General features: G+C 69.9%; 208 protein-coding genes, 2 tRNA genes, 3 pseudogenes and 2 riboswitches (1 of these 215 cut by a window edge). Of the genes and pseudogenes, 94 read left to right on the forward strand and 119 right to left on the reverse strand.

Annotated elements, in window-relative coordinates:
• The 3 genes from hxlA to LY40_RS22540 form a co-directional block, all read left to right on the forward strand.
• Positions 1–752 (forward strand): 3-hexulose-6-phosphate synthase (hxlA, locus tag LY40_RS22530; RefSeq protein WP_307876495.1); only part of this gene is annotated, 752 nt, incomplete at its 5' end.
• A gap of 144 nt (positions 753–896) precedes the next feature.
• Positions 897–1,184, forward strand: coding sequence for a hypothetical protein (locus LY40_RS22535; RefSeq protein ID WP_183783310.1), 288 nt, complete (start codon positions 897–899; stop codon positions 1,182–1,184).
• A gap of 214 nt (positions 1,185–1,398) precedes the next feature.
• Positions 1,399–2,013, forward strand: a complete 615-nt coding sequence (locus tag LY40_RS22540) for a GPR1/FUN34/YaaH family transporter (protein WP_183783308.1) — start codon at positions 1,399–1,401, stop codon at positions 2,011–2,013.
• 100 nt (positions 2,014–2,113) lie between these two features.
• Here LY40_RS22540 and LY40_RS22545 read toward each other — a convergent pair whose 3' ends face one another.
• On the reverse strand, positions 2,114–3,151 hold the full coding sequence (locus LY40_RS22545; protein WP_258938066.1) for a helix-turn-helix transcriptional regulator: 1,038 nt from the start codon (positions 3,149–3,151) through the stop codon (positions 2,114–2,116).
• A 63-nt stretch (positions 3,152–3,214) separates the two neighbouring features.
• Between LY40_RS22545 and LY40_RS22550 the strand changes: the two genes are divergently transcribed.
• Positions 3,215–4,717, forward strand: a complete 1,503-nt coding sequence (locus LY40_RS22550; protein WP_258938067.1) for an FAD-binding oxidoreductase — start codon at positions 3,215–3,217, stop codon at positions 4,715–4,717.
• A gap of 163 nt (positions 4,718–4,880) precedes the next feature.
• Here the strand turns inward: LY40_RS22550 and LY40_RS22555 are convergent, their stop codons facing one another.
• A complete protein-coding gene (locus tag LY40_RS22555) occupies positions 4,881–5,522 on the reverse strand; it encodes a dTMP kinase (RefSeq protein WP_258938068.1) in 642 nt (213 codons plus the stop codon).
• 187 nt (positions 5,523–5,709) lie between these two features.
• On the opposite strand from LY40_RS22555, the gene LY40_RS22560 reads away from it, so the two are divergent.
• Positions 5,710–8,022, forward strand: a complete 2,313-nt coding sequence (locus LY40_RS22560; protein ID WP_258938069.1) for a hypothetical protein — start codon at positions 5,710–5,712, stop codon at positions 8,020–8,022.
• A gap of 34 nt (positions 8,023–8,056) precedes the next feature.
• A complete protein-coding gene (locus LY40_RS26285; RefSeq protein ID WP_307877102.1) occupies positions 8,057–8,965 on the forward strand; it encodes a macro domain-containing protein in 909 nt (302 codons plus the stop codon).
• Positions 8,966–9,110: 145 nt separating this feature from the next.
• On the opposite strand, the gene lacZ is transcribed toward LY40_RS26285, so the two are convergent.
• From lacZ to LY40_RS22615, 10 genes are all read right to left on the reverse strand, one after another.
• Positions 9,111–12,464 carry a beta-galactosidase, LacZ type gene (gene lacZ, locus LY40_RS22570; RefSeq protein ID WP_258938070.1) on the reverse strand — a complete coding sequence of 1,118 codons (3,354 nt, stop codon included), beginning with the start codon at positions 12,462–12,464 and terminating at the stop codon, positions 9,111–9,113.
• Between the two features lie 427 nt (positions 12,465–12,891).
• Positions 12,892–13,782 carry a hypothetical protein gene (locus LY40_RS22575; protein WP_258938071.1) on the reverse strand — a complete coding sequence of 297 codons (891 nt, stop codon included), beginning with the start codon at positions 13,780–13,782 and terminating at the stop codon, positions 12,892–12,894.
• 154 nt (positions 13,783–13,936) lie between these two features.
• Positions 13,937–15,451 (reverse strand): amino acid permease, encoded by a 1,515-nt coding sequence (locus tag LY40_RS22580; protein ID WP_258938072.1) that lies wholly within the window; start codon positions 15,449–15,451, stop codon positions 13,937–13,939.
• A 227-nt stretch (positions 15,452–15,678) separates the two neighbouring features.
• Positions 15,679–16,458 carry a hypothetical protein gene (locus LY40_RS22585; protein ID WP_258938073.1) on the reverse strand — a complete coding sequence of 260 codons (780 nt, stop codon included), beginning with the start codon at positions 16,456–16,458 and terminating at the stop codon, positions 15,679–15,681.
• Positions 16,459–16,839: 381 nt separating this feature from the next.
• Complete coding sequence (locus LY40_RS22590; RefSeq protein WP_258938074.1) at positions 16,840–17,754, reverse strand: cation diffusion facilitator family transporter; 915 nt, start codon at positions 17,752–17,754, stop codon at positions 16,840–16,842.
• Between the two features lie 103 nt (positions 17,755–17,857).
• A complete protein-coding gene (gene manA / locus LY40_RS22595; RefSeq protein WP_258938230.1) occupies positions 17,858–19,093 on the reverse strand; it encodes a mannose-6-phosphate isomerase, class I in 1,236 nt (411 codons plus the stop codon).
• 43 nt (positions 19,094–19,136) lie between these two features.
• The gene (locus tag LY40_RS22600) at positions 19,137–20,231 is read right to left on the reverse strand and encodes a hypothetical protein (RefSeq protein WP_258938075.1); all 1,095 of its coding nucleotides are present in this window, start codon (positions 20,229–20,231) and stop codon (positions 19,137–19,139) included.
• Positions 20,224–20,481: a Trm112 family protein gene (locus LY40_RS22605; RefSeq protein ID WP_183783286.1), complete on the reverse strand. Its 258-nt coding sequence runs from the start codon at positions 20,479–20,481 to the stop codon at positions 20,224–20,226. The genes LY40_RS22600 and LY40_RS22605 overlap by 8 nt, the downstream gene beginning before the upstream one ends.
• Before the next feature lie 88 nt (positions 20,482–20,569).
• On the reverse strand, positions 20,570–21,922 hold the full coding sequence (locus LY40_RS22610; protein WP_183783284.1) for a phosphomannomutase/phosphoglucomutase: 1,353 nt from the start codon (positions 21,920–21,922) through the stop codon (positions 20,570–20,572).
• A gap of 212 nt (positions 21,923–22,134) precedes the next feature.
• Entirely contained in the window at positions 22,135–22,527 is a 393-nt protein-coding gene (locus LY40_RS22615; RefSeq protein ID WP_183783282.1) for a DUF3499 domain-containing protein, read from the reverse strand.
• Positions 22,528–22,983: 456 nt separating this feature from the next.
• On the opposite strand from LY40_RS22615, the gene LY40_RS22620 reads away from it, so the two are divergent.
• On the forward strand, positions 22,984–23,418 hold the full coding sequence (locus LY40_RS22620) for a metallopeptidase family protein (protein WP_183783280.1): 435 nt from the start codon (positions 22,984–22,986) through the stop codon (positions 23,416–23,418).
• Between the two features lie 12 nt (positions 23,419–23,430).
• Here LY40_RS22620 and LY40_RS22625 read toward each other — a convergent pair whose 3' ends face one another.
• Together LY40_RS22625 and LY40_RS22630 are read right to left on the reverse strand one after the other, a co-directional pair.
• Positions 23,431–25,782: a hypothetical protein gene (locus tag LY40_RS22625; protein WP_258938076.1), complete on the reverse strand. Its 2,352-nt coding sequence runs from the start codon at positions 25,780–25,782 to the stop codon at positions 23,431–23,433.
• 203 nt (positions 25,783–25,985) lie between these two features.
• A complete protein-coding gene (locus LY40_RS22630) occupies positions 25,986–26,309 on the reverse strand; it encodes a WhiB family transcriptional regulator (RefSeq protein WP_253855919.1) in 324 nt (107 codons plus the stop codon).
• A 377-nt stretch (positions 26,310–26,686) separates the two neighbouring features.
• Between LY40_RS22630 and LY40_RS22635 the strand changes: the two genes are divergently transcribed.
• A complete protein-coding gene (locus LY40_RS22635; protein WP_183783278.1) occupies positions 26,687–27,469 on the forward strand; it encodes a site-2 protease family protein in 783 nt (260 codons plus the stop codon).
• A gap of 156 nt (positions 27,470–27,625) precedes the next feature.
• Here LY40_RS22635 and LY40_RS22640 read toward each other — a convergent pair whose 3' ends face one another.
• Genes LY40_RS22640 through mshB form a run of 3 tightly spaced genes read right to left on the reverse strand, consistent with a single transcriptional unit; the run spans position 27,626 to position 29,774 of the window.
• Positions 27,626–28,438, reverse strand: a complete 813-nt coding sequence (locus tag LY40_RS22640; protein WP_258938077.1) for a hypothetical protein — start codon at positions 28,436–28,438, stop codon at positions 27,626–27,628.
• An 8-nt stretch (positions 28,439–28,446) separates the two neighbouring features.
• On the reverse strand, positions 28,447–28,911 hold the full coding sequence (locus tag LY40_RS22645) for a hypothetical protein (protein WP_372497766.1): 465 nt from the start codon (positions 28,909–28,911) through the stop codon (positions 28,447–28,449).
• Positions 28,908–29,774, reverse strand: coding sequence for an N-acetyl-1-D-myo-inositol-2-amino-2-deoxy-alpha-D-glucopyranoside deacetylase (gene mshB, locus LY40_RS22650; protein ID WP_258938078.1), 867 nt, complete (start codon positions 29,772–29,774; stop codon positions 28,908–28,910). The genes LY40_RS22645 and mshB overlap by 4 nt, the downstream gene beginning before the upstream one ends.
• A 114-nt stretch (positions 29,775–29,888) precedes the next feature.
• On the opposite strand from mshB, the gene LY40_RS22655 reads away from it, so the two are divergent.
• Entirely contained in the window at positions 29,889–31,676 is a 1,788-nt protein-coding gene (locus LY40_RS22655; RefSeq protein ID WP_258938079.1) for an ABC transporter ATP-binding protein, read from the forward strand.
• A gap of 397 nt (positions 31,677–32,073) precedes the next feature.
• Here LY40_RS22655 and LY40_RS22660 read toward each other — a convergent pair whose 3' ends face one another.
• From LY40_RS22660 to typA, 5 genes are all read right to left on the reverse strand, one after another.
• Positions 32,074–33,000, reverse strand: coding sequence for an ABC transporter permease (locus LY40_RS22660; protein ID WP_372497775.1), 927 nt, complete (start codon positions 32,998–33,000; stop codon positions 32,074–32,076).
• A gap of 1 nt (position 33,001) precedes the next feature.
• Positions 33,002–34,018 (reverse strand): ABC transporter permease, encoded by a 1,017-nt coding sequence (locus LY40_RS22665; RefSeq protein WP_183783274.1) that lies wholly within the window; start codon positions 34,016–34,018, stop codon positions 33,002–33,004.
• 192 nt (positions 34,019–34,210) lie between these two features.
• The gene (locus LY40_RS22670) at positions 34,211–35,968 is read right to left on the reverse strand and encodes an ABC transporter family substrate-binding protein (protein ID WP_258938080.1); all 1,758 of its coding nucleotides are present in this window, start codon (positions 35,966–35,968) and stop codon (positions 34,211–34,213) included.
• 336 nt (positions 35,969–36,304) lie between these two features.
• Entirely contained in the window at positions 36,305–38,254 is a 1,950-nt protein-coding gene (locus tag LY40_RS22675; protein WP_258938081.1) for an ABC transporter family substrate-binding protein, read from the reverse strand.
• Positions 38,255–38,486: 232 nt separating this feature from the next.
• Positions 38,487–40,397 carry a translational GTPase TypA gene (gene typA, locus LY40_RS22680; protein WP_183783270.1) on the reverse strand — a complete coding sequence of 637 codons (1,911 nt, stop codon included), beginning with the start codon at positions 40,395–40,397 and terminating at the stop codon, positions 38,487–38,489.
• 289 nt (positions 40,398–40,686) lie between these two features.
• On the opposite strand from typA, the gene LY40_RS22685 reads away from it, so the two are divergent.
• Positions 40,687–40,908 carry a hypothetical protein gene (locus tag LY40_RS22685; RefSeq protein ID WP_183785758.1) on the forward strand — a complete coding sequence of 74 codons (222 nt, stop codon included), beginning with the start codon at positions 40,687–40,689 and terminating at the stop codon, positions 40,906–40,908.
• A 141-nt stretch (positions 40,909–41,049) separates the two neighbouring features.
• Here LY40_RS22685 and LY40_RS22690 read toward each other — a convergent pair whose 3' ends face one another.
• The 4 genes from LY40_RS22690 to LY40_RS22705 form a co-directional block, all read right to left on the reverse strand.
• Entirely contained in the window at positions 41,050–41,349 is a 300-nt protein-coding gene (locus tag LY40_RS22690) for a YciI family protein (protein ID WP_183783268.1), read from the reverse strand.
• Positions 41,350–41,605: 256 nt separating this feature from the next.
• Positions 41,606–41,995 carry a (deoxy)nucleoside triphosphate pyrophosphohydrolase gene (locus tag LY40_RS22695; protein ID WP_183783266.1) on the reverse strand — a complete coding sequence of 130 codons (390 nt, stop codon included), beginning with the start codon at positions 41,993–41,995 and terminating at the stop codon, positions 41,606–41,608.
• Positions 41,996–42,004: 9 nt separating this feature from the next.
• A complete protein-coding gene (locus tag LY40_RS22700) occupies positions 42,005–43,348 on the reverse strand; it encodes a sensor histidine kinase (RefSeq protein ID WP_258938082.1) in 1,344 nt (447 codons plus the stop codon).
• Between the two features lie 17 nt (positions 43,349–43,365).
• On the reverse strand, positions 43,366–44,070 hold the full coding sequence (locus LY40_RS22705; RefSeq protein WP_372497767.1) for a response regulator transcription factor: 705 nt from the start codon (positions 44,068–44,070) through the stop codon (positions 43,366–43,368).
• A gap of 167 nt (positions 44,071–44,237) precedes the next feature.
• Between LY40_RS22705 and LY40_RS22710 the strand changes: the two genes are divergently transcribed.
• From LY40_RS22710 to LY40_RS22720, 3 genes are read left to right on the forward strand one after another with little or no spacing between them, the layout of a single operon-like run.
• Positions 44,238–45,293, forward strand: coding sequence for a sigma-E factor regulatory protein RseB domain-containing protein (locus LY40_RS22710; protein WP_258938083.1), 1,056 nt, complete (start codon positions 44,238–44,240; stop codon positions 45,291–45,293).
• Positions 45,290–46,276 (forward strand): ABC transporter ATP-binding protein, encoded by a 987-nt coding sequence (locus LY40_RS22715; RefSeq protein WP_183783260.1) that lies wholly within the window; start codon positions 45,290–45,292, stop codon positions 46,274–46,276. The genes LY40_RS22710 and LY40_RS22715 overlap by 4 nt, the downstream gene beginning before the upstream one ends.
• Positions 46,264–47,127 carry an ABC transporter permease gene (locus LY40_RS22720; protein WP_183783258.1) on the forward strand — a complete coding sequence of 288 codons (864 nt, stop codon included), beginning with the start codon at positions 46,264–46,266 and terminating at the stop codon, positions 47,125–47,127. Before LY40_RS22715 ends, LY40_RS22720 begins: the two co-directional genes overlap by 13 nt.
• 57 nt (positions 47,128–47,184) lie before the next feature.
• Here LY40_RS22720 and LY40_RS22725 read toward each other — a convergent pair whose 3' ends face one another.
• Genes LY40_RS22725 through LY40_RS22735 form a run of 3 tightly spaced genes read right to left on the reverse strand, consistent with a single transcriptional unit; the run spans position 47,185 to position 50,921 of the window.
• Entirely contained in the window at positions 47,185–48,201 is a 1,017-nt protein-coding gene (locus LY40_RS22725) for an ABC transporter ATP-binding protein (RefSeq protein ID WP_183783256.1), read from the reverse strand.
• A complete protein-coding gene (locus tag LY40_RS22730) occupies positions 48,202–49,854 on the reverse strand; it encodes an ABC transporter permease (protein WP_372497768.1) in 1,653 nt (550 codons plus the stop codon).
• Positions 49,830–50,921: a thiamine ABC transporter substrate-binding protein gene (locus LY40_RS22735; RefSeq protein WP_258938084.1), complete on the reverse strand. Its 1,092-nt coding sequence runs from the start codon at positions 50,919–50,921 to the stop codon at positions 49,830–49,832. Before LY40_RS22735 ends, LY40_RS22730 begins: the two co-directional genes overlap by 25 nt.
• A gap of 95 nt (positions 50,922–51,016) precedes the next feature.
• Positions 51,017–51,110: riboswitch (TPP riboswitch) on the reverse strand.
• Between the two features lie 134 nt (positions 51,111–51,244).
• On the opposite strand from LY40_RS22735, the gene LY40_RS22740 reads away from it, so the two are divergent.
• From LY40_RS22740 to LY40_RS22750, 3 genes are all read left to right on the forward strand, one after another.
• Complete coding sequence (locus tag LY40_RS22740; RefSeq protein ID WP_183783252.1) at positions 51,245–51,547, forward strand: 4a-hydroxytetrahydrobiopterin dehydratase; 303 nt, start codon at positions 51,245–51,247, stop codon at positions 51,545–51,547.
• Positions 51,548–51,647: 100 nt separating this feature from the next.
• Complete coding sequence (locus tag LY40_RS22745) at positions 51,648–51,956, forward strand: hypothetical protein (RefSeq protein WP_228726021.1); 309 nt, start codon at positions 51,648–51,650, stop codon at positions 51,954–51,956.
• Positions 51,957–51,976: 20 nt separating this feature from the next.
• Positions 51,977–52,537 (forward strand): GNAT family N-acetyltransferase, encoded by a 561-nt coding sequence (locus LY40_RS22750; RefSeq protein WP_258938085.1) that lies wholly within the window; start codon positions 51,977–51,979, stop codon positions 52,535–52,537.
• 9 nt (positions 52,538–52,546) lie between these two features.
• On the opposite strand, the gene LY40_RS22755 is transcribed toward LY40_RS22750, so the two are convergent.
• Positions 52,547–53,173 carry a maleylpyruvate isomerase family mycothiol-dependent enzyme gene (locus LY40_RS22755; protein ID WP_308216709.1) on the reverse strand — a complete coding sequence of 209 codons (627 nt, stop codon included), beginning with the start codon at positions 53,171–53,173 and terminating at the stop codon, positions 52,547–52,549.
• Positions 53,170–53,493, reverse strand: a complete 324-nt coding sequence (locus LY40_RS22760) for a hypothetical protein (protein WP_183783248.1) — start codon at positions 53,491–53,493, stop codon at positions 53,170–53,172. Before LY40_RS22760 ends, LY40_RS22755 begins: the two co-directional genes overlap by 4 nt.
• A gap of 73 nt (positions 53,494–53,566) precedes the next feature.
• On the opposite strand from LY40_RS22760, the gene LY40_RS22765 reads away from it, so the two are divergent.
• Positions 53,567–54,064 carry a PaaI family thioesterase gene (locus LY40_RS22765; RefSeq protein WP_258938086.1) on the forward strand — a complete coding sequence of 166 codons (498 nt, stop codon included), beginning with the start codon at positions 53,567–53,569 and terminating at the stop codon, positions 54,062–54,064.
• A gap of 160 nt (positions 54,065–54,224) precedes the next feature.
• On the opposite strand, the gene LY40_RS22770 is transcribed toward LY40_RS22765, so the two are convergent.
• Positions 54,225–55,232 carry a peptidoglycan recognition protein family protein gene (locus LY40_RS22770; protein ID WP_258938087.1) on the reverse strand — a complete coding sequence of 336 codons (1,008 nt, stop codon included), beginning with the start codon at positions 55,230–55,232 and terminating at the stop codon, positions 54,225–54,227.
• Positions 55,233–55,632: 400 nt separating this feature from the next.
• Positions 55,633–56,013 (reverse strand): nuclear transport factor 2 family protein, encoded by a 381-nt coding sequence (locus tag LY40_RS22775; protein ID WP_183783244.1) that lies wholly within the window; start codon positions 56,011–56,013, stop codon positions 55,633–55,635.
• 277 nt (positions 56,014–56,290) lie between these two features.
• Here LY40_RS22775 and LY40_RS22780 point away from each other — a divergent pair, with 277 nt between their 5' ends.
• Together LY40_RS22780 and LY40_RS22785 are read left to right on the forward strand one after the other, a co-directional pair.
• Positions 56,291–57,184, forward strand: coding sequence for an SMP-30/gluconolactonase/LRE family protein (locus LY40_RS22780; protein WP_258938088.1), 894 nt, complete (start codon positions 56,291–56,293; stop codon positions 57,182–57,184).
• Between the two features lie 120 nt (positions 57,185–57,304).
• Positions 57,305–58,861: a BCCT family transporter gene (locus tag LY40_RS22785; RefSeq protein WP_258938089.1), complete on the forward strand. Its 1,557-nt coding sequence runs from the start codon at positions 57,305–57,307 to the stop codon at positions 58,859–58,861.
• Between the two features lie 136 nt (positions 58,862–58,997).
• On the opposite strand, the gene LY40_RS22790 is transcribed toward LY40_RS22785, so the two are convergent.
• The 3 genes from LY40_RS22790 to LY40_RS22800 are packed head-to-tail and all read right to left on the reverse strand — an operon-like array spanning position 58,998 to position 60,553.
• Positions 58,998–59,207, reverse strand: coding sequence for a DUF1737 domain-containing protein (locus LY40_RS22790; RefSeq protein ID WP_183783238.1), 210 nt, complete (start codon positions 59,205–59,207; stop codon positions 58,998–59,000).
• 58 nt (positions 59,208–59,265) lie between these two features.
• On the reverse strand, positions 59,266–59,658 hold the full coding sequence (locus tag LY40_RS22795) for a VOC family protein (protein WP_183783236.1): 393 nt from the start codon (positions 59,656–59,658) through the stop codon (positions 59,266–59,268).
• A gap of 28 nt (positions 59,659–59,686) precedes the next feature.
• Positions 59,687–60,553 carry an AraC family transcriptional regulator gene (locus tag LY40_RS22800; protein ID WP_183783234.1) on the reverse strand — a complete coding sequence of 289 codons (867 nt, stop codon included), beginning with the start codon at positions 60,551–60,553 and terminating at the stop codon, positions 59,687–59,689.
• 152 nt (positions 60,554–60,705) lie between these two features.
• On the opposite strand from LY40_RS22800, the gene LY40_RS22805 reads away from it, so the two are divergent.
• The 5 genes from LY40_RS22805 (at position 60,706) to LY40_RS22825 (ending at position 64,591) form a co-directional block, all read left to right on the forward strand.
• Positions 60,706–61,458 carry a class I SAM-dependent methyltransferase gene (locus tag LY40_RS22805; RefSeq protein WP_183783232.1) on the forward strand — a complete coding sequence of 251 codons (753 nt, stop codon included), beginning with the start codon at positions 60,706–60,708 and terminating at the stop codon, positions 61,456–61,458.
• A gap of 144 nt (positions 61,459–61,602) precedes the next feature.
• Positions 61,603–62,076: a DinB family protein gene (locus LY40_RS22810; protein WP_258938090.1), complete on the forward strand. Its 474-nt coding sequence runs from the start codon at positions 61,603–61,605 to the stop codon at positions 62,074–62,076.
• Positions 62,077–62,263: 187 nt separating this feature from the next.
• On the forward strand, positions 62,264–62,869 hold the full coding sequence (locus tag LY40_RS22815; protein ID WP_258938091.1) for a helix-turn-helix domain-containing protein: 606 nt from the start codon (positions 62,264–62,266) through the stop codon (positions 62,867–62,869).
• The gene (locus LY40_RS22820; RefSeq protein WP_258938092.1) at positions 62,862–63,665 is read left to right on the forward strand and encodes a B3/B4 domain-containing protein; all 804 of its coding nucleotides are present in this window, start codon (positions 62,862–62,864) and stop codon (positions 63,663–63,665) included. The genes LY40_RS22815 and LY40_RS22820 overlap by 8 nt, the downstream gene beginning before the upstream one ends.
• Positions 63,662–64,591, forward strand: coding sequence for a dihydrodipicolinate synthase family protein (locus LY40_RS22825; RefSeq protein WP_258938093.1), 930 nt, complete (start codon positions 63,662–63,664; stop codon positions 64,589–64,591). Before LY40_RS22820 ends, LY40_RS22825 begins: the two co-directional genes overlap by 4 nt.
• A gap of 38 nt (positions 64,592–64,629) precedes the next feature.
• Here the strand turns inward: LY40_RS22825 and LY40_RS22830 are convergent, their stop codons facing one another.
• The 7 genes from LY40_RS22830 to LY40_RS22860 form a co-directional block, all read right to left on the reverse strand.
• Positions 64,630–65,187 carry a hypothetical protein gene (locus LY40_RS22830; protein WP_183783225.1) on the reverse strand — a complete coding sequence of 186 codons (558 nt, stop codon included), beginning with the start codon at positions 65,185–65,187 and terminating at the stop codon, positions 64,630–64,632.
• Positions 65,188–65,197: 10 nt separating this feature from the next.
• Positions 65,198–66,079 (reverse strand): alpha/beta fold hydrolase, encoded by an 882-nt coding sequence (locus LY40_RS22835; RefSeq protein ID WP_258938094.1) that lies wholly within the window; start codon positions 66,077–66,079, stop codon positions 65,198–65,200.
• A 129-nt stretch (positions 66,080–66,208) separates the two neighbouring features.
• Positions 66,209–67,285 (reverse strand): hypothetical protein, encoded by a 1,077-nt coding sequence (locus tag LY40_RS22840; RefSeq protein WP_258938095.1) that lies wholly within the window; start codon positions 67,283–67,285, stop codon positions 66,209–66,211.
• A gap of 230 nt (positions 67,286–67,515) precedes the next feature.
• The gene (locus tag LY40_RS22845) at positions 67,516–68,373 is read right to left on the reverse strand and encodes an aldo/keto reductase (RefSeq protein WP_258938096.1); all 858 of its coding nucleotides are present in this window, start codon (positions 68,371–68,373) and stop codon (positions 67,516–67,518) included.
• 295 nt (positions 68,374–68,668) lie between these two features.
• Positions 68,669–69,232 (reverse strand): dihydrofolate reductase family protein, encoded by a 564-nt coding sequence (locus LY40_RS22850; protein WP_258938097.1) that lies wholly within the window; start codon positions 69,230–69,232, stop codon positions 68,669–68,671.
• A gap of 714 nt (positions 69,233–69,946) precedes the next feature.
• Positions 69,947–70,411, reverse strand: a complete 465-nt coding sequence (locus tag LY40_RS22855) for an acetyltransferase (protein ID WP_258938098.1) — start codon at positions 70,409–70,411, stop codon at positions 69,947–69,949.
• A 182-nt stretch (positions 70,412–70,593) separates the two neighbouring features.
• Positions 70,594–71,391 carry a sulfite exporter TauE/SafE family protein gene (locus tag LY40_RS22860; RefSeq protein WP_258938099.1) on the reverse strand — a complete coding sequence of 266 codons (798 nt, stop codon included), beginning with the start codon at positions 71,389–71,391 and terminating at the stop codon, positions 70,594–70,596.
• Between the two features lie 84 nt (positions 71,392–71,475).
• Between LY40_RS22860 and LY40_RS22865 the strand changes: the two genes are divergently transcribed.
• Positions 71,476–72,276 carry an AraC family transcriptional regulator gene (locus tag LY40_RS22865; RefSeq protein WP_258938100.1) on the forward strand — a complete coding sequence of 267 codons (801 nt, stop codon included), beginning with the start codon at positions 71,476–71,478 and terminating at the stop codon, positions 72,274–72,276.
• A gap of 110 nt (positions 72,277–72,386) precedes the next feature.
• Here LY40_RS22865 and LY40_RS22870 read toward each other — a convergent pair.
• From LY40_RS22870 to LY40_RS22885, 4 genes and pseudogenes are all read right to left on the reverse strand, one after another.
• Positions 72,387–72,539, reverse strand: a pseudogene (locus LY40_RS22870) (Txe/YoeB family addiction module toxin); the annotation flags it as partial.
• Positions 72,540–72,731: 192 nt separating this feature from the next.
• On the reverse strand, positions 72,732–73,049 hold the full coding sequence (locus LY40_RS22875) for a hypothetical protein (RefSeq protein WP_258938101.1): 318 nt from the start codon (positions 73,047–73,049) through the stop codon (positions 72,732–72,734).
• Positions 73,050–73,592: 543 nt separating this feature from the next.
• Entirely contained in the window at positions 73,593–74,231 is a 639-nt protein-coding gene (locus tag LY40_RS22880; protein ID WP_258938102.1) for a DUF3558 domain-containing protein, read from the reverse strand.
• Positions 74,228–74,701: a hypothetical protein gene (locus LY40_RS22885; protein WP_258938103.1), complete on the reverse strand. Its 474-nt coding sequence runs from the start codon at positions 74,699–74,701 to the stop codon at positions 74,228–74,230. Before LY40_RS22885 ends, LY40_RS22880 begins: the two co-directional genes overlap by 4 nt.
• A 155-nt stretch (positions 74,702–74,856) precedes the next feature.
• Between LY40_RS22885 and LY40_RS22890 the strand changes: the two genes are divergently transcribed.
• On the forward strand, positions 74,857–75,192 hold the full coding sequence (locus LY40_RS22890; RefSeq protein WP_258938104.1) for a hypothetical protein: 336 nt from the start codon (positions 74,857–74,859) through the stop codon (positions 75,190–75,192).
• 219 nt (positions 75,193–75,411) lie between these two features.
• Here LY40_RS22890 and ychF read toward each other — a convergent pair whose 3' ends face one another.
• A complete protein-coding gene (ychF, locus tag LY40_RS22895; RefSeq protein WP_258938105.1) occupies positions 75,412–76,494 on the reverse strand; it encodes a redox-regulated ATPase YchF in 1,083 nt (360 codons plus the stop codon).
• Between the two features lie 113 nt (positions 76,495–76,607).
• Here ychF and LY40_RS22900 point away from each other — a divergent pair, with 113 nt between their 5' ends.
• Complete coding sequence (locus LY40_RS22900; RefSeq protein ID WP_307877104.1) at positions 76,608–78,350, forward strand: DNA-3-methyladenine glycosylase 2 family protein; 1,743 nt, start codon at positions 76,608–76,610, stop codon at positions 78,348–78,350.
• Positions 78,347–78,850 carry a methylated-DNA--[protein]-cysteine S-methyltransferase gene (locus LY40_RS22905; RefSeq protein WP_183783210.1) on the forward strand — a complete coding sequence of 168 codons (504 nt, stop codon included), beginning with the start codon at positions 78,347–78,349 and terminating at the stop codon, positions 78,848–78,850. The genes LY40_RS22900 and LY40_RS22905 overlap by 4 nt, the downstream gene beginning before the upstream one ends.
• A 155-nt stretch (positions 78,851–79,005) precedes the next feature.
• Here LY40_RS22905 and LY40_RS22910 read toward each other — a convergent pair whose 3' ends face one another.
• The 4 genes from LY40_RS22910 to LY40_RS22925 all read right to left on the reverse strand — a co-directional run bounded on the left by LY40_RS22910 (position 79,006) and on the right by LY40_RS22925 (position 82,093).
• Entirely contained in the window at positions 79,006–79,716 is a 711-nt protein-coding gene (locus LY40_RS22910) for a hypothetical protein (protein WP_258938106.1), read from the reverse strand.
• 231 nt (positions 79,717–79,947) lie between these two features.
• Complete coding sequence (locus tag LY40_RS22915; protein WP_183783206.1) at positions 79,948–80,502, reverse strand: hypothetical protein; 555 nt, start codon at positions 80,500–80,502, stop codon at positions 79,948–79,950.
• 239 nt (positions 80,503–80,741) lie between these two features.
• Positions 80,742–81,947: an MFS transporter gene (locus LY40_RS22920; RefSeq protein ID WP_258938107.1), complete on the reverse strand. Its 1,206-nt coding sequence runs from the start codon at positions 81,945–81,947 to the stop codon at positions 80,742–80,744.
• Positions 81,947–82,093 carry a hypothetical protein gene (locus tag LY40_RS22925; RefSeq protein ID WP_258938108.1) on the reverse strand — a complete coding sequence of 49 codons (147 nt, stop codon included), beginning with the start codon at positions 82,091–82,093 and terminating at the stop codon, positions 81,947–81,949. Before LY40_RS22925 ends, LY40_RS22920 begins: the two co-directional genes overlap by 1 nt.
• Before the next feature lie 91 nt (positions 82,094–82,184).
• Here LY40_RS22925 and LY40_RS22930 point away from each other — a divergent pair, with 91 nt between their 5' ends.
• A complete protein-coding gene (locus tag LY40_RS22930; protein ID WP_183783202.1) occupies positions 82,185–82,763 on the forward strand; it encodes a helix-turn-helix domain-containing protein in 579 nt (192 codons plus the stop codon).
• Positions 82,764–82,845: 82 nt separating this feature from the next.
• On the opposite strand, the gene LY40_RS22935 is transcribed toward LY40_RS22930, so the two are convergent.
• Entirely contained in the window at positions 82,846–85,857 is a 3,012-nt protein-coding gene (locus LY40_RS22935; protein ID WP_258938109.1) for an AAA family ATPase, read from the reverse strand.
• Positions 85,854–87,017: an exonuclease SbcCD subunit D gene (locus LY40_RS22940; protein ID WP_258938110.1), complete on the reverse strand. Its 1,164-nt coding sequence runs from the start codon at positions 87,015–87,017 to the stop codon at positions 85,854–85,856. Before LY40_RS22940 ends, LY40_RS22935 begins: the two co-directional genes overlap by 4 nt.
• Positions 87,018–87,249: 232 nt before the next feature.
• Here LY40_RS22940 and LY40_RS22945 point away from each other — a divergent pair, with 232 nt between their 5' ends.
• Positions 87,250–88,167: a DNA recombination protein RmuC gene (locus tag LY40_RS22945; RefSeq protein ID WP_183783196.1), complete on the forward strand. Its 918-nt coding sequence runs from the start codon at positions 87,250–87,252 to the stop codon at positions 88,165–88,167.
• A gap of 220 nt (positions 88,168–88,387) precedes the next feature.
• Positions 88,388–89,452: a DUF6542 domain-containing protein gene (locus LY40_RS22950; protein ID WP_183783194.1), complete on the forward strand. Its 1,065-nt coding sequence runs from the start codon at positions 88,388–88,390 to the stop codon at positions 89,450–89,452.
• A 472-nt stretch (positions 89,453–89,924) separates the two neighbouring features.
• Here LY40_RS22950 and LY40_RS22955 read toward each other — a convergent pair whose 3' ends face one another.
• The gene (locus tag LY40_RS22955; RefSeq protein ID WP_183783192.1) at positions 89,925–90,914 is read right to left on the reverse strand and encodes a 4-hydroxy-3-methylbut-2-enyl diphosphate reductase; all 990 of its coding nucleotides are present in this window, start codon (positions 90,912–90,914) and stop codon (positions 89,925–89,927) included.
• Positions 90,915–91,095: 181 nt separating this feature from the next.
• On the opposite strand from LY40_RS22955, the gene LY40_RS22960 reads away from it, so the two are divergent.
• From LY40_RS22960 to LY40_RS22980, 5 genes are all read left to right on the forward strand, one after another.
• Complete coding sequence (locus tag LY40_RS22960) at positions 91,096–91,944, forward strand: lipid droplet-associated protein (RefSeq protein ID WP_183783190.1); 849 nt, start codon at positions 91,096–91,098, stop codon at positions 91,942–91,944.
• Positions 91,941–93,203 (forward strand): exodeoxyribonuclease VII large subunit, encoded by a 1,263-nt coding sequence (xseA, locus tag LY40_RS22965; protein WP_183783188.1) that lies wholly within the window; start codon positions 91,941–91,943, stop codon positions 93,201–93,203. The genes LY40_RS22960 and xseA overlap by 4 nt, the downstream gene beginning before the upstream one ends.
• 75 nt (positions 93,204–93,278) lie before the next feature.
• Positions 93,279–93,569: an exodeoxyribonuclease VII small subunit gene (locus LY40_RS22970; RefSeq protein ID WP_258938111.1), complete on the forward strand. Its 291-nt coding sequence runs from the start codon at positions 93,279–93,281 to the stop codon at positions 93,567–93,569.
• Positions 93,570–93,686: 117 nt separating this feature from the next.
• Positions 93,687–94,739 carry a class II fructose-bisphosphatase gene (gene glpX, locus LY40_RS22975; RefSeq protein WP_183783184.1) on the forward strand — a complete coding sequence of 351 codons (1,053 nt, stop codon included), beginning with the start codon at positions 93,687–93,689 and terminating at the stop codon, positions 94,737–94,739.
• Positions 94,739–95,614, forward strand: a complete 876-nt coding sequence (locus LY40_RS22980) for a S1 family peptidase (protein WP_258938112.1) — start codon at positions 94,739–94,741, stop codon at positions 95,612–95,614. The genes glpX and LY40_RS22980 overlap by 1 nt, the downstream gene beginning before the upstream one ends.
• A 4-nt stretch (positions 95,615–95,618) precedes the next feature.
• Here the strand turns inward: LY40_RS22980 and LY40_RS22985 are convergent, their stop codons facing one another.
• On the reverse strand, positions 95,619–96,665 hold the full coding sequence (locus LY40_RS22985; protein ID WP_372497769.1) for an NAD(P)/FAD-dependent oxidoreductase: 1,047 nt from the start codon (positions 96,663–96,665) through the stop codon (positions 95,619–95,621).
• A 214-nt stretch (positions 96,666–96,879) separates the two neighbouring features.
• Here LY40_RS22985 and LY40_RS22990 point away from each other — a divergent pair, with 214 nt between their 5' ends.
• Positions 96,880–98,277 (forward strand): class II fumarate hydratase, encoded by a 1,398-nt coding sequence (locus LY40_RS22990; RefSeq protein ID WP_183783178.1) that lies wholly within the window; start codon positions 96,880–96,882, stop codon positions 98,275–98,277.
• 44 nt (positions 98,278–98,321) lie between these two features.
• Here LY40_RS22990 and LY40_RS22995 read toward each other — a convergent pair whose 3' ends face one another.
• Positions 98,322–99,140 carry an ABC transporter permease gene (locus LY40_RS22995; RefSeq protein WP_258938113.1) on the reverse strand — a complete coding sequence of 273 codons (819 nt, stop codon included), beginning with the start codon at positions 99,138–99,140 and terminating at the stop codon, positions 98,322–98,324.
• Complete coding sequence (locus tag LY40_RS23000) at positions 99,137–100,108, reverse strand: ATP-binding cassette domain-containing protein (protein WP_258938114.1); 972 nt, start codon at positions 100,106–100,108, stop codon at positions 99,137–99,139. The genes LY40_RS22995 and LY40_RS23000 overlap by 4 nt, the downstream gene beginning before the upstream one ends.
• Positions 100,109–100,207: 99 nt before the next feature.
• Between LY40_RS23000 and LY40_RS23005 the strand changes: the two genes are divergently transcribed.
• Positions 100,208–100,951, forward strand: a complete 744-nt coding sequence (locus tag LY40_RS23005; protein WP_183783173.1) for a TetR/AcrR family transcriptional regulator — start codon at positions 100,208–100,210, stop codon at positions 100,949–100,951.
• 12 nt (positions 100,952–100,963) lie between these two features.
• Here the strand turns inward: LY40_RS23005 and LY40_RS23010 are convergent, their stop codons facing one another.
• Positions 100,964–101,542, reverse strand: a complete 579-nt coding sequence (locus LY40_RS23010) for a TetR/AcrR family transcriptional regulator (RefSeq protein ID WP_183783171.1) — start codon at positions 101,540–101,542, stop codon at positions 100,964–100,966.
• Positions 101,543–101,713: 171 nt separating this feature from the next.
• Between LY40_RS23010 and LY40_RS26445 the strand changes: the two genes are divergently transcribed.
• From LY40_RS26445 to LY40_RS23025, 3 genes are all read left to right on the forward strand, one after another.
• Positions 101,714–102,790: a DMT family transporter gene (locus LY40_RS26445; protein WP_258938115.1), complete on the forward strand. Its 1,077-nt coding sequence runs from the start codon at positions 101,714–101,716 to the stop codon at positions 102,788–102,790.
• Complete coding sequence (locus LY40_RS23020) at positions 102,691–104,166, forward strand: ATP-dependent DNA ligase (RefSeq protein ID WP_258938235.1); 1,476 nt, start codon at positions 102,691–102,693, stop codon at positions 104,164–104,166. Before LY40_RS26445 ends, LY40_RS23020 begins: the two co-directional genes overlap by 100 nt.
• Before the next feature lie 73 nt (positions 104,167–104,239).
• Positions 104,240–104,698, forward strand: coding sequence for a GNAT family N-acetyltransferase (locus LY40_RS23025; RefSeq protein WP_258938116.1), 459 nt, complete (start codon positions 104,240–104,242; stop codon positions 104,696–104,698).
• Between the two features lie 69 nt (positions 104,699–104,767).
• On the opposite strand, the gene LY40_RS23030 is transcribed toward LY40_RS23025, so the two are convergent.
• The 3 genes from LY40_RS23030 to LY40_RS23040 form a co-directional block, all read right to left on the reverse strand.
• Positions 104,768–105,529, reverse strand: coding sequence for an SDR family NAD(P)-dependent oxidoreductase (locus LY40_RS23030; protein ID WP_258938117.1), 762 nt, complete (start codon positions 105,527–105,529; stop codon positions 104,768–104,770).
• 34 nt (positions 105,530–105,563) lie between these two features.
• Positions 105,564–106,562: an acetamidase/formamidase family protein gene (locus tag LY40_RS23035; protein ID WP_258938118.1), complete on the reverse strand. Its 999-nt coding sequence runs from the start codon at positions 106,560–106,562 to the stop codon at positions 105,564–105,566.
• Between the two features lie 145 nt (positions 106,563–106,707).
• Positions 106,708–108,096: an MFS transporter gene (locus LY40_RS23040; protein WP_183783163.1), complete on the reverse strand. Its 1,389-nt coding sequence runs from the start codon at positions 108,094–108,096 to the stop codon at positions 106,708–106,710.
• A gap of 88 nt (positions 108,097–108,184) precedes the next feature.
• Between LY40_RS23040 and LY40_RS23045 the strand changes: the two genes are divergently transcribed.
• Entirely contained in the window at positions 108,185–108,721 is a 537-nt protein-coding gene (locus LY40_RS23045) for a winged helix-turn-helix transcriptional regulator (RefSeq protein WP_258938119.1), read from the forward strand.
• Between the two features lie 219 nt (positions 108,722–108,940).
• Here the strand turns inward: LY40_RS23045 and LY40_RS23050 are convergent, their stop codons facing one another.
• Both LY40_RS23050 and LY40_RS23055 read right to left on the reverse strand, forming a co-directional pair.
• Positions 108,941–109,378, reverse strand: coding sequence for a VOC family protein (locus LY40_RS23050; protein WP_183783159.1), 438 nt, complete (start codon positions 109,376–109,378; stop codon positions 108,941–108,943).
• A gap of 1 nt (position 109,379) precedes the next feature.
• Entirely contained in the window at positions 109,380–109,982 is a 603-nt protein-coding gene (locus LY40_RS23055; protein ID WP_183783157.1) for a DinB family protein, read from the reverse strand.
• Positions 109,983–110,043: 61 nt separating this feature from the next.
• Between LY40_RS23055 and LY40_RS23060 the strand changes: the two genes are divergently transcribed.
• Together LY40_RS23060 and guaB1 are read left to right on the forward strand one after the other, a co-directional pair.
• Positions 110,044–111,027 carry a helix-turn-helix transcriptional regulator gene (locus tag LY40_RS23060; protein ID WP_183783155.1) on the forward strand — a complete coding sequence of 328 codons (984 nt, stop codon included), beginning with the start codon at positions 110,044–110,046 and terminating at the stop codon, positions 111,025–111,027.
• Positions 111,028–111,075: 48 nt separating this feature from the next.
• The gene (gene guaB1, locus LY40_RS23065; RefSeq protein WP_183783153.1) at positions 111,076–112,524 is read left to right on the forward strand and encodes a GMP reductase; all 1,449 of its coding nucleotides are present in this window, start codon (positions 111,076–111,078) and stop codon (positions 112,522–112,524) included.
• A gap of 157 nt (positions 112,525–112,681) precedes the next feature.
• Here guaB1 and phoH2 read toward each other — a convergent pair whose 3' ends face one another.
• Positions 112,682–114,076 carry an RNA 5'-3' helicase PhoH2 gene (gene phoH2, locus LY40_RS23070; protein WP_183783151.1) on the reverse strand — a complete coding sequence of 465 codons (1,395 nt, stop codon included), beginning with the start codon at positions 114,074–114,076 and terminating at the stop codon, positions 112,682–112,684.
• A 583-nt stretch (positions 114,077–114,659) separates the two neighbouring features.
• Positions 114,660–115,439 (reverse strand): isoprenyl transferase, encoded by a 780-nt coding sequence (locus LY40_RS23075; protein ID WP_308216710.1) that lies wholly within the window; start codon positions 115,437–115,439, stop codon positions 114,660–114,662.
• Positions 115,440–115,564: 125 nt separating this feature from the next.
• Here LY40_RS23075 and trhA point away from each other — a divergent pair, with 125 nt between their 5' ends.
• Entirely contained in the window at positions 115,565–116,248 is a 684-nt protein-coding gene (gene trhA / locus LY40_RS23080) for a PAQR family membrane homeostasis protein TrhA (protein ID WP_183785485.1), read from the forward strand.
• A gap of 129 nt (positions 116,249–116,377) precedes the next feature.
• On the opposite strand, the gene LY40_RS23085 is transcribed toward trhA, so the two are convergent.
• Positions 116,378–116,938, reverse strand: a complete 561-nt coding sequence (locus LY40_RS23085) for a TetR/AcrR family transcriptional regulator (protein ID WP_258938120.1) — start codon at positions 116,936–116,938, stop codon at positions 116,378–116,380.
• A gap of 83 nt (positions 116,939–117,021) precedes the next feature.
• Here LY40_RS23085 and LY40_RS23090 point away from each other — a divergent pair, with 83 nt between their 5' ends.
• Positions 117,022–117,471, forward strand: a complete 450-nt coding sequence (locus LY40_RS23090) for an anthrone oxygenase family protein (protein ID WP_183783145.1) — start codon at positions 117,022–117,024, stop codon at positions 117,469–117,471.
• A gap of 3 nt (positions 117,472–117,474) precedes the next feature.
• Here LY40_RS23090 and LY40_RS23095 read toward each other — a convergent pair whose 3' ends face one another.
• Positions 117,475–117,990, reverse strand: coding sequence for a hypothetical protein (locus LY40_RS23095; RefSeq protein ID WP_183783143.1), 516 nt, complete (start codon positions 117,988–117,990; stop codon positions 117,475–117,477).
• 82 nt (positions 117,991–118,072) lie between these two features.
• Between LY40_RS23095 and LY40_RS23100 the strand changes: the two genes are divergently transcribed.
• A complete protein-coding gene (locus LY40_RS23100; RefSeq protein WP_183783141.1) occupies positions 118,073–118,477 on the forward strand; it encodes a hypothetical protein in 405 nt (134 codons plus the stop codon).
• A 28-nt stretch (positions 118,478–118,505) separates the two neighbouring features.
• On the opposite strand, the gene LY40_RS23105 is transcribed toward LY40_RS23100, so the two are convergent.
• Together LY40_RS23105 and LY40_RS23110 are read right to left on the reverse strand one after the other, a co-directional pair.
• Complete coding sequence (locus LY40_RS23105) at positions 118,506–119,516, reverse strand: 2Fe-2S iron-sulfur cluster-binding protein (protein ID WP_183783139.1); 1,011 nt, start codon at positions 119,514–119,516, stop codon at positions 118,506–118,508.
• Position 119,517: 1 nt separating this feature from the next.
• A complete protein-coding gene (locus LY40_RS23110; RefSeq protein WP_258938121.1) occupies positions 119,518–120,741 on the reverse strand; it encodes a cytochrome P450 in 1,224 nt (407 codons plus the stop codon).
• Positions 120,742–120,955: 214 nt separating this feature from the next.
• Between LY40_RS23110 and LY40_RS23115 the strand changes: the two genes are divergently transcribed.
• Both LY40_RS23115 and LY40_RS23120 read left to right on the forward strand, forming a co-directional pair.
• Positions 120,956–121,894, forward strand: coding sequence for an AraC family transcriptional regulator (locus LY40_RS23115; protein ID WP_183783135.1), 939 nt, complete (start codon positions 120,956–120,958; stop codon positions 121,892–121,894).
• 89 nt (positions 121,895–121,983) lie between these two features.
• Positions 121,984–122,424: a nucleotide triphosphate diphosphatase NUDT15 gene (locus LY40_RS23120; protein ID WP_258938122.1), complete on the forward strand. Its 441-nt coding sequence runs from the start codon at positions 121,984–121,986 to the stop codon at positions 122,422–122,424.
• A 91-nt stretch (positions 122,425–122,515) separates the two neighbouring features.
• Here the strand turns inward: LY40_RS23120 and LY40_RS23125 are convergent, their stop codons facing one another.
• Complete coding sequence (locus LY40_RS23125; protein ID WP_228726019.1) at positions 122,516–122,971, reverse strand: winged helix-turn-helix transcriptional regulator; 456 nt, start codon at positions 122,969–122,971, stop codon at positions 122,516–122,518.
• 82 nt (positions 122,972–123,053) lie between these two features.
• Between LY40_RS23125 and LY40_RS23130 the strand changes: the two genes are divergently transcribed.
• Positions 123,054–124,235: an MFS transporter gene (locus LY40_RS23130; protein WP_258938123.1), complete on the forward strand. Its 1,182-nt coding sequence runs from the start codon at positions 123,054–123,056 to the stop codon at positions 124,233–124,235.
• Positions 124,236–124,244: 9 nt separating this feature from the next.
• Here the strand turns inward: LY40_RS23130 and LY40_RS23135 are convergent, their stop codons facing one another.
• Together LY40_RS23135 and LY40_RS23140 are read right to left on the reverse strand one after the other, a co-directional pair.
• Complete coding sequence (locus tag LY40_RS23135) at positions 124,245–126,131, reverse strand: acyl-CoA dehydrogenase family protein (protein ID WP_183783131.1); 1,887 nt, start codon at positions 126,129–126,131, stop codon at positions 124,245–124,247.
• 170 nt (positions 126,132–126,301) lie between these two features.
• A complete protein-coding gene (locus tag LY40_RS23140) occupies positions 126,302–128,329 on the reverse strand; it encodes a thioredoxin domain-containing protein (protein WP_258938124.1) in 2,028 nt (675 codons plus the stop codon).
• 261 nt (positions 128,330–128,590) lie between these two features.
• On the opposite strand from LY40_RS23140, the gene LY40_RS23145 reads away from it, so the two are divergent.
• Together LY40_RS23145 and LY40_RS23150 are read left to right on the forward strand one after the other, a co-directional pair.
• On the forward strand, positions 128,591–129,310 hold the full coding sequence (locus tag LY40_RS23145) for a GNAT family N-acetyltransferase (RefSeq protein ID WP_258938125.1): 720 nt from the start codon (positions 128,591–128,593) through the stop codon (positions 129,308–129,310).
• Between the two features lie 37 nt (positions 129,311–129,347).
• Positions 129,348–130,112, forward strand: coding sequence for a VOC family protein (locus tag LY40_RS23150; protein ID WP_258938126.1), 765 nt, complete (start codon positions 129,348–129,350; stop codon positions 130,110–130,112).
• Positions 130,113–130,136: 24 nt separating this feature from the next.
• Here the strand turns inward: LY40_RS23150 and LY40_RS23155 are convergent, their stop codons facing one another.
• Together LY40_RS23155 and mca are read right to left on the reverse strand one after the other, a co-directional pair.
• Complete coding sequence (locus LY40_RS23155; protein ID WP_372497770.1) at positions 130,137–130,472, reverse strand: hypothetical protein; 336 nt, start codon at positions 130,470–130,472, stop codon at positions 130,137–130,139.
• Entirely contained in the window at positions 130,472–131,332 is an 861-nt protein-coding gene (mca, locus tag LY40_RS23160) for a mycothiol conjugate amidase Mca (RefSeq protein ID WP_183785479.1), read from the reverse strand. The genes LY40_RS23155 and mca overlap by 1 nt, the downstream gene beginning before the upstream one ends.
• Before the next feature lie 67 nt (positions 131,333–131,399).
• On the opposite strand from mca, the gene LY40_RS26645 reads away from it, so the two are divergent.
• The 3 genes from LY40_RS26645 to LY40_RS23175 all read left to right on the forward strand — a co-directional run bounded on the left by LY40_RS26645 (position 131,400) and on the right by LY40_RS23175 (position 133,923).
• Complete coding sequence (locus LY40_RS26645) at positions 131,400–132,128, forward strand: DUF4307 domain-containing protein (protein WP_183783123.1); 729 nt, start codon at positions 131,400–131,402, stop codon at positions 132,126–132,128.
• 190 nt (positions 132,129–132,318) lie between these two features.
• A complete protein-coding gene (gene greA / locus LY40_RS23170; protein ID WP_183783121.1) occupies positions 132,319–132,816 on the forward strand; it encodes a transcription elongation factor GreA in 498 nt (165 codons plus the stop codon).
• 300 nt (positions 132,817–133,116) lie between these two features.
• Positions 133,117–133,923: an MBL fold metallo-hydrolase gene (locus LY40_RS23175; RefSeq protein ID WP_183783119.1), complete on the forward strand. Its 807-nt coding sequence runs from the start codon at positions 133,117–133,119 to the stop codon at positions 133,921–133,923.
• 58 nt (positions 133,924–133,981) lie between these two features.
• Here the strand turns inward: LY40_RS23175 and LY40_RS23180 are convergent, their stop codons facing one another.
• Positions 133,982–134,458 (reverse strand): Lrp/AsnC family transcriptional regulator, encoded by a 477-nt coding sequence (locus LY40_RS23180; RefSeq protein WP_183785477.1) that lies wholly within the window; start codon positions 134,456–134,458, stop codon positions 133,982–133,984.
• A 121-nt stretch (positions 134,459–134,579) separates the two neighbouring features.
• Between LY40_RS23180 and hppD the strand changes: the two genes are divergently transcribed.
• Positions 134,580–135,788: a 4-hydroxyphenylpyruvate dioxygenase gene (gene hppD / locus LY40_RS23185; RefSeq protein WP_258938127.1), complete on the forward strand. Its 1,209-nt coding sequence runs from the start codon at positions 134,580–134,582 to the stop codon at positions 135,786–135,788.
• A gap of 88 nt (positions 135,789–135,876) precedes the next feature.
• Here hppD and ilvA read toward each other — a convergent pair whose 3' ends face one another.
• Positions 135,877–137,100, reverse strand: a complete 1,224-nt coding sequence (gene ilvA, locus LY40_RS23190; protein WP_183783116.1) for a threonine ammonia-lyase — start codon at positions 137,098–137,100, stop codon at positions 135,877–135,879.
• A gap of 109 nt (positions 137,101–137,209) precedes the next feature.
• Between ilvA and LY40_RS23195 the strand changes: the two genes are divergently transcribed.
• Positions 137,210–137,485, forward strand: a complete 276-nt coding sequence (locus LY40_RS23195) for a hypothetical protein (RefSeq protein ID WP_228726017.1) — start codon at positions 137,210–137,212, stop codon at positions 137,483–137,485.
• A gap of 69 nt (positions 137,486–137,554) precedes the next feature.
• Here LY40_RS23195 and LY40_RS23200 read toward each other — a convergent pair whose 3' ends face one another.
• The 4 genes from LY40_RS23200 to LY40_RS23215 all read right to left on the reverse strand — a co-directional run bounded on the left by LY40_RS23200 (position 137,555) and on the right by LY40_RS23215 (position 142,723).
• Positions 137,555–138,712, reverse strand: coding sequence for a cystathionine gamma-synthase (locus tag LY40_RS23200; RefSeq protein ID WP_183783114.1), 1,158 nt, complete (start codon positions 138,710–138,712; stop codon positions 137,555–137,557).
• Between the two features lie 108 nt (positions 138,713–138,820).
• Positions 138,821–139,723 carry a hypothetical protein gene (locus LY40_RS23205; protein WP_258938128.1) on the reverse strand — a complete coding sequence of 301 codons (903 nt, stop codon included), beginning with the start codon at positions 139,721–139,723 and terminating at the stop codon, positions 138,821–138,823.
• A gap of 66 nt (positions 139,724–139,789) precedes the next feature.
• Positions 139,790–141,232 (reverse strand): hypothetical protein, encoded by a 1,443-nt coding sequence (locus LY40_RS23210; RefSeq protein WP_258938129.1) that lies wholly within the window; start codon positions 141,230–141,232, stop codon positions 139,790–139,792.
• Between the two features lie 117 nt (positions 141,233–141,349).
• Positions 141,350–142,723, reverse strand: coding sequence for a cystathionine beta-synthase (locus LY40_RS23215; protein ID WP_183783110.1), 1,374 nt, complete (start codon positions 142,721–142,723; stop codon positions 141,350–141,352).
• A gap of 134 nt (positions 142,724–142,857) precedes the next feature.
• Between LY40_RS23215 and LY40_RS23220 the strand changes: the two genes are divergently transcribed.
• Positions 142,858–144,735, forward strand: a complete 1,878-nt coding sequence (locus LY40_RS23220) for a bifunctional metallophosphatase/5'-nucleotidase (protein ID WP_258938130.1) — start codon at positions 142,858–142,860, stop codon at positions 144,733–144,735.
• Between the two features lie 215 nt (positions 144,736–144,950).
• Here LY40_RS23220 and LY40_RS23225 read toward each other — a convergent pair whose 3' ends face one another.
• Positions 144,951–145,877 carry a pentapeptide repeat-containing protein gene (locus LY40_RS23225; RefSeq protein WP_258938131.1) on the reverse strand — a complete coding sequence of 309 codons (927 nt, stop codon included), beginning with the start codon at positions 145,875–145,877 and terminating at the stop codon, positions 144,951–144,953.
• A 113-nt stretch (positions 145,878–145,990) separates the two neighbouring features.
• On the opposite strand from LY40_RS23225, the gene LY40_RS23230 reads away from it, so the two are divergent.
• The 5 genes from LY40_RS23230 (at position 145,991) to LY40_RS23250 (ending at position 151,264) form a co-directional block, all read left to right on the forward strand.
• Complete coding sequence (locus tag LY40_RS23230) at positions 145,991–147,211, forward strand: acetyl-CoA C-acetyltransferase (protein WP_258938132.1); 1,221 nt, start codon at positions 145,991–145,993, stop codon at positions 147,209–147,211.
• A 323-nt stretch (positions 147,212–147,534) separates the two neighbouring features.
• Positions 147,535–147,855, forward strand: coding sequence for a DUF3870 domain-containing protein (locus tag LY40_RS23235; RefSeq protein WP_183783105.1), 321 nt, complete (start codon positions 147,535–147,537; stop codon positions 147,853–147,855).
• Positions 147,856–147,994: 139 nt separating this feature from the next.
• On the forward strand, positions 147,995–149,140 hold the full coding sequence (locus LY40_RS23240) for a DUF819 family protein (protein WP_258938133.1): 1,146 nt from the start codon (positions 147,995–147,997) through the stop codon (positions 149,138–149,140).
• A 1-nt stretch (position 149,141) separates the two neighbouring features.
• A complete protein-coding gene (locus tag LY40_RS23245; RefSeq protein WP_258938134.1) occupies positions 149,142–150,236 on the forward strand; it encodes a dipeptide epimerase in 1,095 nt (364 codons plus the stop codon).
• Positions 150,233–151,264 (forward strand): C40 family peptidase, encoded by a 1,032-nt coding sequence (locus tag LY40_RS23250; protein ID WP_258938135.1) that lies wholly within the window; start codon positions 150,233–150,235, stop codon positions 151,262–151,264. The genes LY40_RS23245 and LY40_RS23250 overlap by 4 nt, the downstream gene beginning before the upstream one ends.
• Positions 151,265–151,782: 518 nt before the next feature.
• Here the strand turns inward: LY40_RS23250 and LY40_RS23255 are convergent.
• Positions 151,783–152,601, reverse strand: coding sequence for a Bax inhibitor-1/YccA family protein (locus LY40_RS23255; RefSeq protein WP_258938136.1), 819 nt, complete (start codon positions 152,599–152,601; stop codon positions 151,783–151,785).
• A gap of 473 nt (positions 152,602–153,074) precedes the next feature.
• Here LY40_RS23255 and LY40_RS23260 point away from each other — a divergent pair, with 473 nt between their 5' ends.
• The 3 genes and pseudogenes from LY40_RS23260 to LY40_RS23270 form a co-directional block, all read left to right on the forward strand.
• Positions 153,075–154,496, forward strand: coding sequence for an MSCRAMM family protein (locus tag LY40_RS23260; protein ID WP_258938137.1), 1,422 nt, complete (start codon positions 153,075–153,077; stop codon positions 154,494–154,496).
• 1 nt (position 154,497) lies between these two features.
• Complete coding sequence (locus LY40_RS23265; protein ID WP_258938138.1) at positions 154,498–155,226, forward strand: class F sortase; 729 nt, start codon at positions 154,498–154,500, stop codon at positions 155,224–155,226.
• A 99-nt stretch (positions 155,227–155,325) separates the two neighbouring features.
• Positions 155,326–156,234 (forward strand): annotated as a pseudogene (locus LY40_RS23270) (cell division protein DivIVA); the annotation flags it as partial.
• A gap of 443 nt (positions 156,235–156,677) precedes the next feature.
• On the opposite strand, the gene LY40_RS23275 reads toward LY40_RS23270, so the two are convergent.
• A complete protein-coding gene (locus tag LY40_RS23275; RefSeq protein WP_228726016.1) occupies positions 156,678–157,700 on the reverse strand; it encodes an ABC transporter substrate-binding protein in 1,023 nt (340 codons plus the stop codon).
• Between the two features lie 123 nt (positions 157,701–157,823).
• Positions 157,824–159,236, reverse strand: coding sequence for a PP2C family protein-serine/threonine phosphatase (locus tag LY40_RS23280; protein ID WP_258938139.1), 1,413 nt, complete (start codon positions 159,234–159,236; stop codon positions 157,824–157,826).
• Between the two features lie 268 nt (positions 159,237–159,504).
• Here LY40_RS23280 and LY40_RS23285 point away from each other — a divergent pair, with 268 nt between their 5' ends.
• From LY40_RS23285 to LY40_RS23300, 4 genes are all read left to right on the forward strand, one after another.
• Complete coding sequence (locus LY40_RS23285) at positions 159,505–159,957, forward strand: ATP-binding protein (protein ID WP_258938140.1); 453 nt, start codon at positions 159,505–159,507, stop codon at positions 159,955–159,957.
• Between the two features lie 127 nt (positions 159,958–160,084).
• Entirely contained in the window at positions 160,085–160,459 is a 375-nt protein-coding gene (locus tag LY40_RS23290) for a hypothetical protein (protein WP_183783093.1), read from the forward strand.
• Between the two features lie 422 nt (positions 160,460–160,881).
• A complete protein-coding gene (locus LY40_RS23295; RefSeq protein WP_183783091.1) occupies positions 160,882–161,520 on the forward strand; it encodes an NADPH-dependent FMN reductase in 639 nt (212 codons plus the stop codon).
• Between the two features lie 45 nt (positions 161,521–161,565).
• Positions 161,566–163,215, forward strand: a complete 1,650-nt coding sequence (locus tag LY40_RS23300) for an MFS transporter (protein ID WP_258938141.1) — start codon at positions 161,566–161,568, stop codon at positions 163,213–163,215.
• 99 nt (positions 163,216–163,314) lie between these two features.
• On the opposite strand, the gene LY40_RS23305 is transcribed toward LY40_RS23300, so the two are convergent.
• The 7 genes from LY40_RS23305 to LY40_RS23335 form a co-directional block, all read right to left on the reverse strand.
• Entirely contained in the window at positions 163,315–166,548 is a 3,234-nt protein-coding gene (locus LY40_RS23305; RefSeq protein WP_258938142.1) for an ATP-binding protein, read from the reverse strand.
• Positions 166,549–166,666: 118 nt separating this feature from the next.
• Positions 166,667–168,007: a cryptochrome/photolyase family protein gene (locus tag LY40_RS23310; RefSeq protein ID WP_258938143.1), complete on the reverse strand. Its 1,341-nt coding sequence runs from the start codon at positions 168,005–168,007 to the stop codon at positions 166,667–166,669.
• A gap of 20 nt (positions 168,008–168,027) precedes the next feature.
• Positions 168,028–168,777 (reverse strand): anti-sigma factor, encoded by a 750-nt coding sequence (locus LY40_RS23315; RefSeq protein WP_258938144.1) that lies wholly within the window; start codon positions 168,775–168,777, stop codon positions 168,028–168,030.
• Positions 168,774–169,379, reverse strand: a complete 606-nt coding sequence (gene sigK / locus LY40_RS23320; RefSeq protein ID WP_258938236.1) for an ECF RNA polymerase sigma factor SigK — start codon at positions 169,377–169,379, stop codon at positions 168,774–168,776. Before sigK ends, LY40_RS23315 begins: the two co-directional genes overlap by 4 nt.
• Before the next feature lie 50 nt (positions 169,380–169,429).
• The gene (locus LY40_RS23325; RefSeq protein WP_183785459.1) at positions 169,430–170,638 is read right to left on the reverse strand and encodes an SAM-dependent methyltransferase; all 1,209 of its coding nucleotides are present in this window, start codon (positions 170,636–170,638) and stop codon (positions 169,430–169,432) included.
• Positions 170,639–170,709: 71 nt separating this feature from the next.
• A complete protein-coding gene (locus LY40_RS23330; protein WP_307877106.1) occupies positions 170,710–171,447 on the reverse strand; it encodes a DUF1365 domain-containing protein in 738 nt (245 codons plus the stop codon).
• Positions 171,432–172,703 (reverse strand): NAD(P)/FAD-dependent oxidoreductase, encoded by a 1,272-nt coding sequence (locus LY40_RS23335; RefSeq protein ID WP_258938146.1) that lies wholly within the window; start codon positions 172,701–172,703, stop codon positions 171,432–171,434. Before LY40_RS23335 ends, LY40_RS23330 begins: the two co-directional genes overlap by 16 nt.
• Before the next feature lie 422 nt (positions 172,704–173,125).
• On the opposite strand from LY40_RS23335, the gene LY40_RS23340 reads away from it, so the two are divergent.
• From LY40_RS23340 to LY40_RS23350, 3 genes are all read left to right on the forward strand, one after another.
• Positions 173,126–173,905 carry a DUF1295 domain-containing protein gene (locus tag LY40_RS23340; RefSeq protein ID WP_183783078.1) on the forward strand — a complete coding sequence of 260 codons (780 nt, stop codon included), beginning with the start codon at positions 173,126–173,128 and terminating at the stop codon, positions 173,903–173,905.
• An 88-nt stretch (positions 173,906–173,993) separates the two neighbouring features.
• Positions 173,994–175,664, forward strand: coding sequence for a molybdopterin-dependent oxidoreductase (locus LY40_RS23345; RefSeq protein ID WP_258938147.1), 1,671 nt, complete (start codon positions 173,994–173,996; stop codon positions 175,662–175,664).
• A gap of 109 nt (positions 175,665–175,773) precedes the next feature.
• On the forward strand, positions 175,774–176,463 hold the full coding sequence (locus LY40_RS23350) for a fasciclin domain-containing protein (RefSeq protein ID WP_258938148.1): 690 nt from the start codon (positions 175,774–175,776) through the stop codon (positions 176,461–176,463).
• Between the two features lie 114 nt (positions 176,464–176,577).
• On the opposite strand, the gene LY40_RS23355 is transcribed toward LY40_RS23350, so the two are convergent.
• Positions 176,578–177,081 carry a MarR family winged helix-turn-helix transcriptional regulator gene (locus tag LY40_RS23355; protein ID WP_258938149.1) on the reverse strand — a complete coding sequence of 168 codons (504 nt, stop codon included), beginning with the start codon at positions 177,079–177,081 and terminating at the stop codon, positions 176,578–176,580.
• Between the two features lie 87 nt (positions 177,082–177,168).
• Here LY40_RS23355 and LY40_RS23360 point away from each other — a divergent pair, with 87 nt between their 5' ends.
• Positions 177,169–179,262 carry an MMPL family transporter gene (locus LY40_RS23360; protein WP_258938150.1) on the forward strand — a complete coding sequence of 698 codons (2,094 nt, stop codon included), beginning with the start codon at positions 177,169–177,171 and terminating at the stop codon, positions 179,260–179,262.
• A 168-nt stretch (positions 179,263–179,430) separates the two neighbouring features.
• Here LY40_RS23360 and LY40_RS23365 read toward each other — a convergent pair whose 3' ends face one another.
• Together LY40_RS23365 and LY40_RS23370 are read right to left on the reverse strand one after the other, a co-directional pair.
• Complete coding sequence (locus LY40_RS23365; protein ID WP_258938151.1) at positions 179,431–180,876, reverse strand: MFS transporter; 1,446 nt, start codon at positions 180,874–180,876, stop codon at positions 179,431–179,433.
• A 21-nt stretch (positions 180,877–180,897) separates the two neighbouring features.
• A complete protein-coding gene (locus LY40_RS23370; protein WP_183783073.1) occupies positions 180,898–181,467 on the reverse strand; it encodes an NADPH-dependent FMN reductase in 570 nt (189 codons plus the stop codon).
• Positions 181,468–181,571: 104 nt separating this feature from the next.
• On the opposite strand from LY40_RS23370, the gene LY40_RS23375 reads away from it, so the two are divergent.
• Complete coding sequence (locus tag LY40_RS23375; RefSeq protein ID WP_183783072.1) at positions 181,572–182,207, forward strand: TetR/AcrR family transcriptional regulator; 636 nt, start codon at positions 181,572–181,574, stop codon at positions 182,205–182,207.
• Between the two features lie 39 nt (positions 182,208–182,246).
• On the opposite strand, the gene LY40_RS23380 is transcribed toward LY40_RS23375, so the two are convergent.
• Both LY40_RS23380 and LY40_RS23385 read right to left on the reverse strand, forming a co-directional pair.
• Complete coding sequence (locus LY40_RS23380; protein ID WP_258938152.1) at positions 182,247–182,639, reverse strand: VOC family protein; 393 nt, start codon at positions 182,637–182,639, stop codon at positions 182,247–182,249.
• Positions 182,640–182,785: 146 nt separating this feature from the next.
• Entirely contained in the window at positions 182,786–185,674 is a 2,889-nt protein-coding gene (locus tag LY40_RS23385; protein ID WP_258938237.1) for a glycosyl hydrolase, read from the reverse strand.
• Positions 185,675–186,156: 482 nt separating this feature from the next.
• Here LY40_RS23385 and LY40_RS23390 point away from each other — a divergent pair, with 482 nt between their 5' ends.
• The 9 genes and pseudogenes from LY40_RS23390 to LY40_RS26610 form a co-directional block, all read left to right on the forward strand.
• Positions 186,157–187,116, forward strand: coding sequence for an Lrp/AsnC family transcriptional regulator (locus LY40_RS23390; RefSeq protein ID WP_183783069.1), 960 nt, complete (start codon positions 186,157–186,159; stop codon positions 187,114–187,116).
• Between the two features lie 27 nt (positions 187,117–187,143).
• The gene (locus LY40_RS23395; protein ID WP_183783067.1) at positions 187,144–187,926 is read left to right on the forward strand and encodes an aspartate/glutamate racemase family protein; all 783 of its coding nucleotides are present in this window, start codon (positions 187,144–187,146) and stop codon (positions 187,924–187,926) included.
• Positions 187,923–188,603: a hypothetical protein gene (locus LY40_RS23400; protein WP_183783060.1), complete on the forward strand. Its 681-nt coding sequence runs from the start codon at positions 187,923–187,925 to the stop codon at positions 188,601–188,603. Before LY40_RS23395 ends, LY40_RS23400 begins: the two co-directional genes overlap by 4 nt.
• Complete coding sequence (locus LY40_RS23405) at positions 188,600–188,752, forward strand: hypothetical protein (RefSeq protein WP_258938153.1); 153 nt, start codon at positions 188,600–188,602, stop codon at positions 188,750–188,752. The genes LY40_RS23400 and LY40_RS23405 overlap by 4 nt, the downstream gene beginning before the upstream one ends.
• Positions 188,752–190,221: a sodium:solute symporter family protein gene (locus LY40_RS23410; protein WP_183783057.1), complete on the forward strand. Its 1,470-nt coding sequence runs from the start codon at positions 188,752–188,754 to the stop codon at positions 190,219–190,221. Before LY40_RS23405 ends, LY40_RS23410 begins: the two co-directional genes overlap by 1 nt.
• 29 nt (positions 190,222–190,250) lie before the next feature.
• Positions 190,251–191,465 (forward strand): dipeptidase, encoded by a 1,215-nt coding sequence (locus tag LY40_RS23415; protein WP_183783055.1) that lies wholly within the window; start codon positions 190,251–190,253, stop codon positions 191,463–191,465.
• A 435-nt stretch (positions 191,466–191,900) separates the two neighbouring features.
• A complete protein-coding gene (locus tag LY40_RS23420) occupies positions 191,901–192,923 on the forward strand; it encodes an LLM class flavin-dependent oxidoreductase (RefSeq protein ID WP_183783054.1) in 1,023 nt (340 codons plus the stop codon).
• Positions 192,924–192,997: 74 nt separating this feature from the next.
• A complete protein-coding gene (locus LY40_RS23425) occupies positions 192,998–193,849 on the forward strand; it encodes a DUF72 domain-containing protein (RefSeq protein WP_504968463.1) in 852 nt (283 codons plus the stop codon).
• Between the two features lie 507 nt (positions 193,850–194,356).
• A pseudogene (locus LY40_RS26610) lies at positions 194,357–194,575 on the forward strand (NUDIX domain-containing protein); the annotation flags it as partial.
• Between the two features lie 309 nt (positions 194,576–194,884).
• Here LY40_RS26610 and LY40_RS23430 read toward each other — a convergent pair.
• The 5 genes from LY40_RS23430 to LY40_RS23450 form a co-directional block, all read right to left on the reverse strand.
• Positions 194,885–194,958, reverse strand: a tRNA-Leu gene (locus LY40_RS23430).
• 122 nt (positions 194,959–195,080) lie between these two features.
• Positions 195,081–196,403: an NAD(P)/FAD-dependent oxidoreductase gene (locus LY40_RS23435; protein ID WP_183783052.1), complete on the reverse strand. Its 1,323-nt coding sequence runs from the start codon at positions 196,401–196,403 to the stop codon at positions 195,081–195,083.
• Between the two features lie 151 nt (positions 196,404–196,554).
• Complete coding sequence (locus tag LY40_RS23440; RefSeq protein WP_258938154.1) at positions 196,555–197,049, reverse strand: GNAT family N-acetyltransferase; 495 nt, start codon at positions 197,047–197,049, stop codon at positions 196,555–196,557.
• A gap of 144 nt (positions 197,050–197,193) precedes the next feature.
• Positions 197,194–197,907 (reverse strand): uracil-DNA glycosylase, encoded by a 714-nt coding sequence (locus tag LY40_RS23445; RefSeq protein WP_258938155.1) that lies wholly within the window; start codon positions 197,905–197,907, stop codon positions 197,194–197,196.
• Positions 197,908–197,916: 9 nt separating this feature from the next.
• Positions 197,917–199,071 (reverse strand): macrolide family glycosyltransferase, encoded by a 1,155-nt coding sequence (locus LY40_RS23450; RefSeq protein ID WP_307877108.1) that lies wholly within the window; start codon positions 199,069–199,071, stop codon positions 197,917–197,919.
• Between the two features lie 83 nt (positions 199,072–199,154).
• Between LY40_RS23450 and LY40_RS23455 the strand changes: the two genes are divergently transcribed.
• Positions 199,155–200,654: a S10 family peptidase gene (locus LY40_RS23455; RefSeq protein WP_258938156.1), complete on the forward strand. Its 1,500-nt coding sequence runs from the start codon at positions 199,155–199,157 to the stop codon at positions 200,652–200,654.
• 146 nt (positions 200,655–200,800) lie between these two features.
• On the opposite strand, the gene LY40_RS23460 is transcribed toward LY40_RS23455, so the two are convergent.
• The 7 genes from LY40_RS23460 to LY40_RS23490 form a co-directional block, all read right to left on the reverse strand.
• On the reverse strand, positions 200,801–201,364 hold the full coding sequence (locus LY40_RS23460) for a sugar O-acetyltransferase (protein ID WP_258938157.1): 564 nt from the start codon (positions 201,362–201,364) through the stop codon (positions 200,801–200,803).
• A gap of 10 nt (positions 201,365–201,374) precedes the next feature.
• Positions 201,375–202,328, reverse strand: a complete 954-nt coding sequence (locus LY40_RS23465) for a Ppx/GppA phosphatase family protein (protein WP_258938158.1) — start codon at positions 202,326–202,328, stop codon at positions 201,375–201,377.
• 54 nt (positions 202,329–202,382) lie between these two features.
• Positions 202,383–203,996 carry a lytic transglycosylase domain-containing protein gene (locus tag LY40_RS23470; protein ID WP_258938159.1) on the reverse strand — a complete coding sequence of 538 codons (1,614 nt, stop codon included), beginning with the start codon at positions 203,994–203,996 and terminating at the stop codon, positions 202,383–202,385.
• 147 nt (positions 203,997–204,143) lie between these two features.
• Positions 204,144–204,650 carry a DUF501 domain-containing protein gene (locus LY40_RS23475; protein ID WP_183783042.1) on the reverse strand — a complete coding sequence of 169 codons (507 nt, stop codon included), beginning with the start codon at positions 204,648–204,650 and terminating at the stop codon, positions 204,144–204,146.
• Positions 204,643–205,182 (reverse strand): FtsB family cell division protein, encoded by a 540-nt coding sequence (locus LY40_RS23480; protein ID WP_258938160.1) that lies wholly within the window; start codon positions 205,180–205,182, stop codon positions 204,643–204,645. The genes LY40_RS23475 and LY40_RS23480 overlap by 8 nt, the downstream gene beginning before the upstream one ends.
• 7 nt (positions 205,183–205,189) lie before the next feature.
• On the reverse strand, positions 205,190–206,476 hold the full coding sequence (eno, locus tag LY40_RS23485; protein WP_183783038.1) for a phosphopyruvate hydratase: 1,287 nt from the start codon (positions 206,474–206,476) through the stop codon (positions 205,190–205,192).
• Between the two features lie 163 nt (positions 206,477–206,639).
• On the reverse strand, positions 206,640–207,236 hold the full coding sequence (locus LY40_RS23490; RefSeq protein WP_258938161.1) for a VOC family protein: 597 nt from the start codon (positions 207,234–207,236) through the stop codon (positions 206,640–206,642).
• Between the two features lie 155 nt (positions 207,237–207,391).
• On the opposite strand from LY40_RS23490, the gene LY40_RS23495 reads away from it, so the two are divergent.
• Positions 207,392–207,838, forward strand: a complete 447-nt coding sequence (locus LY40_RS23495; RefSeq protein ID WP_372497771.1) for a tetratricopeptide repeat protein — start codon at positions 207,392–207,394, stop codon at positions 207,836–207,838.
• A 120-nt stretch (positions 207,839–207,958) separates the two neighbouring features.
• Here the strand turns inward: LY40_RS23495 and LY40_RS23500 are convergent, their stop codons facing one another.
• The 6 genes from LY40_RS23500 to LY40_RS23525 all read right to left on the reverse strand — a co-directional run bounded on the left by LY40_RS23500 (position 207,959) and on the right by LY40_RS23525 (position 216,713).
• Positions 207,959–208,831: a lysozyme family protein gene (locus LY40_RS23500; RefSeq protein ID WP_258938162.1), complete on the reverse strand. Its 873-nt coding sequence runs from the start codon at positions 208,829–208,831 to the stop codon at positions 207,959–207,961.
• A 9-nt stretch (positions 208,832–208,840) separates the two neighbouring features.
• Positions 208,841–209,806 carry a nucleoside triphosphate pyrophosphohydrolase gene (locus LY40_RS23505; protein ID WP_258938163.1) on the reverse strand — a complete coding sequence of 322 codons (966 nt, stop codon included), beginning with the start codon at positions 209,804–209,806 and terminating at the stop codon, positions 208,841–208,843.
• Complete coding sequence (locus tag LY40_RS23510) at positions 209,803–210,738, reverse strand: SurA N-terminal domain-containing protein (protein ID WP_258938164.1); 936 nt, start codon at positions 210,736–210,738, stop codon at positions 209,803–209,805. Before LY40_RS23510 ends, LY40_RS23505 begins: the two co-directional genes overlap by 4 nt.
• 590 nt (positions 210,739–211,328) lie before the next feature.
• Entirely contained in the window at positions 211,329–214,880 is a 3,552-nt protein-coding gene (gene mfd, locus LY40_RS23515; RefSeq protein ID WP_307877138.1) for a transcription-repair coupling factor, read from the reverse strand.
• A gap of 180 nt (positions 214,881–215,060) precedes the next feature.
• Positions 215,061–215,657: a TetR/AcrR family transcriptional regulator gene (locus LY40_RS23520; protein WP_183785445.1), complete on the reverse strand. Its 597-nt coding sequence runs from the start codon at positions 215,655–215,657 to the stop codon at positions 215,061–215,063.
• A gap of 111 nt (positions 215,658–215,768) precedes the next feature.
• A complete protein-coding gene (locus tag LY40_RS23525; RefSeq protein ID WP_183783026.1) occupies positions 215,769–216,713 on the reverse strand; it encodes an acyl-CoA desaturase in 945 nt (314 codons plus the stop codon).
• Between the two features lie 196 nt (positions 216,714–216,909).
• On the opposite strand from LY40_RS23525, the gene LY40_RS23530 reads away from it, so the two are divergent.
• The 8 genes from LY40_RS23530 to LY40_RS23565 all read left to right on the forward strand — a co-directional run bounded on the left by LY40_RS23530 (position 216,910) and on the right by LY40_RS23565 (position 224,477).
• Positions 216,910–216,981 (forward strand) — tRNA-Gln (locus LY40_RS23530).
• Between the two features lie 230 nt (positions 216,982–217,211).
• Positions 217,212–218,873 (forward strand): GGDEF domain-containing protein, encoded by a 1,662-nt coding sequence (locus LY40_RS23535; RefSeq protein ID WP_183785443.1) that lies wholly within the window; start codon positions 217,212–217,214, stop codon positions 218,871–218,873.
• Positions 218,874–218,936: 63 nt separating this feature from the next.
• Positions 218,937–220,409, forward strand: a complete 1,473-nt coding sequence (glmU, locus tag LY40_RS23540; protein ID WP_258938166.1) for a bifunctional UDP-N-acetylglucosamine diphosphorylase/glucosamine-1-phosphate N-acetyltransferase GlmU — start codon at positions 218,937–218,939, stop codon at positions 220,407–220,409.
• Positions 220,406–221,386: a ribose-phosphate diphosphokinase gene (locus tag LY40_RS23545; RefSeq protein WP_183783022.1), complete on the forward strand. Its 981-nt coding sequence runs from the start codon at positions 220,406–220,408 to the stop codon at positions 221,384–221,386. The genes glmU and LY40_RS23545 overlap by 4 nt, the downstream gene beginning before the upstream one ends.
• Before the next feature lie 79 nt (positions 221,387–221,465).
• On the forward strand, positions 221,466–222,317 hold the full coding sequence (locus tag LY40_RS23550) for a TIGR03621 family F420-dependent LLM class oxidoreductase (RefSeq protein WP_258938167.1): 852 nt from the start codon (positions 221,466–221,468) through the stop codon (positions 222,315–222,317).
• 313 nt (positions 222,318–222,630) lie between these two features.
• Positions 222,631–223,278 (forward strand): 50S ribosomal protein L25/general stress protein Ctc, encoded by a 648-nt coding sequence (locus tag LY40_RS23555; RefSeq protein ID WP_183783018.1) that lies wholly within the window; start codon positions 222,631–222,633, stop codon positions 223,276–223,278.
• Between the two features lie 22 nt (positions 223,279–223,300).
• Positions 223,301–223,894, forward strand: a complete 594-nt coding sequence (gene pth / locus LY40_RS23560; protein ID WP_258938168.1) for an aminoacyl-tRNA hydrolase — start codon at positions 223,301–223,303, stop codon at positions 223,892–223,894.
• A 190-nt stretch (positions 223,895–224,084) separates the two neighbouring features.
• Complete coding sequence (locus tag LY40_RS23565; protein WP_183783014.1) at positions 224,085–224,477, forward strand: DivIVA domain-containing protein; 393 nt, start codon at positions 224,085–224,087, stop codon at positions 224,475–224,477.
• A gap of 38 nt (positions 224,478–224,515) precedes the next feature.
• On the opposite strand, the gene LY40_RS23570 is transcribed toward LY40_RS23565, so the two are convergent.
• From LY40_RS23570 to LY40_RS23585, 4 genes are all read right to left on the reverse strand, one after another.
• A complete protein-coding gene (locus LY40_RS23570; protein ID WP_258938169.1) occupies positions 224,516–226,198 on the reverse strand; it encodes a fatty acyl-AMP ligase in 1,683 nt (560 codons plus the stop codon).
• Between the two features lie 65 nt (positions 226,199–226,263).
• Positions 226,264–228,057, reverse strand: a complete 1,794-nt coding sequence (locus LY40_RS23575; RefSeq protein ID WP_258938170.1) for an ABC-F family ATP-binding cassette domain-containing protein — start codon at positions 228,055–228,057, stop codon at positions 226,264–226,266.
• A gap of 153 nt (positions 228,058–228,210) precedes the next feature.
• Entirely contained in the window at positions 228,211–229,203 is a 993-nt protein-coding gene (locus LY40_RS23580; protein WP_183783008.1) for a 4-(cytidine 5'-diphospho)-2-C-methyl-D-erythritol kinase, read from the reverse strand.
• A gap of 156 nt (positions 229,204–229,359) precedes the next feature.
• Entirely contained in the window at positions 229,360–230,370 is a 1,011-nt protein-coding gene (locus tag LY40_RS23585) for a methionine ABC transporter ATP-binding protein (protein ID WP_183783005.1), read from the reverse strand.
• Between the two features lie 312 nt (positions 230,371–230,682).
• Positions 230,683–230,686, reverse strand: a riboswitch (SAM riboswitch); it runs 84 nt beyond the window's last position.

Raw genomic sequence — 230,686 nt, forward strand, 5'->3', positions numbered from 1 at the left:
GGTTATTGGTTGTGTGTATTGGGGGGTTGGGGTTTTTTATGTGCTGGTTGTTGCTGTTTTTCGGGGTGGTGGGTGATTGTTGGCGGGTCCGGTTTTTGTGTTTCTTCGGTGAGGAGTTTGTTGTGCGGTTGCAGGTGGCGTTGGATGTTGTGGATTTGCCGTCGGCGTTGACGTTGGCGCATCAGGTGTCTGAGCATGTGGACATTTTGGAGTTGGGTACGCCGTTGGTGAAGTCGGCGGGTATCGGTGCGGTGAGTGCGGTGAAGGCGGCGCATCCGGACAAGTTGGTGTTCGCGGATTTGAAGACTGCGGATGCGGGTGAGTTGGAGGCCGGGTTGGCGTTCGAGGCCGGTGCGGATCTGGTGACGGTGATGGGCACGGCTGATGACGACACGGTGCGGGGTGCGGTGGCTGCGGGCCTCAAGTACGGCAAGAGTGTGGTGGCGGACATGATCACGGTGGTGCAGGGCCGGGTGGATCGGATCCGTGAGGTGGCCAAGATGGGGGTGTCGTTCGTGGAGATCCATGCGGGTCTGGACGAGCAGGCGCGGCCGGGGTATTCGATCGAGACGTTGTTGGCTGATGGTCGTGAGGCCGGGGTGCCGTTCTCGATCGCTGGTGGTGTGGGTCCGGACACGATCGGTTCGGTGCGCGAGGCCGGTGCCACGGTGGCGGTGGCCGGTGGGGCGATCTACAACGCCCCGGACCCGGGCGCGGCCGCCCGCGAACTCCGCAAGCGCGCCAACGCCTGACCCACCACACCCACGTGCCCCCGGGGCACCACAACCCGACATCCACCCACCCGCCGCCGAACGACGGTGATGCATCGTTCGGCGGCGCGGTGAGCCGTACCCGTAGCCGCGACCAGATCAACGCGACCAGACAAAGGAGTCGGCGTGAAAGGCACAGAATCACGAGTTCGGCTCGAAGGCGGCGCACCCGATACGTACTGCTCGTTGCTGCTGCAGGCCGCAACAGTACTGCGGATGCGTTACGTGGAAGCGCAACGCGAAACCTGTCTGTCCGCTGTGGAGGCCGACGGACTGGCGTACCTCTTCGAATGTGTCGCCCACAGTGACCCCGCGGGCGATCAGGTTGATCCCGAAGAGGCGATCGCCTTGGCACATCGCGTGATCGACAATGACCATCCTGAACTGTCTCCGCTCTGGCCGAAGGCCGCATAGCAGGCAGGCGCGGTTCTCCCGGCCCGCAGTACCGCCGACCGTCCCGAAGGGCGGCAGGCTCGGCATCGGGCCTACGACGATCTCGGCGTGACCACGGTGACCGAATTCTCCGGGGCATTCCAACGATGCCGGCTCCCGCCCATGGCGACCGATCCCAGACGGTCGCCGTACGGACCGCAGTCGAGGATCATTCGCAGCTCAAAGAGGAGTAACGATGGCCACTGAAGTTGCCAACGAGGCACCGGCCCGAGCCGTGCCCGAAAGCGACCCAGCCCTGATCGGTCTGCCCACCTTCATCGTCGGCGCGCTCGCACTCGCCCTGGTGCAGACCGGGTACGTTCCGGCCGACGCGGTCGGCGCCTCGATGGCGATCATCGTACCCGCCACCGGCGTCGGCCAGTTCGTCGCCGCGCTGTGGGCGGTGGCCCTGGGCCAGGGTGCCGTCGCCGCGGTGTTCGGCGTGTTCAGTGGATTCTGGTTCAGCTACGCGGCACTCGTGCTCGGCCTGACCCACGGCTGGTTCGGCATCTCCGACGACGCGGCGATCGCCACCCAGGGTCTGTTCCTGGTGGCCTGGGTCGTGACGATCGGCGTGCTGACGCTGGGCACCCTGCGGCTGCCCGCAGCGTTCACGCTGTTGTTCGCGTTGATCACCGTCGCGCTCGCACTCGTGTTGTACGGCACGGTGGCCGGACAGCCCGCCGCGATCACGACGGCCGGTTACGTGGCGTTCGTGTTCGCCGGACTCGGGATCTATCTGTTCATCGGTGCGCTCTCCACCGCGACGGGCGGCAAGCCCCTGCCGCTGGGTCGCCCGGTGCTGAGCTGAACCGATCCGAGGGGACCCGACGCCGGATGGGCGGCCGCACAGGCGCTGCCCACCCGGCGTCGGCTCATGCACACAGCCACCGACCCCTGGCGGCCAACCGTCACGGAATGGCCGTCAGCGTGGTGCCCAGGCTGCGGAGCGGTTCGGCGACGGCGGCCTCGGCGTCGACGGTCACCGCGGCACCGCGGGCCGCGGCCACCGCGGTGAGCAGGGCCGTGTACTGCACGACGAGTGGGGCCGAGTCCGCAGAGATCCGGGCCCGGCACCGGTCAGGCCCTTCGGCCACCACCTCCCCCGGCAGCGCGGGTACCCACCGGCGGGCCTCGGATTCGGGCAGCTCGATCGTCACGTGCGCGGTGTGGCGGTACGTCGCCGCGGCGAACGACTCCCTCAGCTGCGCCACGGCATCCTCGGGCTGCGGCCGCGACGCGAACCGCCGCCCCGTGGCCGCGACATCGTGCATCCGGTCGAGCCGGAAGATCCGTGCAGCGTCACGCACGAGGTCGTGGGCCGACAGGTACCAACGCCCTTCGGCGAGGACGAGGCGGTGCGGTTCGACCCGACGAGCGGTGTCGCGGCCCTTGCTCACGTACCGCAGTGACACGACCTCGGCGTCCCGGCACGCGGCCGCGAGCAGCGCGAGCCGGTCGGGGTCGACGCCTGGGAGCCCGGCGTCTGCGTCGCGAGCCGGTCCGTCCGCGTGGGCCCCGTCGGGCAGGTCGTCGGCGGGTACGCCGCGCGGCGGTGCCGCCACGATCGAACCCGCGGCCGCCAGGCGCGGCCGCAGGCGCGCGGGCAGCACCTGCCCGAGCTTGGCCAGTGCCCGCGTCGCGCTCTCGCCGAGGTCCGGGGTCACGGATGCGGCCGCGGCGAGCGCCACGCCGACGGCGACCGCCTCGTCGTCGTCCAGCACCAGCGGCGGGAGTCTGCCGCCCCGGCCCAGCCGGTAGCCACCGCCGGTACCGCCCGTGCTCTCCACCGGGTAGTCGAGCGCGCGCAGCCGGTCGATGTCGCGGCGCAGCGTTCGCGTGGTCACGCCGACCCGCTCGGCGAGTTCCCCTCCCGGCCATTCGCGCCTGCTCTGCAACAGGGCCAGCAGCCGCAGCAGTCTGCCGGGCATCTCCTGACGAACGGACATGCCGACCACACTGCCACGGCTCGAGGACAAGTTGTGTCCTCGAGCGTCTCTACGGTCGCCGTCATGACGAACACGACCGACTCGACCAGTTCCTCCTACGACACCGCCTCCTACGACACCGACTCCTCAGGCACCGCCCCTTTCGGCACCGCCTTCCCCGACCTCGACGGCGCCCTCCGGCTGCCCGGCGACGACGGGTTCGAGGCCGCATGCGCCGGCTACCAGCGCGCCACCGTGCATCGGCCCGGTTGTGTCGTGTCGGCCCGGTCGACCGCGGACGTGCGCGCCGCCGTGAACCACGCGGCCGCCCACGGGCTGCACGTATCCGCCCAGGTCAGCGGACACGGCCTGACGACAGCGCTCGACGGCGGGGTGCTGGTCGACCTGCGCGGGCTGACGCGGGTCGAGGTCGACCCAGCCAGGCGCACCGCAAGGGTCGAAGGCGGCGCGACGTGGCAGCACGTACTCGACGTGGTGACCCCGCACGGCCTCGCACCGTTGTCGGGCAGCTCCCCGCGCGTCGGCGCGGTCCCGTACACGCTCGGCGGCGGCGTGGGACTGCTGGGACGGCGCTACGGCTACGCCGCCGATCACGTGCGCGCCTTGGAGGTGGTGACCCCCGACGGGGCGCTCCGCCGGGTGACGTCGACGTCGGAGAGCGCGCTCGAACGCGAGCTGTTCTGGGCGTTGCGCGGCGGCGGAGCCGGTGGCGGCGTCGTCACGGCGATGGAGATCGACCTCGTGGAGGTCTCCGAGGTCTACGGCGGCAGTCTGTACGTCGACGTGGCCGCGGCGGGTGATGTCCTCGAACGCTGGCGCCGGTGGACCACGTCGGTTCCGAACGAGGTCACATCCGGCGTTGCCATGCTCGTCTTCCCCGACGTGCCCGGAGTGCCTGCGGCCCTGCGCGGACGTCACGTCGCGCAGCTGCAGATCTGCGTGGCAACGGGCGGTGCGGAAGGGCTGCGCAGTGGAACGGGAGCGCGCGGTGGCGACGAGCTGCGCGGTATCGAAGGGATGCGCAGCGTCGAGCGGCTGTGTGAGGCGGTACCTGTCCTGCGGGACACGCTGTGCACGCGGCCGTTCTCGGATTCCGGTGCGATCTTCGACGAACCCGACCAACCCCACGCCTATCGGTCGCGGGCCGCGATGCTGCGGTCGCTGGATCCCGGCGCGCTCGCCCGGTTGCCCGCGGCGGTGGGACCTGCGGCGCCGGTGATGTGCGTGGCCGGTCTGCGGCATCTCGGCGGCGCGTTCGCGCGGTCACCGCGGGTGGCGGGAGCCATCGGGCACCGCGAAGCGAACTACCTCGTGTCCGTGCTCTCCCCCGTCGCGCCGACGTCGGAGGCCACCGACGCCGAGGTGGCGGCGCTGCACGCCGATGTGCTGACGCCGTTCGCATCGGAGACGCTCGGCGCGAACCTGTCGTTCTCCTTCGGTCCGTCGACGCCGGACGAGGTGCGTTCGGCGTTCACCCCCGCGACCGCGGACCTGCTGGTGCGGCTCCGGGAGCGGATCGACCCCAGCGGCGCGGTCCTGGCGAACCACACCCTCCCGATGCGGTGAGTGCCCCAAGGGCACGCGGCATCAACACAGCCACGCGTCAGCGTGTCGTTGAGGGGTGGTGGCCGGGCCGGCGGGCGGGAGCCCACATCTTCCCCTCGCAATCGCCGGTTCCGTCTCCGCCTTCACATGGCGGAGCCGCTGCCGGCAGCGGCTCCGAAGCCGTTCAGGCGAGGAGGCGTTTCGCCAGGTCGGCGGCGTCGACGCGGTCGGCACCGTCGACCACGTGCCACGGCGACAGCCAGTTCACCGCGGCCAGCTCGTCGTAGACGGCCGAGCAGCGGGACTGGAGGTCGTCGTCGGTTTCGAACGCGTCGCGGGCTCTCGCCGTGTCCGACTCGGCCCGGTCTCGTGCACGGGAGGCTGCGACGTCGGGGGCCACCCGCAACAGCAGGTGCGCATCGGGCACAGGCAGGCCGAACCGGTCGATCTCCAACTCGCGGACCCAGCGCACGACGTCGCTGTCGACTCCTTCGCGCAGGCGTGCGGCCTGGTATGCGGCGTTGGAGGCGACGTACCGGTCGAGCAGTACGACGTCGTGGTCGGCGAGCAGAGCACGGATGTCGTCGGCGGCGCCGCGACGGTCGAGCGCGTACAGCAGGCCCATGCCGTAGACGGACTCGCCCAGGTCGCCGTGGTCGCCGTGCAGTGCTTCGCGGACGAGGTCGGCGTGCACGCTCACGCCGTACCGGGGGAAGGCCGTCGCGGCCACGCTCGCGCCCGCGTCGCGCAGCGCCGCCGTCAACGCGTCGGTCAGCGTGCGCTTCCCCGCGCCGTCCAGCCCTTCGATGACCACCAATCGACCCACGCCCCAAGACTAGGCAGCGGCGCGAAGCGCCTCAGTGGGGGGCGGCGGTCGGGCGACCCACCACACCACCCGGGTGGGCTAACCGGCGGACGCGCTGGAGAGTCGGCACGCTCACACTCGCGTTCGGCGTTTACCGTGGCAGTTCGGCCATGACAGCAAGCGTCAACCCAGCTAGGAGGCGTGCCACGTGCCTCTCCCCGGCCCCGACACCCGGGTCGTCGAACTTCGCGTGCCCGGGCTGGTCGGCACGACCGGCGAGTCGCTGCTCGATTCCGTCGACACCGTCGATGTCGACGGCGACGGCACGGGGCGGATCGTCCGCCCGTCCGACCGGCTGCGCAGGCCCGCGCCCGGTCCCGTGCTGCAGGCCCTGGGCCGGTCGATGCCGCGCACTCTCGAGGGCTACCTGTGGAACCGGATGACCTCCGGCGGCGCGGCGAAGGCGACGTGGGCGCTGCTGTTCCCGTTCTCACTGGCCAACGTGGCGCACTGGATGCTGCCGCCGGTCCCGGAGGATTCGCGGGCCTCGGCGGTGCTGAACCGGGTGTGCCGCGGGCTGCTCCGGGTGGCGGCGGTACTGCTGACAATGCTGCTCGTGGCGCAGCTCGGAGTGGTCGCGCTGGATCTGTTCGCCGCACAGTGCCTCACGGCGGGCTCGGGCTGTCTCGACGCGGCGCCGTCGTGGCTCGGCGACGTGCCGGGGTTGCGCACCGCGGCCGGGCTGCTGCCGCTGCTGGCGGTCGCGGCCGTGCTCTTCGGGGTGTCCCGGACGAGCTGGCGGCCGAGTCAGCATGTCGAACCGCTGCGCGACCATCTGGGCGGTGGGCTGTCGGACGTCGCCGACACGGCCGCGCTGCGCTGCGTGCACGTCGTCGCAGCACTCGGCGTGACGGCGCTGCTGCTGCTCGGCGGCCCGTCGACGATGCCGCCCGGCACCGCCGGGGCCGTGCTGTGGATCCTCACGCTCGTCCTGCTGGGCTCGGTACTGCTGGTGAGCGTGACCCCGGCGCGGCGGCTGCTGCCCGCGCCGGTGCGGACGACGCTGTTCGTCGTGGCCATCGCGCTGACAGGGGCTGCCGCCGTGGTGGCCGCACCGCTGTCGGCGACATTGCCCGGCACGAACGCCACGGTGGAAGCCGTCGGCGCCGCGCTGCTCGCCGCGTGCTCGGTGTTCGCGCTGGTGCTGGTCCCGACGGTGCTGCTGGCGCGCCGCGAGTGGGCACACCTGCCGCGCAGGCTCCGCCCGTGGGCCGGCGGCTGGGCGGCGGCGCCCACGCTCGCGCTGGCGGGCCTGCTCGGCGGCGGGTTCGGTGCGGGCCTCGCGGTGGCACTGCGGCAGCTGCTCGGCGCCAACGGACTACAGCTGCCCGAGGGGTACGACCTCATCACGATGCTGTGGGGCGGCGGACTCGTCATCGCGGGGTTGCTCGCGATCTGGGCCGTCGCCGGGTCGGCGCTGCGCCGCGCGCGCCGCGGCGTTCCCGACATCGTCACGCTGCTACAGGGCGAGGACGCTCCGGCGGCCGACGACGAGGACGCTTCGTCCGCGTGGGCGCGCGCGGGCTGGGAGCGCAAGTATCTGCACCGGCTGGTGTTGACCTTCGCGTGCGCGCTGGGTGCGGGCGCGGTCGCGCTCGTGACGCTGCGGATCGTCGTGGGCCCGGTGCCCGAATGGCTCGCGCCGTTGTCGGCGGTCGGTGTGCTGGCGCTGGGTGCGCTCGCGGCAGGCCTGCTCCGCGCGGTCTACACCGCAGCGACCGGGGATCAGCGCAGCAGGCACCTGGGTGCCTTCACCGACCTGGCGTGCTTCTGGCCGCGAGCCGCCCATCCGGTGGTTCCGCCGTCCTACGCGCTGAAGGTCGTGCCGGAACTGGCCGAGCGGGCGCGCACACACCTGGACGAGCCGAACGCGAGGGTGGTCCTCGCCGGGTATCACGTGGGCGGGCTGCTGACGGTGCTGGCGGCCGCACGCCTGGCCGACGAACTGCCGGACGAGGACCGGGAGCGCCTCGGGGTGCTGACCGCGGGCGCCCCGCTGCAGTGGGGGTATCAGCGGGCTTTCCCTGCGATGTTCCCTTCGGAGTCGCTCGCCCGCCTCAACGGAGAGCTGGGCGGCCGGTGGCGCGGACTGTGCCGCGGCACGGACGCGTTCGGCGGTGGAGCGACCACGTGGCGGCACCAGGTGGCGGGCGGCATGCTCCTCGGCGTCGGCTACTGCGGCGACGGCAGCATCGGTGCGGTCGAACCGGCCGTCCAGGGCCCGACGGGCGTACTCGTGCTCGGCGGCGACCACTGGCTGCCGGATCCGATGCGGGAGCCGGTGGCCGGCAGGCGCTGGGCCGCGGGGGTCCGCAACCACGCCGACTACATCGGCGATCCGGAATGGGACCGCGCCGTCGTCATGGCGGCGGGCCTCGAGGACGCCGACCTGTCCGCGGGCCTGGCCGAACAGGTGTCACTGTTCGGCGACATCCTCGGCAAACCGCGCTGCACCACGTAGGTGCACCCACCGGGCCTGCGCGAGAATCGGCCGCATGCCGACCATCACGCCCGTGCGCGGTGACATCACGCAGCAGGACGTCGACGCCGTCGTCAACGCAGCCAACAACGGCATGCGAGGTGGCGGCGGAGTCGACGGTGCCATCCACCGCGCGGGCGGGCGCGCCGTGCTCGACGACTGCATCCAGCGGTTTCCCGGCGGCCTCGCGACGGGCGACGCGGGCTGGACCACCGCCGGGCAACTGCCCGCACGGTGGGTGATCCACACCGTCGGGCCCGATCTCCGTGCCGGTGAGCACGACCCCGGCCTGCTCGAGGCCTGCTATCGCCGGTCGCTCGAGGTCGCCGACGAACTCGGCGCCCGCACGGTCGCCTTCCCGCTGGTCAGCGCGGGCGCCTACGGCTGGCCCCTGCGGGAGGCCGCACTTACCGCGGCGTACACGGTCGCCATCACCCGCACGGACGTGACCGACGTCCGGCTCGTCGCCTTCGACGACGACGCCTGGGAGTCGATGCGGTTCGCGGTCATGTGCCTGACCCCGCTGCGGATTCTGCAGGCGGTTCGGGTGCTGCACCGACGCGGCGCGCAACACGCACGCATCAGGCCGGGTATGGCCCCTTCCGGTGTGTACTGGCGCGTGTCCGTGTGGCCGGAGGGCTCCCCCGCGGGGTTCAGCTACTCGACAGGCGACGAAACGAACGTCCACGGAACCGAGGTCACCGCGGCCACCTCACCCGCCGAGGTCGCGAACGTGCTCGAGGCCGCGGTACCCGCGCTGGCCAGCCGAGTGTCCGATCCGGACTACGCGCGCTGGTACGACGGCATGCTCGCCGCGGTGGAACGTACCCGCGAACTCCCCGTCTCATTCGCCGAATACTTCGACAGCGGGCCCGGGTGGCAGATCGGCGACCAGCGGTACCCCCACCCGCCGGACGCCGCCTGACCCACGGACGCCGCCTGCCCCGCAGTCACGACGGCCCGCGAACGGTTCGGGCGGGTGGGAACGACGATCCTCGCTCCCACCCGCCCGAAGCCGCCTCAGTCGGAGTCCTCGCCGCCGACCGTGCTCCGCCCGCGGCGAACCGCCGTCACGGGTTCGCCGTCGGCTTGCGCGACAGCGTCATCGCATCGTCCACATTCGGCAGCGGACGCAGCCGGTAGGTGTACGCGTAGTCGGTGTCGGCGAACAGCTTGTACTCGTCGAGCGGCTGCTGACCCCACGAGTCGTTCCCGCCCACGCCCATCTGCCGGTGATTCAACCGCAGCACGACCTCGTCCCGCGACTCCAGTTGGTAGTCGTGCCGTGCGTCCCCGGACAGGTCCTCCGGCGTGACGTGCGAGGCGTTGATCTCCAGCAGGGACTCCCCCGTCGCCAGCAGACCGGACCCGTCGGAACCGACCAGCGCCAGCCAGCGGACGTCGGTCTTGTTGCCGTTCTCCTGCGGCCGGATGTACGGAGTCCACTGCTCGTCGACCGTCGAGTCGTACACTCCCACCTCCGAGGCCGATTTTCGGTCCCAGTGGTTCTCCTCGGGTCCGCGGCCGTAGAACCGTATGGTGTCGAGGCCCGCAGGGACCCGCAGGATCGTGCCGACCTCCGGGATGTACGGCAGCGCCGCCGACCCCGGGTGCAGTGTGTTGTCCACTTTGATCTCCGCATTGCCGAAGATCGTGTACACGGTCGTGTAGGTCGACTCCGTCGACGTCGGCAGCGTGCCCTCGACCGTGACGACCACCGCCTTGTCCCGCACCGGTTCGACCGACACGTCCGTCACGGTGCGCCGCGCACCCGCGTGCCGCCACGTCCCGTTGCGATCCGGCTGGTCGTTGCCGAGGTCGTTATCCGTCGAACCCCGCCAGAAGTTCGGCACCGGACCGGATTCGACGAGCGTTCGCCCCTTCGCGACGTACGACGTGATCACGCCCGTGTCCCGCGCGATCGCGACCGTGAAGTCCTCGCCCGTCACCGTCACCGAGCCGCCGGAATCATCCACAGCCAGCGCGGGCACCGAATCGAGGGGAACCGGCTCGACCTCGGGACTGCCGACGTCGATCGGGAACTGGTGCTTGGCGACCTCGAACCCGGCGTCGGCCCACCGGGTGCCCTCGCGCGTGGTGAACGACAGCCGCAGGAAGTACTCCGCCCCTGGAGCCGGGTTCGCCGGCTTCGTGAACGGCACCGTGATGGCCGCGCTCGACGACGGCGGCACCGAAAGCTGCTCGCGCGTCAGCTCACCGGTCTCGACGACCTCGCCGTCGGCGATCACCTCCCACGTGCCCGCATAGGCGCTGACGCCGGTGAACAGGTGCTCGTTGGTGATCGTCACCCGGCCCGAGCTCGGATCGTCGGCGGACAGCAGAATGTCCTGGTAGACGTGTTTGACCTCCGCGGCCTTGCCGCCCGCGGCCCGATCGGCGGTCACGACGCCGTTGGCGCAGAAGTTGCCGTCGTTGGGGTCGTCGCCCCAATCGCCGCCGTAGGCGAAGTACGTGCCCCGACCGTTCGGCACCGACCGGCGCAGCGACTGGTCGGCGAAGTCCCAGATGTAGCCGCCCTGCAGCACATCGTGCGCCCGCACGATGTCCCAGTACTCGCGGAAGTTGCCCGTCGAGTTCCCCATCGAGTGCGCATACTCGATCATCACGTACGGGCGAGTGTCCGATTCGGCCGCCCGATCCTCCACTCTGGACGGACTCTCGTACATCGCCGAGCGGACGTCACTGACCTCCGGACGGTCATCGCCCTCGTAGTGGATGACCCGCATGTCGTCGTAGGAGCGGATCCAGTCGTGCATGGCGACGAAGTTGCTGCCCCCACCCGCCTCGTTGCCGAGCGACCAGATGATGACGCTGGCGTGGTTCTTGTCGCGGTGCACGACGTTCTTCGCCCTCGCCACGACCGCGTTCGTCCACTCCGGATGCGAACCCGGGTAGTCGTCACGGATGCCGTGCGTCTCGAGGTTCGTCTCGTCCATGACGTACAGGCCGTACTCGTCGGCGAGTTCGTAGAACAGCGGATCGTTCGGATAGTGCGAGGTCCGCACCGCGTTGACGTTCATCCGCTTCATGACGCGGATGTCGGCGACCATGTCCTCGCGGGTCAGCGCCGAACCACGGTCCGGGTGCAGCTCGTGCCGGTTGACGCCCTTGATCGTGATCGGCCGGCCGTTGATACGCATGAGTCCGTCGACCATGGCGAACTCGCGGAAACCCACCCGGGTCGACAGTGTCTCGAGCACATCACCGGCCGGTCCGCGCAGGACGAGCACCGCGGTGTAGAGGTTCGGATGCTCTGCCGACCACAACTTCGGCTCACGGACCGGCTTGCTGCCGCGTGCGACGACCTCGTCCTCGCGTGCGGTGTCCTCCCGTGTGGCGTCCTTCCGTGTGGCGCCGAAGTCGGCCGACTGCCGCAGCGGCTCGCTCCACACGGGATTCCCGCCGTCGTCGTAGAGCTGCGTCTCGACCGTGAACGCGCCCTGCTCCGAGCCGGTGTAGTCCCGGACGTTCGCCGTGACGGCCAAGTCCGCGTTCGTGTAGCCGTCGCGCAGCGGCGTGTCGACCCGGAAGTCCCGCACGTGCACGGTCGGGGTCGAGAACAGGTAGACCGACCGGAAGATGCCCGACAGCCGGATCATGTCCTGGTCTTCCATCCAGTCGCCGTCGGAGAAGCGGTACACCTCGACCGCGACCTCGTTGTGGCCGGGCTTGACCAGCCGTGTCACGTCGAACTCGGACGAGGTGTACGAGTCCTCCCGGTACCCGACCAGCTCACCGTTGACCCACACATAGAACGCCGACTTGACGCCCTCGAAGTGCAGGAATGTCCGGCGGCCGCGCCAGTTCGGCGGCATCGTGAAGCTCCGCCGGTACTGTCCGACCGGGTTGAACTTCGTCGGCGCGAACGGCGGCTCCGGGTTCTCGCCCTTGCCGTTGGCTCCCGACCACGGGTACGTGATGTTGGTGTAGATGGGGAAGTCATACCCGTGCAGCTGCCAGTTGGCCGGTACCGGGATCGTGTCCCAGCCACGGTCGCCTGCGCCCCGTCGGTAGAACTCCGGGTCGCGCGAGTCCGGGTTCTCGGCGTGCCGGAAGCGCCATTCACCGTCGAGGTCGAGCCGGAACGGCGACTGCGTGCGATCGGCCGCGAGCGCCTGGTCCAGACCGGCGTACGGCATGAGCGTCGTGTGCGGCGGCTCCGAGCCGACGTCGAACAGCTCGAGATTGTTGTTCCACTCCGGATAGTCGTTGCGGCCGCCCTCCTGCGCGGCCGCAACGGGTGCACACGGCAGCAGCGACGCGGCCGACATGCCCGGCACCGCCAGGCCGCCGAGCACCGCAGCGCCCGCACCCAGGATCCCGCGGCGGCTGACCCCGCGGGAAGCGCCGGACTCCGCCGGCTGATCGTCGTTGACTCGCTTGCCCGGCCCGGTCAGGGACATCGGTGAACCACTCCGTTCCTCGATCATCTTCACCTTGGAACCGAAACACCCAGAAGTCAACACAGTCACACAGTTACAGCAATTGAAAGTGTGCGATGTTGATTGATACGGATTGCGGGCGGCGTTGGACACCGAACGACGTGCACCGGAGGCCGCGCGCGGCCGTCCACGCCGCGGCCGCGCTGCGGGCAGGGCGCAGCACCTCACCTGCGACGTTCGGTGCGGCACGCTGCGACACCTCGTGCGCGACGATCAGCCGTCCGGCTGCTACGGCCCCACGGGGCGAACGCGCGGCAATGGCGGCCCCGAATGGCGCCGGGGCCGGCGTGTGCGAGTGCCCGCGGCGCCGTGACCGGCGATCGGCCGTGCTGGATACACGGGACCCGCCCGGGCACACCAGCCCGGCTGTGTCTCAGGCGCGGCCGTCTCAGGCGCGGCGGGTGCGGACGGCGAGGACGGCCGCTGCGGCAGCCGCCAGCAGACCGCCGCCGCCGATCAGCAGCAGCCCGCCGCCGAAACCCATTCCGCCGTCGTCGGAACCAGCGCCCGCCGCGGCAGCGCCGTCGTCGGAACCAGCGTCGGAACCAGCGTCGGAATCCGCGTCCGCCCGCTGCGCCGAGGGCGCAGGCGCGGCGGACGACGGGAGGTGGTTCTCCGACTCCTCCCCGGCCGGAGCCTGCGGTTGCCGGCCGGCGGTCGGTTGCCCCCGCGGCTCCGCGGGCGCACCGTCCACGCTCGACTCGGGCTGCGCCGTGTGCTCGGTGCCGGGCCCGGCTTCGGACTCCGCACCGTCGTCACCGGTGCCGCCACGGTCGGGGTCGGCGTGCACATCGGCGTCGGGCTCGGATTTCGGCGGCTGCCCGGGATTCTCCGGTGCGGGCGGCGTTTCGACGCAGTGCTTCCAGTGGTTGAACCACCCCTGCGTGCCGCCCGGACCACCGTCGCCGAGGTCCCAGTCCGACGTCTCCCGATCGAACACCTGACCGCGACGGGAACGATCGGGGTCGACTGCCAGCTCACCGCGGTGCATCCGTTCGTCTTCACACAGCGGCCGGTCGTTATCGCCGCCGCGACGCTCGTGACCACCCTTACCGCCGCCGCGGTCGTCGTCACCGCCGCCCCGATCGCCCTTCCCGCCGGCGGGCTCACCGGGGCCCTCGCCGGGATCGACCGGGCCGAGATCGTCAAGACCCCGCACGATCACGCCGCCGTCACCGCGAGGATGCCCGGCATCCTGACCGGCACCAGCGACGCCCGCGGAGCCGAACACGGCCGCACCGGTCACGACGGCCAGGGCGAACGAACGGGTCACGCGCATGAGGCACTCCGTACGGTCCGGCGGCAGGTCGATCCATCACGCCACCCGCAGTGACGGGCAGTGATGTGCCGGGGCGGAACTTTACCCGCGTACGAGTGGTGTCGGGACCATCTTTCGTACGTTGCACCTACACCGGGTGATGCAACTCAGTGCCTCAACCGGCCGAGTCGGTCGAGGCCTCCTTAGACTCCCTCGCCAGGACCGAACGCCGCCGCCCGTAAACGAAGTAGATCACCACGCCCAGCGCCATCCACAGCACGAACCGCAGCCACGTCAGCACCGTCAGGTTCAGCATCAACCACAGGCAGACGCCGATCGCCAGGATCGGAATCACCGGCACCCACGGCACCCGGAAGCCGCGCGGCAGCTCGGGCCGCTTCTTGCGCATCACCATCACGCCCGCCGACACCAGCATGAACGCGAACAACGTGCCGACGTTGACCATCTCTTCGAGCTGGCTCGCGTCGAAGAACGTCGCCGCGACACCGACCACGACGGTCACGAGCACGTTCACCCGCACCGGCGTGCCGCGTTGCCCGGTCTTGGCCAGTCCGCGTGGCAGCAACCCGTCGCGCGACATGGCGAACAGCACGCGCTGCTGACCGAGCAGCAACACCATGACCACGGTGATCAGGCCGACGACGGCACCGATCGACACGATGTGTGCGGCCCAGTCGACGCCGTGGTGGGTGAACGCCGTCGCGAGCGTCTTGCGGCCCTCGGGTTCGGCGGCGGTCGACAGCTCGTTGTACGGCACCATCCCGGCGATCACCAGCGAGGTCGCCACGTACAACACCGTGACGATCGCCAGCGAACCGAGGATGCCGCGCGGCACGTCCCGCTGCGGGTTGCGCGTCTCCTCCGCGGTCGTGGCGACGATGTCGAACCCGAGGAAGGCGAAGAACACCAGCGACGCACCGGCCAGCAGGCCGAATCCACCGTAGACACTGCCGGAACCACCTGCCAGCAGCGAGAACAGCGACTGCTCGATGCCGCCGCCCGCATCCTCGCCCTCGGCCGCAGGCGGGATGAACGGGGTGTAGTTGTCCGGCGTGATGTAGGCGATGCCCAGCGCGATCACGAACAGGATGATCAGCACCTTGATCGCGGTGACCACCATGCTGAACCGCGACGACAGCTTCGTCCCCAGCGTCAGCAGTACCGCCAACGTGACCACGAGCAGCAGCGAACCCCAGTCGGCGCTGATGCCGCCGATCTCGATCGTCGTGGCGACGTTCATGCCGAAGATCGAGGTCAGCAGTTCTTCGAGGTAGACCGACCAGCCCTTGGACACCGCAGCCGCCGCGACCGAGAACTCGAGTACGAGGTCCCAGCCGATGATCCACGCGAGGAATTCGCCGAACGTGGCGTACGAGAACGTGTAGGCACTGCCCGCCACCGGCACCGTCGAGGCGAACTCCGCGTAGCACAGGGCGGCGAGACCACATGCGATTCCGGCGAGCACGAATGCGACCGCCACCGAAGGGCCTGCCAGGTCACCCGCGGTGCGGGCGGTGAGTGTGAAGATACCGGCACCGACCATGACCGTGATGCCGAAGACCGTCAGGTCCCACGCGCTGAGGTTGCGGCGCAGCCGAGTCCCCGGCTCGTCGGTGTCCGCAATCGACCGCTCTACGGACTTGGTGCGCCAGATCCCGTTACCGGCCACGATGCCACTGCCTCCTGCCTCGCCTGGGCCGCAGGCTGATCGGCCACGCACTGCCGCCCGAGCGTGTTCCGGCATGGAACGCTCCGGCAAGTCGCTGGCCTCACAGCAACCAACCCGGTGAGGATATCCCCACGGGTGGGCTCGCAGGGAACGGTCGCCTTCCGATGACGACACCGCCTCCCGGCCGCGCCGAGCCGCAGGGCCGGGAGGCGCCGATGAGGGGTCCGTCAGGAGGTCGTGCGCCGTTTGCGGGTGAGCGTCACCAGCGCACCGCCCCCGGCGAGCAGCAGGGCACCCAGGCCGAGCAGCCAGCCCGCGCCGAAGCCGGTCGAGGCCAGGTCGTCGGTGTCGCCGGCGGGCGCGACGGCGGGTTGCGAGGTCGTGGTCGCCGCGCCCGCGTTCGAGGTCGTGGACGACGGACCGCTCGAATCCGGTTCCGGCGACGTCGTGTCCGTACCGGTCGTGGTCGTCTCCGGCGGGGTGGTCGACTCGGAAGGCGTCGTCGACTCGGGCGGGGTGGTCGTGTCCGGCGGCGGCGTCGACTCGGGCGGTGTCGTCGTCTCCGTCGGGGCGCCCGTGCCGCAGAGGAACCAGTGGCTGATCGCCGCGATCTTCCCGCCGTTGTTCAGCGGGGACCGCAGCTTCTCCCACGCAGGATCCTGCGGCAGCCCCCGCTCACCCGGTTCGTAAAGGTTGTAGGCGGGGCCGCCCTTCACGAGGATTCCGGTGACCTCCACGCCGGCCGGCACCTCGGTGATCGTCAGGAACGTCTCCGCCGGACCGCCGGTGAAACCGACGTCGGCCTTGTCGATCGGCACGCCGTCGAATCCGGCCTGCTCACAGGCGCGTTTCATGCCTTCGTCGACGTTGCCGTCGACGGCCACGGCTCGGGGATCCTCTTCCGGTTTGTCGTGCGCCGCGGCGAGCGGCATCGAACCGGCCAGCACGCCCAGCGCCATCGCCGAGGTGACGAGCGCGCGCAGGCGGAAACGCGGACCAACAGACATCAGGAGACTCCTGGGGGATCGGACGCGGGGGAACACGGGGGGACAAAACATCCACAACGGGCAGATGACCGCCCGGACCCTAGACCCGACCGGGTGATACTCCCTAGACGATCACGACCGAAGTGATCACTTCGGGCCGAATCGGTAATCTAATCGAGTCACAGCTTTCCCACGAAGGATCAGCTTTCCCGCAGAGCAACAGCAGATATATCACTCACCGTGACATTCGGGCGATTGGTCGGCGCCTCGCCGCAACGGCGGACGGTTCCCGGCGTCGTCGAGCGCCGTGACGTACCGGAACCCGCCCGTCAGGAACCGGCCCTGGACAACCCGGGCCTCGACGAATCCTGCTCTGCACCGTGCCCTGCAGAGCACCGGCGTCTATGCGGGCGTGCGGTCCAGGTCCGGCTCGAGATAGATCAACCGCGCCGTGGGGACGGCGTCGCGGACGCGACGTTCGGCGTCGTCGATCGCCGCAGCCACCTCTGTCAGCGCCATCCCCCGCCGCATCGCGAGCTTGGCCGCGATCAGGAGTTCGTCCGGGCCGATGTACTGCGTACGGATGTGGATGACCCGCTCGACCTCACCCACCGTGAGCTCACCGACGATGGTGTCCAGCTCCTCCTCGCCGGAGCCCTCACCGATGAGCAGGCTCTTCATCTCGATGATCAACGTGATCGCGATGATGCCGAGCAGCACACCGATCATCAGCGTGCCGATGCCGTCCCACACCGGATCACCCGTGACGACCGACAGTCCGACCCCGATCAGCGCGAACACCAGGCCGAACAGGGCGCCCGCGTCCTCGAGCAGCACCACCGGCAACTCGGGCGTCTTCGACTGGCGGACGAACCCCCACCAGCTGCGGTCACCCTTGATCGCCTTCGACTCCTTGATCGCCGTGGCGAAGCTGTAGGTCTCGAGTGCGATGGCGACGACGAGGATGACGACGGCGACGAGTGGCGAACTCAGCTCCTCGGGGTGCTGCACCTTGTGCACGCCCTCGTACAGCGCGAACGCGGCACCCAGGGTGAACAGCATCAGCGCGACGATGAACGAGTAGAAGTACCGGTCCCGTCCGTATCCGAAGGGATGTTCGCTGGTCGCCTTCCGCTTGGCGGTCCGCTGGCCGAGCAGCAGCAATCCCTGGTTCGACGTATCGGCCACCGAGTGCACCGATTCGGCGAGCATCGACGACGAACCCGTGATCACGAAACCGACGAACTTCGCCACCGCGATACCGGCGTTCGCGACCAGCGCCGCCAGGATCGCCTTCGTTCCCCCAGTTGCCGCCACAGTTCAACCTCCGGCGTTCTCGACGTGACGGCGGAAGCCTAGAGTCCGCGGCCGGCAAGGCATCCGTCAGGGTGACCAAGCGAACACGGTGAGTAAAGGGGCGTTAATGCCCGCGCAATGAGGTTCCCGAAGTGGCGCGGAAGAGCTGCGCGACCTCCTCGCCCACGGCCCGCACCCGTACCGCCGGGTCCGAGGCGGGCCGCCACACGGACTCACCGCGCCGCAACTCGACCTTCGTCCCCTCGTCGTCGTAGAGCAGCACCTCGCCCGCGGTGCAGAGCAGGATCTCCGGCCCGGAACCGTCGAGCTCCACCTCGCGCCGGTCCACGGAGTCCCAGTCGACCCGCGACAGCTGGAACTCCGGCGTCCCGGTTCGGTACACCGCGGCCGAGCCGTCGGGCTCGCCGGTCAGCACCGGCATGTCACCGCACTGGAAATCGACCACCCGCAGCAGTTCGGGCACGTCGACGTGTTTGGGCGTCAGCCCGCAGCGCAGGATGTTGTCGGAGTTGGCGAGGATCTCGATGGCCGTGCCGTACAGGTAGAGGTGCAGATTCCCCGCGGGCAGGTACAGCGCCTCGCCCGAACGCAGCGTCACGCGGTTGAGCAGCAGCGCAGCCAGCACACCCGCATCACGCGGATGCGCCTCGCCGAGCTGCAGCACGGTGCGGCATTCGACGGCGAACTCGCCGCCTTCCCTGACGTGCCGCACGCAGGCGTCGAGCACCTCGGGAAGCAGCTCGTCGAGCGCCGACTGCGGCAACGTGATCCACGTCGTGAACAACGCCCGCAATCCGTCCGGATCCGGCTGCCCGGCCAGCAGTTCGACGTAGTGGGCCAGGCCGGGCGTCTCGATCTCGCGCAGCAGCCGCACGGTCCGATACGGATCGCGGAACCCCGCGAGCGCGTGGAACTCCGTGAGCGCGCACACCAGCTCCGGCTTCGCCGTCGGATCGGGATAGTTGCGGTTCGCCGCGTCCCGCGGGATGCCCGCAGCCTCCTCCCGTGCGTAGCCCTCCGCCGCCTGTTCCGCCGAAGGGTGTGCCTGCATCGACAGCGGCTCCTCCGCCGCGAGGATCTTCAACAGGAAGGGCAACCTGCCGTCCCACCGGTCGGCGCACCGGGTGCCGAGCTGGCCGTGCGGATCGGCGTCGACGATCTCCAGCAGACTGACCTCGGAGCCGTCGGCCCGCCGTACGCGCGCCGGGTCGCCGGGATGAGCGCCGTACCACAGTTCCGCCTCCGGATGCGGAGACGGAACAGGGCGGCCCAGCAGCTCCGGAATCGTCGTGCGGGACCCCCACGCATATGCCCGCACCGCGCCCTGCAGCAGCTCCACGGTCAACTCCACTCCTCGCCGGCCTCGCCCGGCCGTGCCACCGTCACAGTGACAGCGGCGCGACGCGGCCGGCTCCCCCGATGGTTCCAGCCGCGAGCCCCAGGTACACCGCGGCGAACTCGAATCGCAACGCCAGCACGGCTGCGCACGCGACGTCGTCGGCCTCGGCCAGCTCTTCCGCCGGTGCGAGCACGTCCGCGGCGGGCAGGGTCTCACCCACCCGGAATCGCGCCTCATCGGTCGCGGGGCCGCTGCGCACCGACAACAGCAGTGCCCGGGGTGGCGCGGCACCGCTCGCCTCGTCGAGATCCGGGTCGGCGAAGATGTCCCGCTCGTTGCCCCCGCGCGCGGCCAGCGCGTGCAACGCGGGCCGCGCGAGCGCCTGGCGGTAATCGGACACGTCCGCGACGACCGCCGCGTGCGCCCCGAGCGCGTACGCGGCGTGTTGCCCGACGGCCACGCCCGCGTGGTCGAGCCCCCACAGCAGCGGCGTCCGGTCGGCGAGGCGCAGCGCCAACGACTTCGCCGGGTTCACGAACGACTCGTGCTCGAGATGCCCGCGGGCCGCCTCGTTGTCCAGCCGGTCCGCGAGGCCGTCGACGTCGGACACCAGCAGGCCGAGCGCACCCGCCGTGAGCAGGCCCGTGGTCAGCGCACGCGGGAACGCCAACTCGGGCGGTCCGACGACCCGAGGTGACAGCACCAGGCCTCGGCCCGCGACGGCGGACGCGACGGGGCCCTCCGGCGGAGCCGACAGCACCACGGTCGCGCCGTAGCGGGCGGCACGCTCGAGCGACGCCGCGAGATCGCGGTCGTACGGGTCGTCGGTGTGGGCCAGCACGACGTCGAGCGCCCCGATCCACGGCGGCACCGTGTCGGTCACCACCGTCGGCACCGGGCAGGCGGGCGCGAGCAGGGCCGTGAGCAGCTGCGCCGCGCCGTGGCCAGCACCCGGCCGCACGATGATCACCAGCGACCGGGGCCGCCCGATGTCCAGCCGTTCGGCCAGCTCCAGCTCCGTCGCGGCTTCGATCGTCGACCGCACCTGCGCGCCGGCCATCGCTGCCGCGCGCAACACACCACCGGTGTCCGCGTCGTCGAGCCGGCGCGGGTCGTCGAGCAGCGTGTCGTCAAGCACTGCCGGCCCCGGAATCGCCGCCGGCCGGCGAATCGCCCGCGCCAGCGGGGTCGGCGGCCGGATCGCCGCCGACGGCCTCGTCGAGCAACAGCACCGGAATGCCGTCCCGCACGGGGTACTGCCTGCCGCAGGACGTGCAGGTCAGCACGTCGGCGGCAGGGTCATCCGGCGTGCCGGCCGTCAGCGGGGCGTGGTCCGCCGACGGGCACGCGAGAATGTCGAGCAGTTGCGGATCGAGAGTGACGGCCATTTTTCCTATTTACCACGGTTGGCCCTCCTCTCGGAGGGCAGTCGAAAACTGTTCGTCCGCGGCCGGTCGGGTTTCCGCCGCGGACCGCTCAGGCACGGACGATGGCCAGTACCTCGTCGGTCAGCGCCGCCACGGCCTCCTCGTCGGGCGCCTCGACGTTCAACCGCAGCAGCGGCTCGGTGTTGGACGCACGGAGGTTGAACCAGCGGTCGCCGAAGTCGACCGTCAGCCCGTCCAGCTCGTCCACCGACGCACCGCTGCGGCCCTCGTAGGTCTTCTTCACCGCGGCGAGCCGGCCTGCCTGGTCCTCGACCGTGGAATTGATCTCGCCGGAGGCGGCGTACCGCGAGAACCGCGCGGTCAGTTCCGACAGCGTGCCCGGCTGCTCACCCAGCGCGGCGAGCACGTGCAGCGCAGCCAGCATGCCCGTGTCAGCACGCCAGAAGTCGCGGAAGTAGTAGTGCGCCGAGTGCTCGCCACCGAACACCGCGCCCGTACGCGCCATCTCGGCCTTGATGAACGAGTGGCCCACGCGCGTGCGGATCGCCGTGCCGCCCTGCTCGGCGACGATCTCCGGCACGGCCTTCGACGTGATCAGGTTGTGGATGACGACCCCGCCCGGCTCCTTGGCCAGTTCCCGGGTCGCCACGAGCGCCGTGACCGCCGACGGCGACACCGGGTCGCCGTTCTCGTCGATCACGAAACAGCGGTCGGCGTCGCCGTCGAAGGCCAGGCCGACGTCCGCACCGGTCTCCCGGACCTTCGCCTGCAGGTCGACGAGGTTCTTCGGGTCGAGCGGGTTGGCCTCGTGGTTCGGGAACGTGCCGTCGAGCTCGAAGTACATCGCCGTGACCTCGATGGGCAGTCCGTCGAAAACGGTGGGCACCGTGTGGCCGCCCATGCCGTTGCCCGCGTCGACGACCACCTTCAACGGGCGGATCCCCGTCAGGTCCACGAGTGACCGCAGGTACTCGGCGTACTCGGACAGCACGTCACGCTCGGTGATCTCACCCGCCTGGCCCGCGAACTCGGGCACACCGTGCTCGACCGTGTCGCGGATCTCCGCCAGACCGGTGTCCTGGCCGACCGGAGCGGCGCCGGACCGGCAGAGCTTGATGCCGTTGTACTCCGCCGGGTTGTGGCTCGCGGTGAACATCGCACCGGGCATACCCAGCTTGCCCGAGGCGAAGTACAGCTCGTCGGTGCTGGCCAGGCCGATCGACACGACATCGAGACCCTGCGACGTCACCCCGTCCGCGAAGGCGGACGCCAGTTCCGGCGACGAATCACGCATGTCGTGCCCGATGACCACCGACGGCGAGTCGGGCTTGATGAGCAGGGCGAACGCGGCACCGAAGTCCCGCACCAGGCCTGCATCCAGCTGGTCACCGACGACGCCACGAATGTCGTAGGCCTTCACGATGGCCGACAGGTCTGACACGCCTCACTCCCAGATCATCCGATTGGTGACTCCCCAGAGCCTGAAATCTCGCCCCGGAGCCTACCCATTCGCCCGATCAACCCAACGGAGCGGTGACGCCACGCGGCCGGAATCACGGAGCGTGCTCCGCCGGTGACGGGATCACCCGAAGCCGACGTCGGCGTGCGCCGTCGCAGCCGGCACCACCGGCATCGCGCAATCGGTCAGGCGGGTCAGGCGTGCCCGGGGAGAACGCGCAGATGTCCGCGCCTGCCCGATTCCGTACCCGTCGTGCCCATCGCGCCCGACTCCCCGGAACGGTCCGTCACCGCGGCCGGCTGCTCGACCGGCTCCGGACGGCCTGCCTCCCGTACGGCCTCAGCCAGCGCAGTCAACTCGTCGACCGTCGGCTCCGGCGGTGAGAAGTCACCCTCGTGCCGCACGACCTCCCAGCCTCGCGGCACGGTCAACCGCATCGCGTGCGCCTCGCACAGGTCGTAGGAGTGCGGCTCGGACGAGGTCGCGAGCGGACCCACCACGGCCGTCGAGTCGCCGTAGGCGTAGGTCAGCGTAGCGACGGCGGGCTCATGACAGCCCGTCCGCGAACACTTCCGTACGCTCCGCACGGTTGATCACGATAGCCCTTCCTCCCGCAAGAGGGGTAGCTGACACGCCCGCCCGCCCGTCGCCCACCACCACCCATCGCGCCGGTGCCGCCCCGTGCAGTAGTCAGTTACGGACCCGGGCAGTCCCTGCGACGGCATACAGACACCCAGCAGTAGGCGCCCACCCGTCTCCCACCACCGCCCATCCCGGCAGTGCCGCCCCCGTGCAGTGGTCGAGTACGGACCCAGGCCATCCCTGCGACGACATACCGACACCCAGCAGTAGGCGCCCACCGGTCTCCCACCACCGCCCATCCCGGCAGTGCCAATCGCGTGCGGTGGACGCGTACGGGCGTCGGCAATCCCGATAGGTGGTCCCGCCGAGTGGGTCGCCGGGAAGGTTGGTGCGGTCGGGGTGGGCGGATAGGTACCCTTGGCCCGGTGACGACGGCTCGAGGTGCACGGTTTCGACGGCGCATGCGACGCGACCGCCACGGGCGGGGCCTCCGCGGCCCGCTGTATCCGGCCAGCCTGCCCGCCGCGTCGAGTCCCGCCGAGCGGTTCGACTCGCTGGTGCTGGACGCACTCGAACCCATCGAAGGTCGCTGGCGCAGCGAGCTGACCAAGCTCGACGTCGCTGTCGACGACGTCCCGGAGGTCAAGGACGGCCCGCCGGGCACCGTCGACGAAGGGGTGCTGCACGACGGGGCCGTGCCGTTGTCGCGGCTGGTCCCGGCGGGGGTCGACCGTTCCGGTCTGCCGACCCGCGCGCGCATCGTGCTCTACCGCAGGCCGCTCGAAGCGCGCGCCCAGGACCCCTCCGACCTGGCCGATCTGGTGCACGACGTGCTGGTCGAACAGATCGCCGCCTACATCGGGGTGGAGCCGGACATTATCGACGGCGGCCACTGACCCGCCACCGCATCACCGGCCGCGGGACGTCCGCGCCCTCCCCGGAACCGCCGTGAGCGCCGCGAACAGCAGCGCGGCCACGCTGACGAGCAGGAACACCGAGTGCCACGGCGCGGTGTAGCGCACCACGACCTCCGATTCCGACTCCGGTACCGCCACCGACACCTGGTGCCCCCACGCGGGCGTGATCGGCACCGGCTCGCCGTCCACCGTGGCGCTCCACCCCGGTTCGTACTCCGCGGCCAGGACCAGGAGCCTGCCGTCCGGCCCTTCGGAGACGCGGACACGCGCGTCGGGCAGGCGCGCGTCCACCGGCGCGATCGCCGAACCGCGCATGAGCTCGTCGTTCGGGGCGCTTCCACTGACCGCACGATGAGCCTGTTCCGGGGACACGAGCGTGACCTGGCCCGCCTCGGGGGTCAGGCGCAGAACCGCGCGGCCGTCGGACGCCGAAGGTGCGGAACGCACGAGATCGCTCGCGTCGCTGCGCAGCGCGTCGCCGTTCTCGCCGGGCGGCAGCACGACGAACTCGACACCGGCCGCGGCGGCGTTCGTCACGGCGTCGCGGGAGCCGCCGAGTAGCCCGTTGCGCCAGCCTTCGAGCCGCTCGGCCATGCCCCCGACGGGAGACAGTGCGTCGTCGCCGAACCCTGGGGTGCGCCCGGCCGTCAACCGGTCCGGCGCCGACCCGCCCGGCCCGTCGTGGCCGAGCACCAGGACGCCACGTCCACTGTCGTCGAGCTCGTCATCGAGCGCCGCGGGCAGGCGGACACCGCCGCCCGTGCGCACCTCGCCTGCACCTCCGAGCAACGCGGCCGTCGCGAGCACGGCCAGCGTGACGGCCGAGCCGCCGAGCACCGCGGTCCTCGGCGCACCGGCACCCGCACGGGCACCCGCGCCGAGCCGGCCGCCGAGCACGACGGCGACGAGCCCGGCAGTGACGATCACCAGCGGCGCCCCGGCGTATCCCGGCATGGCGTCACCGCCCGTGACCGGTTCGGCCCGCACGAGCTGCGTCACGGCCGCGCCCGCGCAGCCGATCACCACGAGCATCGCCCCCGCGGCCATCCGCACGGACGCCGCGACCACGACCGCGACCACGGCGACGACCACCAGTACGAGCCCGAGGGGCACGCCGCCCGACGGATGCAACCCGACCAGGCCCACCGCGGATGCCGCGTCGGCGGGGCCCGTGAGCCCGTGCAACAGCAACTCCGGATGCCTGACGAGCGTGGGCAGCCACGGCAGGGCGAGCGCGAGCGGCAGCAACACCACCATGGTCAGCGCGGGCAGCCCCTGCCAGGACCGGCCTCCCGGGACGGGCAACGTCACGAACGCGACGACCAGCCCCAACAGCACCATGCCGTAACTGATCGGGGAGAACACCCCGATCAACGTCATGCCCAGCCCGCACCACGCGCCGAGCGGCAGTCTGCGCACGTCGTTGCTGGTCAGCAGCGACGCGATGCCGGCGACGACCGCGGGCAACGCGATGTGGACGACCACCACACCGATCCGCCCGGACGCGACCGCGTCGACCGCAGCCGGAGCCAGCGCGTAGGCGGCGGCCGCGCCCGCACGCGCCCACCGCCGCGTGGTGAGGCGCCGCGTCGCCGCGTAGGCGACGAGCGCCGAGGCGGGAAGATCGAGCAGCAGAAGCAGCGACACGGCCACGGCCGGGCCGCCGAGCACCGCGCCCGCAGCCCCCAGGACGGCCAGCGCGGGCGAGCCGGCGCTCGTCGTGCCGCCCGCTACCCCGTGCCACGCGTCGAGATAGGCCGACCACACGGCGCCGAGGTCGCCGACGGGCAGCAGCGCGCCGCCTGCGAGATCGAACCCGAGGCGGTCCCCGACGATTCCGTGGAGCAGCAGGGACAGCACCGCGAGCGATCCGGCCAGCACGGTCGGGGGTGCGATCAGGAATCGTCGCCACGCGGGCCCGTCCTGCCGCGTGTCCGGCCGGGCCTGTGGCACGGAGTCGTCCGACGGCCGTGCCTCGTCCGGTTGCCGTGTCCCGGCCGATTCCGGTGTCTCGTCCGGGTCGTCGGAGTGGTCCGAACCGGCCGTCACGTCCGGCGGTTCCTCGTCGGCGGCCTCGTCCGCGCCCACCGGTTCGTCGGCGCCCACCGGTTCGTCCGCGCCTGCCTGCTCGTCTCCGTCAGCCTGCTCGTCCCCGTCAGCGGTCACGTCGGGCGGCACCGAGTCCGTAGCCGCCTCGTCCGAACCGGCCACGTCGTCCACACCGGCCACGTCGTCCACACCGGCCACGTCGTCCGAACCGGTGGTTGCGGCCGAATCGGCTTCGTCGTGGCCGGAACCGGGGCCGTCGGATTCGGCAGGGCCGGACTGCGATGTTCGGGACACTGAGTCACTCCGGGGCTCGAGGATTACCAGCGCGGGAGGATCACCAGCGCGGGGAATCACCGACCGCGACGGATGACCTACAAGCGGATCACCCGTCGCAGCGTCAGCGTGTGAACGTCGCAGGCACCCGCCTCGGACTCTCCCCTCGCGCGCACTCGCGTGCGCACGTTACGCCTGCCCGTACGAGTGAGTCGCGCGGACCGTCAGACGGCGCGCTTCTTCAGCTTGCGGCGCTCCCGTTCGGACAGTCCGCCCCAGATGCCGAAGCGTTCGTCGTGCGCCAGCGCGTATTCGAGGCAGTCGTCCTTGACCTCGCAGCCCTGGCAGATCCGCTTGGCCTCGCGCGTAGAACCGCCCTTCTCGGGGAAGAACGCCTCCGGGTCGGTCTGCGCGCAGAGAGCGCGTTCCTGCCACTCCTGCTCTTCGGTGACGTCGAGCAGCTCCGCGAGAGCCTCGAATTCGCCGTCCGCCTGAGCCGCCCGGTCCACCGGCCGCCCCCGCTCGGTTCCCGTCATGTCCAACCGCACGTCCGCCTCCTCGCTTTCACGCACTCCCAGGCTGGCGGTGTTCGTCCCCTGAGCCCGTCAGACCGGTTCGCAGTGCGAACCTGCCCTGCACTGCCCCCCTTCGGCAGCGAATGACATCAATGTGATTACACCTGTGTAGTGCGGCGAGGTCAAGCGGAGTAGCGAGGATGGGGGATAGATCGCGGCGGTTTTGCAAGCGGACACGCCGAGCGAACCACACGCCGATCTCACACCTGGTTCCGCAACCGATCCCACCACGGTGAACGAGCCTCCGTCGACCCGGCCGCACCGATCGGCGGACGTGTGGACCGGACCACCGGTCGCAGCCGCCCCCGCCACTTACACCGGCCATGCACCCGATGCGCGAGGATGGGCACGTGCAACGTTCGGTGGTCCGGCCCAGCCCGCTCTTCTACGCCCTGCTCGCCACTACAGCCGTGGGCGGCGTGCTCTGCGCACTGTTCCCGCCGCTGTCGGTCGGCCTCGACGGCGTCGACCGCGACGTCGTCGGCACGCTCGGCGTCGTCGTACTCGTCCTCGGCGGCTGGGCGGTGTCACTGACACTGCACGAGTTCGGTCACGCGATCGTGGCCTACCGCGGCGGTGACAGGGAGGTCGCACTCAAGGGCTACCTGTCGATGGACATCCGCCGGTACACCGATCCGGTGCTGTCGCTGGTGCTGCCGCTGATCATCCTCGCCATCGGCGGTATCCCGCTGCCCGGCGGCGCGGTGTGGATCAACCGGTGGGCGCTGCGCTCGCGCAAGGTGTCGTCGTGGGTGTCGCTCGCGGGTCCGCTGAGCAACCTCGCCCTCGGCATCCTGCTGACGCTCGTCGTCGTGCTCGCCCCGCTGCCCGCCGGACTCATGATCGGCCTGTCCTACCTGGCCTCGGTGCAGATTCTCGCGTTCGTGCTGAACATCCTTCCCGTGCCGGGACTGGACGGCTACGGCGCGATCGAGCCGTACCTGTCGCCGCAGGCGCGGGAGTTCGGTGCGAAGGCCCGACCATGGGCTCCGCTGGTGCTGTTCGCCTTCATCATCGCCGTGCCCGGAGTGAGCGCCGCGCTGTGGGACGTCACGGGCGCCATCTTCGGCGCGGTCGGCGGCAGCGACATCGCCGCACAGCTCGGCCAGCTGGCGTTCATGTTCTGGCGCTGACCCACCGCAACCCCGCCGCAACCCCGCCGCAACGGAGCCCAGGCTCACCGCCGGCTGCATCCCGCCGGTACACCTGTTCCGGTACACCGGTCCCGGTGCCTCGGTTCCGTTGTGTCGGTTCCGTTGTGTCGATCCGAGCGTGTCGATCCCGGCGTGTCAGTCGCGGCCGGGTGGCACGTCACCACGGCCTGCGGCCGGGGCCGGATGGGCGGCGAACCACTTGTCCGCCCGCTTCGCGACCCGCTTGAGGCCGGACCGCTCACCCAGATAGTCGGCGGCCATGCCGATACCGGGCAGCAGCCCGAACGCCTTGTGGTAAAAGCGCCCGCTCGGCCGTTTCTCCAGTTCGTCCGGGATCTCCTGCAGGGACCGGCCGAGGTGCCACAGCGTGCGGGCCACCGTCTTCAGCGAAGCCTTGCCACGCGCGGAGCGTTCGCCGTCGAGTTCCTCGGTGAGGCGCTCGGTCTCGGCGTCCTCGGCGTCACGGTCGGCGTTCCTGCCCTCGGCGAGCTCGGCCGGGATGTCCCGTTCGAACAGCACCCAGGCGATCAGTCGCACCCGCGTGGCCACATCCGTGTGGCCACGTTCGCCTGCGAGCGCACACAGCAGCAGGCCCTGACCCGCCGCGCCGATGGTGTCCTGCACCGGCAACAGGTCCGACACCGCGCCCGCGATTCCGGGGACGGCCGCGAGCAACGAGGTGAACCGGCCCACCCGGCCCGTCCACCACTTCGTTCGCGCCTCGGTGTCCATGTCCGTCCACGCGGCGGTGCCCGGCAGTTTCATGGCGTTGAGCCCGTGCAGCAGCCGGTCGCGCACCCGCGGCTCGTCGATCACCGGGTCCTCGGCTTCACGCGCCAGCACCGAGAACGGGTCCTTCTCCCGCAGGGCGTCCACGAGCGGCCCCGTGGCACGCACGTAGGGACGCAGCACGCTGACCACGTAGGCGTCGGTGATGTGCTCGGCCATGTCCGCGTCTACCTCCGTGTCGGTGTCGGGCTCGGCCCGGTGCGCTTCTCCTGCACCGACGACTTCCGCCGGTTCGCGTCCCGTGCCGCGCGGCCAAGGACACCGCCGAGCACGAGCGCCGCGGGAAGCGCCCCGCAGGCGAGCAGCAGCAGCGTACGCAGGTCCGCGACGAGCACATGGTCGTCGCCGGGGCCCGCGATGCCCACCACCAACACCGTCAGTACCCACACCCCGAGCGGCACCATGCCCAACCTGCGCTCACCGAGCCTGCTCGCCGCCGCCACCAGCCACGGCGTCGTCAGGGCAGCGAGTACCACCACGATCGGGAACGGCACGTCGCCGAAACGCGGCAGCAGGGTTCCGTCGAGCCGGATCGGCAGGAAGAACAGTTCGAGCAGCGCCAGCAGCACAGCGTCGACCGAGAGCAGGACGAGCCAGGCAGCCGTGGCCATCCGCGGCCGCTCGGCACTCACCGCAGCCCTCCGAACAGATCGGTTTCCGCACCCTCGGCCGGGCCGTGGGCCAGCACGAAGTGCTCGGCCCCGGGAACCGGCTGGGCGATGCCGTTGGACAGGGCGAAACAGTCCGGCCCGACGTCGACCTGCGTCTCGTGGGCGGCGAGCGCGGCGAACTTGCGCCACCGGTGCGCGCGGATGTCGACCACCGTCGTGACTGCCTCGTCCGGAGTCGTCGGCAGCTCGTCGTCGGCGGGCACCCGGAACCCGACGTCGCCCGCGGCGCGCAGGGCGGCCAGGCCGTCGGTCACCGCCCTGCGCGAGGACACCGTGTGGAACACCCGCTGCACCGACGCTGCCCGCGGCGCCGCCGCCATGGTGATCTCGTGGGCACGGATGTGGTCCGGATGGCCGTACCCGCCGTGGCTGTCGTAGGTGACGACGACCTGGGGCCGCAGCTCGTCGAGGATCGCCGTCAGCTGTTCGGCCTGCTGGTCGAGGTCGCCGCCGACGAACGCGCGCGGATGCTCCGCCGACGGCGTGCCCGCCATCCCCGAATCGCGCCAACGGCCCATGCCGCCGAGGTAGCGGTGGGCGGTCCAGCCCAGGGCCCGTCCCGCAGCGGCGAGCTCCGCACTGCGGTATCCGCCCAGCTGGTCGCCCGCCCACGCGCCGAGTTCGCTCAGGGCGGGCGGAATGATCTCGCCCTCCTCACCGAGCGTGCACGTGACCACGGTCACATGTGCCCCCTCGGCCGCGTAGCGGGCGATCGTGCCGCCCGTCGTGATGCTCTCGTCGTCCGGATGCGCATGCACCAGCACGACCCTGCGCCCGTCGGTCCCGCGCTGCCGGTCGGTCCCGCGCTCATCGTCCGAGATCACAGCTCAACATTAGTTCCTTCGGCCCGTCCCTCGAACGGCCCATGTCGACTATCCTCGCGGCCACGTCCACGACCACCGAACGTGGCACCCGAACCCGCACTCGAAGGGCATCTGGTGAGCACAGAAACACAATCACCGCAGGCCGCCGGCACAACCGGGCCAGTCCTGTCCATTTCGGACCTCAACATCTCGTTCAAGACCGAGGACGGTCCGGTCGATGCCGTCAAGGGCATCAGCTTCGACGTCGAACCCGGGGAGATCCTCGCGATCGTCGGTGAGTCCGGGTCGGGTAAGTCCGTGACCTCGATGTCCGTTCCCGGGCTGCTGCCGAAGACGTCGTCGATCACGGGTGCGCGCAAGGTCGAGGACCTCGACCTCGGCGGGCTGCCACCCAAGGAGCTGCGCAAGCACCGCGGCAACGACGTCGCGATGATCTTCCAGGAGCCGATGACCGCGCTGAACCCGATGTACACCATCGGCTGGCAGCTGCGGGAGTCGCTGCGGGCGCACAACAAGAACATGTCGAAGGCCGCCGCCGACAAGCGCGCCGTCGAGCTCCTCGAACTGGTCGGCTTCCCCGAGCCCGAAACGCGGATCACGCAGTATCCGCACCAGCTCTCGGGCGGTCTGCGCCAACGGGTGGTCATCGCGATGGCGATCTCCTGCGACCCGAAGATCATCATCGCGGACGAGCCGACGACGGCGCTCGACGTGACCGTGCAGGCGGAGATCCTCGGGCTGCTGCGCAAGCTGCGCGACGAGCTCAACACCGCGATCGTGCTGATCACCCACGACATGGGGGTCGTCGCCGACCTCGCCGACCGCGTGCTCGTGATGTACCACGGCGAGATCGTCGAACAGGCGCCCGTCGAGGACCTGTTCGCGAACCCGCAGGAGGACTACACGCGGCGCCTCCTGTCCGCGGTGCCCGTGCTGGGATCGCGCCCTGCGGGACGCAGGCTCCTCGAGTCCGAGCCTGCCGCGACGTCCGAGCCCGAGATCTCCGATTCCGAGGTCGCGGAACGGCTCAAAGCGGTCGAAGAGGAACTCGCAAGCGAGGTCAAGGACGAGGCACCCGCTCTCGAACTCAAGAACATCGTGCTGGAGTTCCCCGGCCGTGGCCGCAAGAACAAGGTCCGCGCCGTCGACGACGTGTCGCTGAGCATCCAGCGAGGCGAGATCGTCGGCCTGGTCGGCGAGTCCGGCTCCGGCAAATCGACCGTCGGCCGGTGTGCGACCCGGCTGCTCGACCCGACCTCCGGCACCGTGTCCGTCGGCGGCCGTGACATCACGAAGCTGTCGACGAAGCAGCTGCGGCCGCTGCGCCGCTACTTCTCCATCGTCTTCCAGGACCCGGCCTCCACGCTGGACCCGAAGATGACGATCGGCGAATCGATCGCCGAGCCGCTGGTGCTGCACAAGGTGCTCTCCGGCACGGCGCTGACCTCGCGGGTGACCGACCTGCTCGACCAGGTGCAGCTCTCCGGCCACTACCGGAACCGCTACCCGCACGAGCTCTCCGGTGGTCAGCGGCAGCGCATCGCGATCGCACGCGCGCTGGCGCTCGACCCGAAGCTGCTCATCGCGGACGAGCCGACGTCGGCGCTCGACGTATCGGTGCAGGCCAAGGTCCTCGACCTGTTCCTCGACCTGCAGCAGCGCCTGAACTTCGCGTGCCTGTTCATCAGCCACGACCTCGCCGTCGTGGACCTGCTGGCCGACCGGGTCGCGGTGATGCGCAAGGGCGAGCTGGTCGAGGTCGGCGAACGGGACCAGGTGCTGCACGACCCGCAGCACGACTACACCAAGCGCCTGCTGGCCGCCGCCCCGGTGGCCGACCCGACGAAGCAGCGCGAACGCCGCGAAGCCTGGGAGGCGGGCCGCTACACGCTCGCCGAATGAGATAGCCGCAGCAGGCGAACGGGGCGGTGGTCGATTCCGAAAGGAACGGCCACCGCCCCGTTTTTCAGCGGGCACCGAATCCCGCGCGGATGGGCACCCGGCACCGGAAAATCCCTCGAACACACGAAAACGGGCGCGAGGAGATCCTCGCGCCCGTCCTCCGGCACATCCCGTTTCGCCGAGCGCCGAGGCCACGCCCGGAGATCCGCTACGAGTCCCCGGCGGCACCGAGCCCCAGCGGCGCTGAGTCTCCGGCGGCACCGAATCCTCGGCGGCACTGAATCCTCGGCGGCAGTGAATCCCCGGCCAGGCTGAGCCCCCGGCGCTCAATCCCCGGCGGCCCGCTACGGAACCGAAACGGGCCGCCACCCCGTGGGGTGGCGGCCCGTCGTCGGCCTCACGCCTTTACGCCCCGCTGGCGCGGGTCGAAGGCGTCCCGCAGCCCGTCACCGATGAAGTTGATCGTCAGCGAGATCAGAACCAGGACCGTGAACGCACCGAAGAACAGCCACGGCCTGCCCTGCATCTGCTCGTAGTTCTCCGAGATCACCAGGCCGAGCGAGGTGTCCGGGATCTGCACGCCCAGGCCGATGAACGACAGCGCCGCCTCGGCCAGCACCGCCTGCGCCACGGCGAGCGTGGCGTTCACGGTGATGGTGCCGACCATGTTCGGCACGAGGTGTTTGAACACGACCCGTCCGGTACCGGCACCGGAGGCACGTGCGGCCTCGATGAACTCGCGTTGCGACAGTGACATCGCCTCGGCGCGGGTGATCCTGGCGATCGGCATCCACGCGAACATCGCCAGCACCAGTGCCACGACGTACCAGCTGCCGCTGAGCACCCGCACCATGATCGCCGCGGCCGCGATCGACGGCACGATCAGGAACAGGTCCGTCAGCCGGGAGATCGCCGAGTCGGTGAACCCGCGCAGATAGCCGGCGAGCGCACCGAGGACGACGCCGATGATCGTCGTCAGCATGGCCACGGTGATGGCGATGAGCAGGGAGAACTGGGTTCCCCTGAGCACCTGGGCCATCATGTCCTTGCCGACCTGGGTGGTGCCGAGCGGGTGTTCCACACTCGGATCCACATAGGACGAGAACGACGCGTCGGCGAAGCTGTGCGGATAGAACAGCGGGACGATGATCGACGCCAGGATGATCAGCGCGAGTACGATCACGCTGCCCATCGCGAGCTTGTGCCGCAGGAACTTCCGCAGCACCATCCTGCCCTGACTGCGGGCCTCCGGAAGCGCCTCGGGGGCGCTCCCGCCGGTGTTCTTGCCGTGGCCGGACTCGACACCGGCCTCCATCGAGTTCAAGTCAGCCAACGCGAATCCTCGGGTCCAGAATGCCGTAAACCAGGTCTGCGATGAGGTTGGCGACGACCACCGCGATGGCGATGACCACGATCCAGCCCATCAGCGTGTTCGGGTCGTTCTTGTTCACGGCCTCGACGAGCACCGAGCCCATACCGTTCCACGCGAACACCCGCTCGGTGATGATCGCGCCGGTCACAACCGTCACGAAGTTCACCGAGAACAGCGTCGTCACCGGGATCAGCGCGTTCCGGAAGGCGTGCCGCATGATCACGCGACCCTGCGAAATGCCCTTGGCCTGCGCCGTTCGGACGTAGTCCATGTTCATCGTCTCCAGCATCGACGACCGCTGGAAGCGGCTGTAGGCCGCGAAGCTGATGAACATGATCGACAGGGTCGGCAGCAGCAACCCGCCGATGTAGGTGATGATCGAGCCGAAGAAGCCGTCCCCGCTGAGCGATTCGGGGCTCGTGGTCTTCAGGAACGGATTGCCCAGCCAGGAATCCCAGCCCAGGTCGTTGATCATCACGTTAAGGTCGATGCCGTACATCTTCAGCACGATCGCCACACAGAAGATCGGCATCGAGAAGAAGATGAACGCCAGCGTCGTGGCGATGTAGTCGATCGGCGAGTACTGCTTCACCGCCGCGAGCACACCGACGGCCACACCCAGCAGCAGCGCGATGATCTCCGCGGCGAGGATCAGCTGGATCGTGACCTCGAAGGCACTCATGACCTTCGGGAACACGGGCTCCATGTTCGAGCCCTGAGCGATGGAAATACCCCAGTCGCCGGTGAGGAAGCCACCGAGCCAGTCGAAGTATCTCGGCACGATGCCCTTGTCGAGCCCCAGCTGGTGCGACAGCTGATTGATCGACTCCTGACTCACCCCTGGTTGCGTTCTCAGTTCGCCGAGAGGATCACCCGCGGCCGCGACCATGCAGAAAACCAGGAAACTTCCGACAAACAGGATCGGAATCGAAATCGCCAATCGGCGAAGGATGTAGACAACCAGGTTCAACGACTTGCTCCTAGTCCGAGCGCCGCCCGGAATCATGCGCTACTGCTCGCGCCACGATAGTGGTTCCGAGTGCAGAGTAAACAGGTACTTACGTCGGACGTCGGGGGCCGGACGGTCTGTCCGACCCCCGACGGTCCACGTCAGCGCGATCGAGTGGTCTCACCCACTGTCAGTGAGCAAGAAGCCGAGTGATCACTCGGCGGCTTCCCACTCGCCGGCGTTCCACAGCGCACCGTTGTAGGACTGCATGTACACGCGGTCGATTCCGCGGAAGCCCCACATCGACGGCGTGGCGAACAGCGGGAGCGTCGCGTGCTCGTTCGCCAGTGCCTTGTCGGCCTCCTGGTAGTGCTTCCGGGCCTCGTCCTCCTTCGTGGCGGCGACGGCCGACTCGTAGGCCTCGTCGACCTCCTTGCTCTCCAGGCCCTGCCAGTTCTGACCGCCGTCGGAGGAGTAGAGGTCCGCCTGAGTGGTCTTGAACGGCTCCGAGGACCAGCCGAACAGCGCGACGTCGTAGTCACCCTTGTCGACCCGGCCGGCCAGGAAGTTGGCGTCCTGGTCGTCCTTGACCTCGATACCGGCCTTCGCCGCCGCCGACTGGATGATCTCGACGGTCTGCTTCCGGCGGGCGTTCTCGTTGTGGGAGATCTCGATCGAGAGGCGCTTGCCGTCCTTGGCGTAGATGCCGTCGTTGCCCTTCTCCCAGCCAGCTTCCTGCAGGATCTTCTCGGCCTCTTCGGCGCCCTGGTCAGCCTTGTCGCTGTAGACGTCCTGGTAGCCGTCCTCACCCTGGAAGAACACGATGCTCTGCAGCACCTCGGCGTCCGGCTGGACACCCTTCAGCAGCTTGTCGACGATCTGCTGCCTGGGCACGACCGCGAAGAACGCCTTGCGGGCGGCCTCGTCGGCGAAGATGCGCTTGAAGTTCAGGTCCAGGTGCTCGTAGGTCAGCTGCGGCGCGGAACCGTAGGTGACGCCCTGGGATTCCAGGTTCTGCATCGTCGTGGCCGCGGTGGAGTCGGGCTGGGTCGACGCGGCGACGTTGATCTCGCCGTTCTCCAACGCGGTGGCCATGGCCTGCGTGTCCGGGATCGTGCGGACGGTGATCTCCTTGGGACCGCCCTTGGCGCCGATCCACTCCGGGTTCTTGTCGAGCACGACGTTGCCGGAGTTCCGGTCGAAGCTCTTGATCTTGTACGGACCCGAGCCCGGCATCTTCTCGGCGTCGAAGCCCTTCCACTCGCCGGCCCAGAACTCGGCGACGTCGGAGACCTTCGGCGAGTCCGGCTTGATCGACGTGATGTCGTCGATTCCCGTCCCTTCCTCCAGGACGTGCGCCGGGAGGACGGCGCCTGCGGAGAACAGGCCCTTGTAGTCGATGTAGGGCTGCGAGAACTCGGCGGTGAAGGTCTGCGCGTCCTTGCACTCGGGCTGTTCGATCAGCTCGTAGCCGGTGCTGGAGGCGACGTTGAACCCCTCGGCCTTACCGGAGTGCGACAGCCAGGCGAGGTAGAGGTCGGAGCAGTCCCACGGCTCGCCGTCGGACCACTTGGCGCCTTCCTTGATCTTCCATTCGACGGTGTAGGGGTCCTCGGAGGTGACCTCGATCGACTCCATGACGTCGCCGTTGGTCAGGACCTCGTTGTTGCCGTCGAGCAAGGTCGGGGCGGTGAGCACCGAGGTCAGCACGTAGTTGTTGTACGAGCTGTTCGCGTCCGCGGTGTCGTTGTTGTAGGCGGTGAAGTTGTCGTCGATCGCGACGGTCACCGGGTCCATCTCCGGCACATCGGCGAGTTTGAAGACATCTCCCTCCTGTGCCTTGCCCTCGGCCATGCTCGACACGTCGCCCGACGAGCCGTCCGAGTTTCCTCCTCCGCCGCCACAGGCGGTCAGCACCAGAGCCGACACAGCCGTCACAGCCATGGCGGAGATTGCTTTGGATCTCCTCATTCGTGTGCCCTCCTAGCACTGAAGACTCTGCGGTTGTCCGCACCGCAGAGTCCACACCCTCCGGCCGGTCTGACCGGAGCATATGACACGCCAAGCCACTCGTTTGGCGCATATGCGGAGGAACGCTAGGAACCGGAGGCACTGCGAGTCACCATCTGCCTTGCGATCGTGACCAAAGGGTGACTTCCGCCTAGCGTCCGGACATCCACTTCTTACGTTCGGTAAACATTTGTCGCCCACCGAGTGGCATGTGAGGAGCAATGTAAACCCTGAGACCGAATCTCGGGTATCGAAACCGCGGAAATGTTCGACGGGCGCCCCGGCCGCCCGTCCGGCTCACTTCTCGCCGCGGCTCCACTCGACCGCTGAGGCGAACGGGCCCGCGGGCATCGGCGAGGCTCGCACGCCCTCGACATCGGCCGTCACGGCGACCGTGTCTGTGGGCTGGAACAGGGGAATCGTCACCCCGGCGTCCCACAGCGCCGGCTCAACGGTGCGCAACGCCTCGTCGAGCGGCTTCGAGCCGGTCAGCGCATCCACGATGATCGACTGCAGTTCGGGGTCGCAGTACCCGGCGGGGTTCGCGGGCCGTATCGGATCGCCGTCCGAATCGTCGCTCTGCGCGGTTTCGGTCTCGTTCGATCCGGTATCGGAATCGGACGCGTCGCCGGTGGATCCGCCGGATTCGCCGGTTTCGCTTTCGCCGGATCCGGAACCGTCACCGGAGTCGCCCGGCTCACTTTCTTCCGTACGACCGTCGGCCGATTCCGAACTTTCGTCGGTATTTCCCGCCCCGGAACCGTCCTCGTCTTCATCGCCGCCGGAGGAGCCACCGGTGACGAGCGGGGCACAGCCGTAGGACGAGGCGAGCGACGACGCCGGATCGCCACTGACAGGGCGCCCGACGACGGCCATGTCGACCTGCACCGCACCGTCGGAGTTCTCACCGGGGGCCAGCAGCCGGTTGAACAGCTCCCGCGGCGCTTGCGGCGTGGCGTCCCTGACCTCGATGCCGGATTCGACGAGCTGGCGCGTCAACTCGTCGGCGACGGCCTTGAACGGCTGGCGCTCGCCCGGTGCCGCCAGCGCGAGCGACAACGGCTGCCCGTCGCGGGTCCAGGTGCCCGCGACCCGTTCGTAGCCGGCTTCCTCCAGCAGCATGCGCGCCTTCCGCGGTTGCGGGCGCCGCGGGGAGGAGTCGGCTTGCAACGTCGCGCGGTAGTCGTCGTCCGAGGGCGGCCGGACGTGCGCTCCCGCCCGCTCGTAACCGGAAGGACCGCCTTCGGCGCCCGCCTCGATGAGCTTGTCACGATCGATGAGGGCCTCGACGGCTTCCCGCACCTGGTCGTCGGCGAGCGTGGCGACGGGACGCAGCAGCGTGGAGACGACGTAGGGCCGCGGCACCTCCGACACCGACACGTCGTCGCCGAGGCCGTCGAGTCGTTGCCTGACCGTCTCGTCGGTGCCGACGACGGCGAGCTGGTCGGTACCACTGCCCAACGCGCCCGCGAGCGCCGACGGGTCGGCCCTGCGGAGCACGACCCGGTCGACGGCGGCGGGGTTCTCCCAGTACCGCTCGTTGCGCTCGAGGACGATCTCGCCCCGGGCCGAGTCGATCGTCGTGATCGCGAACGGACCGCCGTATGCGGGGAAGCTGTCGCTCAGCGCGTTCTGCCAGCCGCCGGGAACGTCCTTCATCAGGTGCTGCGGCAGCAGGTGGTCGAACAGCGTCCGCCACCCCGGATACGGCTCGGAAAACTCGACGTCGACGCGCTTGCCACCGTCCGCAGGACGGATCTCGGAGATCAGCCGGTAGCCCGCATCGCCCACGACGCCGGGCTGTGACGTCATCGCCTCGTGCAGGTAGACGAAGTCCTCGACAGCGATGGGCGCACCGTCGGACCAGGACGCATCGGGACGGATCCGGTAGGAGACGGTGAACGGGTCGTGCGCGGTGACCTCGGCCGACTTCATGAGCCGCTCGTCGAGCACCCGCCCGCCGTCGTCACCCTCCCGGAAGACCGACGGCAGCAACATCGTCGCCAGCGCCTGGGTCGTCGTCGACTGGTCGGCGAGGTTGTGCGGGTTGTAGCCGCCGCCGATGGAGTCGACGGCCACGGCGATGTCCGAGCTGTCACCGGGAGCCGCCGTCGACGTCGCCGCGACGGGCGAGCTGACCACCGGCGGAGGCGGCATGTTCGTACACGCCGTCACCAGCAAGGCCACCAGCGCGAACACGAGCACGGCCGGCTTCCGGCCTGCTCGCCCCCCAATGATCGCGCGCACCTGCCGCTACTCCCCTCGCGTGTCCGTTCCTCCGGCGCGGATTCGGCAACCGGATCGGTTCGAGCCTGCCAGACCGGTTGTCAACTCCCGGCGAGGCCACCATTGCCGACGCACGACCGGGTCAGCCGGTTCCCCCGACGACGGCCCGGCCGCGGTCCGCACACGCGAGAACTCCCGCGCGGGAACCGTCCGGCCCTTTCCCGGACGAGTGTCCCGCACGCCCGCGACCGGCTCAGGAGCGGTCGCGGGCCTTCGCGCGGGAGCGCTCCTTGGCCCGCTGCGGCCCGTCGAGCGTCATCTTGCGCACTCGGACGGCCTTCGGCGCCACCTCGACGCATTCGTCGCTCGAGCAGAACTCCAGCGCCTCCTCGAGGCCGAGTTTGCGCGGCCGGGCGAGGCGTTCGAGCTCGTCGCCCGTGGCCGAGCGCATGTTGGTGAGCTTCTTCTCCTTGGTGATGTTGATGTCAAGGTCCTCGGCGCGCGGGTTCTCGCCCACGACCATGCCCTCGTACACCTCGGCGCCGGGCTCGACGAAGAACTCGCCGCGGTCGGCGAGCTGCAGCATCGCGTACGTCGTCACCGGGCCGGGGCGGTCGGCGACCAGCGAACCGGAGTTCCGCGTGCGAATCTCGCCCGCCCACGGGAAGTAGCCCTCGAAGACATGGTTGGCGATGCCCGCGCCGCGGGTCTCGGTGAGGAAGTCGGTCCGGAAGCCGATCAGGCCACGGGAGGGCAGCACGTACTCGAGCTTGATACGGCCCGTGCCCGAGCCCTCCATCTCCTCCATGCGGCCCTTGCGGGCGGCGAGAAGCTGGGTGATCGAACCCATGTACTCCTCGGGTGCGTCGATGTAGAGCCGTTCGAACGGCTCGTGCAGCTTGCCGTCGATCGTCTTGGTGACCACCTGCGGCTTGCCGACGGTGAGCTCGAAACCCTCGCGGCGCATCTGCTCGACGAGCACGGCCAGCGCCAGTTCGCCGCGGCCCTGCACCTCCCAGGTGTCGGGGCGCTCGGTAGGCAGCACGCGCACGCTGACGTTACCGATGAGCTCCTGGTCGAGCCGCGCCTTCACGAGGCGCGCGGTCACCTTGTCACCGCCGCCGCGGCCTGCCAGCGGCGAGGTGTTCACGCCGATGGTCATCGAGATCGCGGGCTCGTCGACCGTGATCCGCGGCAGCGCGTCGGCGTGTTCCGGATCGGCGAGCGTGTCGCCGATGGTGATGTCGGGGATGCCCGCGATCGCGACGATGTCGCCCGCGGTCGCCTCCTGCGCAGGCACCCGTTCCAGGGCCTGCGTCACCAGCAGCTCAGAGATACGGACCTGCTGGACCTCTCCGCCTTCACGGATCCACGCGACGGTCTGGCCCTTGCGGATCTTGCCCGCGTAGACGCGCACCAACGCGATCCTGCCGAGGAAGCTGGAGGCGTCGAGGTTGGTCACGAGGGCGCTGAGCGGCGCCTCCGGGTCGGCCGCGGGCGGCGGCATGTGGTCGAGCAGGACGTCGAACAGCGGGTCGAGGTTCTCGTTGGCGGGCACCTGCCCGTCGGCGGGCCGTTCCAGGCTCGCGCGCCCGTCGCGGGCGGCCGCGTAGATCACCGGCATGTTCAGCACGGCGTCCATCGCATCGTCGGTCATGCCATCGATGTCGCCCGCGAGTTCGAGCAGCAGGTCGTGGGTCTCCTCGACGACCTCGGCGATGCGGGCGTCGGCCCGGTCGACCTTGTTCACCACGAGCACCACGGGAAGACCGGCCTCGAGGGTCTTGCGCAGCACGAACCGCGTCTGCGGCAGCGGGCCCTCACTCGAGTCCACGAGCAGCACGACGCCGTCGACCATCGACATGCCGCGTTCGACCTCACCGCCGAAGTCGGCGTGGCCCGGGGTGTCAATGACGTTGATCGTCACCGGACCGTCCTGGGTGTTGCGGCGGATGGCCGTGTTCTTGGCCAGGATCGTGATGCCCTTTTCCCGCTCCAGGTCGCCGGAGTCCATGACGCGGTCCACCAGCTCGTCGCGCTCGTTGAAGGCGCCCGACTGCCGCAGCATGGCATCGACCAGCGTCGTCTTGCCGTGGTCGACGTGAGCCACGATCGCGATGTTCCGGAGGTCTGTCCTGACCTTCTCGGAGGTGAGTGCAGGCACGCGAGAACTCCTGATGCGAAGAGGGTTGGGGTGACCTGCGCCGTCACGGCGACGCCCGGTCTTTTCCCAGCGTACCGGCGGCGGCGATGTGCCCGGCGCCACACCTCGGGACCACCCCGCCGGAGCGCACGCCGCCGCGGCCGGACCGTGTCGTCGGCGGCCACCGGACCGGTGGTCGCAGGCGGCCACGACACCGCCCGCGGCGCGGTGTGGTCAGCGCCACTCTTCACAACAACTGAGGTTGGCCTAACCTAACAGGGGCAATCGACGTCGCCCCTGGAGCGTGCCCGTGGGCAAGAAGAGCAAGTCCGGCAAGCACATCAAAGCCAGCACCAAGCTGGCGGTGGCGCTCGCACAGGAGGACGACCCGAAGTCCGCGGTCCGCGGAATGATCAAGGCCGGTCAGCTGAAGAAGAAGTGCTGCAAGTCGAAACCGCGGTGCAAGAAGTGCCCGGTCATGGCGTTGCAGACGGCCAAGACGATGCAGTCGAAGGTGTCGAAGGCAGCCTGACCCGGACGGCCGGCCGACGCGCGTCGGGCCCGGCGCCGCGGGACCGGTCACATCGGCACGACGTTCCGGACGGAGCCCGTGTCGGGCCGTGCTGTCTCGCCCGGGCGGGACCGGTGCCCCGCTCGGTTCACGCGCTCGACCTCAGCCGGCCAGAAGCTCGTTGATCTCGTGGAGCTCGTGACAGGTACGGCTCGCGGCGAACTCGATGACCTCGTACGACACGAGATGCCGGATCGAGAGCGGATCGGACGCCAACATCGCGTCCAGCTTCAACCTCGACATCGGGCGCACGATCATCACCTCGCCGCGATGCAGGTCCCTGCGTCCCGACGCGATCAGGTGCTCCTGTTCGTACTGCTTGGTGAGCCACTCGGCGTGGTCCGGCAAGGCGTAGTCCACGTCCGTGACCGGGGCCGTGTAGGTGACCAATACGACGTACATATCTCGACAGTACGTCCGCCACCATCCCAGCGCAGCGTGGAAAACCGGCGCATATGCTGCGCCGGCCACCAACCCGCCAGGTCTCGACGACACGCCGACGCGTGTCCTGCACTCAGCACCGCGTGTCCTGCACCCAGCACCGCGTGTCCTGCATCCGGCACCGCGTGTCCTGCATCCGGCACCGCGTGTCCTGCACTCAGCACCGCGGCGTGCCTCGGCGCGGCCCGGCAGCAGGCTGAGCGGGAAGACCTCGAGGTCAGCCGAGCAGCTCCTCGAGCTCGGGAATCAGCGCGCGGTCGGCAGGCAACCAGTCGACGGCCGCCACCTCGTCCGCGCCGACCCATTGCAGCGCCTTGTGCTCGGCGGCCTGCGGGGTGGCGCCGCTGTCGACCAGCGCGGCGGCGTAGACGCGCAGCACCGCCCCTCCCCGCAACGCGATGTCACCACCGATGCGCACGCCGACGGTGACATCGACGCCGAGTTCCTCGTGGCATTCCCGCACCAGCGCCTCGGTCTCGGACTCGCCAGGCTCCACGCGTCCTCCCGGCAGCTCCCACAGCCCGGCGACGTCGTCGGGATAGGCGCGCTGCCCGACGAGCAGCTTGCCGTCGTCGACGATCGCCGCCCCGACGATCACCCCGTCCATCTCCGCTCCTCACGATCGGCGGTCGTGCCTGCGCCAGCTCACCTCGAACCGAGCACCCCCGTCGGGCGACTCGCCGACGACGACCCGTCCGCCGCGCCGGCGCACCGCTTCGGCGACGAGCGCGAGCCCGAGCCCCGTTCCGCCGGAACTGCGTGCCCGGTCGTCGGAGGCCCGGTAGAACCGGTCGAACACGTGCCCCCGGTGTTCCGGCTCGATGCCCGGACCGTCGTCGTCGACCACCACGCGCACCCACGCACGCATGGCCAGTACCGACACGACGACGCTGCTCGCCGCGTGCCTGCAGGCGTTGCGCAGCAGATTGTCCAGCACGAGTTCGACCTCCGACGGGGCGGCCAGCGCCCACGCCGACGGCACGAGCGCACTGACCCGCATGTCGGGCTCCTCCGCACCGAGCCGTTCGACCGCCGCACGCACCTCGGTGACCAGCTCGACGGGTTCGGCCGCGGGCACCTCCCCCGCATCGGCGCGCGCCAGGGTCAGCAGGCCGTCGAGCAGTGTCGACAGACGTTCGGTCTCGACGAGGATGTCCGCGAGCGTCTCCTGTGCGAGGTCGCCGTCGGAAGCGGCGACGCCGACCTCGGCCTGCACGCGGATCGACGCCACGGGGGACCGCAGTTCGTGCGCGGCATCGCCGGTGAATCTGCGGAGCCGCTCCCCGACCTCGTCGTAGCGGGCCAGCAGGTCGTTGAGCTCGGCGGCCAGCGCACCGAGCTCGTCGGCCGACCCCGGTTCAGGCAGCCGCCCGCCGCTCGGCAGCGCCGGCAGCGACCGGCGCATCCGGCCGACCGGGCGCAGTGCTGCACCGGTCACCAGCCACGTCGTGGCGCCCACGAGCACCGCGCCCGCGACTGCGAGTCCGACGAGCAGCATGCCGCCGTCGGCGATCACCGCCGAGGCGCCGGCCAGCGGGTCCTCGGCCACCACGAGGCGCTGCGCACCGTCCGGCGCCGTGGCCACGGTGCCCGCCCAGCGCGTGGGCACGGCATCGTCCGGGCCCTCGACGGTCACCGCGAGACCGGCCTTGAGATCGCCGACGTGGGCGTCACCGAGCGCGGGAGGTCCACCGCCGTCCACCGGATCGCCTGCGGTGTCGAGCACCCGCACCCGCAGCCCGTCCGACGTGGACGGTGCCGTGCCCGACTCGACTGCCCGTGCCGCCGTCGACACCGCTGCGCGCAGGTCCGTATCGACCCCGCCGAGCAGCCATGGGCCGACGAGGCGCCCCGCCAGGAGAGCGAGCACGAGCAGCACCGCCGCCGCGACAACGGTGGCCACCGCGGTGATGCGCAGCCGCAGACTCCTCCTGCGCCACCAGCGACGCGGATCCTTCATGCGACGGGCCGGGCTCGTCACGCGCCGGTCGCAGAATCCGAGGCAGGGTCGCCCGCGACGTACCCGTGGCCGCGCACGGTGCGCACGAACGCGGTCGCCCCCACTGCGTCCAGCTTGCGCCGCAAATAGCCCACGTACACCTCGACCACGTTGCGCGTGGCGGCCCGCTGGTCACCCCACACCGACTGCAGCAGCTCCTCCTTGGTCACCACCGTGCCCGCGCGGCCCGCGAGCGCCTCCAGCAACGCGTACTCCCTGGGACTCAGCGGCACCGGCTCGTCCCGCCAGTACACCTCACGGCGTCCGCGGTCGAGCACGAGCGGGCCGATCCGCAACTGTCCGCGGACACCTTCGGCCGCGGTACGCCGCAGCGTCGCACGCACCTGCGCGACGAGGACGACGAACGAGAACGGCTTCACGACGTATCCGTCTGCGCCGAGGTCGAGACCGTCCGCCTGGTCGATCTCGCCGTCCTTGGCCGAGATGAGCAACACCGGCGTCGTCACGCCGTCCGCGCGCAGGCGTTCGAGCACGCGGTAGCCGGAAAGGCCGGGCAGCATGATGTCGAGCAGCACGACGTCGAACGCCCCGGTCCCGGCGAGGCTCAGCGCGGTCGGACCGTCGGCGGCCACGGTGACGTCCATGCCCTCGGCGCCGAGGCCACGGCTCAGCGCCTTGCGCACACCCGCTTCGTCGTCGACGACCAACACTCGTGGTTCCACAGGTGTCAGGATGCCGCTTTCCCGGCGTCGGCGCGGGATCTCTCAGCGCTCTCTCAGCGTGGCGGGTCTTCTCAGCCCGGTCTCAGCACCGGCCGCGAAGACTCAGCGGTGTCAGGAAACGCCGGTGACTGGGAAACTGGCGATCATACCGGGGGCGAGGAGGACTCGTGAACACGAAACGGAAAGCGGCGACGGTGGCGGTGGCCGGGACGGCGGCAGGCGCGCTCGGGCTGGGCCTGCTGGCGATGCCTGCGGGCGCCGACAGCGCTCCCGAACTCCCCGAGATCGGGGCACAGCAGCTGGTCGGCTCGGTGCTGAAGACGGAGCCGCCCGCGATGTCGGGCACGGCGACGGTCGACAACGAACTCGGGCTCCCCGCCATGCCGGGCGTGCCCGCGCTGGACGCGCAGTCCGCACGCGTCTACTACGACGGCGACGGCAAGGGCCGCGTCGCGATGGAGCAGCAGTCGAGCGAACTGACGTACGTACTCGGCGACAAGGAGTTCTGGTCCTACGACTCGGCGGAGGGCACTGCAACGCGGACCGCGCTGCCGGCCGATGCGCGGGACAAGCACCGGAGCGCGAAGGCGGCCGGGGCCGACCCGACCCGCACGGCGGCGCAGGTGGTGGACCGGCTGGAGGAGTCGTCGACCGTCTCGGTCGACGGGACGGCGCGTGTGGCGGGCCGTGCGGCGTACGAACTCGTGCTGACGCCGAAACCCGACGAGCGAACGCTGGTGCGGGAGGTCCGGGTGGCCGTCGACGCCGAGAAGCGACTGCCGCTGCGCATGTCGGTGCTGACGCACGGCACGACCGACCCCGCGTTCGAGATCGGTTTCTCCGAGATCGAGTTCGGTCCGCAGCCGGAGCGGCTGTTCGAGTTCTCCCCGCCGGAGGGCACCAAGGTGACCGAGTCCGAGGCGGGGCGGCCCGACGGACCCCGCGGCGAGTCCGGCGAGGAACCGCAGTTCCGGGTCACGGGCGACGGCTGGGACACGGTCGTGCTCACCCGCGTGCCGCAGGAGATGCGCGATCGCGCCCAGGGCGAAGGCGCCGACGTCGAGGGCATGCTCGACCGCTTCGGCAAGCCCGTGCAGGGCGAGTTCGGCTCGGGGCACGTCATCGAGACCCGCATCGGCACCGCGCTGATCACCGAGGACGGCCGGCTCGCGGCCGGCGCCGTGCCCGAGCAGGTCCTGCGCCAGGCACTGGAGAACCGGTGACCGCGCACGCCGAGCCCGTGGTGGCGGGCCCCTCCCAGCAGGAGGGGCCCGCCCTCGCGGCCCGCACCCGAGGACTCCGCAAGACCTACGGCCGGACGGTCGCGGTCGATCACGTGGACCTCGATGTCCCCGAGGGCGCGGTGCTGGGGATGCTCGGTCCGAACGGCTCGGGAAAGACGACGACGATCCGCATGCTGCTCGGTCTGGTGCAACCGACCGAGGGCGAAGTCCAGCTGCTCGGCCACACGATGCCGGAGCGGGCGGGCGATGCACTGCCGGACGTGGGAGCGCTCGTGGAAGGGCCGGGATTCCACCCGTTCCTGTCGGGACGGGAGAACCTGCTGCGCCTCGCGGCCGCCGAACCGCGACTGACGGCCGCCGGGATTCCACCCGCGGTCGACGATGCGCTCGAACGGGTCGGCCTGAGCCGTGCGGGCGGCCGCCGGTACCGCGGCTACTCGCTGGGTATGAAGCAACGGCTCGGGCTGGCAGGCGCGCTGCTGGTGCCGCGCAGGCTCGTGGTGCTGGACGAACCGACCAACGGGCTCGATCCCGCGGGCACGCGGGAGATCCGGTCGGTCATCGCCGACCTGCACCACGACGGCGTCACGGTGCTCGTCTCGTCCCATCTGCTCGCCGAGGTGGAGGCGACGTGCACGCACGTGGCCGTGCTCAACGAGGGCGCGCTGGTCGCGCAGGGCGACCTGACGGAACTGCTCGAATCGGAGTCGGCAGGCCTCGAAGTGTCCACAACGGACGTGACCGCGGCGGTCGAGGCCCTGCGCGCGGCGCACCTGGCCGCACGGCCCACGCCGGACGGCGTACGCGTCGAGCTGACGCGGGCCGCCGCACCCGACGTGATCGCCACCCTCGTCGGCGCGGGCGTGCCGGTGTACGAGGCGCGGCGCAGCCGCACCGGCCTCGAAGACCTGTTCGCCAGGCTGACCCAGGACAGCGAGGAGGCGCCGACATGGACGTCATGACGAAACCGGCCCGGCGCACGGCTCCCGCGTCACGGCTGGTGCGCGCCGAACTGCGCTGGATCTTCCGCAGGCCGCGCACGCTCGCCGTGCTCGGACTGCTGGCCCTGATCCCGGTGATCATGGGGATCGCGCTGACGGTGGCCGACCCGACGGCGGCCTCGTCCGGCGGCCCTCCCGGCAACGACGGCGGGAACCTCCTCCCGGCGGCAGCAGCGAGTGTCCTCGTCCTGCCGATCGCGGCACTGACGATGACGCTGCAGATGCTGCTGCCGCTGGCCGCCGCGATGTCCGGAGCGGACGCGCTCGCCGGAGAGACGTCCACCGGCACGCTCCGCGGTTGGCTGCTCGCACCGGTCGGGCGCGCCAAACTGCTGCTGGTGAAGGCGCTGGGCGTGGCGACGTTCACGCTCGCGGCGGCCGCTGTGATCGCGGCGACCGGGATCCTCACCGCACTCGTGATCAACGGGGACGGCACCCTGTCCACACTGTCGGGGACGACACTGTCCATACCGGACGCAGTCGGCCGCGTCGCCCTGGCCGTCGGCTGGGTGACGCTGCAGCTGTGGGCGGTCGGCGCGATCGCGCTCGCGATCTCGGCGTTCACCGAACATCCGATGGTCGTGCTCGCCTCCGTGCTCGGCGGCGTCATCGTGTTCACCGTGCTCGGCAGTCTCGACGCGTTGTCGTGGCTGCATCCGTTCCTGCTCACCGAGGTGTGGTGGTCGCTGGTCGACGTACTGCGCGACCCGGTGCCGGCGGCCGACCTGATCGACGGCGGGCTGAAGGCCGCGTGCTACCTGGCGATCGGCCTGTCCCTCGCGTACGCGCGGTTGGTGTCCAAGGACGGCTGATCCGATGTCCGGACTCCGGCGGTACGACGGCCCGCGACCGCCGTACCGTCGAGTTCGCTAACCGACGATGGCCACGCCGCCGGGGTCCAGGCGGAGCCGGACCTCCTCGCCGGGCCGCACCCCGTCCGCCATCGTCGCCACCGCATCCACAGTGGACGCATCCGGCACGGTCTCCGACACGTCGACCGTCACCCGCGTGTGGTCGCGGCGCCTGGCCCGCTCGACCACCTCGCCCGGCACGCCGGTGGAGGCGACGCGCAACGCATGCGGCCGCAGGCCGACGGTCACCGGTCCGGCAAGTGCCCACGGAACGTCGGCCACACCGAATGCGCAACGCAGCTGCCCGTCGGCGACCTCGCCGGACACCACGGTGGTGACGCCGAGGAAGCGGGCCACACGTTCGTCGGCGGGCGCGCGCCAGACGTCGACGACGTCGCCGGACTGCCGGATGCGCCCCTCGTCGAGCACGGCGAGGCGATCGGCAAGTGTGAACGCCTCCTCCTGGTCGTGCGTGACGAGCAAGGTCGTGGCCTTGGCGCGGCGCAGCACGCCGACGAGGTCGAGCGCCAGCGATTCCCGCAGTTCGGCGTCCAACCCGGACAGCGGCTCGTCGAGCAACAGCAGCCGCGGCCGGGGCGCCAGTGCCCTGGCGAGCGCCACCCGCTGCGCCTCGCCGCCGGACAATTCGGTGACCTGCCGTCGCTCGTAGCCCGCCAGCCCGACCAGTTCGAGCAACTCGGCGACCCGCCGGTCGCGATCGCCGGCCGGCATGCCCTGCATCCGCGGGCCGAACGCGATGTTGCCCGCGACGTCGCGGTGCGGGAACAGTTGGCCGTCCTGGAACACGAGTCCGAAGCCGCGCCGGTGCACGGGTACGCCCGCGAGGTCGTCGCCGTCCCAGCGGACCGCACCGGTGGCCGGTTCGAGACCGGCGATCGCACGCAACAGCGTCGACTTGCCCGACCCGGACGGCCCGAGCAGCGCCAGCACCTCGCCGTCGGCGATCTCCAGCGACGCGTCACGCACCGCGGGCGTGCGGTCGTAGGTGACGGTCACCCGATCCACGGTCAGCATTCAGAACTCCCCGACGTGCGGCGCCCGCAGGCGGTCGATGACGGCGGCCACGCCCGCGGTGACGAGCATCAGCAGCGTGCACGCCGCGTAGGCCAGCTGAGTGTTGAGTTCGCCCGGCCTGCTGATCAACTCGTTGATCGCGACAGGCAACGTCGGCGCCTCGGGCCGGGCGAGAAAGCTCGTCGCGCCGAACTCGCCGAGCGCGACGACGTAGCCGAACGCCGCGGCCGCCGCCAGGGACCGGGCCGCGAGCGGCACGTCGACCGTCCACCACACCCGCACGGGGGCCGCACCGAGCGTCGCGGCGGCCTGGCGCAGCCGGTCGTCGACCGACCGCAGCACGGGCAGCACCATCCGGATCACCAGCGGCACGACGACGAGCGCCTGGGCCAGCGGCACCAGCATCGGCGAGGTGCGCAGGTCACCCGGCAGCGCATCGAGGGTGACGAGGTAGCCGAAGCCGACGGTCACCGCGGACACGCCGAGCGGCAGCATCAACGCTGCGTCGAGCGTCTCCCCGGCCAGCCGTGCGGCACGGCCGCGGGCCCGTCCCGCCGCCACGAGCGCCACGGCGGCGAGCACCCCGACGATCATCGCCAACACGGTCGCGTCGAAGGCGGTCCGCAGCGAGTTCAGCGCCGCTTCCCAACCGGTGACGCTCAACGCGCCGTCGCCGGAGCCAGCCAGCGCGCGGTAGCCGTCGAACCCCCAGCCGTCGCGTGTGGACAACGAGCGGACGACGAGGGCCAGGATCGGCACCAGCAGGCCCGCCACGACCGTCAGCGCCGCTCCGACGACCCACCACTCCCGCCCCGCAGGCCTGCGGGCGGTCGTCACGGGCGCACGAAGCGGTGCGGCACGTTCCCGTCGTCGCCGCGCCACCCCGCCGACGACCAGCGCCAGGACCACCGCCGCGAGCTGCACCAGCGACAACGCCGCCGCGCCGGACAGGTCGAGCAGCTCGACGGTCCGCAGATAGATCTCGGTCTCGAGCGTGCGATAGCGCCCGCCGCCGAGCATGAGCACGACACCGAAACTCGTGGAACAGAACAGGAACACCACCGCGGCCGACGACGCGAGCGCGGGTGCGAGCGCGGGCAGCGTCACGGTACGGAACGCCTGCCACGGCGACGCACCCAAGCTGCGGGCGGCGTCCTCGGCGCGCCGGTCGAGGTGCGCCCACAGCCCGCCGACGGTGCGCGCCACGACGGCGACGTTGAAGAACGCGTTGGCCAGCACGATCGTCGCCACGCCGCCGCCGGGCCACAACGCCTTGAACGCCAGTCCCACGACGACCGTCGGCAGCACGAACGGCACCAGCAGGAACGTCCGAACCCATCCGGCCCCGCGCAGCCGCACCCGCGCGAGCAGGAACGCCACCGGCATGCCGGCGAGCACCGCCACGGCCGTCGAGGCGGCCGCCTGCCCGAGGGTGAACGCGGCCAGATCCCACGTTTGCGCCTGCGCCAGCGCCCTCGACACCTCGCCGTCGGTGACACCGAGCCGCAGGATCGCCACGACCGGCCAGGCGAACAGCACGCCCAGGAACGCGATCGGCAGGGCGGCGAGCGCGACGACACCGGCCCCGCGCGCCCGCCCGGCCCCGGGGCCGCGCCGCCCGCCTCGGCTCAGCCCTCGTACAGCGCGCGCCACTGTTCGATCCACTGCTCCCGACCCTCGCTGACCTCGTCGGCCGGCAGCTGCGCCGGGTCGTCCGGGAGCGGGGCGGCCCGCTGCCACGAACCGGGCAGTTCGATGTCGGACCTGGCCGGGTAGACGTACATGTTCTCCGGAACGGTGCGCTGGAACTCCGGGGAGAGCAGGAAGTCGACGACCCGGCGCGCCTCGTCGGGGCGGTCGGTGCCGGAGAGCACTCCCGCGTACTCGACCTGCCGGTAGCAGGTCTCCAGCAGCGCCTCGGTGCGCGGCGTGCCGTCGTCGCCGATCTCGGCGGCCGGCGAGGACGCGTACGACACGACGATCGGGCGCGGGCCGTTGCCTGAAGATCCCGAGAACTCCTGCGTGTAAGCCTCGCTCCAGCCGCTCACGACCTGAGCCCCGCCCTCCTTGAGCTTGCGCCAGTAGTCCTGCCAGCCGTCCTCGCCGCGGTCGGCGACGGTCGCGAGCAGGAACGCCAGGCCCGGCGAGGAGGTCGCAGGGCTCGGCGTCACCAGCAGCTCGCTGTATTGCGGCCGGGCCAGGTCGGCAAACGTGCGCGGGGCGGGCATGTCGCGCGAGGCGAACCACTCGGTGTCGATGTTGACGCACACATCGCCGACGTCCACGGCTGTCAGCCGGGCGCCGTCACCACCCGAACCGTGGTCGCCAGCGTCGTCGAGCGCGTAGCGCTGCGGGCCTTCGGTGGCGGCCGGAGGGGCGTACGGGGCGAACACGTTCTCGGCGAGCGTGCGGGAGGCGAACGTCGAGTCGATGCCGTAGGCGACATCGGCCACGGGGTTCGCCTTCGTCAGCACGAGCTTGTTCGCCAGCGCGCCGGCGTCACCCTGGTTGAGCACCTCGACGCGGATCCCGGATCGCGACTCGAAATCGTCGAGCACCCGTTGTGGGACGGCGAACGAATCGTGCGTGGCGAGCGTGACCGTCGTCGCCGACGATGCGTCGTCGTCACCGCCGTCACCGCCCCCGATCAAGGTGCACCCGGCTGTGAACAGCCCGGTCACGGTAACGGCGGTCAGCTGGCTCAAGCGGCGCGGCAACATCGGCTCTCCTCGTCGGCACCGTTCGCGGCGCCCGGCCCGCGGTCAGGCGATCCGGAGGGCAGGCGGCCCGGCGTGTGACGGCTCGAGCGGAGCTTGCCTCCCTGCGCCGGCATGACCCGGATCAGGTGCGAACGGTCGTGGGCTCGGCGCCCACCTCTCAGTCCGGCCGGTTCACCGGACTCCCGTGGCGGCGGGCACGTCATCCCTTGATCAAGACACCGCGATCACCCGCCGTGATCACGAAACGGTGATCTCGACGCGATGCGGCCGACATGCCCGACTGCGACTGTGCAGCCTACCCCTCCCGGCACCACCATGGACACATGACGGAGTTACTCAGCGACGACCGCATCCAGGCGGCACTCGAACACCTTCCCAGCTGGCACCGCGACGGCGACGCGATCGTGCGCGAGGCGAAACTGCCGAGCTTCCCCCGCGCTATCGAGGTGGTGAACCGGGTCGCCGAGATGGCGGAAAGCGCAGACCATCACCCGGATATCGACATCCGCTGGCGCACGTTACGTTTCTGTCTGAGCACACACAGTGCCGGCGGGCTCACGGAGAAGGATGTCTCACTGGCGGCCGAGATCGACGGTGCCGTAGACGCCATCATGGAAACCTCCTGACCCCGTCTCACCCATGTCCTGTGACGTGCGCGTCATCCGGCAACCTTCCGGTGTGGCGCGGCGTTGCACGGGTATCCGACAGCAGAGGGAGGGAGTGCGCATGAGCCGAATCGCCTTACGTACCAACGATTTCCGTACCGTGTCCGCGATCGGGGCCGGCAGGCGACTGCGGCGCGCGACCGCCGCGGCGACGCTGTCGGTGTTGACCGTGCTCGGCTCGCTGCTGGCGGGTGCGACGCCAGCGCTGGCCGAGCAGGAGGAGAAGCGGCAGGCTGCCCCCGACCCGTGGGACGCGTTCACCCAGGCGCTCGTCGTCGGCAGCACCGCGTTCGTGATGATCATCGGCCTGGCCGGTGCCGTGCTGTACTACACGGCCAAGGGTCACCGCAGGCAGACGCAACCGCACTGAGCAGGCGACCCGCGGACCCGATGACGGCACCGGCCTTCGCTCACCAGCCCGTCCTCACCGGCGAGCTGGTGCAGTTGCGTCCGGCGCTGCCCGACGACGCTCCCGGCCTGGTCGCGCTGATGCGGGAGGAGGCGCTCACGTGGTGCCCCGGCCGCGGGACGGGGGTACCCGCGCTCGACGACCTCGCGGCGGCCCAGCAGTGGTACGCGTCCTGCGGGCGGCGCGGCGACCGAGTCGACCTCGCCGTCGTCGACCGGGCGACCGGGTCGTTCATCGGCGAGGCGGTACTGGCCGAGCTCGACCGGGACAACGCGTCGTGCCGGTGCCGGATCGGCCTGCTCGGCCCCTACGGCGACGGCCACCGCGACGAGGCCACCCGGCTACTGCTCGGCTACGCACTCGACGAGGCCGGGTTGCACCGGGTGGAGACGCAGGTGGCGGCGTGTCACGTCCGCGCGAGGGAGGCCTACGAGGCGGCGGGCTTCGTGCGCGAAGGCACGCGCCGGGAGGCGGTTGTCACCAGCGGCGGACGGACCGACGTCCACGTCCTCGCGGTGCTGGCCGGCGACCGGACCGCCTGACGGTGCCCTTCAACCGATCCGCGCCGCGAGTGTGGGCCGCCCCGGCCCGTCGAGTTCGTCCATCACGCCGCGACGTCCAGCGATCGCCATGAGCAACGGCTCCGCGGGGCCGCGCACCTCGTCGCCGTCTCCGGTCGAGAAGTCCACGTCGTCGGCCACCAGGCGCAGACCCCGGAGGCGCTGCTTCGCACGCAGCGGCGGTGCGCCCACGGCGAGGGGCAGGACGGCAGCCAACCGGTCGGTCGGTACCTGCCGCGGTCTGCCCAGTGCGCGGCGGATGTCCTGGTGGTGGATCAGACCGTCGGTCAGGCCGATCCGCGCGCCGCCGAGCGCGGTGAGCCCCCGCGGGGTCAGGTGGTCGTTCAGCAGCGCCAGCAGCCGGTCCGGCTCGTAGGCGTATTCGGCGACGCCGACCTCGTTGACCGCACCCGGCTTGAACCGCCCGCGGGCGAACCGCCGCAGCACCCCGGCCACGCCCAGCTCGTCGTAACTGATCATGTGCGCGACGACATCGCGGATCCGCCAGCCCTCGCACAGGCTCGGCTTCTCCCACTCCTGCGGCGTCAGCGTCGCCAGGAACTCGGCCAGCTCGGTGCGCTCCCGAGTGGCCATGGCGAGCCGGTCGACCGCGGTCACCGCTCGTCGGGTGTACGCCGGGACGGCGCCTCCGGAACACCGTCGATGTGGGCACCGCCGCCGGGGTAACGCCGCGGAGTCTCGTGCGGGTACTGGTCGGCCGCACCGTCGGGCTTGCGGCGGCGCGGGTACGGCTCCTGCGGGCCGGGATGGTCGGGCGGCAGGTCGGAGCCGTGCCGCCGCTCCCCCGGCGGCCGCTGCGGTCCGGGGTTCTGCTGCGTCCCCGGGTTCCCCTCCGCACCGGGCAACCAGTCGATGCCCGGTCGGTCCCCTGCACCGGGACGCGGTTCCGGTTCGGTGTTCCTGTCCGGTTCGGGCATGGCGAGTGTCTCCTGACTCACATCGTCAGCAGGCCGGTCGCGACCGGCTCACCGCCGACGGTAGACCTCAACCATGACGAACGCCATGAGCACCGAGGCCGCGGCGACCGACGAGACCCGCGGTCCGAGCATCCAGCAGCTGCTGTTCCCCGACATGACGTGCTTCGGCTGCGGCCCCGCCAACCCGGACGGTCTCCGGCTGAGCAGCTACGAGGTCGACGGAGCCATCCGAGCGACCTTCACCCCGTGGCCGCAGCACGACAACGGCGGCGGCTACCTCAACGGCGGGATCATCTCGACGCTGCTCGACTGCCACGGCGCCGCAGCCGTCATGCTCGAGGCCGACCGCCGCGACTGGAAGCCGGCTCCGGGGCAGCACCTGGCCTACGTCACCGCCGGGCTCGACGTGCGGTTCCGCAGGCCGACCCCGTTGGACGAGCCGCTGGAGATCACCGCCGAGCTGACGGCGATCGACGAACCGGAGATGACCGTCGTCTGCGAGATCCACCACGGCGGCAAACTGCGTGCCGGGGGAACCGCCGTGTGGAAGCGCTGGCGGCCGCGCAGCTGACCCGTCGAGGACCCGGCACCCCGACACCCGTTGGGCCCGGCACCCGTTGACCCGACATCCGTCGGGCCCGGCACCGAACGACACCGGCGCCAGGCCCGGGGCTCCGAACCCCGGACACGGCGCCGGAAGGAGTGGCGGGCAGCCGGTCAGCGGAGGCCGATCAGGCGATCCACTCCCACGTCTGCGGGCCGACGACGCCATCGACGACCAGGCCGTTGGCGGTCTGGAACTCCTTGACGGCTTCGGCCGTGGCCGGCCCGAAGTCGCCGTCCTCGACGAGCCGGGCGCCGTATTTGTTCAGGCCGGTCTGCACGGCCTGCGCGGCGTCCCCACCGTGGCCGCTCTTGCGCGTGACGACGAGCACCGCGAAGGTCTTCGGGCCCGCGACACCGTCGACGACCAGTCCTTCGGCCTGCTGGAAGTCCTTGACCGCAGCGGCCGACACCGATCCGAACACGCCGTCGACCTCCAGGTTCGCACCGTGCTCGTTGAGCAGGTGCTGCACGGTCTTCGCAGTCTGCGGCGGGGTCGTCCGGTTCGTCGAGACGGTCGTGAACCCGGAGTCCGCGACGGTCCACGGCGCCGGCGGCTGGGACGGCACCCACTGACCGCGGACGAGCTTCATGAAGTAGTCCCAGTCCCAGCCGGGCCCCGGGTCGGTGTGCGTGGCGCCGGGAGCTTCGGAGTGGGCGATGATGTGGTCCCTGTCCTTCGGAATGCCCCAGCGCGAGCACAGGTGCTGCACCAGCTTCGCCGACTCGCGGTACATCTCCGCCGTGTAGAACTGGCCGGGCTCGGAGACCCAGCCTTCGTGCTCGATGCCGACCGAGTAGTCGTTGGCACCGTTGCCGTGCCACGAGATGCGGTTCTCCCGCACCATCTGGGTGATGTGCCCATCGGAGGACCGGACCACGTAGTGGGCTGCGACGCCGTTCTCACCGGCCATGTGGTTGATCGCACCGCGGTAACTGCCCTGCGTGGTGTGGATGACCACGGCACTGACGCTGGAACGGGTGTCACCCAGCGCGTTGGAACCGGCGGCCACCCAGTCGTCGGCGCCCGGGTACTCCGGTACCGAAGCAGCCGCGGCCTCGGGGAGGCCACCGCGGACGAGAGCGGGCACTCCCACGACGGCGGCCGCGGCGGTGCTGCCCGTCACGGCGAGCATGCGCCGACGGGAAAGGCCTCGAGGGGGATTCGGGTTCTGGTCGGTCGGCATTCTTCCTCCGGGAGGGAACGGCAGCGATGTCTCTACGGCGCGTGCCGTCCGCGGGTGACGGCCCGTGCTCGCAGATCGCGAAGCTAGGCGAGTCGACCGAGGCGAAGTCCGGAAAGCCCGAAAGTCCCTACTTTGCTACTACCGACGAACGGAGGGGGTGGACCGCACACGCCAGGCCACCGAAGAGCCCAGGCACTCAAGCCCCCGAACCTCACGACCCCTCCGAGCACCCGGAACCCCGACACTCGGAATCCCGGCACTCGAAACCCAGGCACCCGGACACCCGAGCACCCGGACGCTCGGCTAGACAGGCTCAGGCCCCAGGCGGCACTCAGCCGGCCCCGGAAGCTCAGGAACCGAAGACGCGGATGCGGTCGAAATCCTGCGCCTTGAGGGTGCGGAACCAGAACACGTGCGACCACTGCACGGTGTCCCCGCGGCGGGTCCAGGATCCCCAGGCCGCGGCGGCCTTGCCGTGGGTGACGGCGGCCTCGACGTGTGCGGCCGTCAGCCCGGCCGGAACGATCTCCGCCAGCGCGGTCGCGACCGCTTCGCGCCCCTCGACGGTGCGCAGACCATCGGAACCGACGACGTCGAGCACACACCCGGGTGCGAGAACCTCGGCCAGCGCCTCGACGTCGCCGCGTGCCAGGTGCTCCTCGAACCGCGCGACGAACACGTTCTTCGGCGAGTTGCCGCACGCGTCGGTACCGGTGATCTCCACTGCCATCGTCGCTCCGTTCTCGGCGTTCGCGGCTCACCGTAGCGGCGCCCACCGACGTTTCACGCCGTGCCGCCTGCCGCGTCCCGCGGTGCCGCACCGCCCCCTCCCGGCCTGATCGACCGTCACAGCGTGCACCGGACCGGACACGCCTTGCGACTATGAGGTGGTTCACCGTACGGTCGCGAAGGCTGGTGACCGAGCGCTCGGCAGCCGGGGCCGGCAGGCGATGACTCCGAGAACGATGACTCCGAGAACGGCGCCACTGGAGGTGTCCTGCGGGACCATGAGTCACGACGTCACGACCGTCCTGAGTGACCTGTCATTCCTGGAGAGCCCACGCTGGCACGACGGCCGGATCTGGGTGTCCGACTTCTACACCCATCGCGTCTACTCCGCGGCCGAGGACGGCGGTGATCTGCGCGTCGAGGCGGAGGTTCCGCAGCAGCCGTCCGGACTCGGCTGGCTGCCCGACGGGCGTCTGCTCGTCGTCTCGATGCGGGACGCCCGCCTGCTGCGGCGGGAACCGGACGGCCGGCTCGTGTGCCACGCCGACCTGTCGGCCCACGTGGGCGGGCACCTCAACGACCTCGTCGTCGACGACCACGGCCGCGCATTCGTCGGGGACTTCGGATTCGATCTCATGGGCGGCGCGCCGGCGCGTCCGACGAACCTGATGCGGGTCGATCCGGACGGCACGGTGACGACGGCCGCTGAGGACATGCACTTCCCCAACGGCAGCGTCATCACCGACGACGGCACGCTGCTGGTGTGCGAGACCCTCGCCAACCGGGTGGCGGCGTTCGACATCGCCGCCGACGGCACGCTCACGAACCGGCGCGTCTGGGCCGCGTTCGGTGATCCGCCCACCGAGCGGGAGATCGAGAAGGCACTGCCGCAGGTCCTCGTCGCCGCGGACGGCTGCTGTCTGGACGCCGCCGGTGCCCTGTGGATCGCCGATGCCACGGGCAACCGTGCCATCCGCGTGCGCCCGGGTGGCGAGATCGTCGACGAGATCCGGCCCGGCACCGGCGTGTTCGCGTGCATGCTCGGCGGCGCGGACGGCCGCACGTTGTACCTGTGCACGGCACCCGATTTCCACGAGGATGCGCGGACCTCGGCACGCGAAGCCGTGTTGCGGTCCGTGCGGGTGCACGCCGCCCACGCGGGCAGGCCCTGACCGCCGATCGGCAGGCCGCGACGGCGGGCCTCGACTTCGGTATCACCCCGATGCGGGTCGAGCTGCTCGCGTCGGCGAAACCCCAGCTCGCAGAGTCGCGAGACTTTACACTCGTCCCACATGAGCGACCGACAACCCGGCACCGCGGCCGACAACCCGCGGCTGGGACCGGTCTTCTACGTGTCGCTCGCCGCATCCGTCGCGTTCATCGTCGTCGGAGTCGCGGTGCCGTCGCGCGTGGCCGACGTCCTCGAAGCGACACGGCAGCTGGTGGTCGACACGTTCGGCCCGGCCTATCCGGTCACGGTCCTGGCGCTGCTGCTGTTCGTGGCAGCGCTCGCACTGACCCCGTTCGGCAGGATGCGACTCGGGACCGCCGACACGCGGCCGGAGTTCGGCTGGGTGTCGTGGATCGCGATGCTGCTCAGCGCGGGTGTCGGGCTGAGTTTCCTGTTCTGGGGCACCGCCGAGCCACTGATCCACCTGGCCGACCCGCCCGGTGGCACCGCGGAGCCCGGGTCGGCCGAGGCCGCTGCCGTGGGCATCCGCTACTCGTTCCTGTTCTGGGGGCTGCACGCCTGGGCGATCTACGCCGTCGTCGGGATCGCGGTCGGCTACTCCAGCTTCCGGCACGGGCGCAAACTGCTGGTCAGCGCAGCCCTGCGGCCGCTGCTGGGCCGTACGGCCGACGGCCCGGTCGGCAAGGTCGTCGACATCCTGGCGGTGTTCGCGATCCTGTTCGGGGTCGCGACGTCACTCGGGCTCGGCACCCGCGAGTTGAACGCGGGCATGGGCCACGCGCTGGGCGTGCCCGAGTCGTACGGCGCCAAGATCGCGATCATCGCGGGGCTGATGACCGTCAGCACCATCTCGGCCATGACGGGGCTCGGCAGGGGCATCCGCGTGCTGAGCCTGGTCAACATCGCACTGTGCGGGGTGCTGCTCGGATTCGTGCTCATCCTCGGACCGACGGCCCACATCTTCGGCACTCTCGGCACCGGCCTCCGCGATTACGTAGGCAGTTTCCTGCCGATGAGCTTCGCGGCGGAGGGCGCCGAGGGTGACACCTGGAATCAGGAGTGGGTCTACTTCTTCTGGGCGTGGTGGATCGGCTGGGCCCCGTTCGTCGGAACGTTCATCGCCCGGATCTCGCGCGGCCGTACGATCCGCAGCATCGTCGCCGGAGTGGTGTTGGTCCCGACCGCGGTGAGCGTCGGCTGGTTCTCCGTCTTCGGTGGAACCGCGCTGCAGCGCGAGGAAGCCGGCGCCGTGGACGTGTCCCACGTCGCGGGCAATACCAAGGCCGTCGCGACCGTGGAGGTGCTGGGCAGCCTACCCGGTGCGACGTTGACGTTCGTCCTGCTCGTGCCGGTGCTGGCGCTGCTGTTCATCACATCCGCGGACTCGGCGTCGTTCATGCTGGGCAGCACCACCTCGGGCGGGAGCTTGAAACCGCCGAAGCCGCTGCGGCTGATGTGGGCGTTCGCGGCCGCGTTCGCCGCCGTCCTGCTGCTGGGGCGCGGCGCGACGACACTGCAGGGCTCGGCCGTCATCGCCGCGGCGCCGTTCGCCGTGATCCTGATCGGACTGTGCGTGTCGCTGACGCTCTCACTGTGGCGGGACCGCGCCGCCGAACGCGCGGATCACCCGATCCCCACCGACCCGCCGGATCCGTGAGACCACGCGCCTCGGTCCGCACGTAGCCGACGTCGAGTGGTGCACGGGCACGGAACAGCCGGGAATCCGATCTCTGACCTCGCACGGGAACACAGCGGCCGGTGAACCCGCCACGAGGCCGGTTCACCGGCCGTGCTCATTCGGAGGTTCCCGCCCAGACGACGGCCTGAGCCACGATCACGGTCTCGCCGTCGAACGTCACCGACGGCCCTTCGTGGAGCGTGTACCCGAGGTCCAGCATCTCGCTGACCCGGTGGCAGAAGGACGCATCGTCCGGGCCGGTGAGAACCCGGTACCGGGGCATTCCTTCGGGCGGTTCACTGCGGCGAACCTCGTGATCTGTCATGTGCTCCTCCGTCGACCTCTGCCTGGCTGCTTCGCCAACGAAACCCGGAGGCGGACGTTCACAGTGGAGCTTTGAGCCCGACCCGGTGCCCGTCAGGATCACGCACGATCGCGAACCGCTGTCCCCACGGCATGTCGGTCGGCGGCTTGACGACGACCACACCGGCCCGATCCAGATCCGCGACGAGCCCGTCGAGCCGTTCGTGCGTTCGGAGTTCGACGTCGACCTGCGGGCCGCCTGCCGACGGCTGCGGTGCGGTCTCGTCCCACCATGCGGCGAATCCCGTCGAGTGCAGCACGAGTGTGAGACCGGCGTTCACCGACACCCACGCCTCCGCAGGGCCTTCTCCGGCGCGGTTCCGACCGCGGAACGCGAAGCCGAGCCGCTCGTAGAAGCCGCGACTGCGCTCCAGGTCGGCGACGACGAGGTTGAGCTGGACGACGGTGACCACGCGCGCAGCCTACCGCCGGACCGCTACGTCAGTCGCGTTCGACGGGCATCCAGATCTCGCACGTCGCGGTGCTGAAGTCGTCGGCCCGGTCGATCACCGACACGATCGAGGGGCCGGGCCGCAACCGCCACGGGTTGGCGGGGAACCACTCCGTCGCGGTCGCCGCGAACCCGTCCTGCAGCGCCTTCGGGTGCTCGCCGGACGTACGGAACACCGCCCACGTGCCCGCCGGCACGTCGATCGCGTCGAGGTCGTCCGGGACACGTGTCTCGGCGTCGACGGCCACGCCGTGCAGATAGGTCAGCTCGCTGCCCTCCGTGTAGTCGGGGTCGACGTCGGCGCTGACCTGCAGCAGTCCCGCCGGATCCGCGTTGCTCAACTGCTTGAGACGGTCGTGCTCGGCGGCCGGCAGCGACGTGATGTGGTCCTGGATGTGCGGATTCGCCCCTTCGTGGATCAGCGGTACGCGGGCCGCGTGTCCGACGAGGCGGAGATCGGGTCGTTCGACGATGCGGGCATTCATGGCGGTGCTCCCTTCGACGGTCAGGCGGAACCTGAGTTGCGGTTGGCTGCGAAGGGGGCCGCCGTCGCGGCGGACCTCGGCCGGACCGGCGCCGTGGACGGAGCGGAACGCTCGGCCGAAGGCCTCCGTCGAGCCGTACCCATACCGGACGGCGATCGTCAGCAGATCCTCCCCGCCGATCACGTCGGCCGTGGCGACGGTCATGCGCCTACGCCGGACGTACTCCGACACCGGCATCCCCGCCAGGGACGAGAACATGCGCCGCAGGTGGTACTCCGTGGTCGCCGACCGGCGGGCGAACGCATCGACGTCGAGGTCCTCGCCGAGGTCTTGCTCCACCGCGGAGACGAGGCGGTTCAGAATCTCGATCACGACTGCTCCCTTCGCGATCGATTCTCACGAGCCGCGACGTCCGTCCGCCCGATCTTTCCTGCCCGATCCGGTCGCGTCCACGTGGCCACCGCGTGCCCGGCTGGACGGAAACGGCGTTGCGGCTCCCTGCCTTGCCTGTGCAATCTGCTCGCGTGCGGACATACGAGGAACTCATCACGGAGGCGGTGAACGCCGACGTCACAGGCTGGGGCTTCGACTGGCTCACGGGCCGGGCCACGGAGGAACGGCCGCCGTGGGGGTACGCGCGCATGCTCGCCCGACTGCTGGGCGAGGTCGGGTCCGCTGTGGACATCGACACCGGCGGCGGTGAAGTCGTCGCCGAAGCTCCGAAGCTTCCGCCGCACATGGCGGTCACCGAAAGCTGGCCGCCGAACGCCGAACGCGCCCGTGCACGGCTCGGACCCCGCGGTGTCGAGGTGTTCGACACCGCCGGCGGCCCATTGCCCCTTCCCGACCGGTCGTTCGAACTCGTCACCTCGCGCCACCCGGTGCGGCCCGACTGGGACGAGATCCACCGGGTGCTGACTCCCGGTGGTCGCTATGTCGCGCAGCACGTCGGCCCTGGCTCGGCGTTCGAACTCATCGAATTCTTCCTCGGCCCGTTGCCCGAGGCCAGGCAGCAGCGCCATCCGGATGACGAAGCGCAGGCGGCGCGGTGGGCGGGCCTCGTCGTCGACTCCGTCCGGACGGCGCGGTGCCGCATGGAGTTCCACGACGTCGGGGCGATCGTGTGGATCCTGCGCAAATGCGTGTGGTGGGTGCCGGACTTCTCCGTCACCAGGTACTCGGACAAGCTCCGCGAGCTCGACAGCGGACTACGCGAGGGCACGCCGTGCATCGCTCACTCGACCCGCCACCTGATCGAGGCTCACCGTCCCGCCTGATGTGGAGCGGCGACGCCGACCGCCATCACGACAGCGCGAGAAAGTCGCGGAGCCAACGATCGACGTCACGCATCGTCTCCGCTCGGAGCGGCCGAACGGCCTCGCGCACCCCCGTCGACGGGCAGTCCGTGCCAGGGTTTCCCCATGGAGATCCACGTCGCGGACGAACGCGCACAGCTCGAGGCGAGACTCGACGAACAGCGTGAACAGATTTTGGGCATCCTGGCCGACCTCGACGAATCGGAGGCGCGGGAGCGACTGGTGCCGTCGCTGACCACTCCGCTCGGACTGGTCAAACACGCCGTCTTCGTGGAGCGAGTCTGGTTCCATTCCCGGGTGGCCGGCGTGCCCCGGGCCGAGTTGGGACTGCCCGACAGCGTCGACGACAGTTTCGTGCTGACTGCCGAGGACACGATCGAAACCGTCAGCCGGTCGTTCGTCGACGCGTGCGCGCACTCCCGTGCCGTAGCGGCGGATCACGACCTCGACGAGCAGTTCTCGTGGCGGCGCGGCCCGGTCGATCTGCGCTACATCTACGGGCACATGATCGCCGAGTTCGCCCGCCATGCCGGCCACGGCGACATCCTCGTCGAGCAGCTCAGATCGCAGCGAACCTAAGACACAGCGAACTCAAGGCGCAGCGAACTCAAGGCGCAGCGAACTCAAGGCGCAGCGAACCCAGGACACCGTGACCCCAGGACACCGTGAGCCCAGGGACGAGGGCCCCTGACCGATTCACGGCGCCGGAATCGGCGAACGACACCTCCCGCAATCGGTGCCTTTTCAGTGCACTATGATGCACTCCATGGACGACGGTGCAGCGACGCTCGCTCGTGCGATCGGCACGCGAGTGAAGCAGGAACGGCGTGCCCGCGAGTGGACGCTCGACCAGCTCGCCGCGCATGCCGGGGTGAGCAGGCGCATGGTCGTGAACGTCGAACACGGAACGGCGAACCCGAGCGTGAGCACGCTGCTGCGACTGTCGGAGGCACTCGGTGTCGGACTTCCCTCCCTCGTCGAACCACCCGTCGCCCGCACGGCCAAGCTGACCAGGGCCGGCGAGGGCGCCGTGCTGTGGACGGGCGAGTCGGCCGGCCGCGGCACCCTGGTGGCCGGCACGCACCCGCCCGACGTGGTCGAGCTGTGGGACTGGACCCTCGCCGCGGGCGAGCGGCACGAGAGCGAGGCGCACGCCGACGGCACCCGCGAACTGCTGCACGTTCAGGAGGGTGCGATCACCGTCGAGGTCGACGGCCAGGTCCACGAACTCGGCACCGGGGACGCGCTGACCTTCCACGGCGACGTCCCGCATTCCTACGCGAACCCTCACGACGAGTCCGCGCGGTTCTCGCTGACGGTCTTCGAACCGGGCGTGGGGACGACACACAGAACGGAGCAACCCGATGCCTGACCTCGTGACGCCCGACGACTTCCTGGCGGCCTGCACCGTCGAGCCGGAGGTGTTCGAGCTGCGACCGGACTACCGCGCCGCGCTGCTCGTCGTCGACGGCCTCGCACCGGACAACAGTGACGGCGCCGTCGACGCGGCCGACGAACTGATCGCTTCCGCCGAGGCGCACGCCCGCACCCTGCTGGCGAGCACGCCGGTCGACGAGCTGCCGCACATCGCCGCCTGGCGCGAGGCCTATCGGGCGTTCGGAGCCAAGCCCCAGCGCACCCGCAACAGTCTGGAAGCGCTCACCCGGCGAGCCGAGAAGGGGCTGCCGCGGGTGAACGCACTCACCGACGTCTACAACGCCGTGTCCGTACTGCGCCAGATTCCGCTCGGCGGCGAGGACTTCCACGCCTACGACGGGCCGGCACGGCTGACCAGAGCTACCGGCGACGAGCCCTTCGACACGGCCGCGGGCGGTGAGACCGTCCTCGAGCACCCGCAGCCCGGTGAGGTCGTGTGGTGTGACGGCTCGGGAGTGACGTGCCGCCGGTGGAACTGGCGGCAGGGCCGCCGCACCGGACTCACCGACGCCACGACGACGGCGCTGTTCATCCTCGACGCGCTCGCACCCATGACCGACGAAGAGCTCACCTCCGCGGCCGACGACCTCGCCGACGCAGTGGGCATGCTCGGTGACAGAGTGACCGTCACACGCCGGCTGATCGGCGCCGCACCGGAAGTGACTCCGCCGAAAGAGACCCCGGTAAACGAGACACCGGCAAACGAGAATCCGGCGAAGGAGACCGTATGACCACCCGAGGGCAACGTCCGGACGCGACCGGCGCGTTCACCGGACTCAGCGCCTTCCCGCTCACTCCCCTGCGGGACGACACCGTCGACGAGGCCGCGTTCGTCGGACTGGTCGAACGGCTCGTGGCCGCGGGGCCGGATTCGATCACCGCGCTCGGCTCGACCGGGTCCTACGCCTACCTCGGCAGGGAGGAACGCGCCCGCGTCGCCCGCCTGGCCGTCGAGCAGGCCGACGGCGTGCCCGTGTTCGTCGGTGTCGGCGACCTGCGGACGTCACATGTCCTCGCGCACGTCGACAACGCGGAAGCCGCGGGCGCGGCGGGAATCCTGCTCGCCCCGATGACCTACCAGCCGCTCACCGACAGCGACGTGTTCGAGCTGTTCCGCACCGTCACCGAGTACACCGAGTTGCCGGTCATCGTCTACGACAATCCCGGCACCACCCATTTCACCTTCACCACCGACCTCTATGCCCGCATCGCCGAGCTGCCGGGGATCGCGTCGATCAAGATCCCCGGTGTGCCCACCGATCCCGCGGCGGCCCGCGCCCGGGTCGCCGGGATCCGGGCGGCCGTGGGCGAGCACGTGACGATCGGCGTCTCCGGGGACGCCGTCGCGGCTGCCGGACTGAACGCGGGCTGCGATGCGTGGTATTCGGTCATCGGCGGCACGTTGCCGTCACCGGCGTTGACGATCACGCGTGCCGCGCAGGAAGGACGCGGCGCCGACGCGACCGCGGAATCCGACCGGCTCGCACCGCTGTGGGACCTGTTCGCAGCGTTCGGCGGCAGCCTGCGCGTGGTCGCCGCGATCGCCGAACATCTCGGCCTCGCCCCGCGCGAATGCCTGCCGCTGCCCGTCCGGGGGCTCGGTGATCCGCAACGGGCCGCGATCGCCGGGGTGGTCGACGAACTCGGCCTCGCGTAGCGGCGCGGCCGGTCTGCCCGCCCACGCCGCGGCGCGTCTCACGTGGTGTCGAGGTGCCGTTCGAGGCCGGTGGTGACGATTTCCATCGACGCGAACGTGAGCGGGCCACCGACGTAGCTCGTCACCCACCGGCCGTGCGCGTGAATGCTCGGCTCCCGGCGATTCTTCGTGCGTACGTGGATGTCCTCGGCATGCGGCGGTTTCCTGGCCGGCACTTCCGCCACGGCGACGGTGAGCGCGCCTCGAGGCGGCGCGTCGGCGTGCGGATCGCTGTAGACGGTCAGCTGGAAGACGAACCGCGCCTTCTCGCTTTCCGTGTCGTAGAAGACATGATGCGCTCGGGACAGGGCGAAGTCACTGAACGGCCGCAGGGCGCCCATGCCACGGATCCGCTCGACTTCCGATTCCGGGTACTCCTCGGCGTACTCGTAGCCGTGATCGCGAGCCCACGCCGGAAACTCGGCACTCTCCTTCTGCTGCCGGGCCAGCTGACGGCGCAGCCGCATCCGGGCGACGACGAACGCGGTCACACCTGCCCCGACGACGAGCACGATGATCGCACCGATCGCCGCCAGCACACCCCAGAAAACCGACATAGCGGAGATCTTACTGAGGCGAGGAGCTCACTCCTGCCGTGGTGCTCCCGTACTCGCCCCGCACATGGTCGACGAGTGCGGGCACCACCACGTCCCACACCGGCGGCGGTGGCACCTCGTGCCCCATACCCTCGACCCGCAGGAGGGTGGCGTCCGGAATCATGCCGGCGAGCGCCTCACCGTGGGCCAGCGGGAACAGCGGATCCGTGTCGCTGTGGATGACGAGCGCCGGTGCCGTGATCGCGGAGGGGTCCGTATCGGTGCCGCCCGCGACGAGGAAGTGGTTCGTCAACGACGATTCCATGTTCCGGCTCCGGCCCACCTCCTCGGTGGCGATCGCACGGAAACGTTCCTCGTCGAAACCGAGCGAGCCCGCGTAGGGACGTTCGGCCTCGACACGGTGGTGGACGACGGCCGCGAGGTCGGTCCAGTCACCGACCCCCGGGAGTGCGCTCTCCGCCTCACCCACGGCCGCTTCGGGTGCGGGCAGGTCTCCTGGGTCCCCTCCGGCCGGTGACGATTCGATCAAGGTGAGTGTCCGCACCCGGTGCGCAGCGTGGACACCGAGGTACTGCGCGATCCCGCCACCCATCGACAGCCCCACGAGGTGCGCCGTGTCGACACCCAGTGCATCGAGGATCCGTACCGGATCGGTCGCCAAGTCGACATCCGTGTAGTCCGGCAGGCCGGGCGGGCTCGTCGTCGACCGCCCCGTGTCCCGTTGGTCGTACCTGACGACGTAGAGCCCTTCCGCGGCGAGGACCTCACAGAATTCAGGCGTCCACCAGTCCATCGACTGCGTGGCACCGGCCATGAGCAACACCGGCGGAGCGCTCCGGTCGCCGAACTCGTCGACGGCCAGGGAGACGTGATCGAATTCGAGGATCTTCACGTCCCCAACGTCCTCCCGCCGGCATCGCCCGTCAAACGGGTCTCGCCGGGATGGAGGTCCGGACTGCCCGCTCGCCCGGCGTGCCGTCGATCCGGTGCGGCGCCAGGAGCTGTCCACGGCGGACCGACGTCACAGCATGGCGAGCCTTCCGGCGATCCGCTGGTTCACCGCGTGGACCAGGGACGCATGATTCATGGCGTTTCCGGTGTCTCCGCCGTTTCCCGTGCCAGTCTTCCGCGTAGCACTGTCTCCCGTGGCACTGTTTCCCGTGGCACTGTTTCCCGTGGCATTGCAGAATTCGCCCGGAGCGCCGCCCGGAGTCAGCTCGAAAGCATCGTCGCCGTCGACGTACAGATGCCACACGGCGCCCGGCCCACCGGTAGCAGACACGAAGTCCGCGACCCACGCGCCGACGTCTCGCCAGTCCACGAAATCCACGCGATAGGCCGAGTTGACGCGCCGCCGCTTGCCGGGCCCCACGAACATCCCGAGCCGCTGTCGCCACGACCGCTGGTCCGGCAGATTCCACTGGTCCGTGGGCCAGAATTCGTCCTGCCACAACGCGACGGCGTTGCGGGGCCCGACGCGCACGATCAGCTCGGCCGCCTCGCCGCCGTCCTCACCGCGCATGCGCTGCGCAACCACGTAGACGGGCACCGCATCGCTGTGGAGGGGCTGAGCGGCGAGGACGACGGCAGGGGCCGGTCGCCCGGCATCGTGCACCATGCCGAGTGCGCGCAGTGGCGCGGCGCGCACGCTCGCGGCGAACCGTGACCATCCCTGCGCCGACCAGCCACGATAGAGCCAGTCGACGGCCTCTGGCGTGAGTACGGGGCCCCGGCTCGCAGCCAGCGGAGTGCCGCACACCGCGGAGCACCACCGGGGCAGGCCGGCTGGGACACCGCCGACGATCGGGACGGTGTGCCCTTCGCCGTCGGTCATCCAGGGCGGCCGTAACCGACGTGGCAGGTGGGTGGAGCCGAAGAAGCATCCGGCGGCGAAGCACAGCACGGCGACGAACCCGACGCCGGTGAGAATCCACTGCAGCGCTTCGGGAAGCTCACCACCGGACGGGGCCCGGACGAGAACGACGACCAGCGCGACGAGGCCGCCTCCCACGACACCGATCCCCATGAAGAGCATGCCCGAGCCCAGGTAGGGATAGAGATAGGTGTAAGGGCGCCAGACTCCCCGGTAATTCAGCACTCCGGCAGCGGTAAACGCCGCACCCACGGCGAGCAGGAAGAACGCGAAGGCAAGAATGGCATGACCTCCGCAGCTTTCCGCGTTGCTTCTGCATCCACGGCCGGACGCACCGAGCCGACCTGTCCGGGGCTCCTCGCGCTCCGGCGGCTCGGCTACACGCAGAGCCTAACGTCACGACGTGTCGGCACGGACCGGGCTCGGCGAGTACCGGCGCTCCCGCCGTACCCGTGTCACCGTCCGCTGTAGACCGGGAACACGCTGTGCTCACCGTAGTCCTGCGCCCTCAGTTCCCGCAGTGCGGCCATGTCGGAGTCCGAGATCGTGAAGTCCACCGCGGCGTTGGAGCGCATGTGCTCCGGGTTGGCGGTCTTCGGCAGCGACACGGTGCCCAGCTGCAGGGTGTAGCGGATGCAGAGCTGCGGAACGGAGACGCCGTACTGCGCGGCCATCGACCGCAACTCGTCGTTGTCCAGGACCGCCCCGTGCGCGATCGGCGAGTACGCCTCCACGAGGACGTTCTTGCTCTCGCAGTAGGAGACGAGGTCGGCCGGGGTGTTGCCGGCATGGACCAGCAGTTGGTTCACGTGCGGTGCGACCGTGCAGTTGTCGAGGATGTTCTCCAGGTCCTTCTGCTGGAAGTTGGACACACCGATGGAGCGGATCCTGCCCGACCGGTAGGCCTCTTCGAGGGCACGCCACGCGGCGCGGTTACCCTCGGCGTAGGCGCCGCCGCGGAAGTCGTGCCACGGCTGCGGGCTGTGGATGAGCATCAGATCGACGTGGTCGAGCCCCATAGCCGTGAGGGAACCGTCGATCGCGGCGACCGCCTCGTCGTAGTCCTTGATCTCGGCGGCCAGCTTGGTCGATACGAATAGCTCGTCACGAGGTACACCACTGCTGCGCACGCCTTCGCCGACCTCACGCTCGTTGCCATAGGCCTGAGCGGTGTCGATGTTGCGATAGCCGATCTCGACGGCGTCGCGTACCGCCTGCGGGACCTCGTCGTCGGCGATGAACCACGTGCCCAAGCCCAACTTGGGGATCTGGACACCGTTCGACAGCGTGTACTGCTCGCTCAGGATCGTCATGCGCTCTCTCCTCCGTTCGTGGTCGCGTGCCTCCCGGACGTTCCCTCTTCGACGGCCGAGTGGTGAACGCGGTACGGGCTGGCGGGTTCCCCGATCGGCACCGGCAGGTCACCGCCGCTTCGTCCTGGCACGCCGCGGCCACGGGACACTTCGGTGCGCCGTGCATCCACGCCGCTCCGACCGACGCGTTGCGATCCTTGCCGTTGACATCGGCGAGCGCCACACGGAGTTGGGAGACCGTGGTGATGCGCCGGCCCTCCGCTCCAGCCGTCCACCATCCGCACGCGCACTCGACTTAGTGTTGCGTGTAATGGAGGTACGCGGTGCCGTTGTCGAAGATACGGTGCTCGGCGAGGCGCAGGTCGAGTTGCGTGTCCTCCGGCACGGCCCGGAGCCCTCCGCCCACTACCTTGGGCACAACGAAGAACCGGAAGTTCTGCACCAAACCCGCGCGGATCGCCGCGCTCGCCGTCGTCGGCCCGAAGATCTCGACCTCGCCCGAAGCCTGCGCAACGATCCGCTCGAGTTCGCCGAGATCGAGATCGGGAACGAGCCGGTCCCGTTCGGACGCGAGATCGTCTCGCGTCAGGGTCGAGGAAGCCACGATGTGCTCGATGCCGCGCCATCGGCGGGCGAACTCGTGCTCCGCGGCACCCCAGGAGCCGTCGGCCGGCGCGGACTCCCAGTACCGCATCAGCAGATACGTGTTGCGGCCCAGCACCTCGGTCGACACCATCCCCATGCGGTCGACATGGGATTGGAACACCTCGGCACTCGGGCCCAACCGGTCGAAGTCACCGTTCGCATCGGCGACGTAACCGTCGAGCGACATGGTCGCGGTGTAACTCAGCGCTCCCACACGTCTTCACCCCCACGACCGGTCGTCCGTCGCAATCGCTTCCTGCCGAACGTAGGTCCGCCCCAGTCACGCCGCAACCCGTTCCCTCGAGCAGCTGCATCCGGTGTTCGGGTGGTCGCAGCTACTCGCCTCGCATCGAATCGGCTCGCGTGGAGACCGGCGGTTCGTAGGCCTACCCATGGTTCGTCGACCGGGAGCACGCGGCCGACATGCCGCCCCCACGCGAATGTCGCGGCCACGAACGCACTATCGCGAATCCGCTGCCGCGATGGAGGAGTCCGCCGAGTCGAACCCGGCTCACCACCGGCATCATCCGTGACCGAAGCCCCGTCGAGCTGCGTTGGCGCGCGAGAACCCCGCTGTTGAGATGCTCCGAACCACTGGCGGCTAACCGCGGAACGCCGCTGCGGGACGGCCGTACCCGCGAGCACTCCGCACCACGCCGGCGTGGCCGAACCGAACCTGGGCGACACGGCCACGGCACTGCGGACCGCTCCGCGACGTGATCTCGACGGGGACTCGCTACGCCGACGCGCTACGCCGCAGCGGACGTAGTCGCTCAGTCAGCTACGGAACCGCGACAGCGTCGAGGAAACCATCGGCCCATTAGTACATTGTGGACACTGTGCACACGGTCCAGCGGCGCGACAGCGTGGAGCGCGCGGCGCTGCGCCACCGAGTTCAGACGGGCCGACATCTCGGCCGCCCCGGCGCCTACTCGTGATCGGCTGCTGTCGCCAGCACCATGTGCAGCAAGGGGTACGGCAGTCCCTCGCCGTCCACCGGACTCCTGCCCGTCACTTCGAATCCGGCGCGCTGATAGAAGCCCACCGCCTGTTCGTTCTGCTCATTGACGTCAACCGCCGTCGCGCCGTCTGCGACGAGCACGTGCTTCAGCAGCTTCGTGCCGATGCCGCCGCCGCGATGGTCGGCGTCGACGAACAGCATCTCCAGCTTGCCGTCCGCCGTCCCCGCGAAGCCGATCGGAGTTCCGCGACGTTCCGCGACAGTGATGCTCACCTGTGGAAGGTAGTCGGTCGCAAGGCGTGCCTCGATCGCTGCCCGGTGTTCCGCAGCTAGAAAACCGTGGGTGGCATCAACAGCAGTACGCCACACCTTCACAAGCTGCGGATACTCCCCCACGCCCTTCGTGTCTCGGAGCACGACGTCGTCGCTCATGAGAACGATCGTACGCAGCTCGGGAGTCCACGGTCGCGCACATTTCTGCCACTCACGGCTGACACTGAGCAGCGAACACTCAGCAGATCGAACAGCACCGAAGATCGAACGGCGCCCAGCCACCCGTGGCCGCGGACTCGCCACACGTGGGGCTATGTCCTGCGTACCCGGCCTGTTGCGGATCATCCCGTCACGGCCACGGCCGTCGCTGCTACCACGAGCAACGCGAGGTAGGCCCAGCTGTGTACCGCATCCGGGATCCTCGGCGGCCGCCTTCGCAGCAGGACGATGACCGGGATCGCGCCGGCTAGCAGGGCAAGCGCCGAGACGACGTCGACCGTCCCGACCAGTCCAGGGGCCGAGGCGACGGCGCTCCCGAACGCGGACGCCACGAGCATCGCCGGTACCGCGATCGCAACGGTCAACGGGTTCGCGAGCGAGGTCGCCACGCTCATGTCCATTCCGGACCGGCGCATCATCGGGACGGTCATCACGCTCCCGCCGACGCCGAGAAACGACGCGATTCCACCGATCGGTATGCCCCAGCCATCGGGTAGCGGACGGCCGCTGGGAGTCTTCGGCCGTCGCTCCGCCCCACGCCAGGACAGGAATCCCGGGCGGAGCAGCAGGTCGACGACGGTGATGCCGATGTAGGCCACGAATCCCCAGCGCGGGACGACGTCCGGCACGAACAGCGCTCCGACCCCGCCTACCGCTCCGCCGAGGGCGAGCAGAACGAACAGCGACCGCCGCCCGCGGAGATGGGCGAGGACGCTCCGCCTCGTCGCCGAGGTCGCGACGACCGCGTTGACGAGCATGACCAGCGCCGACGTCGCAATCGCGATGCGTAACGCGTCCGGCCCCCGCGCTGCGTCGACGAACAGGATGATCGGGACGGTGACGAAGCCTCCCCCGAAGCCGAACAGGACCGTTGTCACTCCGACGGCCGCGCCCACGAGGAACAGAACCAGTATTGACACGCTCCCATCCGACCGCGCGCCTACGCAGGCGAGCAATCGATTGTTGATCGAGAAGTTTCGCGTTCTCGCCACTAGGGTGGTGTCGTGCACAACATCTGCCTCGACGATGTCGATCACCTGCCGATCGACGTGCTCCCGATCGGGACGGACTACCCGCCTGCTCACCAGCTGCCCCGGCACACGCATCGCCGGGCGCAGCTGCTGTACGGAGCGAGCGGAGTGATGCAGGTCGAGACGGACGACGGGTCGTGGACGGTCCCCACCGACCGCGCTGTCCTCATCCCACCGGGCGTCGCGCACGAGGTGCTGATGGATGAGGTGACGACATGGAGCATGTACATCGAGCCGGACGCCGTGCCGTGGTGGCCGACCCGCTGCATGGTCGCCGAGATCGGCCCCCTGCTGCGCGAGCTTCTACGCGCAGCGAACGAGTTCGCTCCGGACTACGACGTCGCGGGACGTGACGGCGCCGTCATCGACCTGGCGCTGCACGAGCTGCGCCGCCTCACGCCGACGGCACTGGCGATCTCATTACCCCGCGACGAGGCGTTCCGCTCGCTGTGTCGCGGCTACCTCGCTTCCCCCGACCTGGCCGTGACCAACGAGACCTGGGCACAAGCCGCGAAGCAGAGCCCGCGGACGTTCGACCGCCACTTCCGCGCTCAGACCGGCAGCAGTCCCGCCGCGTGGCGAGCCCGCGCCCGTCTCCTCGCCGGCCTACGACAACTGCCTGCCTCGACCATCACCGACGTTGCTGCCCGGCTCGGATACGCCTCACCCGCGGCGTTCACCGCGGCATTCACACGCGCGTTCGGCGCACCACCGTCACGTTTCGTCCCACGAGCCGGCAGGGCCCCACAACCAGCACCCGTCGCCGACCTGTGAGGGGCCGGGACGACAACCGCGTCGGGTGCTGGTCCAGACATTGAAGCGGAACTCCACCCACGTGCCCACGCGTAGGGACATCCAGGCTCAATAGTGGAAGCGGCCTGCAGGATCACCAGGTCTTCGCCGTCGACGGGGCATACCAGTCTGTGCGCGTCGGTGATGCGCCGCGACCACGATCCCTGCGCGCCATACTTGAGCTGCTCAGGCTTGCCGATCCCGGAGAACGACTCTTGGAGGCAGGCGTCGATGAGCTTGTTGATGCACCCTGCTCAACATGATGAGCCACACAGCGCGGGGCGATCAGATCATCGCCGAGAATCCGACCTCAACCACGTTCCGTAACCGATCAACCTCTGACGCGAGAGCCGCGCCCAACACCGCATGGTCATCGCCCAGAGCGAATCGCGGATCCGACGCGGTCTTCCCTCCATGTCGAGCGCTGGAACATCGCCTCACTCCGGGGGCCGTGTGCCGAGGCCCCTTCGGGCGCGCTCCTTTCGCCTCACCCGGATCTCCACGACGACGAGAGACACATGGAACCACGCGATGAGCCCGCACACGACGGCAAAGATCCAGAACACGAGCATCAGCCGGGCGGCGTCCCCCATGTCGAGCACCGCGATCGACATCACGATGCAGCCAACCGCGCCGAGCGCCGCCCCGAGCGCCCACAGCACGCCCCAACCCAGGCTGATTCCCCAGGTCCGCGCCTCCGGGCCGACACCCTGTGGATCCGCGTTCCGCGTGCGCCGCTTACCGCGTTGTGACATTCGGGAACTCCTCCGGGCCGCCCTCAGCCGTCCCAGTTCCCGACTGCCCGGCGCATGACGTGAACCAGCGGGTCGACACGACCCTGAGCTCGGCTCGCCAGCACTCTACGTGCAGACGGGACCGCCCCGCCCCAGACGTCAGCCCGGCATTCCTCACACGTTGAAGCGGAACGTCTGATGCCATGCTGTGACCTGCATATACGCCCTGTTGATCTAGCAAAGTCAGCACGGGTCAGCTCACCACTGGGCGCCCTTGCCCGATGCCCGGTATCGAAGCGTGCCACAGCTCAACATCTTCGGCCTACGCCTGTCGTACGGTCGCGAAGCGGTCTGCTGGTTCACGATGTCCGAAGCCTTCAAGGTCTGGGGCAGGTACGACGCAGCGCTCGGCGAGCTATATATCTACCGCCAGTGGTAGTCATCCGGACCACGGCCTTCTTGACATCCGTGGTCCTCACCAGTCCCCGAGCTGGCCCTGGGCTGACTGACGCCGTCCCAGGCGGGCAACCTACGGCACCGGGCCGCAAGGCCCCGCCGTTCGGATTAGCCGTTCGCCTTCAGGTTGCTCACAACCCAGCTAGCGACCTCCTGAACGGGTTTGCACGGGTCCTTGCCCTCCCGCTCCGCGTCCGTCCCCAACGTGCCGGTAACCGATACGGCGTATTCGTTGGCGATACCGACCACGGCGGTACACATCGGGGCTTCGGCGCGCGACTTGTACGTCACTGCCGGGTACTCCTCCACGGGTGCAACTTCGTTGAACACCTCGGATTGCGGCTTGGCGTTGGCATACGTCGAGCTGAGTCCCTCGCCGGTCTCCGTCAGAAAGCCGACGATAAACGAGGATTGAGCGGACAAGTGAGTCCATCGGCATGACGTGCCGAGCTCTTCCTTATCAGTGCGCTTGCCCGGCTCTGCGCCCTCTCCGAGAGCGGTCGTGACCTGCTCTCGCGTCAGCGTGTCGCACGGGTCGCCGGAAACAGCCGATTCCGGCAGCGGGTTGTCTACGGCAGGCGCCCCACTGTGCGGCAGGTCCGATGTTGCTTCACTGCTAGCGGGTGCCGACGACGGGACCGAAGGCGCAGGGGAGCCCTGCGGTTCGGCCTGCCCATCCTCCCCAGAACATGCGGAAGCCAGCACCGCCAGCGAACCGACCGCCAGCGTGGCAAGTGCACGCTTCAATTGAAGAGTCCTCCTCCATCGTCTCCACCGGACTTCTTCACGTCCTTGCCCGCCTGCTCGTCGGTCTCGTTGTAGACGTCGAGCGCCTTTTGTAGCTTGTCCGCAATGTCGCGGTAGCGCTTCCACAAGACATACTGGTGATCCGCCCCTATTCGGAACATCTCCACCGCGACGTCTTGGAAGTGCCGACTTGCTGTGTCTTCAGCAGGCGGTTGGGCGTTACGCAGGCGCTCAGAGTCTTCGACCGCTTGCCTCACTCGGTCGGCGGCCCATTTGGCCTTCCGAACCATGCCCTCAGCGGTCTCGGGGTCCATCATGAAGCCACCGGCGATCGGCCCGGACGTGACTGCACCCATTGCCCAGCCGCCCTGAGTCGCGATGCCCTTATCGCCCTTGATCGCGAAGGCTGCCTGGTCCCAGAAACTGTCACCCTCGGTACCCGATCCAGACGCGCTCACGTCGTCTGCCATGCCCAGCGCTCCCCATCACTTCATAGGCCAACGGAAGCCTAGCGTAACGGCCCGCTGACTCACCGGGGCAACTTCCGACAGTCTCCTGCGGTCGGGGCAGTGTGCCGTCAACCACAAGCGGGTATTCCGCTTCCTATGAGGTGAGGTGAGTACTCATGCCCTTCGGGTTCAATCTGCCGGGTCCGTTCACCTGGCATCGACAGGACAAGTCCGGCAAGAAGTTGCTACATCAACAGCAGCAACAGGAAGCCGTTGACATGCTCCAGCGGGCCGCGGAGAGGAGCTTCCACAAGGATTTGATCAAGTACCTCGGCGAAGCGAAGGGTACTGAGGCAATCTTCGAGTTGAACCGCTTGAAGGGCGTTTCTGACGTCCTTTACAGCCGCCTAGAGAAGGACCTGCGCGCCCGAGTGAAGAGGGTCAGGACAGACGATAGGGCCGCCAGAGCTGAGGCCAGAGCGAAAGCCAAGGAAGCTAAGAAGGCAAACTAGTCGCCGACCGTCCCGACAGCGACTCTTCCCCGGAGGGCCCCGGCCTGCAAAGGCCAGGGCCTCTCTACATCTCAGGAAGTCAGCACCAAATCAGCACATTCCCGAGAACACTAGGGAGCACTTCATGCCACATCTGGGTATGTCATGCATAGGTATTAGTGCCTGACCTGCTCGTTTGATACCCGTGACCAGGGGCGATAATGGCACCATTTGACCAGGTCACACGTTGAAGCGGAACTCGACCACGTCGCCGTCGTGCATGACGTATTCCTTGCCCTCCATGCGGACCTTGCCCGCGGAGCGCGCGTCGGCCATGGAGCCCGCCGCCATGAGGTCGTCGTACGAGATGATCTCGGCCTTGATGAAGCCGCGCTCGAAGTCCGTGTGGATGACGCCCGCCGCCTGCGGCGCGGTGGCGCCCTGCGGAATCGTCCACGCGCGCGCCTCCTTCGGGCCCGCGGTGAGGTAGGTCTGCAGACCGAGCGTGTGGAACCCGGCACGGGCCAGCGCGTTCAACCCCGGCTCCTCCTGTCCGACCGATTCGAGCAGCTCCTGCACCGCCTCCTCGTCGTCCAGCTCGAGCAGCTCGGCCTCCACCTTCGCGTCCAGGAACACGGCGTCCGCGGGCGCGACCAGCTCGGTCAGCTCGGCACGCTTGGCCTCATCGGCGAGCACGCCCTCGTCGGCGTTGAACACGTACAGGAACGGCTTGATCGTCAGCAGGCTCAGCTCCCGCAGCAGCTCGACGTCGACCTCCTGCTGCGCGGCGAACAGCGTGCGGCCGGAGTCGAGGATCTCCTTGGCCTTCTTCGCGTTCTCGAGGGCCGGGCGCGCCTCCTTCTTGGTGCGCGCCTCCTTCTCCATCCGCGTCAACGCCTTCTCGAGCGTCTGCAGGTCGCCGAGGATGAGCTCGGTGTTGATCGTCTCGATGTCCGACAGCGGATCGATCGTGCCGTCGACGTGCGTGACGTCGGGGTCGTCGAACACGCGGATGACCTGGCAGATCGCGTTGGCCTCACGGATGTTGGCGAGGAACTTGTTGCCGAGCCCCGCCCCCTCGGAGGCGCCCTTGACGATGCCCGCGATGTCCACGAACGACACGGTCGCCGGGACGGTCTTCGCCGAGGCGAACATCTCGGCCAGCTTGTCCAGGCGCGAATCGGGCAGCGGCACGACACCGACATTGGGCTCGATCGTCGCGAACGGGTAGTTCGCCGCGAGCACGTCGTTCCGCGTCAGGGCGTTGAACAGGGTCGACTTGCCGACGTTGGGCAGGCCTACGATGCCGAGGGTCAAACTCACGGCTCGCAAGTGTACGTGCCGTCTGCCTGCCACTCGCGTCCCGTACCGACGCCCCGGCCGCCGTGTCCGATTTCCGCGAGTCACGGCGCTGACCTGGTGGCAGTATCGACGGCATGACCGAGACGGCCACCACCGGCATCTGGCACGACACCGACCGCTGCTACGCGGCCGTCAGCTCGCGCGACGCCCGGTTCGACGGCCGGTTCATCACCGGCGTCCGCACCACCGGCATCTACTGCCGCCCCTCGTGCCCGGCGATCACGCCCAAGCGCGGCAACGTCGAGTTCTTCGCCACCGCCGCCGCTGCCCAGGCCCGCGGCTTCCGTGCCTGCCGCCGCTGCCTGCCCGACGCGGTGCCCGGCTCACCGGACTGGAACGTCCGCGCCGACCTCGCGGGGCGCGCCATGCGGCTCATCGCCGAAGGCACCGTCGAACGCGAAGGCGTTCCCGGACTGGCGCGGCGGCTCGGCTACTCCGAACGCCAGCTCGGGCGGGTCCTCACCGCCGAGCTGGGCGCAGGCCCGCTCGCCCTCGCCCGCGCCCACCGGGCCCACGCCGCCCGCCTGCTCATCGAACGCTCCGCGATGCCGCTCACCGACGTCGCCTTCGCCGCAGGCTTCGCGAGCGTGCGCCAGTTCAACGACACGATCCGCGCCGTGTTCGGCCTGACCCCGTCCGACCTGCGCACACGCGCGACCTCCCGCCAGGTCGGCGACACGGGGACACCGGCGCCGGTGTCCGGCGCGACGCTCACCCTGCGGCTGCCGCTGCGCCCACCGTTCGACGGCGACGGCCTGCTGTCCTTCCTCGCCGCCCGCGCGGTCACCGGCGTCGAGTCGGCCACCCCGGCCCGGTACACCCGCACGCTGCGGCTGCCCCACGGCCCAGGGCGAATAACCGTGGAACCGGCCACCGCGACGGCCGCAACCGAAACCGCGCACGTGCCGTGCGAACTGTGGCTCACCGACGTCCGCGACCTCGCCGGAGGCGTCGCCCGGGTCCGCAGACTGCTCGACCTCGACGCCGACCCGGTCGCCGTCGACGACGCGCTGCGCCGCGACGACGCGCTGGCGCCGCTGGTCGCCGCTCGCCCCGGCATCCGTGTCCCCGGCGCGGTCGACGGACCGGAACTCGTCCTGCGGACGATGCTCGGCCAACAGGTGTCGGTCGCCGCCGCCCGTACCGCGGCGAGCCGCCTCGCAGCAGAGCTGGGCGAGAACCTGCCCGGCGAGACTCTGCCGGGCGACGCCCTGACCGGGGACGACCGGTCCGGCCACGACCCCGCCGGCGACGATCCCGCCGACGGCCAGGGTGGCACCGCCCTGTTGTTCCCCACCGCGTCCGCGGTCGCCGAGCACGCCACCGACGTCCTCCGTGGACCTCGTACCCGGATCGAGGCGATCCGCACCGTGGCAGGGGCGCTGGCGTCCGGCGATCTCGACGTCCACGCCGGCCGCGACCCCGACGAGCTGCGCCGGGACCTGCTCGCCCAGCCGGGCATCGGGCCGTGGACCGCCGACTACGTCGTCATGCGCGCACTCGGCCGGCCCGACGTACTGCTCGACGGCGACCTCGCACTGCGAACGGGATCCGCCGCGGCCGGTATCGACCCGGCCGAGCTGCCCGAGCGCGCGCTCGCCTGGCGACCGTGGCGGTCCTACGCGGGCATGCACCTCTGGCGCTCGGCGGCCACCGCGGACAGGGCAGTCGCCCCGAACGACGCCGCGAACGACGCCGCCGCGAACAGGACCAGTGCGGCCACTCTGAACGCGCGGCAGGACAACCGACACCGACACACGCCCCGTCACCTCGACCGGACACGACCGGTAACCGACGTTCAGGAAGGAACGCCATGACCACCGCCCACTGGTCCACACAGGACACCCATGCCGGACCGTTCACCGCGATCGTGGCCCCGGACGGAGCCGTCCTCGCTTCCGGATGGACGTCCGATGTGGACGAACTCGTGCCGGTGATGTCGCCGTCGCTGCGCCCCGGCGAACTACGCGAGAAGCGCGACCTCGGCACCGTCACGACCGCGGTCCGCCGCTACCACCAGGGCGAGTTCGACGCCGTCGACGCGATCGCCGTGCGCCAGCGGTCCGGCGAGTTCCTCAGCCACGCCTGGGACGTGTTGCGCACCGTGCCCGCCGGAAAGTCCGTCACCTACACCGAGCTGGCCGCGCTCGCCGGACGCCCGGACGCCGTCCGCGCCGCGGCGTCGGCCTGCGCGCGCAACGCCTGCGCCCTGTTCGTGCCCTGTCATCGCGTGCTGCGCGTCGGAGGCGCCATGGGCGGCTTCCGCTGGGGCGTCGACGTCAAACGGCGACTGCTCGCACACGAACGCCCCGCCTGACGCGCACCGGGCCGGCCACACACAGGTTCGGGCGGGGCGACGGTCGTCGCCCCGCCCGAACCGAAACGATCGGCCGTGGCTCAGCTACCGGGCTGCGGCTCAGCTGCCCGGCCGCAGCTCAGTGTCCCCGCTCGCAGCTCGTTTCCCGCTGCGGCTCAGTTTCCCGGCTGCTGCGGTTGCTGCTGCGGTGGCTGCTGCGGTGGCTGCTGCTGGCCACCGCCTTGCTGTTGCGCGGCCTGCAGCAGCTCCCGGCATTTCGGGGCCTGCTGGAACTCGCCGGAGAGTTGCTGGTTGCCCTGCAGCTGTTTGATCGGCTTCTGCAGGTCGACCTGCTGCAGCTTGCTGCTCGCCGCCTGCACGGCCTGGCTCGTCGCCTGCTTGTCCGAGGCCGGCGCCTTGTCGAGCTCCGACTTCGCCTCGTTCGCCGTCTCGCGGAGGTTCCGGTACGAGTCCTTGGCGGTCGAAAGGAACTTGTCGCCACCGTCAGTGGGTGAGGAGTCCATCGCGTTCATATCGGACAGGAACTTGTCGGTGCTCTGCGTGATCTTGCCGAGCATCGTGTTCATCGACTTCTTGAGAGCCGCCGGGTCCTGCGTTTCGGGCTTCGGCGTGCCCTGCGACGACGCCGAGAACTCGGCGAGGCTCCCGCAGAACCCGTCCATCCAGCGGACGCCTTCCTCGTTGACCTGGGAGCCGCCCTGGCCACCCTGCTGAGACTGCGAGGGGGCCGGGCCTGCCGAGCTCGACGCCGAACTGCCCGCCGACCCGTCCTGCTGGCCGGCGTTGTCACTCGCCTCCCCACCGCAACCGGTCAGCGCGATCGCCCCCGCCGCGACGGTGGCGAGCAATGTCAGGTGAGGTCGCATGTCGGAACCTCCGAATGTCGTAGGTGCGCTGGCCGCCCCCGCGTCGTCGGTGGCTCCTCCCAGCCCCCGATCGGCGATCCTCTTCCCCAGCCGGAGGGCGTGTGCTGCGAAGAGGTGCCGAGAAGGGACTGATCCGAAAGGGACGGATTGTCTGGCGGCCGGCTCACACCGGCCGCAACCTGGTCCCGCCTGCGGACCGGCGTTCTGGACAGCGCCCAGGCGGCAGGCGGGTCAGCCGCCCGTGCCGAGTTGGGGCGCGGCGGGAAGCTCGGGCTGGGCTGCGAACAGATCCAGATACATGCCACCCGCGAGCAGCAACCCGAGCACGCCGAGGACGACACCGCCCACGGCCAAGGCCGTGACCCACGGCCGCTTGTCGGAACGTCGCGCGTACGCGAGGAGCACAATGCCCCCTACGACCGCGGCCACGAGCGCGATGACCCCGTTGACCAGCGCGGTCGTGTGCCACGGAGCGCCGTAGAACGCTTCGATTTGATCGCCGCCGCCTCCGGCGCCGGCCTCGATCTGGCCGACGATCTCTTGGCGGGCACGCAGCATGTCACTCAGCGGATTGCCGATGAGCGAGCTCAACCCGAGCCCGGCACTCACCACTGCGATACCGCCGAGAATGCCATTGGCAGAACCGGAGGCACCGGCACTTGCGGCAGGAACGTCGGACACGACGACCTGTTGGGGAGAGGATTCCGGGTGCTGCGTTTCGTCCGACGCCTCGTGTTGATCGCCGTCGACGATCCCGGTCGGTTGTTCGGTGCCGTCAGAAGTCATTGCGCGAAAGCGTACGCGCCCGGGTCTGATACCCGAGTAAAGTATCGAAATCGACGCACGAGTCTTTGCGGTTTGATGAAGCACGCAGTGAGAAGCCGCGCAGTGAGATGCCGCGCGCAATGGAACCGGACCCTCGTCCCGGCGACAGACTGCGCGACGATTGCGCCCTTTCCCTGGGAGCTCAGTGCTCGGCGAGTCGGCTACTGCGCCCTGCGATGCCGAGGGGCGGTTCGAATGGGTCACGGTTGACGACCTTGCCGGACACGATCGTTGAGGATCAGCGGAACCGCGCCGATGGCGAGCGCTGCCCCGATGACACAGATGACGGTGAGAACAGCCCCGTGGCCGAGTGCGATTCCGGCGAGGGCCGGGGTGAGGCTGATGCCCAGTTGGAATGCCGACACCGTGGCGGCACCCGCGAGAGTGGGTGCGTGTACGGCAAGCGCGAAAACCCGGCCGTAGATGGCCGGATTCAACACGAACGCCGCGATGCCCAGCAGGAATGCGACCGCCGCCGCAGCCCAGCTCTGCTGAATCGCGGCCACCATCGTCAGCGAAAGGACCGCGACGGCCGCGGATCCCGAGAGCAACGCGGTGTGCGGCCTCCGGTCGGAGATGCGACCGCCCACGGACAGGCCGATGAAGGCACCGATCCCGAAGAGCGTGAGTACCGCCGGAATCCAGGCTTCCGAGAGGGCGGTGATGTCGGCGAGCATTGCGGCGAGGTAGTTGTAAGTGATCATGTAGGCCGCGGTCGTCAGGACGGTGATCGTCCACATTCCCCAGAGCATCGGGTTGCGCAGGTTGGCGAGTTCGCGCGTAACCGTTGATTCGGCGGCCGGGCCTGTTCGGGGTCGAACCTTCGGGATGACGAGAACGCATCCGACTGCGCCGGCGATGGTGAGGGCGACCACCACCCAGAAGCCGCCTCGCCATTCCGTGTAGTGGCTCAGCAGGGTGCCGGCTGGGCCGCCTGCGACCATGGCGACACTGAGGCCGCTCACCACGACCCCCGAAGCGCGGGCGTTGCGGTCCGCGGTGACGAGGCTGATGGCGGTCACGGTCGCGACGGCGAAGAAACCCGCATAGGCGACGCCGGCGACGGCTCTGGTGACGAGCAGGACCGAGTAGTTGCCGACAAGCCCCGTGGCGATGCTGGCCGCGAAGGCTCCCTGCGTGATCACCAGGGTGGTGTGCCGCGGCCAGCGCGAGCTCAGCACGGCGAAGGGCGGACCGCCGATCACCACGCCGAGCGCGAACGCGGTGATCAGATATCCGGCCGACGAGAGCGACACCTCCAGGTCGGCGGCCACCGCGGGGAGAACTCCGGCGAGGAGGAACTCCGCGCTTCCCATCGCGAACAGGCAGAACCCGAGGAGATACACACCGGCAGGCAGCCTGCCGGACCGTGACTTCCGGGACGTCTCCGTACTGGTGTCGGCCATCAGCGTTCACTCCCGAATCGGTCGGCTGTTCCGGCCAGCTCGCGGGCCGGCAACCGGGTCGACACGGCGCTGCCGATCGCCGAGTCGGCGAGCGCAGCGGTGACGCTCCGGGCGCATGGGTGGATCGAGAACGGCGTTGTGTCCATATGGGTCACCTCCGCCGACAGAGTCCGAGGTGGATACCGGAATCGACAACTTTCGTTGCCGATTCCGGGACGAGTTGACAGACTGGCGGTTGTGGACGATCAGCCCAGCGTCGGCGCCGTGCTCGAACAGATCGCTCCGCGCCTGCGCGATGCCCGCGAGAAGAAGGATCTGAGCCTGGCAGGCCTCGCCCGTGCCACGGGCATCTCGACCAGCACTCTTTCCCGACTGGAATCAGGCCAGCGCAAGCCCAGTCTCGAGCTGCTCCTTCCGATCACGGCCGCCCTGGGTGTTCCGCTCGACGAGATCGTCGCCGCACCCCGCATCGCCGACCCACGCGTGCCCCAGCAACCCACCAAGAAGGACGGCCGCGTACTGATCCCGTTGTCGCGGCAACAAGGCGAACCCCGCGCCTACAAGATGGTCATCCCGTCCCACGACGAGGATCCGCACCTGCGCACCCATGCCGGTCACGAATGGCTTTACGTCCTACGAGGGCAACTCCGCGTCAGGCTCGCCCACCAGGACTTCGTCATGGGCGCAGGCGAGGCAGCCGAATTCGACTGCCAGATCCCCCACTGGTTCGGCGCCGCAGGACGCGGAAGCGTGGAAGTCCTCAGCCTCTTCGGCAAGTCGGGCGAACGGATCCATCTCCGCACCCCGATGCGCTGAGCCGACCCGCCGAGGAGCATTCGGACCTGCCACTAAGCTCCTGCGCCGGGACTCCTGCACCGAAGCTCCTGCGCCGGGACGACTAGGCGACGCCGAGATCGCCGTCGAGCCCGCCCTCGATCCGCACGCTGGAGCCCGTGCGGGCCTTGCGTACCCGCAGCCGTGTCGGGATGCGTTGCCGGAGTTCCTCGACGTGCGACACCAGCCCGACGACACGGCCGCCGGCACGCAGATCGTCGAGCACATCCATGACCACGTCGAGGGTTTCCCCGTCCAGCGTGCCGAAGCCCTCGTCGACGAACAGCGTGTCCAGCAGCGCCCCGCCGGTTTCCGCTGCCACGACGTCGGCCAGTCCGAGCGCGAGCGACAGCGAAGCCAGGAACGATTCACCACCGGACAGCGTCTTGGCCGACCGCACCATCCCGGAGTAGTCGTCGAGCACGTCGAGGCCCAGCCCGCCGCTCTTGCCGTGGCTGCCCGGAGCGTCCGAGTGCACGAACGAGTACCGCCCGTGACTCATCGACCGCAGCCGGACCGTCGCCGCGACCGCGACCTCCTCGAGCCTGGCCGCCAACACGTACGACCGCAGTGACATCCGGCGGGCGTTCTGTCCACGGCCGTTCACCACGTCCGTGAGCGCATCCAGCTCGGCGAACTCCTCCTCCGCCGGTGCGAGCTCACGCAGCACGGCGTCCAGTTCGGCCGCAAGCGTGTCGAGGTCGCGGACACGCCGCGTGTGCTCCTGCAGGGTCGCGGCGTCCTGCTCAGCCTGCTGTCGCGCCTGTTCGGCCGCCTGCCGAGCCGATTCCACGTCGACCACGCGATCCGGCTCGACGCCGAACAGTTCCGGTTCGGCCAGCACGGCGCGGGCCGTCGCCTCCGCCTGCTCGGCGTCCGCCAGCGACTGCTCCAGCTCTGCGATCCGCTCCTCGTCGCGGGCCGCCTGCCCGGCTTCGTCGACATCGGCGAAGCCGGCGGTGCGCGCGGCCTCCGCCGCTGCCGCCGCGTGCTCGTCGACACGCTCACGGGCCTCCCTCAGCTCGGTCCTGGCATCCGCCAGTCCGTCAAGGGCACCCGCCAGCTCCATCAGGTGCGCCCGCCGCGCAGCGACGTCGGCGAACTCGCCGGCCGCCTCCTCGAGCCGCCGCTGCCGCTGGTCGACCTGCTCGGCGAGGGCGCGCCGCTGTTCCTCGGCCGCGGCCGCCTCCCGCTCGGCCGACGTCCGCTGAGCGGTCAGGTCCTCGTGTTCCGCCTCTCCCGCACGGACGAGCTGCTCGAGCCGGTCCTTGTTGCCGGCCGCATCGGTCAGCGTCGTCAGCTCCGCGCGGACCTCTCCGAGTTCGGTGCGTATCTGCTCGGCGGTGCGGTCCTCCAGCCGTTCGACGACGGCCGCGAGGGCCGTGTCGGCCTCGTGCCGCGCGGTCGCCGCCCGACTCCTGCGCTGCTCCGCGGCCTGCTCGGCCTCGGTGGCCGCCCGTTCCTCCGCCTCTCCCACGCTGTCGGTGCCCATGGCCGGCGCAGGATGGTCCGCCGAGCCGCACACGGCACAGGGCTCGCCGTCTCGCAGCTGCCCGGCGAGTTCGCCTGCCATTCCGGCGAGTCGCCGCGCCCGCAGGTCGAGCAGCTCCTCGCGCGCCGTCTGATGCGCGTCGATCGCCGACTGTTCGGCCTCGCGGGCACGCGCGGCCTCCTGTTCCAGGGTCGGCACGCGCTCGGCCTCAGCCAGCGCACGTGCCAGTTCGGCTTCGCGCGTCCGGACCGGGTCGAGGCGCACCGCCGCCTGCGCCGCGGCGTCCAGCTCGGTGCGGAGCTGCCGCGTGCGTTCCGGCAGCCCTGCGAGCTTCTCACCCAGCGCCGCAGCCTGCGCCGTGGCGTGTTCGGCGGTCTCGACCAGCTGCTGCAATCGCTTGCGGTCGCGGCCCTGTTGCTCCGCCTCCTCGACGAGCCCGGCCAGCGCGCCCGCCTCCTCACGGACCTCGCCCGCGCGTGTGCGCAACTCCGGGACGTCCGGGTCGCCGGCTTCGAGCTCCGAACCCACACGACCGTCGCCGCGCCCGCAGGCTGCCAGCGTCTCCCGGGCCAGCTGGTCACGCTCACGCGCCCGGGCCAGCCGGGTGCGCTGCCGGTCCGCCTCCGCGGCGAGACCGGTCACGGCCGATGCCCGCCGCGCAGCCGTCAGCTCGGTCTTCCACTCGGCGCGCAGGTCCGCTTCCTTCGCCAGCTCAGCCAGGCTCTCGTGGGCACCGCGCACCCGGCGGACCCGCTCGGCCTCGACCCGACGTTCGTCGAGCACGTCCGCGGCCCGCTGCCGCGCCGTGGCCGACTCGTCGGCCACGGTTCTGGCCGCGGCGACGGCCTCGGCCGCCCTGCCACGCACGTCGGCCACCCAGTCGGCGGCACCGTCCTCGGGCGGCTCCTCCGTCGCGACCTGCCCGATCCGTGCCAACCACTCCCGCACCGACTGCCTGCGCTCGGCCAGTTCCCGCCGCTTGGTCTGGCGCCGTTCGCTGAACCACTTCTCGGCCTCGAAGAACCGCTGCGTGCCGAACAGCTTCTCCAGCAGCTCCTCACGGTCCTTCGTCTCGGCCCGCAGAAACCGCGCGAACTCGCCCTGCGGGAGCAGCACGACCTGGAAGAACTGGTCGGCGGTCATGCCGAGCAGCCGCTCCACGGTGCGCGCGACCTCGTCGATGCGTGTGACACCCTCCGGCGGTTGTCCGCTCGGCGGATCGTCGAGCCAGGTCAGCGACGCCTTCGCCTGCTGCTTCGTCGTGCCGTCACCGCGCAGCTTCGGCCGTTCGTACTCGGGGTTGCGCACGATCCGGAACCGGTGCCCCTGCACCGTCAGCTCGAGCGTCAACTCGGTCGGCGTGCCGCGTTCGGCCACGTCGCAGCGGAACCGCTTGGCCTCCGCCCGTGCACCGGGCACCTTGCCGAACAGCGCGAACGCCACGGCGTCCAGCAGCGTCGTCTTACCCGCGCCCGTGTCACCGTGCAGCAGGAACAACCCGTCGGCACCGAGCGTGTCGAAGTCCACCACCTCGCGGCCCGCGTACGGCCCGAACGCCGAGACCTCCAACCGGTGCAGCCTCATCGCGGCTCACCGTCCTGCCCCGGATCGTGCTTGCCCGCGGATTCCAGCGCCGCCACGAGCAGTGCCTCCTCACGGTCGTTGGGCGGTGCGTTGCGGCAGTCCTCGACGAAACTCCGCGCGATCTCGGTGTCCGACCTGCCACGGACGGCCTCCGCGTACCGCAACGTGGCCGTCTCCGCGCCCTCCGGCTCCCATTCCAGGTGCACCGCGTACGGGAACCGTTCCCGGAGCCTGCGCATCGCGTCGACGGGCCTGACCCGGTCGGTCAGCGTCGCCGAGACGAAACTCTCGACGTGCTCCGCGTGCTCGGGCTCGGCGAGCAGGTCGTCGAGCCGTCCGCGCATCGTCGCGAGCGGGCGCGGCACCGGCAGTTCCCGACGATGCACCTCGCCGACACCGTCGCCGTCCACATCGAACAGGAAGACCGATTTCCGTTGCGCCATCTCGGAGAACGAGTACGCGAGTGGACTTCCCGAGTAGCGGATGCGCTCCTCGAGCACCTGCGGCCCGTGCAGATGCCCCAGCGCGACGTAATCGACGCCCTCGAATACCGATCCGGGAACCTGCTCCACGCCGCCGACGGCGATCGGCCGTTCCGAATCACATCCCGCGGCGCCGGTGACGAACGCGTGCGCGAGCACGATCGACCGCGTGTCCGCAGACCTGCCGTCCAGGTCATCCCGCACCCGCCGCATGGCCTCGGTCAGTACCGCCGTGTGCCCCCTGCCGTCGATACCGAGCGCGTGCCGGGCGGTCTCCGGCTCGAGGTACGGGATCCCGTACACCGCGACCGGCGCGTCACCGCCCTCGAACACCACCGGCTCCGCGATACCGGCGACCGTCGTGCGCAGATGCAGCCCGCCCGCGGACGCGAACTCGGCGAACGCTCCGAGCCGGGCGGCGGAATCGTGGTTGCCCGACGTCAGCACCAACTCCGCCCCGGCCTCGCGGATCCGCCGCATACCCGCGGTCGCGACCCGCACGGCCTCGGCGGACGGCACGGCGCGGTCGTAGATGTCGCCCGCGACGAGGACCACGTCGATGGCCTCGTCGGCCACGAGGCCGGCGAGGTGCTCGAGGGTGGCGTCCTGCTCGGTGAGCAGGTCCGCGCCGTGGAAGGTTCGTCCCACGTGCCAGTCGGAGGTATGGAGCATTCGCACGCGATCAACGCTAGGTGCCCACTCCGACAGAACCCGGCACACCCACCCGGCGTGTCACTAGAACGTGTGTTCCCAATAGGCTCCGGGGTCCGGCCACCGGGTTTCTGTCGGGGTCGTGCGCCATGATGCGACCGGGCCCGGAACGTGACCGGAAACCGGCGACCGGCCCGCACACAGACTCGTCCGGGGCCGGCTCGCCCGGACGAGGATCGACGAACGAGGAGCGTGCCCTGTGGCTTCGACGGTGTTCGCGGCGGTCGCGACGGTGGCCGCCGCGCTGCTGGCGGGCGCGGTCGTCCTGCTGTGGCGGCTGTACCAGGACGGCATGCGCCGTGCCGACGACGCCGCGAGGCAGGTCGAGGCGGAACGGGCGAAGCTCGACCAGCAGCAGGCGGCGCTGCGCCGGTACGAGGTGGCGTTCGCCTCCATCAGCGGCCGGGGCGAACTCGGCGAGCACGTGCTGGTCGAGACCGCGCGTGCACTCGGCCTGCGCGAGGGCCTGCACTACACCTTGCAGACGGACCTCGCGGGCGGCGGCGCGGCGAAGCCGGACATGGTGCTGCGGGTCGGCGGTGACCGCACGGTGCCGGTCGACGCCAAGGCGAGCCTCGCGATCTGGGCCGAAGCGGTCGAGACCGACGACCCCGACGAGCGCATCGACGCCCTGCGCGTCCACGTGCGGAACCTGCGCTCCCGTGCGACCGAACTGGCGGGAAAGGGCTACCAGCGCTGGGCCGACGCGATCTACGGCACGGTCATGTTCGTGCCGTCGGACGCCGCGGTCGTCGCCGCGCTCGACACCGACCCCGAGCTGCTGCGGTGGATGCTCGACCGGCGCGTGTTCCTGTGCGGCCCGACCGGTTTCGCCGTCATCGCCTCGGCCGCCATGTTCGCCGCGACCGAACGCACCCTGCTGGACGACGTCGAACAGGTGCGGGCCTCCGCGGCGTCGGCGCACCGGGCGGCCGCGGGTGCCGTCGACGCGGTGAACCTGTCGAGCACGCATCTGCAGCGGTTCCTGTCCGCCCGCAAACGGGAGCTGGAAGCACTCGAGAACTTCCGCGGCACGGTCGCCCCGCTGACCGAGGCCGCTGCCAGCCCTGCTCCGGTGCCCTCCATCAGGAAGAGCGACGAGGCCACTGCGAACTGACCACGGCCGCGCCGACGACGGGGACATGACGGGAGGCTGTGACCGAACCGATACTCCGACGAATCGCCCGAGCCGCGCGTCACGGGTTCATGCCGTCTTCACACGACGCCCGGCGACTGTGGGGGACGTCACCGGACAGAAGGTCGTCCGACCACCCGGTGCAACGAACGTCGAGGATCCTTAACAGTCGTGGCCGATCTACCGGCTACGGTGTTGCCCTGTGACCGCCACACGAGATCGCCGCAGCGATCCTGACGCCGCGAACGAGGACGAGCCCGTCCCGTGGGACGAACGTCTCGCGTTCGGTGCCCGGCGCGGTCTGCCCTGGTGGGGAGCTGTGCTGCTCGCCCTGGTCACGGCGATCGCGGGTGCGGTACTGAGCATGCAGGTGAGCGACGGGCTCGGCCTGCCGTTCCAGTTGATCTACGTCGCGGGCGTGCTCGCCGCTGTCGCCGGGGTGCGCCGACGCAACCTGTTCGGGCCGATGGTCCAGCCACCGCTGGTCATGGCCGCCACCGTGCCATTGGTCGTGCTGACCGACACGTCGCTGCCGGAAAGCAACGACACCCTCGCCGATGTGCTGGCGATCAGCACGCCGCTGATCAACAACTTTCCGGTGATGGCGATCGCGACGGCACTGACGGTCGGCCTCGGGGTGCTGCGCATCTACCGCGAACGCGATCCCGACCGGCCGCTCAAGGACACGTCGAAGCGCAGCCGTGCCGACGACACCGGTGATAGCGGGCCCGCCCCGAAGGAGAAGCGACCGGCGAAGAGCAAGACCCCAGGCCCGGCCGACGCCACGGCAGCTGCCGAGGCCGCGGGCGTGGCCGGCGGCCGGGGTCCTGCCGACGATGCCGGCACGTCCGGGCGCCGTCGCACACCTCGCCCGCCAGAGGACCGGCCGGATGCCCAGGACGGACGCGGCGAACCGCCACGTAGGCCCCGTCCCGCCGACGGCGGCCGCGGCCCGCGTGGACCGGAGGACGCTCCCCCGCCGCGCAGGCCCAGGTCCGCCGAACCCGACCGTGGACCGCGCACGCCACCTCCGGACCGACGGCCCGCCCGGCCGCCACGAACGCCGCCCGACGCCGCGGAACGCAAACGGCGCATCGACGAATGGCCCGACGCGATCCCCGGCCCCAAGCGTCCGCAGCGGCCACCGCGGGGCGAGCGACCGGAGCCTCCACAGCGGCCCAAGCGTCCCCGTGGGTCCGAACCACCGCGTGGCGACCGGCCCGGCCGGGACCAGCCACGTCGGCGCCCCTGGGACGCCGAGGACTGATCCACGCGGTACCCGGGTCCACACCACCCGGCCGACAACGCGACGACCGGCCGCCGCAACAACTGGCGCCATGACAACCGGTGCCGCTACGAGCGGGGTCGCACCGACCGCAGTGGACGCCGTGACGACCGCAGTGGACACACATGAGGCCGCCCCTCCCCGCACCGGGGAGGGGCGGCCTCATCGCTGTTCGAAAGCCACTATTCGGAAACCGCCATTCGGAAGCCGCTGTCCGAAAGCCACCGTTCGAGCGCTGTTGTCCGCTGCCACCGGCCAGGGCTGTTCGTTCGGTGGCGGGCCCCTTCGGTGGCGGGCCCCGTCCGGCGGCAAGGCCTCGTCCTGCGGCAAGGCCTCGTCCTGCGGCAAGGCCTCGTCCTGCGGCAAGGCCTCGCGGCCGAAGGTCCGAGTCACGGCCGCACCCGGATCGTCCGCCGCCCGGCGTGCACCGGCGCGGTGCCGAGGCCGGCGGGGATCAGCGCACGCTGCTGCGCGTCTCCTTGTCCGAACGCAGCTCGCGGGGCAGCGCGAACGAGATCTTCTCGTTGGCCGTGGTGACCTCCTGCACGTCCTCCCAGCCGCGTCCGGCGAGGTCGTCCAGCAGCTCCATCACGAGCACGTCGGGCACGGAGGCACCGCTGGTCACCCCGACGGTCGTGACGCCCTCGAGCCACGCAGGGTCGACCTCACTGGCGTAGTCGATCAGGTGCGCGTCGCTCGCACCCGCCTGCAGCGCCACTTCGACGAGCCGCTGCGAGTTCGACGAGTTGCGCGAGCCCACCACCAGCACGAGGTCGCATTCGGCCGCCATCGCCTTGACCGCCACCTGGCGGTTCGACGTGGCGTAACAGATGTCGTCGCTCGGCGGGTCGGCGATCCCGGGGAAGCGTTCGCGGAGCTGGTCCACGCGCTGCATCGTCTCGTCGACGCTCAGCGTCGTCTGGGAGAGCCACACGACCTTCTCCGGGTCGCGCACCTGTACCTGCGCCACGTCCTCGGGGGTGTCGACGAGCTGGACGTTCTCGGGCGCCTCACCGGAGGTGCCTTCGACCTCCTCGTGGCCGTGGTGGCCGATCAGCATGATGTCGTAGTCGTCCCGGGCGAACCGGTTGACCTCCTTGTGCACCTTCGTCACGAGTGGGCACGTCGCGTCGATCGTGCGCAGGTTCCGCTTCTCGGCCTCGGCGTGCACCGCAGGCGAGACCCCGTGCGCCGAGAACACGACGAGCGCACCCTCGGGGACCTCGGTGGTCTCGTCGACGAAGATCACGCCCCGTTCCCGCAGCGTGTCCACGACATGGCGGTTGTGGACGATCTCCTTGCGGACGTAGACGGGCGGGCCGTACATCTCGAGCGCCTTCTCGACCGTGATCACTGCACGGTCGACACCGGCGCAGTACCCGCGCGGCTTCGCGAGCAGCACACGCTTGCCGTTCTGGTCGCCGCTGGGGCTGGCTGCACTCATGGCTCCCAGGGTACGGATCGCAGGGAAGGGCCGTCATCGCGCGAGCGATGTGGCGGTGCCCGCACCGCCACATCGCCGCGTGCGGTGCCGCGGCTGTGCGGTGCGGGCGGTGGCCCCGCGCGTGCGGACGGGTAACGGGGTGGGGCTGGGCACGCGGAGCCGCGTGCGGCAGTCTTGGCGCATGAAGCATTTCCCGTTCCCGGTGCGGGTCGCGGCCGGCCTCGCCGCTTCGACCGCCGACACGGTTCGTGACCTGCCGAAACACCTCACCGAGCTGCCGGTGACGGTCGCGAGCCAGGTGCTGCAGACCTCGATGCGGGTGCAGCAGCACGTCACCGAGCTCGCGATCAAGGGCGATGACGCGCTCGCGGCGTTCCGCGGAGTCGACGACGAACCCAACTGGGCGACGTTCGACGAGGACGACGACCCCGCGGCCGCGCAGGCCGAGGCGCAACCCGGGTCCGGAGCACAACACGGGTCCGAGGCCCAGCGCGGGGCCGAAGCACCTGGAGCGGCGGCCACGTTCGACGACCCGTGGGACGCCGAATCGCAGGCCCTCGGCGAGGCACACGAGGACGGGGAATTCGACAGCACCGACCCGCGGATCGCGGCACCGGTAACGGACGCAGCACCCACCGGCGGGACCACGACGGCCGGCGGTGCGGACGCGGCCACCGCTGCCGGTCCCACCGCTTCCGGCGCCCCTCTCGGCAGCAGCGTGGTCACGGGTTCGACGTCGGCGCCGTCGGCAACGGCGGGTCCCGCAGGAGTGGACGACTACGACGCTCTCAGCCTGCCCGAGCTGCGTTCCCGGCTGCGCTCGTTCTCCTCCGAGGAGCTGCAGCAGCTCCTCGACTACGAGCGCGACCACGAGAACCGGCCGTCGTTCACGGGCATGCTGACCCGCCGGATCGCCAACGTCAGGGCCGAGTCGGAGGCCGCGGCCGACAGCGCGGCCGAGGGCTCCTCCGACGGCGGAGCCGGTGACGGCACGGACGACGCCGCGACCGGCGAGACCACCACGTCGTGAGCACCGACGCGCGGGGTGCCCAGGACGGTGCCCAGAACGCAGGCGCGCAGCCGTCGACGGCCGAGAACCCGTGGCCGGTCCGCACGGTCGCGCGGAAGATCGCCGACTGGATCCACCGCCTCGGTTCGGTGTGGGTCGAAGGGCAGATCACGCAGATCTCGGCCCGCCCCGGCACCCAGACGGCGTTCCTGACGCTGCGCGATCCGGCCGCCGACGTGTCCATGTCGGTGACGTGCCAACAGCGGATGCTGCGTTCGATCGATCCGCCGCTGCGCGAGGGCGCGAGTGTGGTCGTGCATGCGCGGCCGTCGTTCTGGCTGGGCCGCGGCACGCTGAGTCTGCGGGCGAGCGAGATCCGCGCGGTGGGCATCGGCGAGCTGCTTGCGCGGATCGAGCGACTCCGCAAACTCCTCGCCGCGGAAGGCCTGTTCGCGCAGGAACGGAAGCGCCCGCTGCCGTTCCTGCCGCGCGGCATCGGCCTGATCACGGGCCGTGCCTCAGCGGCGGAACACGACGTGCTGGCCAACGCGCAGAACCGCTGGCCGGCCGTGAAGTTCCACGTCGTCAACACGGCGGTGCAGGGGGCGAAGGCCGTGCCGCAGGTCGTGCAGGCCCTGTCGGACCTCGACGCCAACCCCGAGGTCGACGTCATCGTGATCGCCCGCGGCGGCGGCAGCGTCGAGGACCTGTTGCCGTTCTCGGACGAGACGCTGTGCCGGGCGGTCGCCGCGGCGGGCACGCCCGTCGTCAGCGCCATCGGCCACGAGCCGGACTCGCCGCTGCTGGACAACGTGGCGGACGTGCGCTGCTCGACGCCGACGGGCGCGGCGAAGACGATCGTGCCCGACGTCGGGGAGGAGACCGCGCGGGTGCACCAGCTGCGCGACCGCGCTCGCCGGGCGCTGCACGGCTGGGTCGACGGCCAGCGCAGGCAGCTCGACCAGCTGCGCAGCCGTCCCTGTCTGGCCGATCCGCTCGGTCCGGTCGAGCGCAGGGAGGCCGACGCCGCCATGCACGTCGAACGCGCCCGCCGGGCGGTGATGACCACGCTGACACACGAGCAGAGCGCCCTGACCGCCGCGCGGGCCCGGCTGACCGCGCTCGGCCCGTCGGCGACGCTCGAACGCGGGTACGCCGTGGTGCAGTACGTCGACCCCGACGGGCAGCTGAAGGTGCTGCGGTCGGTCGACGAGGTCACCGAGGGCACCGAACTGCGGGTGCGGGTCACCGACGGCGCGATCTCGGCGACCACGCGATAGTGTGCGCCCGGACCCGGCCCCACGCGGGCACGGTGTCCAGCAGGCACGCATCCGAGACGTGAGGCGAACCGCGACGTGAGCGAATCCGGTGGCGACACCCCCGACAGCGCCCCCGACGACCTGTCCGGCCTGGACTACGAAGAGGCCCGTGACCAGTTGGTCGAGGTGGTGCGTGAGCTCGAGGCGGGCGGGTTGTCCCTCGAACAGTCGCTGGCGTTGTGGGAACGCGGCGAGAAGCTGGCGCGCCTGTGCGAAACCCATCTCGCCGGCGCCCGCGAGCGGATCGAAGCCGCGCTGGCTACGGTTGAGGACGATTCCGACGCGGGCGACGCCGCGGGTGGCTCGGGCGGTGGCTCACCGGAGTGACACCCACCGTGACGTCCGCGACAACTCCATGAACGCAGGCTCGCGCAGACTGTAAGCAGTGTCCGCGCCGATCTTCGTCGAGCGCGTAATCACGCGACACCCACCTCGGGAGGCAGCATGACCAACAGCACGCCGAGACGGGGCGAGACGCCCGATCGCAACCTCGCCATGGAGCTCGTCCGGGTCACCGAGGCTGCGGCGATGGCGGCGGGCCGCTGGGTCGGCAAGGGCGACAAGAACGGTGGGGACGGCGCGGCGGTCGACGCCATGCGCCAGCTCATCGGCACCGTGTCGATGTCCGGCGTGGTCGTGATCGGTGAGGGCGAGAAGGACGAGGCGCCCATGCTGTTCAACGGCGAGGAGGTCGGCAACGGCGACGGCCCGCAGTGTGACGTCGCGGTGGATCCGATCGACGGCACGACGCTGATGAGCAAGGGCATGCCGAACGCGCTGGCCGTGCTCGCGGTGGCCGAGCGGGGAGCGATGTTCGACCCGTCGGCGGTGTTCTACATGGAGAAGATGGCCGTCGGCCCGGAGGCCGCGGGGGTCGTCGACCTCTCCGCGCCGATCGCGGAGAACATCCGGCGCGTGGCGAAGGCCAAGCAGAGCAGCGTTTCGGACGTCACGGTGTGCATCCTCGACCGGCCCCGGCACGAGTCGATCGTCAAGGAGGTCCGCGAGGCGGGCGCCCGCATCCGCTTCATCAGTGACGGTGACGTCGCGGGCGCGATCGCGGCGGCACGGTCGACCACGGGTGTCGACATGTTGCTCGGCATCGGCGGTACCCCGGAGGGCATCATCGCCGCCGCCGCGCTCAAGTGCCTCGGCGGCGAGCTGCAGGGCAGGCTGTGGCCGCAGGACGAGACCGAGCGGCAGCAGGCCGTCGATGCGGGCCACGACCTGGACCGGGTGCTGACCACCGACGACCTGGTGCGCGGCGACAACGTGTTCTTCTGCGCGACCGGCATCACCGACGGCGACCTGCTGCGCGGCGTGCACTACCGCGCGGGCGGCGCGACGACCGAGTCGATCGTGATGCGGTCGAAGTCCGGCACCGTGCGGCTGATCGACGGCTACCACCGGTTGAACAAGCTGCGTACGTTCTCGACGGTCGACTTCGACGGCGCCCCGGACGCCGACGGTGACACCACCGTCCCGCCGCTCCCCTGATGCGGGGCCGGCTCTCCCGCTGCGCGGCCGCCGCCGCGGCGGCCGCTGCCTGCCTGGCCGGTGTCGTGGCGCCCACGGCGTCGGCCGCGGTTGCCGAAGCCGCACCGGACCGGCAGGCGGCGCCGGCACCGGCGTCCGTGCAGCCCGACCTGGTGGGTGGTGCGCCCGCCGACCGGACGTATCCGTTCATGGCGTCACTGCAGGAGCAGGGCGAGCACGGCTGCGGTGCGGCGCTGGTGCGGCCCACGTGGCTGGTCACCGCCGCACACTGCGTCCAGGGACCGACCGGTCAGGGCGGCGCGGATCAGGATTCGGGGCCGTTGACGGCGCGTATCGGCAGTAATGACCGGACCGCGGGCGGCGAGCTCGCCGAAGCCGCGGAGGTCGTCGTCCACCCGTCGTTCGAGTACCCGGGGTCGACGGGCGACATCGCACTGATCCGGCTGAGCGAGCCCGTGTCGGCCCAGCCCATCGACATCGCCGCGCCCGACGGCGACACGCCTCCCGGCGAGGCCACGTCGACCGATCCGGGCACGCCGACCAGGCTGCTCGGCTGGGGCCAGACCTGCCCCGAGAACGGGTGCGGCGACGCTCCGGTGAAGCTGCAGCAGGTCGACACGCAGATCGTCGACGGCGAGCGGTGTGCCGCCGGATTCGACCCGGCGTCCGAGGTGTGCACGGGCAACCCGGACGGCGCAGGTGCCTGTTACGGCGACTCGGGCGGGCCACAGGTGGTGCGTTCGGGCGAGCGGTGGCGGCTGGTGGGCGTGTCGAGCCGCGCGGGTAACAACGATCCGGTCTGCGGCAGCGGCCCGTCGATCTACACGTCGGCTCCGGCGTACACGGGGTGGATCGAGGAGACGACCGCAGGCTGAGCGGTCAGCCGCTGGAGTGGCCAGGGAAGAGGTGGGCGGACGGGTCGAGTTCGACGGCGATGTTGTTGATCGCGGTGGCCGCCTCGCCGAAACCCGTCGCGATGAGCTTGACCTTGCCCGGATAGGCGGCGACGTCGCCCGCGGCGTAGATCCTCGGGCGCGCCGTCGTCATGGTCGAGTCCACGCTGATCGCACGCTGGTGGATCTCCAGTCCCCAGTCCTCGATCGGCCCGAGATCGGCGGTGAAGCCGAGAGCCGCGACGACCGTCTGGGCGGGCAGCACTTCCGGCCGGATCTCCTTGGTGTCCGGGTCCTTGATCTCGAGTGACACCTCGGCGAGCACACCGTCGGCACCGGCGCGCAGTTCGACGACCTCGGCGTCGGTGATGATCCTGATCCCGGCCTCGCGCGCCTCCCGGATGATCGACTCCGCCGCGCGGAACTTGGCTCTGCGGTGCACGAGCGTCACACTGCGGGCGACCGGGTGCAACGCCAGCACCCAGTCGAACGCCGAGTCACCGCCGCCGACGACCACGACGTCCTTTCCCGCGTGTTCGTCGAGCGCGGGGACGAAGTGCACCATGCCGTTGCCGAGCCAGCCGTCGCCCGCAGGCAGCGGGCGTGGGGTGAACTCGCCGATGCCCGCCGTGATGAGCACGGCCCTGGCACGCACGGTTTCCGCACCCGCCTCGCCGTCGAGGGTCATCGTCAGCCGCTGACCGTCGTCGTCGAGGGCGTGCGCCTTGCGGCCGAGCAGATACCGCGGATCCCACTGGTTCGCCTGCTCGACGAGGCCTTTCACGAGGTCACGCCCGCGGACCCCGGGGAACCCGGCCACGTCGTAGATCATCTTCTCCGGGTACATGGCCGTGACCTGGCCGCCGGCTTCGGGCAGGGAGTCGACGATCGCCGCGGACAGTCCGCGGAACCCCGCGTAGTAGGCCGCGAACAGCCCGGTCGGGCCCGCACCGACGATCAGCACGTCGACATCGGTGGTCTCCGTCGGTTCCGGGGAGTTGGTCGGTTCGGGGTTCTCCGTCGGTTCGGCCATGGGGCGCACCGCCCTTTCCGCCGTTGATGGCTGAAGCGCTCCCTTGATCGTAATAGCGTGACACCGGTGTTGTGATCGCCGCTACATTCCTCGCGACACCCGCGGGCCCGACTCCCGTGCGCCACCGCCGACACACCGCCTGTCACGTCCCCGTCCCGGCGACGTGCCCGACGACACCGGGCACGTCCGGCCGCTGTGGGAGCAGACTGGGGACATGGCAGAGCAGGAATTCCGGATCGAACACGACACGATGGGCGAGGTCAGGGTCCCGGCCGAGGCCCTGTACCGCGCACAGACGCAGCGGGCGGTGGAGAACTTCCCGATCTCCGGCGGAACGCTGGAACGCGCGCAGATCAGGGCGCTGGGGCTCCTCAAAGCGGCGTGCGCCCGGGTGAACGCCCGCCTCGGGGTGCTGGACGCCGAGACGGCGGCGGCCATCGCGAGCGCGGCAGACGAGGTCGCCGAGGGCCGGCACGACGACCACTTCCCCATCGACGTGTTCCAGACCGGTTCGGGCACGTCGTCGAACATGAACGCCAACGAGGTCATCGCCACGCTCGCCTCGCGCGCCCTCGGTCGCGACGTGCACCCGAACGACGACGTCAACGCCTCGCAGTCGTCGAACGACACGTTCCCGACCACCATTCACGTCGCCGCGACCGAGGCAGTGCTCACCGACGTCGTCCCGGCGCTGGAACACCTGGCCACGACGATCGAGCAGCGCGCGGCCGAGTGGTCCGACGTCGTGAAGTCGGGGCGCACCCACCTGATGGACGCCGTGCCGATCACGCTCGGCCAGGAAGCCGGGGCGTGGGCCTCGCAGGTCCGGTTCGGAATCGAGCGCCTGCGCAGTGGTCTGCCGCGGCTGGGCGAACTGCCCATCGGCGGCACCGCTGTCGGCTCGGGGCTCAACGCTCCCTCCGGGTTCGGCTCGGCCGTCGCCGACGAACTCGCCAAGGTGACCGACCTGCCGCTCGTCGAGGCGCGCGATCATTTCGAGGCACAAGCCTCGCAGGACGGCGTGGTCGAGACCTCCGGGCAGCTGCGGACCGTTGCCGTGTCGCTGAACAAGATCGCCAACGACCTCCGCTGGCTCGGCTCCGGGCCGCGCACGGGCCTGTCCGAGCTGGCGCTGCCGGATCTGCAGCCGGGATCGTCGATCATGCCCGGCAAGGTCAACCCGGTCATCCCGGAGGCGACCCTGCAGGTGGTGGCGCAGGTGATCGGCAACGATGCGGCCGTCTCCTTCGCCGGCTCGCAGGGGAACTTCCAGCTGAACGTGAACCTGCCGGTGATCGCGCGCAACGTGCTGGAGTCCGCGCGACTGCTGTCGGCCGTGGCGCGGCTGCTGGCCGACAAGGTCTTCGCGGGCCTGACCGTCAACACCGAGCGCACGCAGGCATACGCCGAGGGGTCGCCGTCGATCGTGACGCCGCTGAACGCCTACATCGGCTACGAGGAGGCGGCCGCCGTGGCCAAGCAGGCCCTCAAGGAACTGAAGACGATCCGTGAGGTCGTGATCGAACGCGGCTACATCGAGCAGGGTAAGCTCACCGAGACCCAGCTCGACGAGGCCCTCGACGTGCTCGGCATGGCACGCGGCGGGAAGTGATGCCCGGGGTGGGGCCGCCCGGTCGAGGCGGCCTCACCTCTGCGTCAGCGGCGGAGCCGTCGCCAGGTTCCCGCGGCCAGCGGCAGGAAGACCGCCGTCAGCAGGACGGGCCAGATCACGGCCGGCCACGGCGCGGCGCTGCCGACCCACGAACTTCCCGCGCCGGGAGCGCCGAGCAGGTCACGCACCGCGGCGACGGTGCCGGTGAGCGGGTTGACCTCGGCGACCACGCCGAGCCAGCGCGGCATCGTGGCGGTGTCGACGAACACGCCGGACAGCATCAGCAGCGGCCACACGGCGACCTGCACCGCACTCACGGCCTCCTGACTGCGCACCCGCAGGCCGACGAACATGCCGATCCACAGCATCGCCAGCCGCAGCAACACCAGCAGTCCCACCACGGCGGCCCACGCGGGAAGGCCGGCTTCGGGACGCCAGCCGAACAGCAGCCCGGCGACGACGACCACGGCCAGTCCGACCATGGAGTTCAGCAGATCGGCCGCGCACCGCCCGGTGAGCACGGCCGCGCCGGACACCGGCAGCGAGCGGAACCGCTCGGTCACACCGCGGGACGCGTCGAGCGACACGGCCGTCATCGTGGAATCCAGTCCGAAGAACATCGTCACGGCGAGCATTCCCGGCATCACGAAGTCCACATAGGACCCGCCGGTCGACTGGCCGAGCGCCCCGCCGAGCAGTCCGACGAACATCGCCAGCACGAGTACCGGGAACAGCCAGCCGAACACGATGACGCCGGGTCGGTTACGCCAGTGCTGCAGCTCCCGCAGGCTCATCGTCGCGACGTCGGCGAGTCCTTGGCGCAACCCATCCCCTGTCGGGGACGCCGTCGAGGTCGTCGTCATGCGAGCACCTTCCCTTCCGCGCCGGAACCGGTCAGTTCGAGGAACGCGTCGTCGAGCGTGGGTGTGCGGATCGCGACGTCGGCGAGGTCGATCCCGGCGTCCCGTACGGCGCCGACGACGTCCGCCAGCGCACGGCCGCGGTCGGTGACCGGCACGCTCACCCTTCCGTCGACGACGTGGGCCTCACCGCTCGCGAACGGGCGCACGAGGACGGCGACCCGGTCGGCATCGGCGTGCACGGCCGGGGCCAGTTCGAGCCGGTCGTCTCCGACGCGGGCCTTCAGCACAGCCGGCGTGCCCTCGGCGACCACCCTGCCGTTGGCGACGAGAGAGATGTGGTCGGCGAGCCGGTCGGCCTCCTCCAGATACTGGGTGGTGAGCAGCACCGTCGTGCCACGGGACGAGAGGTGCCGTACCGCGTCCCACACGTCCCGCCTGGCGGCCGGGTCGAGTCCGGTGGTGGGCTCGTCGACGAACAGCACCTCCGGTGCCACGAGCAGGGCAGCCGCGAGGTCGAGTTTGCGGCGCATCCCGCCCGAGTAGGCAGCCAGCCGTTTGCCCGCGGCATCGGCCAGTCCGAACCGCTCCAACAGCTCGTCGGCCCTGCGGGCTGCTCCGGCTCCCGACAACCGGCCGAGCTTGCCGAACATGACGAGGTTCTGCCTTCCGGTGAGATCCTCGTCGACGGCGGAGTACTGGCCGACCAGACCGATCCGGGCCCGCACGGCACGGCCGTCGGTACGCACGTCGTGCCCGGCCACGCGCATGCTTCCCGAGTCGTGCTCCAGCAGCGTCGTCATGATCCGGATCGCGGTGGTCTTACCCGCGCCGTTGTGGCCCAGCAGTCCGTGCACGGTTCCGCGGTCGACCGTGAGGTCGAGGCCGTCGAGTGCAGGTGCCGCGGCACCGGGATACGCCTTGCGCACACCGACCGCCTCGACGGCGGGTGTACGCGCATGTTCCGACATCTACCCCTCCAGATTTTCGTACGGCTTACCGTACAGCGTACGTCACACCGTACGGTAGGTTGCCGACGAAAGGCAAACGCCAGCCGGAAGGAACCCGACGTGGCCAGAGGAACGCCGGTCGCCGACCTGACGCGCAGCATCTATCTGCTGTGGGGACACCACCCGAAACCCGGCCGCTCGGGGCTCACCGTCCCCGCGATCGTGGAGGCGGGCACCGAGCTCGCCGACGCCCACGGACTGGCCGCGGTGTCGATGCGCAAGGTCGCCGAGCATCTGGGCGTGGGCGCGATGTCGCTGTACGGCTACGTCCCCGGCAAGGAGGACCTCACCGCGCTGATGACGGACGCGGCCTACGGCGAGCTGTACGACGACGTCACGGCGCCCACCGAGGCGGGGAACTGGCGCGAGGCGATGCGGTTCGTCGCACGCCGCAACTGGGAGCTGTACGAGCGGCACCCGTGGCTGCTCGAGGTGCGCTCACCCCGGCCGGACCTCGGCCCCGGCGTCGTCGGCAAATACGAGGCCGAACTGCGCCCGCTCGACGGAATCGGACTGTCCGACGTGGAAATGGACAGCGTGCTGGCGCTGATCCTCGGACACGTCGCGGATTCGGCCCGCACGCACGCACAGCACGTGCGGGAGAACACCGGCATGACCGATGTCGAGTGGTGGGACACCGTCTCGCCCGTGCTGGATCAGGTGATGCGGGGCGAGAACCTCCCCGTGTCCGGCCGCGTCGGCGCGACGGTCGGCACGGAGTTCCAGGCCGCCACGGACCCGGAGCACAACTTCACCTTCGGCCTCGAAGTCATCCTCGACGGCGTGCAGGCACGCCTCGACTGACACCGAGGCGTCTCACAGGGCGGCGTCGAGCAGCTGCCGTGCCGCGTCCCTGGCGCCGGCCACCGCCCCGGCGACGACGTCCAGCGAAGCCGCCACCGCGGCACCTTCGAACAGCATGAACAGGGACGCCGCGAGCTTGCGCGGGTTGCGCGCGCCCGTGTCACGCACGAGCTGCCGCAGATAGTCCAGCACCCACTGTTTCTCGTCGGCGATCGCCGGGCGCGCGGGATGATCCGGATCGGGCAGCTCGGCCAGCGCGTTGACGAACGCGCAGCCACGCGGATTCTCCGCGGCCATCCACGATTCCAGGGCATCGAACATCAGCAACACTCGCCGCCGGGGACCGAACCTGCCGGGTTGTTCGACGATCGCGGTCACGTGGTCGCGCCACCGAGCGTCCCTGCGTTCGAGATAGAGCCGGACGATGGCGTCCTTCGAGCCGAACCTGTCGTAGAGCGTCTTCTTCGTGACCCCGGCCTCGGCGGCGATCATGTCCACGCCGACCGCGTGGATCCCCTTGTCGTAGAACAGTTGCTCCACGACCTCGAGCACCCGCTCGGCCGCGGGTGTCATCGCCTGCTGCTCGGTCATATCTGAATCCTATGCGGCCGCGCGGAGCGCGCCCGGTTGGGCGGTGGTGGGAGACGCGTGGGCGTACACCACCGTACACCGCGACGGCCTCCTTGACGGTAAACAGATCGGTATAGTACGACTAGGTATACCGGTCAGTTTACTCGCGTCGGCCAATCCCGAGGAGGATTCGTGGGAACGTCACGTACCGACACCGGACTCGCGGTGGGTTTCGTACTGCTCTGGAGTTCCGGTTTCATCGGCGCGACGATGGGCACCGCCCTCGCGAGCAGCGCGACGCTGCTGGCGTGGCGGTTCGCCGCGGTGACCGCACTGCTGGGCCTGTGGTGGCTGGTATTTCGCCGTCGGCGTATCCCACTGCGCGACCTCGGCGTGCACGCACTGCTCGGCCTTCTCACCCAGGTCGGCTACCTGTCGGGTGTCGTGTGGTCGGCCGAGTTGGGCGTGCCCGCCGGCACCTCGGCCCTGATCGCGGCGCTGCAGCCGATCGTCGCGGCGGCACTGTCGGGCCCACTGCTCGGCGAACACACCTCCGCGACGCAGTGGCTCGGCCTCGTTCTCGGACTCGGCGGCGTCGCGCTCGTCGTGTCGGGCGACCTCGCGGGCAGCGCTCCGGCCCTCGCGTACACGCTGCCGCTGCTGGCGATGCTCAGTCTCGTGGCAGGCACGTTCGCTCAGCGCAGGCTCCCCTCCCGCCTCTCGCTGCCCGAATCGCTGCTGATCCAGGCCGCGCTGTCGGCCGTGGTGTTCCTGTCCGTCGCCGGCTTCACGGGCGAGACGGCACCGCCGATGTCGGGCGAGTTCTGGTTCGCGATCGCCTGGCTGGTGGTGCTGTCGACGTTCGGCGGCTACGGGTTCTACTGGGCCGTCGCACGGCGTGGGTCGGTCCGCCGCGTGTCCACGCTGCTGTACCTGACCCCGCCGACGACGATGCTCGCCGCGCTGCTGATGTTCGGCGAGCCGGTGACGGTCCAGGGCCTGGCGGGTCTCGTGGTCTGCTTCGGTGCCGTACTGCTCGCGCTGCGCTCACCACGCGAAATGTCGGCCCCGCGCGCGACGATGGAGCCATGCACCGAGACTCCGTGCACCACGAAACCCGGCCCGCCGACTCCTTGCGCCTCGACGACGTCGTCCGCGCCTCCGGCGAGCTGGCCGCCACGCGATCACGCAAGACCAAGGCCGCGGTCCTTGCGGACGTCCTTGGCCGCGCAGCGACGGGCGAGCTCGCGCCCACGGTCGCGTTCCTGACCGGCACACCCACGCAGGGCCGCATCGGCGTGGGGTGGCGAACTGTGCGTGACCTGCTGGGACGGCCCGCGGATACGGCCACCCTGAGCGTCACCGACGTCGACGCGGTCCTCGGCGAGGTGGCCGCCACGACTGGCAGCGGATCAGCCTCCCGTCGCTCCGAGCTGCTCTCGGACCTGCTGAGCCGGGCCACCGCCGGCGAGCAGGACTTTCTGCTGCGCCTGCTCACCGGCGAGCTCCGACAGGGCGCACTGGAGGGCGTGATGATCGAAGCCATCGCGTCGGCCACCGACGTCCCCGCTGATCTGGTTCGCCGCGCGGTGATGTTCTCCGGTGACCTGGCCACGACCGCAGCGGCGGCGGCCGCAGGCGGGCAGGAGGCGTTACTGGCCTTCGGCCTCGAACTCGGACGACCGGTTCGACCCATGCTCGCCTCCCCCGCCGATTCGCTGGACCAGGCCGTCGACGGCATCGCCGAACCGATCGTCGAATACAAGATGGACGGCGCGCGCATCCAGGTACATCGCGACGGCGACGAGGTGCACGTCTACACCCGCACGCTGCGCGAGATCACGCGGCATGCGGCCGAACTCGCCGATCTCGTACGCGGTCTGCCCTGCACGTCGGTGGTTCTCGACGGGGAGACGCTCGCGCTGACCGACGACGGCAGGCCGCGGCCGTTCCAGGAGACGATGGCGCGCTTCGGCAGCACGCGGGAGGAGCAGGTCAGGGCGTTGCTGCTGCGACCGTACTTCTTCGACTGCCTGCACCTCGACGGCACCGACCTGCTCGACGTGCCGCTCCGCAGCAGGCGGGAGGCACTTCACCAGGTCGCGGGCGAGCACGTGGTCCCCGGCGAGATGGCACCGGCCGACGCCGCGGCACTGCTGGAATCGTCGCTCGACGCGGGACACGAGGGCGTCATGGTGAAGGACCCGGACACCCCGTACGCCGCAGGCAGGCGAGGGCGTGCGTGGCTGAAGGTGAAACCGTCGCACACGCTCGACCTCGTCGTCCTCGCCGCAGAATGGGGCCACGGCAGACGAACCGGTTATCTGTCCAATCTGCACCTCGGCGCGCGTGACCCGGAAGGCGGCGAACCGATCATGGTCGGCAAGACGTTCAAGGGGCTGACCGACGAGCTCCTGGCGTGGCAGACCCGCCGTTTCCCCGAACTGGAGCGAGGCAGCGACGACTGGACGGTCCACTTGCGACCCGAGCTGGTCGTGGAGATCGAATTGGACGGGGCGCAGACGAGCACCCGCTACCCCGGCGGCGTCGCACTGCGGTTCGCGAGGGTGGTGCGCTACCGGCCGGACAAGGACCCCGCCGAGGCCGACACCATCGAGGACGTGCGCGCCATGCTGCGCGGCTGATCACCACCGCCGTCGACGGAGCCCCGGCGAAACTCACTCGCACGGCGCGGCCGGTGCCCGCTACCGTCCCGCCATGACCTCGGCAGCGTTTGTCCCTGACGGCTTCGAACCTCCCACACCGCTCGTCACGGACTCGTTCCGCCTCGAACCACTGGGGCCGCAACACAACGAAGCCGACCACGCAGCGTGGACCTCCAGTATCGACCACATCCGGGCGACGCCGGGCTACCCGGACGGCGACTGGCCACCGCTCGAGGGGATGTCGCTCGAAGCCAACCACGAGGACCTGGTGCGGCACGCCGCCGACTTCACGAACCGCGTCGGGTTCACCTACACCGTCCTCGAGCCGGCAGGTGATGACGTCATCGGCTGCGTCTACCTGTATCCCACGTCCGTCCCGGACCGCGACGTCACCGTCCAGTCGTGGGTGCGGGCGGACAGGGCCGAGCTCGACGACCGGCTGGCCGAGGCGGTCGCCACCTGGCTCGCCGCCGAGTGGCCGTGGCAGCGCGTGGACCGCTGCGGCCGCTGAGCACGGTCGCCTGCCCCCGCCCGGCGTGCGCAGCGGCTCGTCGTCCCGCGAGTGTTCTCGACGGCAACGTCAGAGCTGGACACCGCGGGTGAGCGCGCCGTCCACGACGAGGTTGGTGCCGGTGATGTAGCTCGCCGCGGGGCTGGCCAGGAACGCCACGGCCTTCGCGACCTCGTCCGGGGTGCCCATGCGGCCCGTGGGATTCAGCGACAGGGCGTACTCGAAGAGCTCGGGATTGTTCTCCTCGTTGCTCGCCCAGATCCCGCCCGGGAAGTACGTGTTGCCCGGGGAGACGCTGTTGGCCCGAATCGGTTTGTCCGCGAGCTGGTGGGCCAGCCCTTGGGTGTAGTGCACGATCGCCGCCTTGAACGTGCCGTAGGGACCTGCGGCGAAGTCCACCTCACGCCCGGACACGCTCGAGATCGTGACGATCGAGCCCGCACTGCTGCGTTCCAGGTACGGCATCGCGGCGTTCACCGTGCGGACCGTGTGCATCATGTCGACCTGGAAACTGGTGTTCCAGTTCTCCTCCGAGTCCGGGATCGCGAGCGCGCTGACGTTCGCCACGACGATGTCCACCCCGCCGAGCTCCTCCGCACTGGACTCGACCCACCTGCCGATGCTGTCGGCGTCGGCGACGTCCACGACGCTGCCCGTCGCGGTGTACCCGCTGCCCTGCAGATCCGCGACCGTCGCTTCCACATCGGACTTCGTGCGCGCACACAGCGAGACAGCCGCTCCTTCGCCGGCGAGCGCGCGGACGGTCGCGGCACCGATTCCCTTGGTGCCGCCGGTGACGAGCGCCTTCAGTCCGTCGAGTCCCAGGTCCATGGGTCGTCCTCCATATCGTCGCGGTATCCGGGCCTCACAGGTTCGCTGCACGCTCCCGCAGGCTGCGGTGCATGGCTTCGTAAGGGGCGGCGGTGGGCAGCAGGCTCTTGGCGAGCTTCGTGGCCGCGCTGTAGTTGGCGTCGCACACGTTCGCCAGCGGCGACTCGCTGATCTGGGTGACCAGCTGATAGCCGTCCATGGCGTCGAGGCCGTACAACTCGCCGAGCCAGCGGATCATGTCGACCTGGCTCGCGCGCCACGCGTCCTCGAGCGGCCTGCTCGAACCGATCACGGTGAGATACTCGTCTGATTCGATCCGGGGCCACGCCGGGCCGCCACCCTTGATCAGGTCCACCAGCAGCGTCACGTGCATGGCACCTTCCACCGCCGTGCCACAGGATTCGCCCTCGCCCTGCCGGTAGTGGCCGTCTCCGACGGAGAACAACCCGCCGTCCACATTGACTCCGAGATAGCACGTCACGCCCGGCTTCATCTCCGGCGTATCCATGTTGCCGCCGAAGACGTCCGGCACCAGCGACGAGCGAGCCTCCCCCGCGGCGGGTGCCACACCGACGGTGCCGAGCATCGGGGCAAACGGCAGTTCCAGCGTCAGGTCCGTGGACTGGGCGGCGAACTCCACGGTGCCGCGGTCGCTGTTCACCTCGTAGATCCACGTCTTCTCGGGTAGTGGTTCCTGCAGCAACGCCGTGCGATCCGTGCCGGTCAGTCCGCCGAACAGCGGGATGGTCGTGGACGCGCCCCAGCCTCTCGCCGGCGTCAGGTCCACGATGTGCAGTGCCAACGTGTCCCCCGGCTCGGCTCCCTCCACGTGGAACGGTCCCGTCTGCGGGTTCACGTACGGCATGTTCAGCGAGGCGCTGGGAAGGTCCGTGACGTCGCGCAGCCGACCGCAGAAGGCGTCGTCGGTCCACAGGCGCAGCAGCGTTCCCGGTTCGATCCGGTGCGTCGGCGGCACGCCGCCGAACGTCCAGGCGTACTGCTCCGGCTCCGGCGTGAAGTCGACGACGTCCACAGGACCTCCTTCGATCGAGCCGCCCCGTCCCGGCGCGTGCCGTACGCCCCTTCCTAACGCACGACACCCGCCGAGGCCAGCCACAGCGCGAGCCCCGGCGGGCGAGCGGCCGGGTGGACGGCCCCGAAGGCCCACCGGATCGGTCTCATCCCGGGGTTCGCGCCGACGCACTCCGGGACAGCGCCAGCACGACGGCCGCCCCGACGAGGGAGAGCGTTCCGGTCAGTACGGCCACGTGGTTCCAGCCCGACAGCTGGGCGGCGAGGTCACCGGCGGGAGCGGCGGCGAGCACACCGACGACGGTGACTCCGATAGACGCACCGACGTAACGGGTGGTGTTGTTCATCCCGACCCCGACGGCGGCGCGTTCGGGCGGAACCGTGGCGGTCGCCTGCCGCCCCAGACCGGCGTTGAGGACACCGGTGGCCACGCCGGCGACGAGCAGACCGGGAACCAGACGCGCACCGGTCGAGCCCACCTCCAGCCCGGTGAGTAGCAGCAGGCCGACACCCGTGACCCCGAGACCGATCGCCAGCTGCGCCGTTCCGCCCAGCCACGCGGCCAACCCGCGGCTGAGCACCGCGGAGACAGCGCTCGTGCCGGACCAGAGCACGAGCAGGGCGCTGGCCTCGAAAGTCGTCATCCCCATGCTGGTCACGAGGAACGTGCAGGCGAACGACAGCAGGGCGATCACACCGGCACCGGTGGCGGTCGCCGCGACCGTCGCGGCCACGAAGTCGCCTCGGCGAAAGAGACCGAAGTCCACCATGGGTGACCGGCCGCGGAACTGGCTGATCGTGAAGGCCACCAATGTGACCACCGCACCACCGCCGCAGATCAGGGCCGGGGCGAGACCGCCCTGGCGCGTTTCGACCAACGCGACCAGCCCGAGTCCGAGCCCGCCGGTCAGCAACGCGGCGCCGAGCAGGTCCAGCCGTCTGCCCGCGATCACCGCGGTCTCGGAGAAGCACCACCGGGCGGCGACGGCGATGCCCGCCCCGGACACGGCGAGCAGCCAGTAGGGCACGTGCCACAGCTCGACGAGGTCGAACAGGCCGGTCAGCAACGGGCCGAGCGCGATGCCCAGCCCCATGCTGGCGCCCCACCAACTGGCGGCGGTCGATCGGGCCGCGGCGTCCCCCGTCACCGCGGCCACGAGCCCGAGTCCGGTCGCGATCAGCCCGGCCGCGCCGACGCCTTCGACGACTCGCCCCACGACGAACTGCGTCGCCGTGGTCGCAGTGGCGCAGACCACCGAACCTGCCGCGAAGATCCAGGCACCGAGTGTGAAGACCCTGCGACGGCCGGACTGGTCGGCAAGCGCGCCTGCCGTCAGCAGACTCAACGCCAGACCGGTGCTCATCGAGCTCAGGATCCACAGGGTCGCCCCGGACGGGGCGGCCACCGCGGCGGTGACCGTCGCCGCGTTCCCCAGTGGGCCCGAATAGGCCAGCATCGCCACGAACGTGCTCAGCGACGTCAGCGCCAGCGCCGCGGCGAACGACCCACGTGCACCGCCGGTGCCCTGGGGCATGGAAGGACGAAGATTTGGTCTGCTCACAAGACCACGATGACACAGGTTTGGTCTGGTGAACAGACCGACCCGTCGGTACGATGGTGGCGTGGCACTGGGAACCGGATACGACCAGCAGGCCTGTCACCTCGCTCGTGCGCTGGAAGTCGTCGGCGAACGCTGGACCCTGCTGATCCTGCGCGACTGCTTCTACGGCGTGCGCCGCTTCACGGACCTGCGCGAGCACCTCGACATCTCCCGAGCCGTACTCACCGACCGGCTGGACACCCTGATCGAGCACGGCGTGCTGATCCGCGAGGACTCGGACGGTCATCCGGAGTATCTGCTCACCGAGGCCGGCCGGGCGCTGTGGCCCACGATCTTCTCCCTGTCCAAATGGGGTGAGCGGCACACGAGCGGACCGCACCCGGCCCGGCTCTTCAGCCACGCGACGTGCGGCACCGACATCGACGACGTCGGGCGATGCCACACGTGCGGCGAGGTCCCCGACCCCGAGGACCTGGTCGTGCGGCCCGGCCCCGGCACGAACGCGATGCGCCGCAGCGACCGGGTCGCCCGCGCCCTGGAACGTCCCCATCGCATGCTGACCCCGATCACCACCGCGGCCGGCCCGATCACCGGGTGACCGGGCGTCCCGCGTTCGCCGACCCGAGCGGGCCGCCGCGCGTGGCACACCGTCGGCGGCACGGCCGGACCACTCGGACGCGCGAGCCCGGCAGCGACCGGCCACAGTGGACACGGTCGACATGACTGCGGCCGGCTAATCCGGGGTATCGACCCACGAGACGGCCTGTTTCGCCCCTCGGGACACGCCCCTCGGGATACCGTCGCCGACGGTCACCCGTCAGTCCAAACAGAACTCGTTACCTTCGGGATCGGTCATCACGATCCACCCGGCGCCGAGCGGCGGGGCCGGCTCGAACCGTTCGAGCCGCTTCGCACCGAGCACGACGAGCCGCTCCGATTCCTGCTCGAGCGCGGCCATCCGCGGTTCCCCTTCGAGACCCGGCGCGGCGCGTACGTCGATGTGCAGCCGGTTCTTGCCCGCCTTCTCCTCCGGCACCCGTTGCAGGAAGATCCGCGGACCCTCGCCGTCCGGGTCGACGATCGCGTTCGCGTCGTTCCACCGCTCCTCCGGCACGCCCATCGCGGCGAGCGCCTCGTTCCACGTCGCATGCCCGCCCGGTGGATCCATCTGCCGGTAGCCGAGCACCTCCGCCCAGAACGTGCCGAGGGTTTCCGGGTCCGCGGCGTCGATGGTGATCTGCAGGTGTCGTGCCATGTCAGCGCTCCGTGTGCAGGTAGAGATCGCGCAGGAGCGCGACCTCGGCGAGGTGGTGGATGAGTTCCCGGTGGATGTGGAGGACGAGCCTGGCCATCGAGCTGCCGGCGAACGGGCCCTCGGCCGGACCGCACGGCTGCGCGAGCCCCTCGTCGCCCAATGCCTCGACCCCGCCGACCCACGTCGCGTACTCGGCGTCGAGCTGTGCCAGCGCACCCTCGGCCGTCTCGGCGTACTCGAACGCGGCGTAGTCGGTGGGAGTGCGGCCGAAGTGCGCCGCATTGCGCATGGCGAGGACGCCCACGATCACGTGCCCCAGCCGCCAGGCGATCGTCGTCACCGGCTCGGGTTCGGGCGGCGGAGCGGCGAAGTCGATGGTCATCGCACCGGAGCCACCCTGGATGGGTGCACTACTCGTGCCCCGCGGCCGGACGTTCCACGCGCCGGGAGCGGGCTCCCAGAAGTACTCGTCGTCGGTCAGCCCGCCCAGGCGCGGCCGGAGCTGGTTGTCCCAGTGCCACGTGATCTGATCCCGCAGCACGGCGTTCCACGTACCGGCTGCGTGCCGGATCGTGGGGTCGCTCGTGAATGTCGATTCGGTCATGACGCCAGTCTCGCGTGAAATGCGGACAGTTGCCGTCCGCAATGTGTGCCAGGATCCGGACATGACCGTCGAGGGGACCACCGAACGGGTATTGCGACTTCTGGAGCTGCTGCAACGCAGGCCCGTCTGGACCGCGAGCGAACTGGCCGCCGAACTCGACGTCACCAACCGCTCGGTGCGCCGCGACGTCGAACGCCTCCGTGCACTCGGCTATCCGGTGCAGGCCACGGCGGGTGTCGGCGGCGGGTACCAGCTCGGCGCGGGCACCCGCCTTCCGCCGCTGTTGCTCGACGACGCCGAGGCGATCGCGACCGCCGTGTCCCTGCGGATCGCGTCCGGCGGCACGGTCGCGGGCACCGGCGAGGCCGCGCTGCGGGTGCTGGCCAAGCTCGACCAGGTGATGCCTCCCCGCCTGCGCAGCGAGGTCCGCGCCGTGCACACCGCGACCGACACGCTCGTCGCCCCCGGAGCCGAGGTCGACCCCGACATCCTGCTCACCCTCGCCAGGGCGTGCCGCGACACCGTCCGCGCCCGGTTCGGCTACACGACGATGCGCGGCGACGCCGGAACCCGCACGGTCGAACCCGTGCGCATGGTCGCCACGAGCCATCGCTGGTACCTCATGGCGTGGGACGTCGACCGGGACGACTGGCGCACGTTCCGCCTCGATCGCATGCACGACGTGGCCGCCACGACCTGGCGTTTCCACCCGCGTGAACATCCCGACCCCGTCGCCTACGTGCAGGAATCGGTGACGGCCTCGCCCTACCGCCACACCGCGCGCGTACGCGTCCATGCGAGCGCGGACCGAGTCGCCGCCTACGTGCCGCCACAGGCCGCCCGCGTCACCCCGGAGACCGGCGAGCAGCCCGGGACCGGTGAGCGCTGTCTGCTCGTCTCGGGAGGTGACGACCTCGACCTGATCGCCCTGCACCTCGCCCGGCTCCCGTTCGACAGCGAGATCCTCGGACCGCCCGAGCTGCGCGAGGCCGCCGACCGCCTGGCCCGCAGGCTGTCCGGCATGGCAACGGCACCGGGTGACTGAACAGGTACCACCCGCTTTCGGCCGCCGTGTCCAGTACGCTGGAGTCTCGTGCAGTTTCTCGATGGCCACGGGCCCGCTCACGACCTGACCTACGACGACGTGTTCCTCGCGCCGAACCGCTCGGCGGTGGAGTCCCGTTTCGACGTCGACCTCTCGACGGCGGACGGCACCGGCACGTCGATCCCGCTCGTCGTCGCCAACATGACCGCGGTCGCAGGCCGCCGCATGGCCGAGACGGTCGCCAGGCGCGGCGGCCTCGTCGTGCTGCCGCAGGACGTCGACCCGGCCGCCGTCGCCGACATCACGTCCTGGGTGAAGAGCCGCCACGCCGTGTGGGACACACCGCTCGTGCTCACCCCCGGTGACGCCGTGGCCGACGCGCTCAACCTGGTCGGCAAACGCGCCCACGGCGCGGTCGCGATCGTCGATTCCGACGGCAAGCCCGTCGGAATCGTCGACGAGCAGGCGTGCACCGGCGTCGACCGCTTCGCCCGCCTGGGCGAGATCATCGACGAGAACGTGCTGACGTGCCCGATGGACACGCCTCCTCGCGAGGTGTTCGAACGCGTCCAGGAACACGGTGGACGGCTCGCACTGGGCGTCGACGACGAGGGCAGGCTCGCAGGCGTGCTCACGCAGGTCGCGGCACTGCGGGCGGGTATCTACACGCCCGCGACCGACGACGCGGGCCAGCTGCGCATCGCGGCAGCCATCGGCGTGAACGGCGACGTCCCCGCCAAGGCGGAAGCCCTGCTGAAGGCGGGTGTCGACGTGCTCGTCGTCGACACGGCGCACGGCCACCAGGAGAAGATGATCGCCGCGCTGAAGGCCGTCCGGTCGGTGCTGCCTGCCGGATCGACGGTGCCGATCGTCGCGGGCAACGTCGTCACGGCTCAGGGCACGCGCGACCTCATCGAGGCGGGCGCCGACGTCGTCAAGGTCGGTGTCGGGCCGGGCGCGATGTGCACCACGCGCATGGCGACCGGGGTCGGACGGCCGCAGTTCTCCGCGGTGCGCGAGTGCGCGGAGGCGGCACGGGCGCTCGGCAAGCACGTGTGGGCCGACGGCGGCGTACGGCACCCGCGCGACGTCGCGCTGGCGCTCGCGGCGGGCGCGTCGGCAGCGATGGTCGGCTCGTGGTTCGCCGGCACGTACGAATCCCCCGGCGACCTGCGCTACGACGAGCAAGGAAGGCCGTACAAGGAGTCGTTCGGCATGGCTTCGAAACGTGCGGTGAGCGCGCGTACGCGGACCGACAACGGCTACGAGCGTGCCCGCAAGAGCCTGTTCGAGGAGGGCATCTCGTCGTCGCGGATGGCCCTGGACCCCACGCGGCCCGGCGTCGAGGACCTCATCGACTCGGTGACGGCCGGTGTGCGGTCGGCGTGCACCTACGCGGGCGCGACGAGCCTGGAGCAGTTCCACGAGCGCGCCGTCGTCGGCGTCCAGTCCGCGGCGGGCTTCGCCGAGGGCCGCCCCCTACCCGGCGGCTGGTGACGTGAAGTGACGTGCCCCCAAGGGCACTTTGGTTTCGTTGAACGCGACCAATCTTCCCCTCGCACCCCGCGGCCACGGTGCTGGAAGCGAGGGGAAGAAAAGTCGCACTGAGTGCAACCATGGTGCCCTTGGGGGCGTGAGAACGGGCGGACGTGGGTCAGCCGTGGTACTCGAGCATCTCCGTCACCAGGGCGGCGATGGGTGAGCGTTCCGAGCGCGTCATCGTGACGTGCGCGAACAGCGGGTGGCCCTTCAGCTTCTCGATCACCGCCGAGACGCCGTCGTGCCTGCCGACCCGCAGGTTGTCACGCTGCGCGACGTCGTGGGTGAGCACCACCCGCGATGCCGACCCGAGCCGCGACAGCACCGTGAGCAGCACGTTCCGCTCCAGCGACTGCGCCTCGTCGACGATCACGTACGAGTCGTGCAGCGACCGCCCGCGGATGTGGGTCAGCGGCAGCACCTCGAGCATGCCGCGGTCCAGCACCTCGTCCACGACTTCCTGGCTGACCAGCGCGCCGAGTGTGTCGAACACCGCCTGTGCCCAGGGCTGCATCTTCTCGTTCTCGGACCCGGGCAGATAACCGAGGTCCTGACCACCGACCGCATACACCGGCCGGAACACGACGACCTTGCGGTGCATCCCGCGTTCCAGCACCGCTTCGAGTCCGGCGCACAGCGCGAGCGCCGACTTGCCGGTACCGGCACGGCCGCCGAGCGAGACGATGCCGACCTCCGGGTCGAGCAGCAGGTCGAGCGCAATCCGCTGTTCGGCGGAGCGGCCGTGCAGCCCGAACGCCTCGCGGTCGCCGCGTACGAGCTTGACCTGCTTGTCCTGCGTCACCCTGCCCAGTGCACTGGACGTGCCGGCCAGCAGCCGCAGGCCGGTGTGACAGGGCAGTTCGGCCGCGTCGGGCACACCGAAGTCGGCGAGGTCGGCCGAGCCCTTCGAGAACATCTGGTCGATGGCCTCCTGGGGCACGTCGAGGTCCGCGGTGCCGGTCCAGCCGGACGGCGTGACCTCCTCGGCGCGGTACTCGTCGGCGTCCAGCCCCACGGAACCGGCCTTGACCCGCAACGGGATGTCCTTGGTGATCAGTGTGACGCCACCGTCGCGCTCGTTCGACAGGTTGAGCGAGCACGCGAGGATGCGGTGGTCGTTGGCCTCGGTGCGGAACCCTGGCGGCAGCACCGTCGGGTCCGAGTGGTTCAGCTCGACGTGCAGGGTGCCGCCCTGCTCGCCGATCGGCACCGGGGCGTCGAGCCTGCCGTGCTTGCGTCGCAGGTCGTCGAGCAGCCGGAGGGCCTCGCGCGCGAACCAGCCCAGCTCGGGGTGGTGCCGCTTACCTTCGAGTTCGTTGATCACCACGATCGGCAGGACCACCGGATGCTCGGCGAACCTCGTCATCGCCCACGGGTCGGACAGCAGCACCGACGTGTCGAGCACGAAGGTCCGGGGCTGACCTGGGGATCCTGCGGCGTCGGGGTCGAAGCCCGAGGCGCCGGTGGTAGCGGGGCCGGAGGCATCTTGGGGCGAACGCTGCGCAGTCACGACGGCATCTCCCTCAGGGGCGTTGGCACCACGCCCGCACTCGCTGGGCCGGGCACTGCCCTGGCTGGTCGCTGATCCGACGCCGGAAGCGTCAGGTCACACGGCCACGAGGGCCCGGTGCCGGCCCCCTCGTGTGCTTGAACGGCTTCGCCGTCCGCTGTGTCACTGCCACGACCAGGGCCTCCCGCGACGAACCACATCGGTTCGTGGTCCGTCACCCGCGAAACTACCGCCGACCGTCAATAAACGCAGGCATCCAGCCAGGTGATTCACCGATTTGTCATGTCGCCGCCGGACACGGGACACACGCGCCCCGTGACTCGCCACCGAAAGTCACGAAACCCGGGTACCGGCACTGCTTTCTTCACTGGGAAAGACCAACGGTTTAGCGCCCGATACAAAGCCCGCGCGGCAATGGCGGATCGCCATACCAGGAACCATCACCGACAGGCAAGATCAGTACCCCGAGACGGTGATCAACAAGCGTGTAGCACTCACCATATCCGCAGGTCAATACCTGCACCGGGCGGGATTTCGCGCGCCACTGGCCGGGGCCGGTTCCCACCGAGAACCCGCGACGCGCTCAGCCACCGTACCGACGATTCCGCACGGCATAGTCACGCAACGCGCGGAGAAAGTCGACACGCCGAAAAGCCGGCCAGTAAGCCTCGGTAAACCAGAATTCGGAGTGCGCCGATTGCCACAGCAGAAAACCGGACAAGCGCTGTTCTCCGGACGTCCGAATGATGAGGTCGGGGTCCGGCTGCCCCGAAGTATACAAATGTTCGGAGATATGGTCGACATCCAGAATCTTGGCCAGCTCGCGGATGGACGTGCCCTCGTCGGCGTGCTGCCGGAGCAGCTTGCGCACGGCGTGGGCGATCTCCTGTCTGCCGCCGTAGCCGACGGCGACGTTGACGACCATGCCCTTGCGGCCGTCGGTGCGCTGCGCGGCGGCCGTGAGGCGGGTCGCGACGTCGGCGGGCAGCAGGTCCTGCGCGCCGACGATGGACAGCTGCCACGGGTTACCGGGCGCGGCCAGCTCGTCGACGACGTCCGGGATGATCTGCAGCAGCGCCTGCACCTCTTCGTTCGCACGATTGCGCACGTTGTCGGTCGAGAGCAGGAACAGCGTCACGACCTCGACGTTCGCCTCGCTGCACCAGCCGAGGAAGTCGGCGATCCGCTTGGCGCCGACGCGGTGACCGCCGTTGACGTCGGTGAAGCCCGCCTCTCTGGCCCACCGGCGGTTGCCGTCGAGGATGATGCCGATGTGCTGGGGATGCTTCCCGCCGGACTGCTGCTGCAACCGCCACGAGTACAGGCGGTACACGACCTTGGAGGCGAACGACCGAAGACTCACGTCCAGGCAGCGTACGCCTGCCCGCGTGGGCATGGTGCGAGCTCGTCATCACTTCCGAACGTGACGTTCACACCTCACGGGTGCACCCGGCACCCACGCGCCCCTAACCTGGCTGTGTGAGCACTCTGAGCGGCGAGCACCCGGCGAAGCACGAGCGTCCGGAGAAATCCGTCGACAACCGGCCGCGGTTGCGGGGCCACCTGCACTTCTGGAGTTTCTTCGGTGCCGTCGCCGCGGGCGCCACACTCATCGCCCTCGCTGCGTCGACGGTGTCGGGACTGGCCGCGCTGGCGACGTCGATCTACGGCACGACGGTGCTCGGCCTGTTCGGCGTCAGCGCGCTGTATCACCGGCACATCTGGAGCCCGCGCGCCTATCAGTGGATGAAGCGCGCCGACCACTCGATGATCTTCCTGTTCATCGCCGGCACCTACACGCCGTTCACGCTGCTCGCGATGTCGCAGCCCACGGGCTACATCGTGCTCACGGTCGTCTGGACGGGCGCGATCGCGGGCGTGGCACTGAAGATGCTGTGGCCGACGGCACCGCGCTGGTTCGGCGTGCCGATCTACGTGGCACTCGGCTGGGTGGCGGTGTTCGTGCTGCCCGAACTGGCCACCAACGGCGGTGTGGCCGCGCTGGTGCTGCTGCTCGTCGGCGGTGGGCTGTACACGCTCGGCTCGGTGTTCTACGCGACGCACTGGCCGAACTACTGGCCGAAGACCTTCGGGTATCACGAGTTCTTCCACGCCTGCACCGTCCTGGCCGCGATCTGCCACTACATCGCCATCTGGCTCTCGATGTACTGACAGAGCCGGACCGGGTCACGCGGTCTGCCTCGACACCGACCCTCTCGGATCGGGCCGTAACGCCACGGGTGCGACCCGAGCAGTCGACAGGACGCCGCTCACCCGCTCGCGTATGCGCAGGAACGCCCGTCACCGGCAGTAGCGTGCGGCGAGCTCGACGACGCGGTCGTCGCGATGCTCCGCGCGCAGCCGTCCGGCTCGCTCCAGCAGGCTGAGGCCGTGCATTGCCGCCCACAGGACCTCGGTCACGGTGCCGTCGCCGTCGTCGCCGATCGCGTCGGCGAGCGCGGCGAATCCCTCGCGCAGTTCCGACTCCGCGTCCTCCTGCGCGAACCGTGCATCGAGCGGCAACTGGAACATCGCCTCGTACAGGGCCGGGTGGGAGGCTGCGAAGTCCAGGTAGGCGACGGCCACCGCTTCGACGGCCCTGCGGCCGCGGTTCCCGCCCACGGCGGCACGGCACGTCTGCGCCAGTTCGACGAACCCTTCCAGTGCGACGGCGCGCATGATCTCGGTCTTGCCACCCGGAAAGTGCCCGTAGAGCACCGGCTGGGTGTAGCCGATCGAATCGGCCAGGTGACGCGTCGTCACGGCATCCCATCCGTCGGCGTCGGCCCTGGCGCGGGCAGCGTCCAGAATCCGCCGGCGTCGTTCCTCGGTACGACGCCGGCGCGCCGCGGTTTGGGCCATCTCTCCTCCTTGCCGTCCACGGCAGCCCTGTTTAGTCTAGCGGTGCTAGGTTTTCTAGCATCGCTAGACCGAGGGATTTGCCCATGACTCCGGTACTCGCCGTCGTCACCGCGACCGTGGTCGGCCTGATGGTCGGCGTGGAACTCGCCGTCGCGCTCGTCGTCAACCCGATCCTGCTCCGACTGCCGGTGGGAGCCTCACTCGAAGGTCGTGCGGACGGGGCACGCATACTCGGCCGCGCCATGCCCGTCTGGTATGCGGCCTCACTCGCGCTCACGGCAGCCCTCACGGCCGTCACGTGGGGGACGGCTCCGGCCGCCCCGGCCGGTGTCGCGGTAGCGCTGCTGATGATCAGCGTGGTCATGTCGGTCGTGTTGCTCGTGCCGATCAACAACAGATCGGCGACGTGGACGGCCGACCACCATCCGCCGGACTGGCGTGAACAGCACCGGCGCTGGGACCGCCTGCACTACGTCCGTGTCGCGATCATCGTCGGCGCCTTCGTGCTCGTGCTGGCCGCCACAGCGGTGTGACCACTAACCCGTGCGGAGGAACGGGGTGAGCGCTTCCTCCAGCTTGTCGATGGCCCCCGATGCGGTGCGCTGATCGATGATGCCCTCCAGCGCGTGGGCGGTGACGTCGAGCCGCCCGGGATGCCACACGAGCTGCACCACGGCGGAGTTCATGCCCATCGCACCCGCGCCGACCATCCCGACGAGGACGAGCGGCGATGCGACGTCCCGCCGCGGCAAGGCAGCCTCGTCGAGCAGCGGTGCCGCGACGTCTCGTGCTCGCGCCACGGCGTCGTCGGTGCAGGGCACGGCGAGACTACGGCTCAGTCCGGTGACTCGGGTGAACAGACGCGCGCCGAGGCGTCCGCCCGTTCTGCCGCCGGAGGCGCCGCCCCGAGACCCCGGTACGCCGCCGCCCGCCGCCCCTCCGATCGCACCACCGGCCGCGCCGACCTCGCCGTTGCGCTCGACCAGGAGGTCGCGCACGTGGTCGTGGGCGAGCACCGGCGACGGGTGATCCTTCTCGCCACGTTTGCGCATGCCGGGATCCTCGCACGGAAATCGGCCGCATCCGCCCGCCTGCCACGGAACAATCACCCGTGTGACAGCGACAGGTTCCAGCATGTCCCGCAACACCCCCGCGCGGCGGGCGGTCCGCGCAGCGGTCGTGATCTGTGCCGGGGCCGTCCTGGTGGCGGCGGTGATCGGGGCCGGCCGGGCCGTGTCCTTGCGGGAGGACGTCCTGCACCGCAGTTCCTCGGCCGGCGCCGGCGTGACATACCCGTATCAGGGGACACGGCACGCCGCCGATCTCCTTCTCGTGGAGGTCACGCGCATCGTCGGAACCTCGTACGAACTCCGCCTCGGCCCCGGCGCGGACACGTACCACTACCCGGTCGAACTGCACTTCGGCGGCGCCGAACCACGCGTCCGGCATGTCCGGTGGGATCCCGACGGAGTTGCCGTCGACTTCGCCGACGGCAACTCCGTCCATGTCGCCGCGGACAACTTCCGCAGCACTCGGTGATCACCACACGACGACCGCCCGACACCGGCTACCCGTCGGCCGGGGTGAACTTCTCCCGGTGGATGTTCCGGGGCGCCATCCGCCTGCGTTTGAACGACTTCACCCCGGCCTCCACCATCGCCGGCGGGCCGCACAGCCAGCCCGTCCAGCCACGTGCCGTGGAGACGTCCTCGACGAACGCATCGGTCGGGAACCCCTCGCGGTAACCGTCGACCGGCTCGTGCGACAGGACCGGGACGAACCGGAAGTTCGGGTACTGCCCTGCCAGTTCGGTCAGCCGCTCGCCGTCGTACAGCTCCTCCTCGCCACGAACGCCGTGGTACAGCACGACTTCCCGCTCCGGGTGCCTGCGCAGCGCCGTCCGCACGATGCCGACCAGCGGTGCCAGGCCGGTGCCGCCGCCGATGAGGACCATCGGCCCGCCGTCGTCCTCGGACTCCGGCGGCAGGTGGAAATCGCCCAACGGGCCGGAAATGTCCACCTCGTCGCCCTCGGCCAGGCCGTCGAACAGCCAGCCGTGCGTGGCCACCCCGCCGGGCACGAGCTTGACGTGCAGTTCGAGCACCTTGTCCTCGTCGGCCGTGTTGGCCAGCGAGTACTGCCTGCGCTCGCCCGAACCCGGCACGACCAACTCGACGTACTGGCCCGCGTCGAACGTCAACGGCTCGTTCAACCCGAGCAGGATCCGCCGCGTGTCGCGGGCGATGTCGGAGACCTCCCGCACCGTGGCGACCATGTCCCGCAACGGATTCGCCGTCCGCGCCGCACTCGTGCCCTGTGGGCGCAGTTCGACGTCGCCGCGCGGCCGCGCCTGACAGGCGAGCGCCATTCCCGCACAGCGCTCCTCGTCGGACAGTGTCTCCACCGGCGACGAGCCGTGGTCGACCTCGCCGGCGACGACGTGCAGCTTGCACGTACCGCATGTGCCCTGGTTGCACGAGTTCGGCATCCACACACCCGCCCGCAGGCAGGCGTCCAGCAGCGCCTGGTCCTCATCGCACTCGACGCTGCGCCCGCCGACGGTGACCGCGAACGTCATGTCAGACCTCCCACGTCACGTGCAGGCTCGTCGGCCCGCGGAAACCCCAGCCCCAGAACTCGACGCCTTCGCGGGTGTCGCGCTCCAGGTTCGGAATCGCCTCGAACAGCTCCTCCAGGGCGATCCGCATGGTGTGGTTGGCGAAGTAGATGCCGGCGCACGCGTGGTTGCCCGCGCCGAACGCGAGGTGCGGAAGCGGCGGGCGGTGCAGGTCGTAGGTGGTCGGCGCCTCGTAGCGACCGGTGTCGTGGTTGGCCGAGCCGTACGACATCATCACCGCCGTACCCTCCGGCAGGTCGACACCGGCGACCGTCACCGGCTTGGTCGAGATCCTCGCCGTGGCCGACCAGATCGGCGACGTCCAGCGCACCCCCTCGGCGATCGCGCGCGGCACCAGCGTCGGATCGTCCACGACCTCCTCGAGCTGCTCCGGCCTGCTGAACAGGCCCACGAGCGTCGACGCCATGCCGTGGCCCGGCTCCTGCATCGCGCCGAGCAGGTACACGTAGATCGTCGGGTAGATGTACTCGCGGTCCCGGGTCTGTCCCGGCGGCATGCCGTCGTGCAGCCAGTGCGAGATGGCGCTGTCGTCGGGGCGGGCGATCCACTTGTCGATCAGCGGGTCGACGATCGACCGGATCTCGGCCTTGGCCTCGTCACCCTCGACGAAGCCCTCCGGGTTGGCGAACTCGCCGTCCTCGGTCATCGCCGCGTTCGTGAAGGATCGGCTCAGCTTGGCGAACCATTCGCGCAGCTTGTCCGACTCGACGTCCTGCAGCCCCAGCAGGTCGCCGAGGGAACGCACACTGACCGGCTCGCAGAACTGCGCGACCAGCTCGGCCTGCCCGTCGGCCTCGAACTGTTCCAGGTAGCGACGCGCGATGGGCCGCACCAGGTCCTCGATCCACCGGTCAACCTCGGCGGGCTGCAACGCGGGTTCGATCATCGTGCGCAGGTCGGCGTGCACGTCACCGTTGACACCGATGACAGCCGGGTGGCCGAAGGTGCGGCCGCCCGCGGGCGTGATGACCGCCTCGAAGTCGGGGCTCGTCGCGATCTCGCGGCAGACCTCCTCGGTGGAGGCCACGTACGAGCCCAGCACGGGCACATATGCCAGAGGCGCCTCGGCACGCAACCGCTCGTAGGTGGCGTACGGATTGCGTTCCAGATCGGCCATCGTGACCTCGTCGAGCCAGGACAGGTCGGGCCGTTCGGTCGTCGTCATCAGGGCGTCTCCTCCCACGTCGTTGTCCGGGATGAGCACGGAAGGTAGGGCCGCCCGCACGTTCCCGGCGACACGGTTCGCGCGCCCACGACACCGATCGCGCGAGTAGCACGGATTTCTCGGCGCGCGGCCGCCGAGTCGAAGACGTCGCCTGCTGTCGAGCCGCGGGAACATCGCTGGTCGGTGATCTGTGCCTCGGGTACGGTCTATGGCTATGCGCGCACGACGTGGTCGCGCACCGCACGACTGGGACCAGGCGTCCCGGGAGGTGGCGGACGCGTATTTTCCCCACGAGCTCCGGCCGCTGGGTGGTGGCCGCGAGCCTCGGTTGACGCTGCACACGCTCGACCTCGGCCCGGTACTGGTCGGACATGTCGGCTGGGGCGCGGACGTCGGTATCGAGTGCGACTACCCCGGCGCCTACGAGGTGAACCTGCCGCTCACCGGCCATCTGGAGAGCCGCGGCAGGCACGGCCCGGTGTCGTCCGTTCCCGGCCAGGGGACCGTCTTCCGTGCGGACACGCCGTCGCTGATCAGCCACTGGGACGCCACGTGCACCGTGCTGGGCGTCAAGTTCGACAGCGCCTGGCTCGACCGCGAATCCGAACGGGTGCTCGGCACCGACAGGGCGGGACTGCGCGCGGAGCTGCCCGACCAGCTGCAGGTCGACGCGGGCCGCGCGCACGCCTGGCGGCAGGTCGTCGACAGCCTCGCGGCGCATCTGCAGAGTCCCGAACTGTTCGCCGACGTCGCACCGGTTCGCCAGCAGCTCGCCGGGGCGGTCGCCGCGGGGTTCCTGCTCGCGAGCTGTCCGGACTCTGGGGCGGGTGCTCCGGCACGCCCACGCGCGATCCGCAAGCTGCTCGACCAGTTGCACGACGACCCCGGCCGCGCGTGGACGGCGGGCGAGATGGCCGCCATCGCGGGCACGACCGTGCGACGGTTGCAGGAGGGATTCCGCCGCTGGGTCGGGACCACGCCCACGGAGTACCTGACGGACGTCCGCCTGCGGCGCGCGCACGCCGAATTGGTCGGCCCTGCGACGCCGACGGTCAGCGACGTCGCCGCACGTTGGGGATTCTCCAGCGCCAGCCGCTTCGCCGCGGCGTATCGCAAGCGGTACGGCAGGCCGCCGTCACAGGCGCGGGACTGACGCGACGACACGTAGACTGCGGCCGGAGACCGCCCGGACGTTCGAGGAGAGCCGTTGACCGACGTCGATTCCGCCACCTGGCTGCGTTGATGGCGAGCGGGAACGGCACCGTCGGCGTCGGCGTCGTGGTGCGAGACGCCGACGAACGCGTGCTGCTCGGGCTCCGGGACAAGGCGGGCGAACCGACCGTCTGGTGCCTGCCCGGCGGCGCGGTCGACCCCGGCGAGAGCTTCGAAAGCGCCGCCGCACGCGAACTCGCCGAGGAAACCGGCCTGATCGCGGGATCGGTGCAGGTCACCCACCTCCTGCTCTCGCCCGCACCGAGCGTCACGGCCACCGCCGTGGCCGTCGCCCGCGACGTCCACGGTGAACCGCAGGTACTCGAACCGCAGGTGTTCCGCAGCTGGCAGTGGTTCCCCGACGACGACCTGCCCGACGCGCTCTTCCCTGCGACCCGCCTCGCACTCGACGCCCTGGGCACAGGATCGGCTCCGGACGCGGCCGCCTCCTACCGCCTCGAGCACGTCTAGTCGTTGCGGGGCAGGAGATCGTCGCGGTGGCAGTGCCGGACGAGCCGCCTCGCCGGTGCCGTGACTCCGCTGGAAGCGGTGCTCCGAGCGTTCAATCCTCCCGCACAACGGTCGTCGTATCGACGGTCGCGGTGGAGCCGCGGGAGTCGGTCGGGCGTAGCTCGGCAAGCGGCAGCCCGCTCTCGCCGACGAGAACGGAGTGGGACTCGCCCGGGCCGAACGCATGTCGCTCGCCCCACTGGCGCATCGCCACGATGACGGCGAAGAGGTCACGGCCGGCGTCGGTGAGCACGTAGAGCTGCCGGCGTCCCGAAGGAGCCGGCTGCCGGTCGAGGACGCCGCGCTCGAGCAGGCGCCGGAGCCGGTCGCTGAGGATGTTGCGTGCGATTCCGGTGCGGTGCTGAAAGTCGCTGAACGATCGTGCGCCGTCCATCGCGTCGCGCACGATCAGCAGGATCCACCGGTCTCCGACCAGATCGAGCGTGCGCGCGACCGGACACGACGCGTCCGTCCAGTCCATGTCGACGAAACGAGCGGCGTGAGCCATCACTACTCCTGATGAGTTGCTGATTGAAACCATTCTGCCCTACGGTGCGATCAGTTGCATTTTGCTACCAACTGGAGGTTCCGTGAGTCTCACATTCGGCCGGAGGATGCTGCTCGCAACCATCTGCGCCGTCGCCGTTGCGACGATCTACGTCGCGCAACCCGTACTCGTTCAGCTCGGCCACGACCTCGGAGTACCGGCAGCCGACCTCGGATGGATCGTGGCGACGGGACAGGTCGGCTACCTGGTCGGCCTTGTCTTGCTCGTACCGCTGGGCGACATGCTCGATCGGCGCAAGCTCATCGCCGGCCAGCTACTCCTTGCCGCAGCGGGCATGACGGTGGCGGCGGCCGCGAGCCGGCCCTGGTTCCTCCTAGCCGGACTTGCCATGACAGGCCTGTTCGCGGTCGTCGTGCAGACCACCGTCGCGTACGCCGCCGATCTCGCAGCCGTCACCGACCGGGGCCGCACGATCGGAGTCGTTACCTCCGGTGTCATCATCGGCATTCTCGGAGCCCGCGTGTTCGCGGGAGGCCTCGCTGCACTCTGGGGATGGCGCAGCAGCTACATCGCACTCGCCGCGCTCCTCGTCGGGCTCACCGTCCTCGTCCTGAAGCTGCTGCCTGCGGAACAACGCTCCGTTCACGGGACGTACGGCGAGGTGCTGCGCTCACTCGGCGCCTTGTTCCGCGAGCGGCTGTTCATCTCACGCGGGCTGATCACGTTCTTCCTGTTCGCCTCCTTCGGCGCGCTCTGGAGCGGACTCGCGCTGCCCCTCGCAGGGCAGCCGTGGCGGCTGACCACGGCGCAGATCGGCCTCTTCGGAATCGCCGGACTCGCGGGGGCTCTCGGAGCCGCACGAGCAGGACGATGGGCCGACGCCGGTCGCGCCAACGTCGTCACGGGCAGTGCGCTGGCACTCCTGGCGGTGTCGTGGTTGGCGTCCGGACAGGCGACCTGGTCGCTCTGGCTGGTCGTCGTGGGCGTCGTCCTGCTCGACTTCGCGGTCCAGGCGGTGCACGTCAGCAACCAGCACGTACTCACCGACGCGTATGCGCACCGGACGAGCAGCGCCATCGGCGGCTACATGCTGTTCTATTCGCTCGGCTCCGCACTCGGAGCAACCGCGACCACCACGCTGTACGCCGTCGCGGGATGGACGGGATCCGCCGTTCTCGGTGGAACGTTCGCCCTCTGCGGATTCCTCGTCTGGACCGCCAGCCGGCGCGCAACCACACGGGTACGACAAGACGCCCCCGTGTGAGACCTGCCGCTATCCCGCGATGATCGGCGCGGCCAGGAACTGTTCCGGGACGGCGAACGCGTCGACGAGTTCGCGGGCCCGCGGGCGCAACTCGCCGCACAGCTCGTTCACCGCCGCCACGACGGCCTTCGCCCGCTGGGCCGTGAACCGGCCGTGCTCGAGGAACCACGCCCGGTCGGCCTCGATGTTGGCCAGCGCGTAGAGGTCGCACACGCGCTCGAGCAACGCCTTGGCGTCCGGGTCGGCGCACCGGTCGATCGCGCCGACGAACGCCTCCAGCACGATCCGGTCCACGTGCACGCGACCCGCCCGCAGCACGTGGTCCTGCGCGCTGTTGAACACCTCGAAACTGTTGTCACGGCCCACTTTCCGCAACCGCTTCACGAGACTGTCGAGCACGTGCTCCTCGCGGTCCTCGAACGCAGCGATCTGCCAGGCGCGGTCGAACAACGAGTCCTCGTCGTCCCGGCGCGGGCTCGCATCCATGATCCGTTCGATCACCTTGCGCGCCGAGGTCCGTTCGATCACGGTGTCGACGACCTGCTCCGCCACGAACCGCGCGGTCTCGAGTGGACTGAGGTCCTGCACCTCCTGCTTGTAGCTCGTCAGCAGACCCTTCGCCACGAGCTGCAACAGCACCGTGTTGTCGCCCTCGAACGTGGTGAACACGTCGGTGTCGGCCTTGAGCTGCGGCAGTATGTTCTCGGCGAGGTAGCCCGCCCCGCCGCACGCCTCCCGCGCGGCCTGGATCGTCGACGTCGCATGCCACGTCGCGACCGCCTTCACACCCGCGGCGTGCGATTCGAGCTCCCGGCGAGCTCGTTCGTCGGGCTCCTCGGTGCGCTGCAGCTCGTCGAGAGTGGCGACGAGTTCTTCCTGCGCGAAGTGCAGCGCGTACGTCGTCGCCAACGCGGGCAGGAGTTTGCGCTGGTGGCCGAGATAGTCGAGCACGACTACCTCGTCGTCGGTGCCGGGGCGTTCGAACTGCGTGCGCCGATCGCCGTACCGCACCGCGATCGTCAACGCCCGTTTCGTCGCGCTGCCCGCGCTGCCCGCGACGCTGACCCGGCCGCGCACGAGCGTGCCGAGCATGGTGAAGAACCGTTTGCCGTCGCTCTCGATCGGGCTGGCGTACGTGCCGTCAGGGGCGACGTCGCCGTAGCGGTTCAGCAGCGCCGTCCGCGGCACGCGCACCTCGTCGAACGTCAGCCGTCCGTTGTCGACGCCGTTGAGCCCGGCCTTGTGCCCACAGTCCTCGATCGTCACACCCGGCATCGCGACACCCGCGTCGTCACGGATCGGCACCAGGAAGGCGTGCACCCCACGGCTCTCGCCACCCGTGACGAGCTGGGCGAACACCGCAGCCATCCGCCCGTCCCTCGCGGCGTTGCCGATGTACTCCTTGCGCGCCGAGGAGTCCGGCGTGTGGATCACGAACTCCTCGGCGGCCGGGTCGTACGTGGCCGTGGTGCGCAGGTTCTGCACGTCCGAACCGTGGCCGTACTCCGTCATCGCGAAGCACCCCGGCAACTCCAGGTCCATGATCGACCGGAGGTACTTCTCGTGGTGCTCCGTCGTGCCCAGCAGTTCCACCGCGCCGCCGAACAGCCCCCACTGCACGCCGGCCTTGACCATCAGCGACAGGTCGCCGAACCCGAGCATCTCGAACGCGACGATCGTCCCGCCGATGTCGCCCTTACCGCCGTAGGCGACGGGAAAGCCCAGATGCGGCCTGCCCGTCGCGGCGAGTTCGTGCAGCTGCCCCAGCACCTGCGCGCGGTGCTCCTCGCGGTCGAGGCCGTAGGCATCGGGCTGGGCCGTACCGGCCACCTGCGCACGCACGTCACGGCGGATACCCGCCCACCGGCCGTCGAGGACGTCTGTCAGGGAGTTCATGCCGCCAGCGTGCCGGACGGGCCGGGCGAGCGCACTGTGACACGCTCCGCGCCCCGGCAGGCTTCACCCTGCCGCGCGGCACCACAGTGGACACTCGGGCGACGGCGGCGGCGCCCGGCGACACGGGTGTCGCCGCACCGGACTCGGCTTGCCGAGCTCCGGCCCCGGAGTCAGCGGGCGAGCGCACGCACCAGGTCTTCGCGGTCGGTCACCGGCCGGTCGCACACGTACCCGTGGCACACGTACGCAGCGGGTTCGCCGTCGACCAGCGGCCGGTCGGCCAACAACGGCACCCCGCCCGCGTCGAGTTCCCCACCCGACTCGGGTTCGCCCGCCACGACGACCGCGCCGCCCGGCACGCGTTCCGACGCCGTCGCCAGCAGCTCCGAACGCGAGGACTCCGTCTCCCCGACCACGGCGACCTGCACCGGCCCTGCCAACAGCGACTCCGCCACCGCCGCCCAGTTGCCCGCGAACCGCGGCACCTGCATGACCAGCGCACCCGCCCGCGCGACGGCCTGTTCGCAGATCGACCGGTACCGGCTCGCCCGGTCCGGCCCCGCCAGCACCGACGCCGTCAACAAGGCGCTCGCCAACGCGGACGCGCCCGACGGGCTCGCATTGTCCGTCGGGTCGGCAGGCCTGCTGAACAGCTCCTCCGCGTCGTCGGCCGTGTCGTGGAACGCCCCTGGCGCCTCGGCGGCGAACCGGTCGACCGCCTCGTCGAGCAGTCGCAGTGCCTCGGTCAGCCACGCGGCCTCGCCGGTCGCCTGATGCAGTGCGAGGAGTCCGTCCGCGGTGCACGCGTAGTCCTCCAGCACGCCGGCGGCATCGCCGACCTCGCCGTCACGGGAACTGCGCCGCAGCCGCCCGTCGACGTCGTGGACGTCCAGCACCAACCGAGCCGCCTCGCTCGCGGCCTCGACCCACTCCGGGCGGGCCAGCGCCACACCCGCCTCGGCCAGCGCCGCCATCGTCAGCCCGTTCCACGCGGCAATCACCTTGTCGTCCCTCGCAGGCTGCGGTCGCCGGTCCCGCGCCGCCAGCAACGTCTCGCGCACGCGCCGCCAGCGTTCGGTGTCGTCCGGGTCGGCGGGCAACTGCAGCGTCGAGGTGCCGTGCTCGAACGTGCCTTCCTCCGTGACGGCGAAGACCTCCGCGGCCCACGCTCCGTCGTCGTCGCCGAGGACCTCGACGAGCTGCTGCGGCGTCCACACGTACGTGAGCCCTTCGACACCGTCGGTGTCGGCGTCGAGTGATGCGGCGAAACCGCCCTGTTCGGTGCGCAGGTCCCGCAGCAGGAACTCGGCCGTCTCGATGGCGATACGGCGAGCGCCCTCATGGCCGGTGCGGCGCGCCATGTGCGTGTACGCCCGCAACAGCAACGCGTTGTCGTACAGCATCTTCTCGAAGTGCGGTACGACCCAACGGCCGTCGACCGAGTACCGCGAGAACCCACCGGCGAGCTGGTCGTAGATACCGCCGCGCGCCATCCCCTCGGCCGTCAGTTCCACAATGGACAACGCGGCCGGGTTGGCGGTGCGCTCGTAGTGGCGGATCAGGAACTCCAGCACCATCGACGGCGGGAACTTCGGCGCCCCACCGAAGCCGCCGTAACCGGGGTCGGTCTCCTGCCGCAGCTTTCCGACGGCACCGGTGAGCGCCTCGTCGTCGAGCGTCTGCTGGCGCAACGGGCCCGACTGCTCCACGACGTGGTCGACGACCTTGCCCGCGCCCTCCACGAGCTCGTCCCGTCGCTCCGACCACGCCTTCGCCACCGCGTCGAGCACCTGGCTGAATGCGGGCATGCCGTGCACCGGCCGGGGCGGGAAATAGGTGCCGCAGTGGAACGGCTTGCCCTCCGGGGTGAGGAAACACGTCATCGGCCAGCCGCCCTGGCCGGTCATCGCCTGCGTGGCGGACATGTAGACGGCGTCGAGGTCCGGACGTTCCTCGCGGTCGACCTTGATGTTCACGAAGTGCTCGTTCATCACCGCGGCGATGTCGTCGTCCTCGAACGACTCGTGCGCCATGACGTGGCACCAGTGACAGGCCGCGTAGCCGATCGACAGCAGGATCGGCACGTCGCGTTCGGCCGCCTCGGCCAGGGCCTCAGGGCACCAGGGCCACCAGTCGACCGGGTTGTCGGCGTGCTGGAGCAGGTACGGGCTCGTCGAGTTCGCAAGGCGATTGGCCATACCGAGAGTCTCCCCTGTCACCGCGCGCCACGCACGTGTGCCCGCCGCCGCGGACGTACCCGGTCCGAGCCGCTCGGTCACACGCTGCGCTCCGAGGCCGCACACCCGTCTCGGAGCGGGATCCGGTCGCGGCTCGGCGGCGCGAGGCCGACGGACACCACATTGTCCGCCGATGGCGCTCCCCCGCAGGCACTCGCCGTCCTGCCGCCGATCCTCTCCGTTCCATGGTCAACATCGACGTGCCCGGCTAGCGTGAGCGCCATGTCGAGTACCGAATCCGAGGATCAGGCCTTGCTCCGACAGTCGGTGGCCGGCCTGGGCGAAGCCCTCGCGGCGCTGGGCCGCTACGGCTCGGATGCCACCGAGATCCGCAGGGCGAATGCGCTCGGCGCCGTAGTGCCCTGGGCCGACAACCACCATTGGATCGACGCCGCAGCCGTCCCGGTCGGAACGACAACTCCGTCCACCGGCGAGCATCTCCCGCACTGCCTGTGGACGAGCTCCGGCGCGCCGGACGGTCGTCGCGAGCAACCCGAGGTGGCGATGCCTGCCATGGCACGGGACCTGCCGGAGCCGGAGACCGGTTCCGAGCGGAACGAAGCCGGCACCGTGGGCGCTGCCGAGTTCGGCGAGATCGGCGCACTCAACGATCTGGCTTACCGGCAGCAGGCGTTGGGGCCGCTCCTGGCCGCATTCCCGCCGGAGGTGGGACACGGTTACGGCATCCGCGACCACTCCGGCCGGCTCGTCAGCGCCGCAGTCGCCCTCGACGTCGGTTCCGATACCTCGGTGCAGTGGGTGGTCACTCATCCCGATCACCGGCGCCAGGGCTTGAGTGCCCGGCTGTTGCAGGTCCTCCTCGCCGAGGCGCGAGGGCGCGGGCAGCGGACAGCCACCCTGCAGTCCAGTCCGGACGGGTTCTCGCTCTACCAACGTCTCGGCTTCCGCACGGTCGGCACTCTGCACGCCTACGTGAGCTGATCATCTTCTTCCTGCGACGGCCGGCCACCGAAACCCGTTGACCGAGCGATCGGTCATGGACAGCCTCGGCGACAGCACGATGCGGTCCTTCACGACCGCGGCCGCGCCGCTGCCGACAGCGACGAGAACATTCCGGTTGCACCGGACCAATCGGACGTTCACGATCCTCGATATGCGCCCGGCCGGAGAGTTCTGCTGGATGGACATCAAGACGCCCGACCTCGACGCAACGGGGCGGGAACTGGATGCCGTGCTGGGCTGGGAATGCGTCGTCGACCCGGAGGACCGACGGGACCCCGCGACGGCACGGAAAGCCCGGTTCGAGGGCCACTGGATGGCGGGACTGAGCAGTCTCCACAGCGGGGCCTATCCGCCGGGGACCGAACCCCACGTGAGCTACTACGTGGCGGTCGTCGACGCCGTCCACGCACACGATGCCGCCGTCGACGAGGGCGCCACCTCGGTCATTCCGCCGTCGCCGATCGCGGGCCTCGGCGTACTCGCCACCGTCGTCGATCCGTTCGGCGCGACCGTCTCACTGTGGCAGCCCGGCAGGTTCGCAGGCTGGACACATCCGGCGATCCCTGGTGCGCCGCGACGCATGGTGCACACGTCGATCACCCCGACCGCCGCGGCCGGCTTCTACCGCGACCGCCTCGGACTTCCCCTGACGGGCGCCGTGTTCAGCACCCGGACCGGCGAACCGCCGGCGTGGACGGCCGTCATCCAGGTCGCCGACCGGCCTGCCACGGCGTTCGCGCCCCTACGGCTGCCGTCCGGGCACGTCTTCCTGTTCGCCTGACGACCGCGGCCGCGCCTGCGGACGTCAGGACTCGTCGGGCTTGGCCTTGTCGCCGGGCCCGGCCGACACCGTCTCGGCCTCACCCGCGGCATCGCCGTCACCGCCGACTTCCCCGGAGCCGTCCTCGTCGGCGCCCTCCCCGGCGTCATTTCCGGAGTCGTCGAAGTTCGCGGGCACCCGCTTGAGGTGCTTGGTCATCGACCGCACCAGGAAGACGACCGCGATCAGGAACACGAGCATCAGCAACAGCCCGACCGGGGAGGACTTGCCGAAGTCCTGCCCCTGCCCGCCGGTGTCCTGCTGCTGCGTCAGCACCTCGGTCGCCGTCATCGCCGGTCCGGTCATCGCCGCAGGCAACATCAGGGATTCACCTTCTCTCGCACACCCGCGAACAGATCGTCCTCCGGAACGGTGCTGTCGACAAGCGAGCGGGCCAGCTCGTACTCCTCTGTCGGCCACAGTTCGCGCTGGGTCTCGAGCGGAACGGCGAACCACCGGCTCGTCGGATCGATCTGTGTCGCGTGTGCGCGCAGCGCGTCGTCACGCTGCTCGAAGCACTCGGAGCACGGCACCTGCGTGGTCACCCGCTCCATGATGTCCGGCTTGTCCGGGTCCCACCGCTCGAGCCACTCGGCCCACGGCGATTCCTGCCCCGCCTCGAGCAGCGCCTCGTGGAACGCGGTGATGCGGGCACGGGAGAAACCGTGCACGTAGTAGACCTTCAGCGCCTGCCACGGCTCGCCCGCGTCCGGGAACCGGTCCGGATCCGCGGCGGCGTCGAACGCGGCCATCGACACCTCGTGCGTGCGGATGTGGTCCGGGTGCGGGTAGCCGCCGTTCTCGTCGTAGGTGACCACGACGTGCGGGCGGAACTCGCGCATGACCCGCACGAGCGCCTCGGTCGGCTCGTCCAACGGCACCCTGGCGAAGCAGCCTTCAGGGAGCGGCGGCAGCGGGTCACCCTCCGGCAGGCCCGAGTCGACGAAGCCGAGCCAGCGGTGCTGCACTCCGAGGATCTTCGCCGCGGTGGCCATCTCCTCGCGACGGATCTCGTCCATGTGCTCGTGCACCTCGGGGCGGTCCATCGCCGGGTTGAGCACGTCACCGGCCTCGCCACCCGTGCAGGTCACGACCATCACCTCGGCGCCCTCGGCGACGTACCGGGCCATGGTGGCCGCGCCCTTGCTCGACTCGTCGTCGGGATGGGCGTGCACGGCCATGAGCCGCAACCCCTTGCTCGCCTCCGCCTGCCCGGTGTCGACCGATCCAGTTCCGTTCGATCCAGTCATGACCGACCAGACCCCTCTCACACCTGTGCTGTATCCGCTGCTGTCCACTGCGGGGCCGACGTCCCGCCGCCGGCCCGCTTCCCGCGCCCCACTGCGCGGCCTCACCGGCGGGCCGAGACCGGCCTGCCGACCCCGAACCCGCGCGCGGCGGGCCTCCCCGGATACTCATAACGCCGGGGATGACATCCATCTTCCTGGTAGCCACGACAGTCCCGACCGGGAGGCCTCCGTTTTGCCCGAGGAGCCCACGTCCGACGACGCCGCCCGAGACACGACGGCGGGCGACGCGACGCCGCCGGACGCCCAGCACACGCGGGACGTGCTGGCCGACCGGTACGGCGCGGCGCGGAAGCCGAACCGACGCCGGCGGCGGTGGCAGGTGTGGACGTTCACGGCGATCGCGCTGGTCGCGAGCAGTATCGCCGCCTATGTCGGTTATCAGAACCTGGCCGGCGCGCCCATCGAAGCGCAGCGCGTGACCTACGAGGAGCGGCCGGGCAACGCCGTGGAGATCACCATCGACGTCTCCCGCAACGACCCCGACCAGAAAGGGGTGTGCATCGTACGCGCGCGCAACCAGTCCGGCCAGGAAAGTGGACGGAAAGAGATACTGGTCGCACCTGGCCTGGAACGCGTCTCCACGGTGATCCAGAGCATCGGCCGACCCGTCACGGCGGACGTGTACGGCTGCAGCTACGATATCCCGCGATATCTGTCAAGCCCCTAGCGGCCAACGGAGTGAAACGCTCGCCGAGTGCCCGCCGGTAATTGTGCTGAGCGGCATTCGGTCCCGGTTTCGTGGTAGTCTTCATCATCGGCACGGTCCTAGCGGGGCCGTGTCTTTCCTTATTTCGAACCACGCCGTCGAGCGTGGCGGCCGGCCTGCACACCCAGGCTCGGCAGGCTAGGAGGAGATGGTGACCGTGAGCGACACCAAGGTGACCTGGCTGACCCAGGATGCCTACGACAGGCTCAAGAGCGAGCTCGATGAGTTGATCGAGAATCGTCCGGTCATCGCCGCGAAGATCAACGACAGCCGCGAGGAAGGCGACCTCAAGGAGAACGGTGGCTACCACGCGGCCCGTGAGGAACAGGGCCAGCAGGAAGCCCGCATCCGTCACCTGCAGGAGCTCCTGCGCAGTGCGAAGGTCGGCGAGGCTCCGTCCAACAACGGAATCGCCGAGCCGGGCATGGTGCTGACCATCCAGTACGACGGCGATGACGACTCCGAGACGTTCCTGCTCGCGACACGTGAAGAAGGCGGCGGGGGCGAGCTCGAGATCTACTCGCCGGACTCCCCGCTCGGGCAGGCGCTGCTCGGCGCCAAGGAGGGCGAGACGCGGGAGTACCCGCTGCCCAACGGCAAGACCGAGAAGGTCAAGCTGCTCAAGGCGGTGCCCTACAGCGCCAGCTGACGACACCACCGACGACCACGACAGCGGCGCGTCCCGGATCGGATCCGGGACGCGCCGCTGTCGTATCGGGTAGCCGCTGTCGTATCGGGTAGCCGCTGTCGTATCGGGTAGCCGCTGTCGTATCGGGTCCGCATCGCCCGGCGATCGCATCGGTCCGCGATGCCGCACCGCACGCGGGCCCGTCGGAGGGAGTCCCGTCGACTCGGTTCTGCCCTGCGCGACTCGGGTCGGCACGGCCCGTTCGCCGGACCGGGTCGTTTCCCGCAGGTCGGCCGCCGCGAGGTCTGCCAGGCTGGTGCCATGAGCGCCGACCTGCCCATCTGCCTCACCTGCGGGACGCAGTACGCCGAGCCTCGGCCGGACTGCCCCGTCTGCGAGGACGAACGTCAGTACGTGCCGTCGTCCGGTCAACAGTGGACGAGTCTGGCCCGGCTGCGCACAGCCGACTACACGGTCGCGGTCGAGCCGCAGGCGCCCGGCGTGTACGGCGTCGGCACCCGGGAGCGGTTCGCGATCGGCCAACGCGCGCTCGTCGTCCCCGCCGCGTCGGGGAACGTGTTGTGGGACTGCGTCGCCTATCTGGACGACGAGGTGATCCGGCGCGTCACCGCGCTGGGCGGGATCACGGCGATCGCGATCAGCCACCCGCACTACTACACGACCATGGTCGACTGGGCCGACGCCTTCGACGTGCCGATCTACCTGCACGAACATGACCGCCAGTGGGTCGGAAGGCCGAGTGAGCGCATCCAGTTCTGGGACGGCGACACGCTGCGCCTCGCCGACGACCTGACACTCGTGAACCTCGGGGTGCACTTCGCGGGCGGAACCGTGCTGCACTGGACCGACGGGGCAGGCGGTGCGGGCGCGCTCTGCAGTGGCGACATCGTGCAGGTCGTGCCCAACCGGGAGCTCGTCGCGTTCATGTACAGCTACCCGAACCACATTCCCGAGCGGCCCAGTGTGGTGCGCCGCGCCGGGCAGCTACTCGCCGGCTTCGCGTTCGACGACATCTACGGCGCCTGGTGGGACGCGACGATCATTGGCGGCGCGAGCCGGGTCGTCGACCGGTCGGTGGCGCTGTACCTGCAGCAGACGTCCGGGTGAGGCCGGCAGGCACCACCACGCGGCCACCGCACCCCCGGCGCGGTCGCCGACCGGCGAGTCACGGTCGTTCGCCGCGGGCGATCCGCTCCAGCAGGGGCCGCACCCGCGGCGCGACGGGTGTCGACAGCGCGATCGACGTCGAGGTCCTGCGCACGCCGGGAACCCCGACGACCTCGTCGATCACCCGCTGCAGGTCGTCGTTCGAGCGGGCGACCATGCGAACGAACAGGTCCCCCTGACCCGTCGTCGCATGCACCTCGCACACCTCGTCGATCGCAGCGAGCGCCTCCGCGACCTCCCCTCGCCGGCCCTGGGCGATCTCCAACACGGCGAAGGCGGTGAGGCCGTAGCCGAGTGCGTCGAGGCGCAGCTCCGGCGGGAACCCCGTGAGCACCCCGTCGGTGGTAAGCCGGTCGAGGCGGGCCTGGACGGTGCCGCGCGCCACGCCGAGCCGCCGCGCGCACTCGAGCACGCCCAGCCGCGGCGAATCGGTCAACAGCAACAACAGGCGGGCGTCGAGCGCGTCGAAGGCCATCGCGAACTTCTCCTGGACAGATTGCTCATTTTGATCTGACATACCGTGACACAACTCGGCAGATTGTCCAGCTGTTTCGCTGACAATTGCTCACTCTGCACGTCGGGTTCATGCTCACCCCATGACGACCGAATCAGCGATGAACCCCGCAGAGCAGGCGATCGACGACATCGAATACGACCAGCTACGACGGCTCGTCGGCCTGGTCGACCACGACGACTCGGCCGACCCGTTCCCGGTCAAGGCGATGGACGCCGTCGTGTTCGCGGTCGGCAACGCGACCCAGACGGCGTGGTTCTACCAGGCCGCGTTCGGTATGCAGCTCGTCGCGTACGCCGGTCCGGAAACCGGTGACGCCGAACGCAAGTCGTTCGTGCTGAAGTCCGGCTCGGCGCGATTCGTGATCAACGGCGGCGTGCGGCCCGATTCGGCACTGCTGGACCACCACCGCAAGCACGGCGACGGCGTCACGGACCTCTCACTCGAGGTGTCCGATGTGGACCGCTGCGTGGCGCATGCCCGCAAGCAGGGAGCGACCGTGCTCACCGAACCGCACGACGTCTCGGACGAGCACGGCACCGTGCGCATGGCCGCGATCGCGACCTACGGCGACACGCGCCACACGCTCGTCGACCGTTCGCGCTACACCGGCCCGTACCTGCCCGGGTACGTGGCGAGGACGTCCACGGTGCCCCGTCCCGAGGGGGCCCTGAAGCGGCTGTTCCAGGCCGTCGACCACTGTGTCGGCAACGTCGAACTCGGCGACATGGACTACTGGGTCGACTGGTACCACCGCGTGATGGGCTTCGTGAACATGGCGGAGTTCGTCGGCGACGACATCGCCACCGAGTACTCGGCGCTGATGAGCAAGGTCGTGTCGAACGGCAACCACCGCGTCAAGTTCCCTCTCAACGAGCCGGCCGTCGGTAAGAAGCGCTCGCAGATCGACGAGTACCTGGAGTTCTACGGCGGAGCGGGCTGCCAGCACATCGCCCTGGCGACCGGCGACATCATCGCGACCGTGCAGGCCATGCGCGCAGCGGGCGTCGAGTTCCTGCCGACCCCGGACTCGTACTACGACGACCCCGAGCTCAGGGCACGGATCGGCGAGGTGCGCGTGCCGATCGAGACGTTGAAGGAGCACGGCATCCTGGTCGACCGCGACGAGGACGGCTACCTGCTGCAGATCTTCACCAGGCCGATCGGCGACCGCCCGACGGTGTTCTACGAACTCATCGAGCGGCACGGCTCGCTGGGCTTCGGCAAGGGCAACTTCAGGGCCCTCTTCGAAGCCATCGAGCGGGAACAAGAACGCCGCGGCAACCTCTGACCCGGGGGAGGGAGAAAAGCCCCAAGGGCACCTTCGGGGCGCTGAACGTCCCGAAGGTGCCCTTGGGGGGGGGCACTACTGTGCGTCGTCAGTGGTCGGCGGCGGCGACCGTGTAGCCGGCGCGCTGCAGTTCCGCGATGACGTCGTCGCAGTGCTGCGGCCCCCTCGTCTCCAGTTTCAACGCCACCTCGACCTCGCCGATGCCGAGCCTGCCCGAGATGCGCGAGTGCTCGATGTCGACGATGTTCGCGCCGAGCTCGCTCAGCCGCGTCACCACGCCCGCGAGAGATCCGGGCCGATCCGGCACCCACAGCCGGACGTAGAGGTACCGCGCCGCGGCGGTCATACCGTGCTGGATGATCTGCATCAGCAGCAGTGGATCGACGTTGCCGCCGGACAGCACGGCCACGACCGGCGGTTCGAAAGCACCCTCGTGTTCGAGCAGCGCCGCCACCGGTGCCGCGCCCGCGGGTTCGACGACGAGTTTGCGGCGCTCCAGACAGTTCAGCACTGCCCGAGACAGCGCCTCCTCGCCGACCGTCACCACGTCGTCCACGAGCGCCGTCACGTGCTCGAACGTCAGCTCCCCCGGCCGTGCCACCGCGATCCCGTCGGCGAGCGTGTGCGTGCTGTCCAACCCCACCGGAGCGCCCGCCGCCAGCGACGGCGGGAACGCCGCCGCGGCGTCCGCCTGCACCCCGACCAGCCGCACCTCGGGCCTGCTCGCCTTGATCGCGCTCGCCACACCGGACACGAGCCCGCCCCCGCCGGTGGACACGAGCACCGTGCCGACGTCCGGCACCTGCTCCAGGATCTCCAGTCCGACCGTGCCCTGGCCTGCGATGATGTCGGGGTGGTCGAAGGGGTGGATGAACACCGCACCGGTCCGCTCCGCGAACTCGACCGCGCCCGCGAACGCCTCCTCGAACGCCGTGCCCACGAGTTGCACGTCCGCGCCGTAGCCCCGCGTGGCGGCGACCTTCGGCAACGGCGCCTTCCGTGACATGAACACGGTCGCCTGCGTGCCGACCAGCGACGCGGCCAGCGCGACACCCTGCGCGTGGTTGCCCGCGCTCGCCGCGACCACACCGCGGGCCCGTTCCTCCGACGAGAGCCCGTGGATCCGCGTATACGCGCCCCGCACCTTGAACGAGCCCGTGCGCTGCAGGTTCTCGCACTTCAGATGGACCGGACCGCCGAACGAGTCGGCGAACTCGCGCGCGTGCTCCATCGGCGTCACGCGGACGACACCGCCCAGCAGGTCACGTGCTTGCAGAATGCGGTCAAGGTCGACGAGCCGCGTGGCGGTCATGACTGTGACGACTCTCCCTCCGAGATCGGAGCTTCCGTGTATGTCGCGCGTGAGCATTGGGTACCCTGGAGCCGACCCAGGGGGACGAATCCACGACCGGAGGATCAGCATGGCACGGCCGTCGGCACCGCGGGACGCACGCTCGCAGGGCCGTGTCACACCGCTGCTCGCCGGCATCGTGTCGGCCATGGCACTGGCCGGAGCGGCGGTGTTCACAGTGGGTTATGCCTCGTGCGGCGATCAGGGCCAGTACGTGCGCCACGCCGACAACGTGCAGTTCATCGGCGGTTGCGTGGACGGTGAGGACCTGCCCGCCACCGGTCCCGGCGAGCAGCACGGCCCGGCCGGCGGTAACGACGAGGCGCCCCGCAACTACCGGCCGTAGCCATTACTGCCGCGCTCGCCCGGGCCACCGCGGCCGACGCCTGCGCCGCACCGACCCGGGCCACCAGTCTCAGCCCAGCGCCTGCCGCAGATCATCGACGAGATCCTCGGCGTCCTCGATCCCCACCGACAGCCGCACCAGCTCGGCCGGCACCTGCAGCAACGACCCCTCGGCCGAGGCGTGCGTCATCCGGCCCGGGTGTTCGATCAGCGATTCCACCCCGCCCAGCGACTCGGCAAGGATGAAGACGTTCGTGCCCGCGGCAGCCTTCAGCGCGGCCTGCTCCCCGTCGACGTGGTCGAACGCGACCATCCCGCCGAACCGCCGCATCTGCTTGGCCGCGACGTCGTGTCCGGGGTGTTCGGCGAGGCCCGGGTAGTACACCCGCGAGACCTTCGGGTGGCTCTGCAGCATCGCCGCGATGCGCTCGGCGTTGTCGCAATGCCGTTCCATACGCACCGACAGCGTCTTCAGGCCGCGCAGCGTCAGCCACGCGTCGAACGCCCCCGGCACGGCTCCGGCCGAGTTGCGCAGGAAGAACAGCTGCTCCCGCAGGTCGTCGTCGCCGGTCACGACCGCGCCGCCGACCACATCCGAGTGACCGCCGAGGTACTTCGTCGTGGAGTGCACGACGACGTCGGCCCCCAGGTCGAGCGGCGTCTGCAGGTACGGCGTCGCGAACGTGTTGTCGACGACCAGCTTCGCCCCGCCCTCGTGCGCGATCCCGGCGAGCGCGGTGATGTCGGAGATGCCCAGCAGCGGGTTGGTGGGCGACTCGCACCAGATCAGCTTCGTCTCCGGGCGCATTGCAGCGCGCACCTCGTCCACATCGGACAGGTGAGCCACGCTGTAGGTGACGCCCCAGCCGGTGAGGACCTTGTCGATGAGACGGAACGTGCCGCCGTAGACGTCGTTGCCGAGCACCAGGTGGTCACCGGGCCGCAGCGTGGTGCGCAGCACGGCGTCGCTGGCGGCCATGCCCGAACCGAATGCCAGCGCGTGGCGGCCGTTCTCCAGCGCGGCGAGCGCCTCCTCGAGGGCGGTGCGCGTGGGGTTGGCGGTGCGCGAGTACTCGTAGTCGCCTTCCCTGGTGCCGCCTACACCGTCCTGGGCGTACGTGGAGGTCTGGTAGATCGGCACGATGACCGACCCGGTTCGCGGGTCGGGCTTCTGACCGGTGTGGATGGCGCGGGTGGAGAAGCCGGTGTCGGCGGATTCGTGGGACATGTGCCCACCCTATTGCGGCCACGCGCGTCGGACACCCCGACACGGGAAATGCCGACGCCCCGGCCGCTCGAGCGACCGGGGCGTCGTGGTGCGTTCTTGTTCAGCGCCTCACCACTGCGGCGGCGGGCCCTGCGGCGGCTGGCCCTGCGGCGGCGGACCACCGTAACCACCGGGCTGACCCGGCTGCTGCGGCGGCTGACCGGGAGCACCGAAGCCGCCGGGCGGTCCGGGCTGCCCCGGCGGTCCGAAGCCACCCGGTGACCCTGGAGCACCGGCACCGGCACCGGGCTTCGGACCGACGCCGAGCATCCGAGCCGTGCCGTGCATCGAACCGAGAAGTCCCGCCAGAGTGATCAGGATCCCGAAGATCAGGGTGAGCACAACGCGCGTCACATTGCCGGCCTCGTCGAGGAACATGATCGAGAACCCCAGCATCACGACGCCACCAGCCGCAGCGATGATCGGCACGTTCCTACGTAGCGGCGTGGCTAACTTGTCGTTGAACGCCCACAATGCACCGGCGGCGACGGCGAGGAGGCCGGAAAACAGCAACATGACGACGTAGAACGTGAGCGTCGCGGCCGTGCTTTCAGCCTGTTCCCGCGCGTCCTCGGCGTCCTCCTGGAGATTGCGCAGCTGATCACAGGTCGCATGGCCCTCGCCAAGCTGCTGGACGCATTGCTCGTAGGTCATGTCTGCCTGCCCCGAGGCCTCCGGCACGTCAGGGGCGCTTCCGATGTCCACCCAGAGCGTGATCGAAAGGATCAAAGTCACGAGACCGAGGAGCCCGACAACGCCTCCGGTGATCCACCCGCCGACGTTCGAGTTGCCGCCGCCGGGACCCGAATGGCCGGGTCGTGGCCCACCGAAGCCGCCGGGTTGTCCGGCAGCCGCCCCGCCGGGTACGCCGACCCCTGGTTGCTGCGGCAGACCGAAGCCCTGCGGTGCGCCGGGACCGTGGGGCGGCGGTCCCGGCCAGGCCGGCTGGTTCGGCGGTTGTGGCGCACTCATGCGTCCGTGAACCCTTTCACCAACGATCGGTCCGTACCCGGCGGATGAGCGCTACTGATCAGCGCCTCACCACTGCGGCGGCTGGCCCTGCGGCGGCTGGCCGGGAGGCGGCCCCTGCGGCGGCGGACCACCGTAACCACCGGGCTGACCCGGCTGCTGCGGCGGCTGACCGGGAGCACCGAAACCGCCCGACTGCGGGTTGGACCCACCGGGCTGACCGAAGCCGCCCGACTGCGGGTTGGGGCCGCCAGGCTGGGCGAACCCACCGGACGGCGGACCGTAACCACCGGGCTGGCCCGGCTGCTGCGGCGGCTGACCGAACCCGCCGGGCTGGCCGTGCGGCGGCTGGCCGAAACCACCGGCCTGGCCGCCGAAGCCACCCGGACCACCAGGGCCTCCCTGACCGGTGTTGCCGAGTCCGACGAACTGCGCCGACTGCGGGATGAGCCCGACAACCCCGACTGCGACCACCAGCAAGCCGAAGATCAACTCGAACACGATCCGCGTCGACGATCCAGCACCCTCGGCCAGGAACAAAATGGCGAACAGCAGGAGCAAGAACCCGCCGGCCGCCTCGGCGATCGGAGCGATCTTCTTGAGCATCGGGTTCATCATCGCCATGGCATGCATCGCACCGCCTGCCAACGCCCCAAGGCCACCCAGCAACAACATCCAGCAGTAGAACGTGATGTAGCCGACGTAACCGGCAAGCTCGGACAACAACGTGATCGCCATGATCGTGCCGATGAGACCGAGAAGCGCGACCGCACCGCCGGCGATCCACGCGAACAGCTGCGGATTACCGCCACCCTGCTGGCCGCCGAAGCCGGGCTGGCTGCCGAACTGGCCGGGAGGCGGTCCGCCGAAGCCGCCCGGCTGACCGGGAGGCGGGCCGTAGCCCTGAGGCGGCTGGCCGAAACCACCCTGCGGTGGCTGGCCGGGAGCGCCGAAGCCCTGCTGCCCCTGCGAGGGGTCGAAGCCGCCGGGCTGGCCCGGTGCACCGAACCCCTGCTGACCCTGCGACGGGTCGAAGCCGCCGCCGGGCTGGCCCGGTGCGCCGAAGCCCTGCTGGCCCTGCGAGGGGTCGTACCCCTGCTGGCCCTGCGGAGCGCCGTAGCCCTGGGGGTTCACCGCAGCGGGGTTGTCCGCCGCACTCGGCGGCGGGGCGTACGGAATCGACGCCTGCGGCTGCATGTCGGGCGACACCAGCTGCGTCGACTCGGAGCCGCCCTGGGGTGGCTGCTGACCGGGCTGCGCAGGCTGGACGACCTGGGTCGCCTCCCCGCCCTGGTCGGCGGGCTGCTGCGGCGGCTGGGCCGCGTTGCCTGCCTGATCGGCGGGCTGCTGCGGCGCCTGGCCACCCTGATCCGACTGGCCGGGCTGTACGACCTGCGTCGGCTCGGCCGACTCGAACGGGCCGTCCTGGGCAGGCTGGGAACCACTCGGCTGCCCCTGCGGCGGCTGCTGCTCGCCACCCCCGGGCTGGTTCGGTGGCTGCGGAGCACTCATGTGGGCTTGAACCCCCTTGACGAGGACCTTCTGTCTCTAGCTCGAGCACACGCTAGCGGATACACCTAATCGTGACCCGGAACGCCCCGCTGGGCAGCGTGCGAAAACGAGCTGTAGTCACTCGCGTCCGGAGATGAACGCCAGCAGGTCCTGCCGGGTGACGACGCCTGCGGGCTTGCCACCCTCCAGCACCAGCGCACCATCGGCCGAGGTCAACGCGTTGATGGCGGCGGTGATCGACATCCCGGCGCCGATCGTGGGCAGCGGCGGGGACATGTGGGTCTGCAACATGTCGGCGAGCGCGACCTCGCCGCCGAACAGTTTGTCGAGCAGATCACGTTCGTTCACGGCGCCGACGACCTCCGCGGCCATCACGGGCGGCTCGGCGCTGACGACCGGCATCTGGCTCACGCCGAACTCGCGCATGATCGCCACGGCCTCGGTCACGGTCTCGTGGGGGTGAGTGTGGACGAGGTCCGGCAGCGTGCCGTCCTTGCGCCGCAGCACGTCGCCGACGGTTGCGTCCGTCGAGTCGGGCGGCAGGAACCCGTACGCCCCCATCCACGAGTCGTTGAAGACCTTGCCGAGGTAGCCGCGGCCACCGTCGGGCAACAACACGACGATGACGTCGTCGGGGTCGCACCGCTTGGCCAGTTCCACCGCGGCCGCCACGGCCATGCCGCACGAGCCGCCGACGAGCAGCCCCTCCTCCGCGGCGAGGCGGCGGGTCATGATGAACGAATCGGCGTCGGAGATCGCGATGATCTCGTCGGCGATGTCGCGGTCGTAGGTCTCCGGCCAGAAGTCCTCGCCGACGCCTTCGACGAGATACGGCCGACCGGCGCCACCCGAGTACACCGAACCCTCCGGGTCGGCGCCGACGACCTTGACCGCGCCCTCGGAAGCGTCCTTGAGGTAACGACCGGTGCCGGAGATCGTGCCGCCGGTGCCCACGCCCGCGACGAAGTGAGTGATCTTGCCTTCGGTCTGCCGCCACAGTTCGGGGCCGGTCGAGTGGTAGTGGCTCTCGGGGTTGCTCGGGTTGGCGTACTGGTTGGGCTTCCACGCGCCGTCGATCTCGGTGACGAGCCGGTCGGAGACGCTGTAGTACGACTCGGGGTGCTCGGGCGGCACGGCGGTGGGGCAGACGACGACCCGCGCGCCGTAGGCCTCGAGAACGTTGCGCTTGTCCTCGCTGACCTTGTCCGGGCAGACGAACACGCAGTGGTACCCCTTGCGCTGCGCGACCATCGCGAGGCCGATGCCGGTGTTGCCGGACGTCGGTTCGACGATCGTGCCGCCCGGTTTGAGCTCCCCGGACGCCTCGGCGGCCTCGACCATCCGCAGCGCGATGCGGTCCTTGACGCTGCCACCGGGGTTGACGTACTCGACCTTGGCGAGCACGAGGGGGCCTGCTCCGTCGGTCACGGAGTTCAGCTTGACCAACGGGGTGTCTCCCACGAGGTCGATGACGTGTTCGGCGTAATCCATGCCGCCAGAGTAATCAGCCGATGACCGTTGCACATCGTTAGTCGGGGTTCTTTTCGATTTCATTGTCCGAAAAGGACCACTGTGATTAGCTCACGGCGTTTCGACCGTCACGTCCGTAACAAGGAGTCCCCGCCGTGAAAGCCCTGCCGAGACGGCACAAGCGGGTGGCGCGAGCTGCCACCGCCACCGCCCTCGCGAGCGCGTTGCTGGCGACGTCCGGTGGCGTCGCCGGAGCCGCACCGAACGCGAAGGCGTTCGGCTTCTTCGACGACGCCCCCGTGTTCACCCTCAACGTCCTGTTCACCAACGACATGGAATCCGCGCTGCTCGGTGTGCCCGGCGACGGCACCGACGAGGGTGAGATCGTCGACGGCGGACAGAACCCCTACGGCAGCCCGTCGCGCATGGCCACGGTGATGGACGACCTGCGCAAGGACGTTGTCACGGGCTGGCCGAAGCCGGGCCAGGCGTTGTGGCGGGGCGAGGTCTCGATATCCGGCGGCGACAACTTCCTGGCCGGCCCCGAGTTCTCGGCCAGCCAGCAGGACGGTGCCCCGTTCTACGACGCCCGCGCGGTCGAGGAGATCGGTTTCGACGCGACCACGATCGGCAACCACGAGTTCGACTTCGGACCGGAAGTATTCGCCGACTTCATCTCCGCGTTCGACGGTTCACTGGATTTCGTGAGCGCGAACGTCGACGTCTCCGGTGAGCCGACGCTCGACGCGCACGCCAAGGACGGCACGATCCTCAAGAGCAAGGTGCTGCATTCGCGGGGCCAGCGCATCGGCATGATCGGCCTGACGACGCCGGAACTGCCGTCGCTGTCGAGCCCGAGGAACGTCGAGGTCGACCCCCGGATGGCGAAGCTGACGAACGCGCTCGCCTCCGACTTCGCCGACCGTGGTATCGACAAGGTGCTGCTCGTCTCGCACCTGCAGGACATCGACAACGAGCTCGAACTGGTGCCGCAGCTGAAGGGCGTGGACGCGGTCGTCGGCGCGGGCGGCGGTGAGATCCTCGCCGGCGACGACGACCGGCTCATCCCCGGTGACGAGGCCGAGCGGGGCTTCCCGCTGTACGCCGACGACGCGAACGGCAACAGCGTGCCCGTCGTCACCACGACCGGCGACTACAAGTACGTCGGCAGGCTGGTGCTGAACTTCAACTGGCGCGGCGAGGTCGTCGGCGTCGACGACGCCGAGTCGGGCCCGGTGCGCGTGTCCGGCGTCGGCCCCGACGCGGTCCGCGGCGACGAGAAGGTCCGTTCCGAGGTGGAGGAGCCGGTCGCACAACACCTGGAGGAACTGGCCGACACCACCGTGGCGACCAGCGAGGTGCCGCTGAACGGCGTCCGGAACGACGTGCGCTCGAAGGAGACGAACCTCGGCAACCTCGTCGCCGACAGCCTGCGCTGGACGGGCGAACAGCAGGCCGAGGAGTACGGCGTGACGCCACCGCAGGTCGGTATCCAGAACGGCGGCGGTATCCGCAACGACTCGACGCTGCCCGCGGGTGATGTCAGTGCGCTGGACACCTACGACGTCGCACCGTTCTCCAACTTCGTCGCGGTCGTGCCCGAGGTGCCGCGGGAGGTGTTCCGCCAGCTGCTCGAGCGCGGCGTGGCGGCCTCGCCCGACGCTTCCGGCGCGTTCATGCAGGTCTCGGGCGTGAAGTTCACCTACGACCCGAACGCCAAGGCCCAGGTCGTCGACGAGAACAGCGGCGAGGTGCTGGAGCCGGGCGAGCGGGTGCAGAACGTGACGCTCGACGACGGCACCGTGGTGGTCGAGAACGGCCAGGTCGTGGAGGGTGCGCCGATCTCGGTCGCCACCAACGACTTCTCGGCCCGTGGCGGCGACGGCTACCCGTTCGGCGACCTGGACTTCACCTCGGTCGGCACCACCTACCAGCAGGCCGTCGAGGGCTACGCCAGTGAGGGCCTGAACGGTTCCGTCACCGCCGAGCAGTACCCGGAGGGCGGCAACGGCCGCATCACCACAACCGGTTGATGAGCCACGGAGCGGCGCGGGGAGCCTGCGGGCTTCCCGCGTCGCCCCGCCATCACCAAACCACGGATCGACGCCGGAAGTCCGCCTGCCACGACCGCGCGCCCCGCCGGCTCACCACCACAAGCGGCGCCGACGCCCCGCCCGGCATGCTGCCCATGACACGCATCGGTCCTCTCCTTTCCGGTGTCGAAGGCCTTGCTCGCGGACTGTGTTCACTACGACGCGCCGAGTGACTCACCGGTTTCGACCTGCCGCAGGTCGGCCCATCCCGGATCGTCCTCCGATTCGCACGCTTCCCACCCCGGCGGCCAGCTGCGTCCCACTCCGGTCCTGGTCACCGCGCCGGCGAGATTCGCGGCGGTGTGCTCGCCGAACCGCACCGGCCCCTCGAAACGCGCGCCGCGGAACTGGCTTCCGTTCCGTCCGAAGTCCACGTTGCGGAAGTCCGCGTCATCGAGGAACCGTGCTTCGACGAAATCGGCCTTGGATCCGAATTCGGTTCCGCGGAACGTGGCGAGCTCCGTGAACACCGCCCCGCGACAGTTCAGCGAGCGGATCCGGCAGCGCGAGAAGTTGAACCACGGCAATCGCGCTCCGGAGAGGTCGAGATCGATGTCGTCCCAGAAGGCGTCCTCGACGTCGGGGCGCAGGTGCAACTGCAGGATCCGCTGCACCGCGAAGCGGACCTGCCGTTCCTCGGCCGAATCGTCGAACGGCATGCGCAGATAGGCGCAGAGCACGTTGACGATCGTCTGGCGTTGCGGCCGGTGGTCGGCGGCCAGACGTTCCAGCGCGTACATGCCCGCCAGCCGGACCGCGGCGCTCTCGTGGCCGAGCTGTTCGGCCGCTTGGCCGTACAGCTCGGTGATGCGGCGTTCGGTGGCGTCGTGGTCACGCTGTTCGAGGTCGAGCTCGTTGGACCGCTGCCGCCGGGCGGCCAGCAGCAGCGCGGCTCCGCCGCCCGTCCCGATGACCAGACTCGATGCGGTACGCAGGGCGTCCAGTCTGGCGCGGTCCTCGGGCCGGCCACCGCCGAGCAGCGACAGCATCGTGGTGGCCGCGGCAGTGGCGACCAGCAACAGTCCGACGGCCCACAGTGCGATCGTCCGTGGCCGTAACGCTGTGCTCCGGTGATTCGACACGGCGTGATGATGACACCGAAGTGATGCGTTGCGCCCGCCACTGGCCAGGGCGCGAACCGACAGGCAGGATGTACGTAAGCATCCGCTTAGGTTGATCCGAAGGAGTGTCCACCATGCCCGAAGCCGTGATCGTGTCCGCAGCCCGTTCGCCCATCGGCAGGGCGGGCAAAGGCTCGCTGGTGGACAAACGTCCCGACGATCTCGCCGCGGAGATGGTGCGCGCCGCCCTCGACAAGGTGCCCCAGCTCGACCCGGCCGAGATCGACGACCTGATGCTCGGCTGCGGCCTGCCCGGCGGCGAGTCCGGATTCAACATGGGCCGCGTCGTGGCGACCCTGCTCGGCTACGACCACCTGCCCGGCTGCACCATCACCCGCTACTGCTCCTCCAGCCTGCAGACCACACGCATGGCCCTGCACGCGATCAAGGCGGGCGAGGGCGACGTGTTCATCTCCGCAGGTGTCGAGGCCGTGTCCCGATTCGCCAAGGGCAACTCCGACTCGCTGCCCGACACACACAACCCGCTGTTCGCCGACGCCGAGGCCCGCACCGCCGCCACGGCCGAGAAGGAGACCGACAGCTGGACCGACCCGCGTTCCAACGGCCAGCTGCCCGACGTCTACATCGCCATGGGCCAGACCGCCGAGAACCTCGCACGACTCAAGGGCATCTCGCGCGAGGAGATGGACGAGTTCGGCGTGCGGTCGCAGAACCTCGCCGAGAAGGCCATCGCCGACGGCTTCTGGGCCAAGGACATCACCCCCGTGACCCTGCCCGACGGCACGGTCGTCGAGAAGGACGACGGCCCCCGCGCCGGCGTGACGATCGAAGGCGTGGCGGGCCTCAAGCCGGTGTTCCGCCCCGACGGCCGGATCACCGCAGCCAACGCCTGCCCGCTCAACGACGGCGCCGCCGCGCTGGTGATCATGAGCGACACCAAGGCCAAGCAGCTCGGCCTCACCCCGATCGCCCGCATCGTGTCCACCGGCGTGTCCGGACTCTCGCCCGAGATCATGGGCTACGGCCCCGTCGAGGCCTCGAAGCAGGCACTGTCCCGCGCCGGCATGTCCGTCGGCGACATGGACCTGGTCGAGATCAACGAAGCCTTCGCCGCCCAGGTCATCCCCTCCTACCGAGACCTGGGCATCGACCTCGACAAGGTCAACGTCAACGGCGGTGCCATCGCCGTCGGCCACCCCTTCGGCATGACCGGCGCCCGCATCACCTCGACGCTGATCAACTCGCTGCAGCACCACGACAAGCAGTTCGGCCTCGAAACCATGTGCGTCGGCGGCGGTCAAGGCATGGCCATGGTCCTCGAACGCCTCAGCTGAAACGAAGGCAAGGTTTGCTGCCGGACTTGCGTAGCGGTGCAGGTGGCAGAACCTCAGCGCGCCACCGGCTCCGGGATCACCGACTCATGAATGTCCAGTTCACCACGTCGGGGCTGTCCTTGCCGGGGGCGTGCTGGGAACCTGCGGCGGCGCGAGGGGACGGCCGGGCCGAAAGCGACTTCGTCACTTCCCCATGAGTCCTGCTCCCGCATGCATGTTGCGCGGCAGCGTGCATGCGGGTGCAGGTGACGGTTGAGTAACGTCTGCCGGTGAGCTCCTGCGAGGACTACCGGGAGACGGTGGCCCTGTCCTAATGTCTCGCCATGTCCACGTCGGTCTTCGTCACGGGCGAGGCCAAAGCACCCTCGAACAACCCGATCACCAACCAGTACGGGTTGTTCTTCATCGCCTTCGAGATCGACCCGGACACACACCGAATCCTTGATGCCGAGTGCTCGGCGACGTTGGCCCTGACGAACCGGTTCGTCAAAGGCTTGTTCGTTCGAGAGTGCATCACGGAGGAAGGTCTTCTTACGGAGCGCATCTCCGCGCGCTATCACGGTTCGTCGCAGCGAGCCTTGATCGCGGCACTGCACCACGCCGCGACCAAGTACCGCAGCGCGGTCGGTCTCACCGCCGGCTGACGTCTCCGTAAGACCCAGCGATTGCCTGGCCCCTGATCGGGCCGGACCCAGTCGGAAACACGCACCCGACCACCTCGGTCGGGCGTGTGTTTCCGACTTTTTTTGCGTGTAAGGAAGAAAGGACGGCGGCGACGCGAACATGATTACGGACGGGTTCCTCTATCTCGGTGTGCTACTGGGGTTGGCCGCGGTCATCGTCTACGTCACCCAACGCAGGCAGTACCGGTTCCTCAAGTACGTACCCGGCTTCGTGCTGCTCTACCTCGGAGCGGCGCTGCTGAACACGGTGGGCGTGTTCGGCGAGTCCGATTCGGTCGACGCGACCGGCGACGCGGTGAAGGACGCGCTGCTGCCGGCGATGATCCTGCTGCTGCTGTTCAAATGCGACATCCGCAAGATCATCAAGCTCGGTCCGAAACTCCTGCTGACGTTCGTGATCTCGGCGCTCAGCATCGCGGTCGGATTCGTCATCGCGTTCCTGATCTTCCAGGCGACGCTGGAAGGCGAGGCGTACAAGGCACTCGGTGCGCTCGCCGCGTCGTGGACCGGTGGTTCGGCGAACCTGGTCGCGGTGCAGTCCATCGTGGACGCACCGGAGACGCTGATCGGCTACGTGCTCATCGTCGACACGGTGCTCTACTCACTGTGGCTGCTGGTGATGTTCAGTTCCGTGGGCGTCGCCGACCGGTTCAACCAGTGGGCCAAGGCGAAGGCGATCAACTTCGACGGACACGCGGCCGACGAGCAGGAACGGTCGATCGACCTGACGTCACTGATGACGTTGATCGGCTTCAGTCTGCTCGTGTCCGCGCTCGCGACCTGGGTCGGCGGTCTGCTTCCGGAGCTCGGCGACGTCGTCACCGGCACCACGTGGACGATCCTCATCGTCAGCGTGCTCGGCCTCGTCATCGCCTCGACCCGGTTCGGCAGGACGGCCGGCTCGTCCGAGCTCGCGATGGTGATGCTGTACGTGATCATCGGCATCATCGCCTCCGGCTCCGACTTCTCGTCGCTGGCAGAGGCGCCGCTGTACCTGCTGATCGGCGTGATCGCACTGATCGTGCACGCGACTGTCATGGTCGTCTACGCCAAGCTCACGAAGTCCGAACTGGCGAGCCTGGCGGTGGCCAGCACGGCCAACCTCGGCGGCATGGCCTCCGCGCCGGTCGTGGCCAGTGCCTTCCACCGGCAGATGGTCCCGGTGGGTGTGCTCTTCGCTCTGATCGGCGCGTTCTCGGGCACGTTCGTCGGCCTGGCGACGGTGAACGTGCTGGGGGTGATCTGAGGTGCTGCCCGCTGTCGCGGCCCTGCGGGCGCGGCCCTATTCGGCGCCGCTGACGCGCCCGTTCATCACGGCTCGTCGACGTGTCGACACGATGCTCGGCGTGCTCGTGGAGATCGAGCTGGCCGACGGGACCGTCGGCCATGGCTCGGCGGGCCAGTCCCTCGGCGTCACGGGCGAGTCCGTCGATTCGGTACTGGCGGTGTTGAACGGGCCGGTGAAACAGGCCCTGACCGAACGGGCCAGCACCGGACGGCGTGAGGTCGCGGCGGGCATCGCCGGGTCCTGCGTCGGGAACTTCGCGGCCAAGGCGGCGGCCGACGTGGCGTTGCACGATGCGTGGGCCCGAACGCTCGGCGTGCCGCTGGCCGAGGCCCTCGGTGGGGACACCGCCACGGTACTGCGCACCGACATGACGGTCAGCCTCGACACTCCGCAGCGCATGGCCGACGCCGCCGTCGAAGCGGTCGGCGACGGCTTCGACGTGCTGAAGATCAAGCTCGGCAACGACTGGCGCGCCGACCTGGACCGGCTCCGCGCGGTCCGGGAGGCCGCGCCGGACGTGCGGTTCCGCCTCGACGCCAACCAGGGCTGGGACGTGAAATCGGCGATCCGCGTGATCAGGGCCATCGAGGATGCCGGGATCCCCCTCGAGCTGGTCGAGCAGCCGGTCGCCAGCCGCGATCTGGCGGGCATGGCCGCGGTGACGGCCGCGGTCGACGTGCCGGTCATGGCGGACGAATCGGTGTCCTCGCCGCACAGCGCGCTGGAGATCGTGCAGCGGCGGGCGGCCGACCTGCTGAACATCAAGCTGGCCAAGTGCGGCGGGATCGACGAGGCACTCGCCATCGCCGACATCGCACGCGCAGCCGGGATCGAATGCATGGTCGGCGCGATGATGGAGCCGAGGATCTCCATCGCGGCGGCCGCCCACCTCGCAGCCGCCCATCCCGCGGTCACCCTCGTCGACCTCGATTCGGCCGAGTGGATCGACGACCCCGACCTCAGCGGCGGTTACACCCTGCGCGGCAGCGAGATGCATCTCCATCCCGGTCCGGGAATCGGTTTCGCTCCATGGGTGAAAGGAGAACAGGAATGAACCTCCGCAGAACGACGGTCGCACTGCTGGTCACGGGGCTGGTCGGCGCGAGCGCCGGCACAGCGGCAGCCACGCCGCACGGGGCTGCACACGGACACGGCATCGAAGCGGGTGACCACGCCTTCGTCGACGTGACCACCGCGACCCTGTGGGTCGAGCCGGGGCTGGACCGGCCGGTCGACGCACCGTCGCTGACCAACCCGGTCGACCTGGACCAGTGGAACCGGAACATGGCCGACACCGAGACGCGGCGCTGGCTCACCGGCAAACTCGAGACGCAAGCCGTGCTCGGTTCCGGGGTCGAGGTCACCGAGGTCGACGGCGACTGGGCCCACGTCGTGGTCGAGGGACAGGACACCCCGCGTGACGACCGCGGCTACCCCGGCTGGATGCCCGTCGACCAGCTCGTCGAGAACGACAAGTTCGACGCCCTGGTCGACACCCGTCCGTGGGCGCAGGTGACCGGCGACAAGACATGGCTGACGGGCACCCCCGCCGGCGCGCAGCCGCTGTCGGAGATCAGCTTCAACACGCGACTTCCCGTGCTCGCCGAGACCCCGCAAGCGGTGCGGGTCGCTCTGCCGGACGGTTCGCGCGCGTGGCTCGAGCAGGACGCGGTCGACGTGCACGACCAGGGCGAGCAGCCCGCCGCGCCGACCGGTGAGGACCTGGTCGCCACCGGGAAGCAGTTCCTGGGCCTGCGCTACCTGTGGGCGGGTGTGTCCGCGTACGGGTTCGACTGTTCGGGCTTCACCTACAGCGTCCACCGGGCACACGGCGTGTCGATCCCGCGGGACTCGTCGGCGCAGGCCGAGTACGGCCAGGACGTCGCCGTCGAGGATCTGCAGCCCGGTGACCTGTTGTTCTTCGCCCAGCCCGGCGGAGTCGGCCGCGTGCACCACGTGGGCATGTACATCGGGGAAGGGAAGATGATCCACGCGCCCAACGCGTCCGAGTCGGTGTCGATCGTCGACTGGCAGGAATGGGACACCGACGACGAGTTCTCCGGCGCCAAGCGCATGATCTGAGCGGCTCTGCGTAGCTGACGCAGCGGCGCAACTCGAGCGGCGCCGACGAAGAGCGGCCCCCTGGTGGCGTGACCGTCACCAGGGGGCCGCTTTCCGTAGCGGGCAGGGCTTCGTCGCGAGCCGCTTTTCGTCGCGGGCAGGGCTGCGCGGCCGGCTCGCCCGAGGCGCACTCGCCACGGGCAGGGGGCTTCGCGGGCAGGGCTTCACGGCCGGCTCTCCCCTTCACAGCCGGCTCCGCAGGGGCGCGCTCGCCGCGAGCCGGGTCTTTGCCGAGCGGGCTCCGGCTCGGGGCCGGGTGCGCCGGGGCCGGGCTCGTCGGAAGCACCGGAACCCGTGGGCGCTCACTCGACCGGATGCCTACCTTCGTCGGCGGACATCCGGGTGGTGTTGTACGGCACTCGCCGAGCCGGACCGGACCGCGCCAGGGCCCGCGACCTCCCCGGTACACCCCCTGAACGACAGCAGTCGCCCGGCCGATTCGGCCGGGCGACTGCCGCAGGAGGGAGACGTGGCGGGAGCTATTCGCTCTGCAGGTAGGTCAGCAGGCGCAGGATCTCCAGGTACAGCCAGACCAGCGTCGTCATCAGGCCGAAGGCCACGTACCAGGCGAACTTGGCGGGAACGCCCTGGCGGATCGCCTGGTCGGCCATGTCGAAGTCCAGCAGGAAGCTGAACGCGGCCACGCCGATGCAGACGATGCTGAAGATGATCGCCATGGTGCTGCCGTCGCGCAGGCCGACGTTGACGCCGAACAGGCTCATCACGAGGTTGAACAGCATCAGGACGGCGACACCGCCGATGGCGCCGATCATCCACTTGCGGAACTTCGGCGTGACCTTCACGGCGCCGGTCTTGTAGACGACCAGCATCACGACGAAGACCGCGGCGGTGCCGACGACGGCCTGCAGGGCGACGCCCTGAACGATCATTTCGAACACGCCGCTGATCGCACCGAGGAACACACCCTCGGCCGCCGAGTAGGCGAGCGTCATCGGCGCGCTGACCATCTGCTTGAAGATGATCACCAGGGCCAGGATCAGGCCGACGATCATGCCGCCGATCATGGCGCCGGTGACGGCACCCATCGAGCCGGCCGCGATCTGCCCCTGGGCCCAGATCGCAGTGATGATGCCGATGAGCAGCGTCACGCCGAGGCTGGCGCCGGTCTTCATGACGACGTCGTCGACCGTCATCGGGCGGTCGGCCTCGCCCGAGGGGGCCTGTGGGGTTCCGTAGCCGGGGACGCCGCCCTGGGGCTGCTGGAAACCCGCGTACGACGCCTGACCGGCCGCGCCCTGCGGCAGGTTGCGGAAGGCGGGGTTGCTTGAGGTTCGCACTGATCCTCCTGGATCTACTGGCCTTGCACCGGTACAACGACCGGGCTCGCCGGCCGGTTCCCGTAGGTCGGTAAAACCGACTTTACCCACGATCCCCGGGAAGGGTGGTAGGGACGTGGGGAACATCGTGTACTGCGATCCAAGCAGGTCCACTCAAGTGGCCGATTGCCGGTTGCGCAGCGGGCAGCGAGTATCACGAGCCGTATCCGACCGATTACCGAACGCGTGCCCGCTGTACCGCCCGAGTAGCTGTACCGCGCGAGTAGCTGTACCAACCGAGCAGTCGACCGGGGTCACCTCGACGAGCCCCGACCGGGACGCTCGGCCGCCTCTGGGGGTGTGGTGCACGGCGGGGCGCCTTTGTGACCTTAGGGGGACTTCTCGTGGCGCCTACCCTGCGCCCTTCCCGCAGCCGAGGCTCTGCCGACCCCGCCGGCGCGCAGAGCGCCGCAGGCTCGCTGTTATCGGCCGCCGTGCTTCGCCGCGGCTTCACCCGGCGCGCCGCCGTGGCGGTGCGACTGCTCGTGGCGGTCGCACTCGCCTCGTTCTCGTTGGTCGTCGTCGCTCCCGCGGCCTCGGCCGAAGTGAAGGAGGGCAACGGCCACACCACGACGCCGGGCCAGCCCTACGGCGGACAGGACCGCGAGAGCGACTGGCTCGGCTCCTATGTCGTCGGCGGCAAGCAGGTGTTCTGCGTGCAGTTCGCGCTGAAGGCACCCGATTCGGGCGAGCAGTACCGGCCCGGTGACGAGCTGCTGACCAAGTGGGGCGAGAAGATCCCGGAGGACACGGCCGCGAACATCTCGTACCTGCTGCTGCGCTACGGCGACACGCAGAACGCCGACGAGGCGGCCGCTCTCGCCCACCTGCTGCACTCGTGGACGGCCGCCCCGCGCACGCCCGCCGACCTCGATCGGAACCTGCCGTTCGACCGGATCGCCTACAACGTCGACGGGCAGTTCGCGAAGCTTCCGCAGGGCGCGAAGGACGCGGTGGAACGCCTCCGCGCCGACGCCAACGCGAACCGCGGTCCCTGGACGGCCGAGGTCACCGCTCCGGAACAGGAGCAGACCATCGGCGAGGCGGGCGAATGGTCCGTGTCCGTGACCAATGCCGCAGGTAAGGGCGTGCCGGGCGTTCCGGTGACACTGTCCGCCGAGGGCGCGCAGGTCGGCGGCGAGCGGGCCGACGTGACGACCGGCGAGGACGGCACCGCCACGTTCCCGGTCACGCCGCAGGCCGAGGAGCCTTCGGTGACGGCCACGATGTCGGCCCCTGCCGCACGGCCGTACGTCCAGGACCCGGTCACCGCGAACACCCAGCGAGTGGTCTCGACCGGAGGGGAGCAGGAGCTGACGGCCTCGGCCACGGGCACGGCGAAGAACGCTCCCGGCGGCGTCGAGGTCACGAAGGTCGACGCCGAGTCCGACAAGGGCATCGCGGGCGTCCCACTGCGCATCACCGCAGGCGACAAGGAATCGGCGGCCAAGGGCGACGACGGCAAGCCGCTGGTCGGCGAGGACGGCAAGCCCGCCGTGGTGACGACCGAGGGCGACGGCGGCGCCGCCACGGTCGACGAGCTGAGCGCGCCGCAGCGGATCTGCGTCATCGAAGTCAGCCCGCCGAACGGCTACGCCGACGCGTTCGATCCGGACAATCCACCGTCGGCGTGCGGAAAGGTACAGCCCGGCGGCACGCTCGAGTTGACGATCAGCAACAAGGCCGACCAGGTGCCGACCGTGATCCCCGCCGGTGAACAGGGCCAGCCGACGGCACAGAGTCCGACGACGACGTCGACGCCGACCGGTGCGCTCGTCGGCATGGGCGGACTGGCGCTCGCGGTGGCCGTCGCATCCGGACTCCTGGTGCGTCGCCGGCAGCTGTCCGGGGACTGACGTGGCGAGGCGCGAGCGGGTCTCCGCCTACCTACTGGGCGCGGCATCGGTACTGGTGGCGCAGGCGTTGGTGGGCGCGGCGGTGTTGATGCCGCCCACCGACGCCGTCGCCGGTACCGCCGAGCCCGCGGCCGAGCGGAAGACCGTGCAACGGCAGCAGACCGGGGCAAAGCAGTCGGAACCGACAACATCGGAAGAACCGGACGACAACGCGACATCCCGTGACGAACCGAAATCGGGCGAGGAACGGGATCGCGACCCCGAACCGGACGTGACGCCCGCGCCGAGCGGTCAACGCCCCGGGACGATCCTGCTGCCGGACGGCGGATCGGCGGCGCTCGTCCGCCACGAGCTCGGCCCCGACGCTGTGCTGCCCGTCCCCGAGAATCTCGGCGAGGCCACGTGGTGGGGCGCAGGGCTCGGCGCCCCGAGTGGTGCCAGCGTCTTCGCGGGGCACGTCAATTGGCAGGGCAGGGAAGGCCCGTTCTCCGAGCTGTGGCAGGTGCGAGTCGGCGAGCGCGTCACCATCGCCGACGACGGCGGGAAGAAGTTCCGCTACGAGGTCTCGCGGATTCTGACGCTGGACAAGGACGAGGTGCCCGCGCGGGCGAGCGAGCTGTTCGGGCAGAGCGGCAGGCACCGCGCCGTACTGGTCACCTGTGGCGGCAACTGGCAGGGCGGCACGACCGGCTACGAGGAGAACCGCGTCGTCATCGCCGAACCCGTCTGAGCGCTCGCGGCGGCGGCCCGCGGCCGGGTCGCCGCCGCGAGACACCGGGCCAGGTGTCCTGTCACCACAGCCGGCGCTCGCAAAGGTACGGTCTTGAGTATGGCTTCCGAGCACGACAACCGACTGCTGCCGCTGCGGCGGGAATTCAGCCAGGCGTGGCACGGGTTCGACCGCGCCCAGGTCCTGCAGTACGTCGAGCACCTCGAGGCTCAGGTGCAGCGGATCGTGGCCGACCGCGACAACGCGAACGCCCGGCTCACGACGCTGTCCCGCGAGCTCGAGAACGCCCGCCGCGAGGTGACCCGACTGCAGAACCGGGTCGAGGAGCTGAAGAAGCCGCCGGAGCGGCCCGAGGATCTGGACGAGCGCATGCAGCGTTCCGTCGACCTCGCGAACACGCGGGCCGAGGAGATCGTGGGCCGCGCCGAGGAAGCCGCCACGAAGACGTGGGCCGAGAGCGGCGAGGTCTCGAAGAAGCTGCACGAGCGCTACATGAAGTTGGTCGAGACCCTCGACCAGCACGCGGAGGAGCTGCAGCGCGAGCACACCGATGCGCTGGCGGCCACGAAGGCCGACGTGCAGAAGATGACCTCGGAGGCCGCCGAGCGGCAGGAGCGGCTCGACCGCGAGGCCGAGGAGAAGCGCCGCACCATCGAGCGCGAGTTCGACAAGAAGATGACCGCCGAGAAGGCCGCGCTCGAGAAGCACGTCGCGGACACGAAGGAAGCCAGCAAGAACGCCGCGGAGCGCAGGATCGCCGAAGCGACCACCGAGTCCAAGCGCATGGTGGACGAGGCAACGGCCAAGGCGAAGAAACTCGTCGACGACGCGACCGCGGACGCCGAGCGCCGGACGGCCGAGGCCAACGGGGTCGTCGAACGGCTCACCAAGATCCGCAACGAGGCACGCGCCCGACTCAAGGCGGCGGAGGATGCGCTGCACGCTGGTGAGTCGGCACTGGATCCCGTCGACGACGAGGACACCGAGCTCTCGGAACTGCCCGAGTCGCTGACTGCGCCGTTCGACGCGGCCAAGACCGCTAACGCCGTCCAGCTCTCGCACGCCACCGGGAACGGTGCCGCGGGCGACGCGGCGTCCGGTTCGTCGGACGGTTCCGGGGACGCCGAGGCCACCCGGCCGACGCAGCAGCCCGTGAAGGTCGGTACGAACAACGCGACGTCCGGCGAGGACGCGGCGGGTTCCGGCGACGCGGGCACCGACTCGGACGATGCGGCCGCGGGATCGGAGAAGGCAGCGGACTCATCGGACTCGTCGGACTCGTCGGACTCGTCCAGCGAGACGACGACTCCGAGCACCCCGGCACAGCGCCCCTCGCCCGGGCCGAAGAACACGTCGTCCCAGTGACGCCGGCGTGCGGCGGCCGCCCGGCGTGACGCCGCAGTCGCCGTCGTGGTGGGCCCACCGCAACCGGGGACCCACCACGAGACGTGTCAGACGACCTTGCGGGCGCCTTCCAGGTTCTCGGCGAGGCGGTTGATCGTGGCGGCCTGCGCGACGTAGTCCATCGCGCTGAACTCCCACGGGTAGACCTGTTTCGCCTCGGCGGCAGGCATGTTCGCGAACGTCGGCTGCTTGAGCATCTCGTCGCCGCTCATCGCGCGCAGTGAGTACAGCACGACGTCGGTGCGGAAATCGGTGATGTTCTCCCACGCCACCTGGCGCCAGTAGTACGTGTCGCCGCCGGGGTCGGGGTACTTCACGCCGAGTTCGGTGTAGCTGCGCAGCGCCGGATCGTCCTCGGCCTTGGCGATGTGGACGCCGTCGGTCTCGTACGCCGCGACGGCCATGACGGTCAGGCCGGACGACGCGGCCTCGCGGAGCCGGTCGCGCGCGGAGTCGTACTCGCGCTTCTTCTCGGTGAGGAGTTTCTGATCGGCGTCGAGCGACTTCGCGAACTGGGTGGTGCGCTCGACGACCTTGTCGGCCGAGCCGGTCATCGACAGCGCCACGATGGGTGCGATCTTCGCGGCATCCTCCTGCTGCTTGAGGTCCTTGAAGCCGTACAGCGGCTTCTTCGGGTCGACCTTGCCGGAGTCGTCCTCGGGGTAGGCGTGCGTGATGATCAGATCCGGCTTCTGCGCCTCGAGGCGCACCAGGTTGATCTCGCCGTAGGTGGCGCCGACCTCGGTGACCTTCGAGGTGTCCTTGTCGTCGAAGTTCACGTCGGCGTCGAGACCGGTGTAGCCGAAGGACGCGACGGGCACGATGCCGTAGTTCCACAGGGAGGCGATGGCGTCGTTGAGGCCCGCGATGCGGGTCGGCGTGCGGTCGAGGGTGACCTTCTCGCCGCGATCATCGGTGAACGACCAGCCGCCCGAACCGCCACCGCCGTTCTCGTCGTCCGAGGTGTTGGGGCCGCAGGCGGACAGGAATCCGGTGGCGGCGAGCGCGGCGGCACCGGTGAACAGGCCGCGGCGGGACATCCGGTAGGGACCGGGCAGTGTTCCAGACATGTCGACCAAGATAGGCAAGCCTAAGTTAAAAACCTAGCCTGTGTGATGAACCTCGACACGGCGGCCGGCAGTCACGGACCCGCCCGCGGCCGCGGCGGTGGGCGATCGGCGCACCACGGGCCGTCAGGACGGGCCGAGCCAGCGGCACAACAGCAGGCAGACGTCGTCGTCGTGATCGGTGCCGCCCAGCATCTCGTGCAGCACGTTGTCGGTGCGCTCGTCGACCTTGCCATCGCCGCACCGCTCGAACGCCGCAGCGAGACGCGCCATCCCGGCATCGATGTCGCTCCTGCGGCGCTCGATGAGGCCGTCGGTGTACAGCGCCACGGACGAGTCCGACGTCAGGGAACGCCGGTGCTCGGGTATCGACGGCGTCAGGTCGATGCCGAGCATCGGACCGTGATCGGCGTCGAGATACACGACGTCGCCGGAGGCGTCCTGCACCAGCGGCGGCGGATGCCCCGCGCTCGCCCACCGGATCATTCCGTTGCGCCGCTGCACCTCGACCACGACGGCCGTGGCGTACAGCGAGCCGCGGCCCTCCCGCAGCAGTTCGTGCACGAGCCGCAGCGACGAGGCCGGGCCGTGCCCCTCCAGTGCGTAGGCGCGCAGCGCGTTCTGCAGCTGGCCCATCACGACGGCCGCGTCGAGCCCGTGCCCGGTGACGTCGCCGACGGTGAGCACGACCGTCCCGTCGGAACGGCTGAACGCGTCGTACCAGTCACCGCCGATGTGGACACCGCGGGTCGACGACCGATACCGCGCTGCGATGTCGAACTCGTCCAATTCGGCCAGCGCCGGCAGCATCGCGTACTGCAGCCGCTCCGCGAGCTCGTGCTCCCGCTCGTACTCGTAGGCGTTGCGCAGGCCGAGCGCGGTACGGCCCGCCACGGCGTGCGCGAGCGAGATGTCGTCGGAGGTGAAGCCGCGGTGCCTGCGCTCAAGATCCAACACCCCGAGAGCGTGGCGGCCAGCCAGCAGCGGCACGCTCAGCCTGCTCGATCCGGTACGAACGGACCGTCGTGTGATCAACGCCTGCTGGGCGGTGAGGTCGGGGCGCGCGTCACCCGACGACGGCGTCACGCACCGCAGACCGTCGTCGGTCGAGCGCCACACGCGCGTGATGTCGGCGAGCTGGTGCGACTGGACGAGTGCCGAGATCTGGGAGAGCATCTCGGCACTGTTGAGCGACGTCGCGGAGGCACGGCTGACTTCGTCCAAGAAGGCCGTGCGGTCGATGTCGTCACGTGAGGGCGACCCCACCATGGGCTTGTCGGCCAGCCGCCACCGCAGGTCCCGATCGCGGCTGCCACGGGCAGGGGCGCGCACCTCCTGGGACGGCAGCTCGGCCTCGCCCAGTTCGCCGGGCACGATGTCGGTCAATGACTCCACGACGTGCCCGACGGGCACCGCGGGGTCCAGACTCTCGAGCACCTCGGCCAGCACCGCCCACGCATCGGCAGGCAGCCGCCCCGCACGCACCGCCCTGGCAAGTTCCGCGCTGAGCGGACCGCTCAGCTCACGCTCGACGCTCACCGGGACTCACCTCCGAACAAGCCGGCTTCCACTATGCCCGCTGCCAGCGAAGATGTCTCGTCGTAGCCATTGTGGGTGTCACCCATGCAGCGCAATGCGAGAAGTTCGTCCGGGTGCGTGTACCGATCCACGACAGAGGGCACACGGAGGTTGTGAACGATTCCGCGGTCGACGCCCGATCGGCGGAGTCACCGGACACCGGGTGTTCCACCCGCCGGTCGACTCCGCCTCATCCACGGCGAGAACCACCGAGCCGACGGGGCTGACGATGATGATTGAGCAGAGCCGCGTCGCGGCCGACACCCTCGTAGTCGACATCGCACTGGACATGAACCTCAGGGGACCCACCGACGCCCGCCACGCCGTGGACGCCGCGCTCGGCGCGGGCGACGAGTCCTCGCGCGAGAACGTGCTGCTACTGGTCACCGAGCTGGCGACGAACGCCGTCATCCACGGCAGCCCGCCGTGCAGACTGCGCGTGCACGCCAGGTCGGAGCGGCTGCGCATCGAAGTGTCCGACACCGACCCACGGCGTCCCGTCGTGCTGCACCCTGGACCCGACGTCGACCACGGTCGTGGCCTGCTGCTGGTGGCGGCTCTCGCCGACGACTGGGGCGTCGACCAGATCGACCACCACGGCAAGGTCGTGTGGGCGGAGCTGCCGTTCACGCCGCCGACATCGCCCGAACGAGGGGTTTCACATCAGGCGCTCCGGTCCTGAACACCCCGCTCCCTCGGACGCCCTGCGCCGGAATGAACGGGCTGCGCTGCAGGTGAGCGCCGCGGTACTCAATCGGCGGCGGACACCCGCACCGACATCCTCCGTCGGGTGGACCCACAATGGGTGAATGACGACCTGGGCACGACTCGTACCGGCACTCCTGCTGCCTGCCGTCGTGCTGGCCGGAGCAGGCGCGTGCACGGACGACCCGAACCCCGCACCGACGTCCCGCACGTCCGCGTCCGCGGCACCGCCGTCGGGCTCGGCGCCGCATTCGCAACAGCCGCGGACGTCGCCGGGCGGTCCCTCGGCCCGCGCGGGCGACACCGACACCGGACCCGGTTGCGGGGAGCGGGCCGTCGAGGCGGGCGAGTTCAACCCGGACTGCAAGGAGTACCAGGGGCATCTCGACCCCGGCGGGCGAGGCCGCGGCGACACGGCTGGCGAGGCGCAGCTCGAGTACGCCTGCGAGCAGGGCTACGTCCCGAAGGAGAAGTGCTGAGCTCTCGCCCCGCGTGTCCTGCACTCGGCCCCGCGTGTCCTGCACTCGGGCTCGCGTGTCCTGCCCCCACTCGTCACTGGCCGTTCGGCCGGCGTTGAATGGGGGCATCCGTTCGCATGTCCTGCACGCGGGACGTCATAGCGTCGCCGGCTCGTAGCCGACAAGCACGGTCCGGTGCGGCCCGTTGACGGCACCCCCAGCACTCGGGTGATTCCACCCCGTCCGGCGACGTCCGCCGCAGCCCGGCGACATGGGTGAGAACCCGGTCGACGCATCCGGCGGACGACACGTATCCGGCGGTCGACACTGCCCCGGCCGGCACCGCGGCGTGGGCCGAAGCCTTTCCGAAACCCTGCCGGAGCCCCTCCCTTCGACGATCGGGATCGACACACCACAGCCCGACCGAAAGGGAGTCGATTCCGATGACCACCACCAGCACGACCGACCAGGACACCGCCGACCGGACGGGCGCCCCCACGCGACTCGCCGTGATCGTGGGCAGCATCCGCGCGGACCGGTTCGGCCCCACCCCGGCGAACTGGATCGCCGACCATGCCCGCAAGCGTGACGCCCTGCAGGTCGACGTCGTCGACCTGGCCGACTACGACCTGCCGGTCGTCCTGGGCGGTAACGACCCCGATGCTCCCCCGCCCGCACCGGTGGCCGCGCTGGGCGAGCGGCTGGCCTCGGCGGACGCCTTCGTCGTGGTCACACCCGTCTACAACCGCGCCTACCCGGCTTCGCTGAAGAACGCCATCGACTGGTTCTACGACGAATGGCAGCTCAAGCCGGTGGGGTTCGTCTCCTACGGCGGCATCACCGGCGGCCTGCAGTCCATCGACGCGCTGCGCGGGGTGTTCACCGAGTTCCACAGCGTTCCGCTCCGTGACTCGATCATGTTCGCCAACTTCTGGGAGGTCTTCGACCACGACGGCCGCCCCGTGAACGCCGAACGCACCGCGGAACTCGCCCGCGGCTTCCTCGATCAGCTGACCTGGTGGGCACAGGCGCTGCGTGACGCCCGCACCGGGCGGCCCTACCCGTTCGCGGCGTCCGAATAGGACCCGACGGCCCGGCTCCGCGCCGCACTCCTGGAGTTGATCTCGATGAGCACGACGACGTCCACCTCGGCACGCCCTACCTGGCGGGCTTGGACCGGCCTGGCCCTGCTCGCCTTGCCCCTGTTCATGATGGCCACGGACTTCACCGTGATGTTCCTGGCCATGCCGGCCGTCACCGCCGACCTCCTGCCTTCGACCACACAGACGCTGTGGATCCTGCACATCGGAGAGTTCGTCGCGGCCGGCTTCGTGATCGCGATGGGCTGGCTCACCGGCCGGATCGGACCACGCACCCTGCTGCTCGTCGCGATCGTGCTCTACGGCACGGCATCGACGCTGGCGGCGTTCGCACCCGACGCCGAGACGCTGCTGACCGCGCGAGTCCTCATCGGACTGGCCGCAGCGGCCGCCTCCCCTGCGGCGATCTCGATGTTGCGTTCGCTGTTCGGCGGCTCCCGGCACTTCGGTATCGCCTTCGCGGTGCTCATGGGGACGTTCTCGGCGGGCAGCGCACTCGGCCCGCCGATGGGTGGCATGCTGCTCGAGCACTTCTGGTGGGGTTCGGTGTTCCTCATCAACGTGCCGGTCGCCGCCGTGGTCCTGCTGGGAGGTCCGTGGGTGTTCCCCAAGGGCGGACGAACCACTGCCGAACGGATCGACATGACCAGCGTGGTGCTGTCCATGGGTGCGGTCATTCTGGTGGTGTTCGGGCTGCAGGAGATCGCCGACCGAGGGCCGGCGGTGCCCTACGTGCTCGCCACCCTGGTCGGCCTCGTGCTCGGCACATGGTTCGTCCGCCGACAACGGCGCCTCGCCAACCCGTTGCTGGATCTCGGCCTCTTCGCCATCCGCACACTTCGCGTGACGGCGATCGCCTTCGTACTGTCCTCAGCGGCTTTCGTAGCGGTGGATTTCCTCCTGTTGCAGTACTTGCAGATCGTGGCCGGGGTGCCGACCGACCGGCTCGGCCTGCTGCTGGCCGCTCCGGGGATCGCCGCCGTCCTCGGTACCGCTGTGACACCGATACTGGCGCGCTGGGTCGAACCGGCACGCCTGATGGCATCGGGGGTGGGTCTGGCGCTGGTCGGAGCGATGGCCGTCATCTGGTCGATCGCCGGCGGCACACAGCAGACCTGGTTGTCCATCACCGGCACCACCGTCGTCTCGCTGGGAGTGACGCCGCTGATGATGCTCGGTGCCCAGCTCATCGTCACCGCCGCGCCGGCCAAGCGCACCGGCTCGGCCGTGGCCGTGCAGGACATCAGTGCGGGGCTGGGTGGCGCGCTGGGCATGGCGTTCATCGGCAGTCTGGCCATGGCCGTGTTCGGCCGGGTGCTGACGGCGGGGGCAGCGGACGGTCTCACCGGAGCGGAACTCGACACCGCCGCACAGAACCCCGGGAGCGCGGTCGCCGTCGCCGGGGACCTCGGCGGCGCCGACGGTCAGGCTCTGCTCACCGCAGCCCATGACGCACTGTCCTGGGGCACGGTCGCCGCCTACGGCACCGCCGTGGTGCTCGGCATCGCCACCATCGTGCTCGTGGTCCGCGGCCTGCGCGGGGCACGGCTGGATACGGCCCCGGACGAGCCGGATGCCAGCACCGACGACACCGCACACCCGGACCGTCCGCGACACGACCCGGCCCCCTCCCCTTCCGCCGCGTCGACGAGCGCAGCTCTCGAACCCACCACGTGAGGAGACCGTCTTGTCCACGAACGAAGGCCCGATCCGGTTGTCGGTGCTGCCACCGTCGGCATCAGCGCAATACTCGTCCTGGCCTTGGGCAGTCGTCCCTCACGGGCGGCCGGCGGAGACGAGCGGGCCGATGACCGCGTCCAGCTGTGAGGCGGGCTCGCACGCTTCTCCTCGGCGGAAGGCGGCAGCAGCGCGTTGCTCGGGGAGTCGTTCGTGGACCCCGGCGCGCACCCGGTCGATGTCCTCGCGTTCCGGGGCCGAGGGCTCGATTCCCACCCGGGTCCGGAGCGCGGCGGCTGCTCCCAGCAGTCCCGCGGCCACCTCTGCCTCGTCACGGAGCAGGTGTATCGCCGCCCCCAGCTCCAAGAGCCGTGCCGTCGCAGGTACGTCGGTAACGGGAACCAGCAATGCGCCCAGGCGGCGGAAGGCGTCCTCCGCCTGGGCCGTGTCCCCCTCGTGGACCGCCAGGAAACCCCGTTCGAAGTGCGTCGCGGAATCGTGGGAGGCCGTCGGCCCGGCGCCGGTCAGCCAGCGATCCAGCAGAATTCGGGCGGTCGCCGGATCTCCGGTGAAGCGTGCGACGTTCGCCTCCGCGAAATCGGCGAACTGCAGGCCGTGTGCATCGGCGATGTCGGATGAGATCGACCTCGCCGCTGCCAAGCGTTCTTCGGCCAGCGTGACGTCGCCGGAGTGCACGGCAGCGACAGCCGTCGCACTCAACCAGTAGGAAGCCTCGACCCGCAGGTCCAGGTCGAGGCAGATGTCGAGTGCACGCTCGGCGGCCGCGGCGGCACGCGCATGCTGGCCGTTCAGTTCGGCGATGCGGTGCTGCACACCGAACACCTGCGACAGACCGTAGCCGTCGCCGACTGCGCGCAGCACCGTTTCCGGGTCGCGACCGTCCGGCAGACCCCACGGCTCGGCACCCCACATGCTCACGGCGAACCAGTCCCGCTGACTCGCCGCCACGGCTACGTCCCACTCGAACCCACGAGCGTGCAGGATCGCGATGGCCTCCTCGATGTGCTTCTCCCCTGCCTCACGCACGCCGACGGCCAGCAGTGACGCACCAGCGAACCACTGCACCTGCGCACGGGCGACATCGTCGTGGAAGAGCCCGAGAGCCTCTTCGACACGGCGTGCCTCCTGCCCCGGCTGTCGATGGACGCTCAGGCACGCCGCGAGCGTGGCCGCCGCTGCGTGGGTGTCGTCCCTAGGGCCCGGGAGAGCGGTCGCCACGGTCAGATCGTGTTCCAAATTGGACTGATGTCCGGCGATCCACTGGTACCAGAAGGTCCGCACGGCCAGTGCCGCGGCGCTACCACCGTCGCCCGCGTTCACGGCTGCATCGAACGCGTGTCGCAACTGGTGACGTTCGGCCTCGAGCTCGGTCAGCCACCGTCGTTGCCGCGGACCGCGCAGATGCCGGTCCGCCTCGCGAGCCAGGTCGAGGTGGTAGCGGAGATGACGACGGGTGACCGCGGCACGTTCACCCGCTTCGTCGAGCTTCTCCGCGGTGTAGGCGGCGATCGACTCCAACAGCCCGTAACGCATCCCCGTTTCCGCGGGAACGGTGGTGACCATGCTGCGATCGACGAGCCCGGTCAGCAGATCCGCCGTGCTCGCCCGTTCCAGGAGCTGCTCGCCGGGTTCGTCGGCACAGATCGCCTCGGCCGCAGCCAGGCTCACCGTTCCCGGATGGACGGCGAGCCGGCGCAGCACGACCTGCTCGGGCCCGCTGAGCAACGACCAGCTCCAGTCGATCATTCCGCGCAGGGTCTGCTGCCGCCGGGGCATCGCTCGCCCTGGGCGGCGCAGCAGGTTCAGCCGGTCGTTGAGGCGATGCAGCAGCTCCGGCACCGGCAGACCACGAATCCGGCCGGCGGCCAGTTCCAGCGCCAGGGGCAGCCCGTCCAGCCGGCGGCACAGCTCGGCGACGGCATCGAACGCGCCGTCGTCGAGGCTGAAGGTCGGATCACCAGCCCTGGCCCTGGCGACGAACAACTCCATCGCCGCACTGGCGCCGCCGTCTGCGGGTGGCTCGGTGCTCAACGCGGGAACGTCGTAGCGTTGTTCCTCCGGCAGGCCGAGCGGTTCGCGACTGGTCGCCAGCAGCCGCACCCCCGGCACGTGGCGCAGCAACTCGCCGGCGAGGGCCACGGCCTCGTCGGCCACGTGCTCGCAGTTGTCCAGCACCAGCAGCGCCGACCGCGCTCCGAGTGCTTCCCGCAGTCGCGCGAGCGCGCCCTCGTCCGTGGTCTGGACGGGAAGTTCCAGCGCATCGACCACCAGGGCCGCGATGCGCTCGCCCGAGCCGAACTGCTGCCCGGCCGTCGCGCTCAACTGCGTCAGATCGATGAACCAGACGCCGCGTTCGAACCGTTCCGCCTGCTCCCGGGCCACGTGCAGCGCGAGCCTGGTCTTGCCGACACCGCCGATGCCGGTCATCGTGACCAACCGGGACCGCCCCAGCAACGCCGTCGTCTGCTCGACCTCGCGACGGCGTCCGATCAGCGATGCGGTCTCGGCGGGCAGATTGGACCGGCGCGTACCGGATGGTGTGGCCGTTTCCGGCTCCTGCCGCTGGAGCGCCGGTTCCTGTCGCAGAATCCGGCCGTGGAGCTCGCGGATACGCGGCCCCGGATCGACGCCGAGGTCGGTTGCGAGGCGATGGCGCAGCGACTCGAACGTCGCCAGCGCCTCCTGTTGTCGGCCGGCCTGATACAGGGCGAGCATCAACGCGCCGATCAGTCCTTCGCGCGTCGCGTAGTCGTCGGCGACTCGGCCGGCGAAGCCGATCGCCTCCTCCGGCGAACCCTGCCGAACCAGGGTCTCCACCACCATCTCCACCGCGTCGCCCCGCCGCTCCTTCAGCTGCGCGACCGTCGGGGCCAGCCAGACCTCCTCCGCGACGTCGCCGTACGGCTCGCCGCGCCACAGCCCCACCGCTTCGGTGAGAACCTCGACCCGCCGCTGGGAGTGCTGCATGCGCCGCGCGTGTTCGACCGCCTCCCTGAACCGGGCAGCGTCGGTGATCTCGGAGTCGCCGGTGAGGCGATAGCCTCCTGCGTGGTGCGTCAGCAGGTCGCGGGCACCGGGCTTCGCCTCGTCCAGCAGGGTGCGAAGCCGGGACAGTTTGGCGCGCAGCACCTTCCTGGGGTTCGCCGGGAGCGTGTCGCTCCACAGCCGGTCGATCAGCGCATCGGCCGACACCGGCTCGCGGTTCGCAGCGACGAGCGACGCCAACAGCAGCCGCAGCTTACGTTCGGGCACGTCGACCGGATCTCCCGCGTCGGTGACGAGCCGAACCGGGCCGAGCACCTCGATCCGCATGCTCACCACTCTAGAGGGCACCCCCGGTCGAACCGGGCCAACAACGGCCCCGCAGATCGCGACGGCTGCGCACAGACACTGCCCGCCGTGGTCGCCGATCCGGCGGGACGTCCGCCTCTCAGGCGTTCCGGGCGGACAGGAAACGCTGCCTGCCGTCCGCGAGGTCGACAACCGGGCCCGGGTAGGTCAGCGCCCTGCGTTCGGGTACGGGCAGGTTCCACGGTTCATGCACCGCAGCGCCCGGAATGCAATCCAACTCCGGAACGTACCGACGCACGTAGTCGCCCGACGGGTCGTACCGCATCGCCTGCCGGAGCGGGTTGAGCACACGGTTCGGCCGCGTGTCGGCCCCCGTACCGGCGACCCATTGCCAGTTCAGCTGGTTGTTGGCCACGTCGGCGTCGACCAGATGCTGCTGGAAGTGCCGTGCTCCTTCCCGCCAGTCCACATACAGGGTCTTGGTCAGAAAGCTCGCCGTGATCATGCGGGCACGATTGTGCATCCAGCCTTCCCTGAGCAACTGGCGCATCCCGGCGTCGACGATCGGATAGCCAGTGCGGCCTTCCCGCCACGCGGCCAGTTCCTCGGGTGCATCACGCCACCGGTCACCGCGGGGCCGGTAGTCCTCACGCGCGGTACGTGGCCGGGCGGCCAACATCTGGTGGTGGAAGTCCCGCCAGGCGAGCTGTCTGCCGAACTCCCGCGCTCCCTGCGAGTCCCGACCCACCCGGTACAACACCTCCACCGGCGAGAGCGTGCCGAAGTGCAGGTGTGGGGAAAGCCGGGACGTGCGGTCGCCCGCCAGGTCGTCACGCCCGTCGGCGTAGCCGGCCACCGGACCGTCCACCCACTCGGACAGCAACGCGCGGCCGGTTCGCTCCCCGCCCTCGGCGAGCTCCGGAGCGGGCAGCCCTTCCCCGGACGCGACGTCGTGGAATCCCGCCGATTCGACCTCCGGAATCGTGATCCGGGACGGCGGCGGCAGCGGAATCCGGCTCGCCGCGGTCTGCCACCGCCGCAGATACGGTGTGAAGACGGAGAAGTGATCACCTCCACCGGTAGGCGTGAGGGAGCCGGGCGCCGCGGCGGTGGTGACCGTTTCGTGGACGTGTACGCCGACGCCGGGTATCGCCTCCAGTCGGCCCTGCCTGCGCTGGGCGTAACCGCTGACATCCGCCGAGACGTGCACATCTGACACCCCGTGCTCGGCGATCAGCCGCGACACCTCCGTGACGGGGTCGCCGTGCCGCACGATCAGCGCCCCGCCCAGGTCCCGAAGCGCATCGTCCAGGTCGGTCAGGCATCGGAGGAGAAACGCCGCGCGGTTCGGCGGCGTGGGCAGCTTCGGGTCGAGCACGAACAACGGCACGACCCTGTCGGCCCCGGCCACAGCGGCATACAGCATCGGGTTGTCGCTGACGCGCAGATCTCGGGTGAACAGCGCGATCGAGGTCCGCATCGTAGGAAGACCCTTCCGGTTCAGGCGCGCAGGGACAGCAACATGAACGGGTCGGTGGTCGGCTGTGGCGACCCGCCCGTGGGTTCGGTCGTCACACCGAGCTTCGCGGTACCGCCGGGCATGTCCGCCGTGACCGGCACGTCGCCGTCGGTCAGCACACCCATCGAGGTCGCTCCCTGCTCGTCGATGGCCCAGAGCTGGTGCACCTTGTCCTCGGGCGCGGCGGGCATGTGCTCACTCATGAACACGGCTTTGCCGAGGTCGGCCGACACGATCACGGTCGCCACCGCTCCTCCCTCGGAGGCATGGATGACCCGGGCGTCCGGGGCGTGCAGCACGCGGGCCATCTCGGCACCACGCGTACCCGCCTGCTCGATCCGCTGCCGCGCCTGGTCGAGTTCCTGCTGCGACTGCCACGCGGCGACACCGAACACGGCGGCCAGTCCGATCCCGACCACCGAGGCGGCCACCGCCAGCCGCGTCCCCCACCGGGACGCCTCCCGCCTCTTCCGGGTGCCGATCGGCACCGGTTCGGCCATCGGCGGTTCCTGCCGGGTGTGTGCGATCTCGTGCAATACCCGGCCCTTCAGCTCCGCAGGTGGCTCCTCGGCGGCGGCGACGCCGAGCAGACCCGCCGTCTCCCGCAGCTCCCGCACTTCCTGCGCGCACTCCTCGCATTCGGCGAGATGGTGCTCGAACTCGGCGCGTTCCGGCCCGGTGAGCGCATCCACGGCGTAGGCGCCGGTGAGACTCGACATCTCGGTGCTCATGAGCCCACCCCCAGGCAATCGCGCAGGCGGATCAGCCCGTCCCGTAGGCGGGTCTTCACCGTGGCCATCGGCGATCCCACCAATTCGGCCGCCTCCCGGTAGGTGTATCCGCGGTAGTAGGTCAGCAGCACCGATTCCCGCTGCAGCTCGGTCAATGTGGACATACACCGGCGCACCTGGAGCTGTTCCAGGCGACCGAGCACAGACTCACTCACCTCGTCGAATGCCCGGGCACCGGACCGGGAACCCACCTTGGCCTCGCGGTCGGCCGCAGACTGTTCGGATCGCACCCGGTCCACCGCGCGACGATGTGCGAGGGTCAGCACCCAGGTCATCGCACTGCCCTTGTCGGGGCGATAGTGCGTCGCGGTGCGCCACACCTCGACGAGCACCTCCTGGGTGACCTCCTCGGACTGCGCGGCGTTCCGGAGCAGGCGCCGCACGAGCCCGAAAACCGGCCTGGCGATCACCTCGTAGAGCTGGTCGAACGCCGCCTCGTCGCCCTTGGCGACCTCGGCCAGCAGGGCGCGCGCGTCCGGGGCCGGCTGCGGGTCGGCCGACCAGCCCGGCGGCCGCTCGGCGCGTTGCGGCTCCTCGTCCACACCGATCAACTCCCATCTCCGCGACGTCTGTCACGCCGCTCGAACATTCTTCAGCGACGTGCGGCCTTGTGCAGGCCGAACTGCCAGACGTCGAGGTAACCGGAGCGGAAGCCCGCCTCGCTGTATGCGAGGTAGAACTCCCACACCCGCGGCAGCGCTTCGCCCAGCTCGAGCTCGGCGACGTCGGCGTGCCGCTCGGCGAGCCGCTCCCGCCAGCACCGCAGGGTCTCCGCGTAGCCGGGCCCGAAGCAGCGCCGCTCGGCCAGGGTCATACCGGTGTTCACCTCGACATTGCGTTCCACAACCCGCACCGAGGGCAGCAGCCCGCCCGGAAAGACGTACTTGTGGATCCAGGTGTATGAGTCGCGAGTTGCCAGCAACCGATCATGCGGCATCGTGATCGCCTGGACGCTCGCCCGGCCGCCGTCAGCCAGCAGCCGGTCCAGCGTGGCGAAGTAGGACGGCCAGTACTCCCAGCCGACCGCCTCGATCATTTCGATGCTGACCACGGCGTCGTAGCGGCCGTCGACCTCCCGGTAGTCGCGGAGCTGCACATCGACGACGTCGCCCAATCCAGCGGCCCGCACCCTCTCGACGGCGAGTCTCCGCTGCTGCTCCGACAACGTGATGGTCGTGACCCTGGCACCGCGGCGCGCAGCGCGCATCGCCAGGGACCCCCACCCGGTGCCGATCTCCAGCATCCTCGTGCCCGCCCGGACTCCCGCCAGATCGAGCATCGAGTCGAGTTTTGACAGCTGTGCGGCTTCGAGGTCGCCGCCGGGCTCGAGGGGTGCACCCGAGTAGGTCATCGTCTCGTCGAGGAAGCCGGCGAAGAACTCGTTGGACAAATCGTAATGGCGGTGAATGTTGCTGCGTGCGCCGGAAACGGTGTTGCGCTCGGACTCCGGCCGCGTGGCGTCCACCCAACGCCGCAGGACCTGCAACGGCGCCGGGACCAGGCTGGGCAACTGCGCCGCGAACCGGGTCAGCAGCTCGGTGAGTTCGGGACTCGACCAGTCCCCGGCGAGATACGCCTCCCCGAAACCGATCTTGCCGTCCACTCCGAGGCGATGGAAGAACTCCGTCGGCCGCTCGATGCGCATCAGGGGCGCCGCGGGACCGCCTGCGCCGAGCCGCTCCCCGCCCGCGAGTGCGATGCGGACCGGCAGCCTGCGGACCGCGTGCCGGAAGAGCCTGCCGGCCGCGGCGGCACGCAACGGCGCGTGCGGTGCACAGGGAACGTCCTGCCACGGCGACATCGGTCGCGCGGCAACCGTGTCGGAGGAAACCTCATGGAATCCAGCGTTGTGGGGTCCGGCGTCGGTGGTACTCATCGGTTCTCCTGACGGCGCCGTGGACGGCGCGGGGTGATCGGAACTCTCCGCAGCCACAGCGCCACGCCGTGGCGACGGATCGATGTGGAAACCCGTTGCGGCACAAGCGGTCTGCGCAGCAGCATGCTCACCAGTACACGTTCGGTCGCGGGGCTGCGGGTCCCGGTCATGGTGGCGCTGAGCAACCGTTTCCCCGCGTCGCCCAGCTCGATCCGAATCGCCAGCCGCTCGCCCGGCCGCGGCAGCCGCATGCGATAGCGGCCGTGATCGGGCAGAAACGGTGACACGTAGAGCTGTTTGTCCGCCTCGGCGCGGCCGCCCGGGTCCGGCGACAGCAAATAGCGATGCCGCTGCCCGTAGGTGTTGTGCACCTCCGCGACCACGCAGGCCTGCTCGCCGTCGGGGAAATGGCACCAGTAGACCGTGATCGGGTTGAACACGTGACCCAGCACCCTGGCGTGCGCGAGCATCAGCACCCGGCCGCCCTCCAGGTGCACGCCGTGAGCGGCGAGCCACCGATCGAGGTCGCGGCGGATCGGTTCGCCTTTCGTTCCGAGGTGGTCGCGCGCGTCGAAGCCGGCGAACGGGCGCAACCACCACGGCAGCCGCGGCAGCCGGTCCAGGTCGACGAGCCAGACGTAGAGGTGGTGGCGGAACGAACGGACTAGGCCGGTATGGCGGGTGTGCGTCACCACGGCGTCGTAGAGCGCGGGCGCGGTCACGGCGAACCCCATCCCGCACCGAGGTTCTCGGCGACCCGTACCCCGGAGGCGCAGCCATCCTCGTGGAATCCCCAGCCGTGGTACGCACCTGCGAAGCTGACGCGATCGTCGCCGAGTTCGTGAAGTCTGCGCTGCGCGGCGACGGAATCACGGGTGTAGATCGGATGTCGATAGGTCGGTGCGGCGATGACCGTCCGCGGGTCGACCCGCCCGACATCGCCGAGCGTGACGATGTAGTCCTCGGGCTCGGCGAGCTGCATCAGCCTGTTCATGTCATAGCTGACCCGGACCTCGTCCGTCCCCGCCGCACACGAAGGTTTCCAGTAGTTCCACGACGCCCGCGCACGCCGGGACGACGGCACCAGTCGCGCGTCGGTGTGCAGCACGGCCTGGTTCTGCGAGTACTCGAACGCACCGAGCACCTCCCGTTCGGCAGGCGTCGGTGCCGCGAGCATGGCCAGCGCGTCGTCGGCATGGGTGGCGATCACCGCGTGGGCGACCTCGTGTACCCGATCGCTCCCGTCGCGCACGTCGACTCCGCGCGCGGACCGCCGCACCGAGCGCACCGGTGTGGCCACTCGCACCGCCGGGAGCTGCTTGCCGATGCGATCGACGTAACTCCGCGAACCACCGACGACGGTGCGCCAGGCGGGCGACCCGCCGACCGACAGCATGCCGTGGTTGCGCAGGAACTCGAACAGGTAGCGGGCCGGGTACCGCAGGCTGGTGTCCGGCCCGGCCGACCACACCGCGGACACCAGCGGAACCGCGAAATGGTCGACGAAGTAGCGCGAGTAGCGGCCGTCGGCGAGGAAGGTGCCGAGTGTCGGGTGGTCATCAGCGCCCACGTCCAGCAGCTCGTTCGCGCTCCGGTGGAACCTGCGTACCTGCGCGAGCAGCCGTAGGTAAGCCGGGCGAGCCAGGTTCGATGGCTCCGCGAACAGCCCGTCGAAACCCTTCGCGCCGGCATACGTCAGTCCGCATTCGACGCAGCTGACGCTCATCGACATCTCCGTGCCCTGCGTGGACACCCCGAGCTCGTCGAACAGGCGCGTCAGATTGGGGTAGGTGCGATCGTTGTGCACGATGAATCCGCTGTCCACCGCGATCGCCCTGCCACCGGCCGCGACGACGTCGTGCGTTTGGGCGTGGCCGCCGAGCCGATCGTCGGCGTCGAACAGCACTACTCGGTAACGACGGCTCAGCAGATAGGCGGCGGTCAGCCCGGACACCCCGGCACCGATCACGGCCACGGTCGGTTCGGTCATGCCGCCCTCCAGTTCCTCGTCCGGAACGGAACACGACCGCACGACCGGTCACCGTGGGCCGGGGACGCAGCAACACCGGGCGGTGGAGCCGTGCCGTCGGGCGCTGCCCGGGACTCCGGTTCAGCGATGTGCATGCCCGTCATTCGGAGCCGCTCCGCGAAGCGATTGCCGATGTGACGACGCGCACATATACGCGGGCGATCCGCCACGACCCCGGCTCCGAATGCTCGATATGGGCATTGCGACAGCCGACATCGCGATCGGGGAGACGCCGCCCGCCTACTCGAGGGCGAGGTCTCCCGGGCGCGGCGTCCGGCGGGTGGGGCAGTCGTCTCCGGGCAGTACAGGCCGGGCGTAGACCGGATGCCCGCCGTGGAGCTGGACGGAACCGGCGGCACGACCGCGATCCGGGAGGGGGCCCGATGAACCTGGTGGCCGCCGCAGCGCTCGCACTCGGTGTGGCGTTGCTCGTCGTCGTGGTCACCTTCGGTGTCGCACGGTTGCGGGGCCGCTACGACACGATCGATACCGCCTGGGGCGCCGGATTCGCAGTGATCGCAGCCGTCGGCTTCGCCGCCGACCCGACCGATGCCGGCAGTCCGCTGCTGGCGACGGTTCTGGTCATCGTCTGGGGCATCCGACTGTCGGTGCACCTTCACCTACGCAACGCCGGGCAGGGCGAGGATCACCGTTACCGGGCGATGTCGGCACGGGCGAGATCGCATCCAGGGGCGCGGATGTTCTTCCGTACGTACCTGACCCAGGCGGGGGTGATGTGGTTCGTCTCGCTCCCGGTGGTCTTCGCACAGCAACGGCCGGCCGAGATCGGTGTGCTCGGCATTCTCGGCGCGCTGGTGTGGTGCGTCGGGTTGACCTTCGAAGCGGTTGGCGACGAGCAGCTGCGGAGGTTCACCGCGGACCCGGCGAACAAGGGGCGAGTGCTCGATCGAGGGCTGTGGCGCTACACCCGGCATCCGAACTACTTCGGCGACGCCTGCGTGTGGTGGGGGCTGTACCTGATCGCCGCCCAGCAGCCGCCCGGTGCCGCGACGGTGCTCTCCCCGGTACTGATGACCTGGCTGCTCGCCCGCGGCACCGGAAAGCCGATGACGGAACGTCGGCTGCGGGAAACCCGGTCCGGCTACCCCGACTACGTCTCCCGGACAAGCGGTTTCCTCCCTCTACCGCCCAAGAAAGGCTGACCCCGCAACCAATCGTCGGCCGCATCGGAAACGAATCATCGGTATGTCAACTCCAACGGCCGCTCGCCGGCCCGGTGCGCTCCGCGCGATGTTCGCGAGCATTTCCGCGGTGGCGTTCGCCCTCGGTATCGGGCATCTGACGTCGGGACTCACCCAGCCGAACGCGTCGCCGTACCTCGCCGTCGGCAACACCGCGATCGACCTCACGCCGGAGCCGGTGAAGCAGTTCGCCATCCGACAGTTCGGCGATTCGGACAAGCTCGTCCTGCTCGGCGGTATGGGTGTGGTGATCCTGCTGCTCGCGGTGGTCGCCGGGGTGCTTTCACGGCGCACCGCCACGCCCGGCCTCGCGGTGATCGGAGCGTTCGGCGCGATCGGGGTGATCGCCGCGTTGTTACGCCGCGACCTGACCGCCCTCGACACGCTTCCCGCCGTTGCGGCTTTGGTGTCCGGCATCGGAGCGTTCGGGGGGCTCCACCGGCTCGCTTCGCGTTCGGCGGCGCCGATCCGCCCACGCGGCCACAAGGCCACGGGCGAACACACCGACCGCGACGCCGGCACCGGTTCAGCGGACTCCGTACCCAGCGGCGCCGACGAGGAGAGCGGCTCCGAGGAGCACGGTTCCGGCCGCGCGGCCGATTCGCGAACAAGCAGGGACCGAGGTCCGGACGGCGATGCGACGGTGGTTGCGGCCACGGCCGCATCGCGGCGAACGTTCGTACTCGCGGTGGCCGGCGTCGCGGCGGCCGCCGGCGGAGCCGCGGCCGGCGGGCGGCTGCTCGCGAACCGATCCGGAGTGGATGCGGCCCGCACCGAGGTCGGACGCCTCGTTCCGGCCAATCCGCCCGTCCCGCGCGGTGCGGACTTCGCTTCGCAGGGAACGCCGTCGTTCATCACCCCGAACAAGGATTTCTACCGGGTCGACACCGCGCTGTCCGTGCCCGGGATCCGACTGGACGACTGGCGGCTGCGCATCCACGGCATGGTCGACCGGGAGCTGACGCTCGACTTCGACGGTCTGATCACTCGAAGGATCGAACAGCGGACCATCACGATGACATGCGTGTCCAATCAGATCGGTGGCGATTACGTGTCGACCGCGACGTTCACCGGCGTCCCGATTCGGGATCTGCTCGACGAGGTCGGCGTCCGAAACGGCGCCGAGCAGGTGTTCAGCACGAGTGTGGACGGCTACACCGCAGGCACGCCATTGGATGTACTGCGCGAGGCCGATCGCGGCGCACTCCTCGCCTACGGAATGAACGGCGAAGCGCTGCCCGTCGAGCACGGTTTCCCGGTGCGAATGGTGACGCCGGGCCTCTACGGCTACCTGTCGGCGACCAAATGGCTCGTCGACATGGAGCTGACGACATTCGACAAACAGACCTACTGGGAGCAGCGCGGCTGGGCCGAACGCGCGCCGATCAAGACACAGTCCCGAATCGACCGCCCGCAGCCGTTCCAGAAGTTCCCCGCCGGGAAGTTCACCCTCGCCGGTGTCGCATGGGCGCAACCCACCGGCGTCGAACGGGTCGAGGTGCGGGTGGACGGTGGCCCGTGGCAGCAGGCCGAGCTCTCCACGGAGGTCAACGAACAGACCTGGCGGATGTGGCGGGCGGAGCTCGAGTTCGCACCGGGCGGACACGACATCGAGTGCCGCGCCACGGACGCTTCCGGCTACACCCAGCAGTCTCGTCGGGTACCGACGGTGCCGGACGGTGCGACGGGTTGGCACTCGATCTTCTGCACCGCCACCTAGCAACATTTTCCTGGTTTTTCCACTTCGGACACCAATCGATCCGGGCGGCGGCTTCGAATGCCGATCAGAGCCCGGGATTTTCGGGAACTGAAACAAGGAGTTGATTCCAATGAGGACCATCCGTCGGCAGGTCGTGGTGACCGGTGCGGTCGCCGCACTCGCACTCGGGCTGAGCGCGTGCGGTGGCGCCGAGGACACCGCGGACCAGGGCGAGCAGGGCGGTGGCCAGGATCAGGCATCGTCGTCGGCTCCGCCGAGCTCGTCCGGCAACGGAGGCATGAACGCCGGTATGACCACCGCCGACGACGTCTTCGGACCCGGCTGCTCCCAGGTGCCCACAGACCCGAACGACGAGGGTTCCGTGCAGGGCATGGTCGACGATCCGGTCGGCACGGCCGCGAGCAACAACCCCCTCCTGACGAAGCTCACCGCCGCGGTCAAGGCCGCAGGTCTGGTGGACACGCTGAACAAGCAGGACGCGAACTACACCGTGTTCGCACCCGCCGACCCCGCGTTCGGGGCCATCCCGGCCGACCAGCTCGACGCGCTGCTGAACGACCCCGAGAAGAAGGACGACCTCACCAAGACCCTCACCTTCCACGTCGTACCTGAACGCATGGACGCCGCCGGGCTCGTGGAGGCGGGTTCGGTCGAGAGCGTCGAGGGTGGCGACGTGAAGATCGGCGGCACTGCCGACGCTCCGACGGTCAACGGAGCGAAGGTGCTGTGCGGCAACGTGCCGACGGCCAACGCCACCGTCTTCGTCATCGATGAGGTGCTGCAGCCCGGGAAGCAGTGATCGATGCACCGGGGTCGGGGGACGCAGGGCCGACGTGTCCTGCCTCCCCCGACAACTGTGCGCCGGCAAGCGAGCGACACTTCCACACGGGCACTTCCGCTGGCTCGTCCGGCATCATTCGACGTCCTCCTGCAGTCGTGTTCGGACAGTCGTGGTCGCGCGGATGCTGGCCGTCAGGAACCGGACGATCGTGTCGCGTTCGTCGGCGTCGAACGACGACCAGGCTCGCTCCAGCTCCGCGCCGAGTGGCCGGAACAGCTCGTCCCCGAGTCGCCACGTCGTCTCCGGCAGCTGGAGTTCGATCCGCCTGCCGTCGTTCGCACTCCGGCGTCGCCGGGCGTGCCCAGCGGTCTCCAGGCGGTCGAGCACCGCGGTGGTCGCGGAAGCGCTCAGCTGCAGCGCCCTGGCCAGCTCTCCGGGCGAGATCGAATCGCCCCCGCGGACAGCGTCCATGATCACCACGAGAGCGTTGAGGTCCGTCCGGTACAACCCGTGTGCCTCACCGAACATCTCCGCGAACCGATCGGTCTCCACGTTCAGCTGGCGCAACAGACGAATCAGCACGGCGTCCGGATCCTCGGGATCCGACAGGCCACTTGCGGTTTCCCCGTCCACCATGCGCTACCTCCTCGCTGCCGCCGCTGTTCAGGCAATGTAGTTTGACGATCGAAATACCCTGCGGGCACGGTGACCGGGAGCCTCACGATGAGACCTGATGGCCATGATGAAGCCGATGGCAGAGTGCGGCGCCGTCGCATCCTGCGATGGTTGACCCCCGCACTGTTGATCATCATCTGGCTCATCGTTGGCGGAGTGGGCGGACCGTTCGCGGGCAAACTGAGTGAGGTCGCCGAGAACGACAACGCCGCGTTCCTGCCCGAGACGGCCGAGTCGACCAACGTCGCAGCACTCGAGCGCAAGTTCACCGACGACGAATCGGTGCCCGCCATCGTCGTCGCCGAACGAACCGCCGATGTGACACGCGCCGACCGACGGTTCCTCGCCGAGACGTCCGCGGAGTTCACCGAGATACCCGGCGTGCCGGGTGAACTTCCGCCGCCCATCCCCTCCGACGACGGTCGGGCTCTGCAACTGGTGGTGCCGATCGCCGCCGACGTCGCACCCGACACCGCTGTCGAGCAGATCCGCGAGCTGCTGGCCTCCGACCGACCCGAAGGCCTGACGGTGCTCGTCACCGGGCCCGCGGCGCTCGGCGCCGACCTGGGAGAAGCCTTCGGGGGCATCGACGGGCTCCTGCTGCTCGTCGCGGGCTCGGTCGTCGCACTCATCCTGATCCTGGTCTACCGCAGTCCGCTCCTGCCGGTCCTGGTGCTGCTGTCCGGTGTGTTCGCGCTGGGACTAGCCAGTCTGGTCGTGTATCTGCTGACCGACCACGGCGTCATCGACCTCAACGGGCAGAGCCAGGGCATCCTGTTCATCCTGGTGTTCGGTGCCGCGACCGACTACGCGCTGCTGCTGGTTTCCCGGTACCGGGAGCAGTTGCGGGACTCGGACGACCGCCTGGCCGCGATGGCGGCCGCGTGGAAGGCGACCATCGAGCCGATCGCGGCATCGGCCGGCACCGTGATCCTCGGCGTACTCTGCCTGCTCTTCAGCGACCTCCGGTCCAACCAGGGCCTCGGCCCGGTAGCCGCGATCGGCATCGGCTCCGCTCTGGTCGCGGCAACGACGTTCCTGCCGGCCGTGCTCGCCGTGTTCGGCCGGTCGGCGTTCTGGCCGTACCGGCCGAAACTGGGCCCACCCCATCCCGAGGAGAGCGGCTTCTGGCGGCGGATCGCGGCCCGGGTGGGCTCGTCACCACGGCTGATCTGGGTGGCCACCACTGTGGTGCTGCTTGTGGGAGCGGCATTCCTCCCGCAGCTGCGCGCTTCCGGCACCGCCGAGTCCGACGTCTTCCTGAACGAGGTGGACTCGGTCGCCGGCCAGGAGGTCCTGAGCGAACATTTCGTCGCGGGTTCGGGCAGCCCGGCCGTGATCATCAGCGACGCGGACCGGGTGGCCGACGTGGCAGCCGCGGCACAGGTCGACGGCGTTTCCGAGGTCTCGATCACGACCGGCCCGAACGGCAAGCCCCGGACGGAAGGCGGATTGACCCGTATCGAGGCGACCCTCTCCGATCCGGCCGACTCGGAATCGGCCGTCGCCACCGTGGAGCGACTGCGCAACGCCGTGCACGCGGTGCCGTCCGCCGATGCGAAGGTCGGCGGACGCACCGCGACCCTCCTCGACACGCAGAACATCTCGGAGCGCGATCGCACTCTGATCGTGCCCATAGTGCTGGTGGTGATCTTCGCGGTGCTCGCGCTGCTGCTGCGCTCACTGCTGGCGCCGCTGCTGCTGATCGCGACGGTCGTGCTGTCGTTCGCCGCGACCATGGGCGTTTCCGCTCTCGTGTTCAACCACATACTGGACTTTCCCGGTGCCGATCCCGTCGTGCCGCTGTTCGGGTTCGTGTTCCTCGTCGCGCTCGGCATCGACTACAACATCTTCCTCATGACCAGAGTCCGGGAGGAAACGCTCCGGCGGGGCACCAGGGCCGGTGTCCAGCGCGGCCTGACGGTCACCGGTGGTGTCATCACCTCCGCCGGGGTCGTACTGGCCGCCACTTTCGCGGCCCTGGCGGTGCTGCCGATCCTCTTCCTCGCGCAGATCGCGTTCGTCGTCGCGTTCGGCGTTCTGCTCGACGCCCTGATCGTGCGGTCGCTCCTCGTCCCGGCCCTGGCCATCGACATCGGCGGGCGCATCTGGTGGCCGTCGCGGCTGCGGGAACGCGACTGAGACGGCGCTCCTCGCACCAAGAGAAGCGCCGACTCCCCCGTGTTCTGCGCCCGTCACCCGGCGCCGCCCCTCGACGAGCGGCGGCATCCTCGCGCGCGTGTTGCACCCGGGATGTCGCCACGACGTCGATGCGCGACCGGTGCGGCTGCGGAGCCCGGCACCTGCCGGTCACGTCGCCACCGGCGTCGCCGGTGCGTTCCCGGTGAGCTGGCGGACAGGGGCCAGCAGCGTGCTGACCGCCACCGCGCCGAGTGCGGTCAGGGCCGCGACGGCCCAGAGGATGGCGTGCCAGGCGTCGGTCAGGTACAGGGCGTGCTCCCCGTTCGTGAGCGTGCCCGTGGCGACGGCGCCGGCGTCGTCCCCGACCGTGCCGCTCAGCAGCGTGATGAGCACCGAGCCGAACAGCGCCATGACCAGGGTCTGAGTCCCGCCCCTGACGGTGTTGAGCAGTCCGGCGGCCATGCCGGTGCGTGACTGTTCGACCTGGTTCATGGCCTGGGCGTCGATGAGACCGGTGGCCAGACCGATTCCGATACCGATCGTCAGCAGCGGGCCGAGCAGTTCCCAGCCGGTGATCCCGGGGTGCAGCCGGGTGAGCCAGGCGTTGCCCGCCGAGATCAGCAGCAGTCCCGTGGTGATCAGCAGCCGTGGCGGCACGCCCCGGTTGACCAGCCGTCCGGTGAGTACGGGCAGGAACAGTGTCGGGACCGTCGACATCATCGTGATCAATCCGGAGTCCCGTGCCGACATCCCGACGGCACCCTGGAGGTAGGTCGGCAGGTACGAGAGCATCCCGCCGAAGCCCAGCACCATCACCACACCGGCGAGCAGCCAGCCGACGAAACGCCGGTTCCGCAACAGCGTCAGGTCCAGCACCGGATGCGCGTTGCGCCGTTCGACGACGACGAACGCCGTGAGCAGCGCCGCGCCGCTCGTGAACAGTCCGAGTACCAGCGGGCTCGTCCACCCGACGCGGGAACTCTGGGTGATGGCGAACATGACCGAGGCGATCCCGGCGATGAACGTCACCGCGCCCGCCCAGTCCACACGCGTGCGCTGTGCGGCGCGATACTCGGCCATCGCGAGCGTGCCTGCCAGTAGCAGTACGCCCGCGACGGCAAAGGTGCCGAAGGTGGCGCGCCAGCCGAGTGTGCCGACCAGCCAGCCGGCCAGCGTCGGGCCGATCGCCATGCCCACGCCCGCGATGGTCCCCATCGCGGCGAAGGCCTTGGTGCGCTCGCTCCCGGTGAACGTCGACGCCAGGATCGCGCCGCCGCCCGCCATCACGCCGGCGGCACCGACCCCGGTGATCGTGCGGGCCACGTCGAGCAGCACGATGCCCGGCGTGAGGGCCGCGACGAGATTGCCGAGCGCGTAGGTCACCGCTCCGATGCGGTAGATCCGGCGCTTGCCGAACAGATCGGCGGTCGACCCGGCGACGAGCATGAACGACGACGCGGTCAGGAAGTAGCCCGTCACCACCCATTGCAGGACGGTCCCCGAGGCCTCGAGCGATGTGCCGATGCGGGGCAACGCGACGGTCGCCCCGGACATCGACATCGGCAGCGTGAGATAGCCGAGCAGTACGACGGCCAGGGTCAGTTTGTTCTTCACTGTTTCTCGGCCTCCGCCTCGTCACGCTTCGTACGGGTCGACGGCGCGCGCGTTCCGCAGCGCGCGGGCCCACCAGCTCAGCTGGCCGAGCATGCCCTTGGCGGCGGCGTTGCAGCCCTCGTCGAGCGGGGCGCCGGACTCGTCGAAGTGGTTCCACGCGTTGTGGAAGCTGACGGAGTCGCGCACGGTCGTCGCGTGCAGTTCGGCGAAGACGAGGCGCAGCTGTTCGACGGCGCGCAGGCCGCCACCCATGCCGCCGTAGGAGACGAAGCCGACCGGTTTGGCCTGCCACTCGGAGCGGTACAGGTCGATCAGGTTCTTCAGCGGCGCGGGGAAGCTGTGGTTGTACTCGGGCGTGACGACGACGTAGGCGTCGGCCGCCGCCAGGCGTTCGCCGAGTGCGCTCACGTGGGGGTCCGGTGCGGCCCCGAAGTCGATGACGGTGGGCAGCGGGATCGTGGCCACGTCGATGACGTCGACGTCGATCCCCTCGAACTGTGCGGCCTGTTCGGCGAACCAGTCGGCCACGGTCGGGCCGAAACGGCCTTCGCGGTTGCTTCCGACGATGACGGCGAGGCGCAGGGCAGACATGGACACTCCTGGATGTCGAGGTGCGGGATGCTGACAACTGGTAAAGTACAACATGTATTGCACTAGGTGCAATAGTCGTTGTACTTATCTGATGGGAGTGTGCTTTGAGCAGGGAAAACGAACCGCAACGCGGAGCGGCGAAGCGGCAGGCCATCCTCAACGGCGCCCGCCAGGTGTTCGGACGTGACGGCTACAGCCGCGCCAGCATCGGCGCGATCGCCGGCGAGGCCGAGGTGTCGACCCGCACCATCTACAACCACTTCGCCGACAAGAAGGAGCTGTTCCGCGCGGTCATCCTGGAAAGCGCGGAGCAGGTTCGCGAGGTGCAACTCGCCGACCTAGAGCGGCACCTCGGCAAGATCGTCGACCTGGAGGCGGACCTGATCGCACTCGGCCGCGCCTTCACGACCGTGATGCCGCGGTTCGGCGCACATTTCGCCCTGGTGCGGCAGATTCAGGCCGAGATCGGGCACGTCCCGGACGACGTGCTGCGGTCGTGGCAGGAGACCGGGCCGGGGCCCGTACAGGGAGACCTCGCGCGACGGCTGGCCGAACTGGGTGAACGTGGTCTGCTGGAGATCGACGACGCCCACCGCGCGGCCCGGCACTTCGTCGCGCTGGTCGGGAGTGAGATACAGGGCCGCACCTACTACGGCGCCCTGCCCATCGACGACGCGGAACGCGACGCGATCGTCACGGCAGGCGTGAAGGTGTTCCTGCGTGCCTACCGGCCCCGATAGACACGCAGGAACACCGGGACCTGCCGGGACCCGCGGTCGTCAGAGCGGGTCGATGCGAGCCTTGAGCAGGCAGAAGGTGTTGCCTTCGGGATCGGCGAGCACGTTCCACGGCTCCCCGCCGTTCTGGCCGATGTTGGCCTGCCGCGCGCCGAGCTCCAGGAGCCGTTCGAGTTCGGCGTCGGGGTCACGGTCGGTGGGGTTGAGGTCGATGTGCAGGTTGGACTTCGCCTCGGCCGGCTCACCGGTGCGCAGGATGATCGTCGGCTGCGGACCGCCGAAACCTTCGCGCGGGCCGATCTCGATGGCGTAGCCGTCGACGTCGTCGGGATACTCGCGGCCGAGCTCGACGAAGTCGAGAACCTCGCACCAGAACCGCGCCAGCACCTCGGGGTCGCGGCAGTCGAGCACGAGCTCACCCATACGACACGCCATGGACGAAACCTACTTTCACCGTGGGATCAGCGGACGGCCACCGCGACGGGCTCGCCGGCCCGGCGGCAACGAGGCGCGACCGTACCCGGCGCGCCGGGCACGTGCGACGGGTTTTCCGGACTGTGGGTTGTCGGGTGTTCGCGACCTCACCCCTCGACCTCGACCAGCCGCACCGGGCCGAGCAGCCCGGACGGCTGCACGTCCCACTCCGCAGGCGGCGTGGTCCGCCAGCTCATGAAGTAGTCGTCGGGCAGCGTCCCGCCCCGCGCCATCGCCCGGACCCGGTTCGCCGCGAGGTTCGTCACCTCGATCTCCAACACGTTCTCACCGGGCCGGAGCGCCTCCCCGAGCGGAATCCGGAACGGGATCGCCCACGCGACGCCGACCTCGGTGCCGTTCACCGTCACCCGCGCCGTCTCCCGCACGGTGCCGAGGTCCAGCGCCCAGGAACGTTTCGCGTGCTCGGGCGCCAGCGTGAACGTCAGCGAGTACCGCGCGGTTCCCGAGAACGCCGCTTCCGGTCCGCCCAGCTCGGTCCACGACACGAGTTCGTCCAGCATGCGCCGACGTGGGAGGTCCGGACCGCCGTCCAGGAACTCCAGGGACCACCGGCCGCGGAGGTCGCGGCGCTCTCCGGTGGGGCTCGACGTGCGGTAACCGGGTGCGCTGATGCGCTGCCGCTCGAACGCTCTGAGGACGATGCTCTCGCCGGGGTCGAGCGACACCTGCACCTGGCTTCCCTGCCCCGCACGCCGGTGCCGGGCGCGGCCACGTTCGTCTCGCAGCGGATCGAGCGCGGCTACCGACTCCGCCGTGGTTCCGAGCGTGTGCCAGCCACGGACCGGTTCCGCGGTCAGGTTGGCCACGAAGTAGTCCGCGCCGTCGTCGTGGAACCGACGCACCACGTGCAGACCCGCGTCGGCCAACGGTTCGCGCACCGCGCCGGCATCGGCGAGCACATCGTCCACACCGCCGCGATCGGTGACCACGACCCGGCCCGCGCCCACCCGGCGCGTCCCACGGGAGTCCGTACCCGCAGTCAGCGCGGCGGTCAAATCCCGCAGCCTGTTGCGACGCTCGTCGAGCCCGCCCAAGCCGGGAACGTCTCGGGGCGGTGCGCCCACGAAGATCACCGTCGCTCCGGCGGCGGCGAGCTCGTGAAGCTTCGCTAGCGTGCCCACCGGCATCAACTCGGCGCCGGGAACAACGACAGCCGCATAACCGGACCGTCCATTGGAGACACCGCCACGGCGGCCGTCGAACTCGGCCAACTGCCGGTCGGACACCCAGTCGAACTGCCAGCCGCTGCGCTCCAGACCACCGACGACCTCGTCGGCGCCGCTCGGATGCGGATACATCCAGCCTTCGCCGTCCCAGTGATAGTCCGGGGTCAGCTCGCCGTCCTGCTCCCGCATACCGCCGCCGTTCGGCGTGGCCCACACGTCGTGCTGCGGCCAGTACACGAGCACGTCGTTGCCGTGCCGGCCGTGCTGCAGGATCGACTGGCAGCGCGTGATGTATCCGGTCAGCTCGGAGACGTACCGCCACCACGGGTTCTCCGGTCGCAGCTGGGTGGCCGCGTAGAAGTTGACGCCCGGCCACGGGGCTTCCTGCGGCGAGTACGTGGTGCCGTGGAACACCACGTGGTTGATCCCGGCGGCGAACAGGATGTCGACGGCGGGCTTCACCTGGGACAACGACACGTGATGGTGCTCGTCGCGCCAGGTGACCGTCTCCGCGCCGACGAGCTTGCCGCCGTTCAGGTGGGCGGCCGAGGACGCCATGCGCCACACCAGCGGAACGGGATCCTGGGGACCGGCGCCGTGCCGCAACCCCGGAATCGGGATGTTCTCACCGCCGGTGTACTCGGTCTCCGGAATGTCTGCCGCACCATAGATGTCGAGCAGGTTCGCGGGCGAGCCGTGTGCCTGATTCCGGGTGAGCCAGTCGCGCTTCCCGCTGAACTCGGTGAACGGCCGCGCGAAACGCTCGAGGAACAGATCGGAGAAGGTCTCCCGGACATCTGTCAACAGCCGGGCCCGTTTCTCGGGCGCGGCGTGCTCATCGAAGAGCTCCGGCAGGTGCGGCGTGAGGTCGTAGCCGCGGAGTCGGGCGAAGTCCCGCAGCGCTGTCGGAGTCCAGTCGATTCCGCCCAATTCGAAGGAGTCGTGGAACAGCGCGCGGATCCCGTTGCGGTCACCGACCGCGTCGCCGAAGTGGTCCAGATGGCGCCGGATCGCGCTGTCGTCGAAGTAGTCCGCCATCAGGCCCTTACCACCGGGTCCGGCTCGTTCGACCCGCTTGAGGACCCAGCCGTTGAACACACCGGTGAGAGTCCAGTGGCCGGGCGGGGCGGTCCAGTCCAGCTTCCGGTTCTCGTCCACGCGCGCGGTCAGATCCACGGTGTCGCCGGTCTCGACCTCGCGAGCCACGAGCGCGGCAAGGTCCGGCTCGGGAATGGGCGGCATCGGCGGGCGCAGGTCCGGGCGCGACAGTCGCTCCTCGTCGACCAGATCCGGATGCGGCGGATGAATCGTTTTCACCGGCTCGTCGAGCCGCTGCCCGCCCCGCAGCTCCCAGTGTTCGACGAGAGCACGACCGGCGCTGTGCCGCACGTCCATCCACGGCCCGCCGAAAGTCCAGCCGGAACCGGAGGTCAGGTCGACACCCAGGTCACGCTCCGCCGCCGACCGGAGCGCGGTGTCCAGAGCGGTGAACCATTCGCGACTCAGGTACCAGCGGATCCGATCCTCGTCGCCCTGGGATTCGTAGATGGGTTGGATCTCGACTCCGCCGAAACCGTTGCCCGCGAGCTGATCGAGTTCCTCGCGAAGACCGTCCTCGGTGACTGCACTGCCCAGCCACCACCAGCGGGTCCACGGTCGTGTTTCGCGATCGAATGCGGGCCAGCTGAGCGAACCCGGCCCACCGCCCGGAGCCACCCCCTGCGCCGCCTGCGCGGGCAGCGCCGCACCGCCGACCACCGCGATCCCCGTCAACGCTCCGCCGTAGATGAACTGCCTGCGATTGAGCATTTCCACCCGCCTCGTCGTTGAAACGTTTCAAGAAAAACTAATCGTTTGCAAAGCGAACAGTCAACTGCGACGCCGACAGCCGGGGCGTATCCGTCGCGGTGATCGATACGGGCGCGCGCCCGTGCGCCGGAGACGTCGAGGGCAGCGGCACTGCCGGGGCCTCACCGACATCCGTGCGCAACTCGCCTGGAAGTGACGCACTCGGTCACGGCGCACTCGGTCACGGCGCACCCGGTCACGGCGCACCCGGTCACGGCGCACCCGGTCACGGCGCACCCGGTCACGGCGCATTCGGCCACGGCGCACTCGGTCACGGCGCACCCGGCCACCTCGTACCGCCGCACACTTCGGCACAACCGCGGTCGAAGGCCGATATCATGCATAGATATGTACATATGAGCCCCAATCACGTAAGTTCATCCAAATCAGGCCTGAATTACCCAGCAACTAGGGCTGGGTGTGCACCCGCGGAGGAACTCAACGTGCCGGAACTCAGCGACCTCGACCGCCGTATCGTCGCGGCGCTGCAACTGGATGGCCGCAGCTCGTGGGCCGACGTCGCCAAACTGGCGGGCACCACGGAGAGCACGGCATCGCGCCGGGGTGGCCGACTGCTCGACGACGGCACCGTGCACGTGGTCGGCGTCGCGGATCCGCTCGTCTGCGGCCTCGGGCAACCCGTGCTGGTGCAGCTCGCCTGCGCCCCCGACTCCGTGCGGCACGTCGTCGACACTCTGGCCGAACGCACCGACACGCGGTTTCTCACCATCACGACCGGCGATTGGGACGTCGTGACCGAACTGATCGTGCCGTCCCAGCACCAACTGGTCACGACACTGATCGACGAGCTGGGAGCACTACCAGGCGTACATCGCTCGTCATCGGCGCTGATCACCAAGAACTTCACGATGCGCCACGACTGGAGTCGCGACCTGCTCGGCGATGTCGATCACTCACCGGAGCCGGGCACCACGGACGCCCCGAACGGAGTGGAGCTCGACGACGTCGACCGTCGCCTCCTCGCGGTGCTCGCGGAGGACGGCAGACGCCCGTACCGCGACATCGCGAAAACGCTCACGCTCGGCGAGACCGGCGTACGCCGGCGCGTGGAACGGCTCGTGGCCGAGCGCGCCCTCGTGTTCAGCACGCTCGTCTCGCCCACGACGCTCGGTTTCCGCACCGAGCTGTTGCTCTGGCTCCGCGTGGCCGCCGATCGCCTCGACGAGGTCGCCCAGCTCGTGGCGGCCCGGCCCGAGGTGCGGTACGTGTCCGCGACGGCAGGCTCGGCCGACCTCGTGTGCGAGGTCATCCTCCCGCAGCCCTCGGAGATCTACACCTTCACCACACGGGTGCTGGGCGCACTGCCCGGCATCCGCTCCATCGACGTGGCGCTCGAACTGGAGAACCACAAGCGCGCCTACCGGCCGTTCACGCTCGAATGAGCCGGTCCAGACCATCCTGGAGGTCCGATGCAGCTGACCTACCTGCTCCCAGCGCCGATGCACGTGACACCGCTCGGCGAAACCGAGATGCGACGCCGCGCCGACCTGCTCAAGCAGTGGGCAGGCGACGACACTCGCATCACCGTGACCGCCGTCGACCGGGGCCCGGCCTCGGTCGAGTCCGCCTACGAGGAATATCTGGCCGTTCCGGCGATGGGCACCGCACTGCGACGCGCCGAACACGACGGGGCCGATGCCGTCGTGCTCGGCTGCTTCGGCGATCCCGGACTCGACGGCCTGCGTGAGATCGCCAGCTCGCCGGTTGTCGGGCCCGCAGCCGCGGCGATGTCGCTGGCCTGCACGCTGGGCCACCGGTTCACGGTCGTCACCGTCGCCGACGGTGTCCGCCCGCTCCTGCGCCGGATCGCGTGGGAGACCGGCGTCCTCGACGCACTCCACGAGGTTCGCTCCGTGGAGCTGTCGGTTCTCGCCCTCAACTCCGACCACGATGCGGCTTACGCGGCGTTGCGCTCCGAATGCGCGAACGCCCTCGCCGCCGGCGAGGCCGACACCCTCGTCCTCGGCTGCATGAGCATGGGCTTCCTCGGCGCGGCCGAGCGGCTGACGGCGGAACTCGGCGTGCCCGTGATCAACCCGATCCGCGCCGCGATCCACCATGCGCAAACGCTGCACCGCATGGGCCTGTCCCACAGCAGGCGCGCCTACCCCCGCCCACCCGCACTCGCCGACGACGTCGTCGACACCGGCCTGCTGCGCGAAGCGGAACACCCCATGGAGGTCACCGCATGACGAGAAGAACCGTCATACCCGTGGTGTTCGCCGTCGGCGCGATGCTCGGTATCGCCTCACCGGCGGCCGCCCAGGAGGAATCCGCAACGACCACCCTCACGCGTGCGGACGTCTCGGTCACGATGAACGACGGCGCCGACGATGTCCTGCGCGCGACCTACGAGCTCGGCGAACCCACGACCGAGGCGACGCCGGTCACGCTGCTCCTGCTCCCCCGAGACAACGCCGAGATCACGGAACTCACCGCGGTGAGTGGGCTGACCGAGCTGGGTCCGACGAACGGGATCCGCGCCGACGCCACGCTTCCCGCGGGAACCTCGGAGTACACAGTGGAGCAACGCGTACGGCGCGCGGACGGCGAACACGGCCTGCCACTGGCGATCCCCGACATCGCAACCGCCCGCACCGCGAACGTGAACATCGAGATCACGCTGCCGCCGGGAATGCGGCTGACCGGTGATTCCCTGCCGTCGTACAACTCCGGCACCTCCGATGACGATCGGACCGTGCTGCACCACCGCGGCCATTCGCTCCCGTCCGTACTGGTCGCGGAGTACGGGAACACCTCACGGGCCTCGATCGGGTTCTGGTCGTCGACGGTCGGCCTCGTGCTCGTCACCGTCGTCATCATCGCCTGGGCTTACCACAGCTTCCGAAAGGAGCGTGTCCGCAGGTGAACGCGCTCGCATCCGCAACCCTGATCACCCCGTTCGGCGTGCCGTTCGACACGGCCGTCATCGCCGGAATCGTACTCACGATCCTCAGCGTCGCGCTCGCCGGCCGGAGGCCCCGGAAGACAGCCGACCGCGACGGCGGTGATCGGTGATGGATTTCCGCACCGCATTCCTCCTGCTGCTGACCGGCTTCCTCATCGTGCTCGTGTTCGAAGGCTGGCGGTCGTATCGCGCCAGCAGCGGCGAGGAGGACTACTTCGTGGCGGGCCGCAAGGTCGGCGCGTGGGCCGGTGGCGCCAGCATCGCCGCCACCCAGATGAGCGCGGGCACCTTCGTCGGCACCGTCGGGATCCACTACCTCACCGGCGCGTCGTTCATGTGGGGCTGGGCGGGTATCTGGGTCGCGTTCCTGATCGCCGCGTACGTCATCGCGCCGCGGCTACGCCGGTACGCACACGAGCGCAACGCCCTGACCTTCCCGGACTTCATCGCCGACCGCTTCGGCGGCAAAATCCCCCGCGCCGTGATCTCCGTGCTGCTGGTTCTGTCCTATCTCGTGTTCATGTCGGCGCAGTATCAGGCGGGCGGCGTCATCCTCGAAACCGCGTTCGGTATCCCGTTCTACTGGGGTGCGGTGATCCTGATGGTCCTCGTCGTGGCATACACGGTGATCGGCGGCATGACCGCGGTGATCCGCACCGACTTCCTGCAGCAGATCATGATGGCCATCGGCATCGTCGTCGGCCTGCCGCTGCTCATCAGCCACGCCGGCGGGTTCTCGGCGCTCACGGAATCGCTGCCCGCGATCGCGCCTGACTTCATCGGCTGGAGCTTCGGCTGGAGGGAGATCGGCGGCTTCTGGCTGGGATTCGGGTTGGCCGCACTGTGCGCGCCGTATCTGCTGCTGCGGTTCTATGCGATGCCCGACGACCGCACATGCCGCCGGGCATCCGGGGTTGCACTGTTCTTCGTGCTGCTCACCGGGATCTGCATCGGCGTCGCAGGAATGGTCATGCGGGTGCTGTACCCGAACCTTTCCATCGCCGACGCGGCGTCGACCGTGCTGTCGTCCGAGGTACTTCCCCCGTTCGTCGGCGCGCTGCTGCTCACCGCGGTCGTCATGGCCGTACTGAGCACAGTGGACTCCGTGCTGCTCGTGGCGGGACCGGCGATCTCGCATGACATCTACACGGCCCTGATCCGGCCGGGCACGTCCGAACGGGAGCGGACACGCATCAACCGCTGGGCGACGCTCGTGATCGGCGCCCTCCCGGTGCTGCTCACGCTGCAGGAACTCGACATCGTTCAGTTCGTCGTCCTCAGCTACGCCGCGCTGCTCGGCAGCACGGTCACGGCCCCGATCCTGCTGGGGCTGTACTGGCGGCGGGCCACCCGCGTCGGTGCCGTCTGCGCGATGGTTGCGGGCTTCGGCACGTGCCTGGCCTGGTACGTGCTCGGCAGTCCCGTCGTCGAACCGATCGTTCCCGGCGTGGCCGCCGGCTTCGCGGGCATGATCATCGGCTCGCTCGCGACCAAGCCGATGCGCCCCGACGACCTGACGCTCTTCTTCGACAACCCCACTCGACCCCCCGAGGACCACGGGGCCGTCACCACGGCCTGAGCCGCTACCCCTGGAAGGAGAACATCCACATGTCACAGAAGAGCGGTGCGCAGCCTTTGCGTTATCAGGGCTACCGATCTTTCGACCACCTCACCCCCGGTGAGGACTATCGCGAGTTCACGCTGGCGAAGGAGATCGGCCGGGTTCCCTCACGAGGACCTGAGCTCTCGGATGCGCAGCGAAGCCGGGTCGCACAGCTGCTGGCAGACAACACCGTGATCTCGCTGCACGACCACACCAGCGTGTTCCCCGAGGACATCACCGAGACCTTCGACTACAACCGCACCGGCAGGCACCACACCGGCTACGAGGGTCTTTCGCTGTCCGGTATCGACGCCGTCTTCGAGAACTTCATGGACGGCACCTGCTGCATCACCTCGCAGATGGGGTGGAAGTGGGAAGACGTGCTCGTCGATCTGGGCATGCGCTACTCCGATATCGCGAAGCAGGACTTCGTGATCAGGGCCGAGCGCGTCAGCGACATCGCGGCAGCGCGCGCGAACGGCCAGATCGCGCTCGTGCCCGCGCTCGAGGCGGCGACGCCGATCCAGAACGAGGTCGACCGCCTCGATGTGCTCTACGGGTTCGGCGTACGTCAGTCGGGTATCGCCTACAGCGAGTCCAACACCCTGGGCACCGGGTTGCGGGAACGTCACGACGGCGGGCTCACCTATTTCGGTGAGAAGGCCGTGCAGCGCATGAACAAACTCGGCATCGCCATCGACGTGTCGCACTCCGGCGACCGCACGAGCATGGACACGATCAAGGCGTCGAAGGCACCGATCTTCATCACTCACGCGGGAGCTCGCTCGGTGTGGCCCACCAAGCGTATGAAGCCCGACGACGTGATCATCGCCTGCGCGGAGCGTGGCGGCGTGATCGGCATCGAGGCGGCGCCGCACACCACCATGAGCACCAACCATCCGGCCCACAACCTCGATGCGTTCATGGAGCACTTCACCTACTGTGTCGACCTGGTCGGCATCGACCACGTGGCGTTCGGGCCGGACACACTCTTCGGCGACCACGTCGGCCTCCACGACACCTTCGCCAAGCACCTGTCGATCTCCGCGGCGCACGACGGCCCCGAGTTCGACAAGGTCGAGTACGTCGACGGCATCGAGAACCCCGCCGAGGAGTTCCACCACATCACCGGATGGCTCGTCGCGCACGACTACTCGGACGACGAGATCGCGAAGGTGCTCGGCGGCAACATCCTGAGGGTGCTCGACCAGGTGTGGTAACAGGACGCGGTCGTGGGTATTCCGGGGTCGTTGTCACCGCTCCGGACACCCACGACCGTGCCCGAGAACTAGAGCGTCCGAGAACTAGAGCGCCCGAGAACAGAGCGCCCGAGAACAGAGCGTCGCGGCCCATCGTGCGGAACGGGCCGATCATCACGACAACGCCGGCCCCGGCGCGGTGGGCACGAGTTGTGGCGCCGCCCCGACTCGGGAGCGACTTCGCCGGTGCCCCGAGTCGGGTCTGCAACGAATGGAAACAGCGCCGACAAGGGACTCCTCACCTGCACTGTGACGGTAGACGCCGTATCCGCCCCTCTCCAGGTCGTCCGATCCGGGTTCGTCATGACCGGCCCGGATCGGGCGTTCCAGGCCCGAACGCCGCGAGGCCGTCGCCGTGCGGCGGAACAAATCTCGTCGTGCGGCGTTGCACCGGTAGTGAAGAAGATCGGGTTCCTGTCTTTCGGCCACTGGTCCGACGCGCCGCACTCGCAGACACGCTCGGCCTCGGACGCGTTGCTTCAGGCGATCGAGCTCGCCGTCGCGGCGGAGGAGCTCGGGGCCGACGGCGCCTACTTCCGCGTCCACCACTTCGCGAGGCAGCACTCGTCGCCGTTTCCGCTGCTGGCCGCGATCGGCGCGCGCACGAGCCGCATCGAGATCGGCACCGGCGTGATCGACATGCGCTACGAGAATCCGCTCTACACAGCCGAGGACGCCGGCTCCGCCGACCTCATCGCGGGCGGGCGGCTGCAGCTCGGCATCAGCCGCGGGTCGCCCGAGCAGGTCGTCGACGGCTGGCGCTACTTCGGCTTCGAGCCCCGGGAGGGCGCGAGCGACGCGGACATGGCCCGCGAGCACACCGAGACGCTGCTCTCGACCCTCGAGGGCAAGGGCTTCGCGCGGCCACACCCGCGCCCCATGTTCCCCAACCCGCCCGGTCTGCTGCGCGTCGAGCCGCATTCGGACGGCCTGCGCGAGCGCGTCTGGTGGGGCTCGGGCTCCAACGCCACGGCGGAGTGGGCGGCACGGCTCGGCATGAACCTGCAGAGCTCGACGCTCAAGGACGACGAGAGCGGCGAGCCGCTGCACGTCCAGCAACGCAAACAGATCGAGGCCTACCGCGAGGCGTGGCACGCGGCAGGACACGAACGCACACCGCGAGTCTCGGTCAGCCGCAGCATCTTCCCCATCGTCAGCGACCTCGACGACATGTACTTCGGCGACGCAGGCGAGTCCGAGGACAAGGTCGGCTACCTCGATGCGGGCACCCGCGCCGTCTTCGGGCGCTCGTACGCCGGTGAGCCGGACGTGCTCGTCAAGCGGCTGGCCGAGGACGAGGCGATCGCTGCCGCCGACACGCTGCTCGTCACCGTGCCCAACCAGCTCGGGGTCGACTACAACGCGCATATCCTCGGCAGCATCCTCACCCACGTGGCGCCGGCACTCGGCTGGCACTGAGCGCGGGGCGACAGGCATAGCGCGTAGTCATCGACGGGTGGCGGCGTCGATGACGGTCGAAGGGAGCTGATCGGGTGGCACGTCTTCATGTCGGCTGTGCGATGTGGACACACCAGGCCTGGCAGGGCCGGTTCGTGCCGCCGTCGTTGCCGGCCGCGCGACGCCTGCGTGCCTACGCCGGCTGGTGCAACGCGGTCGAGGGCAACACCACCTTTTACGCCACGCCCACGCGCGAGGCCGTCGCGGGCTGGGCGGCCCAAACCGACTCCGACTTCCGGTTCGTGCTGAAACTGCCGAAGATCGCCACGCACGAGCGCAGGTTCGCCGGCGTCGAGGCCGAGATGCGCGCGTTCCTCGACGCGATCGAACCGCTGGGCGAGCGCGCGGTGCTGTGGACACAGCTGCCGCGGTCGTTCGGCCCGCCTGCGCTCGACGCGCTCGGCCGGTTCCTGCGCAGGCTCCCGCCCGACCTCCCGCGTGCGGTCGAGGTGCGAGATCCCGTGTTCTTCACCGACGCCGACGCAGCCTCCCGACTCGAGGCCACGCTCACGGGCGCGAACGCCGAGTGGGTCCCCTTCGACACGACCCTGCTGTTCCGCAGCCCGCCGACCAGTGACGCCGAACGGGAAGCGTGGAGCCAGAAACCACGGCTGCCGCGGCGAACACGCGCGCTGACCGACCGGCCGATCGTGCGCTACCTCGGCAGGGACGCGGTCGACGAGACGATCGCGGGCTGGGAGCCGTGGACCACGGTGGTAGCCGACTGGCTACGCGAGGGCCGCTCACCCACGGTCTTCCTGCACACTCCCGACAACCGCGACGCGCCCATGCTGGCCCGCCGATTCCACCACGATGTCCGAACCCTGGTGCCCGACCTCGACCCGTTGCCCGAGCCGGAGCCGGTCGAACCGGCAACCCTGTTCTGACAACACGGGTGCGCTCACCGCAGCACGAGCGCGCCGCGAACGTCTACCGATCAGACGGGGATCAGTGAACGAGATCGGCTTGCCGGCGGCGTGGGCATACGCGATCTCCCTAGTCGTGGACTCGCCAACGTAGCCACCGGGTCGACGCCCGGAACCCGGTCAGCCAGGTCGATCTTGCACAGGTGGCGGGCGTCTGACGAAGCCTGCTGCTCATCGTTGATCAACTCGTCTGTTTCGCCAGGCGCGACGACGATGACACCCTGCGAACGTTGGATCACGGTTCGCCGCGCGCATCTCGTCTGCGAACCGGGCAGCCGCAGATGCAAACGATCTCAGGTCTGTCGAGCACAGCCCTACAGTTGCGGGCTGGAATACCAGGCGGCGCTCTCCGCAATGTCCGAGGGCAGCCGCGACACGCGCTCAGCCTTGGTCGGGATCGACCAGTTGACCGTGGACGCCGGTCGCCGATGCCGGCCTCGCGGCAGCGGGGTGCGATGACGCACCGGCGTGGCTGCACGCTCATCGGACGCCGACGGAGCCACTCGCGGCCGAGGTCTGGGGTCACCGACCCGGCCTGCAGCCACATCCCTGCTCGTACGGGACCGCGTGCGCGCATGGGTGCCGCCCAGCGGCAAGGTCGAGCCGGGCGAGACACCGCGGGCGGCTGCGGCCCGTGAACTCGTGGAGGAAACCGGCGTAGCGGCCGAGTTACTGTCTGCGCTGGCCGCGGCGGCAGTCCGGTCCTTCCGTGCCGACTGGGCACCGACGCTGCGCCTGAGCTATGGGGGTGTCATAAGCCGTGATGTGCCGCTCAGCGGTGAGGCTGGGCCGCCATCGAAGTGGGTCGACCTGGACGAAACATGGGAGAGCGAGAGCGTGTTCCCAGGGGACCGCAAACGCATCCACGCGCACGTGTGCCGCTTGGCGACGGGAACCATCGAGGGCACGCGCCGAGGCCCTTACCGGTCCGCGGCCGGACGACCCAGCCGATCAGCCTCAGGATGTCGTCGGGCAGCACTGTTCCCATCCTCGAAGTGCCCCCGACGGGGTTCGAACCCGCACTGGATCGGTTTTAAGCCGACTGCCTCTGCCGGTTGGGCTACGGGGGCACCTAGCAGCTTAAGGCCCTGCGCACCCGCAACGGCCGTGAACCCCCACCACCGAACAACGAATGCGGCCCCGAGGTCGTTCACCTCGGGGCCGCATTCGACGTTCACACCGCGCGCAGCGGTCAGGACTTGGACGCCCGAGTGAACTCTTCCTTCGGGTTGTTGATCTGCCCGAGCGAGATCGTCTCGCGCTTGAACAGTCCGCCGAGCGCCCAGTCCAGCAGGATGCGGACCTTGCGGTTGAAGGTCGGCATCGCGTGGACGTGGTAGACGCGGTGGAAGAGCCAGGCGGGGAAGCCCTTGATCTTCATCTTCATCGCGTCGGCCACACCCTTGTGCAGGCCGAGACCGGCGACCGCACCCAGGTTCTTGTGGTAGTAGTCCGTCGGCTTGCCGCCGCGCAGCGAGGCGATGATGTTCTTCGCCAGGTGGCGAGCCTGCCGCACGGCGTGCTGCGCGTTCGGCGGGCACGTGGCCGTCGGATCCTCCTCGGTGCGCGAGAGGTCCGGCACGGCGGAGACGTCGCCGGAGGTCCAGACGTCCGGGTGGCCCACCACGTTGAGTGCGGCCGTCGCCTCGAGCCTGCCGCGCTTGTCGGTCGGCAGGTCGGACTCGGCGACCACCGGGTTGGCCTTCACGCCCGCGGTCCAGATGATGGTGTCGCTGTCGAACTCGGTGCCGTCGGACAACACGACGTGGCCGTTCTCGAACGACTTCGCCGCCGTCGACAGGTACACCTCGATGCCGCGCTTCTCGAGCTGCTCGACCGTCCACACTCCGAGGGTGTCGCGCACCTCCGGCAGGATCCGCCCGGCGGCCTCGACGAGCACCCAGCGGATGTCGTCGGGATCGATGTTCTCGTAGTACTTCGAGGCGTCCCGCGTCATGTCCTCGAGCTCGGCCAGCGCCTCGATGCCGGCGAAGCCGCCGCCGACAACCGTGAAGGTCAGCAGGCGCTTGCGCAGGTCGGGGTCCAGCGTGCTGGACGCCTCGTCGAGCTTGGTGAGCACGTGGTTACGCAGGTAGATGGCCTCGCCGACCGTCTTGATGCCGATGCCCTGCTCGGCGAGGCCGGGGATCGGCAGCAGGCGCGGCACGGAGCCGAGCGCCACGACGAGCACGTCGTAGCCGAGCTGCTCGATGTGCCCGTCGGCGGCCTCGACCGTCACGGTCTTGCGCTCGTGCTCGATCTTGTTCACGCGTGCGGTGAGCACGTGGCAGCGTCGGAGCACCCGGCGCAGCGGCACCACCACATGCCGAGGCTCGATCGACCCGGCAGCCGCTTCCGGCAGGAAGGGCTGGTAGGTCATGTGCGGCTGCGGATCCACGATCGTCACGGACGCCTCGTTGGCCCTGAGCTTCTTCTGGAGGCCCAGCGCCGTGTAGAGGCCGACGTATCCGCCGCCGAGGATGAGGATCCTCGTCGGTTCCGACTTGACTGCCATGTGCTTAAGTTTCCCACTAACCGCCAGTACCCACTAACCGGGTTGGCCAGGTGTGATCGGTGTCGCCGCCTTAACGCAAACGATTCAGTTGACATGAGCTTTACACCGTCATATGCGGCGAACGCAAGGGCTCCGGCATGCCTTCCCCTACTCACACACCGCCGGACAGGTCCAGTACCGCCTCCACCCGGTAGCCGTCGACGGTGAGCACTGCTCCCCGGTCGCCGAGCAGTCGCCGAGCCGCGACGTTGGCCGTGGTGGTGCTCGCGACCACGCGCCGCGCCCCCGTCGCACGCGCCACAGTCAGCAGTTCGGCCAGCACTGTGCCGCCGAGGCTCAGGCCGCGGTACGGCCGCCCCAGCCACATCCCGATCTCGACGTCGGCGCCGACCGGTTCGATGCGCGCGGCACCGGCCACCCTCTCGTCGACCACGACGAGGTACGTGCGCTCCACCGGTTCCGTCGCCTCGATCGACCTGGTCAGGTGAAACTCGCGGAACGCCTGCCGCCGCGTCTCGTTCCAGCCCGGCTCTCCGGGAACCGGCGGCATGACCTCGAGCGGGTCGGTCTCGGCGACGGCGACGGCCAGCAGGTCGGCGAGGTTGCGCGCGTCGAGCGGGCGCAACTCGCACCGCGGAGCAGTCATCGCGGATCGCACCTCCCGAGTCTCTGCCGAGCGCCGCCCCTCGACGATCGGCTCCCGCCGGGTGGGCACCTCAACGCTGCGCGGCAGCAGTTCGACGCTGCCCGACCGGCTCCGCCGCGTCCGGAGGGTGCAGGTTCGGTCACGTCAACCGCCGTCGAGACCGGCCAGCCCCTTCGCCCTGGTCAGGACGTCACGGAGCATCGCCGGGGTGAGCCGTCCGGTGAAGGTGTTCTGCTGACTGACGTGGTAGCAGCCGACCAGGTGAAGCGGCGCCGGGCCCGCCAGCTCGACGTAGGCGGCGTGGCCGAACGTCGGCCGCGGCCGCGGCACCTCCCAGCCCGCCCGCGCGAGCACCGGCAGCAACGCCTGCCAGCCGAACGCGCCCAGCACGACGATCGAGCGCATGCTCGGCGCGAGTAGATCGAGCTCCTCGGCGAGCCAACCACCACAGGTGTCGCGCTCGGCCGGCGTCGGCTTGTTGGCGGGCGGCGCGCAGTGCACCGGCGACGTGATCCGGGTGCCGTACAGCTCCAGACCGTCGCGGGCATGGGTCGCGGTCGGCTGCGACGCGAGACCGACGTCGTACAACGCCTGGTACAGCACGTCACCGGAGCGGTCCCCGGTGAACATTCGGCCCGTGCGGTTGGCGCCGTGGGCCGCGGGCGCCAACCCGACGATCACGAGCGCGGCGTCCGAAGGACCGAACCCTGGGACCGGTCTGCCCCAGTACGTCTCGTCGGCGTAGGCGGCTCGTTTGGTCGCCGCGACGTGCTCCCGCCACTCGACCAGCCGCGGGCACGCACGGCATTCGGTCAGGTCCGCATCCAGTTCAGCCAGCGTCCGTCCCACACGCGCCATTCTCACCCGTCAACCGCTCGTGCCTGACGACCGCGCACCCAGCCGTTCCACCGCGTGGGCGGCCCGGTCGATGCCGCCGCCCGCGCGTACCTGCGCCTGCAGCTCGCGCGTGCGGTCGGCCTTGCCGCGAGCGGCGTCGACAGCGGCACGCAGGGTCGGCGCGTCCCACGGCTCCTCGGGCAGCATTCCCGCTCCGATCTCGGCGAGCATGCCCGCGTTGGCCGACTGGTCGACGGCCTGCGGCACGAGGACCGTGGGCACGCCGAACCACAGCGATTCCGCCGCACTGCCCATCCCCGCGTGGCTGACGAACACCGACGCGTGCTCCAGCACGTCCAGCTGCGGCTGCGCGCGAGCGGCCGTCACGCCAGGCGGCAGCTCGCCGAGGTCTGCCGGGTCGACCTTTCCCGTGGCCAGCACGACCCGGTAGTCGCCGGCCAACCCGTCGATACAGGCCCGGTAGATGTCGGGGCGTTCGGTGTAGCTCGTGCCCAGCGCGACGTACACCAGCGGCCGCTCATCGCCTGGCTCCGGTTCCCAGCCGGTGCGACGGGCCGGGTCGACGCACGGGCCCGCGAACACGTATCGGTCGGCCACACGGTCGGCGTTCGGCTGCAGCACCCGCGGGATCAGCACCACGCACGACGGCGGCGTTCCGGTGAACTCGTCGGCCCCGATGTCCATGCCGTTCTCGTCGAGCCACGCGCGCAGCGTCGTGTAGTACTTCTCCCCCGACGGTGACGCCCTGAGCGCCTCGTTGAACTCGGCCATCTCCTCGGCCATGCCCTCCCACGCGACGTACGCGGTGGACAGCTGCACGGCAGGCACACCCCAGTGCTGGGCGGCGACGCGGCCCGCGAACCCGCCGATGTCGTAGAGCACGGCATCGGGCCGGTCGATGCCGAGCGTGACGGGCAGCGCCGTGATCGCGTCGTCGAGGAACACCTGCATCGCCTCGCCCATGTCCTCGGGCCAGTGCTCGTCGGCCGTCGGCATGATCGACGGGTGCGTGACCACCTCGGCGCCCGTCGGGGCGACCAGGTCGGTCAGCCGGTCACCGACGACGTACGTCACCCGATGTCCCCTCGCGACGAGCTCGGCGATCAGCCCGAGTCCGGGATACACGTGACTCGGCGCGGTGACGCCGACCATGACCAGATGCATACCGAGGATCCTCGCAGCACCGGCGATGTCGGGCACAGCGAATTTCGGAGCACCAGGCCGCGGTGAACGCATAGGTTGGGGACATGCCAGAAACCTCTGACACAGCTGCGAAGAGCACTGCCGAGACCGACACCACGGCGCCGGAATCGCAGGCCGAACCGACCGACGACCTCGTCACGACCCGGCATTCGATCACCGTCAAACGCCGCAAGCTCGCCTACACGGCACAGACCGGGCGGATCGTGCTGCGCAAGGAAGTCCTCAACGACGGGACGTTCGACGGGCACAAGCCGAAGGCCGAGGTCCACGTGACGGCCTACACGCTCGACGGTGCGGACCCGACCACGCGGCCCGTGACGTTCGCGTTCAACGGCGGTCCCGGCTCGTCGAGCATCTGGCTGCACCTGGGCGTGCTCGGCCCGCGGCGCGCCGTGGCCGGTGACGTGAACGCCCCGGAGCCGCCGCCGTACGGCCTGGCCGACAACCCCGACACCCTGCTGACCCACAGCGACCTGGTGTTCATCGACCCGGTGTCGACCGGATACTCCCGGGCCGTCGACGGCGAGAAGCCCGCCGACTACCACGGCTTCACGCCCGACGTGGAATCCGTCGGCGAGGTGATCCGGCTGTGGACCTCGCGCAATCAGCGGTGGCTGTCGCCGAAGTTCGTCGCGGGCGAGTCGTACGGCACCCTGCGCGCGGCAGCGCTCGCTGCGCACCTGCAGAGCCGCCACGCCCTGTACCTGAACGGGCTGCTGCTCATCTCGTCCGTGCTCGACATGGGCACGATCCGGTTCACGGAGGGCAACGACCTGCCGTACTCGCTGTTCGTGCCCACCTACGCCGCCATCGCGCATCACCACGGCAAACACGGCGACCGCGAGCTCTCGGACGTGCTGGCCGAGGCCGAGGAGTTCGCGTCCCGCGACCTGCCGTGGGCATTGCAGCGCGGTGCCCGCCTCGACGCCGACGAGCGCGCCGAGATCGTGGCGAAACTGGCCGAGCTCACCGGGCTGTCGGAGGCCTACGTCGACCGCGTCAACCTGCGCATCGAGCACGTGCGGTTCTTCACCGAGCTGCTGCGCGACGAGGGGCTCGTCACCGGGCGCATGGACGGCCGGTTCACCACGTGGGAGCCCGACGGCGGGCGTGAGCACATGAGCGACGACGCGTCGGTGTCCCGGATCATCGGCGCCTACTCCGCCGCGTTCAACCACTACGTGCGCGCCGAGTTGGAGTACGGCAGCGACCTGCCGTACGAGATCCTGTCCACCGACGTGAACCGCGCCTGGTCCTATTCGGACTTCGAAGGGCGCGCGGTGTCGGTCGTCGACTCGCTCAGCGGTGCCATGCGGGAGAATCCGCACCTGAAGGTGCACGTCGCGCTCGGTCGCTACGACGGTGCCACCCCGTACTACGCCGCCGAGCACGTCATCGCCCAGCTGCAGATCCCCGACCAGCTGCGGGAGAACGTCGAAACGGCGTACTACCCGGCAGGGCACATGATGTACGTCCACCCCGAGTCACGGGTCCAGCAGGGCAAGGACCTCGCGGCGTTCGTGAAGTCGGCGTCCAACCGCTGACGGCGCGGCGTGGACCCGTGGCACCGCCGCGGGTCCACGCCGGGACGCGGAACAGGCCCCGCACGTCGGCGTGAGTACGGCGTGCGGGGCCGTTCTCGGCACTCGGGCAGCGGGGGTGCACGCTCGTCCCACCGAGCCGCGTCCGGTCAGCCGCCATCCAGGCTCCGGATCACCCGAGCCGGGTTCCCGGCCGCGAACACGTGACCGGGCACGTCGCGCACGACGACACTGCCCGCACCGATGACCGCGTTCTCACCGATGGTCACGCCGGGACAGACGATCACTCCGCCGCCGAGCCACGAGTTGTCGCCGATCGTGATCGGCTCGGGCCGTTCCCAGCCGGCGCGCCGCCGTTCGTGGTCGTCCATCGGATGCAACGCCGTGAGCAGCTGTGCACGCGGGCCGATCCGGACGTCGTCCCCGATCGTGATCGGCGCATCGTCCATGAAGATCGCATCGCTGTTGACGAAGGCGCTGGCACCGAGGCGGATCTGCGTCCCGTAGCTGCAACGGAACGGTTGTTCCACCGCAGCGCCGTCACCGAGCAGCGCGACCAGCTCGGTGAGGAGGCCACGCCGGAGCGCGTCCTCGTCCGCGGCTGCGGCGTTGAAGCGGTCGACGAGCCTGCGACACCGGCGCCGGTCTTCGGCGAGCTCGGGCTCATCGAGGTACCACTCGCCGCGGAGCATGCGCTCCTTGTGCTCACCCACGACCGGGTGCTCAGGCCAGCGACAGCGCGATGCCGTCAAGGATGTCGTGCTCGCTGACCACCAGCGAGTCGGGGCCCCCGCGGGCCTGCAGCTCCTCGGCCAGCGTCTGCACCACGAGCGAACCCGCGCCGATGACGTCGACCCTGCCCGGGTGGATGACCTTCCTGGCCGCGCGCGCGTCGTGGTCGGCGGCCAGCAGCTCGGCGGTGATCCGGTCGATCGTGGCGTGCGACAGCAGCGACAGGTGGGTGGCCTGCGAGTCGTACTCCGGCAGGTCCTGAGCGAGTGCCGAGAGGGTGGTGACCGTTCCCGCCACGCCGATCCACGTCTGCGCCTTCGCGACGTCGACGAGCTCGAACGCCTCGGCCAGCACCTGGCGGGCGACCCCACGGGCGGCCTCCACGTCCTCGGCCGTCGGCGGATCGTTCGGCAGCGCCCGTTCGGTGAGTCGGACGCATCCGATGTCGACCGACTTGGCGGCCAGGATCTCGGCCTGCGCACCGTCCCATGTGCCCAGCACGAGCTCGGTCGATCCGCCGCCGACGTCCACGACGAGGAACGGCCCGTCGTCCGGGTCCTGCTCGCCCACCGCGCCGGTGAACGACAGACGAGCCTCCTCGTCCCCGGTGATGACCTCGGCCTCCACGCCGAGCACCTCGCGGGTCATGGCGAAGAACTCGTCACGGTTGCTCGCGTCGCGCGTTGCCGACGTGGCCACCATGCGCACCTTCTCGGCGCCCTTCCGGCGGGCGGCGACCGTGTACGAGGCCAGCGCCTCCCTGGTGCGTTCCAGCGCTTCGGGCGCGAGTCGGCCGGTGGCGTCCACGCCCTGACCGAGCCGCACCACCTTCATCTCCCGGTGCAGGTCACGCAGGTCGACACTGCCGTCGTGGCGGTGTGTCAGCTCCGCGACCAGCAGGCGAATCGAGTTGGTCCCACAGTCGATGGCGGCTACACGAGGCATGCGCCAACACTAAACGCTCACCGCCACCGGGCAGCAGTGCCCGCGGCGAGACGGTCACCGGCCTTCCGGCCGCGCCGACGGCACCGGACTCGGCCGTGGTTCTCCCGGGGGCCACTCGCATTCGTGGGGTGGCAGCACCTCGTCGTCACCAGCCCTGTCCGGGTCGCCGGGACACCGACACAACGGGGGTGGCTGCGTACCCTCCTCGGCCATCGTCTCCAGTTCCTTCGGTGTCGGGCACTCCTCCGGTGGGGGCGTCGTCGGATCCGTGGTCGGCGTCGTCGGATCCGTCGTCGGCCCGGTCGGTGGCCCCGTCGGCCCGGTCGGTGGTTCGGTCGGTGGCTCCGTCGGCCCCGTCGGCCCGGTCGGCCCGGTCGGTGGTTCGGTCGGCTCCGTCGGCGACGGTGTCGGGTCCGGTGTCTCGGTCGGGTCGGGTGTCTCGGTCGGGTCCGGTGTCGGTGGCTGCGGCACGTCCGGCGGTGTGGTGGTCGGTCCGCCGTCGGGCGCGTCGCCGTTGCCGTCGCCGTTGCCATTACCGTCGCCGTCGCCGTTGCCGCCATTGCCGCTGTTGCCATCACCGTTGCCATGGCCGCTGTCGCCATTGCCGCCGCCATGGCCGTCGCCGTCGCCGTTGCCACTGCCGTCGCCGTTGCCATTGCCGACACCGGGGCCGTTCGGCGGACGCGGCGGCCCCGGTTTCGTCACCGTGATCTGGCCGCCCCCGCTGTCTGGCCTGCCCGCATCTCCCGAATCGCCGCCAGGCCTTTCGTGTTCGGGGCCCGGCTCGGCGATCACGTCGGGCGGTGGTGGTTGCTGCTCGGGATGCGGCGGCGGCTCACCCGGCTCGGCCACGAGCTCCGGCGGCGCCCCGAGCGGCACGTCGCTGTCCGGGATCGGCAGCACACCGTCGCGATATGCCTGCGCCCAGCGGATCACGGTCTCGACGTACGAACGCGAATCGTTGTAGCGGTGCAACGACGAGCGCAACTGGCCGTCCGACCGCAGGTCCACCCCGCCCGTGCACAGGTACCGGCCTGCGGTGAGCGTCGCGTCGTGCACGTTGTTCGGATCGGCCCGGCCGTTGCCGTTGCCATCCACGCCGTATGTGCGCCACGTGCCGGGCACGAACTGCATCGGGCCGACGGCCCGGTCCCACGTCGTATCGCCGTCGAGCGCGCCGCCGTCGGTGTCGCGGACCGTGGCAACGCCCGGACCGCCGTTCAGCGGCGGACCGGTGATCCGTTCCCGCGTCGTGCCCGCGGCGTCGACGAACCCGCCCCGCGCGTGGTTCGATTCCGACCGGCCGATGCTGGCCAGCAGTGCCCAGTCGGCACCACAGTCCGGCCGTTCGGCACCCAGCGAGCGCGCGGCCTCCCGGTACGCCTGGAGCATGCTGCCGGGGATCCCCAACGGACCTGGCTCCGGCATCTCGATCATCAGTTCGCCGGGCACGGGCGGGGACGGCAGGCTGCCGTCGACCCCCACTCGATTCCTGCTCTCGGTATTGCCTGCGCCGTTGCCGGGTTCCGCCGCGGGCTCGGAATCCGTCCGGCCGTAGGCGAGTTCCGCCCGGTCACTCGACAACGCCGCGGGCACTACCGCTAGCGATCCCGCCAACACGATGGCAGCTGATTTCTCCCGGAATCGGGCTCTTCGCGGTCTGTCCACGCCCCCTCCTCGCGTGCGCCGGCGACGCTCGCATCCGTCGAAGGAATGCCCAACGGGCACTTCTCCCACACGCGCAGGCGTTGCTACTCGCGAGGTTGGTCCGGTCGGGCTATCGCCGGTGGCGTCACCCGGTTCCGGGGCGTCGGCTCAGGATCGAGCGGCGCAGTCTCCGTTCGGCCAGCCGAGCTCGTGCAGCAGGCGCAACGTCTCATCGCCGAACGGATTCACACCCTCGCCGCGCGCGAGCGTGTGCGCGAGATGGACATGCAGGCACTTGACCCTGCGGGGCATTCCGCCCGCGGTGACTTCGTGGCCCAGCGGATCGATCGCATCACGTTCGGCGAGGTATGCCTCGTGGGCACGGTGATACGCCGCGGCGAGGTCCTCGTCCCGCTCGAGCCGCTCGGTCATCTCCCGCATGACACCGCGTGCTTCGAGCCCGCCGACGAGCGAGCTCAGGTTCGGGCACGTCAGGTAGTACAACGTCGGGAACGGCGTACCGTCCTCGAGGCGCGGACTGGTCTGAACAACGCAGGGGTGCCCGCTCGCGCAGCGCGCCGCGACTGCCCGCAGCGCCCGGGGCGGCCTGCCCAACTGCTCCGCGATGATCTCCCGGTCCGCGTCGGTCACCGGTTCGAAATCGGTCTTATTCACCCTCGGTCACGCCATTCCACAGTTGCTCGTACCAGGCTCCGTGACGCTGCGGCGAGCCGTCTCCCTGTGCGGGCTCCGGTTCGGCGGCCGAATCCTCGGGAAGCTGCACGATGTACGGCGTCTCGCCCGGCATCACATACCGAAGTCTGCGCCTCGCCTCGGCCTCGACCTGCGCCGGGTCGGACAATTCGGCTTTCCGCTGTTCGAGGCGTTCGACCTGCTGCTGCAGCTGCTCCTGCCTGGCCTCCTGTTCGGCGACCTCTGCACGCTGCGACAGGTACGTGCGCAACGGCACGGCGATGGTGAACGCCAGCGCGCACACCACGATCGCCACGACAGCCGCACGGCGCGTCGTGGACATCCCCAGCACCCTGGCGGCACTCGCCGCGCGTTTCGCAGCCGCGGGGCGGCGCAGGGCCGACCTGCGGTCGACGGAACGCCGAGTGCGCTGCGACGACCGCAGGTCGCGGGGGGCCGAGCCGCGTGCTCGGCCCCCACCGCGCCTGGTCCGCGTTCTCCCCCGGTCGGCCACTGTCGCGTCAGCTCTCCGGCGTGAACCGTGGGAAGGCCAGGTCGCCCGAGTAGCGAGCCGCGTCCCCGAGGGTCTCCTCGATGCGGAGCAGCTGGTTGTACTTCGCCACACGCTCGCTGCGCGCGGGCGCACCGGTCTTGATCTGGCCGACGCCCGTGGACACCGCCAGGTCGGCGATCGTGGTGTCCTCGGTCTCGCCGGAACGGTGGCTCATCATCGACTTGTAGCCGTACGACGTCGCCAGGGCCACGGCGTCCAGCGTCTCCGACAGCGTGCCGATCTGGTTGACCTTCACCAGCAGCGCGTTCGCCGCGCCACGCGAGATGCCGTCCTCGAGCCGATCCGGGTTCGTGACGAACAGGTCGTCGCCCACCAGCTGCAGCTTGTCACCGAGCTGCGAGGTCAACGTGACCCAGCCGTCCCAGTCGTCCTCCGACAGCGGGTCCTCGATCGACACCAGCGGGTAGGCATCGGCCAGCTCCGCGTAGTAGGCGCTCATGTCCTCGGCGCTGCGTTTCGAACCCTCGAAGTTGTAGACGCCATCGGCGTAGAACTCCGTCGCCGCCACGTCCAGCGCCAACGCGATGTCCCTGCCCGGCTGGTAGCCGGCCTTCTTGATCGCCTCGACGATGATGTCGAGCGCCTCGCGGTTGTTGCTCAGGCTCGGGGCGAAGCCGCCCTCGTCACCCAGCCCGGTCGCGAGGCCGCGGGACTTCAGCACCGACTTCAGCGCGTGGTACGTCTCCGTGCCCCAGCGCAGCGCCTCCCGGAACGACTCGGCGCCGATCGGGGCGATCATGAACTCCTGGATGTCGACGTCGGTGTCCGCGTGGGCACCGCCGTTGAGGATGTTCATCATCGGGACCGGCAGCACGTGGGCGTTCGGTCCGCCGAGGTAGCGGAACAGCTCGAGATCGGCCGAATCGGCCGCGGCCTTCGCGACGGCCAGCGAGACGCCCAGGATGGCGTTGGCGCCCAGCCGCGACTTGCCCGGCGTACCGTCGAGGTCCAGCAGCTTCTGGTCGACGATGCGCTGGTCGACCGCGTCGACGCCGGCCAGATCGGGGCCGATCTCATCCAGCACCGCGGCCACGGCGCGCTCGACGCCCTTGCCGCCGTAGCGATTCGGGTCGCCGTCCCGCAGTTCCACGGCTTCGTGCTCACCGGTCGACGCACCCGACGGAACCGCGGCCCGCGCCAGCGTTCCGTCGTCGAGGGCCACCTCCACCTCGACCGTCGGGTTGCCACGAGAGTCGAGAATCTCCCGCGCGCCTACCTGCTCGATCACCGCCACACTTGCTCCTCACCCGGTTGTGCCGTTCTGACGGCACTCAACGTAGTCGCCTGAACAGCAGCGTATCGGGCGTCGTTGGTCACCCGTTGGAGGCACGCGCACGCCGACGTGCACAGATGGCGATTCGAACGGCGAGTGGTGAACATCTCAGTTCCCGAGCGGATCAGCCGACGGGACGCTCACCGGCCCCGTCGGCGCCGTCCCGCTCCCCACTGCCGGTGTCCTCGCCGCCGGCTTCACCGGCGGGTTCGGCGTCGGGATCGGTGAGGGGGTCGGCACTGCCGGAGACCGTCTCACCGTTGCGAATCTCCCGCCAGCCTGCGGGCAGATCGGCCGTGTCCGAGATGTGCTGCCAGAACGTCCAGCTGTTGCCGCCGACGTCCTGCACGGTGAACAGCCTCGCCCCGTAGGGCTGGTCCTGCGGACGAGACACCTCGACACCGTCGCCGACCGCCTCGTTGATCCGCTCGAACTGGGCGTCGACATCGTCGACGTACACCACGTTCAGCTGGCCGACCGGGCCGTCGACGCCCTTCGCGGGCCAGTAGTCGTCACCGACACCGGCGAGGTGGATGTCGGAGCCGCCCGCGCTCAGGGTCGCCTGGAAGACCTCGCCGGCCGCGTCGACGTAGCGGACCTTCTCGGTGAACCCGAACACGCGGGTGAGCCACTCCACCGCATCGGTGGCGTCCGTGTAGTAGAGGTACGGCGCGATGCCGAGATACCTCGGGTCGTCGCCTGTCATCGCGGGGTCGCTCATGGCGGGCTAGTCCACCACACGAATGATCGCTACCTATCATGCCCCCGGGGCGTCGCCACACCCCTGGCACACACTCCGCCACCAGGTTGATCATCGAACGGGCGCGGGGTCAAGGTCTCGATAACCGCCTTCGACGCGGGTACCGTCGCTGAACCATGGGTGAATCGACGCCATCGAATCCACCTCCGGCCAGGCCCCCGAGTCCTGCCGGCCGGCCGGCGACCCACACCGGCAACTCCCCTGTCCACGCATTCCGGCAAGCCGAAGCCCTCGTGAAACGGCGTCGCCCGCTCGACGCGCTCAAGGCTCTCGAACCGGTCCTCGAAGCCGAACCCGACAAGCCGAGCGTTCAGCTGCTCGCCGGGCGCGCCTACTTCCACTCCGCGCAGCTGCGGCGGGCCGAACACGCCCTGGGCAAGGTCATCGAACACGACCCGTCCGACCACTACGCCCGGTTCGTGCTGGGTAAGACGCTGCAACGACTCGGCCGGTTCGCCGAGGCCCTCGGTCAACTGCGGATGGCTTCGGCGATGCACCCGCAGGCCGAGTACCAGGACGCGATCGGCGAGGTGTCGGCCCGTCTCGCCCTTGGCGGCAACTGAATCCGCACCGGCGCGGCAGCGGGATCCGCCCCGGCGCGCTCTGCGCGTTGGCCGGCGACGCGCTGCCCCGGTTTGGACGCTGCCCCAGTTGGGACGCTGCCCCGGTTGGGACGCACCTCGTCAGCCCGGAGCCTGACCCGCGTAGACGTCCGCCTGGTCGGCGATCCTGCCTGCGTATTCGTCGGCGCCCCCGGAAGTGACCGGCCCCCGGAAGCCTCCGACCGCGTTCCACCAACCGTCGGCCGTGGCCAGGTCGCGTTTCTCGGCGCAGAGCAGCCGGGCCGCCGTGAGCGCCGCATCGTCGATGTCCTGCGGATCGGCGGCACGCCCGTCGCCGGTCGCCCGCTTCCCCCAGCGCTCCCACTGTGCGGGCAGGAACCGCATCGGCCCGACGGCCCGATCCCACGTCGCGTCCCCGTCGATCTCGCCGCGGTCGGTGTCCTGCACCTCGGCGCGCCCCTGTGACCCGTCCAGCGGCGGGCCGACGATCGGCGTGGCGGGCACCCCGTCGACGCCGATCCCCGGTTCGCCGCCCGCGGCACCGTGCCGCGACTCGACCTGCCCGATCGCCGCGAGGGTGCTCCACGACAGGTGACACCCCGGCCGATCTCCGCGCAGCCACATCTCCGCGCGCCCGTAGGCGGCCGCGGCACGCGCAGGAATCCCGGTGGCGCGGGCGATCTGCCGGGACCACGTGTCGAGCTCGTCCTCATCCGATTCCGACGGCCGATCCACCGGCGCGGCCGTGGCCTTCGCCGGGACGGTCGGCTGCGGGTTCGACCGTGCTTCCGGCCGTGACTCCGGCTGGGAAGGCGGCGCGGCACCTTCGGCGTTCGGTTCCCCGCCGCGGTTCATCCCGACGGTGAACACGAGGATCAGGCCGGTCGCGACGAGGCCGAGGGTGAGAGCGATGCGCGACAGCGCCGGACCGGGCAACGGCCACGACGGCCCGCCATCGCCACGGGGTGTAGAGGACGAAGGGCGTTCGCTCACCCGGCCAGGCTACGCGGATGACGCCGGCCAGAACTCCCGCCATCCGTCGGCATCCAGCTCGGCCGGTTCCCTGCCCGCGGCCCGCGCGGCACGTTCGGCCTCGCGGACCCGCGCGGCGAATTCCTTGGCGACTCCGCGCAACGAACCCTCGGCATCGGTGCCGGTACGCGCGGCCGCCGCCGCGATCCGGAACAACCGCGACCCGTCGTCCGCGCCCGCCGGCATCAGATCGAACGGCACCCCGGCACGACCGGTCCGCTGGCCGAGCTTGCCAGCGAGCGCGGCGGCGGGCTGTCCCAGCGCCACTCCGTCCACGAGCGATTCGCGCTGCTTCTCCTGCTGCTTCAGCTCTTCCCACTCGAGCTGCTGCTGCTCCGCCGAATCGACCCTGCCCGCGCCGGTGAACAGATACGGATGCCTGCCGACCAGCTTGGCCACCAACTGGGTCGCGACCTCGTCGACGTCGAACGCATCGGTCTCGTGTTCGGCCGCGACCCTGGCGTGGAACAGCACCTGCAGCAGCACGTCCCCGAGTTCCTCGCGGAGCGCTGTCCGGTCGCCGTCCTCGATCGCCTCGAGCAGCTCGTAGGTCTCCTCGACGAGGTACCGGCGCAGCGACTCGTGCGTCTGACTCCCGTCCCACGGACAGCCTCCGGGGGACCTGAGCCGATCCATGACTTCGACGGCCCGTTCGAGCGGTGGCGCAGGGGCCTCGATCACCGTGGCGCCCTCGGCAATGAGCTCCGCCGCTCCGGGATCGCCGGCGTCGGCGGCCACGAGGACCACACCGCTCTGCCGCGTCAGCTCGTCGGGGTGCGGAGCCGGCTTCGCATCCAGCGCCGCGCGCAGCGTGTCGGGAAGCCCCACGGCCGCGTAGACGTGTTCCGCCCCGCGAACCACGCTCAAGGCGGCAGCGGGCACGTGGTCCGGCAGCGCCGGACTGCACAGCACCACCGTCGGCGATCGCCAGGTCATGAGTTCACGGTACGTGACCGCAACAGCTTCCCGGTCAGCTCGTCCTCGTCCGGAGCCGGAGCCAATGCCGCCTCGTCCCACACGCCGTACCGCGGGTTGATCCGCACGCCGACGTCCTCCGCGACCGGTTGCAGCATGCGCAGGCCCGCGAAGTAGAGATACTCGGGGTTGACCTGTGGCGCAGCCGCATCCGCCTGCTCATCGGTCCGGCGTTCGGTCACGAGCCCGACCAGCCAGCCCGCCCGCTGCCTGCTCGGCTGGACGACCACCACGGTGCCCTGCTGCGAACCGAACACCGCGGTCGTTGCCAGCTCCGGGTCGTTCTGGAGCGTTTCCGCGAAGTCGAGCTCCTCGTCGACCAGCTGATGGCCGGCTTCCCTGACCGTCGCCCGTGCCCCGTCCGGATCGTCGGCGATCTGCCTGCCGAGCGCGGTCGCCTTCTCCTTGGCACTGTTGCCGGGCTCGTCGCCGCTGATGACCGTGCCGAGCAGATCCACCGACAGGCTGCCGAGGTACTTGCGTGCGAGCTCCTGCAGCACGACCTGGTCCGAGGCGAGATCACGCACCCGGCCAGGTTCGACACCTGCCGAGCGGGACACCTCCTCCGCGCCGCCGCTACCCCGGATCAGTTCGTCGACCTCGGCCCGATCAGCCCGGACGCCTTCGCGTTTCGCCGCGATCTGCGCCAGCTCGTGGATCACACGGCCGCGGACGACCTCGCGCGCGTACATGTCGACCTTGTTCTGTCGCTGCGCCTGTTGTGCCTGCGGCACGTTGTCCAGCAGCCAGTCGATCTCCTGCTGCACATCGTCGAGTGGCACCGAGTGGTCACCGACGATGGCCGCCGAGTGAACCTGACTCGGCCCCGAGCCGCATCCGGCCAGCACGAGACCTGCGAGCAGAGCGGTGAACAACGCGATGGGGCGACGCATGATCCGGATCACAAGCGGCAGCTTCGCACACACCCCACCGTTCCACGCAACCACGTGACCGGCATGCACCTACTTCCGTCCGGATGGCGCCCGTGGCGCTGTGCGGCGCCACTCGCATGCCTTCGCACAGCGCGAGCCGGTGGAATCGTGCGAGGAGGTGAGACTCGACGAGACGGTGGCGACCATCGACCGGGTGGTCGCGTCGCAGTCGTCGCATCACAGTCGTCGCATCACAGTGGCCGCGTGAAAGAACCCGGACGCGGCGGTCCCGGACTGGGAATTACCCGAAGGGGCCCCCGACCGTCGCGATTTGACAGTCGGAATCGAACCTGAACCCGTTGGAGTGCAACGGGTTCCGCCGACCGCCATCCAACCCGCAGCGGGCGCTGACGTGTCACGAGTGTCGAATTCTATCCGGAAATTATCGCCGTTTTCGGGAATTCTATTCGGCAACAATGCGGATTACCGTCGGGGCCATGCCCCGAGCGAGGAACTCAGAACGATACGACCGCAAGTTCGAAACCGCTGTCACGATGGAGACGACCTGCCGCGCCCACCCACGGACGGGTCGCGGCAGGCATCACGCGTGCTCACACCGCCGCAGGCTGTTGCGTCATCGACGTCAGGAGGTTGTTGCACCAGTCGATCAGCGCCTCGTCACGCAGCGGGGGCGCGCCGATCCGGCCGCCCGCGGGCCCTTCGGTCGGCTTCGGCACCGACACCGTGTGCGTCACCGCCTTGTACGCGGCCTTGGGGTAGAGCCGCTTCAGCCGCACCATCTGCGAATCGCCCAGTGGCAGCGGCGTGAAACGGATCGTGTTGCCCTGCACGGTCACCTCGGTCACGCCCGCCTTGCGGCACGTTTGCCGGAAGGCCGCCACCGCAAGCAACCTGCGCACCGGCTCCGGCGGCTGGCCGTAGCGGTCCACGAGCTCTTCCAGCACACTGTCCAACTCGGACTGGTCCGTCGCCGCCGCGATCTTGCGGTAGGCCTCGAGCCGCAACCGCTCACCGGGCACGTAGTCGTGCGGCAGATGCGCATCGACCGGCAGGTCGACCCTGACCTCGGCAGGCGCCTCGTCCTCGGCGGACTCGGCACCGGTACTGCGTCGGAACGCGTCGACCGCCTCGCCCACCAGCCGGACGTACAGATCGAAGCCGACGCCGGCGATGTGCCCGGACTGCTCGGCACCGAGGATGTTGCCCGCACCCCTGATCTCGAGGTCCTTCATCGCCACCGCCATACCGGCGCCGAGCTCGGTGTTCTGCGCGATGGTGGCGAGACGGTCGTGGGCCGTCTCGGTGAGCGGTTTCTCCGGCGGATACAGGAAGTAGGCGTAGCCGCGTTCCCTGCCTCGGCCGACACGACCGCGGAGCTGGTGCAGCTGAGCCAGACCCATCATGTCGCCCCGCTCGACGATCAGCGTGTTGGCGTTCGAGATGTCCAGACCGGTCTCGACGATCGTGGTACAGACCAGCACGTCGAAGTCCCGCTGCCAGAAGCCCTGGATGACCTGTTCCAGCTTGTGTTCTGGCATCTGTCCGTGCGCGGTCACAATCCGTGCCTCCGGCACGAGTTCACGCAGCCGCGTCGCGGCCTTCTCGATCGACGAGACCCGGTTGTGCACGAAGAACACCTGGCCGTCGCGCAGCAGCTCACGCCGAATCGCCGCGGCGACCTGTTTGTCGTCGTAGGAACCGACGTAGGTCAGGATCGGATGCCGGTCCTCCGGCGGCGTGAGGATCGTCGACATCTCCCGGATGCCTGCCATGCTCATCTCGAGCGTGCGGGGAATCGGGGTCGCCGACATGGTCAGCACGTCGACGTGCGTCCGCAGCGCCTTGATGTGTTCCTTGTGCTCGACACCGAACCGCTGCTCCTCGTCAACGATCACCAGGCCCAGGTCCTTGTACCGCACACCGCTCTGCAACAGCCGGTGCGTACCGATGACGATGTCGACCTCCCCGGCGGCGAGGCCCTCGAGGGTCTTGTCCGCCTCGGCGGGCTCGGTGAACCGAGACATGCCACGGATGGTCACCGGGAACGAACCCATCCGCTCGGTGAAGGTGTTCAGGTGCTGCTGGGCCAGCAGCGTCGTGGGCACCAGCACCACGACCTGTTTGCCGTCCTGTACCGCCTTGAACGCCGCGCGAACCGCGATCTCGGTCTTTCCGTAGCCGACGTCACCGCAGATCACCCTGTCCATGGGGACGCTGCGCTCCATGTCGGTCTTGACCTCGTCGATGGCCGCGAGCTGATCGTTCGTCTCGACGAACGGGAACGCGTCCTCCAGTTCGCCCTGCCACGGGGAATCCTGACCGAACGCGTGGCCGGGCGCGGCCTGCCGCGCGGCGTAGAGCTGCACCAGTTCGGCCGCGATCTCCTTGACCGCCTTGCGGGCCTTCGCCTTCGTGTTCTTCCAGTCGGAACCGCCGAGCTTGTTGAGCGTGGGCAGTTCCCCACCGACGTATCGGGATACCTCGTCGAGCTGATCGCTGGGCACGAACAGCCGGTCGCCCGGGTGCCCCCGCTTGGACGCCGCGTACTCCAGTACGAGGTACTCGCGCGTGGCCCCACCGATGGTGCGCTGGACCATCTCGACGAACTTGCCGATGCCGTGCTGGTCGTGCACCACGTAGTCCCCCGCCTTGAGGGCGAGCGGATCCACCGCGTTGCGGCGCCGAGAGGGCATCTTGGTGTTCAGGTCGCGCCCCGAACGTCCTGCGGTGGCACCACGGCCGGTGATGTCCGATTCGCTCAGCACGACGAGGGCGCTCTCCGGCGCCACGAACCCATCGGTGATGGCGCCGCAGGTAACCGTGACGACGCCGGGCTTCGGGTGTTCGGCGAGGGACTCGGCGTAGGTGGCGGGCACCTCACCCGCCGACAACTGCTCGACGGCACGCTGCGCAGTACCCGAGCCCGCGACGACGACCACGGCCGCACCGCCCGCCGCCGTGTGCGCTCGCAGATCCGTGACGACCTTCTCGAGTTCGCCGTGATAGGCGGGCGCCTGGTCGATCCCGATGTGAACGGCGTCGTCCTCGCTGGTCAGCTGCGACAACGTCCACCAAGGGCGGTTCGACCCGGTCGCATGCGTGCGGACCTCGCCGAGCCCCCGGTACGCCGAAGCCCCGAGATCGATGGGAGCGCGCCCGCCGTCGGCGGCGGACGTCCACGAGGCCTCGAGGAATTCCTGCCCGGTACGTACGAGGTCGGCGGCACGCGCGCGGATCTTCTCGGGATCACAGAGGACGACGTGCGTGCCCTCCGGCATCGCGTCGGTGAGCAGTTCGAGCTCGCCCTCGCACAAGACCGGGATCAGCGACTCCATGCCCTCCGAAGGGATGCCGTCCGCGAGCTTGGTGAGGATCTCGGCGAGCTGTGCGTCCGCCGCGTGCTCTTCGGCGAGTTCGGCGGCACGCGCCTTGACATCCGCCGTCAGCAGCAGTTCCCGGCACGGCGACGCGACGACCTCGGGGATCTCGCCCGGCAGCGAACGCTGGTCCGAGACCGAGAACGCCCGGATCTCGCTGACCTCGTCACCCCAGAACTCGATGCGGTGCGGATGCTCGTCGGTCGGCGCGAAGACATCGAGGATGCCACCGCGGACGGCGAACTCGCCGCGCTTCTCGACCATGTCGACGCGCGTGTAGGCGAGCTCGACGAGCCGCTCGAGCACGCCTTCGAAATCGAGCTCCTCGCCGACCCGGAGATCGACCGGGGCCAGCGAGCCCAAGCCGGGCGCCATCGGCTGGATGAGGCTGCGCACCGTCGCCACGACGACGCGCAGACCGCCGTTGCCGGGCTGGGCGAGCCGGTGCAGCACCGCCAATCGTTTGCCGACCGTGTCCGCCCGCGGCGACAACCGCTCGTGCGGCAGCGTCTCCCACGACGGGAAGTCGGCGACCACGTCCTCGCCCAGCAGGCTCCCGAGCGCCGCGGTGAGCTCGTCGGCTTCCCTGCCGGTCGCGGTGACCGCCAGCACGGGCTTGTCCGCGCCCGCGTCGGACGCGAGAGCCGACAGCACGAGCTGCCGCGTCGCCGGCGCGCCGTCCAGGTCGAGAAAGGGTCCGCCCGCGCGCTCGAGAACCGTGCGCAGGGCGGGATCGGGGAGGGTGGCCGACAACAGACCGGCCAACGTCGGCTGGGACACGGAGCGTCTCCCTCGGGTGCGAACACGCGGACACGCCTGTGCCCGGCGAAAACCGGGCACAGGTACTCGAATCGTCGAACTATGGGGTTCTGGTTCCCAGCCTACGTCCCCGTCGACGGTCGCCCACCGACGGCGCCCGAGTCGGCGGTGCGGACTCGGCTCGACTCACTCGGCCACGCGCAGCTTCGGCTTGTGCTCGAGATTCGACAGACCGTTCCACGCGAGGTTCACCAGATGCGCGACCACCTCGTCCCGCTTCGGCTTGTGCGCATCGAGCCACCACTGCCCGGTGAGCGCGACCATGCCGACGAGAGCCTGCGCGTACAGCGGCGCGAGCTTTCCGTCGTAGCCGCGTGCCGAGAACTCCTCGCCGAAGATGTCCTCGACCTGGCTGGCGATGTCGTTGAGCAACGTGGAGAACGTGCCCGTCGAACTCGCGACCGGCGAGTCCCGCACCAGGATCCGGAATCCCTCGTGCGATTCGTCGACGTAGCCGAGCAGGGCGCTCGCGGCCTGCTCGAGCATCGCCCGCGGGTGGTCGGCATGCAGACTCGACACCATGCGGTCGAGAATCGCCTGCGCCTCGCGGTCCACGACGACCGCGTAAACGCCTTCCTTACCGCCGAAGTGCTCGTACACCACGGGCTTGGAGACGTTCGCGCGCCGCGCGATCTCCTCGACGGACGTGCCGTCGTAGCCCTTCTCCGCGAACAGTGCCCGAGCGACGTTCAGCAGCTGTTGCCTGCGCTCGGTGCCCGTCATGCGCACGCGCGCCACCGCGGGGGCGTCCGACGGAGCCCCTGCGGCGGCCGCGTCTCGCTTAGCGCGCCGTCGACCTGCCATTTGCCGAACCGTACAGGCACCCGGTCACGCTCACGCGGTCGAGAGCTTCTCCAGGCGCTTGGCCGAGGGCCACCGCACCTTGTGCGCCCAACCGAGCTTCTCGAATACCCAGATCACGCGGGCGGAGATGTCGATCTGTCCGCGCTGCACACCGTGACGGGCCGACGTCGGGTCGGCGTGGTGCAGGTTGTGCCACGACTCGCCGAACGAGGCGATGGCCAACGGCCAGAAGTTGGCCGAACGGTCACGCGCGCTGAACGGCCGCTCGCCGAGCATGTGGCAGATCGAGTTCACCGACCAGGTCACGTGGTGCAGCACGCAGACCCGCACCAGGCCCGCCCAGAAGAAGGCCGTCACGAATCCCCACAGGGACCAGGTGACGAGTCCACCGATGATGCCCGGCAGGACGAACGTGAGCAGCGTCCACAGCCCGAACAGCTTGTCGATCCTGCTGATCGCATTGTCCTTGAGCAGATCGGGGGCGAAGCGTTCATGGTTGCTCTGATCCCGCTGGAACAGCCAGCCCATGTGGGCGTGCCAGAAGCCCTTCGCGACGGCCACCGGCGTCGTGCCGAACAGCCACGGCGAGTGCGGATCACCCTCGCGATCGGAGAACGCGTGATGCCTGCGGTGATCCGCAACCCACGTGATCACCGGCCCCTGCACCGCGCTGCTGCCCGCGATGGCCAGCAGCGCCCTGAGCCACGGCTTCGCCTTGAACGAGCCGTGCGTGAAGTAGCGGTGGAATCCGACGGTGATACCGAGGCCGGAGAAGGCGTAGAACACGACGAAGAGGCCGACATCGACCCACGAAAGGCCCCAGCCCCATGCGAAGGGGACCGCGGCGATGAGCGCTGCCAGCGGAGCCAGCACACCGAGATAGACCGCGAACTGAAGGCCGGCCGTGCGCTGGCCGTCCAGGATCGGCTTGCGACCGGCCTTCGGTGTTTCGTCCGCGTCCAGAGTTGCCGTCATGCACGTCACTTCTTTCCACGAGGACCGCCGTCACCAGCCCCTTGGGCGAGTCAACGGTGACGGTGGAAGGGTCACCTAACCTACGATTGCGTAAGTTACGGTACAGGAGGTTTCCCACCTGAGGGAGAGGCGAAAACACCGGCTTCGGACCTGCGCGCAGCGTGCAACCTGCAGTGGATATCCTGACCAGGCGCAATCCGCCGTAGTGTAATTGGCAGCACTTCAGATTTTGGTTCTGACAGTCCAGGTTCGAGCCCTGGCGGCGGAGCAGAGCGGAATCCCGGCAGCCCAGGGGGTGTGTGTCCGCTGGACGGCGAAGAGTCCAAGGTCGCGGCCGAGCCCGGCGCCGCCCCCGGCGGCGCGGCCGCAACATGCGGCACGGGTTCAGCCGCCGCGGCCGCGAGCACCCGAGTCGCAGCCGACCCCGGTGCGCACGCCGTCGGCACGACGCCGCAGGATCCAGCGGACCCGGCACTCGGCGACAAGTCCGACGCCTGGCTGCTCGGGCGCGCCCGGGAACTGATCGCCCTCGTCCAGCGCAGCGAGAAGCACGAGCAGCAGGACATCATCACCAGACTGGACGAGCTGCTCCACGAGACCCAGCGACGCGGCGAACCGCTGCTCGTCGCCCAGATGCTCCGCGCCGCTGCTCTGTCACGGCTCATCAGCGCGAGTGCACAGGACCACGCCGCACGGCAACTCGACGAGATGCTCGCGCACACTCGCAGGCACGGCGCCACGCTGCTGCGCGCGGACGCGCACGCCCTGCGTGGCCGCCGTCTCGTGCTCGCGGGTCACGAGGACGCGGCACTGACGGAGATCGCCAGGGCACTGGCGCTACTCGACGATCCGCCGTCACAGGAACTGGGGCTGGGCAGGCGCGCCTGGGACCGCCTGCTGTCCACCGCGCTCAACGACTGCTGGATCGTGCTGAACCAGCTGGGCGTCTACGAGGTCGCCGAAGAGGTGATCACGCGGGCCCACCAGGCCGTCCGCGACAGTGCAGGGCCGCACGAGATCACGATGCTGCTGATGAACCGCGTGAAAATGCTGCTCGGCTGGGGCCTGCGACTCGAACGCATCGGCCGCAGCGACGAGGCGGGTGAGCGGTTCCGCACGGCCGCTTCGATGGCGATCGCCGTCGAAGCACCGTTCGCCGAGTCCCTGTTCCCCCGCAAGGCCGGAGTGGCGGCCGTCGACCAGGTCGCGTCGTTGGCGTCCGCGCTGGCACTCGCCGCCCCGAGCGACGCGCACATCGACCGGCTCCGCAGCCTGCGGGCCACGCCGCTGTACCCGTACGACAACCCGCTGTTGGCGATCGCACTCGCCCGCTGCCTGGAGTCGGTCGGCGAGCACGAAGAGGCGTTCCGGCTGCTCATGGAGGATCGCCACCACATCCCCGAGGAGTATCCGCAGCCGTCGATGCGGATCGGCCTCATCCACGAGCTCGCCCGATTCGCCGACCGGTACGACCTCGGCGACCCCCGAGCCCAGCTGGCCGACTACGCGGGAGCGCTTGAAGCGGAACTGTGGTCCATGCGCGAGTCGCAGAGCGCCGCCCTCGACACCCGTCGCGAACACGAGCGGTTGTCGGCCGCGCACGGTGCGGTCACGCAGCAGGCGTTGCAGGACCCGCTGACCGGTCTGCCCAACCGTCGGGCACTCGACGAACGGCTCCGCGGGTTCGCGACCTCGGCGTCGAGCGATCCGCTCGCCGTGGCACTGATCGACCTCGACGGCTTCAAGGGAGTCAACGACCAGCGTTCGCACGCCGACGGTGACGACGTGCTCCGGGTCGTGGCCAGCACGCTCCGGGATTCGCTGCGCGGGGACGACATCGTCGCGCGCTACGGCGGGGACGAGTTCATCACCCTGCTGCCCGGTGCCACGTTATCGGCGGCCCACCAGGCGATGAACCGCGCGGTGACGGCGGTCGACGAACTGCCACGGCACCTGTCGCACGGCGTGACCCTGTCGGTCGGGCTGGTGACCCTCCGAGCCGGCGAACGCGGCGAGGAGGTGCTCTCCCGCGCCGACGCCGCGATGTACCAGGCGAAACGCGGCGGCGGAAACCAGATCGCGTCGTGTCATGAGGCCGATGACGAGACGGAGACCGCACCAGAGGGCGGCCCCACGTCCGACGCCGGCCAGCGGACGTAGGATCGTTAACCGGCCGAGATTAATCCCCGGTGAATCCCGTCCCCGGTGAATCCAAGGAGTGCCGTGCCCGGGCCCCTGAGCACAGTCATCCTCGCCGCAGGCGAGGGCACCCGCATGCGTTCGGACCTTCCGAAGGTGCTGCACCCGATCGCGGGGCGCCCCCTCGTCGAACACGCCGTTCGGGCCGTGGCAGGTCTCGGACCCGACGAGCTCGTGGTGGTCGTCGGGCACGGCCGCGAGCAGGTGAGCGCGCACCTCGACACGGTCTCCGACGCGATCGGCACCGCGGTGAAGACCGCGGTGCAGGAGCAGCAGCGCGGTACCGGTCATGCGGTGCGCTGCGCCCTCGAGGCACTTCCCGCGGGCGACTCCGGCACGGTTCTGGTCACCTACGGCGACGTGCCGCTGCTCGACACCCCGACGCTGACCGACTTCCTCGCCGCCCACGAGCGCGACGGCAACGCCGTCACCGTGCTCACGTCGGTGGTCGACGATCCGTCGGGATACGGCCGCATCGTGCGCGACGCCGACGGCGACGTCACGGGCATCGTCGAGCACAAGGACGCCGACGAGTCCCAGCGCGCCATCACCGAGATCAACTCCGGGGTGTACGCCTTCGACGCCGCGGTCCTCTCCGACGGCCTGTCGCGGCTGTCGACCGACAACTCGCAGGGCGAGCTCTACCTGACCGACATCCTCGGCATCGCGCGCGGCGACGGTCGCCGGGTCGGCGCGCTGCCGGTGGCCGATCCGTGGCTGACGGAGGGTGTCAACGACCGCGTCCAGTTGTCGACGCTCGGCACGGAGCTCAACCGCCGCATCGTCACCCGCTGGCAACGCGAGGGCGTCACGGTCGTCGACCCCGCAGCCACGCGCATCGACCTCGATGTCACGCTCTCCCGTGATGTCGTCATCGAGCCCGGGGTGCAGCTGCGCGGCGCCACGACCGTCGGTACGGGCGCGACCGTGGGGCCGGATTCGACGTTGACGGACGTGCGGGTGGGCGAGCGCGCGAGCGTCGTGCGCACCCACGGCAGCGAGTCCGTGATCGGCGACGACGCGTCGGTCGGACCGTTCGCCTATCTGCGCCCCGGCACGAAGCTGGGCGAGGCGGGCAAGATCGGCACGTTCGTCGAGACGAAGAAGGCCGACATCGGCACCGGGACGAAGGTGCCGCACCTGACCTACGTCGGTGACGCCACGATCGGCGAGCACAGCAACATCGGCGCCTCGAGCGTGTTCGTCAACTACGACGGCATCTCCAAACACCACACCACGATCGGTTCGCACGTCCGGACGGGTTCGGACACCATGTTCGTCGCCCCGGTCACCGTGGGGGACGGCGCCTACAGCGGCGCCGGCACGGTGATCCGTGAGGACGTCCCGCCCGGAGCGCTCGCGGTATCAGGGGCACCGCAGCGCAACATCGAAGGCTGGGTGCCGCGGCGCAGGCCGGGTACCCCAGCGGCGGAGGCTGCAGAACAGGCCGTCGCCGACCAGGAGGAAACCGACACCGACGGGGAGTCGCCAGCATGAGTCCGAAGTCCGGAACACCCAAGAAGAACCTGATGCTCTTCTCGGGGCGTTCACACGTCGAGCTCGCCGAAGAGGTCGCGAAGAACCTCAACGTGACGGTCACCCCTCAGACGGTGCACACGTTCGCGAACGGCGAGATCTACGTGCGGTATCAGGAGTCCGTGCGTGGCACCGACGCCTTCGTCATTCAGAGCTTCTCCCCGCCGATCAACGAGTGGCTGATGGAACAGCTCATCATGATCGACGCGCTCAAGCGGGGCAGCGCCAAGCGGATCACGGCGATCGTGCCGTTCTACCCGTATTCGCGGCAGGACAAGAAGCACAAGGGCCGTGAGCCGATCTCGGCGCGGCTGGTGGCGGACCTGTTCAAGACTGCGGGCGCCGACCGCATCCTGACGGTCGACCTGCACACTGCCCAGATCCAGGGCTTCTTCGACGGCCCGGTCGACCACCTGCACGGGCAGAACGTGCTCGCCGACTACATCAACGAGCATTACAGCGACCACGACATCACCGTCGTTTCCCCCGACTCCGGCCGGGTACGGCTCGCCGAGAAGTGGGCCCAACAGCTGGGCGACCGGCCGATCGCGTTCATCCACAAGACGCGTGATCCCGACAAGCCGAACCAGGCGGTGGCGAACCGCGTGGTGGGTGACGTCAAGGGCCGTCTCTGCGTGCTGATCGACGACATGATCGACACCGGCGGCACGATCAGCAAGGCCGTGGAGGCGCTGCTCGACCAGGGAGCCTCCGACGTCGTCATCGCCACGACGCACGGCATTCTGTCGGACCCGGCGACCGAGCGGCTGGCGAACTCCAAGGCGCGCGAGGTGATCGTCACCAACACGCTGCCGATCCCGGAGGAGAAGCGGTTCCCGACGATGACGGTGCTGTCGATCGCCCCGCTGCTCGCGCGGGCGATCCAGGAGGTCTTCGAGGACGGCTCGGTGACGAGCCTCTTCGACGGCAGCGCGTGATCCGGAGCTGATCGCCTGCGGTGTCCGCCGCCGGCGAAACACGTGTCGGAAGGACCCCGTGGCGACCTACGGTTCCGCCATGGGGTCCTTCCGTTTCGGTGTCAGCATCCGTCCGCACGACGGTGACTGGCTCGGCCGGTGCCGCAGGGCCGAGGCGCTGGGTTACGACGTCATCGCCGTCGCCGATCATCTCGGGACCGGAAACCTCGGCCCTGTGCCTGCGCTCGCGGCGGCCGCGGCCGTCACCGAACGCGCGCACCTGACGCCGTTCGTGCTGAACGTGCCGTTCTACAACGCCTCGCTCCTCGCGCGGGACGTCCACACCGTCGGCGAGATCGCGCAGGGGCGGTTCGAGTTGGGCGTGGGCGCGGGACACATGAAGGCCGAGTTCGACGCGGCCGGGCTGCCGTGGCGGCCCGCGCGGGAACGGGTCGCGCAACTGTCGGACACGCTGGCGCAGCTACGGGCCGAGCTCGGCGACGCCATGCCGCCGCTGCTGGTCGCAGGCAACAGCGACGCCGTACTGGACCTCGCGGCGCGTGAGGCCGACATCGTGGGTTTCTCGGGCCTGCGTCAGCTACGAGGCCAGCCGCCGGGCACCTTCACGCTCGCCGGTGCGGACGAACTCGCCGAACGGACGGATCGGGTCCGAAGGCGATCGGACGTGGCGTCGTTCAACCTGCTCGTCCAGCACGTCGCCGTCACCGATGAGCCGGCCGCCGCACTCGCCGCCTGGCAGGACGGGGTGCCGGGCCTCGAGCTGTCGGCCGCCGGCCTCGCCGCCGCACCGCAACTGCTCGCCGGGACGGTCGACGAGATCGCCGAGCAACTGGTCGGCCGGCGCGAGCGGTACGGCTTCACATACGTGACCGTGTTCGAACCCGCGATGGAGACGTTCGCGCCCGTGATGGCGGCGCTCCGCGGCTGCTGATCGTCGGGTGTCACCCGGTCCCCCGACGCGGCCGTTTGCACAGACCGGGGCGGGGGTCAAGCACCGGTTCCGGCTGGATTACACTGGGCGAGTTGTCTCGGCGAGGCGGGGCCGGATGCGAGTCCGGCGCCCGACGTGATCGACGCGGCGGCTTGAGAGGCCACCCGTGCGCGCACGTCGTGGTACTCGCCGCCGGAGGAGCCACACGCGTGACAACCGCTGGCACCTACCAGCAGCCGACAACGCAAGCCCCAGTAAGCCCAAGCAAGTAAAGCCCCACCCACCAGGGCCCCACCGCGAGGAGTGCATCACCGTGTCCGAGGTACGCCTTACCGTCGAACCCCGCAACGAGTTCGGCAAGGGAGCGGCTCGCCGCACCCGCCGTGCCGGCAAGATCCCGGCGGTGCTGTACGGCCACGGCGAGGACCCGCGGCACCTCGCCCTGCCCGCGGTCGACTTCGCCCGCGTCGTGCGTGAGAACGGCCAGAACGCCGTGCTGACCCTCGACGTCGACGGCTCGAACAACAAGAAGACCGAGCTGGCGCTGACCAAGACCATCACGGTCCACCCGCTCAAGAACTACATCGAGCACGTCGACCTCCTCGTCGTGCGCCGCGGCGAGAAGGTCACGGTCGACGTGCCGATCGTCCTGAACGGCACCGCCGCCCCGGGCACACTGGTCAACCAGGACGTCGACACCATCCAGATCGAGGTCGAGGCGCTGCACATCCCGGAGCAGTTCGAGGTCGACATCGACGGTGCCGAAGCGGGCCACACGGTGCACGCCTCGGACGTCACCCTGCCGCGCGGCGCCGAGCTGGTGACCGACCCGGAGGTGCTGGTCGTCGCGGTGAACGAGGCGCCGACCGAGGAGGCCATGGAGGCCGACGTCGACGCCGAGGGCGCCGGTGTGACCGAGGAGCCGTCCGACGCCGAGGGCGGCGAGAGCTCGGAGAGCTGACGCTCACTCCGTCCGACGCGACATGACGAATGATCTTCCCGGGGCCGGCGAGCAGGTGCTGCTCGCCGGCCTCGGCAATCCCGGGCCCCGTTACGCCGGCAACCGGCACAACGTGGGCTTCATGGTTCTCGACGAGCTCGCGTCCCGTATCGGCGGGAAGTTCAAGGCGCACAAGGGCGGTGCCGAGGTCCTCGAGGGACGCCTCGGCGGTCGCAAAGTGGTGCTGGCGAAGCCGCGCTCGTACATGAACCTCTCGGGCGGCCCGCTCGCGGGCACCGCCCGCTTCTACAAGATCGATGCGAGTGGTCTCGTCGTGATCCACGACGAACTCGACGTCGACTACGGTTCGCTGCGGCTCAAACTCGGCGGCGGCGACAACGGGCACAATGGACTGCGCTCGATCACGAAGTCCTTCGGCACCAAGGAGTACTTCCGGGTGCGCTTCGGTGTCGGCAGGCCGCCGGGCCGGATGGATGCCGCGGATTTCGTGCTCAAGGACTTCTCGACGACCGAGCGGCGCGAGCTGCCGCTCAACGTCGACCGCTGCGCCGACGCCGTCGAGGAGCTTGTTTCCCGGGGGCTGACGGCGGCGCAGAACGCCTTCCACAGCTCCTAACGGTTTCTCGTGCTCGCCCCGTCTTTCACCGATCAGGCGGGCACGGAGGGTCACATCGGTCACGCAAACTAACCCAACAGGGTCGTCCCGTACCCCTGAACGAGTCGCATCATAGCTGCGCCCTTCCCGGCGTCTCACTGCCACGGCTATCACAGAAGGCCGCGAGTGACCCGACGTGGAGGTGCAGGTCATGGCGATCACGGCAGACGAGGCGCGCACCATCGCCTTCCCCGATTCCGGTTTCGGCAGGCGCGGTTACGCCAAACACGAGGTGGACGCGCTGATCGACCGGGTCGTGGCAACCCTGTCCGACGAGGACGATCTGACGGCGGCAGAGGTGCATCACAGCCAGTTCGCGCGCCCGCCGATCGGCAAGCGCGGGTACGACGAGAAGAGCGTCGACGAGTTCCTCGACCGCGTCGAGGACACGCTGTTGGCACGCACCGGAGTCACCGGCGGTGCGCATCACGTGCCCACCGCACGCACCGAATCGCCCGCGGTCACCGACGTCCCCACCGCCGACATCCCGGTCGTGAACCTGCCAGCAGCCGATTCGACGCCGGGGCGCTCCCGAGACGGCTGATTCGCACCGACCCGCCCGGCGCCTGGTCTCCCGACGGATCAGGCGCCGGCGTCCATCCGGTCGCGGTACTGCTCGGCTGTCGCGCCGCGCTGCACCTTGCCGGACGGCGTCTTCGGCAGGCTGCCCGTCGGCAGGACGAGGACCGAATACGGCCGCGCGTCCACCGCGTCCCGTACGCGCGCCGTGACCTCCTTGACGATGCGCGCTTGTTCGGCCTCGTCGCCCGCGGCCTTGGATTCGAGCACGACGGCGAACCGTTCGCGGCGGGTGCCCGCGTCGATCCGCACGGCCACGGCGTTGCCTGCCCGCACCCCGTCGACCGAACTCGCGGCACGCTCGACGTCGGTCGGGTAGACGTTGCGGCCGCCCAGAATGATGACGTCCTTGCTGCGGCCGCAGATGACGATCTGCCCGTCGACCAGATAGCCGATGTCGCCGGTGGCGAACCAGCCCTCGGCGTCCTGCGTCGCCATGGGTCCGTCGACGGTCAGGTATCCCGGCGTGATCGCATCGCCGCGCAGCCGGATCTCGCCGACCTCGCGTTCGCCGAGCACGTCGCCGCCGGCACCGACGATCTGTGCCTCGATACCGTCGAGCGGCCTGCCCAGCACGGCGAATCCGCGTACCTGCTCGGTGCCCCGCCGCTCGTCATCCTCGGGCACCGCCACGGCGCGGTTCTCCGACTCCAGCGGACCGGCCTCGACGACGTCGACCGTCAATCCGGTCGACAGCGGCGCGAACGACACGGCGAGGGTGGCCTCGGCGAGCCCGTACGCGGGGAACACGCACTCGGCGGGCATGCCGAACCGCCCACCCGCGTCGGTGAAGGTGGCCACCGCGGTGTCGTCGATCGGCTCGGCGCCGTTGAGCGCGATGCGCAGTTTCGACAGGTCGTAGGCGTCGCCGTCGTCGACCCGGGCGAGCCTGCGGCCCACGATGGCGTAGGCGAAGTTCGGCGCGGCCGTGATGGTCCCGTCGTAGCGGGTGATCAGGTCCGGCCACAGCAGCGGCGCGCTCAGGAACTCCACCGGCGTGACCTTGACCAGTTCGACGCCGAAGGTCATGGGCACGGTCAGGAAGCCGACCATGCCCATGTCGTGGAACGTCGGCAGCCACGACACCATCACGTCGCTGCCGGGGTCGAGTTCGGAACGCCGCGCCATGGCGCTGATGTTGCTGAAGAGGTTGCCGTGGGTGATCCGCACGGCCTTCGGCTCCGCGGTGGAACCGCTGGTGAGCTGCAGCAGCGCCAGGTCCTCCTCGGCGGCCGACACCGGCTCGGCGATCGGCTCGGCCTCGAGCAGGGTCTCGATCGTGCGGTACTGGATGCCGTTCTCGTCCAGCACCGGCGCCAGCTGGCCGAACGGCTCGCCGAGCAGCACCAGGTCGGACCCGATCATCCGCAGCACCTGCAGCGTGTCGGCCGCCCAGTGCGCGAGGTCGGTCCGCGGCGTCGGCTGGTGGAGCATCGTCACGCTGCCGCCGGCCAGCCACACGCCCTGCACGGTCGGCGCGATCAGCTCCGGCGCGGCCGCGAGGACGGCCACCGCACCACCCGACTCGAATCCGCCGCCCACGAGGCTGCCGGCGAGGCGACGGGCACGCCCGTGCACCTCCGCCCATGTTCTGCGCACGGGCTCCGAGGGCTCACCCGTGACCATCCCTCGCTGCGTGCCGCCTGCCTGCGCGTTGGCGACCATCGTGTCCACGAACCGGCTCATGACACAGACTGTAACCAAGCGTTACACGGAAGCGGGGACAGGCCACGCATCCGAACCCGGGTGCCTCACTCCACGGCCTCGGATGCCTCCAGCCACCGCTGTTCCAGCTCGTCCTTCTCGGCCTGCAACGCCTTCAGTTCGTTGTTGAGCTCCATCAGCCGATCGGGCTCGGTCGCCGCGTCGGCCAGCGCCGCGTGGAGCTTCGACTCCTTCTCCCCGATCGCGTCGAGCTTGCGTTCCAGCTTGCCGAGCTCCTTGGTGATGGCCCGCCACTCGGCGTTGGACAGCTTCGGCGCATCCTGCTTCGCGTCCACCTGCGACTCGACACCGGATGCCGGAGCCGGCCCGGCCGCGGGCCGATCGGCGATGGTCTGCCTGCGCTGCAGATACTCGTCGATCCCGCCGGGCAGGTCGGTGATCGTGCCGTCGCCGAACAGCGCGACGACGTTGTCGCACACGCGCTCGGTGAGGTACCGGTCGTGCGAGACCACGATCAGCGTGCCCGGCCAGCCGTCGAGCAGGTCCTCGAGTTGCTGCAGGGTGTCGATGTCCAGGTCGTTGGTGGGCTCGTCGAGCAGCAGCACGTTCGGCTCAGCCATCAGCAGCCGCACCAGCTGCAGTCGGCGCCGCTCACCGCCGGACAGGTCACCGACCGGAGTCCACTGGCGTTTCGGCGGGAAACCCAGCTTTTCGGCCAGCTGCGACGCCGACAGTTCGTGTTTGCCGAACTGGACCCGGGCGGCGACCTGCTCGACGGCCTGTAGCACCCGCAACTCGGCAGGAAGGTCGTCGAGCTCCTGCTTCAGGTGCGCCAGGTGCACGGTCTTGCCCTCGATGCGCCTGCCGGTCTCGGGTTCACGCTCCCCCGCGAGCAGCTTGAGCAACGTCGTCTTGCCCGAACCGTTGACGCCGACGAGGCCGATCCGATCGCCGGGGCCGATCCGCCACGTGACGTGGTCGAGCAGCGTCCGGTCGGCGACGCTCAACGACACGTCCTCGAGTTCCAACACCGTCTTGCCGAGCCTGCGCTTGGCGAAGCTCATCAGCTCGACGGTGTCGCGCGGTGGCGGGACGTCGGCGATCAGCGCCTCGGCGGCCTCGATCCGGAACTTCGGCTTCGAGGTACGCGCCTTGGCGCCGCGCTGCAACCACGCGAGCTCCTTGCGCGCCAGGTTCTGCCGCTTCTCCTCCGCGGCCTGCGCCAACCTGGCCCGCTCGGCACGGGCGTAGACCCAGTCCGCGTAGCCGCCCTCGTACTGTTCGACGCGGCCCGACGTGACCTCCCACGTCCGGCCGCACACGGTGTCGAGGAACCAGCGGTCGTGCGTGACGACCACGAGCGAGGACTTGCGCGCGAGCAGGTGATCGGCCAACCAGCGCACCCCCTCGACGTCAAGGTGGTTGGTGGGCTCGTCGAGCACGATCAGGTCGAGCTCACCCACGAGCGTGGCCGCCAGCGCGACCCGGCGGCGTTCCCCACCGGAGAGGGTGGCCGTCGGAGTGTCGAGCCCGATGGCCGCGATGCCCAGCCCGTCGACGATCGAGCGCACCCGCGCATCGGAGGCCCACTCGTGTTCGGAGTCGAAACGCGCCAGTACGACCTCGCCCACGGTGCTGCCGTCGGGCAGGTCGGTGCGCTGGGTGACCACGCCCATGCGCACATCGCGCATGCGGCTCACCCGCCCCGAGTCGGGTTCGGTGATGCCCGCGAGCACCTCGAGCAACGTCGTCTTACCGCCGCCGTTGAGCCCGACGACGCCGATGCGCTGCCCTTCACCCACGCCGAGGGACACCTCGTCCAGCAGCGGCCGGACACCGTAGGACTTGCTCACCGATTCGAGATTGACCAGGTTGGCCATGCGTCAGACAAACCTCTCGCGCGATGCGGAAACGCTGTGCGACCACGCCGGTCGCGTGGTCGATGGTGACAGTGCGGCCCGCCGCCTCCCGCAGGTCCTCGCGCGGAACCAGGACCACCGGACCGCAGGGGCCGGCAGGGAGCGCGGCGAGCGTCATGCGTGTGCCTGTGGCGGGGTCGGGTCCCACGGCGGTTCGCCGCCCGAGGGGCCGCCGTCCGGTTCGACCACCCGCGCCCCGTGCACCGGACCACTGGCGACCCGCACCGTCCGGCACACACCAGCCCCGGACAGCCGCGCGGACACCTGCACCGCGGCCTCGGCGTCCTCGCACAGGAATGCGCACGTCGGACCCGAACCGGACACCAGACCGGCCAGCGCTCCTGCCTCGACACCCGCGCGCAGTGTGCGCCGCAGATTGGGGCGCAACGACACGGCCGCGATCTGCAGGTCGTTGCCGATCAGTTCGGCAAGGCGGTGCGGGTCCCCCGAGGCCAGCGCCTCGATGACCACGTCGTGATCGCCTGCGGCCGGCGGAGGCTCGCCGGCGTCGCGGAGTCGGTCGAGTTCCTGGTACACACGGGGCGTCGACAGACCACGCTGAGCGAACGCGAGCACCCAGTGGAACGTGTGCCGCGTCAGGACCGGCAGCAGCTCCTCACCCCGGCCCGTGCCCAGCGCCGTACCGCCGAGCAGGGAGAACGGCACGTCGCTGCCGAGCTTCGCCGCCAACCGCGTGAGCTCGTCACGCGAGAGGTCGAGTTTCCACAGCGTCGCCAGCCCGAGAAGCGCGCCGGCCGCGTCGGCGCTGCCGCCCGCCATGCCGCCTGCCACCGGGATGTTCTTGTCCAGCGCGATCTGCACCGGGCCCAGCTCGGCCGGGGTCGTGTCCAGATGTTCGGCGAGGACGTCGACCGCGCGCCACACCAGGTTGCGCTCGTCACGCGGCACGGTCTTCTCACCCTCGCCGCGGACGTGCAACGACGTTTCCTCGGCTGCCGACACGGTGACGGTGTCGGTCAGCGACAACGCCTGGAACACGGTCGTCAGCTCGTGGTATCCGTCCTCACGCGCCGGTCCCACCGCCAGGTGCACGTTGATCTTGGACGGCACCGTGACGGTCACGGGGGTCGGTACGACGGCAAGCACATACCCAGGGTACTTGGCGCCCCGCCGGTTCCGGCGCGGCCGCGCGTCAGCGCGTCGAGCAAGCCGCGCCGTGTCACCGCTCCCACGCGTCCTCGACGTCGTCCGGAAACGGCAGGCCGGCAACGTCGGGCGGGCGTCAGGACACGTGCGGCTCGGTCAGGCCGCGACGGTGCGCAGGCCGCAGAGGGTGTGCGTGACGTGGGCGCCGCGCTCGGCGATCCACGCCAGCGCCGCGTCGGCCCGCTGCCCGCGCAGGCCGATGCGGAACCGCGCCACCGGCGTGTCCCCGAACCGCGTCAGCCCACCGCCGATCGTCGCGATCTCGACGTCGAACCGGCCGCTCGCCTCGGGCAGGAGGGCACCGACCGAGGCGAACCCGACCAGCACGACGTCCACCACGACGTCGAAGCGCGCCGCCTCGGACGGCGACGTCTCGACCGACGGCAGCAGCTCGTCGGCGATCCGGCTGCCGCGCGTACCCGCGAGGGTCAGCAGGTTGCCGCTCTCGACGACCGAACCGTGGTCCAGCAGCGCCACGTCGTCGCACACGCGCCGCGCCACGCCTGCGTCGGACGTCGTCAGCAGCACGGTCGCGCCCAGTTCGGCACGTGCGCGGTCCAGGACCGACAGCACGGCGCCGCTCTCGTCCGCGTCCACTCCCGCGGTCGGATCGTCGGCGAGCAGCACGGCCGGCCCGCCGGCCAGCGCCCGCGCCACCGACACCCGGCGCTGCTGCCCCGGGGACAGGTCGGCGGGCACCTGCGCCGCCGCGCGGCTCAACCCGATGACGTCCAGCAGCGTGGCGACGCGCTGCCGCCTGCGCGCTCCGTCCACGCCCACACGCTCCAACGGGGCGGCGATGTTGCCCGCCACGGTCCGCTCCGGGCGCAGCCGCGAGTCGACCACGGCGACCTGGCTCTGCGCCTCCCGCAGCTTGCGTCCGTCCAACGTGGTCGTGTTCAGCCCGTCGTAGCGGACCGAGCCGCGGTCGGGCCGCTCCCGCAGGGCGACACAGCGCGCCAGCGTCGACTTTCCTGCACCGGCTTCGCCGACGACACCGAACAGTGCGCCTGCTCCGACGTCCAGATTGACCTCGTGCAGCGCCTGCACGGGTGCATCGGACTCGGTATTGCGGAACGACTTGCTGACGTTCTCGACGGTGATCACAGCAGCTCCAAGACAGCTCATGGGCTCACCGGCCCGCGCGGTCACTGACCGGGGCCGGGAGAAAACGGCGGAAGATCGGATCGGGCGGCGCCGACCTCGCGCTGCGACGTCCGGCTCGGAGCCGGCCGGTTCACAACTCTGGCGAGGTGGACCCTGTCCCTGGCCGCGATGACGGTGCGACCGTTCCGTGGGCAGGTTCGCGACGCTGCGCGCTCAGGCCAAGTCGGCGGAGCGACGACACGCAGACACGGTGCGCCGCCGGTGATCGACTACCAGACGCCGGGTGAGCGGCTCGGAAAAATACATCGCGTTCCTC

Source organism: Prauserella salsuginis, from assembly GCF_024648885.1.
GTDB classification, from domain to species: Bacteria; Actinomycetota; Actinomycetes; order Mycobacteriales; family Pseudonocardiaceae; genus Prauserella; species Prauserella salsuginis.

Excerpts from the sequence above, each read along its gene's own strand:
- LY40_RS22540 (WP_183783308.1), top strand. The coding sequence starts at position 1,399 with ATGGCCACTGAAGTTGCCAACGAGGCACCGGCCCGAGCCGTGCCCGAA.
- LY40_RS22545 (WP_258938066.1), bottom strand. The coding sequence starts at position 3,151 with ATGTCCGTTCGTCAGGAGATGCCCGGCAGACTGCTGCGGCTGCTGGCC.
- LY40_RS22550 (WP_258938067.1), top strand. The coding sequence starts at position 3,215 with ATGACGAACACGACCGACTCGACCAGTTCCTCCTACGACACCGCCTCC.
- LY40_RS26285 (WP_307877102.1), top strand. The coding sequence starts at position 8,057 with ATGCCGACCATCACGCCCGTGCGCGGTGACATCACGCAGCAGGACGTC.
- lacZ (WP_258938070.1), bottom strand. The coding sequence starts at position 12,464 with ATGTCCCTGACCGGGCCGGGCAAGCGAGTCAACGACGATCAGCCGGCG.
- LY40_RS22575 (WP_258938071.1), bottom strand. The coding sequence starts at position 13,782 with ATGCGCGTGACCCGTTCGTTCGCCCTGGCCGTCGTGACCGGTGCGGCC.
- LY40_RS22585 (WP_258938073.1), bottom strand. The coding sequence starts at position 16,458 with ATGTCTGTTGGTCCGCGTTTCCGCCTGCGCGCGCTCGTCACCTCGGCG.
- LY40_RS22605 (WP_183783286.1), bottom strand. The coding sequence starts at position 20,481 with ATGGCCGTCACTCTCGATCCGCAACTGCTCGACATTCTCGCGTGCCCG.
- LY40_RS22620 (WP_183783280.1), top strand. The coding sequence starts at position 22,984 with ATGCGACGCGACCGCCACGGGCGGGGCCTCCGCGGCCCGCTGTATCCG.
- LY40_RS22640 (WP_258938077.1), bottom strand. The coding sequence starts at position 28,438 with ATGGCCGAGCACATCACCGACGCCTACGTGGTCAGCGTGCTGCGTCCC.
- LY40_RS22670 (WP_258938080.1), bottom strand. The coding sequence starts at position 35,968 with ATGAGGAGATCCAAAGCAATCTCCGCCATGGCTGTGACGGCTGTGTCG.
- LY40_RS22690 (WP_183783268.1), bottom strand. The coding sequence starts at position 41,349 with ATGTACGTCGTATTGGTCACCTACACGGCCCCGGTCACGGACGTGGAC.
- LY40_RS22695 (WP_183783266.1), bottom strand. The coding sequence starts at position 41,995 with ATGGACGGGGTGATCGTCGGGGCGGCGATCGTCGACGACGGCAAGCTG.
- LY40_RS22700 (WP_258938082.1), bottom strand. The coding sequence starts at position 43,348 with ATGAAGGATCCGCGTCGCTGGTGGCGCAGGAGGAGTCTGCGGCTGCGC.
- LY40_RS22720 (WP_183783258.1), top strand. The coding sequence starts at position 46,264 with ATGGACGTCATGACGAAACCGGCCCGGCGCACGGCTCCCGCGTCACGG.
- LY40_RS22725 (WP_183783256.1), bottom strand. The coding sequence starts at position 48,201 with ATGCTGACCGTGGATCGGGTGACCGTCACCTACGACCGCACGCCCGCG.
- LY40_RS22735 (WP_258938084.1), bottom strand. The coding sequence starts at position 50,921 with ATGTTGCCGCGCCGCTTGAGCCAGCTGACCGCCGTTACCGTGACCGGG.
- LY40_RS22740 (WP_183783252.1), top strand. The coding sequence starts at position 51,245 with ATGACGGAGTTACTCAGCGACGACCGCATCCAGGCGGCACTCGAACAC.
- LY40_RS22745 (WP_228726021.1), top strand. The coding sequence starts at position 51,648 with ATGAGCCGAATCGCCTTACGTACCAACGATTTCCGTACCGTGTCCGCG.
- LY40_RS22750 (WP_258938085.1), top strand. The coding sequence starts at position 51,977 with ATGACGGCACCGGCCTTCGCTCACCAGCCCGTCCTCACCGGCGAGCTG.
- LY40_RS22760 (WP_183783248.1), bottom strand. The coding sequence starts at position 53,493 with ATGCCCGAACCGGACAGGAACACCGAACCGGAACCGCGTCCCGGTGCA.
- LY40_RS22765 (WP_258938086.1), top strand. The coding sequence starts at position 53,567 with ATGACGAACGCCATGAGCACCGAGGCCGCGGCGACCGACGAGACCCGC.
- LY40_RS22770 (WP_258938087.1), bottom strand. The coding sequence starts at position 55,232 with ATGCTCGCCGTGACGGGCAGCACCGCCGCGGCCGCCGTCGTGGGAGTG.
- LY40_RS22775 (WP_183783244.1), bottom strand. The coding sequence starts at position 56,013 with ATGGCAGTGGAGATCACCGGTACCGACGCGTGCGGCAACTCGCCGAAG.
- LY40_RS22780 (WP_258938088.1), top strand. The coding sequence starts at position 56,291 with ATGAGTCACGACGTCACGACCGTCCTGAGTGACCTGTCATTCCTGGAG.
- LY40_RS22785 (WP_258938089.1), top strand. The coding sequence starts at position 57,305 with ATGAGCGACCGACAACCCGGCACCGCGGCCGACAACCCGCGGCTGGGA.
- LY40_RS22790 (WP_183783238.1), bottom strand. The coding sequence starts at position 59,207 with ATGACAGATCACGAGGTTCGCCGCAGTGAACCGCCCGAAGGAATGCCC.
- LY40_RS22810 (WP_258938090.1), top strand. The coding sequence starts at position 61,603 with ATGGAGATCCACGTCGCGGACGAACGCGCACAGCTCGAGGCGAGACTC.
- LY40_RS22815 (WP_258938091.1), top strand. The coding sequence starts at position 62,264 with ATGGACGACGGTGCAGCGACGCTCGCTCGTGCGATCGGCACGCGAGTG.
- LY40_RS22820 (WP_258938092.1), top strand. The coding sequence starts at position 62,862 with ATGCCTGACCTCGTGACGCCCGACGACTTCCTGGCGGCCTGCACCGTC.
- LY40_RS22825 (WP_258938093.1), top strand. The coding sequence starts at position 63,662 with ATGACCACCCGAGGGCAACGTCCGGACGCGACCGGCGCGTTCACCGGA.
- LY40_RS22830 (WP_183783225.1), bottom strand. The coding sequence starts at position 65,187 with ATGTCGGTTTTCTGGGGTGTGCTGGCGGCGATCGGTGCGATCATCGTG.
- LY40_RS22845 (WP_258938096.1), bottom strand. The coding sequence starts at position 68,373 with ATGACGATCCTGAGCGAGCAGTACACGCTGTCGAACGGTGTCCAGATC.
- LY40_RS22855 (WP_258938098.1), bottom strand. The coding sequence starts at position 70,411 with ATGAGCGACGACGTCGTGCTCCGAGACACGAAGGGCGTGGGGGAGTAT.
- LY40_RS22875 (WP_258938101.1), bottom strand. The coding sequence starts at position 73,049 with ATGTCACAACGCGGTAAGCGGCGCACGCGGAACGCGGATCCACAGGGT.
- LY40_RS22885 (WP_258938103.1), bottom strand. The coding sequence starts at position 74,701 with ATGGCAGACGACGTGAGCGCGTCTGGATCGGGTACCGAGGGTGACAGT.
- LY40_RS22890 (WP_258938104.1), top strand. The coding sequence starts at position 74,857 with ATGCCCTTCGGGTTCAATCTGCCGGGTCCGTTCACCTGGCATCGACAG.
- LY40_RS22900 (WP_307877104.1), top strand. The coding sequence starts at position 76,608 with ATGACCGAGACGGCCACCACCGGCATCTGGCACGACACCGACCGCTGC.
- LY40_RS22905 (WP_183783210.1), top strand. The coding sequence starts at position 78,347 with ATGACCACCGCCCACTGGTCCACACAGGACACCCATGCCGGACCGTTC.
- LY40_RS22910 (WP_258938106.1), bottom strand. The coding sequence starts at position 79,716 with ATGCGACCTCACCTGACATTGCTCGCCACCGTCGCGGCGGGGGCGATC.
- LY40_RS22915 (WP_183783206.1), bottom strand. The coding sequence starts at position 80,502 with ATGACTTCTGACGGCACCGAACAACCGACCGGGATCGTCGACGGCGAT.
- LY40_RS22920 (WP_258938107.1), bottom strand. The coding sequence starts at position 81,947 with ATGGCCGACACCAGTACGGAGACGTCCCGGAAGTCACGGTCCGGCAGG.
- LY40_RS22925 (WP_258938108.1), bottom strand. The coding sequence starts at position 82,093 with ATGGACACAACGCCGTTCTCGATCCACCCATGCGCCCGGAGCGTCACC.
- LY40_RS22935 (WP_258938109.1), bottom strand. The coding sequence starts at position 85,857 with ATGAGGCTGCACCGGTTGGAGGTCTCGGCGTTCGGGCCGTACGCGGGC.
- LY40_RS22955 (WP_183783192.1), bottom strand. The coding sequence starts at position 90,914 with ATGAGTGCAGCCAGCCCCAGCGGCGACCAGAACGGCAAGCGTGTGCTG.
- LY40_RS22960 (WP_183783190.1), top strand. The coding sequence starts at position 91,096 with ATGAAGCATTTCCCGTTCCCGGTGCGGGTCGCGGCCGGCCTCGCCGCT.
- glpX (WP_183783184.1), top strand. The coding sequence starts at position 93,687 with ATGACCAACAGCACGCCGAGACGGGGCGAGACGCCCGATCGCAACCTC.
- LY40_RS22980 (WP_258938112.1), top strand. The coding sequence starts at position 94,739 with ATGCGGGGCCGGCTCTCCCGCTGCGCGGCCGCCGCCGCGGCGGCCGCT.
- LY40_RS22985 (WP_372497769.1), bottom strand. The coding sequence starts at position 96,665 with ATGGCCGAACCGACGGAGAACCCCGAACCGACCAACTCCCCGGAACCG.
- LY40_RS22990 (WP_183783178.1), top strand. The coding sequence starts at position 96,880 with ATGGCAGAGCAGGAATTCCGGATCGAACACGACACGATGGGCGAGGTC.
- LY40_RS22995 (WP_258938113.1), bottom strand. The coding sequence starts at position 99,140 with ATGACGACGACCTCGACGGCGTCCCCGACAGGGGATGGGTTGCGCCAA.
- LY40_RS23000 (WP_258938114.1), bottom strand. The coding sequence starts at position 100,108 with ATGTCGGAACATGCGCGTACACCCGCCGTCGAGGCGGTCGGTGTGCGC.
- LY40_RS23010 (WP_183783171.1), bottom strand. The coding sequence starts at position 101,542 with ATGACCGAGCAGCAGGCGATGACACCCGCGGCCGAGCGGGTGCTCGAG.
- LY40_RS23025 (WP_258938116.1), top strand. The coding sequence starts at position 104,240 with ATGACCTCGGCAGCGTTTGTCCCTGACGGCTTCGAACCTCCCACACCG.
- LY40_RS23030 (WP_258938117.1), bottom strand. The coding sequence starts at position 105,529 with ATGGACCTGGGACTCGACGGACTGAAGGCGCTCGTCACCGGCGGCACC.
- LY40_RS23040 (WP_183783163.1), bottom strand. The coding sequence starts at position 108,096 with ATGCCCCAGGGCACCGGCGGTGCACGTGGGTCGTTCGCCGCGGCGCTG.
- LY40_RS23050 (WP_183783159.1), bottom strand. The coding sequence starts at position 109,378 with ATGGCACGACACCTGCAGATCACCATCGACGCCGCGGACCCGGAAACC.
- LY40_RS23055 (WP_183783157.1), bottom strand. The coding sequence starts at position 109,982 with ATGACCGAATCGACATTCACGAGCGACCCCACGATCCGGCACGCAGCC.
- LY40_RS23060 (WP_183783155.1), top strand. The coding sequence starts at position 110,044 with ATGACCGTCGAGGGGACCACCGAACGGGTATTGCGACTTCTGGAGCTG.
- LY40_RS23085 (WP_258938120.1), bottom strand. The coding sequence starts at position 116,938 with ATGGCCCAAACCGCGGCGCGCCGGCGTCGTACCGAGGAACGACGCCGG.
- LY40_RS23090 (WP_183783145.1), top strand. The coding sequence starts at position 117,022 with ATGACTCCGGTACTCGCCGTCGTCACCGCGACCGTGGTCGGCCTGATG.
- LY40_RS23095 (WP_183783143.1), bottom strand. The coding sequence starts at position 117,990 with ATGCGCAAACGTGGCGAGAAGGATCACCCGTCGCCGGTGCTCGCCCAC.
- LY40_RS23100 (WP_183783141.1), top strand. The coding sequence starts at position 118,073 with ATGTCCCGCAACACCCCCGCGCGGCGGGCGGTCCGCGCAGCGGTCGTG.
- LY40_RS23105 (WP_183783139.1), bottom strand. The coding sequence starts at position 119,516 with ATGACGTTCGCGGTCACCGTCGGCGGGCGCAGCGTCGAGTGCGATGAG.
- LY40_RS23110 (WP_258938121.1), bottom strand. The coding sequence starts at position 120,741 with ATGACGACGACCGAACGGCCCGACCTGTCCTGGCTCGACGAGGTCACG.
- LY40_RS23115 (WP_183783135.1), top strand. The coding sequence starts at position 120,956 with ATGCGCGCACGACGTGGTCGCGCACCGCACGACTGGGACCAGGCGTCC.
- LY40_RS23120 (WP_258938122.1), top strand. The coding sequence starts at position 121,984 with ATGGCGAGCGGGAACGGCACCGTCGGCGTCGGCGTCGTGGTGCGAGAC.
- LY40_RS23125 (WP_228726019.1), bottom strand. The coding sequence starts at position 122,971 with ATGGCTCACGCCGCTCGTTTCGTCGACATGGACTGGACGGACGCGTCG.
- LY40_RS23135 (WP_183783131.1), bottom strand. The coding sequence starts at position 126,131 with ATGAACTCCCTGACAGACGTCCTCGACGGCCGGTGGGCGGGTATCCGC.
- LY40_RS23140 (WP_258938124.1), bottom strand. The coding sequence starts at position 128,329 with ATGGCCAATCGCCTTGCGAACTCGACGAGCCCGTACCTGCTCCAGCAC.
- LY40_RS23145 (WP_258938125.1), top strand. The coding sequence starts at position 128,591 with ATGTCGAGTACCGAATCCGAGGATCAGGCCTTGCTCCGACAGTCGGTG.
- LY40_RS23155 (WP_372497770.1), bottom strand. The coding sequence starts at position 130,472 with ATGTTGCCTGCGGCGATGACCGGACCGGCGATGACGGCGACCGAGGTG.
- mca (WP_183785479.1), bottom strand. The coding sequence starts at position 131,332 with ATGGCCGTGCACGCCCATCCCGACGACGAGTCGAGCAAGGGCGCGGCC.
- LY40_RS26645 (WP_183783123.1), top strand. The coding sequence starts at position 131,400 with ATGACCGACCAGACCCCTCTCACACCTGTGCTGTATCCGCTGCTGTCC.
- LY40_RS23175 (WP_183783119.1), top strand. The coding sequence starts at position 133,117 with ATGAGCGCCGACCTGCCCATCTGCCTCACCTGCGGGACGCAGTACGCC.
- LY40_RS23180 (WP_183785477.1), bottom strand. The coding sequence starts at position 134,458 with ATGGCCTTCGACGCGCTCGACGCCCGCCTGTTGTTGCTGTTGACCGAT.
- hppD (WP_258938127.1), top strand. The coding sequence starts at position 134,580 with ATGACGACCGAATCAGCGATGAACCCCGCAGAGCAGGCGATCGACGAC.
- ilvA (WP_183783116.1), bottom strand. The coding sequence starts at position 137,100 with ATGACCGCCACGCGGCTCGTCGACCTTGACCGCATTCTGCAAGCACGT.
- LY40_RS23195 (WP_228726017.1), top strand. The coding sequence starts at position 137,210 with ATGGCACGGCCGTCGGCACCGCGGGACGCACGCTCGCAGGGCCGTGTC.
- LY40_RS23200 (WP_183783114.1), bottom strand. The coding sequence starts at position 138,712 with ATGTCCCACGAATCCGCCGACACCGGCTTCTCCACCCGCGCCATCCAC.
- LY40_RS23205 (WP_258938128.1), bottom strand. The coding sequence starts at position 139,723 with ATGAGTGCGCCACAACCGCCGAACCAGCCGGCCTGGCCGGGACCGCCG.
- LY40_RS23210 (WP_258938129.1), bottom strand. The coding sequence starts at position 141,232 with ATGAGTGCTCCGCAGCCACCGAACCAGCCCGGGGGTGGCGAGCAGCAG.
- LY40_RS23215 (WP_183783110.1), bottom strand. The coding sequence starts at position 142,723 with ATGGATTACGCCGAACACGTCATCGACCTCGTGGGAGACACCCCGTTG.
- LY40_RS23230 (WP_258938132.1), top strand. The coding sequence starts at position 145,991 with ATGCCCGAAGCCGTGATCGTGTCCGCAGCCCGTTCGCCCATCGGCAGG.
- LY40_RS23235 (WP_183783105.1), top strand. The coding sequence starts at position 147,535 with ATGTCCACGTCGGTCTTCGTCACGGGCGAGGCCAAAGCACCCTCGAAC.
- LY40_RS23240 (WP_258938133.1), top strand. The coding sequence starts at position 147,995 with ATGATTACGGACGGGTTCCTCTATCTCGGTGTGCTACTGGGGTTGGCC.
- LY40_RS23250 (WP_258938135.1), top strand. The coding sequence starts at position 150,233 with ATGAACCTCCGCAGAACGACGGTCGCACTGCTGGTCACGGGGCTGGTC.
- LY40_RS23275 (WP_228726016.1), bottom strand. The coding sequence starts at position 157,700 with ATGTCTGGAACACTGCCCGGTCCCTACCGGATGTCCCGCCGCGGCCTG.
- LY40_RS23285 (WP_258938140.1), top strand. The coding sequence starts at position 159,505 with ATGATGATTGAGCAGAGCCGCGTCGCGGCCGACACCCTCGTAGTCGAC.
- LY40_RS23290 (WP_183783093.1), top strand. The coding sequence starts at position 160,085 with ATGACGACCTGGGCACGACTCGTACCGGCACTCCTGCTGCCTGCCGTC.
- LY40_RS23295 (WP_183783091.1), top strand. The coding sequence starts at position 160,882 with ATGACCACCACCAGCACGACCGACCAGGACACCGCCGACCGGACGGGC.
- LY40_RS23300 (WP_258938141.1), top strand. The coding sequence starts at position 161,566 with ATGAGCACGACGACGTCCACCTCGGCACGCCCTACCTGGCGGGCTTGG.
- LY40_RS23305 (WP_258938142.1), bottom strand. The coding sequence starts at position 166,548 with ATGCGGATCGAGGTGCTCGGCCCGGTTCGGCTCGTCACCGACGCGGGA.
- LY40_RS23310 (WP_258938143.1), bottom strand. The coding sequence starts at position 168,007 with ATGCGGACCTCGATCGCGCTGTTCACCCGAGATCTGCGCGTCAGCGAC.
- LY40_RS23315 (WP_258938144.1), bottom strand. The coding sequence starts at position 168,777 with ATGAGCACCGAGATGTCGAGTCTCACCGGCGCCTACGCCGTGGATGCG.
- LY40_RS23325 (WP_183785459.1), bottom strand. The coding sequence starts at position 170,638 with ATGTCGCCGTGGCAGGACGTTCCCTGTGCACCGCACGCGCCGTTGCGT.
- LY40_RS23330 (WP_307877106.1), bottom strand. The coding sequence starts at position 171,447 with ATGGGGTTCGCCGTGACCGCGCCCGCGCTCTACGACGCCGTGGTGACG.
- LY40_RS23335 (WP_258938146.1), bottom strand. The coding sequence starts at position 172,703 with ATGACCGAACCGACCGTGGCCGTGATCGGTGCCGGGGTGTCCGGGCTG.
- LY40_RS23340 (WP_183783078.1), top strand. The coding sequence starts at position 173,126 with ATGAACCTGGTGGCCGCCGCAGCGCTCGCACTCGGTGTGGCGTTGCTC.
- LY40_RS23345 (WP_258938147.1), top strand. The coding sequence starts at position 173,994 with ATGTTCGCGAGCATTTCCGCGGTGGCGTTCGCCCTCGGTATCGGGCAT.
- LY40_RS23350 (WP_258938148.1), top strand. The coding sequence starts at position 175,774 with ATGAGGACCATCCGTCGGCAGGTCGTGGTGACCGGTGCGGTCGCCGCA.
- LY40_RS23355 (WP_258938149.1), bottom strand. The coding sequence starts at position 177,081 with ATGGTGGACGGGGAAACCGCAAGTGGCCTGTCGGATCCCGAGGATCCG.
- LY40_RS23360 (WP_258938150.1), top strand. The coding sequence starts at position 177,169 with ATGAGACCTGATGGCCATGATGAAGCCGATGGCAGAGTGCGGCGCCGT.
- LY40_RS23370 (WP_183783073.1), bottom strand. The coding sequence starts at position 181,467 with ATGTCTGCCCTGCGCCTCGCCGTCATCGTCGGAAGCAACCGCGAAGGC.
- LY40_RS23380 (WP_258938152.1), bottom strand. The coding sequence starts at position 182,639 with ATGGCGTGTCGTATGGGTGAGCTCGTGCTCGACTGCCGCGACCCCGAG.
- LY40_RS23385 (WP_258938237.1), bottom strand. The coding sequence starts at position 185,674 with ATGCTCAATCGCAGGCAGTTCATCTACGGCGGAGCGTTGACGGGGATC.
- LY40_RS23395 (WP_183783067.1), top strand. The coding sequence starts at position 187,144 with ATGCAGCTGACCTACCTGCTCCCAGCGCCGATGCACGTGACACCGCTC.
- LY40_RS23400 (WP_183783060.1), top strand. The coding sequence starts at position 187,923 with ATGACGAGAAGAACCGTCATACCCGTGGTGTTCGCCGTCGGCGCGATG.
- LY40_RS23410 (WP_183783057.1), top strand. The coding sequence starts at position 188,752 with ATGGATTTCCGCACCGCATTCCTCCTGCTGCTGACCGGCTTCCTCATC.
- LY40_RS23415 (WP_183783055.1), top strand. The coding sequence starts at position 190,251 with ATGTCACAGAAGAGCGGTGCGCAGCCTTTGCGTTATCAGGGCTACCGA.
- LY40_RS23435 (WP_183783052.1), bottom strand. The coding sequence starts at position 196,403 with ATGGCAGTCAAGTCGGAACCGACGAGGATCCTCATCCTCGGCGGCGGA.
- LY40_RS23440 (WP_258938154.1), bottom strand. The coding sequence starts at position 197,049 with ATGACTGCTCCGCGGTGCGAGTTGCGCCCGCTCGACGCGCGCAACCTC.
- LY40_RS23445 (WP_258938155.1), bottom strand. The coding sequence starts at position 197,907 with ATGGCGCGTGTGGGACGGACGCTGGCTGAACTGGATGCGGACCTGACC.
- LY40_RS23450 (WP_307877108.1), bottom strand. The coding sequence starts at position 199,071 with ATGCATCTGGTCATGGTCGGCGTCACCGCGCCGAGTCACGTGTATCCC.
- LY40_RS23455 (WP_258938156.1), top strand. The coding sequence starts at position 199,155 with ATGCCAGAAACCTCTGACACAGCTGCGAAGAGCACTGCCGAGACCGAC.
- LY40_RS23465 (WP_258938158.1), bottom strand. The coding sequence starts at position 202,328 with ATGCCTCGTGTAGCCGCCATCGACTGTGGGACCAACTCGATTCGCCTG.
- LY40_RS23490 (WP_258938161.1), bottom strand. The coding sequence starts at position 207,236 with ATGAGCGACCCCGCGATGACAGGCGACGACCCGAGGTATCTCGGCATC.
- LY40_RS23495 (WP_372497771.1), top strand. The coding sequence starts at position 207,392 with ATGGGTGAATCGACGCCATCGAATCCACCTCCGGCCAGGCCCCCGAGT.
- LY40_RS23505 (WP_258938163.1), bottom strand. The coding sequence starts at position 209,806 with ATGACCTGGCGATCGCCGACGGTGGTGCTGTGCAGTCCGGCGCTGCCG.
- LY40_RS23510 (WP_258938164.1), bottom strand. The coding sequence starts at position 210,738 with ATGCGTCGCCCCATCGCGTTGTTCACCGCTCTGCTCGCAGGTCTCGTG.
- LY40_RS23520 (WP_183785445.1), bottom strand. The coding sequence starts at position 215,657 with ATGACGGGCACCGAGCGCAGGCAACAGCTGCTGAACGTCGCTCGGGCA.
- LY40_RS23525 (WP_183783026.1), bottom strand. The coding sequence starts at position 216,713 with ATGACGGCAACTCTGGACGCGGACGAAACACCGAAGGCCGGTCGCAAG.
- LY40_RS23545 (WP_183783022.1), top strand. The coding sequence starts at position 220,406 with ATGAGTCCGAAGTCCGGAACACCCAAGAAGAACCTGATGCTCTTCTCG.
- LY40_RS23550 (WP_258938167.1), top strand. The coding sequence starts at position 221,466 with ATGGGGTCCTTCCGTTTCGGTGTCAGCATCCGTCCGCACGACGGTGAC.
- pth (WP_258938168.1), top strand. The coding sequence starts at position 223,301 with ATGACGAATGATCTTCCCGGGGCCGGCGAGCAGGTGCTGCTCGCCGGC.
- LY40_RS23565 (WP_183783014.1), top strand. The coding sequence starts at position 224,085 with ATGGCGATCACGGCAGACGAGGCGCGCACCATCGCCTTCCCCGATTCC.
- LY40_RS23570 (WP_258938169.1), bottom strand. The coding sequence starts at position 226,198 with ATGAGCCGGTTCGTGGACACGATGGTCGCCAACGCGCAGGCAGGCGGC.
- LY40_RS23575 (WP_258938170.1), bottom strand. The coding sequence starts at position 228,057 with ATGGCCAACCTGGTCAATCTCGAATCGGTGAGCAAGTCCTACGGTGTC.